The following is a 230,686-nucleotide window of genomic DNA, read 5'->3' on the forward strand; positions in this document are numbered from 1 at the left end:
ATATTCCTGGCGAAGACGAACCTGTTCCTCTTTCTCCATCTCCGTCAATCCGCCCTCTTTGGCTTTTCTTGAAAGTTCATTTATTCTGGTCAATGTTGGGATCATCATCTTGATCTCTCCTTGTGTAATGGATTAAAGATATTTGTTTGTGGTTGTTATTTATATTTAAATTAAATATCTTAAGTTAAAGATAAGTGATTTATGAGCGGTTGTCAACACTTTTATCAAAACTAAAATAAATGGACCTGTTCCCGCTTAACGCCCTGCTAATTTAACTATGAATTCAGACAAAAAGGGATAGACCCGCAGTATTTGGTGCACTGCTAGACTATCCCTACATGTATTTATTTGATTAGCCCAGCTTTTGACCACAATTCGGACAAAAGTTGGCTCCTTCATTTTTGGCTCCACAGTTCGGGCAGAAGTTTGGCTTCTTGTTGCCTTCTGTAGATGAAGATGTATTTGAACCACCGTTGCTATTTCCCGCTGGTTTCTGGTCGTTATTTTGATTCTGAGGCGAATTGGAATTATTGTTCTGATTTTGGCCTTGATTTTGGTTCATGTTTTTCATCATTTCATTGGCCATGTTCATACCCATCATCATGCCCGCCATATCCGAAGCTGCGCCGCCGCCCTGAACTTTACCGGATGAGATGCCGTCTGTCATGCTGACCTGTTGATACTTTTGCAGATTACCAATCATCTCATGCGAAGCAGTCTTTGTAATCATATCCTGAATCTCTTTTGGATAGTTGAAGCTCATCACTTGGAAACCGGTAATCCCAATTCCGATGTCCATCATCTGCATATCCAGATCTTCCTGAATCCCTTTGGCAATATCCGATGCATTGGCCTGCAGGTTGAACATATCCTTCCCTTCGCGGCTAATCCACTTCATCAGAAGCTGATCCAGCACGGAAGTGATTCGGATTTTGACATCCTCGACCAGATAACTCTGCTTGATGCCTGCAATCTTATCAATCAGGGTGACATAGTCACTTACTTTAAAATTAAATGTACCGTTCGCCCGAATCGGCATCCCGCCCGGCAGTTGTGGTGTTGGAATCAACACCGGACTTTGTGTGCCCCACCGCACGGTGAACTCTTTTGTATTTACAAACAAGACTTCGACCCGCATGCCGCTGTTGAATCCAAATTTGAATCCTTTTAATGTAGAAAGAAATGGAATGATCTCGGAATCGATATTAAATGATCCTTCGTCCTCGAAAATGCCTTCCACTTTACCGTTATTCAAGAAAATGGCGTCCTGACCCGAACGGATGATCAGTTTACTCCCCTTCTTGATCTCCCGATTGCTCCACTTCCAAAATATCATGTCATCTCTAAACTCTTCCCATTCCACCACATTCGAAAATTGATTTCTGAAAAATCCCATACTAATTCCCATCCCTTCTATTAGTAAGCATTGTGTACCCAACATGCCTGCATTAAGTTATTGCGAATGTCCGTGATGCTAGAAAGATCGGCTGCTACCGCTATGGGAATGGCCACCTTGGGTGGTGCCTCCGCCTCCGCCGCCTCCGCCGCCACCGTTGTTATTGTTCTTCTCAATCTTGTGTTTGGTGACCGTTGTACGAATGTACCGATCCTGACGATCAATTACACTGGAGTTACTGGAATCCTCATAAGTCGCACGATTGACCGTGACACGTCCTCCAGAACGATGGGTCATTACACCAACTACAATTCCTCCGATTGCCCCGGATACAGCAAGTTGAAACCACGTATTGAAGAGGATATTATCCGGGTTTACCCCGGGCTTAAGATCCATATATTCGTAGGAGAGCTCCAGATATTTTTCAAAAGCCAATCTATAATTTCCATCCGATACATCTGGGGCAATTTTGGCCGTAATTTTATCGGCTCTGCCATTATCGATGTACTCTTCACCTTTGTGAAAACCAGCCAGATACATCTTCCGATTGTACATGTCTATTGTAAGAATAACTGCGTTTCCATGCGTTTTATCGTAACCAAATCCCTGATCGTCATAAAAGTCTTCGGTAAGCAGTTTTTCACTTTTATGCTCCTCGTTATTGGAGGTATAGATTACAAAATCCGTCTGCCGTTCCGCACCATACTGATTCGCAAGTAGATTCAATTCACTTTTCTCCTGCTCACTCAGCAGGTTGGCCTCATCGTAGATGAGATTTTTGCTCTCCGCTGCGGATACCGATGACATGGGAATCAACGGAGCAACAAGGGTGAACATAAGTAAAATGAGCGTAGCCATCACGGCCAGAGGGGTTCTTTTTCTCATAAGAATCCACCTCCCATCATCCAGGAAACCAGCTTCAGTGACAACAACGAGACCGCTGATACCCCTGCGAACCATCCTGCCACTTTAGCTTTGCTGATCGGTGGTTTACCGACCACCTTACCTGTCTGACCATTCATGGCAAAGGTATACTGTGCCCGATTGTAGTCATAGTTGACCATCCACACCGGGAGTAGCACATAGTCCGCATTTTTGAGCGTAGTATCAATCTGTTTGTCCGTGTAGCTCACGCTGGTATATCCGGATACAGTTGAGGCAATATAAGAATCAATGTACGATCTCGTTTTATCCTTGGCCCGTGGGAAAAGTTCCTCGTCCGTATAACTGTATTTTTCCGCAATGTACCCCGCCAGATACGGGGTCTTGAACAATTTCAGCTGATTATATGGGAAAGGCTCCAGCTTATCCATCAGTTCATCCTTCATTTTCTCCGATGCATCGATGGGCAGGTTCACGTAATTCAGCCGAATCCGGCGGTATATATCAAAATGCTGTGTTTCCGTGTAATGGTAGTCGCCCTGGGTGTAGGATCTGACCTTGGTGCCACGACCATGCACTTCGATTTTGTTATGTAACTCATACAACCAGAACGGCACGTACATGCCAGTAATACTCTGAATCCGATCGGCGGACATGAAGCCACTTGGCGTTAAAAGGCCGTTTCTGCACCACTTTTTGAAAGCCTGCTTGGCTTGATCCTTGTTGATCGAAAAGGGAATCACCATCGCAGGGGCCAGATTGCCCGTCAGCCGATCACTGAGTACAACCGCTGCACCGCAGAAACTGCAGGTCGTCGCACTGGTCTCCGGTTCTGTCACAATGTCAGCTCCGCAGCTATTACAGTGGTATTCCTTGACCTCATTTTCGGTGAATACTTGTCTCTTCAAGGGATCGGGGATCTGCTCTATGTTGTCCTGACGGCCGCAGCTGGGACAGGATAATGCACCTGACACACTATCAAAGATCATACCACTGCCGCAGTTTGGACATTTATATTCAATAACCGGCATCTGCTCACCTCAATGTTAACGAAATGGTGTAACGTACTACTTATTCTTCAGCTTTTCCTGAATCGCTGCGAGTTCTTCCTCCGCACTTGGCGACGCATTCTCATTATTACCCGCATCTGCGTTCATGTCCCTCTCCAACTGGGCAATTAATTCGTCCAAATCATCTTCCTGTGTCCCAGCACGAAGTTCTGCCAAAGCCTCTGCTTCGTTCAGCGCCTGATTCACCTTGTCTTCCATGGCCTTCAATGCAGCATCAGCTCTGCCCGTAGATGCATTCCGTTCGTTGACCTGTTGTTGCGCCTTTGCATCTGCCATGCGACCTTTCAGTTCTGCATGCCGCGCTTCCAGTTGACCCAGATCTGCAACCAGTTTATCGTTCATATGCTTCATCATCTTAGCTTTGGCAGAAGCACGTTCATAGGCGGCTTGTAATTCGTTCAATTTGTCAGCCAGCTTCACTTTCTTCTCCAGAAAACCGCGTGCCTTATCTTCGTCTCCCGACTCCGCCGATTTCTCCGCATACCGCTGTAACTTGTTGACCTCGGCGTTGCACTCATCCAATGCTCGCTTCGCCCGGCTCTCATCCGACAGCACCGCTGCCGTTTCAGCCTTCACCTGACCCAGATCACTGCTCAGGCTGCGCATATATTCATTCACACTTTTCTCCGGGTCTTCCGCCCGAGACAACATGTGGTTCACATTGGCCTTCATCACGTCTCTAAACCTCGATAAGATTCCCATGACTTGTTCCTCCTCCGAAAAGTTCATATGTATACTATAATACATGAATACGCCCACATACGTTTCACATTTCACGATGGCAAGTGGAGTTACTACGATCCAAATCCGTACTATAAAAACGTAATATAAGAAAAGACGAGCACTTATAGTGTCGCCTTATAATCAAAAAATCCTCTCCTAATTCTCAGTATCTTTCTTCCTAGTTCACAGTCCTTTAATGAACAGCACACTTTCCTCTGCGATCCGATTTGGATCGGTATTATGAGTTTTAGTCCTTTGCCCGCAATCCACAAATCCCTACCTAACTACGGCTCGACCGGAAGGCTCTCCACCGCTGTGAAAAACACATCCAGTAGCTCAACGTTGTACGTAATGCGGACGTATTCGGTTATTAACGCCACATCCTCTTCCCCCTGATACTCCAAGCATGGGCGGCCCTCACTCCACAGCACCCTGCACGGGAACCTCCCGACAACATCCTTAATGATGTGATCCGGCTCAGCTACTTTATGAATGTCTCCCATATGAAATCTCCTCATTTCTCTATACTTATCGTGTGCAATTATGCATTAATTTTGAAATACATAACGATTCGATTCAGTGTACTTCATCACATTCCACTCGGGAGAGTTATGAAGGCATATCACACAGGCATTTTGCAGACACAACAGGGCTGCTTCCCCCATAGGTGCCATTCCTTCGCAAGTTGGCTATAATAAGGGGATCAAAGTTTTCTATAAAGGCAGGAAAAATATGCGTACACGAGTTCACTTTATTGCTCCCTACGAATCGATGATTCCTATTATACAAGAGTGCATTCCTCGCTTTCCCCAGTTAACCATTCAGACGGACGTGGGCGACTTGGCAAACGGTGTGGAATTAGCAACTCAAGCTGAGAAAAATGGTGCAGAGATTATCATCAGCCGCGGCGGAACCGCCCAACTCATTAAAAAAGCAGTAACCATTCCCGTCATTGATGTGCAGTTATCGGGCTATGATATGATTCGTTCACTTACACTAGCAAGCCAGTTTAATGGCCAGACAGCCATCGTTGGCTTCTCCAACATCACCTCTGGTGCACAATCGATTATTGATCTGATGGATCTGCCCCTCAAGGTCTATACCATACATAGCTCGGAAGATGTGGCACGATTACTCTTGGAGTTGAAAGCTTCCGGGTACCGACAGATTGTCGGAGATGTGATCACCGTCAACACCGCGAAGACCTATGGTCTGGAGGGATTGTTAATCCAATCTGGACAGGAATCCATCCTTAGAGCGATGGAGGATGCACAGCTGGTCTACCGTTATTTGAGCAAAAATCATGCGATATCGATCATCCTGAATGACCTGGTTACACGGGAACATCCCAATTTACTTATTTTAAATGAACGGAATGAAGTTGTATTCGAGAACCTGACCGATTTTGGGAAAAATCCGCTGACCGATAATCACATATATCTGACCAATACCAGTCTGGAGTTCCATCAATCCCAGATCCAGAATGTGTTCATGGTGGACGATTACCAGCTCACGGTTAACGCCTATGAAACGACCCTGGACAACAAGAACTACAAGGTATATATGCTGGAAAAAGGCCAACCCTATGCCTTTGCACAATTCGGCATAACAACGTTTACGGACGCATCGATGGAGCCTATCGTTGCCGAATCCCCTGCCATGCAGGCGGTATTACAGAACATTCGGGCACTCTACGAGAATCATGAACCCATCTATCTGCGGGGTGAAGCAGATTCCGGTAAATCTTTTCTGGTCAAACATATTCATCAGATGTACTCCGGTGGCGGACTGTTATTACAGATGGATCTCACGCAAGTTCCGCCCGGTCATTTGCACAAGATACCACTCGCCAAGGTTAGAAATGTAGAGATCAACCACATGGAAACACGTATGGAAGATCCGGAGTTGCTCGCCTTTATCCAGAGCTGCCTTCAAAACCAGATTGGGGTGTTTATACTCGGGGAACAGATATTGAACCCGCAGTGGTCACTCGATCTGGAGCTTAATACAATCATGATGCCAAATCTTGCGGATAGACCAGAAGATCTGGCTCCACTGATGCAGCATTTCCTGACGGATTACTACCACAAATACGGAACTACTGCGGTGAGAATCAAAGAAGATGCTCTACAGCTGATCCAAGATCAGATCACACATATGAATGTCAACCAGCTGAAACATCTGATCAAGCAGGCTGCACTCAACGAACAAGATTATGTAATCACCACGGCTACCTTGTCCCGCTTGCTGGATCAGCAACCTTCTTCAAGCCCAATGAAGTTGAACGGTACGCTGAAGGAGATTGAGAAAGAAGTTATTCAGTTCGTGCTTCAGGAGGAAAATAACAATCAATCAAAGGCCGCAGAGCGTCTGGGGATTAACCGGGCCACATTATGGCGTAAACTTAAAGATTAACTTTAAGTTTGCGTCTTTTTTATCGCTTTTATGTGTTGCATTTTTAAACAGTTAACAGCGTATTTAAAATTTACAATAATTTATTGTTGCTATATTAAACGATATGGGATAATATAATCCCTGCAAGCGCTTCATAAAAACGATTACTTCATAAGGAGCTACTACTATGAACATTAAAGCAACTTTAGATCGCATCCCTGGCGGTATGATGGTCGTTCCCCTGTTACTTGGTGCAACCATTAATACATTCTTCCCGAATGCCCTGCGCATTGGCGGATTCACGGAAGCACTTTTTGTTAACAGTGCCAGTACTTTGATTGCCCTGTTCCTGTTCATTGCGGGTACACAGATTACGTTTAAAACAGCAGGTTCCTCTGTCGGCAAAGGTTTGACCTTGCTTACGTTCAAATGGGTGATTGGTGCAGCCCTTGGTTTTATCGCTATTTTGTTCGCGGATTCAAACGGGTTATTTCTCGGCCTGGCCCCGCTTGCCATTATTGCTGCAATGACTAACTCCAACGGCGGTTTGTACATTGCTCTCGCTGGCCAATACGGGAAAGAGGATGACAAAGCAGCTTACCCTTTCCTGGCACTCAGTGATGGTCCTTTCCTTACCATGGTAGCGCTCTCCATCTTTGGTGCGATGGGTTTTGCAAACGGTATGTTTTCCCCAATGGCCTTTGTTGCGGTATTGCTTCCGCTCATCGTTGGTGTCATTATTGGTAATCTGGATCGCAATCTGGCGGGATGGCTGCATAAAGGCAGTGACAAACTTGTTCCGTTCTTTGCATTTGCTCTGGGTATGAACATTAGCTTCTCCTCCATCATTCAAGGTGGTCTTAGCGGAATTTTACTGGGTGTGTTAACCGTGTTATTAACGGGCGGAATCGGTTTCCTGCTCTTTAAAGCCATCGGCTGGAACCCGATCGTTGGTGCTTCCGAAGGATCAACAGCTGGGAATGCCGTAGGTACACCTGCTGCCATCGTGGCTGCTAATGCTTCATTTGGCCCAATTGCCGAGATTGCTACGGTGCAAATTGCAGCGAGCGTTGTAACAACAGCCATCCTGTTGCCGATCTTCATCGGGTTCCTCTCCAAACGATTAGAGAAATCAGGTGGAGTCGAGAAATACAATCAACGACCAACCACATAAATGGGTATCACCTGATTTAATGTGCTTAATCTGTGCTTAATGGATGATCTGAACGGACTTTTTATTAAATTGTGCTTACAAGGAGGGATGACTGCATGAAATTAGCCATTATTGCAGATGATTTGACCGGTGCCAATGACAGCGGGGTGCAGCTTGCCCGTCACGGCTTGAAGACCAGTGTTCTTTTTAATATAGATGAAGGCCCTCTTACACGTTACGATGCCGTCGTCTTTGATACAGATAGTCGTTCCATATCCTCGCAGGAAGCGTATGACCGTGTATATCAGGCTGCTGAATTGCTGACGAACAACGGATTTGAGACGATTTTCAAAAAAATGGACTCCACCATGCGCGGTAATATCGGTATCGAGATTGATGCTGTATATGATGTCGTAAAGCCGGACTTTATGATGATTGCCCCGGGTTATCCAAAAAATAACCGGACGATATTGGAAGGAATCCATTACCTGAACGGCGTTCCGCTGGCAGATACTGAAATTGCCCATGATCCGAAGACACCTGTAACGATTTCCTACCTTCCGGACTTGTTGAAACAACAGACCAAGTACGAAGTTGGCGAGATCACCGTCGCCGATCTGGAAGCCGGGCAGAATCATATTCGCACCAAGCTAGAACAGTTGAAAACAAATAACATCCCGTATGTAATGGTGGACTCCACCGAAGAAAAACATCTGGAACTGATTCTGCAGATGACTCGCGAGTTGGAGTATACCTTTACTTGGGCAGGTTCGGCGGGCATTGCCAATTACCTCCCCGCACATTACGAGTTGGAATCCAGGGCTGCATCACTTGATATCCCGGAAAATTCCGGTCCAATCTTAACGGTGGTCGGCAGCGTGAACAAAAACTCCCGCGAGCAGTTGCATCGCTTGATGCGCAAGTCCCGCGTAGCTTCAGTCTCCTTCCATTCCTTCAAAGCGGTATCCGCAACCGCAGACCGCGCGGAAGAAATGGAACGTGTCTATAACGAGGTCCGAGACAAAGCGCTGGAAGGACAAGATGTTGTCCTCTACTCCACCGCTGAACAGGTGGATATCGAACTGGCACGAGCAACGGGCGAAATTCGTGGTCTCAATCACACGGAAGTCAGCAACGAGATTGTACTTGCGATGGGTGAGATCTGTGCCAGACTGCTGGAAGAGGGACTTTTCAAAGGGGTATCCATGACCGGCGGTGATACGGCAAAACAAATCTGTCTGAAATGGAATATTAGCGGCTTCGAGCTGCTGGATGAGCTTGAAATCGGCGTGCCGATCTCCAAGTTTATAGGGATTGATGATCTGCATGTGATTACCAAAGCAGGCGGATTCGGTAAACCGGATGTCTTTATCCATGCGATTCAAAAATTAAAAGGGGGTATTCTCGTATGAAACCTACAATTGGAATTACGATGGGCGACGCAGCAGGTATTGGACCGGAGATTATTATGAAAGCACTGGGTCATCAGGAAATGTACGATCAGTGCAATCCACTCGTTATCGGTGATGCAAAGATTCTGAAGCGTGTGTTGCCAGTCGTCGGCTCAAGTCTGAACGTTAATGCGATTCAAGAGCCTTCTGAAGCCAAGTATGAATTCGGTACTGTGGATGTGATTGATCTGAACCTCGTTCCTGCGGATCTGGAATATGGTAAAGTATCTGCCGTGGCTGGAGATGCAGCATTCCAGTTTCTCGCCAAAGCCATTGATCTTGCCAAAAAACAGCAGATTCACTCCATCTGCACCGCACCTTTGAATAAAGAAGCTCTCCATCAAGGGGGGCACCTGTATCCGGGGCACACCGAGATTCTGGCTGACCTGACGGATACGCAGGACTTCTCGATGATGCTGACCACGCCTAATCTGCGCGTTATTCACCTGACAACACACATGGGTCTGATCGATGCCATTGCAAGTATTAACCCGGAAAGAACCTACACCGTCGTGAAGCTTGCTCATGATACGTTGAAAAAAGCAGGCTTTGAGAATCCGCGCGTTGCCGTATGCGGAATCAATCCTCATGCTGGAGAGAACGGCTTGTTCGGTAATGGAGAAGAAGAAGAGAAGCTTCAGCCCGGTATCGAACGTGCACAGCAGGAAGGCATTAACGTCGTTGGTCCACTCCCGGCGGACACACTCTTCTTCCGCGCTGGTCGAGGTGACTTCGATATCGTCGTAGCCTGCTATCACGACCAAGGCCATGCACCGATCAAAGTAATGGGCATTGAAGAAGGCGTGAACATCACCGTTGGTCTGAAAGGCGGTATCATCCGTACGTCTGTTGACCACGGTACAGCCTTCGATATCGCTGGTAAAAATATCGCCGATGATAAAAGCATGCTGGCTGCCATTCGCTCTGCTATCGAGCTGGCGCCGAAGGATCACGTTTAAGAATAGCCGTCATACGGGCACATGAGTGAGAGAGTGAGTCTGGTCAGGAGGACCATCTCCAGGTAGACGTATCTTTATATAGAAGGAAAAAGAAAAAGGCATTCCCTTTGTAACTTAGAGGGTTTGCCTTTTTTATTAGTCCTCTATGCATTCTTGGCTGTCGCGATTTATGCAACACATCTTCACTGACATCCCCAGATGATCTCTGTCTTCAATCAGCGCTCAGTACTACCCAAAGATATCAGTTCACGCTCACTCTGTGAATGTCTGCTACGGCGATATGCGCTCGGTGACATGCCATTCAGTTTATTGAAAATTCGATTGAATTGAGAGAAGCTGGCGAAGCCACACTGTGCAGCAATTTCGGTGATTTTTTGGTTAGAATTTAGGAGCATTTGTTGGGCATTACGTATTCGGGTCATCTGAATATACTCGGTAAACGTAAAACCTGTGACTTTGTTAAACTGACGGGATAGATGATGAGCACTCACGAAAAACCGTTTGGAGATCTCTTCGAGCGACAGTTCATTCTGATAATGACTGTGAATATACGATGCAATGGCATACATCCGCTGCGACATAGACGAACCTGTCTCTTCACGAACATAGCTATTCTCAGCCGAGTATCGATGGATCGCACACAGAAACTCAACAAACTTGCTATGGATCGCTACTGAATGAAGTGCGGAGGGATCCTGTGATAGAGCATAGATTTCATTTAAAGGGTTCAATACCGCCTTGCGCCGTTCTTCTGTAAATCGGAATATCGGGACCGGTTTATTAAAAATCGAAAACAGCTCTGTGTAACCGCTATCAAGACCAGGTGTATTACGTGGCATGGAAAAGGTGATCATCAATCGTTTCGGCGGGGCACCCTTCGGATATTGCGTTTTATGCAGCAATGAAGGCCGCAGCAGAACGATATCCAGAGGCTGGATCTCATATAAACTGCCTTCAATGATGTGCGCAGCTGTGCGATCGAGAAGGATACAGATTTCATAGAAATCATGGAAATGCTGAAATTCCATATTCAGTTCATGGGAGCGCTCGTCATAATCCAGATGATAAAAAAGTGAATCTCCAGGCTGGTTCACATGGATCGCATATCCTTGCTCGTATGCCAAAACCGATGGTGTCATGGACATGCCCCCTATCCTGATTCTAATGATTTTATTTTAGCATGAAATGCAATAAAAAGACGTTATTTTCAGCATACAATACATAGTTTCGCCCATTTCTCTTTTGTTATGATAGAGTTGATATGTTAGCGCTTGCAGTATTATCACTCCAACAACGACTACAGCCTGTACTTACTACAAACCAAGGTGGGAAACCAACATGAAAATGAATTCCTTATATACTCGAATCCATACCATTGTGAAACACTTGGAACGTGCACGACTAACCTCAAAGACATATATCCCTGAGCTTTATCATAAAGAAAGTGGATACCACTCCTGGGAACTGGTGCATGAGGACCCTTCCTCCTGGAACGTATTCCGTAAGGGTGATGGCTGGGGTGGCAAAGATGTACACAGCTGCTTTAAAACCCGCATTCGAATCCCGGATCATCTGGAAGGAAAAAAGGTCGTGTGTACCATCGTTACTGGTGCTGATGACATCTGGAATTACGATAATCCGCAATTCTTAGCATTCCTCAATGGGGAACTGATCTGCGGTCTAGACGTGAACCATACGGAAATTGACCTGACACCCGCTGCGGCAAAAGGTGATGAATTCGAACTGGCATTATATGCGTATTGCAGTACGTCTGCCGCGGATGTTTTTCTAAATGTATATATCGCCGAGCATCATCAGCAAGTCTCCGATTTGTATTACGATCTCAAGGCTGCGCTGGATGCTGCGGATCTACTGCGTGAGGATGATCTGGAGCGCCTGAAGTTGGTCGAACATCTGAATAAAGCCGTGAATTTGCTGGATTTGCGTCAGGAAAACAGTGCAGAATTCCATGCGTCGGTACTGGAAGCGCGCCGATATCTGCAAGATCATGTCTATGGTGATATCCGCCCTGCCGGTGATCACATCCCTACCGTGCACTGTATCGGACACACGCATATCGATGTGGCATGGCTGTGGACGCTGGATCAGACTCGGGAGAAGGTCATTCGTAGCTTCGCGAGTGTATTGTATCTGATGGACAAGTTCCCGGAGTATACCTTCATGTCCTCTCAGCCCCAGCTGTATGCATACCTGAAAGCAGACTACCCATCCCTATATGAAAAAATCAAGGAAAAGGTGGCCGAAGGCCGCTGGGAAGCGGAAGGTTCAATGTGGCTGGAAGCCGATTGTAACCTGATTTCGGGTGAATCCATGATCCGTCAGATTATCTACGGCAAACGTTTCTTCAAGGAAGAATTCGGCGTAGAGAACCGTGTGCTCTGGTTGCCGGATGTATTTGGTTATAGTGCAGCGATGCCGCAGATTATGCGCAAGAGCGGCATTGATTATTTTATGACAACCAAAATTGCCTGGAATGATACAAACCAGATTCCAAACGATACGATGTACTGGAAAGGAATCGACGGATCAGAGGTCCTGACCCACTTTATCACAGCAACAGACTATGACAAACACCCTGATTTCAGGCAGCGTCGCTTCGAAACGACCTATAATGGACGATTTAATGCTTCGCAAGTGAAAGGTACATGGCAGCGATACCAGAACAAAAACATCAATGCAGATGTCCTGCAATGTTTCGGATTCGGAGACGGCGGCGGCGGACCCACCGAAGAGATGCTGGAGCATGGCAGACGACTTGATGTTGGATTGCCTGGTGTACCTGCGGTGAAACGCACCTTTGTACGCGAGTTTTTCGAGAAGCTGGAGCAAAATCTGGCTGATGTTCCTTCCGTTCCTCGCTGGTCGGGTGAGCTGTATCTGGAGTATCACCGGGGTACCTACACGTCCATGGCGCGCAACAAACGGTATAACCGTCATAGCGAATTTGCGCTGGCCGATGCCGAACTATATGCCATGATTCATCGTCAGGCGAATGCACATGCGGCCTATCCAACCGATGCACTGGAGCATGCGTGGAAGCTCACGATGCTGAACCAGTTCCATGATATTCTCCCGGGCAGCTCCATTGAGCAGGTATATGTGGATTCCAAGGAGCAGTATGAAGAAGTGCTGCGTGTCACGGATGAGCTGAAAGACAGTGCGCTGAACGGCATTGCAAGCCGAATTACATCTGATGGCGAAGCCATTGTGGTATTCAACACGACCGGATTTGTACGGACGGATGTGGTTGAACTGCCTGCTTTTGCGAGAAAAGTGACGGTCTATGATGGAGATCGCCCTGTACCAAGCCAGCGGACTCCCGAAGGCGGACTTGTGTTCCTTGCAGAGAACGTGCCTGCATCCGGGTATAAATCCTTCCGAATCACACCAGATCTGACAGACGAGCTTGTTGCGGGCGTATCGGTTGCACAGTGGGAAGCAGATCGGCGCCACATCCATACACCTTGGTACAATATTCACCTGAATGAAAGTGCCGAGTTCACATCCGTATGGGACAAGCTGGAGGGCCGTGAGCTACTTCAGTCTGGCAAGCGTGGTAACGTGCTGCAAGTGTTCGAGGATCGACCTGCGGAATACGAGGCATGGAACATTGACGATTATTATGAACAGCATATGTGGGAGATTAATGACCTGCAGTCGCTGGAGTGGGTTGAAAGTGGGCCGGTACGTTCCGTGCTTCAAGTGAAGCGACAGTTCCTGGACTCGGTCATTGAGCAGACAATCATCTTCTACGCGCATACGCGCCGGATTGATTTCCGTACGTTTGTGGACTGGAAGCAGGAGCATTTGCTGCTGAAAGCCGCCTTCCCGCTCGATATCTGGAGTGAAAAGGCCGTCTACGAAATCCAGTATGGCAACGTTGAGCGTGCTACCCACCGTAATACGAGCTGGGATCAAGCCCGGTTTGAAGTATGCGGGCAGAAGTGGGCCGATCTGGCGGAGAACGGGTACGGTGCTGCTCTGCTGAACGACTGCAAATACGGATATGATATTCATAACTCGGTGATGCGACTGTCGCTGATCAAGAGCGCAACGTACCCGAATGAAAATGCCGACAAAGAGCAGCACGTATTCACCTACGCGCTCTATCCGCATCAGGGCGACTTCCGTGAAGGACGTGTCATCCAAGCTGCTTATGATCTCAACCATCCGCTGGTTGCCCGTGAAGTAAGTCCGCAAACCGGTACGTTGCCGGGAACATGGTCAATTGCATCGGTCGATCAGGATAATGTCGTGCTGGAGGTTATCAAAAAAGCCGAGAACAACGATGATATGATCATCCGAGTCTACGAAGCACATGGCCGCCGCAGCCGTGCTTCCCTGCAATTGCCTGAGGCAGCAGGTGCTACGGCGTACGCATGTGATTTGCTCGAGAACAACGAAGCGGAATGCGCTGTGGAAAATGGTCGAATTTCTTTTGATATCAAACCGTATGAGATTCTGACCTTCCGTATCCCTGCTGAACAGTAAACAGAAATTACGCAACATGAAAAACTGCAACATTGCTTAATATGCTTCAACAATAAAGCAATAAAGGGCTGCCTCCTGTCATATCTGACATGAGAGCAGCCCTTCATTTGTCGTTCTTTAAAATTCTTCGTACTCGCTTGGGTCCTGATCCCACAAACGTCCATCCGGACGATTAAATGCAGAGATGACCTGCATCTCTTCTGTGCTCAACTCAAAATCGAATATATCGATATTTTCCTGTTGATGCTGCAAGGAGCCGGCTTTCGGAATGGGAATGGAACCCAGCTGAACATGCCAGCGCAGAATGATCTGGGTTGGCGTTTTGCCATGCGTTTCCGCAATCCGAAGAATGTTCTCATCCTTCAGAATATCCTGTACGGCATCATTGCCACGTCCAATCGGACTCCAGGATTCGTTCACGATGCCATGCTTTGTATCCTGTTCCCGCTGATCAGCTTGGTCAAAGAATGGATGCAGCTCAATCTGATTCAGACTCGGCGCTATCCCCGTTTCCTTAATCAGCCGTTCATTGTGCTCAGGCAGGAAGTTGCTGACTCCAATGGATCGGATATATCCACGCTTTTTGGCTTCGATCAGCGCTTGCCATGCCTCGACATACATGTCCTTCTTCGGATTGGGCCAGTGAATCAGATACAGGTCGTAATAATCCAGATCCGCTCTGTACAGGGATTCCTGGATCGCCACAAGTGCTTTATCATGAGCGTGATAACGCCCCGGCAGCTTCGAGGAAATGAGCAGTTCTTCTCTGGCGATGGAGCTTTGTTTGATTGCTCTGCCCACCGATGCCTCATTCTCATAGTTATACGCCGTATCAATTAATCGATAACCCGCATCCATTGCGGACGCGATCGATTTAACGCCTTCTTCACCTTTTAAGCTATAGGTACCAAATCCAATTGCAGGAACTTTCAAGCCATCGTTCAATGTATATTCCGGAATTTGATGATTCATCTGAAGACTCTCCTTTGCAAAAGGTATACGAACAATATGGTAAAAATAATGCCCCTCTCCGTTTATCTACCCCTCCATACGCGCTTGAATCAATTGGAAGTCACCACTCCGTTTTAGTCGGGTGACGGCTTCCTCTTCTAGCTCTCATGAAGAACGCTCTCCTTTTCATTCAAACGAAGAGATGGGCGTCGCCGATAACGGCTGATTGCCTATAAAGTTCTTAATAGCCATAGCAGCCTGCTTATACCCGCCAGCATCGCGTAACGTTTCCCCAATAACCTCAGCATGCTCCTTGTAGGAGGCATTACCGAGCACTTCTAATACTGCGTTTCTAAGCACATCGGGTGTAAGGTTATTTTTGTCCACGATGACCCCTGCTCCCAACTCCTGTACCCGGCCTGCTACACGCGGCTGATCCGATGTTAACGGAAGCATGATTAGTGGTACATTGTAATACAAAGCTTCGCTGGTACTGTTCATGCCTGCATGTGTCAGAAAAGCATCTACACACTGTAACACTTCCAGTTGAGGGACATAGGGTCTGATGATGAAATTGTCAGGAATGAGATCAGCAATAGGCTCTATATCGGTATCCTTCCCAGAAGACAAGATAAACTGCACAGGCAAATCACGAAAGGCCGTAAAGCAAAGCTTATAAAACTCGAGATCTTTATTTAAAATGGTTCCCATCGAAATATAGACGACCTGCTTATAAAGAGCATGCAGAGATTCATTTGCAAAAGCTGGCGCATCCTTGCGTGGGATAATGGATGGGCCGGTGAACACAAAGCTGTCGTCCAGCTTGTCCCCCTTAGGTTGAAAATAACGACTTGTATAGACAATCTTCAGTTGTCCTGAATGCCCTGAAAGTTCCGCCAGGGAAGGTACAGCCACATCGAACTGGGAAGCTATTTGCTGGGACATTTTCACGATGCTATTATATAGCTCCTTGACCTCCTCCGTATCATCATTCAGTTGATTGTCTGACCCAAGAGGCTCCACAAAAACAAAGGTGCTGGTTGAGCATACCGTCGGTATACCTAACTTCTCACCTAGAATTTGTCCTCCCCAGCCTATTATGGAGTCAAAAATGATATAATCGTAGGTTTCATGTTCGATCAGATTCAGAACATCTGGAATAAACCGTTGAATAACTTTTGCCAATATCATATATAAAAATTGGTAAGGATGCTTGAGTTCAAATGGCTTCATACCAGGGTTGTTGAGCAGGGTTGCCTCGTTGAAGGAATAGGCCTTAAATTGTGCGCCTAACGCTTCAATCTTCGTCCGGTATTTTTCGGTACAACAGTAAACCACTTCATCACCGTTCTCTACCAGTTCCTTGATTAATCCAAGCGACGGATTGATATGGCCTTCTGCAGGGATCATCACAACTAATACACGTGCCACGGCACTCACCTCCATTAAATTTTCCAATGCACTCAAGTGGGAGATATGGTAACCCATTCTTCCAGACCATTGGCTTGAATAAATAAAACTCTACTACCTCATTGAGGCGGTAGAGTTCCTATTCATGAGACGGAAGCATTAAAGTCTACGATACCTAACGTTTTTACTCTCACGAGCTGGTCACGGCACCCAGACATCCCTTTTATAAAAGCTTACACTGTAAGCATCGGTATCGCTGTATCGTCCATCTTTGCTTACCACTTTAAAATACACATTATTGTAGTCGACAAGAACTGTATCCGTTCCTGATGTATTCGTAGAAGAAGCAACCAAATTGCCAGCACTGTCATAGGCGTACAAATCGTAATCATAGCCGGAAGGAGAACCCAGTGAAACAGTTTTGCCATGCCCTCTGAATGTAAAGTAGTCTACATCTGTCGGGGATGATAGATAAGACCAAGCACTTCCACCCCAGTAAGCCGGACCATAGGGAGTGGCCACCGTTTGCGTTGGGATTTTATACGCGGTGCTCAACGTGTCATTTGACTCGTAATTATCCGCCAAGGCCGTACCCACAATCGATCCTGATAAAAGCGTCATCATAATAGCAGAATACAATGTTTTCTTCATTTCATTCTCCCTCCATTTCTTTTGAAAAGTTAGCACGCCAAAGAGACTTCATGCTTTTCCCTCGTTCATAGACACGCCTGATCAGAAAAAGCTCCAAATCACCCCTTTCAAAATATGGAATTAATTATAATATAATGAAAAATATATGTATTGTCTACTTGTTTTTACAGTAATTCTGTTTTGCTAACTGTATTTGATCCCGATTCCAGAACTGTGCCGTCAGTCTCATAAATAAAACATTTGGATGTGTTCCTGTGATTTTAAAATTAGCCAACTTGTTAAGACTCCACGTATCCTCACCCGTGGCCGAAATGGAGGGCATCCAAACGTAAAAACGACCACCAATATGGTGGCCGTCACATCTATTTTAATAAATCTTCTTAGTACTCTCGCGCATATTGCTTATCCTCTTTCAGTTGCACAATGTCATGTCCGGTTGGATTCTGGAAGGCCCGTAGTCCAAATGTTGACGCCACCGCGAAGATATGGTCAAAGATATCCGCCTGAACGTTCTCATATACACCCCAGTTAATATCATTGCTGAATGCATAGATTTCCAGAGGCAGCCCGCGATCTTCCGGTGCTAATTGTCGCACAATCATCGTCATATCTTTATTGATTTTTGGATGATTCCTCAAATATTGATGGATATATTCCCGGAATACACCGACATTTGTCAGTTGTCTGCCGTTCACGTTGCTTTCGGTATTCACCTCGTGCTCCATGTTGTATGCTTGAATTTCCTTTAATTTTGCTGTGACATAATCAGTCAGGTAGTGGATTTTCTCAAATTCAGCCACCATCTCTTCTGTACAAAAACGGATACTGCTGATATCAATATAGATACTCCGCTTAATTCTTCTGCCGCCGGATACCTGCATACCTCTCCAGTTACGGAACGAATCCGAAATGAGGGCGTAGCTTGGAATCATCGTAATCGTTTTATCAAAATTCATAACCTTTACCGTGTTTAATGTAATGTCGATGACATCGCCGTCCGCATTATACTTTGGCATCTCGATCCAGTCACCAACGCGCACCATATCGTTCGACGATAGCTGTACACCCGCCACGAGGCCCAGGATCGAGTCTTTGAATACGAGCATTAATACCGCCGATAACGCCCCAAGTCCACTAAGGATAATGAGCGGGTTCTGTCCGATCAGGCTGGAGATGACGATAATACCCCCGATAATGAACAGGACAATCTTGGCTACCTGAATGTAACTCTTGATTGGGCGAATCTTCGACACCTCATAGGTACGATAGATATCATCGAAGACATTCAGCAGAGCATTCAGAACCGTAATCATGATAACAATCATATAGGTCATTGCTGATTTTTCAATTATGGCCTGATAGGGCGAGAAAATATAAGCAGAATAATAGATTATAATGGCTGGCACAAGATGCGACAGCTTCTGAAATAAATTTTTCTGAACCACAATATGGCCCCACTTGAAACGGTTGTTACTTACGATACGATGGACCGTCTTCAGTACCACTCGCTTGGCAATCACATTCGCCAATATCGAGATCACTGCTATAAAAATAATCATAATGATGTTTGAAAGATAACCAATGGAGGGTCCACTCATGCCGAGTTCTTCTAGTTGATTTCTGATAAAGTCCATTGTTTCCTCCTGACATAATCTAGTTTAGCCTATTATTATAAAGTAGTTTGAGAGGGCAAGCAAAGTTTGTGCTTCCACTTCATTCTTCCTATGTATTATATATATAAAAAAAAGACCCTGTCATTCAAAGAATGATGGGTCCACTTAATTATGTCGTCTTTGCATCATGATCACGAGAAATGTCCAGCAACTCACTCACCGTCACCAGACGGTACCCTTCCGCGACCAGTTCCTCCACCAGCACACGAACCGCTTCCACCGTCTGGGAACGCTCCCCGTACCCATCGTGGAATATGAGCACGCTGCCGGGTTTCACCGCAGACCGGGTATGCTCCAGAATGTGCTCAACGCCGGGATTGTCCCAATCCTTCGCATCACCGTTCACCGCACCAATCGTACGATATCCACGCTCCGCCGCCAGAGACAATATATCATCGTTTACGCCAAAATACGGCGGGCGGAAGCAGCGGGCAGGTTGCCCCGTAACTTCTTGAACAAGATTTTCTGCACGTTGCAGCTCCTCCCCGGCTTCCTCCAGCGTCAACTTGGTCAGATCCGGATGTGTGTACGTATGGTTGGCGATCTCATGCCCTTCACGGTGCACCTCCGCCGCAATCTCCGGGTGGTTCTCTATCTCTTGGCCAATCATGAAAAACGTCGCCCGCCCACCTGCACGGCGGAATATCTCAAGCACTTGAGGTGTATACACCGGATGTGGCCCATCATCAAACGTGAACGCCACAACCTTTTCCCTAACTGACTCCTGCTCTACCATCGCGATATTGACCATAAATAATGACCCCTCTCTGCAACTGCCTGGCTACATACCCCCTTATTATTCCATGTCTATACGACGCGGTCTAGTCCAGAGATCACACCTTGCGAAATACCGAATCAAGCCGATATCTACCAGAAAGAGAGTACAGCGAGCAAGCATCGAGCCTTTTACCGACACGCCCTCCAGTCCAGCCTCCAGCTAACCTTTAATTGCACCTGCGATCATACTCTTCTGCACCTGTTTGTTCAGCAGCAGATAGATGACCACCGTTGGCACCGTCGTAATCATCAGTCCCGCACCTATGATACCCCATTGCGTAATGTACGTTCCTACCATCGACATCATGCCCACCGTCAACGTCTGGTAAGCCGTGTTATTGATAAACGTGACCGCAAACATCAGCTCATTCCAGCATGACAGAAATGTGAAGATGGCTACCGTTGATATAGCCGGGGTTACCAGAGGCAGAATAATAGAGAAAAACGTCCGGTATATACCGCAGCCGTCGATAACCGCCGACTCCTCCATCTCTCTTGGGATACCTTTGAAAAAACTGCCCAGAATGAATACCGCCATCGGAATGCCAAATGCCACATAGGGAATGATCAGAGACCAGTAGCTGTTGAGCAGGCTCAGATTCTTCAAAATAATAAACAATGGCAGCAGCGCCGCATGAATCGGCACCATCATGCCCAGCAAAATAATCGTCATCGTCAACCCGCTGAGCTTCCAGTTCATTCTCGTGATTGCGTAACCCGTCATGGAGGACAGGATCAGTACCAAGACAATGGAGGCCGCAGTAACCAGCACACTATTCATAAAATAGGTCAGCACATGGCCGTCGGACATTGCTTTGGTGTAGTTGCTCCACAAAAACGCTTTGGGCAACCCGGCCACATCACCGCTGAAGATCTCACTATTATCCTTCAGGGAAAACAGCGCCAGCCAGATGAGCGGGTAGATCTGCACAATCGCAACGAGGATCAGAAACGCTTGCAGGAACACTTTCCCGATCGGTCCGGAGATGGACCTCGGCTTGGGCTTTTTTTGCAACATGACTTCTACGGTACTCATGCCTTATGCCTCCCTCTACTCCGTTTTGAACAATGAATTAATGAGGATCGTACACACCAAACACTCCACAATGATAAAGACCGAGATCGCACTGCCATATCCGTACCGGAACGTATCAAAAATGGTAGCGTACATCAGCGTGCTTGGCACTTCAGTGGTGTAAAATGGCCCACCACCTGTCAGCACATAGATCAGGTCAAACACCTTGAATGCACCGATGACCGAAAAAACAAGGCTTACCTTCAGAATTGGCTTCATCAGCGGGATCATGATGGACCACGCCGTGCGAATACGGGAAGCACCATCCATTCGAGCAGCTTCGAGCACATCCTGAGACACGGACTTCGCACCTGCATACATCAGCAGCATGTGATACCCCACGTACTGCCACAAGGTTGGAATAAACGATGCCGCCAGCGCGGTGTCCTTCTGCCCCAGCCAGTCCTGCGCCAGGCTGGATAAGCCGATACTTTGCAGCAGCACATTCAGCAGGCCATAATCGGCATTGTAGATTTTTGACCACAACTGGGCAATAACCACCGTTGAGATCAACACCGGGATGAAATACACGGTCCGGTAGAAACCTTCACCCTTGACGTTGGACGCCAGAATCAGTGCGAGCACCAGCGAGATCGGCAGTTGAATGAACACCGAAGCACCCGCGAATAACAGGGAGTTTTTGATCGAATTCAGCACCCGGGTATCCTTAAACATCTCTACATAGTTGTCCAGGCCGATAAATGTACCCCTGCCTACGCCGTTCCAGTCCAGCAGACTGTAATAACTGGAGACAAAGATCGGAATAAGCACAATGCCGCAGAACAGAAGCAGCGTCGGCAGTACAAAGACGGCGATCGTGCCTTTATTGGAAAATACAGAGTTCATTATTGTTCTCCTCTCAAAGGCGTGACCGGGATATACCGGACCACGCCTTGTTTGGGTTCATCTTCATTGTTAGCAGGCTTCAGCTTGGCAAGCTCAACACGAGCTTACACGTGTATGGATTATGCGCATATTAGCCTGCGCGATCTACAAGCTCAGCTCTGTTGGTTTGAGCTGTGCCATCTGTTTGCAGAACTCCTCCGGTGTTACATCGCCGGCAAGCAGCTGGGCAATCAGGTTTTTGTGCGCTTCGGCAGACTCCGCTGGCAGAATGTTATCCCACCACGCGATGAATGAGGTCGCCGTTTTCATAATATCTGCCGCAGACAAATCTAGGGAGGACAGGCTGGACGTGTCGAGTGTATCTGTTTTCCAGCTTGGCAGGCCGGCTCCAGCCAGGAAACCTTGTGTACCAAGCTGCTCGCTCAGATACATGAGGAATTCCACGGCTTCCTTCGAATGCTTGGTATTCTGGTTGATGTAGAAACCATCGACGGCTCCGCCGAAGATTTCGGTATTTGTGCCTTTTCCATCTTCAAATACCGGGAACGGAATCACTTTCACTTTGCCTTTGACTGCGGAGGACGGGTCCTCAATTCCTGCATTCACCCAGTTGGCCTGGAACATCATCGCCCCGTTGCCTGCATTAAATGCCCCCAGCATCTCGTCATAGCTCATGCTGAACATGCTGCTGTTGAATGCTCCTGCTTGTGCAAGTTGCTGCATTTTAGTCGCAGCGGCTACAAAGTCGGGCGAATCCCATTTCGACGGATCTTTAAAGGCTTCCATCACCGCAGCATTGCCTGCCTGACGCATCGCAATAATGTCGTACCAGTACATGCCCGGCCAGCGATCCTTTTCTCCAATCACAGCCGGGGTTATCCCCGCCGCTTTCAGCTTGGAGACCGCATCCAGCAGTTCGTTATAGGTGGTCGGAATCTTGGCACCCGCCTGCTCGAACAGTTCTGTATTCACGTAAAGATTGGCGATATGTGTGTACACGGGCAATGTGTAGATTTTGCCGTCCATATTAATGGCCTCAGCCATTCCCGGGCCCATTCGTTCTTTGATATCATCCGTCAGGTAACTTGAGATTTCCAGCACATTGCCGGATTTGATGTACGGCTGCATGAAGCTGCCGCCACCCATGCCATAGAACAGGTCTGGCGCCTCACCAGCCGCAATCGATGTTTTGACTTTGGTTTTATACTGTTCTCCTGTCGTGCCCGTACGTTCAACCTGGATGTCCGGATGCTCGCTGTTCCATTTCTCAACAATCTCGGGCAGCAGTTTGGCCGAAGGATCGGTATTGCCAACTGATTGATCCCATAGCGTCAGCTTGATCTTGCCATTACTTTCCCCCTGTGTACCACCGGACGAACCCGATGAACATGCCGCCAGACTGCTTACAATTACCAGAGTCAGAATTAGACTTGCTGATTTTTTTAATAGCGCTTTCATCTCTATGGACCTCCCTATGTGTTTTAGTTCGTTCTAGCCCATATTTTAGGCGAACTGTGCGTTGTTCTCCATTTAGAAAACAGGCATCGATTTGTAATATTCGAACATATGTGGAATTGGAGAGGGGGTGCGCTCACACCTTCTCTACACTCCCGGGTTTACATCTCGTTTCTCAGGTTTTTACATTCCGATATTCGTTCATGGACCGACCGATATGTTTTTTGAACAAGACGCTGAAATAATGCGGGTCCGGGATGCCTACCTGCTGCCCGATCTCATACCCCTTTAAATCGGTCTGCTTCAGCAACGTTTCGGCCTTTCTCATACGAAGCTGCGTCATATATTCCACAAATGTCTGCCCGGTTTCTTTTTTCATCAGCCGGCCCAGATGGCCCGAACTTACGTAAAAAGCAGCCGCGGTGCTGGAAAGCCCCACTTCCGCATTGCCCATGTTCTCTTCAAGATAAGCCATCACCCGGTCGATCAGATTACCTTCCTTGGCCTGTCGTTTGGCTTGTATGACATCCGATACCGTGCGGACATGTTGCTCCAACATGCTTTTTAGTTCAGGCAGATGACCTGCTGTAAAAATGGCCGCAACGGCCTCTTTGTTCAATGCGTATTCTCCCTCAAGCTGTTGCTCTATGGCGGCACGCTGGCACTCCGTAACGACATCCATGGCTGCCATCCGAAACTGTGAAACGTCCGAGAACGGCATAGACAGCATACGCTCCAGCAACAATACGGCTTCTTCCCCCGCACCAACACTGACGTAAAATTGCAGTTGTTGGAGCAACTGAGCATCCGAGTGGTAGGGCCTCTTACCGCCTTCGATGACCAGATCCTCGAAGCAAATAACCTGATTTTTCCCCACAAACGCCTGATAATCGAGTGCACGACAAGCTTCCCGGTATCCCACACAGGCCCTTCCCCATCCTGATTGCCATTGCCCAATCCCTACGGTCACATCAACTTCACACCCTTCGAGCTTAAGTGTATGTTGAAGTTCTTCCTGAAGCTGCTGTACCTGATTGGCAAATTCCGTATCCGCACCAAGCGAGAGCACAACTATCCGGTTATGTGGGTCCATGACGATAATGGTTTGCGAATCCTGCGGATAAAATGCCTGCACCTGCTTCATGCCTACCATTCGCAGCAAAATATGTATTTCCTCGGCAGTATGTGGATGGGCTTCTGTCCGATGCTGGCTTAATTGGGGCTGACCGTGTTGATGTTGAGGCCCTCGTTGTGCTTGGTGTGTTTGGTGATATGGTTCGGACAGATGTGGATATACCTCTGGTGCAGCTATCTTAGCTTGCGGTACAGCAACCTCCACCTCCATTACTGCGATGCGTGATCCTGGTTCACCAGATGAGATAGGAATGCCAAAGAAACGCGCCTTCTCTTGTAGTTCGTCCTCAGGCATCACATCACTTAACCATTGATTCACAAACCTCTCCCTGAGATAAGGCAAGCTCTGCTTCATCTCCTCCCGCAGCTTCATCAGCTCGTACTCACGCCCCATCTCCTGCTCGATTGCCATTCGCAGCTTCGTCGTAACCTGTAATAACTCAGAAGCACGGATGGGTTTCAAAATAAAATCGGATATGCCCAGCTTCACACTCTGACGAGCATATTCAAATTCATCATGTCCCGTCACAACCACGATTTTTAAGTTCGGGTAACGTTCCATGAGGATGCCGCTCAGTTCAATGCCGTCCATCTTGGGCATGTATATGTCCGTGAACACGATGTCTGGACGCAACAGCTCAACCTGATTCAAAGCCTCTTCAGCATCGGAGGCCTCGCCAATGATGCTCATGCCTTGCTGCTCCCAATCGATACGCATGCGCAGCAGATTTCGGATGAGGTACTCATCATCCACAATCAATACCTTTAATGGTTCCACAGTTAGTTCCATGATTCATCGGCTCCCTTCAGGATCGTTATGATAATGGTGGTTCCTTTTCCAACTTCGCTCTGCAGCTTGAGTCCATCTTCTCTGTCATAGAAAATGCGAAGCCGCTCCATCGTTCCCCACAAGCCAAAGCTTGGATTGTGTTTAGAGTTATGAGTAGGATTAGAAGAGTTAGAAGTGTTAGATGGGTTAGATGAGTTCGAGCGATTAGACCTGTTCATTTCTGTTCGTTGAATCTGCTTCACTTCTTCCTCGGACATGCCGACTCCGTCGTCAGTGATCGTTAGAAGTACTCCCTCCTTGGATCGACGAGCTTGGATGCGTATCGTGCCCGGGCTGCCTTTGGGACGAATACCGTGATACAGCGAATTTTCCACCAACGGCTGGAGCACAAGCTTGGGAATCATCACTCGTTCACAGCCTGAATCGATATCGTACTGCACCTCAAATACACCGGGGTATCGCACCTGCTGGATCGTCAGATAATTGCGTACAATCTCAACCTCCTCGTGCAGTGTAATCAGTTCACGCCCTTTGCTGACACTCAGCCGATAATAACTTCCGAGCGCTTCTAACAGCTCACATACCTTTTCGTTCATACCCGACATTGCCAGGGAGGTAATGGAATCAAGTGTGTTGTATAGAAAATGCGGCTTGATCTGCGCCTGAAGTGTATTCAGCTCTGCTCGGCGGATCGTCTGCTGCTCCTGAATGATGCGTTTCAACATCTGCTCAATCTGCTCGATCATCTGGTTGTAACCTCCATATAGCTGTGCGAATTCGTAACTGTTCAGCTCAACCGTCACTTTGCGGAAGTTGCCGCTTGGTGCTTTCTGCATGGAGCGAAGCAGCTTGTGAATCGGCTTAATGACGCTGCGCGAGATGATGAATGAACTGACAAAAAAGACAGTCCCGTTTACCGCCAGTAGGATCAGCGCAAGCATCACCATGGATTTATTGCGGGTATCGGTAGCCTGGTATGGGCTCATGCTGATGAATTTCCACTGATCATCACCAGACGAACGATAGGTAACCGCATATTCCTGACCACCCGATTGCAAGGTGATGAAGCCGGAGAATTGCTCTTGAAATGTTTGTTTTAACTTGGCCTGATTGGCCTCTAACATCTCGTACATCCCTTCCTGTCCAGAAGCCGCAGATATGGATTCGCCGGATACAGCAGGCACGGACTTCTTTCCATCGGTAGCGTTGGTTGCAATCACCCGCTGATGCTCATCCAGGATGGCCACCTGAAATGAATCCGGTGCAGACAGGTTGGCATAGGCCTGAGCGATTGATTTGCCTTTGATGTTCATGACCAGAAATCCAAGCGGAGACGTATCATCCAAATCCCGAATGAGGCGAATAAACGACACCACCTCTTGCCCATCATTCTCCCCCGTCGCCGAGACTCCGCTGTCGTTGTTGCCACCATTCAGCCTGAGCAGATATCTTCCGTTATGCTTCAGTGCCTGTTCGTACCACGGCGCTTCCTTCACATTTGCTTCCATAAACGTGGGCCATTCCTGTGTACCAACCGAGAATCGGTGCCCCGAATTATCGTAAATATATACTGAATCGATAATTGGAACCGCTTGCATAAGATTGGTCAAATACGCGCTGACCTTGGACTGTGTCTGTAAATTGGAGTACACATTGCCCTGCCGCAGCAGGTTCTGCAAGTTGGGATCAGAGAAAATCATTTTCGAATAATTGTTCACGTTCTCGATCATCAGATTAACGTTGGTCTCAATGGATGTAATTGTCTGCAGTGATGCTTCATTGATCTTTCGTTGCGCGTCATTTTCCGAGATTCGATTCAAAACCAACGCACTAAACGCCACCGTTAGCAGAATAATGACAAAGTAGGCAAACGGAATTTTAAAAGCGAGTGTCTTGGGCTTGCGTTGAATGAACGCTTTGAAACGGGGAGTCCAATTCGTCTTCATTGCGCTGGTGTTCGCTTTTGCATTTGCGTTTGCTTCTGCATCGCTCTCAATATCTGATTGGGCTGTTGCTTTCACTTCTATTTTTCATCCCCTTCTGTTACTTCTCTTGCTCCTTCATCTGTTGTTGCATCTTTTGCTCTTTGATTCACTGTGACCCTCCTTGGTTCCGATGTGTGATGGGTTTATCGTTTGTGATCGGATGACCTGTTGTGATATCCACCACTCTCTCGGATTTTATACAATTGTATATTATAGGACTGTGCATGGAGGAGGCTCAACTCTTTTTATCGCTTGGATATAGCTTGACTGAGTGAAGTGAAATGAGGCTTTGGGGATCTGATCGTGGTGAATGCTGCGGGTAGGGGCCCCTAATTGAAGCCGCAAGAAGTACTGCTTTATAAAATGTTAGAGGTACAGATAATAAGTTGTGGTTTGTGCCGGGTGGAGAGAGAAGCGGGGGAGAGACGGAGGATCTGAGTACACAAAAGAAGATGGTAAACGTCTACCTTGATAGGGCATACTTTTGAGCAAGATTACAATATCTACGGGCATAATCTTACTACTTACAGAGTGTTGATCGAGTGGTTAAGGCTGGGAAGTCCAATTATGGTCTTCTCGTATGATGAATTTAAGTGGGGAAAATGTTGGGGGCAAACTGCCCTCGGGCAGGACAAGTACAGAGTTCGTTATGGTAAGAAACAGCGAATCGTGATCAAAGCGAGAATTCGGTAACGCCTTTTTTGGAGGCATATTTCAGCGTGTAGCTTCCCTCTGTGCCATATGGCATCGTAGCGATTTGGATGCGGGTATAATCCAACCGACTCTCTCTCAGCACTTTTTTAATCAGCGCTATGCTCCGATCTTCGTCCGTTACCACACAGAAAATGTTCATTACATATTCCTTCGGATCAGCCACACGGCTGCCCAGGTCACATCCATCCACCTCTCCCAACTCCGCCTGGGTCAGAACGGTTTCCAGATATTCCATCACCTTTTCCTTCAACCAATGATCTCGTTTGCTACCATGCGCGCTCTTCAGCGGATATTGCACCACAAGCCAGTATTTTTCATTCATTTAGCTTCACCAACCAATCTTTATATGATAGGACATTACATTATGTGTAGGGCACTTGAACGATAAAAATGCATATGTCAGCCTTACATTTCTCCAGTTCAAAATGGGCTAGATAATTGACCTTACTGCTTTTTGAAATTGTACTGCCCTTCCATTTGCAGGATGAGGAACATGGTGATGTTTAATGAGTTGGGAGCTTAACGTGTCTGCTGACTTTCTGCCAATAGCCACGATCTGAGCATCAGGATTCAGTTGCATAAGCTGTCTGGCAAACGGCAAACCATCCTCCAACTCTGCCAAAGTCGGCGTTCGATTCGTCATCCTGTTTTCGGCAGATTGATAAGGATGAAAGGGATAGATGTTCCAAAATATAAAGTCCGTTGGTTTCCACCTTGAACTGGATAACACTTCACCCCATATGATGGATGCTGTCGGTTCTGCGAATCCATACAGCGCCTGACTCCGGTTAGGTTTGGCGATATTGGGCAGGCTTGTTCGAACACCCGGCTCGCCTGAAAAAATCATCTGGTGATTCACCAGCGAGTGATTCCCAGTAACCATTCGCTCGGACGTCAAAGGTACGCCGGAGAACCTCGCCCCTTGATATCCCACAGCTTCAGCAATAAAAATGTACCGAGCCTTGGACATTCGTGGTTCCAAATACCTGACCAAATGTTCAGAACGAATCTTCACCGCTTCGGGGCTGATATCATAGCCCCTCACATAATCTCTCCAAGGATTAACCACATTTACTGGCGAGACATATGCTTGTACCCCTGCAACAAACTCGCGGATCTGTTGCTGCGTTTGGCTCATGCTTTTTCGCCTCCTTTGGGAGATTACAGAGTAAATCGGGCTTGCATCAGCTTATTTTACAAAGATTATAGCATAAACAGAAAAACCACCAACCAGAACGCTGGTTGATGGTGGATAGAAACTGTAGAAAACTATTGTGGTATAACTTCTTCCCACTGACCATTGGTGGTTTCTTTGTAGGTAAAAATGTTTCCATCATACTTTCCCTGAATAAAGTTAGAACCCGTTTCTTTCCATTCCTTAGTAACAGATAGGACAACTTTAGAATTCTGTGAATTTATTAAAATGTATTTCCCTCTTGATAAATTAATCTCAAAGGCTACTGGATAAAAATCGTACCAGAATAGTTTGTCTGATTTCTCTCCCAGTATACCCGCATCACCAACTTTAGAGAAATGAGGACTGATGACTCGAAACCTGAACTCCAACCACTTTCTGGGATCTAAAGGAAATTCGTAATGACTATTGGGCTCCACTATAATATATGACTTTTCAGGAACCGGATGTTGAACTTGAACTTTCTGCTCGATTATTTCTTTCGATATTACTCGAAAAACTAAATATACCACTATAAATAGTATCGAAGTAATTACGGGTAATTTAGGCTTGTTCTTCAAAAAAACACTCAATCCAAGACCAATAATTAACGGAAACCATATCCATGGATCTCCCAATGTAATGGCTCCCATAATATATGATTTATCGCTAAAGGGATAGAATGCTGGTAAATCATGTCCCATATAGTCTAAAAATAAGTGTCCAAACAAGACAGACAAAATAGAAGATCCCCAGATTAATTTGAAACTTGTCTTTTTATAGAACAGTTTTGTCAAATATGCTATTCCTAAAGCTAAAAGGGGTGTAAACAATATAGAATGGGACCACGGAGCTACACTTCTATCCCCAAAAATATCAGGAATTATTCCACACAGAGCACCCGAACATAGACATATCATAAGATTTTTCCATGTATCCCTTGGATAAAAGCAGTATGCAATTACCGCCCCAAGAAGAGCATGTGATAGAACATGAAAAAACAAATATAAATACGGATCCAAAATAACTACTCCTTTACTCTATTATTATAAATATTGTATTTAATGTTAAACATTATATATTATTTTTTCATATAAAAGACCTGAGAGTCGAACCTCTTCCAAAGGTCTGCGGGGAATAGTCTCCGTTTGGATGTATCCAATCTACTTTCTTAGATCCCACAACAATTGTTGGTTCGTATGTACTTTCTCTTATCATAATTTGGTCTAGCTAAAGCAGGCTATAGATACCTATATACGTTTCAGAACCTAAATGTACCTGATATACTTTCTGGAAGCTACTTTCGACCTATATATACCTTGATTTCCTCCATTTATATAATTTAGGTTATTATATCATAAAATAAAAATCCACCAACCAGAACAATGGTTGGTGGATTTTGCTTACTTTAATGGAGGCAAGGGGAGTCGAACAATTGTCCGAAGATAACGACACATAAGCTTCTACGGGTTTAGTCACAGTTTTGATGTCACCCGAGTATCAGTAACCCACAAGAACAGGATTAGCCCAAGCAGGTATGGACTCAACACAATAGATCAAATTACTCTGTATGACTTCTGCAACAATTAAAGGCTCGTATGTATTATCAATGATGATAACCTGATCTGCGATGGCTAGAGCCGCTTTAAGATTCTTCAATGACTGGCCATATCGATAACGAATGTCTTCTTCTGCAATCCAATGTCCACCTTGTTCAACACGAGAGGCTACACGATCTATATGCATTTGAACATCCTCAAGACCGATATAATAAACGACAATTTCATAATTGTTTTCTTTTGCTATTTCCATATGTTTTAAAACAAATGATCCGGACAATGTCGTTTCAATAGCGAAGTTTACACCACTCTTAATGAGAGATCGGATTCTTTTCACAGCTTCCCTACCAGCAGACAGGTCAGCACTACGCGGATTCTCTGGCTTCAACTCTCTTGCAATTTGATCCGGATCAATCAGTTCAACAAGCCACTCTCTCATTTGCATGCTGAGTGTACTTTTCCCTGCTCCATTGGTTCCAGCAAACACAGTCATAACTGGTCTGGTTTCACTCATGATATTCAAACTCCTGGCGTTTCCCAGTAGCATCAAATATAATTTCGAATTTATTACCCGCAGCATCCTCACGAACACGTTTGTTGTTCTTTATATAATAAATAGAGGCACCTGATTCTTTAGCTTGTTTCCGTGCATGTTGATTTGCTTTTTTTAAAATTTCTTGGAGCTGTTCTCGATTTTCAAACATCTTGAGTCCCCCAATCTAAATTTATGCTTATTATATCATAAACATAAAAACCACCAACCAGATTACTGGTTGATGGTTTCTTGACTCTAATGGAGGCGAGGGGAGTCGAACCCCTGTCCGAAGATAACGGCACATAAGCTTCTACGGGTGTAGTCACAGTTTTGATGTCACCCGAGTATCGCCCCGTAACCGGCTATACGTTGGGTCAGCCTGATTGTCTTCTTCAGCACACCCCAGGCGGAGATGTGACAGCGTATCCCACTACTAGTTAGCCCCTATCCCTGTCACATGGGCGATGCAGGGTAGAAGCACGCACACAGTTTCTTAGGCTGCGAAAGCGTAGTTTGTTTGTTGTTTGCCGTTTAATAGGCTTTAGCGTTGATAAAGCGGACGCGTCCCCACTACCCGCTACCCATGCTCGAACTATCCCCGTCGAATCCATAAACGCCCCCTCAATGAAGAAGGGCTCCAGGATTAATCCGTGAATACGGAGCAAAGGTGCTATACATCTTTTTCCTCCAAGGTAAAAAGATGCTTCTTTCAAACTCGGCATTCCTGTCTGCTACATGAGTAATCATAACACAGGACACATCACCGAAATAGTACAGATTGCTGGAAGACATTCCAGCAGGCTGAGCATGTGTACAAGGTTATACAATACAACAGGCTCAATCGTCTACATATTATACCGCGTCACTAATCGGAAGTAAAGTTTCCCAGATCGGATCACGAACAACTGCACCTAAGTATTTTACCCACTACCCTGACAAACTACGCAACATGTGATAATTTAGATTCATCACCATACTTAGCTCCATGCTCCTAGCAATGTACTTAATCACACACAACAAAAATCAGCCAACTGCATACTTCAGCTATTCACATCAAATCACCTTCCCCACTACAAATAAAAAAGCCTCAATCTTGCCCATTGCAGGACAAACCTTGAGACTCCTTAACTCATACATCAATTTTCCTAACTTCATCACAAAAACTAACTTATACACTTAAAGTAAAGTCTTTACGCCCAGCGCTCCACTTAACGCGCAACCTTCTGCTTCTCGCGCAGTACCCGTTGGATATCACGTTGAGCATCGCGCTTCGCGGCAGTTTCACGTTTGTCGTATTGCTTCTTACCTTTACCCAGTCCAAGCAAAAGCTTTGCATAACCATTGCGGATATAGATTTTCAGCGGCACAATGCTGTACCCATCCTGTTTCGACAGCCCGAGCAGCTTGTGAATCTGCACTTTATGCATCAACAACTTGCGCGTACGTGTCGGATCGAGCGGATTATTTCGGTTCCCTTGTTCAAAAGGACTAATATGCATATTGTGAATATGAATCTCACCGTTTCGAATCGTGGCAAATGCATCACCAATATTCGCACGGCCGTTACGAAGAGATTTGATCTCCGTTCCGGTAAGCACCATGCCCGCTTCATACGTATCTTCAATGAAGTAGTCATGGGAAGCCTTTTTATTCTGTGCGAGCACTTTACTCTGTCCATCATTCTTGCCCATGTCCTCACTCCTTCTCCGTAAAATAAGCCGGTACCATGCTCTATAGCAGCGCACCCAATGTTGCACCAAGGTACCACGTGCCAGACCCTAATTGTAGCAAGTACGGCTGTTAAAATCAAGAAAGAGGCGACCTCTGCCGCCCCTCCTCATTACACCACTTTCAGACAGTGCGAAACAACACACCGGCTGAAGTGACTATTTTCTCCAACGCTTAACCTGGAGGAACGACTTGTAATCCATTTCTCCAAGTTACGTTAGCTTTATTTTTTCTTTTTCCGTACAAAAGCTGCCGTGCCGTTACCAGCTGCACCTTTGCTCTTCTTCCGCTTGCGTCGTGGTGCTCCGCCTTCCTGAGCGCCACCAGGAGTTGCATTCTCTCCAATAAATACGCCGCTTGGCGAAGTGTTTTTGCGTCCACTTCCGCCTTTACCACCTTTATTGCCGCCCTTGCCGGATTTAAAGCTTCCTTCACCGCGACCGCTGCCGCTGTTCAGGCCACTTCCTTGTCCATCGGTTGAACTACTATCCGATCCACCCGATGTAGAGCTATATCCGCCTTTACCTGAGCCAAAACCAAAGCTCACCGCACCTTTGCCCCGGCCAGTTGATCCTCCAGCATCACCAGCACGACGCTCACCTTTTGGTTTGCCGCCGCCTTTACCTGCGTAGCCACCAGATGAGCCTGCGCCTGCACTCGCTGCTCCACCGCGACCGCCACGTCCACCTTTGCTGCTTTCTTCCGTTGATCTGCCACCACGGCTGGCTCCAGCAGCGGATGAGCCTCCTTTGCCGCCACGTGAACCGCTGAAACCACCCGGTCCACCCTTGGCACCGCCGCGACCGCCACCACTTGCTGGGCGTCCACCTTTACCGCCACGTCCGCCACCGAAGCCGCCAGGACGTTCACCGCGAGGTTTCATATCTACCATTTCAAAATCAATCGTATACTCTTCCATGCTTACACGTGCCACACGGATCTTCACTTCATCACCGATGCGGAAGACTTTCGAGGTACGTTCACCAATCAGAGCCATATGCTGATCGTCAAAATGGTAATAGTCGTCCGTGAGTGCGCTGAGGCGAATCAAGCCTTCAACCGTGTTTTCCAACTCAATGAACATACCAAAGCTGGTCACACTGCTGATCATGCCTTCGAACTCTTCGCCTACTTTGTCGAGCATGTACTCGGCTTTTTTCATTTTCTCCGTATCCCGCTCAGCTTCTACCGCCACACGTTCACGTTCAGAAGACTGCTGCGCAATATCGGACATACGTGCTGCCAAATACTCCTGACGGTTCTCCGGCAATGCACCATTATTTTCAATGACTTCGCGAATCACCCGGTGAATGACAAGATCGGGATAACGACGAATTGGAGACGTAAAGTGACTATAGAATTCTGCCGCGAGGCCAAAGTGACCCGACATTTCAGAATCATACTTCGCCTGTTTCATCGAACGGAGCATCATCGTACTAATCACAGTTTGTTCTTTCGTTTCTTTAATATCCTCAAGCAACGATTGAAGCGCCCGTGGATGAATCGCATTGCCACGTCCTTTGACCTGGTGTCCAAAATTCGCCGCAAAGGCGAGGAAATTTTGCAGTTTTTCCTGATCCGGGTCTTCGTGCACACGATAAATGAAAGGAACCTTCAACCAGTGGAAATGCTCTGCCACTGTTTCGTTCGCTGCCAACATGAATTCCTCAATGATTTGCTCTGCGATCGAACGCTCCCGTTTCACGATATCTACCGGTTTGCATTCTGCGTCCACAACGATTTTGGATTCTTCAAAATCAAAGTCAACCGCACCACGGCGCATACGCATAGCACGTAGCTTCAAAGCGATCTCTTTCATCAGATGGAAATCATCTACCAGATCCTTATAACGCTCGAGCAATTCCGGCTCTTCACCTTCAAGGATTTTACGGACGTTGGAATACGTCATCCGCTCTTTGGTTTTAATTACACTTGTGAAAATGTCATGTTTTACAACCTTCATCTGGTCGTTAAACTCCATCTCACAAGACAGTGTCAAGCGGTCTACCTGCGGGTTCAAACTACAGATCCCGTTGGACAGACGCTGTGGCAGCATCGGAATAACCCGGTCCACCAGATACACACTGCATCCACGGTTGTAGGCTTCCTGATCAAGCTTGGAATTCTCCTGCACATAATAGCCAACGTCGGCAATATGAACACCCAGACGGTAGTTCCCGTTAGGCAGTTTCTCTACATTTACAGCATCATCCAGATCCTTGGCATCTTCGCCATCAATCGTGACAATGTTAAGTCCGCGCAGATCACGGCGACCCTGTTGTACAATCTCTTCATCCGTGATGGAGTCGGGTGCTTTTTCCGCCTCTTCTACCACTTCATCAGGGAAAGCTTCAGGCAACTGATGCTTGCGAATGACGGACAAAATATCAATACCCGGCTCATCCTTATGACCGAGAATCTCGATCACTTCACCTTCGGCAGCCGCACGGCCCTCCGGATAGCTGACGATCTTGGCTACGACCTTCTGTCCATCAACCGCCCCAGCAAAGTTGGTACGTGGGATGAAAATATCGCGATTAATCCGTTTATCATCCGGAATGACAAATCCGTACACCTCATGGCTTTGGAACACACCAACGACTTGTGTCACAGCACGAGTAACAATACGGACGATCTCACCCTCCAAACGACCACCTGAAGGTCCTTGAGATGTGACTTTAACCAATACCGTATCACCATTCATCGCACTTTTCATATCATTGGCGTGAATGTACACATCCGGGTGCTCCCGATCCTCAGGGATAAGGAAAGCGAAACCTTTGGCGTGAGCCTGTAAACGTCCACGTACCAAATCCATGCGCTCTGGCATGCCATAGCGATTGTTACGGGTCAGCAAAACTTTACCGGATTCCTCCAGCGTATTAAGCATAATCAAAAAGGCTTTGAAATCAGCTGCATCTTCAATAGCGAAGTGCTGTTCCAACTCCTGATAAGTCATAGGTTTATAAGCGGTTTCCCGCATGAAGTCGAGCAATTGTTGTTCTGTTATCATTAATATATTCACCTCGGGAAACATAAAAGTGTAAGCAAGTCTCATCTCTTTATGTATCGGAATTCTTACCTTTTTCATGCAATACAATATCATTGCTGTGAAGAGTGTAGTAGTACAACCATACTATCTCATACCCTAGTATACACGAATTCAATCCGGCCCATCCGTACCTCGCAAAAAAACCACAGTTGCCGGGCGCTCCTCTAAAATCACGCTTTCACGTATCTCTACAGCATTTTATGCGATACACGTGCTGTGCGCATCTGGAAAAGGACTACATCCGAAAATTTTCTGTACACATGACATTCATTATAGGGAGTGAGTTCGCGTAACGAATAAGCGAGGGACATACCATACATGATAGGGGTGTGTTGCATGTTAAGGAAGGAAAACCAAACAGAAGTGAGAAGAAGACCGAAAATCATGGAGTCTATAGATTAAATTGTTGGAAAAGTTTGGACGCGTAAGAATTTATTAAAAAACCCCCGTTTCTTCACGAAACGAAGGTTCATCAATTAAGCCATTAGCTTAAGCTATTCATTGAACAGCAGTTCCGAATCTTACTTGGAAACCACCGTAACAACAATAGACAAAATCATAAATCCTGCACCCAGTACCACCGTTGCACGTTGCAGGAAGAGATCCAATCCGCGCGCTTTCGTTTTACCGAAAAGATGTTCCGCACCACCGGAGATGGCACCCGCCAAACCAGCGCTTTTCCCGTGCTGCAGCAATACTACAGTGATTAGACCGATCGAGAAAACAACGAGCAGCAATTTCAAAGCAATATCCATTCTTTCCACCTCCTACCCATGTGGGCATACATCTCACCATAAAAACAGTTACTTTAATTGTAACATAGCTATGGTTGTACTACAAGTAGTACAGTTTATACAATGCCCTAAATTTCACCATCTGCGTGATCCTTACGTTATACCATTACTTCGTTGCAATAAAAAAGACAAGCCGGTTACCCGGCTTGCCTGTAAAAGCTGGATATCCAGCTTATTTTTTAAGGTTGTAGAATCCTTTAAGACCATTGTATTGAGCCAGTTCACCCAGTTGATCCTCAATGCGGAGCAATTGGTTGTACTTCGCGATACGGTCTGTACGGGAAGGAGCACCCGTTTTGATTTGACCAGCGTTAGTTGCAACAGCGATATCAGCGATTGTGCTGTCTTCGGACTCACCGGAACGGTGGGAGATTACAGCTGTGTATCCTGCGCGTTTAGCCATTTCGATTGCATCAAATGTTTCAGTCAATGTACCGATTTGGTTAACTTTGATCAGGATGGAGTTACCGATACCTTCGTTGATACCTCTGCCCAGACGCTCAGTGTTTGTTACGAACAGGTCATCACCAACGAGTTGTACTTTGTCTCCCAATTTCTCAGTGAGCAATTTCCAACCATCCCAGTCATCTTCGGACATACCGTCTTCGATTGTGATGATTGGGTATTTCTCAACCCATGAAGCCAGAAGGTCAACATACTCAGCGGAAGTGTAAGATTTACCTTCGCCAGCAAGTGTGTACTTACCATCTTTGTAGAACTCAGTGGAAGCAACGTCCATACCCAAGAATACGTCAACGCCTGGTTTGTAACCAGCTTTTTCAATTGCTTCGATGATTGTAGTGATTGCTTCTTCGTTCGAACCAAGGTTCGGTGCGAAACCACCTTCGTCACCTACAGCTGTGTTCAAGCCTTTGGAGCTCAATACGGATTTCAAGTTGTGGAAGATCTCTGCACCTACGCGAAGAGCTTCTTTGAAGCTTGGTGCTCCAACTGGAAGAACCATGAACTCTTGAACGTCGATGTTGTTGTCAGCATGCTCACCACCGTTGATGATGTTCATCATTGGTACTGGCAATGCTTTAGCGTTGAATCCGCCCAGGTAAACATACAATGGCAGGTCCAGAGCGTCAGCAGCTGCGCGAGCTACTGCCATGGATACAGCCAGGATTGCGTTAGCGCCCAGTTTACCTTTGTTTGGCGTACCATCCAAAGTGATCATCAATTTGTCGATACCCAGTTGATCCAATGCATCCATACCGATAACTTCTGGAGCGATTGTTTCGTTTACGTTTTTAACAGCTTGCAGAACGCCTTTACCGAGGTAACGGGATTTGTCACCATCGCGAAGCTCAACTGCTTCGTGGGCACCAGTGGATGCACCAGATGGAACGATTGCGCGTCCGATTGCGCCGGACTCCAGGTATACTTCAACTTCTACTGTAGGGTTACCGCGGGAGTCGAGGACTTCGCGAGCGTACACGTCAGAAATAATAGTCATTTGTGATAATCTCCTTTATAGTTGGGATTTAATTTTTGGACCAACTTGTGTTTGCCCTTATTTCACTATGTCAGCAGAATCGTCTTCCGATCGCTGTTATCCCCTGATTTCTTTGAACTTACTTTCATAAGTTGAAATCATGTGATAAAGGCGAGCGCTTCGCTTCTTCAGACTATTTCTGCTGCCTTCGTTCAATGTGCAAACGCCAAACCGTCCAATTATATATGTTGTTGCGTAACTTATTTACGGGTAGCGATGACGGATGTACCTGTCATCTCAGCCGGTTTAGGCAATTGCATCAGATCAAGGATCGTTGGCGCGATATCTGCCAGGATTCCGCCTTCACGCAAGGTTACATTTGCATCCGTAACGATGAATGGAACCGGGTTCGTTGTATGAGCTGTGAACGGACGTCCTTTCTCATCGAACACCATATCCGCGTTACCATGATCCGCTGTGATCAGTACAACGCCGCCTTTGGCAAGTACTGCATCCACAACACGGCCCATGCACTCATCTGTTACTTCAACCGCTTTGATGGTAGGCTCCAGCATGCCGGAGTGTCCAACCATGTCAGGGTTAGCAAAGTTCAGAATGATGGCGTCATGTTTGTCTGCTTCGATCTCGCGAACACATGCGTCAGCTACTTCATAAGCGCTCATCTCTGGTTGCAGATCATACGTTGCAACTTTTGGTGAGTTGATCAGTACACGAGTTTCGCCCGGAAGCTCCACATCACGACCACCGCTGAAGAAGAAGGTAACGTGCGGGTATTTCTCAGTTTCTGCAATACGCAGTTGTTTTTTATTGTTCTGTACCAGAACTTCACCCAGCGTGTTGTCGAGGTTTTTCGGCGAATAAGCCACATAACCTTCAACTGTCTCGCTGAACAAAGTCAAGCATACAAAGTGCAAGCCCACAGGGAACTTCGGACCACGATCAAAACCGCGGAAATCCTGGTTTGTGAATACTTGCGACAACTGGATTGCACGGTCAGGACGGAAGTTGAGGAAGATAACGGAATCGCCGCTCTCAACCAAACCTACCGGCTCACCATCCGCTTTAACGATAACCGTTGGTTCAACGAATTCATCAAATACGGATTTCTCATACGATTCTTCAACCGCTTTGAGTGGGTCAGTGTATTTTGGTCCATCTCCATAAACGATGGCACGGTATGATTTCTCAACCCGTTCCCAACGTTTGTCACGGTCCATCGCGTAATAGCGACCTTGAACCGTAGCGATTTTACCTACACCGACTTCTTCAATCTTAGCGATCAGTTTCTGCATGAAGTCTTTACCACTGTCTGGCATAACATCACGGCCATCCATGAAAGCATGAATATATACATCATTCATTCCTTCTTTTTTGGCCAGATCTAGCATAGCAAACAGGTGGTCGATGTGACTATGTACGCCGCCATCAGACAACAAGCCGTAGAGATGAAGTTTTTTGCCGCTTTGTTTCGCTTCACGAACGGCTTTGACAAGTGTTTCATTGTCGTAGAACTCGCCGTCACGAATGGATTTGGAGATACGGGTCAAATCCTGGTATACGATCCGGCCGGCACCAATGTTCAGGTGACCTACCTCGGAATTTCCCATTTGCCCTTCTGGCAAACCTACAGCTTCACCGCATGCAGTGAGCGTTGTATGTGGGAATTGGCTCATGAAACGGTCATAGTTCGGTTTCTTGGCTTGCGCTACCGCATTGCCTTCCACCGTGTTACGCAGACCAAAGCCATCCATGATGATCAGTGCTACAGGTTTTGGAGCTGTCATCTTACTTCGCCCCCTCAACAAGCGCGATGAACGAAGCCGGCTGCAAGCTGGCACCGCCAACAAGTGCGCCGTCGATGTCGCTTTGTCCGAGGTATTCTGTTACGTTCTCTGGTTTAACACTGCCGCCGTATTGAATACGAACTGCATTCGCAACCGTCTCGTTGTACAGATCCTTCACCAGCGTACGAATGTAAGCAATAACTTCATTCGCATCTTGGGAAGTGGAGGATTTGCCTGTACCAATCGCCCAGATTGGCTCATAAGCGATAACAACTTGGGCCGCTTGCTCTGCAGACAGACCTGCAAAAGCAGCTACTGTTTGCACTTTGCATACGTCTTTTGTTTGGTTCGCTTCACGCTCTTCAAGCGTCTCACCAAGGCAGAAGATTGGAGTCAAACCGTGACGGAATGCTGCATGCAACTTTTTATTGACAGTCTCATCGGTTTCCGCAAAATATTGACGGCGCTCCGAGTGACCAATAATGACATAATCCACACCCAGGTCTTTCAGCATCACGCCGCTGATTTCACCTGTGAATGCACCGTTATCTTCAAAGTGAAGATTTTGTGCACCAATTTTGATGTTTGTGCCTTTAACAGCTTCTACCAGGGATGGCAGATTTGTAAACGGTGCGCAGATTACAGTTTCCACGCCTTCAACTTCCGCTTTTCCTTTAACTTCCTGAATGAAGTCATTGGATTCGGAAACCGTTTTGAACATTTTCCAGTTACCTGCGATAATCGGTGTTCTCATGGGTTTCAACTCCTTCATGCTATAGGCTACTAAAACTTACTTGTCGTTCAATGCCACTACGCCTGGAAGTACTTTACCTTCCATGAACTCGAGCGATGCACCGCCACCTGTAGAGATGTGGTTCATCTTGTCAGCCAATTTGAACTTCTCAGCTGCTGCTGCGGAGTCACCGCCACCAATTACAGTGTAAGCTTCTGTCTCAGCGCAAGCTTCCGCTACTGCACGAGTACCGTGGGAGAATGGCTCGATTTCAAATACGCCCATTGGTCCGTTCCACACAACCAATTTGGAGTTTTTGATTACATCAGCATAGATCTCACGTGTTTTAGGACCGATGTCGATACCTTCCCAATCTGCTGGGATACCATCGATGTCAACGATTTGTGTGTTTGCTTTCGCACTGAAATCGTCAGATACTACGATATCTACCGGCAGGTAGAAGTTTTTGCCCAATTTTTTCGCTTTTTCGATAAAACCGAGAGCAACATCAAGTTTGGAATCATCCAGCAAGGATTGTCCAATTTCATGTCCTTGTGCTTTGAAGAACGTGTAAGTCAGACCGCCACCGATGATTACGTTGTCTGCAATGTTCAGCAGGTTGTCGATTACATCGATTTTGTCCTTAACTTTGGATCCACCAATGATAGCTGTGAAAGGACGCTCAGGGTTGGAAATTGCTTTACCCAACACTTCAAGTTCTTTCTCCATCAACAAACCGGACACTGCTGGAAGCAAGTGAGCGATTCCTTCAGTCGAAGCGTGTGCTCTGTGAGCCGCGCCAAACGCATCGTTAACGAAAACGTCAGCCAGTTCAGCAAATTGTTTTGCCAGTTCCGGATCGTTTTTCTCTTCGCCTGCGTGGAAACGAACGTTTTCAAGCAACAATACGTCGCCGTTCTTCAGTTCAGCGATTTGAGCTTTAACAGCGTCACCAACAGAACCGTCAGCTTTAACAACTGTTTTACCAAGCAATTCAGACAAACGCTCAGCTGCTGGAGTCAAACGCAAAGATTCAACCACTTCGCCGTTAGGACGACCCATGTGGCTTGCCAAAATGACTTTAGCGCCTTTTTCAATCAAGAAGTTGATTGTAGGAAGCGTTGCACGAATACGTTTGTCATCTGTAATTTTACCATCTTCGAGCGGCACATTGAAATCTACACGGACAAAAGCCCGTTTTCCTGTCAATTCGATATCGCGTACACTTTTTTTGTTCATCTGTATTTCCTCCGCACCCATGTATTTGGTGGACCAATCAAGAGCTAAAATCCCTCGTCAATCCTGGTGTTTTTGAGAAATTTGCAAAATGTAGATATATAAAGAGCGGAAACAATATAGCATCTGTTTCCGCTCTATGTTATTGCAGATATTACTTAATCATTTTTGCAAAGTGCTCCAAAGTGCGAACCAATTGTGCAGTGTAGGACATTTCATTGTCATACCAAGCTACAGTTTTAACCAATTGTTGGTCGCCAACAGTCAGAACTTTAGTTTGAGTTGCATCAAACAGGGAACCGAAAGTGATTCCTTGGATATCGGAAGATACGATTTCGTCTTCTGTGTATCCAAAAGTTTCTGGATCGGAAGCTTCTTGCATAGCTGCGTTAACTTCTTCAGCAGTTACTTTTTTGTTCAGAACAGTTACGAGCTCAGTCAGGGAACCAGTAGCTACTGGTACACGTTGAGCTGCACCATCAAGGATGCCTTGCAGTTCTGGGATTACCAGACCGATTGCTTTAGCAGCACCAGTTGTGTTAGGGATGATGTTTTCAGCTGCTGCGCGAGCACGACGGAAGTCACCTTTAGGGTGTGGAGCATCCAACGTGTTTTGGTCGCCAGTGTAAGCGTGAATTGTAGTCATCAAACCTTGAACGATTCCGAATTTGTCTTGCAGTGTTTTTGCCATAGGTGCCAGGCAGTTTGTTGTGCAAGATGCGCCGGAGATTACAGTTTCAGTACCGTCGAGGATTTCATGGTTTACGTTGTAAACGATGGTTTTCATGTCGCCAGTAGCTGGTGCGGAGATAACAACTTTCTTAGCTCCACCTTTCAAGTGTTTCTCAGCTGCTTCTTTAGTTGTGAAGAAACCAGTACATTCCAGAACGATATCTACGCCCAGGTCGCCCCAAGGAAGTTCTTCCGGGTTACGGTTAGCCAATACTTTAACTTCTTTGCCGTTCACTTTGAAGAAGCCATCGTGTACTTCAACATCGCCATCGAAGCGACCTTGAGTTGTATCATATTTGAGCAAATGAGCGAGCATTTTAGCGTCAGTCAAGTCGTTGATTGCTACTACCTCGATGCCTGCTACATTTTGAATACGGCGGAATGCCAAGCGTCCAATACGTCCAAAACCGTTAATACCTACTTTAATCATGAGTAAGTTCCTCCCAAGTTTTGATTAATTTTTTATGAAACTTATATATTCAAGACAGACGGTGAAGTCCGTCAAGACAACAATAGTTGTGATGCAAAGTAGAACCTTATTCCATTTCAGCAACGATGACTTCGGCAGCAGCCTCATCAATAATCAGAATATCTTCCTGACCAAATCGTAACACGGAATGTATAGCAGCAGCTTTGCTTTTGCCACCTGCAATTCCAATCACAACATCGGTTCGTTCAATATCCTGAAGTCGCATACCCAGTGTAAGCATGGTATGTACCACCTTACCCTGATCATTAAAGTAATAACCGAAAGATTCAGATACGGCCCCTTGCTCCTGAAGTTCATCTATAATCTCCGTCGCAAGTTTGCGTCTTTTAGCCATCTCTACGGCATCACCAATTCCATGAATAACAATCCGTGATTGCCTGATCAGCTGCAGAATCTCCTGAACACTAGGGTCCTGGATTAATGATTCATAGGCATGATCACTGAGCAAATCCGGTACATGCAGGAGTTTGTATTGCGCCCCTACCCGTTTTGCCATTGTGGATGCGATCGTATTAGCCTGAATTTCAAGGCTTTCTCCAAGTCCACCGCGTGCTGGTACGAACCAGACACCTTTGAGCGATGTTGGCGGATTTAGTTGTTCTGCGACTTCGGCCGTTGTTGAACCGCCAGTAACGGCGACAACGTCGTTGTCACTCATGATATTGCCGAGAGCCTTCGCTCCGGCTCTGCCCAGTTCCCTTTTGGCAAATGGAGAAACGTCCGAATCGCCAGGAACCACAACTACCTTTTGCAGACCGTATGCTTGCTTGATGCGCTCTTCCAGCTCGGATAATCCGAACAGCTCTTTGGCTACGGGCTCTAACTGCTGCAGCAAATCATACCCCGCCTCGCTGATCTTCATTCCTGCACTGTCAATTTCAATAAGTCCCTGAGCCTTTAACAGATCGGTCTCAGCCCTCAGAACCCGCTCGGTCATCTGCATGGAATTAGCTAACGTTCTCCGTCCGATCACATCCGATAACATGATCTGTTGCAGAATCGTATACCTCTTTTTCAAGATATCCATGAGATCAGGCAGAAGCTGCTTTTGTACTTCTAAAATCGTTCGCATGCTTTCCACTCCCGCAAGTTCTCGTTCTAAGCTCTCTTTCGTGGCCCTAAAACGTCCCGGGTTAACTTTTTAAGTCCCACGTCTATTCTACCTAAAACTGACGTGACATGCAAGTGTTTCAACGTGTTATTTCGACACGCATGCAGCGTTTGTACGCGCCTATTTTCACAATCCTAGACTTCCATGATCTAGGACTAGCTCACGCATACCATATATAGAAGGAACAAATGAATTCAATCTACATATCGCTCACAATCACATTTCATACAGCATGTCCAAAACCTCTAATAGCATTTACTTAAATGCACTCTTTATCCACTCTTCTTCATCATGATCATTTTTAGGTTAATCCAAACCAATACCACAACGAACTGCTTGCAATTAAATATTTCATGAGCTATAATCATTATTGCTGTCACATAATGTGCGCCCGTGGTCCAATGGATATGACGTAGGCCTCCGAAGCCTGAGATCCAAGTTCGATTCTTGGCGGGCGCGCCATTTTTATTTAACAGCTCATAACCCATTTAACCAATGAAACCGGAAAGGTTTCTTTTTTTTGCAAGTTAGTTTGACTTTCTTTGACTTTTTGTTTGGAATTGTTTATTATGTGGGTAATACGGTAACAGTTTAAGTATAAACACCAATAACATTTACATTCCAAGGAGGTTTTTCACGTGAGTTTTATTCCAATGGTCGTTGAACAGAGCAACCGGGGTGAGCGCGCCTACGACATCTACTCCAGATTGCTGAAGGATCGTATTATTTTCCTTGGTAGCGATGTTAATGACGTAGTGGCTAATGCCATTATGGCACAGATGTTGTTCCTGGCTGCGGAAGATCCGGAGAAAGACATTCACTTATACATCAACAGCCCAGGCGGATCGATTACAGCCGGTATGGCGATTTACGATACAATGCAATTCATCAAACCGGATGTATCTACCATCTGTGTAGGTATGGCGGCTTCCATGGGTGCATTCTTGTTGAATGCCGGTGCAAAAGGTAAACGTTTTGCATTACCAAACAGTGAAATTATGATTCACCAACCACTTGGTGGTGCACAAGGTCAGGCTTCTGACATCGAAATCCGTGCTCGTCGCATTTTGAAAATGCGTGATACGTTGAACCGCATCATCTCTGAGCGTTCAGGTCAACCGCTGGAGCGGATTGAGAAAGATACAGATCGTGACTACTTCATGAGTGCTGCTGAAGCCGCCGATTACGGTATCATTGATAAAGTCATCGAAAACGTAGGATCACAAGGCATCTAAATGTGACGTAGACCACGGTCTATGCGTTAACATAATCAACACCTAACGTAATCAGCAACATATAATTGTGTTGTCTATACGAGAAGAAGCCCTCATCATAATTATGATGGGGGCTTCTTTTTTCATTTTATAAGGAAGAAAACTTAAGAGTGCATAATAATGATTCTTTATTTGGTTCCATTTACATTACTGAAAGGTTCCGTGCCTTTAGGGAGAAGCTCTTTATACGTAAATGGCATTTCAGGGAATCCCTCTGCGTACGCCGTATACTCATACAACTGGAAGAACACAACTACACCCGTTGGTGTCACATAGAAATCTTGATCTTTATTCAACCCTTTATAACCGTCGAGGTATCCACCGCGGGCTTTCAGTTGTTCACCCACTTTTTTACTCAACGTCTCGCGCATGGTTTTGTTATTTTGCAGCACATCATCTAACGTAAGCTCCTTACCTGTGTCCAGTGCAAAGGTGTGGCCCGTACGGTATGTCATACCATGAGCGCCAGCATAATCTTCGTATCGTTGTGTAATGAGTCCCAGCACGCCTTTTTCGTTGTACGTCACTACATAGGAGCTCTCAAATGCATATGGACGGTTGGCTGTTGCACCGCCGAATTCAGATGTCTGTTTCTTGAAGTCAGCTACATAAGCATCCACTTCGTCTTTCAGCACTTTGTTGATCGCCGCTTCAGCTTCTTTGCTGGCAAGTCCACTCACCTGCGGATATTGAACATCTACTTCAGCATTTTTTACAGTGACATTAACTGTTGCTGCTTTAATTTTAACGTTATTTTGTTTCACCTTGCTGAGTGTCAACGTTTTGGTTTTGGCATCCCAATTCCCCTGTACACCCAGATAATCTCTCATTGCTGAGAATGGAATATACAATCGGCCCTGAATCAATTTTGCTTCCACCTGAGGGTAATAACCGTTAATATAAACGTTTGGCTGTCCATCCATCAGGCTAACGGTCATCGCATTGTTGGCTGCTGTTACCGTATATGACTTGGTTTTCGCATCATATTTCAGCGTTCCACCTGCCACATCTTTAACTGCCGTAAGAGATACCCAAGTTGAACCACCTTGAAGAAGTCCTTTTTGAGTCAGTGTTTTTCCACCCGACTTCAGGGTCACCTCAGCTGTGGTTGTCACTTTCGAGGATACCGATGCCGCCTGAACCGAACTGTCCTGCCACACCGAACCGCTACCTACAATAATTCCTGCTGCAAGCAACGCACTTGTCCATTTTTTCCATGATGTCATATATAAAACTCCTCTCTGAATTCACAATTAGGGATCATTGCGTATGTAATCCTGACCTGATCGCATATCTCATACGCTCACCTCTCTATTATAATTAACCCGATTTCGGAAAGGTTTACAGCTCGAGTTACAATGTTGATGAATATCAGTAGGAAAATATATGGGGATATGACCTTTTTGTCACGAACAACTATACAAAAAGATACCAATATACAGCATTTCATGTTGCTTCAAAAAGGTACCCTTCTATATAACTTCATCAAAGTTTGCTTTTCCAACAAAAAAAGACTCTGTCCACAGGACAAAGTCTTTGTCATTATTTCGTTGTACCCTTCAAATGACACTTAAAAAGGTTCTTGAGTTTACAATCCTTAGTTCGATCTTGTTTATTTCATTTCATACGTGATATTCAGGATTGTACTTACTTTAACCTGGCCTGTTTCAATCTCAGTACCACCTGCTGTATCTTGTGCTTTGGACATCAACGCCTCGCTTGCATAGAATACAGGCACATTGGCATCACCTTGGCTCACGGAAAGAACAGCACCCAGTTGACGTTTAACTGCTTTTGCAATGGCGCCCGCTTTCACATCTGCATTGGCAACAGCTTTTTCAATCACTTGGGATTCATAACTTTCCGGATTTTCTACAGTAAAGCGTACGTTTTCAATATTGTTGGCACCCGCACCCGAAGCAGCATCGAGCAACTCGCCAATCTTGTCCATCTGACGATATGTGACTGTCAGCGTATGATGCGCTGTATATCCTTTAATTTGTTGTCCGTCTTTTTCACTATACGTATAGTTGGGTTGTACAGAGAACTGACTCGTTTGAATGTCGTCTGCACTGATCTTCCACGTATTCTTAAGCAAGTTGGATACTTTTTGAACTTTGGCAGCATTCGCTTTTTGAGCAGATGCAGCTGTCTCTGCAGTACTGTTCACACCAATAGACAGATACGCGATATCAGGCTTCACCTGAATCTCACCTTTACCCACAACATTAATCACATTCTGTTGTACTCCCTGAACCTCTGCAGCGTAAGCATAGTTACCTGGTGCAACCCATGCTGTTCCTCCAACAAGCAATGTACTTGCCACCAGCACCGCACCAAACGGTTTCATCCATTGTTTACCCATCACGATAGCCTCCTTATGTGTTAACATCTCAAACTTTAAACGATTTGATACCTTAACAGACGGGACAAATTCCATAATGTTGCACTTGACGATAGCAAATACGTCAATAACGCAAAAAAGCCCCTTTCGGGACTTCTTCATTGGATTGATCATATCTTATTGGTTTTCGAGCTCTTCCTTGCTTACCAGACTAACTAAAGCGTTTACAGCCTGTTCGGCATCCGCGCCCTCTGCACTAATCTGAATTTCCGTACCTGTGCTAATTGCAAGGCTCATGATCCCCATGATACTTTTTGCATTAACTTTTTTGTCGTCCTTCTCGACGAACACTTCAGACGAGTACTTATTCGCTTCTTGAACGAACAGTGCAGCAGGTCTGGCATGGAGACCCGTTTTCAAACGGACAACTACCGGGTGCTTTGTCATGGAAACTTACCCCCTATTATGAAATCTGGACATTAAATACACAATTATATTTAAACAACATTATACCATTAACCCGTGCAGGACACTAGAAGAAAAAACTCAGGGTGCTTTGGAGGACATTATCTTGCCCTAATTTCATCTTTTGCACAGCGCATCCAATGACCTAAGTGAGTCTCCCAGATCCTTAACGGTTGACTTTCCCGACCTTTCTGTTCAGCAGAAACAGCGGACCTTGTTACTTTACCCTACTCCGTCTTAACCATAACGTTCTGTGCGTACTTTCTCAGCCAGCTCATCAATTTTACGAAGCCGATGGTTCACTCCCGACTTGCTGACTGTACCTTTAAGGAGCTCGCCAACTTCCTTCAAGTTGATATCCGGATGAGCGAGTCGAACCTCCGCCACTTCGCGAAGTTTCTCAGGCAAAGATTCCAGACCAACTTCCTTTTGTAACAACCGGATATTATCGATTTGTCTTACCGCCGCTCCAATCGTTTTGTTCAGGTTGGCGGTCTCACAATTGACAATCCGGTTAACGGAGTTACGCATGTCTCGCATAATTCGTACATCTTCAAACTTGAACAAGGCCTGATGAGCACCAATGATGCTGAGCAGCTCAATGATTTTCTCGCCTTCCTTAATGTATAGGATGAATCCTTTTTTCCGTTCTATACACCGGGCATTCAGATGAAATTCATTGGCCAGGTCAACCAGTGCCTGACAGTGCTCTTCATACATAGACGCAATCTCCAGATGGTACGAGGAACCTTCCGGATTATTAACCGATCCACCGGCCAGAAATGCACCGCGAAGATAGGCCCGTTTACAACAGTTTTGCTGAAACAATTCCGTACTGATCCCTGGGGTAAAGAGAAAGCCCTCAGATACAATATGAAGACTATTGAGAATCTCCTGTACCATGGTTGGAATACGAACAATATATACATTGTTCTTTTTCAGCCGCATTTTTTTGCGGACCAGTAATTCCGTATGCACTTGAAAATGCTTTTTAAGCAGAGAGTATGCCCGTCTTGCAATCGCGGCATTCTCCGTCGAAATATCCAAGATCACTTTTTTATTCGATAACTGCACTGCACCAAGCATACGGATGAGGGCTGAAAGTTCCGCCTTTTCGCAGCACGGTTCGCTCTCGATCATGGTTAATTCTTTTTTGGTCTGTGCTGCAAACGACATGGGACTTCACCTCTTCCGTAACATCCAATTTTGTACCAGTTGGTAGATGTGATGACTTAACTTGTCAGCATCATGACGCAGATAGGTTTTGAACAGAACAAGGGTATCTGCAACCACCTGATAGCCGGCACTTTCGAGTACATTCATATCCAGTACAACCGGTTTTGCTCCTTTTTCCGCATACTTATTTTGCACTTGCAGCGGAATATCACCATTATTTACGATAACATAGTCGAAGAGCTGATGACCTATATGCTCGTGTACCGCCTTAAGGTGGTCACTTACCGTATAGTTATCTGTTTCTCCCGGCTGTGTCATCACATTACAGATAAACATCTTCACCGCATCAGCCTCTACCACAGCTTCTGCAAGCTTAGGTACGAGTAAATTGGGAAGGATGCTTGTATAGAGGCTGCCTGGCCCGATTAGAATAGCATCAGCTTGACGAATGGCCTCTACTGCCTCTGGCAACGGCTCCACGTGATCCGGTTCAAGGAAAACACGTTTGATGCGTCCACCCGCCTCAGGGATTTTGGACTCACCTGTAATAATTGTCCCATCTTCCATCTCGGCATGCAACACAACGGCCTGGCCTGCGGCTGGCAATACCTCACCTCGAACGGCAAACACGCGGCTAAGCTCCCGCACTGCGGTCACAAAGTCGCCCGAAATATCCGTCATTGCAGCCAAAATCAAATTTCCCAAGCTGTGGCCTGCAAGCCCCGCGCCTGTATTGAAACGGTACTTCAACATATCTGAAAGCAATGGTTCTACATCAGCCAGTGCCGTAAGCACGTTGCGAATGTCGCCCGGAGGCGGCATCTGTAGCTCATTGCGCAGGATGCCTGAACTTCCACCGTCATCTGCAACTGTGACGATGGCCGTGATATCCAGCGGCTTCTCTTTCAAACCGCGCAACATCACGGATAATCCGGTTCCGCCGCCCATTACAACTATTCTCGGACGTTCTCTTCGTGGTCCGGCCTCTTTCATCCCTTCACCCTCTTCAATGACGGTCCCGGTCAGCGTCGCGATGGCTCACGGTAACAGCTTCTGTCTCGCTGCTTCCCAACATCTTGCCCAAATATTCCGATATTGCTACCGAACGATGCTTGCCTCCGGTACAGCCGATTCCAATAATAACCTGGCTTTTGCCTTCCTTCCGGTATTGCGGAATCAGGAAATGCAGCATATCCAGCAGCTTGGTCAGAAACGCCTGTGTCTCTGGCCACTTCATAACATATTCGTACACATCACTATTCTGTCCCGTATTCGGTCGCAGATGCTCAATATAATGCGGATTCGGTAAAAAACGTACATCAAACACCAGATCAGCATCAATCGGAATGCCATATTTGAATCCAAACGACGTAATATTCACCGACAGCATTTGGCTTTCCAGATGAGAAAAACGGGATATGATGCGTTCTTTCAGTTGAGCAGGCTTCATTGTACTTGTATTCAGTACCTGAGTCGCAGAGTTTTTGAGTTCCTCCAACATCTTGCGTTCCAGTCGGATGCCGTCCAGCGGCATGCCCTCAGGAGCCAAAGGATGTCTGCGCCTGCTTTCTTTGTAACGCTGAACAAGTACAGAATCTGTAGCATCCAGGAATAAAATCTCGCAATGAATGGTAAAATGATCTTTAATATAGTTCAAAGACTCGGACAGAGCCGTAAAGAATTCACGCCCGCGCAGATCGATAACCAATGCAACCTTACCAATCTTGCCGTTTGACTGTTCAATTAGTTCCGCAAATTTTGGAATCAATACCGGCGGCAGATTATCCACACAGAAGAAACCCAGATCCTCCAGGCTTTGTACTGCAATGGTTTTACCTGCTCCGGACATGCCCGTAATGATAATGAGCGTGGCGCCTGTGCCTGGTGATCCTTCACCTTCAAGCATAAATGTCCCCTCCTTATCATATTGCTGTCTTCATATATTGTTACGAGGATACTAGGAACGCAAGAGAAGACCTGCTGCACCCACAATACCTGCATTATTACCAAGTGTAGCTTCCAGAATCTGAACCCCATCTTGCAACGGTTCTGGCGTCAGCTTAGCAAACACAGTACGGATTTCATCAAATAAGAAATTGCCCGCTTTGGATACGCCACCACCGATGATGAACATCTCCGGGTTAATGACAGCTGCTACAGTAGCCATGGACTTGCCCAGGTAAAAGGCCGCACGATTCACAATGCGCTGTGCCACTTCATCGCCTGCCTTGGCAGCATCAAATACTTCTTTGGCTGCAATCTTGTCGACGAGTGCCAGTGACGTATGATCCCCGCGCTCTACGGCATCCTTTGCCATACGGATAATACCCGTTGCAGACGATACTGTTTCTACACATCCCATTTTACCACAACCGCATTTGATGGCTTCCAGATCAGGTACAACACTGATATGACCCAGTTCTCCCGCCATACCGGAGAAACCCTGATAAATGTTACCATTCAGGATCAAGCCTCCGCCAACACCCGTACCGAGTGTATAACATACGCAGTTGTCTACGCCTTTGCCGGCACCTGCCCAGACTTCACCCAGTGCAGCCACGTTTGCATCGTTATCTATTTTGATTGGCTTGCCCAGACGTTCTTCCAGAATCGAACGAATGGCCACATTCCGAAATCCGATGTTAGGGGCATGAACGATAATTCCCTCGCGTACATTCGTGAAACCGGCCACTCCAGCACCTACACCCTCAAGCTGTTCCCAACTGTAAGGTGATTCGGCTACGATATGTCGGACATACTTCTCGATGTTGGCGATGACTGTGTCTACGCCCTTATCCACTTCAGTCGGTCCTTCATACGTATGCATTAGCTGACCTTGTTCATCGCATATACCGACCTTGATTGCTGTTCCGCCGAGATCGACCCCAACGTAGATTTTCTCAGACATGCTGCAAGCCACCTTTATCTATCTAAAATAGTTTAAGTCCTACGTACCAACTATAATTGAAGGATACGCCTGGGTCAAGACGAGAAGACCTCTAGTACCTCCTGCTCCGCCGGGGTTGTGAACCACATCACGCACCGTTTTTGAATACGTATACATCCTCATTACCTTCATTTATAAACGCACGCTTTATTCCTTCCTCCCCATAACAGAGGAAGCCTCAACTCATGATATTGCATCTTCACTCGTTCCATTCATAAAAGATCAACATCGTCCCCTCATATAGGTGACTCATCTTATGCACCCCGCCACCTGTCATTCTTACGCAGAAAGCTATCTAATGACGGTATTGCGAACAAAAAAAGAGCCTTCCATCCACAGGAAGGCTCCCTTACTTTTATGAAAATCTGAAATTGTAGAAATTGGGCTGACTCAGTTGATTTTTCTACGTTATAACTTCGTTTCCACACGTACCGGCTCTTCCGTCTTCTCCATCTTGTTCACATCCAGAATATCGAGCAGGAAGACAAAGATCGGAATACCAATGATCAGTCCCCAGATCCCCAGAAAGTGTTGCGACAGAATTAGTACGATAAAGGTGTAGAACATTGGCAATTTGGTCTTGTGTGCCATCAGTTTTGGATTCAGGAAGTACGTCTCCAAAGCATGAATAACAATAATCATGATGATCACAATAATGCTTAATTTCAGTCCACCCATCTGATACCCGATCAGACAGAGCGGTACAAGTGAGATGATAACCCCCGCAACGGGAACCAGACTAAGCATGAACACCAGAATGGTCAGAGCGAACAGATACGGGAAACCCAGAATCCATAAGCCCAGTATCGTCAGTACCGTATTAAACACCGCAATAAGAAGCTGTGCCTCAATGACTTTACCAAAAGAAGATACGAACTTGTCTCCCAGATAAGCAACTTCATTGTAGAACCATCCAATTTTACTTGTTTTGAACTTGGACGTGAACTTGGATATCTCCTGCTTCTGCAACAAGAAGAACAGACTCAGAATGATGACGAGCAGAATAAACTCCAGCCATTTGCTCAAAGCGAAAATATATTTCAATGCATCATTGGTGTAATTTTTAATATCGAAGGATTGAAGATAACCCGCAATTTTGGACGCAAAATTATCACCGTCTGCACTATCCAGAAATTTCATAATCTCGTTTGTCAACTGAACGACCTGATCCACGATCCGTGGTGAATATCTGGAAATGCCGAGCACAATGACTGCGATCACAATCATATAGAGTAGGATGACTACAACTTTATAATTGATTGGAAACAACCGATTTAAACCACCTGTAATGAAATGCTGTAACCTGTTCATGACATACGTCACCAGGAACAACAGCAGAATCATGTGCAGCATACTCCCCATACTGAACAAAATTAAACAGAACAAGAGCAGGATCAAAAATCGTCTCACTGTCGCATTCTGTAACCAATCTTTTATCATTTCCCCCAAAATCTTCACCTCACAGCTAATATGCCCTATATGTATACGATCTCATGCCCACTGTAGTTTCAAAAAAAGAGAAGCCTTCCGGCTTCTCTCATTTCATGAGACTTCCCGTTGTCTCTTATTCCCAGCATATGCCTAACCTCACGCATGTAATGCTTATTTATCCAACGTTTCGCTCCAATCATGGACAATGCTTCCTTCAAGGAACTTCTCACAATCCATCGCAGCCATACATCCTGATCCTGCAGCCGTAATAGCTTGACGATACTTCGTATCTTGAACATCACCACAGGCAAATACACCTGGAATATTGGTCTCCGTTGTTCCCGGTTTAACGACAACATAGCCATGTTCGTCCAGTGCAATCGCATTACCCAGGAATCCGGTATTCGGTGTGTGACCAATGGCAACGAATACGCCATCTGCTTCAAGCAACTCTTCCTGCCCCGTCTCGTTGTTGCGCACTTTCAGCCCTTTGACACCCAAAGCTTCTGGTACGACCTCGAGTGGAGTACGGTTCAACGCCCACTTCACCTTTTCATTGCTGCGAGCCCGATCCTGCATAATCTTGGATGCACGTAATTCATCCCGGCGGTGAACCAATGTCACGTCTGTTGCAAAACGAGTCAGGAAACTCGCTTCCTCCATCGCGGAGTCTCCACCGCCCACGACCACGATTTTTTTGCCTCGGAAGAAGAAGCCGTCACATGTCGCGCATGTACTTACACCACGTCCCACATTTTCCTGCTCGCCCGGAATACCGAGATAACGAGCGGAAGCACCTGTGGAGATAATGATCGATTCAGCTTCCAGTTCACCGATTCCTCCAACTTTGACCTTGAAGGGCGGTTTGCTGAAATCAACCTCTTCCACCCAACCGTTTTTGAATTCCGCTCCAAAACGTTCAGCTTGCTTACGCATGTTGTCCATCAGTTCCGGACCCATGATACCTTGCGGGAAACCGGGGAAATTCTCAACTTCCGTTGTCGTCGTCAATTGACCACCCGGCTGAAGACCTTCGATAACCAGTGGTTTCAGATTAGCACGAGCCAGATATATCGCTGCTGTCAGACCCGCAGGTCCCGTTCCGATCACAATCGTTCTGTATTTAGACATATAGATACAGCCTCCTTAATTAAGGTGAGAATGTGTTGTACTAGCGATGAACTTGCCAAGATGATACCCTACAGGCGTTTACAAAGCCCATTCGTTAAGTTTACCCGTTTTCCCGGTTGTTGTATCCTTCACCTGATGATGTCTTTCTGAAAACGAGTTGAAGCGAACTTTCTATACTAGTGGTGGCTTGCTGTTACAAACCGAATGAATCTGTTTAGCATACTTGCTAACCGTTGATGCCGATATCCCATACCGCTCAGCAATGCTTTGATAGGTAACGGGCCGACTGTGATTCTTCGCTGCCAAATATTCAAGTCCTGCAGCCCAACCCTCAATCTGCTTCGTACCCGGAACTTCCGGATGTACCCGGGATACATAATCCGTCCAGAGCCGTTCCATCTCTTGTTGCAACTCAGCCTTTGCTTCAGACATCTGTAACGCACGATCAACAACCGCCTGCCAATGGGAGGTTGAACCAGTGTCCAATTGTTCTGATGTGGATTGAACCTTCCCAATAGACTTCAAGGCTACAGGAGAAAAGGGTCGAACCACCTGAGTATTCCGATCCTCATGTTCAGCCGATTTCAATCCGTTCAGTACAGTTTGTGCTACCTCAAGCAGATCCTGTTCTTCTCCAGGCTCTTCAATAAAGGATTGCAGAGCCTGTTGCACCTCATAGTCACCGATCATCCCAAGCGCATGAATAACCTGTAGCTTGGTTGCCCGATCACCATGACGCAATGCCCAGAAGAAGGATGAGCGAATCAGTGGATCATTCTTCATTTCTTCAGGTATGCCACTACCGTAGTTCTCCCACTGTCTGAATTGCTCATCAAATGGCAGATGATAGTGATAACTTAGCTTCTCTGGCTCTTGCTCGCCTTGTTTTACAGCCTCAAGACCTGACAGATAATACCGGGATACTTCGGAACCCGGATCAAGCTTGGACACATGATGCCATAAACGCTCAGCAGCATCATAACGTTCTGTATTATAAGCCGCCACTGCTGCATAGTGAGCAAGTGCCGGATCAGCAGCTGTCTCTTCGTCCTTGAGCAAACGCCGGAAGTGAACATAAGCCGTATCGTGTTGGCCCAGAATTCCCATCGTTGTCGCCAGTTTGTAGACTTGTTCGTGCTGGAAGGGCACGATGACTCGCAATTTTTTGATCAGAAGCAAAACCTGATCAGCCCGGTTCTCATTTTGATGGAAAATGGCCAAATTACAGAGTGCATGCAGATTACCTGGTTCCTGTTCAAGCACTTCGGCAATGGTCTCTTTTGCTTTGGGAAACAGACCCATATAATAGTAGGCGAGTGCCAGATTGTTACGGGCAGCCAAGTAATCAGGATAATCAGAAGACATGCCTTCGAGCAATTCAGCAGCCTGTGCAAATTTCCCTTCTTCCAGCAGTTCCCGTGCCTGATCGTGCTCCACTACACCTTTGCGTGATTTGATTCGATTCAGTTTGGTCGGACGATCCAGCTCATAGTACAGAAGCTCCATCATCTCTTCGGCTTCCGTCATGAACTGACCTTGGGTGTCCTCCTCCAGATAGGTAACAAGTGCTTGCTCGGCTTCCTCAAACCGATCCATATTTGCATAATTGTTCGCCATATAAAAATAACATTCCGTCATCGACGGATCTACCACTTCCAGCACGTTAGCCAGAATGGCATTGGAGGCTTCGTAATCCCCCTTCTCCGATAATATACCCGCCATATTACAATGATTTACCGGATTTTCCGGTTCGTATTCAACAGCTTTGCGAAAATATTTTAATGCCTTGTCGACATGATTACGGTCCAGCGAGCGGACAGCTCTTTCAAAGAAGAAAGAAGCATCCAAGTGAATCGGTATAATATTGGCAAGGTGTCCCTCAGCCCGCACTAGCTTGCCCTTCATCTTCCAAGGCACCTCCTCTTTGCATTTCATTCATACTCTTCAGTATACCACATCTTAAGGCCCACTTCTCAATATGTAGTTTCATGTCGTTTATGAAAAAAATGCAAAAGAAGATGATATTCCATTTTGCGGAAACCTATCACCTTGGAGCGTTGTTTATTCAAAGGAAAACCATGTTTACCTAGAGACTCCTACACTCACTTACCATAGGCTCTCTTTGCAGTATTGCATTAGTCTATTCTTGTCGGTTACGCGGCATCTAACTGGATTCGGTCCGGTTATAATAATACGAGTGTAGTCTATGGTATTATTATCCTTATCGTCCTTTTTAGTGGTTTATCTCCATTAAAAATTAAACAACGTATATTAGCTCTGACGGTCAGCCTCTTTTTCGCGTATGTAATAAAAAATAAATATTTTAAGGGGATGTTATATTGAGGATCTCAAAGATAAAACCACTTATATTCATCTTAATATGCTTGTTTGCTTTGAATGGATGTTCAAAAGATATAGAAAACATAGAAAATAAGTTCACATTAGAGGATGTACTGAGCGCGCTCAAGTCTCAAGAACTGGATTTAGTGTCCTTTGGTATCACCGGGTATCCTTTGAAATTAAATGATGTTGTACCTGAGGTGTACTCCGTTGAAGTGCCCGTGGAAGAAGAACCATATAGCCCTGAATTTATACATTTTTATATTTTCAATTCAGAAAAGGGTCGCATCAACGGGACAAAAGAATTCAATAAACACATGGAAAGCGCCCAATTTACAACATTCCCTTTTCTATATGAGAAAGGAAATGTTTTTATCGTTTACTGGAGCAAAACCAAAGATGATCCTCTGTTCACTAAACCAATCGAAACTGCGTTAGAGCAACTGAAATGATCATAGTTCATACATTACTGGACTGAGCTGGACAGTGGGAATATCATTTTAGAACGTTAATTGCAGTCATTCGTCGTTCGTAAAAAAAGAAGACCGAGCATTTGGGCTCGGTCTTCTAACTATTATGGCTTAAATATTTAATAAATCTAGATCTTCGACGCTATCGAAGGAGAAAGTGAAATTTGAATGGTTTTATCAAACGGCGTCATGAAATTGACCAGCACAACCTTACACTTGTCCGGCAGTTTTGCCTCACGTACCGTTGCCGCCAGATGCCCCAGCTCGCCTCCGGTGATCTCCAGCCAGTCTTCTCCGCAGGTATAGCGTAATGTACCGCTTTTCCACAAATAGTGACCCTCACTCGTTTCAATCGCGTCCTCACAGGTCAGTTCACCTTCGCTTCCGAATACAAAGGATAACTGCATCATAATGTCCTCCGGTTCCTGTCCAGATAGATGCATGTTCCATCCGTTTTCCGTTGGCTGTAATTCTGCTCCTACACGGAATGTCTGCTCATGAGTAAGCTGACGACTCTGATGAGGTAACAAATACCATGGACTTATATCTGATGCAGCCGATTCTGGCAGCAGGTTCGCAGGGATTGGGCCGTAATAACCTTTTTTCTGCTCACCAGTTAGTCGATAGCCTTCGGACAGCCTCGTCATTTGCTGCATAGGTACATACCCTGGATTAAAGTAAGAGGCCAGTTGCACAGCCAGCAGGCGCACCTTGCCATGACGAAGCGCGAAGAAAGAAGGAACTTCTGTCATCACAGTCACACTTGTAGCACCATCCCGAATTCGGGCTACCGGAGCACCAAAATCCGTATGCATCCGACTGTGCGAAATACGACCGTGATGCCCTACTGCGTCCATCTGCTCCAGATATTCTCCCCGTACAAAATGTTCATTCAGCATGACCTCATACTGTTCCGGTAATGCATCACGTGTGTCATTGGTCTGTTGAAGCTCCGGCTCAAGCATTAATCGAATGAGCGTATTCACCGAACATACTCCCGGATCTGTCAATGTATCTCCAGCCCAGGCTGCCATACCGGCTAAGAGTGGATCACCGTCCAGCCGAGCCAAAATGGCATAAGGCAGATAATAAGGTGACAGATCATGAACACTGCCCAGATCCTGTCGCCCTGAATAATCCGTAACAATTTCACCCGTTGGATGGACCAGATACACCATCATGCGGAGATTAAGCCTCACTGGTTCCAGCAGTTCAGGACGATTGAGCAGGCGCGCAGCATGAATTAACATGATGTCGCTAACTGCGCTGTATATCCCATTGCTCCGTTCTGTCCACTCCCCATCAGGTGTAATATCCATGCCTTCATCCATCCACTGCTCTGCGCGCTGCACAGCTTCCTCCAGATCAAATATTTCATGCAGGAAACCAAGCGCCGCGCATAGCACCCAGCGATGATTGGGCGTATGACAACCTCCCGTAAGCATGGTTGGGATTGTCCGTTCCAGAAACAGCCTCATATTGTTCAATACAGGTTGAAGCGGCTCCCATTCTTGCTGCTGAAGAAGCTGATACAACTGTGAATACCCTACAACGACAAATGCAGTATCTGGAGGGGAATGGTAATTGGTCCAGCCAGGCGATATTGAACCGTCTTCATGCTGGAAGCGGAGTACAAATTCCGTAGCTAACAGCAGTCGACTTAACAACGATTCATCCCGGTAATAGATAGAGTCCGGATTGGAGAGCGCAGCTCCCCAGTAACACATATCCGTGGGCGTTCCAGTCGTATGGTTGACCCAGGCAACACCTGTGAAGGGATCAATTGTCCCTCCATAGTAACGGCTTTCCGGGTCAAGCATCTGCCGGGATATGCCTCTTTCTACCGCTCTGTCATTACTGTCCACCAGTTGTTTGTACATGTGCAGTCCCCTCCATACCAATGCATTCTCCCGATGTGCGGAGTATGTTGCTTCAGTGCCTTCAATTCAGACCGGAAGCCTACTCATACCGCCCGTAGGTGAGTTCATTTTTCTCGTCAGTATATATCATATTTCTACAAAAGTCGCCAGAAAATCTGTGCTTGTTTTACTAAATACTCATGTGTCTCCGTCACTGAGGAAACAGTCGTTGAACACAGGCTGTGAACATGCAAACTGTTCCCCACTTCACCGCGCCTACTCTGTCACTCCAAGCTTCTTCATTAGCAAGTCATGACTCTCATGAATCTCTTCTGCCTTACAGGCAGACTTCAACTCATACACCTTCACCTGTGCGCGACGAATCATCGGCAGATAGGCATCATAGAAGTTCATATCCTTACTGTGTACATACGGGCACCAGTGATCCGAGAGACCAAGTGTCTCATGGATATGGACCCCTACGATATCATCCATCAGGCCTTGCATTTCTCCCACACTGTCATAAAGGCCCATTCGGTCCATCATGATGGCATGACCGGTATCGTACCAGATACCAACCGGAGCCCCTTTGAGGGCCGTGATGATGGTCTTGGCTTCGGCAAGGGTAGGAATCTGTTGTGGTCGGGATCTTGTCTCGATGCCAAAACGAACATCCAGACCTTTAGCTGCCGCCCGATTGCATACCTCATCCAGACTGGCGATAATTTTCTCCACATACCCTGAACTGAGGGCTTCCCGCCGCTCCATCAATTCAGCCCATTTACTGCGATACTTCGGTGAGTCCGGACCTTCCTCGTTATAGATCTTTCCAAGGTCTTTGCTGATATCCTCAGGAAAAGGTACCTCTCCCGGGTGTACAACAACAGCTTCTCCCCCATAACGTTGGGCATATTCAGCCGACTCTACCAGCAATTCGATCGCCCGCTTACGTTTCACTTCATCTTCGAAGCCGAGCAAGATGGAATCCGTACCGTAGTCTGGATCAGGGTCATGTGGAAAGGTGTTGTGGACACTAGAAATTCCGATCTCTCCACGCTCAATCATGGGCTCAATCGTCGTGAGCATCTCCTTCGTCACATTATAATTGAGCTCCACCCGACGAAAGCCGAGATCCGCAATCTCCCGAATCATATCTTCCCCTATGGGATGTTTCCTGATGTTCCAACATGTCGAGAATGAGTATTCGCCCTTGTCTTCTCCCTGCATATTCATTTCCTTCTCCTTCCCCTGATATCAGTTCTTGTGTGTACGGGGATCACCCAACATTATCCTTTAACCGCTCCCAGCATCGCACCGCTGACGAAATACTTTTGCAACCATGGATATACCAGTAGGATAGGTACTGTTGCGAACACGACCGTTGCAGCCTTAAGACTCTCTGGAGTTAATCTGGTCCGGTTGGCACCTTCCATTAATGTAAGCTCACTAACCATGTTGTTCTGTACCATTTGATAGAGCTTTAGTTGAAGTGGATATAGCTTCGGATCCGTGATGTACATCAGGGAATCCTGAAAACCATTCCAGCGTCCAACCGCATAGAACAAACTGAGTGTAGCGATTACTGGCATGGATAATGGCAGAATAATTTTAAAGAGCGTGTGTACATGTGAGCTTCCGTCGATCTCAGCCGATTCTTCTAAGCTCTCCGGTATCCCACGGAAGAAGGAGATCAGGATAATCAAGTTAAACGGACTCACTAATCCTGGTAGAATCAAAGCCCAAACGGAATTCAGCAAATGCAGGTCACGAATCAGCAAATATTCGGGAATAATCCCTCCGCTGAAGAACATGGTGATGATGATGACGTACATAAACATTTTGCGACCTTTTAATTTTTTCTTCGTGAGCGGGTACGCTGCAGCAATGGTAAACAACATGCACAGCGCTGTCGTAGCTATCGTAAGAACCGTGGTGAAGCCTAGTGAATAGATCATGGAATGATCCGAAAATACTTGCCCATATGCATCCCAGTTAAATTCCTTTGGGAAGATGGTTACTTCACCTGATGTAATGGCCCGGTTCGAACTTAGCGATATCGCAATCGTGTGCAGAAACGGAGCAAGACAGAATATAACAAATAAGGTGATAAAGGAGACATTGACAATATCAAAAATCCGGTTCGAGGTGCGGTCACTCATCTGCGCACAACTCCTTTACTGATGGTCTATACGTTCAACAAACCAAATGTAACAAATTTTATTATTTTCCTAAAATTATAGTATTCCTTCACCGGTTGTTTTCTTCGAGATATAGTTTGAGCCGAGTACAAAGATCAATCCGACAACAGCCTGGAATAAGCCGACAACCGTTGCAAGTGTATACTGTCCAGACTGTATACCCATTCTGTATACAAAGGTACTGAGTACATCGGAATATTCACGAACAGCCGTATTACCAATAACATAAGGCCGGTCAAAACCGATGCTGACCATATTTCCGAGATTAAGGATAAGCAAGGTTACAATGGTTGGTTTAATACTTGGCAGTGTAATATGCCAGATTCTCTTCAGCCGCGTTGCACCATCAATCTCAGCTGCTTCGAACAATTCCTTGTTAACGCCGGTTAATGCAGCCAGATATAGAATGGTTCCCCACCCAGCACTTTGCCACACACCTGTGAACAGGTAAGTAACAAGCCAAGGGTTTTTCTCTGTCAAAAACGGAATTGAATTTAGGCCCATACTTTCCAGAATACCGTTTACCATACCGGATTGATTACCAAACAATTGGTATACAATTCCCCCGATGATAACCCAGGAGATAAAGTGAGGAATGTACAAAATGGTCTGTGAAATTTTCTTAAACCATTTAAACCTTACCTCATAGAGCATAATGGCCAGAATGATTGGAGCAGGGAATGAAACGATCAGATCAAGAAAATTCAGCATAAATGTGTTACGTAGCGTAGTGTAGAAGTCCGGCATTGCAAATACCTCGCGAAAAGCATCAAAACCGATCCATTCACTACCGTTAATACCTTGAAACAGGTTAAAGTCTTTAAAAGCGATCTGCACACCGTACATTGGTCCGTATCGGAAAATGATAAAATAAATAAGGGGTAGTGAAATTAGCGCATACAGTTGCCAGTATCTCTTCAAGTATGTGGTCATGTCTCTCTCTCCTCCTCACAAACGAAGAAACGCTATGCCGCCATCCAAGAGACGGCACAGGCTTCATCGAAACACTTCAATTTACACACATTTTGTTCAAACTTATTGTTCAGCAGCTTCCAATTCTTTTTTCAGCTCTGTTCCACCCAAGGACATGTAGTCAGCCATTTCTTTTTCAAATACAGCATCGAATTCTTCAGGTTTTGCCATCGCTGTTTTTACGATAATAACGTCCAATTTATCTGTCAGTGCTGTGCTATACTTCATCTCTGTCTGAATTGGCTTGCTGAAGACAATTGGTCCAACAGTATCTGTGTTTGCAACTTCAAGTGCTTTTTTCAAAATTTCCTGATTCGCTGGAGGGAATCCCATGATCCAAGCTTTTTCATTTTGTGCTTGATCACCAAGGTTTTTACCGTTCGAAATAATTGCGGTATCTCCTGCATTGAACAGACGATCTTTTGCTTCTTGAGTAGCGTCTGCTTTAGCAACCGGAATGCCGTCTACCAGATCATAGTTCTCGCCTTCCACACCATCATAAATGGCAGTGAGGTTTTTATCGGAAGCCATCCAATCCAGATATTTAATTGCTTCTGCCGCACGTTCGCTGCTCTTCGGAATCATGATGTACATACCATTCGAACCATAACGAGACTTGATATGTTTTCCATCAGCATTCGCATTGGTGTATGCATCGAGCGGAGCCAAGTTGCTGTCCGGTTTGTTTGTTTTCAACAGATCATAAGATCCATCTGGCCAGAAAATAGAGTCCACATCTTCAGAGAAGAAACCAGTATTTCCATTTGCAACGTCTTTGTTTAACTGGGTTTTATCCTTATCCAAGCTGAAATCCTTACTGATCAATCCTTCGTTGTATAGCTTGTTCAAGAACTGCATGGATTCTTTGAATCCTTCATGCAGAGGCAGTTCATAGCGTTGAGCATAAGTCTTATCACCAGCGATTGGCTTAATGAAAGAATAGATGAGTGGTTCATAGGAAGCTGGTGCAAGCGCAAAACCCATAGGAATGTTTTGACTTCCCACATTGCCAGGATCTTTTTCTTTAAAAGCTTTCACTGTGTTATACAACTCATCTGTTGTTTGAGGTGCTGGCATTCCCAGCTTATCTAACCAATCTTGACGAATGAAGGAGCTGTACCGCGCTGTAATCGCACGTTTACCCGGTATAGCAAACTGCTGTCCCTCCACTTGACCAAACTTTAATGTATCTTCGCCCAAAAACTTTTTCAGATTCGGTCCATACTGATTAATCAGATCACCTACATCTGTCAACCCGCCTTGTTGTGCATAGCGGTAAAACACGCTGGAGTCATAAACGAAGACAATATCCGGAACATCCGAAGCACTAGCCATCAGGACATTCAGCTTGGTTACTTCCTCAGAACGTTGAACAGGTACGAACTGTACGTCAATGTTGTTCGGATCACCAAAGTTCTTTTGAATCATTTGAGAGATAAAGTTATTTGAGATCGTGTACTGAGAAGGTGTTTTACCACGGTCGAAAAGCTCCACCTTTAATGTGACGCGTTTTCCATCGCCAGATGCCCCACCTTCTGCTGATTTGTTATCAGCAGATGAGCACCCCGCAAGTAGTGAGACGCCCATTACTGCTGTAAGCGCCAAACCCATCAACTTCTTTAGACTCCCTTTTCTTGTCATTCCGTTCATCCCCTTTGGCTTTGCGTGAATGTTTTTGAAGCTTGCTCTGAGTATTCCACATCTCTCGTCTTTCTTACAATAAACTAGTTTCGTAAGCGTTTACATACGGATTATGGTTTATACACTCTGATTATTATCGCAGACTGACTATTTTCCAACCCCTTGCTGCTAAAGGCTTTAGTGCTAGTCTGCCCCCTCTGACACAGAACACTCTGCTCATATTCGGATAAACCATTTTCACATACTGCTTATATTCGTAAATAGAAAAAAGTGGGAATATCCTTGTAATCTCGCACACAAGTAGTTACTTCCCTTTCAGTTTATAACTGAATAATACAAACAGGGTGAATCCCAGACTGTCCGCTCTCTCAGTGAAGAGCGACTGCCTAAAACTCACCCTGTATTTACTTAAGCCATGAACATCTATATTCTTGTCATTCTTCGAGATCAAGGTGTTCACGTTTCAAACGACGATAATCCCCTGGTGTAATACCCATCACCCGTTTAAACACACGGCCTAAAGTAATCCCGTTCGCGTATCCTACTTTCAAAGCAATGTCCTGCAAGGAATGATCCGTTTTTAACAGAAGCTGTTCGGCCTCCTTCATGCGAAGCTCTGTAACAAAATCAACAAACTTCATGTTGAATTCGGTCTTAAACAAATAACTCGCATGTTTGCCCGTAATCTGAAATCGATCACTCAGATGTTTCAATGAAAGATCTGGATTAGCAAACTGTTCTTCAATATAGGCTTTCATTTCGTTAACCATTGCTTTGTAACTCTTGGTTTCAGTGACCGCCACATAGGTTCTGAACAGATCCGTCAGATTATCAAACAGAAGGCCTTTGATATCCTCAAGTGTCTCTGCCTCTTCCATCAACTTGAGCCACTTGTTAATGTTCTCTTCTGACAGCTCTTCTTGCAGCTTCTCTGACATCATTGCGACTTCTCTACTGAGCATCTGTAACATCGCCTGGATGAGAGAGCGAATCTCGTCATCTGGCAGTTTATTTCGCTCAAATGCTGTGAAAATCTCTTCCAGTTGATCACGCCACTGAACACTCGACATGCGGAATCGTTTAACAAAGTCGGCAATCATCTGCAGGTAAGTGTAAGTATCCAGCAAAGGATGCTGATGCTCTCCGCACTCGGCTTGCCCCACGTCACCATTCATCAAAAGCTTGCGTTGCATTACCGTCTCGGCTGCTGCATAGGAATCCCGAATCGATCCTATGCCTTCAGCAATAGGCCCAATACCAAAGCTAAGGGAAATACGCAGATTCTGTTCCACCCAAGATTGACATTCCTCTGCCACAATGCGAATCTGCCCTGACATATCCGAGCTGTTACTGTCACTATCTTCTTTGGACAGAAAGAGTATCGCTACTCGATCTGCGCTGATCCATTCAGCCCAGCACTGCACTCCCATATTACGTGATAGTTCCTGCAGAACGTTCATCAAAGCAAACTTCAGCGTATTTTGTTCACCTCTCGTAAACCGTTCCTGGAACCCCTTTTCATACTTGTTGATTTCTCCAACCACAACGGCAAAACGGGACGAGTCATGCACTTCATCAAAAGGAGACAGATCCTTCAATTGCTCTGAAACTTGATCCATATGTTCCCCAAGCAGTAAGGCATTAAACAGCCTGCTGCGTTGTAAAAGTGCGTTCTCTCTGCTCTTCTTATCATAGTCCATCATATGATTGATCAGATTCTCAAGAACACCATCAATCATCTTCATCTCATCGGTCCGAGTGCCTGAGTTTTCCAACGCACGGATTTGATGAGCTTCAATCCGGTTCATGATAATCTGAATAGGCTTATAGTTACGACGAGTAATATAGACTATATAAACGATGGCACAGATAACAGTCACCATTCCAATTACAATCCACACGTAGGAAACTACGGATACCCAGCCAAACAAGTTGCCCGCCTTAATTCCACTGGACAGGGTCCAGCCCAATCTGTCTAGCGGTAAATGGTTTAGCTCCTTTCCATTTACTGCGCCTTCATAATCGGAATGGGCATTATACACAATCTTGCCCTCACGATCCGTAATCGTCAGAAAGGAAAGTTGCCCATTAACCATACTATCCACACTTTGCTCAATACTGCTCATCTTGATATTAATGACCAGTGTACCCTCGGAGCCAAAAGGTAAAGGCATGCCCTTATTCACTGTCAGTACCCGTACGGGTTGCTGAAAGTCCACCTCGATTTCCCGGACTGGTTGCCAGCCCGACCCGATTGGCCCGTTAACAATCCGATCAATCCACACCTTATCCGAGAAGCTGTCCGATTCTCTGGAGCCACTTACTGTCAAAACTCTGTCGTTTCTCTTGTCGTAGATATAGATGGATTGAATCCATGAAGAAGAACTGGACAGTTCGCGCAAATTCTGTGCAATTGAATAGACCGTGTCCGAGCTCGTCTGGACGGTGTTATTAAAATAAAGCTTGTAAGCTTGTGTATTCTGTACTGTTTCGGTCACAGATAGCTCAATATCCCGGATCGTACGATCCAGTGTAGACTCCAAGTAACTGGAGGAGATCCGATCTGCCTTTCTGGTCTCTTCCCTAGAGACGTCATTTATGAAAACAAATGCGATAAAAATAAGGATTGTCATGGTAAAAAAGAAAATAGGGAAATACGAAAACAACAGTCGATAATACCAAGTACGCGACAATAGACCCCACTCCTCACTCCACGATGCCAATGTTCTCAGCCGTGGTTCTACTGTTCAGCATCCATCTCACCTTAGGGGCTGAATACTATATGATAACGCTATCATAACTGATTTTATGTTATTATAGCACAAGCCTCTGAGCAACAAAGCAAGAATTGAATTCAAAGAGCAAAAACAAAAAAACCGTGCTGAGCAGACAACAACTCAGACACGGAACAGTTCATCTGGCAACACAACGTTATATCCTCGATGCTCTATATGCCAGAATCTTTAAACAATGTGGCCATGGAGCCACCATCCACAATAATGCGTACGGCGCGGGCCAGCATTGGCGCAACAGGTAACACTTTGAAGCATTCAGGGTGGTCATCTGGCAGTGCGATCGAGTCCGTAACGACCACCTCTTCAATTGACGGGTGATTCAATTTACTTACTGCCCCATCCGAGAACAATCCGTGTGTTGCACATACATATACATTTTTGGAGCCACGTTCCTTCAACCCTTCCACAACATTCAGAATGGTTGTTCCAGTGTCGATCAGATCCTCAATAATAATAGGTGTCCGTCCTTCTACATCACCAATGACATGGGTAATCACCGATTCATTATGGCTTGGACGTTTCTTGATCATAATGGCAAATGGAGAATCCAGACGGTTCGCCAGCTTCTCTGCCATCGATGCTCGTCCCGCATCCGGGGAGACGACAACAGGGTTCTCGATTCCTTTGCTTAACAGATAATCACTAATCAGATCCAGTGATGTCATATGGTCAACCGGAATGTTGAAGAATCCCTGAATGGCCGCTGCGTGCAGGTCGATCGTTACCACTCGATTGGCGCCAGCCGTAGTTAATACATCTGCTACCATCTTGGCCGAGATCGGTTCCCGAGGTGCGGATTTGCGCTCTTGACGAGCATAGCCGTAATACGGAACAATGATGTTCACAGTGCGCGCTGAAGCCCTCTTTGCGGCATCAATCATCACCAACAGCTCGACAAACAGCTCATTAATCGGATGAGACAACGACTGTACCAGAAACACATCACAATTACGGATCGTTTCTTCATAATGAACGTATATTTCTCCGCTCTTGAACCTGGACAGCTTGATCTTGCCCAGTTGTACACCCAGCTTGTCACATACCTGTTCTGCCAGCTTAGGGTTCGATGAACCGGAAAAAATACGTAACGAATGCTGCATAATGCCCTCCTGAGGGTTGAAATCCCTATATAATCCCTTATCTAAAAGGTTATTTCCTACCCTCATTATACTCTAATGGCTTATACATTTAAAGGAATGAACGAGCGATGACGGCCTTCAAAAACAGCGACTTCCGTACAGCCCAACTCATGTAAAAGTGCTTCAGCTTCAGGCAAATAATCGCCCAGCTTCATTGGGTCATGTGCATCAGAGCCCATGGTTAATGGAATACTCAAGCGAATGGCTTCCGTCAACATTCTGCGACTAGGGAACATCTCGGCACAAGGCTTCGATAACCCGGAAGCATTCAGTTCCATGGCGCAGCCACTTTTGGCAATAGCCTGCAACGCTGCGTTCTCCAGTGAGATACGTTCTTCTGTTTGCTCTGTTGAAGGAACAAAACCGAAGCGTTTAATGACATCCGTATGGCCCATAATATCGTACATGCCCGTGGCGGCTGCCTTGCTTACGGCATCGTAGTACTGACGATATACTTCAAGGATGTCTTTGCCCTCCCAGTGATGGGTCTGGCGGAAATCCGTAATGTCCCATTCCCCAAGAAAATGCACAGAGCCAATCACATAATCCCATGGATAACGCTCAATGATCGCACGGATCTCTGTTTCCCAGCCTTCGATATAGTCACCTTCCAGACCAACACGTACGTCAATCTGCCCACGGTAACGTTCTTTCAGGGAGAAACACTCCTCTACGTAACGCGGCAGTTCATCCATAGGCATCGCCATTTCCGGATAATATTGAGCCGGATCGACATGCAACAAGGGCATGTGATCGGACAATCCAATCTGGGATAGTCCGATCTCCACACCACGCTGCACGTACTCTTCCAGTTTGCCCACGGCATGTCCACACCGCTCATGGTGTGTATGATAGTCTATACGCACGAAACTCGCCTCCTAATCGCGGCGAGGCCGTTCATGACGGCGGCTCAGCTCTGACATAATGTCGTCCAGTGGTAGCTTGCGCTCTTGTAACAGGACCAGCAGGTGATACATCAGGTCACTGACTTCCAGACGAAGCTCGTCATTATCTTTATTTTTGGCGGCGATGATCGTCTCGGACGCTTCTTCACCGATTTTTTTCAGTATTTTGTCTACACCTTTATCAAACAGATACGTTGTATATGCACCCTCAGGACGCTCACGTTCACGCTCTGCAATAACGGATTCCAGTTCAGCCAATACCTCAAAGCGACTTTCGGAACCGGAACTTGCAGAAGCAGATGCCGCACCCGCTTCATCCGAAGCCTTGTCTGCCGATTTCTCTGGCAAACCAATGATTTCATTATGGAAACAAGTTACCGCCCCTGTATGGCAAGCCGGACCGTTCGGTTTCACCTCAACCAACAAGGTATCGCCGTCACAATCATATTTTAGGGAAGTAATCGTCTGCACGTTGCCAGATGTTGCCCCTTTATGCCACAACTCCTGACGCGAGCGTGACCAGAACCAGGTCTCACCGGATTCCAGCGACAACTTCAGGGATTCGCGATTCATATAAGCCATCATTAAAACTTCACGAGTATCTACATCCTGCACAATGGCAGGAACCAAACCGTCACTCCAACGAATGTGTTCCACAACCTGTTCCAAGGATAACTGTTCCTTGATTTCATCGCTCACTTTAGTCACGGATCTCCACCCCTTGTTCTCTCAAATGTTGTTTTAACGCCGGTACGGCGATTTCTTTGTAATGGAAAATCGTTGCGGCCAGCCCTGCGTCCGCTTTGCCTGTGGTAAATACATCATAGAAATGAGATTCTTTGCCCGCACCGCCCGATGCGATGACTGGAATACGCACAGATTCGGATACTGCTGCCGTCAGCTTCAGATCAAAGCCGTCTTTTGTTCCGTCCGCGTCCATACTTGTGAGCAGAATCTCTCCCGCGCCCAAGCTCTCAGCCTGTTTAACCCATTCCAACGCCTTGATCCCGGAGGGTTTCCGTCCACCATGGGTATAGACTTCCCACTCGCCCCAAGCTTCGTTAAACTTGGCATCAATCGCTACCACGATGCACTGCGAGCCAAAGCGACGTGCACCATCTGCGATCAACTGCGGATTAAGTACCGCGGCTGTATTCACTGCAATTTTATCCGCACCTGCACGGAGAATCCGCTTCATGTCCTCCACCTTGGAGATGCCACCACCTACCGTAAAGGGAATAGCGATCTCGCCCGCCGTCTGCCGTACGACTTCTTCCATCGTTTCGCGACCTTCTACCGAAGCGGAGATATCGAGAAACACCAATTCGTCCGCGCCCTCGCGGTCATATAGTGCCGCCAGCTCTACCGGATCACCCGCATCGCGGAGATTAACGAAGTTGACGCCTTTGACGACCCGGCCGTCCTTCACGTCCAGACAGGGGATGATTCTTTTTGCCAGCATGCTACCTCTTCCTCTCTATCCGAATATCCCTTACTTATTGACCGCACGTACTGCTTCAGACAGATCGATGCTTCCCGTATACAGTGCTTTACCCACAATTGCTCCACCAACACCATCATCCGCGTGGCGACTCAGACGAAGCAAATCATCCATTACACTTACACCGCCAGAAGCAATAACCGTCCGTCCGCTTGCCTTGGCTAGAGACACAATCGCTTCTACGTTAGGACCCTGCATCATGCCATCACGGGATATATCCGTAAAGATAAACGTTTCTGCGCCATATGCCGCCAGTTCCTTCGCGAGCACCTCTGCCTGTACTTCCGATGTTTCAAGCCATCCGCGGGTTGCCACGTAACCATTACGAGCGTCGATGCCAATTGCCACTTTGTCGCCGTAACGTCCCAGTACTTCCTCTGTAAAAGCACGATCCTCAATCGCTGCTGTTCCAATGATCAGCCGGCTAACACCCAGACCCAGCAAACGTTCTACATCCGCTACCGTACGAAGTCCGCCGCCCACCTGAACAGGTACGTTCACAGCCGAGGCAATCCGCCCGATCAGCTCATCGTTAACAGGGTGCCCTGCTTTCGCACCATCCAGATCCACCAGATGAACGTATGTACCGCCTTGCTTCTCCCAGGATAGAGCCACTTGAACCGGGTCATCGTTATACACGGTCTCCTGATTATAATCTCCCTGCACCAGTCTTACACATTTGCCGTCCCGGATATCAATCGCCGGATATAGGATAAAAGATGACATACAAGGCCTCCTGAATATGAATTAGATTTGTACGCTTTCTATAGTTAAGAAGAGATGATGTTTTACCTTTGTACAGGTGCTCCTGTCAGAGCCAAAAAGTTACCGAGCAGCTTTATACCAAGCTCTCCACTTTTCTCCGGGTGGAATTGCATGCCGAAGTTGGATCCTCTGCCTACAATGGCTGTCACCGGATGTCCGTAATCCGTTACCGCCAGCAGATCGTCCCTGTTTTCAGTAAGCGCATGATAGGAATGGACAAAATAGACGTGACCTGCCTCAAGCCCCCTAAATAGAGGATTTTCCGCGTGCAGAAATTCCAAATGGTTCCATCCCATATGAGGAACTTTCAGCTCTCCTGGTGCGAATCGCACCACTTTACCTGGCAAAATATCCAGTCCCTCATGCTCACCATGCTCTTCACTTGAGCTGAATAACAATTGCATGCCCAAACAGATACCGAGCAGTGGTTTAGACCCGGCAGCGGCTTCCTTCACCACCGTATCCAGTCCGCTCTCCCGCAGATGAACCATCGCATCACCAAAAGCACCTACGCCTGGCAGAATGACACCATCTGCGCCAAGAATCTCTTCCCGGTCACCCGTGACCAGCGCTTCGTAGCCAAGACGTTCGACCGCTTTGCCGACGCTGTGCAGGTTACCCATACCGTAATCGACAATTGCAATCGCCATCGTCTACAGCACTCCCTTCGTGGAAGGCACACCCGTTACACGTGGATCAATCATCGTTGCTTCATCCAGTGCACGTCCCAATGCTTTAAAGATCGCTTCAATCATGTGGTGGGTGTTCTGACCATAGTGCACAATGACATGTAACGTAATCCGAGCTTCCAGCGCCAATTTCCATAGGAATTCATGTACCAGCTCCGTGGAGAAACTGCCTACCTGTTGGGAAGGGTATTCTGCACGGTATTCAAAGTGCGGTCGGTTGCTCACATCAATAATGACCTGAGCGAGTGCCTCGTCCATTGGTACAAAAACACTGGCGTAACGCTTAATTCCACGTTTGTCACCCAACGCTTCTCGCAACGTCTGTCCGAGACAGATTCCGATGTCTTCAACCGTGTGATGATCGTCGATATCAATATCTCCGCGGGCCTGCACGTTCAGGTCGAATTGTCCGTGCTTTGTGAACAGATCCAGCATATGATTCAGGAAAGGTACATCCGTTTCAATCGTGGATTGTCCTGTTCCATCTACATTAAAGGCCAATTGGATATTGGTCTCGTTTGTTTTGCGGTCAACCTCTGCTTGGCGCACTGCACCTTTGTTTTCAAGTTCCACACCATTATTTTGCTTATCCATTGTCCGATTCCGCCTTTCCTTCCTGTTCTAACCGTACAGCGATTGCACGGGCATGCCCTTCAAGACCCTCATGGCGGGCCAACTCTATAATAGCCGCTCCGTTCTGCAGCAGCGCTTCTTTACTATAATAGATCAGACTCGATTTCTTGATAAAATCATCCACATCCACCGGTGAACTGAATCGCGCGGTTCCATTGGTTGGAATAATATGATTCGGTCCGGCAAAGTAATCCCCTACCGGCTCCGAGCTGTATGGGCCGAGGAAGATCGCACCGGCATTTTCGATCCGGCCAGCGTAAGCCATCGGCTCCTGCACCATGATCTCCAGATGCTCCGGTGCAAGCCGGTTCACCACGTCGATCCCTTCATCGATGGAATCGACCACAATAATCGCGCCATACTGCTCCACGGAAGCAGCAGCGATATCCCGCCGCGGCAGCACTTCAAGCTGCCGCTGCACTTCGCCCTGCACGGCTTCCGCCAGCGTGGCCGAATTCGTGACGAGAATGGCCGATGCCATCTCGTCATGTTCCGCCTGCGACAACAGGTCGGCGGCGACGTACACTGGATTCGCCGTATCATCGGCGAGCACCACAATCTCACTCGGCCCGGCGATACTATCGATATCGACCGCACCGTACACCTCGCGCTTCGCGAGCGCCACGTAAATATTGCCCGGTCCACAGATCTTGTCGACCGGTGCAATACTCTCCGTGCCGTAAGCCAGGGCGGCGATAGCTTGAGCGCCGCCAACCCGGTACATCTCGCTCACGCCTGCTTCCGCAGCAGCAACGAGGATGTACGGGTTAATACCTTCGCCACCGTTCGTTGACGGCGGCGTCACGAGAACAATCTCCGGCACGCCTGCCACCTGTGCCGGAATCACATTCATCAGCACAGACGATGGATACGCTGCTTTGCCGCCAGGTACATAGACGCCGACCCGCTTCAGCGGTCGGATGACCTGGCCCAGCAGGCTGCCGTCCGGCTGCCAATCCATCCACGAGTTGCGTTTCTGTTTCTCATGAAACGCACGAATGTTGGCGGCGGCTTGCCGAATCGCCGTCACAAAGGATGGCTCCACGGCTGCATAAGCCGCCTGTAGCTCTTCCTGCGGCACGCGCAATTCCGCGGCCGTCAGCTTTGTGCGGTCCAGCTGCTCCGTGTAACGCAGCAGTGCCGCATCACCCTCACGGCGAATGTCGCTGACAATACGCCGTACCGTTTCATTTTGCTCCGGCGTGCCATACTCCACTTCCCGCTTCAGATCAAACTCCCGTGCAGGTACAATTTTCATACGTACAACCTCCTCATCCTCTGTAATACCTGCCTTCTTGTGGCCGATTTGCTTCTTTATTTTGTCTCTAACTCTTAATTTTGCTTCTGCTTCTGCTTTGTATGTTTCTCATCTATGTTTCCAACGCATTAATTTATCCCCGAAAGCTTCCCGCCGATATCTCATTCGATGCCGGTATGACCTGCTGAAGTGCATCACACAAAGCCTGGATTCGTGCATTTTTCATCCGATAACTTACCCGATTGGCGATAAGACGGCTGGTGATGTCCAGAATGCTTGTCATCTCCACCAATCCGTTCTCGCGCAGTGTCTGGCCTGTCTCCACCAGATCGACAATCCGGTCTGCCAGACCAATTAGGGGCGCTAGCTCAATGGAACCATTCAGCTTGATCACCTCGACCTGCTGCCCCTGCTCCCGGAAATACTGTGAGGCAATCCTTGGATACTTCGTTGCAACACGTTGCTGGATGCCTGGCTTCCAGTCTGGAAGCCCGATCACAGACATACGGCACTGAGCGATTCCCAGATTCAACAGTTCGTACACATCCCGATCTTCCTCCAGCAGCACGTCTTTACCAACAATTCCGATATCGGCAACACCGTACTCCACATAAGTTGGAACATCTACTGGCTTCGCCATAATGAATTCCATTCCCGCTTCCGGTACTTCGATGACCAATCTGCGTGTATCGTCCACGTCTTCTGGAATATCCAGCCCCGCTTCACGGAACAATTTGGAGGCTTTTTTATAGATTCGGCCCTTCGGCATGGCCACCTTCAGAATATCCGACATCTCAGCGTCCTCCTTCTTCAGATCCGTAAGTAATAACCTGCTCAGCCTGAGCAGTTCTTGCTTCAACCGATACGGCACTTGCCCCAGCCCCGTCTTCAGGAAGAAGGAGTGTCACTACATTTTGTCCCATACTGCGTAATCTTGCCGCTTCTGTTAGTGCCTCGGCCCGACGTTTCGGGGTATATTGGATAAGTACCGGTTTTTTCTCTTCAATGGTAATGCCATGAACACCATCAATAATACGGTTCGTTTTCAGTGCAAATCCTGTAGCTGGCAATGAACGACCAAACTGTTGTAACAGATTATCATACCGTCCGCCGCTACATACCGGAGATCCCAGTTCGGCTGCATACCCTTCAAAGGTCATGCCCGTATAATAGGAGAAATCACCGATCATCGTCAGATCAATCAGCACATGCTCGGATACACCGTACGCTTCCAACACTTCGAATACAGCACACAGATGTGCAATCGACTGTGCTGCTTCAGCACTTGAACTTAGCTCTACCGCATGTGTGCATACTTCCTTACCACCACGCAGACGCAGGATCGCTTCAAGCTGTTCTTTCAACTTCGGCTCCAGATTCAATGCTTCAATTGACTGGCGATAGCCGACATAATCACGTCCGAGCAACCCTTCCTTCAATTGCTCCTGCTCAGCGGTCTGGCCTGGAATCACTTCCTCCAGTAATCCGTTCAGGAATCCCATATGACCCATCGCTATTTTAAAAGAAGACACTCCCGCTGCCTGCAAAGAGGCGATCGCAAGCGCAACAACTTCTGCATCCGCTTCAGGCGAGTCGTCCCCAACCAGTTCCACGCCCGTCTGAAAGAATTCAGCCTCACGCCCAGCTTCCTCTTCAATAGAACGGAATACGTTCGCATGATAGGACAGACGCAGTGGCAACTGCTCATCTTTGAGCATGGATGAAACGACGCGTGCAATCGGAGCCGTTAGATCCGATCTGAGTACCAGTGTGGTTCCCCTGCTGTTTAGCAATTTAAATAATTTACGATCTGATGTAGAGCTTGCCACACCTACCGTGTCGTAATATTCAATCGTTGGTGTGATGATCTGACGGTAACCCCAGCGTTCCATACATTCCAGTACATTGCGTTCAATCGTCCGCAGCTTGGATACTACATGTGGTGTATAGTCGCGGAATCCGGTCGGTTTTTCAAAACCTTTTGGTTTGGACATTGGTAATATTCACCCCGAGTCAGTAATTTAAGAGTCGCACTCGTTCTATTTCAACAGGATTTATGTAGTGTAAATCCCCATTCTATCTTATAAACCTGAATCACAGTATTATCGCATAAGCCTTCAACTATTGGTTTAGTTCAATCTTTATCATGCTTCATTTCTCCAAGAATACTTTCACATGGTAAAGTGCTAACAAACTAAAGGATATGGGATATGATAACATGAAATCCGCACTACCGTCAACAATACCAAAGCTTGATTGCCCTTGGATCGACATATCGTTTTATATGCACACCATTACGCTCGCCAATCGGTATTTATATACGAAAAAAGCTGCCATAAGCAGCTTTTTACTTCAACCCATCTTCATTCATTACTTTATTGACTCAATGCACACTACCCTGAGAAGAATCATCCGTGTTAAAGACAGTTTCTTCCGTAGAAGCTGCCGCGCGGGATAAATCACGCAGTGGATTACCTCCAACAAAAGCTCCTGGTGCAACATCCTTATGTACGACTGCTCCAGCAGCTACAACAGCTCCGTCTCCTATAGTTACCCCGGGCAGAATCGTTGTATTGGCACCTATCAGTACATTTTCCCCGATAATCACCTCACCGAGTCTGTACTCCTTAATGAGATACTCATGAGCGAGAATCGTTGTGTTGTAACCGATGACCGAGTTTTCGCCGACCGTTATTTTCTCCGGAAAAAACACATCCACCATCACCATCAGGCCAAAGGCCGTGTGTTTTCCCACCTTCATACCGAGCATTCGGCGGTAAATCCAATTCTTCACCGATAGGATCGGACAGTAACGTGACAACTGGATCCAGATAAAATTACGAACGCCCTTCCACGGACTCACTGTCTTGTAGATATGCCAAAGTGCATTCTGGTCCTCTACCGGATAGCGGGTTACTTTTCTCATGAACGTCCCGTTTCAATACGGATGAGTTTCAACAAGTCTCTCATGTCATGCAACATATAGTCGGGTCCATATCCGTTCAGGATTGTTTCTCCTTTAAGAGACCATGCAACCCCCGCCGAGAGTGCGCCCGCATTCTGTGCCGATTGGATATCCACTGGACTGTCACCCACCATTAACGTTTTGGCAGGATCTGCACCCAGTTCCGTCATCGCTTTCAGTACCGGTTCAGCGTGCGGCTTCGGATTCGTTACGTCAGTTACTGTTACAATCGTCTTCATATACTTCAATAGGTCAAAACGTTCTAGCACCTTTAATGTAGATGGACGAATTTTGGTTGTGACCACACCCATCACAATGCCCGCCTGATGCAGCGCCTCTACTACCTCAATAACATGTGGAAAAGGTCTAACCATCGCTTCATGATGGATATCATTATAAGCACGGTAACCTTTCACGTACTCGGAGACTTCCTCCTGGCCAGAGAAAGTGCGCATTTGCTGCTCCAGTGTGCCACCCATATGTGGAATGATCTGTTCCCGAGTCCATGGAGCTGAATGCTTCCATCCCCCCATGACATGCTGGAATGAGCTGATAATCAACTCATTGGTATCAATAATCGTTCCGTCCAGATCAAACAATACCGTGTCAATCATGTTGCATTACTCCTTTTTATCATCAACTTGCTTCGGATCATCTTTGGCTGGAGGTGTTAACTTACTCTCTTTGCCAGCAACTGTTCCCGTATGCTCCATATCATCTGAGGTAACCTCGGACGATACAATCGGATCACTATAACGAACATCTGCTTTACCTGTCACTCTTCTCACCACAATGAATACAACAGCAACAATAATGATGCCAATCGCGAGCAGTTGCGAGATTCTTACGTTACCGTAAGCAGGATCAAGATATCCTTGTTCAAAGCCCATTGCAGTCATTGGAGACCACAACCCGTTCACTAGTGAAGCAACCCACTGCGGAGCCTGGAAGCCAAGACTGTCCGTACGCAAAGCTTCAATAAAGAAGCGACCGATAGAGTACCAGATGAAATAAGACATGAACAGTTCACCTGAACGCAGAAACTTCTGACGACGCAGAACCAGCAACAAGACCAGACCAACGAGACTCCACATCGATTCATACAAAAACGCAGGATGGTGGAATACGCCTTCTACGTTCATTTGATTCACAATAAAGTCCGGCAGATGAAGCTTGTCTCTCAAAAATGATTCTTCCACAGGACCGCCGTAGGCTTCCTGATTCACAAAGTTCCCCCAGCGTCCGATCAACTGTCCAACGAGCAGTCCAGGCGCACAGATATCGGCCATACGCCAGAAGTTATATCCTTTACGACGGAAGAAAATAACTGCGCAGATGATTGCACCAATAAGAGCACCATAGATGGCGATACCGCCATTCCATATTTTAAAGACATCCCAGAAATTATCCTTATAATCTTCCCACTTAAATGCGACGTAGTAGATGCGGGCACCAATGATGGCAGAAGGCACGCCCAGCAAGACCATGTCCATGAACACTTCCTGTGGAATATTGTAACGTTTGCCCTCCCGGATCACGAGCAGGAGTCCTATAAGTGCCGCAGCACCAAGAATAAGCCCGTACCAGTGAACCTTTAACGCTCCAATAGAGAACGCAATCGGGTTCAACAGTAATAATGTATCCATTCATTCACACTCCTATTTATTCAATCAATCGCACGCATGACGAATGGTTGGCATACACTGCGCCTTAAGAGAAGCAGTACATGTCAACCATTTATCTTCATATCCTTGTATAAAATATTTCTTAATCCATGTCTTCCATATCTTCCGAGATGGTTGCTGTCAGCTTGTTCGTGAATTGCAGTGCAGCATTCAGACCCATCTGTTTCAGGCGATAGTTCATACCTGCCACTTCAATAATAACCGCCAAGTTCCGTCCCGGACGAACAGGAATCGTAACGAGAGGTACATCCGTATCAATGATACGTGTAGTCTCTTCATCCAGACCCAGACGATCATATTGTTTATCCTGCTGCCATGCTTCCAGACGTACAACCAAAGTAATCCGTTTGTTATTCCGAACCGCACCAGCCCCGAATAATGTCATGACGTTGATAATACCGACACCTCGAATCTCGAGCAAGTGGCGGATCAATTCAGGTGCAGTACCGTGCAGCTGAAAATCTGACGTTTGGCGGATCTCTACCGCATCATCGGCAATCAGTCGGTGTCCACGTTTCACCAGTTCAAGCGCTGTTTCACTCTTACCAATACCGCTGCTACCTGTGATCAGCATACCTACGCCATAGACATCACAAAGTACACCGTGAATGGTTGCTGTTGGTGCCAATTTCTTTTCCAAGAATCCTGTGATCCGGCTGGATAGAATCGTAGTAGCCATATTGCTGCGAAGTACAGCCAGATTCTGCTCTTCACTGATATCAATCAGCTCTTGCGGAACTTCCAGTCCACGCGTAACAACGATACAAGGCGTCTCTTCCGTACAAAGACGTTGCATACGATCGCGCCGCTCTTGCTCAGGTAACATTGCAAAGAAAGCTAACTCCGTTCTTCCAAGCAGCTGTACCCGTTCTTGTGGATGGTATTCAAAATAACCGGCCATTTCCAGACCAGGACGGTTCAGGTCATCTACCGTAATGACTCTTTTCAATCCGTGAGATCCAGAAACAACCTCCAACTGAAATTGCTGCACCAGTTCAGATACTTTCACTTTTTTCGCCATTTGTCTCTTCCTTTCAGCATTAGCTGTCCCTCTATGTACATCAGATCGTGTATCAGTTATTTCCATTATTAGCGCATTCACAACATGGGGTACAGAATGCATACCCTTCCAACAGTCGATTCTCTCAAATAAATGAAGACAGACCTTCAAATAATCTTAAATGAATTCCGGGATGAATGCAATCGCAGCCTCCGACAACCATTAGTAAGAAAAGTCTTCTGATCGAAGCACCTTCTAGGATACTACATTCGTAGTTTAAGGGGTGTTTTTCTTACGATTATTAATCCTTCAACTCTGCCGAAACTTATAAATTCATTAATCTTAAAAAAGCCCCTTCCAGCAATAACGGAAGGGGCTCTCATTACAATGTATAATTGCGTTAACTGTCAGGTTCCATCGTCACCGAGGAATCCCAGTATTATTTGTCTTGAAGAAGTACGTTCACTTCAGTCTCTTTGTCAAAGATATGAACTTTGTTCATGTCGATGGCCATTTTAACTGTGGAACCATCACGAGTGTTAGAACGTCCGTCTACACGTGCGATCGTTGTATCATTACCAACACCGCTCAAGTAGAGGAGCATTTCGTGACCCAGGTTCTCTGTAACATCGACGTGTGTAGAGAATACAGAGTTCGGGGATGCTTCCAGGAATACTGGCTCTTCGTGAATGTCTTCTGGACGAACACCCAGAATCACTTCTTTACCAATGTATCCTCTAGATTTCAACACTTGTGCTTTACCTTGCGGGATTTCAACATCCACACCAGGAGCTATGAAATGCATGCTAGTACCTTGCTCAGCGAGTTTACCCGAGATAAAGTTCATTGTCGGGGAACCGATGAAACCAGCTACGAACAGGTTAGCCGGCAGGTTATACAACTCTTCCGGAGAAGCTGCTTGTTGGATGATACCATCCTTCATAACAACGATCCGATCACCCATCGTCATAGCTTCGATCTGGTCATGCGTTACGTAGATAACAGTTGTTTCCAAACGTTTCGCAAGTTTAGTGATCTCAGCACGCATTTGACCACGCAGTTTGGCATCCAAGTTGGAGAGAGGCTCATCCATCAAGAACACTTGTGGATCACGGACAATCGCACGTCCCAAAGCGACACGTTGACGTTGACCACCGGACAATGCCTTAGGTTTACGCTCAAGCAAATGTTCGATATCCAGGATTTTAGCTGCTTCACGTACACGTTTGTCGATCTCATCTTTTTTAACCTTACGCAATTTCAAACCAAACGCCATGTTTTGATATACGCTCATATGTGGATACAAGGCATAGGATTGGAATACCATCGCGATATCGCGGTCTTTAGGTGCAACATCATTAACGACACGGTCACCGATATAGAGTTTACCTTCAGAAATTTCCTCAAGGCCTGCGATCATACGAAGTGTTGTTGACTTACCACAACCGGACGGACCTACCAGTACCAGAAATTCTTTATCTTTAATGTCCAGGTTAATGTCAACTACAGTTGCTTTATCAGAACCCGGGTATTTTTTGAAAATATGCTCTAAACGTACTCCAGCCATGATTGTTGCCTCCTCAGAGATCATTTTGTAATCGAATACAATTTGTATTTTTATAATACCCTATCTACGTGAGGTTTGACTATTCGCAAACTGCACAAAAATATCAATGCTTTTTCGTCACTTTGTACATTAGTAGTAAAAACTGCACTAGAACGGCACTTTCGAAGTGCCTCACATCATAGCCAATCTCCTGTTTGATCTTGTCCAGACGGTATACCAACGTATTACGATGAATGAAAAGTCGTTTCGCTGTCTCGCTGACATTACAGTCCAGGCTAAAAAAGGTCTCCAGCGTAGCAAGTGTCTCACTGTCATTGAAGATTACCGTGTCTTTGCCAGTTTCCTTTATAAAACGTATACGTTGATCATCTGGAATGCTCGCTACCAACCTCTCCAGGTGAAGATCCCATGGGAGATGAATATGCTGCGTAACATGGAATGCTCTCCCTAAGTGAACACTCTCTCTAAGAAGAGTTGTGACCGATACAAGTTGTTGCGCAGGAATGCATGGCAGAGATGCAGACAGATGGAACACCCCAGCCCACTCACTGGCAACCAATTCATGTAACCCCAGACAAAAGGCGTTCAGCGAATCCTTTTTGGCTTCCGTTGTATCTTCCTCGGCTTCTTCTGTAACAATTTCCTTATCACCCATGAAAATCCACTCTTGCTCCCCCAAAGGAATCAAGACTATCTCCTCGCCAAAGTAACTCTCAAGCAACTTGTTGAGTTCCTTGGACCGTAAACGATGTGCATCCGGTGTATCGCCTTGCAGCAAGAACAGAATCTTCTCAGCATTTAATCCTGCGGGCACCACAAAGCGATCAGGAACCGCTTCAGATTCCTGCTTGGTTGGTTCTTCGATCTGCTCTTTAAGCCAGAGACCCAATTCAGTCAAATACTGCTCCCTATCATTCTCATATACAACAGGCTGTACCTCATCGGGTAGAGCCGTGTTAGTGCGGATCAAAAGCTCAATCAATTGTCGTGTTTCTACGGTAATTGATTTTGCAGGGCATCCCCAACACACGACAGTCTCTTCTTGCTCATTCATCCGAACCTTAAAAAATATACGCTTTCCCGTATTCAAACTGATTACATCGGATGAAATTGGAGATGCAGATTGATCAGATAACTCCTGATGCTCACCTTCATCACCAAAGGTCTCTAAATTTTCATGATTACCAACTAGATTGGCAACAGATTGCATCCATTCTTCTATTGTAATTTCATATTCGTCCAAATTTGTGCCTATAATGACTTCAATTTGCTGTTTTAAATCAGGTATGAGCTTCATATAATGAACGTCACCACTCTGCATGTTTTCTATTAGTTTATCATATCTTGCCCAGCATTAATAAATATCCATATTGAGCTAAAATTACATAACAAAAAAAGAGCAACTAATCAAATTAATGATTAATCACTCTTTTCTTAAAGATGAGTCATGAAGGGCTCGAACCTTCGACACCCTGATTAAAAGTCAGGTGCTCTACCAACTGAGCTAATGACTCATAAAACTGGTGGAGGATGATGGATTCGAACCACCGAACCCGTACGGGAGCAGATTTACAGTCTGATGCGTTTGGCCACTTCGCTAATCCTCCAAGGATTAAAGGTGGCTCGGGACGGAATCGAACCGCCGACACGAGGATTTTCAGTCCTCTGCTCTACCGACTGAGCTACCGAGCCATATTTAATTTTTAGGATTAATGGCGGAACCGACGGGATTCGAACCCGCGATCTCCTGCGTGACAGGCAGGCATGTTAGGCCAACTACACCACGGTTCCAGGCATTAATGGTGCCGGCGAGAGGACTTGAACCCCCAACCTACTGATTACAAGTCAGTTGCTCTACCAGTTGAGCTACACCGGCGTATATGGTGGAGGCTGAGGGGATCGAACCCCCGACCCTCTGCTTGTAAGGCAGATGCTCTCCCAGCTGAGCTAAGCCTCCTGGGTAATATGGTAGCGGCGGAGGGGATCGAACCCCCGACCTTACGGGTATGAACCGTACGCTCTAGCCAGCTGAGCTACACCGCCATATTAATTGTGTCTTGATTGCTTGTCCATCTTTAGGTAAAGATGGCGGAGAGAGAGGGATTCGAACCCTCGCACCGCTTACGCAGTCTAACCCCTTAGCAGAGGGTCCCCTTATAGCCACTTGGGTATCTCTCCAAATAACAATCATCAACATCATTCAAGGATTGCTCCCTGAAAACTAGATTCGAAACGAAACACGCGATTTAGAACTTGCTATTGGATAAGCCCTCGACCGATTAGTACTGGTCAGCTCCATGCATTGCTGCACTTCCACCCCCAGCCTATCTACCTCGTCGTCTTCAAGGGGTCTTACATACTGGGAAATCTCATCTTGAGGGGGGCTTCACGCTTAGATGCTTTCAGCGTTTATCCCGTCCGTACATAGCTACCCAGCGGTGCTCCTGGCGGAACAACTGGTACACCAGCGGTACGTCCATCCCGGTCCTCTCGTACTAAGGACAGCTCCTCTCAAATTTCCTACGCCCACGACAGATAGGGACCGAACTGTCTCACGACGTTCTGAACCCAGCTCGCGTACCGCTTTAATGGGCGAACAGCCCAACCCTTGGGACCTACTTCAGCCCCAGGATGCGATGAGCCGACATCGAGGTGCCAAACCTCCCCGTCGATGTGGACTCTTGGGGGAGATAAGCCTGTTATCCCCAGGGTAGCTTTTATCCGTTGAGCGATGGCCCTTCCATGCGGTACCACCGGATCACTAAGCCCGACTTTCGTCCCTGCTCGACTTGTAGGTCTCGCAGTCAAGCTCCCTTATGCCTTTGCACTCTTCGAATGATTTCCAACCATTCTGAGGGAACCTTTGGGCGCCTCCGTTACTCTTTAGGAGGCGACCGCCCCAGTCAAACTGCCCACCTGACACTGTCCCCGCACCGGATTACGGTACCAGGTTAGAACCTAGATACGATCAGGGTGGTATCCCAACGTTGCCTCCATGCAAGCTGGCGCTCACACTTCAAAGGCTCCCACCTATCCTGTACAGATCGTACCCAAATTCAATATCAAGCTGCAGTAAAGCTCCATGGGGTCTTTCCGTCTTGTCGCGGGTAACCTGCATCTTCACAGGTATTAAAATTTCACCGGATCTCTCGTTGAGACAGCGCCCAAGTCGTTACGCCATTCGTGCGGGTCAGAATTTACCTGACAAGGAATTTCGCTACCTTAGGACCGTTATAGTTACGGCCGCCGTTTACTGGGGCTTCGGTTCACAGCTTCGGATTGCTCCTAACCACTCCCCTTAACCTTCCAGCACCGGGCAGGCGTCAGCCCGTATACTTCGCCTTACGGCTTCGCACAGACCTGTGTTTTTGCTAAACAGTCGCTTGGGCCTTTTCACTGCGGCCCCCTCGTGCTATTCACACTACCGGGGCACCCCTTCTCCCGAAGTTACGGGGTCATTTTGCCGAGTTCCTTAACGAGAGTTCTTCCGCGCGCCTTAGAATACTCTTCTCGCCTACCTGTGTCGGTTTGCGGTACGGGCACCATCACCTGGCTAGAGGCTTTTCTTGGCAGTGTGAGATCATGACCTTCGCTACTATAATTTTCGCTCCCCATCACAGCTCAGCCTTACAATGTGCGGATTTGCCTACACATCAGCCTTACTGCTTAGACGGACATCCATCAGTCCGCGTCACTACCCTACTGCGTCCCCCCATTGCTCATAACGGCTTACGGTGGTACAGGAATTTCGACCTGTTGTCCTTCGACTACGCCTTTCGGCCTCGCCTTAGGTCCCGACTTACCCTGAGCGGACGAGCCTTCCTCAGGAACCCTTAGGCTTTCGGCGGATCAGATTCTCACTGATCTTTTCGTTACTCATACCGGCATTCTCACTTGTATAATGTCCAGCGCTCCTTACGGTACACCTTCAACCCTTATACAACGCTCCCCTACCCCTGATGCAAAGCATCAAGCCATAGCTTCGGTGGTGTGTTTAGCCCCGTTACATTTTCGGCGCAGAGTCACTCGACCAGTGAGCTATTACGCACTCTTTCAATGATGGCTGCTTCTAAGCCAACATCCTGGTTGTCTGTGCAACTCCACATCCTTTCCCACTTAACACACACTTGGGGACCTTAGCTGATGGTCTGGGCTGTTTCCCTTTTGACAATGGATCTTAGCACTCACTGTCTGACTCCCGGAAGTAAGTCTATGGCATTCGGAGTTTGACTGAGCTTGGTAACCCTTGCGGGCCCCGCACCCAATCAGTGCTCTACCTCCACGACTCTGTTTTCCGAGGCTAGCCCTAAAGCTATTTCGGGGAGAACCAGCTATCTCCGAGTTCGATTGGAATTTCTCCGCTACCCCCACCTCATCCCCGCATTTTTCAACATGCGTGGGTTCGGGCCTCCAGTGCGTGTTACCGCACCTTCACCCTGGACAGGGGTAGATCACCCGGTTTCGGGTCTACGTCCACGTACTATGTCGCCCTATTCAGACTCGCTTTCGCTACGGCTCCGGCTCTTCACCTTAACCTTGCACGGGAACGTAACTCGCCGGTTCATTCTACAAAAGGCACGCCATCACCCCTAAAACGGGCTCTGACTTTTTGTAAGCACACGGTTTCAGGTTCTATTTCACTCCCCTTCCGGGGTGCTTTTCACCTTTCCCTCACGGTACTGCTTCACTATCGGTCGCTAGGAAGTATTTAGCCTTGGCAGATGGTCCTGCCGGATTCATACGGGGTTTCACGTGCCCCGCACTACTCGGGATCCGTCTCGGAGGGAACCAACTTTCAACTACAGGGCTTTTACCTTCTTTGGCGGGCCTTTCCAGACCTCTTCGCTTAACCGGTTCCTTTGTAACTCCATGTGAGACGTCCCACAACCCCAAAGAGCAAGCTCTTTGGTTTGGGCTTCTCCGCGTTCGCTCGCCGCTACTGACGGAATCACTATTGTTTTCTCTTCCTCAGGGTACTTAGATGTTTCAGTTCCCCTGGTATGCCTCTACACAACCTATGTATTCAGTTGTGAGTAACTGGAAATTACCCCAGCTGGGTTTCCCCATTCGGACACCCCCGGATCAAAGCTTGCTTACAGCTCCCCGAGGCAGTTTCGTTGTTCGCCACGTCCTTCATCGGCTCCTAGCGCCTAGGCATCCTCCGTGTGCTCTTAGTAGCTTAACCATTTTGTTCCGGTTTCGGTCGCTCGCTTCCCTTGTTTTGCTTGCGCAAAGCCAAAAGTCGCTCTCACCCGATACCATCACAAAAGCAATTTAACTACCTTTATACACTTGACTTGTTTACACAAGTTCAGCTTAAAGGAATGTTCTAATTCGCGTTTGTTTCGTTTCGATATCTAGTTTTCAAAGAACAAACTTGTAAAACATTTTTGGTGGAGCCAAGCGGGATCGAACCGCTGACCTCCTGCTTGCAAGGCAGGCGCTCTCCCAGCTGAGCTATGGCCCCATATAAAGTTTAAAGATATAGATGGTGGGCCCTGGTGGACTCGAACCACCGGCCTCACCCTTATCAGAGGTGCGCTCTAACCAACTGAGCTAAGGGCCCACATTACATATACTATTTGAACCCAAAATGGGTTACGCTTGGCGGCGTTCTACTCTCCCAGGACCCTGCGGTCCAAGTACCATCGACGCTGAAGGGCTTAACGGTCGTGTTCGGGATGGGAACGTGTGGAACCCCTTCGCTATCGCCACCAAACGTTTGAGAGTTTAAACTCTCAAAACTGAGCAACGAGTGAGTAACTAGCCGACCTGGCTAGATTTTGTATTTGAATGTTTCCGTTGCAGGAAACGATTCTCCATAGAAAGGAGGTGATCCAGCCGCACCTTCCGATACGGCTACCTTGTTACGACTTCACCCCAATCATCTATCCCACCTTCGGCGGCTGGCTCCTTGCGGTTACCCCACCGACTTCGGGTGTTATAAACTCTCGTGGTGTGACGGGCGGTGTGTACAAGACCCGGGAACGTATTCACCGCGGCATGCTGATCCGCGATTACTAGCAATTCCGACTTCATGCAGGCGAGTTGCAGCCTGCAATCCGAACTGAGACCGGCTTTGTTGGGATTGGCTCCATCTCGCGATTTCGCAGCCCGTTGTACCGGCCATTGTAGTACGTGTGTAGCCCAGGTCATAAGGGGCATGATGATTTGACGTCATCCCCACCTTCCTCCGGTTTGTCACCGGCAGTCTATCTAGAGTGCCCATCCGAAATGCTGGCAACTAAATATAAGGGTTGCGCTCGTTGCGGGACTTAACCCAACATCTCACGACACGAGCTGACGACAACCATGCACCACCTGTCTTGAATGTTCCGAAGAAAAGGTACATCTCTGCACCGGTCATTCAGATGTCAAGACCTGGTAAGGTTCTTCGCGTTGCTTCGAATTAAACCACATACTCCACTGCTTGTGCGGGTCCCCGTCAATTCCTTTGAGTTTCAGTCTTGCGACCGTACTCCCCAGGCGGAGTGCTTAATGTGTTAACTTCGGCACCAAGGGTATCGAAACCCCTAACACCTAGCACTCATCGTTTACGGCGTGGACTACCAGGGTATCTAATCCTGTTTGCTCCCCACGCTTTCGCGCCTCAGCGTCAGTTACAGCCCAGAGAGTCGCCTTCGCCACTGGTGTTCCTCCACATATCTACGCATTTCACCGCTACACGTGGAATTCCACTCTCCTCTTCTGCACTCAAGTCACCCAGTTTCCAGTGCGATCCGGGGTTGAGCCCCGGGATTAAACACCAGACTTAAATGACCGCCTGCGCGCGCTTTACGCCCAATAATTCCGGACAACGCTTGCCCCCTACGTATTACCGCGGCTGCTGGCACGTAGTTAGCCGGGGCTTTCTTCTCAGGTACCGTCACCTTGAGAGCAGTTACTCTCCCAAGCGTTCTTCCCTGGCAACAGAGCTTTACGATCCGAAAACCTTCATCACTCACGCGGCATTGCTCCGTCAGGCTTTCGCCCATTGCGGAAGATTCCCTACTGCTGCCTCCCGTAGGAGTCTGGGCCGTGTCTCAGTCCCAGTGTGGCCGATCACCCTCTCAGGTCGGCTACGCATCGTCGCCTTGGTGAGCCGTTACCTCACCAACTAGCTAATGCGCCGCAGGCCCATCCCCAAGTGACAGATTGCTCCGTCTTTCCAGTTCTCTTCAGGCGAAGAAAACAATTATTCGGTATTAGCTACCGTTTCCGGTAGTTGTCCCAAACTTGAGGGCAGGTTGCCTACGTGTTACTCACCCGTCCGCCGCTAAGTATCAAGGAAGCAAGCTTCCTATCAACTCCGCTCGACTTGCATGTATTAGGCATGCCGCCAGCGTTCGTCCTGAGCCAGGATCAAACTCTCCAATAAAGTATTGAAAAGAGCGATAAGCTCATTTTGAATCTGACGAGATTAAAAATCTCATTTGTGCTCCAGTCGATTCAAGCCAAGGCTTGTCTCAAACTTTCGCGTTCATTCTGCAAGCAGAATGTTTACTCACTCGTTGTTCAGTTTTCAAAGATCAAACTCGTTTTTTCGTCACCATTTTCTCTCAGCGGCGACTTTTATAATATATCATACTTCGTTTGTTTTGGTCAAGTGTTTTTTTGAAATTATTTTTCGAAGTTCGCAATGAACTCCTTCATTTCATCTAAAGCATCTAACCAAGCAAGCAAAGCAACGAGATATAATGTACCATATAAATATCCTGCGAGTCAACTATCCGAACAAAGAAATTTTCAACCCTAATAATAGCCCCACACCTGGCAATCCCAAAACAGTTACAGTCCCTATCGTTGCAGGGTTCAGCGGGATGTAGGTCCCTGTAATCCAGCCGGAATAATTCACGATATATATCCCTACTGCAGCCAGCACCAGATGAATTCCAAATGACGTGAAAAACGATAACCCTATCCGCTTTCTGAATAAAATAACGATAAGCCCCAGTAACGATATAACCAATACACTTCCCAGTATGATACTCTTCACATGTTTCACCTCCGTGTTTAATGTAAACGTGACTCTACATACTAACCCCTCGCTGTGATGTAACATCATCATTAGCTCTGGCTCGCTTTGCTCTTCTCAAGTGGATCTGGTACTTCCGCTCAGCTGCCTCCAATACATAAATGGCATAATCAATCTCATCCTGTCCCTGTGCATCTTCAAACTGTCTCATAGCCCGTTCCCATTCCTGCTTAGCCATTTGAATATCTGCATAGATCTGATCCGCCTCAAGTTCCTTCAACATTCTGTTGTGTTTCTCTACCGAGTTCCGTGTGTTTCGCCACAAAAACATAATCTCTCCCCCTCCTGGTCAGCACAGCATATTCTCATACTTATCAGGGAAAGGACAAACTTAGAACTCGGACATTCATTTTTTCCATAAAAAAAGAGAGCCCTAAGGCTCTCTTTGCATATCGAAACTTATTTAGCATCCAAAGTTTCCAAGGAAGTCCGCTGCGCAAAACAAATTGATCACACTAACGCATCTCCCTGCGCCCTTCCAACGCTTTGGAAAGGGTCACTTCATCCGCATACTCTAGATCGCCACCTACAGGCAATCCATGCGCAATACGAGTCACACTGATCTCAAACGGACGCACCAAGCGGGAGATATACATCGCTGTAGCCTCACCCTCAATGTTGGGGTTCGTTGCCAAGATAATCTCTTTTATACGTTCATCACTTAATCGAACCAAGAGTTCCTTCAAACGAATATCGTCTGGGCCAATTCCCTCCATAGGTGAAATCGCGCCCTGTAACACATGATAGTACCCATCGAATTCCTTGGTGCGCTCCATGGCCACCAGATCTTTCGAATCCTGAACTACACAGATTACAGAGACATCCCTGGACTTATCCTGACAGATGCGACATGGGTCCGTATCAGTGATATTACAACATACAGAACAGTAATGAAGATTACGCTTTACACTTACGAGCGCCTTGGCGAAATCGATAACGTCATCTTCCTTCATGTTAAGCACATGAAAAGCTAAACGCGCTGCCGTCTTGGGACCCACACCCGGCAACCGGGTGAAGGCATCAATCAGCTTGGCTATTGGTTCGGGATAATACAATCGATTGTGTCTCCTTTGACAGGATCAATTTTTTAATTAAAATAATCCCGGAATATTCATGCCGCCTGTGAACTTGCCCATATCCTTGTTGGCAATCTCATCGGCTTTGGCCATTGCATCATTAACAGCTGTCATAACGAGATCCTGCAACATTTCAACATCTTCCGGATCTACCGCTTCAGGTTTGATCGTGATAGCAAGCAATTTCTTGTGTCCGTTAACTTCAGCCGTCACTACACCGCCACCAGAAGTACCTTGGACTGTTTTGTCCGCCAGTTCCTCTTGTGCTTTCAGCATTTGCTCCTGCATTTTCTTCACTTGTTTCATCATTTGGTTCATGTTGTTCATAATTGTTCATCTCCTTTGTTATGGTTATCGCGCTATGCGCATTATTCTTTGATCACTACAAGATCCTCACCAAAGAGCTGGATCGCTTCATCAATCCAAGGCTGTTTGTTGCCTGAACCGCCGTCTTCATGCTCAGGTTCAAGCTTAAAGTCCTCCTTTGGCGCTTCAGAAGCTCCCTCCATTGCCCCGGTCCAATCTTTGAGCATCATCGTCACCAATCGTGCCGGACGCCCAAGTTGTTCGGACAACACCCGCTCAATGACTTCACGGTTAGCCTGCTTCTCCGTTGTTTCACGGTGAATGTTGTTTTTAAAAGCAACCAACACATTGTCTTCAAGCAATGATACCGGCTCACCATCCACAAACCAGGCGTGAACGGTAACCCTCTCTTCCTTCACTCGTTGCAGGATCTGACTCCATTTTTTGCTGATCTCTGCGAATTCAGGGGCTCCCTTGCGCGCAACATACTGATCCAACTGTGCAGGAAGCTTCGCGGGCGAGTTACCTCTCGATACCGGCGCTCTTGTTGCCGGGCGAGATGGAGCACTCGATGAACCTTCTCCACCAGACAAACCACTTTTCAGTGCACGATCCAACTTCTTCTCCAACTCAGCAAGCTGCTGCTTCAAGCGGTTGATCTCTCCCCCATCAGCAGGTGCTGCATGAGCTGAAGATCCCACCTGAACAGAAGCCTCACCTTGAGCTGGAATACTACACAGTTTAAGCAATGCAACTTCAAATAATGTCTGTGGTTGTACTGCATATTTCATTTCACTCTGGTACCGATTAAGGGTGTCAATCATGTGGAATAGTTGTTCCCTGGTGAATGACTCCGCCATATCACGGAAAGACTCCGGATTAAGTACCCGGTCCGTCAGTTTATCTGCATCAGGTACCATCTTAATCATAAGCAAATCACGGAAATAATACAGTAAATTCTCCATGCACTTGTCTGCACTCTTTCCTTCATGCATGAAACCTTCAATCATCTGCAAAATATGACCAACATCACCCTTGAGCAGCGAAGCAGCCAATTTGGCAAATTGCTCTGAAGCAATTCCACCCGTCATGTCCATGACCTGCTGGTACGTTACTCGTCCATCCGTAAATGAAGAGATCTGATCCAGCACACTAAGTGCATCCCTCATTCCACCGTCCGATAAACGGGCAATGTACTGGAGCGCATCCTGGTCAGCTTCCATGCCTTCCTGTTCACAGATCAGTGTAAGTCTTGCTGTCTGCTCTTCCAGGGATACCCGGCGAAAATCAAATCGCTGACAGCGCGATATAATGGTAGCCGGAAGGCGGTGCGGTTCCGTTGTTGCCAAAATAAACATCACATGTGGTGGTGGCTCTTCCAATGTTTTGAGCAAAGCATTGAATGCCTCCGTTGTCAGCATGTGCACTTCATCAATAATATAGACTTTCTGCCGGACCTCGGTTGGCGCATATTTAACCTTTTCCCGAAGATCACGGATTTCTTCAACGCCCCGATTGGATGCAGCGTCAATCTCCTGCACATCCATCACAGCGCCAGTCGTAATTCTGCGGCAAGCTTCACACTCGTTACAAGGTTCAGGCGCAGGCCCACGTTCGCAGTTCACAGCTTTGGCCAAAATCTTGGCGGCACTTGTCTTTCCCGTTCCTCTGGGCCCGCTAAATAAGTAGGCATGGGAAGTCCGCTGTTCACGAATCGCGTTCTGCAAGGTCTGAATAATATGCTGTTGCCCCACCATATCTTGAAACGACTGGGGACGCCAAGCCCGGTATAACGCGATATGCTCCATGATGCGTTACCTTCCTTCCACTTCGCATTCGAGTCCTTTGTCGTTCCCCTATTATACTATATTCTAGGGTGAATCCAAACTTTATCTGACTCATTCATGCGTGGTTTATTAAGACATATCAAAAAGACCTCTGCATACATACAACTGCAAAGGTCTCTACATTTAAAAGGTAAGCCGTGCACCTGCTATCGATATTTGCGATCCAAGTGGCACCCCTGAACAATAGCTCGGGCTAGGCAACCCTCCGGCACAAGAGTGATCTCACTTATGGCTGCTTCCTTCCGGACCTGACCAGGTTCATGAGTACTCATTGCGGAGGACCCAACCGTCAACACCACGTTTAGGGACCAAACCTCACATCGGCAAAACCTCTAGCAGGAATTCAACCTCGCTATAGCGGATTGCGAGTTACAGGGCACCGCTACCTCCCCATCTAGCACGGTAAGAAATAGTATAACGTAAGGTTATCCAAATTGCAACCAGAGGAACGTGAATGCGACTTTGCTTACATATAACATATAAAAAACCCCTGCCAGATCAGCAGGGGTGTGTTGGATGCAATTAGCAGACAACTCCAAGAATTGTCCAATTAGATTCCGTATTTCTTTTTGAAACGATCAACACGGCCGCCAGCATCGATAAACTTCTGTTTACCTGTGAAGAACGGGTGGCACGCGGAGCAAATCTCTACACGAAGTCCGTCTTTAACCGAACCTGTCTCAAAAGTATTCCCGCAAGCGCAAGATACTTGACCAATCGTGTAATTAGGATGAATTGCTTCTTTCATTACCTTTCACCTCTTTCCGCCCTGAGCCTCAAGCGGACCCAGAGTAAATGGCACAACCCTGAGATTATAACACGACCTTGCGCCTGTTGCAATCCATTATTGTTAAGAGGTAATCAACCGTTTTGGACGTGCCATTCCAGCGGGTGGAACATGAGTATACGATCCAATCACAACACCAGGCAACTCGTCTTCAAAGATCTCAATCATCTGCTTCATGCCCAAGATATCACCTTGAGCAGGAGGAATTAATTCCAGATAGCTCTCTGGATCAATATTGAGATTACGCATCTGAATCAAGCGTAGATCGGTTCTTCTTGCAAACTCAATCATCGCCTCAATCTCTTCTTCACGATCTGTTACGCCTGGGAAGATCAGATAGTTAATGGACGTGTATACACCCTGCTGCGCTGCGTATTTCATCGACTTCTCAACATTGGCTAAGGTATAACCACGTGGTTTATAGTAAGCGTTATAATGGTCATCCAGTGCACTAATTGTACTTACGCGCATCAGATCCAATCCAGCATCTACAATACCTCTAATGTGATCATTCAGACCGGCATTGGTATTAATGTTGATATACCCCATGTCCGTTACGGAACGCACTTCGCGAATCGCTTCAATAATCAGCTTGGCCTGCGTGGAAGGCTCCCCTTCACAACCTTGTCCAAAGCTAATGATGGACTCCGGCGTCTTCAGGTGTTCCAGCATAACCTCCACAATCTCATCCACACGTGGTCGGAAGTTCATACGTGTCTGCGGGGAAACAAAGCCGCTATCATCCGGTTGCTCGGAGATACACCCGAAACAGCCCGCATTGCAAGAATAGGATACCGGCACTCCACCTTCCCAACGATTCAGGAACGTGTTTGATGAAGTTAGACATTCATATCCAAGCGCACAGTTGGATAGATGGGTGTAAAGACGGTTCTCGGGGTATTGCTCCGTCAATCGTTTGACCCCGGAACGCACATCGTCACGATCACAGTTGAGTGGATTCCATTTTTCAGGACTATCCGACTTCGAAGCGGTGACATAGAAACCGCCATCTTTCCAAACTACTGCGGAATAGCCGAATAACGGCAATTTATACTCTTTATCCGTCTTCACATAACCAGGGAGACACAAACGAGTGAATCCCTGTGGAAGCAACGCACCTACAGCCTGTGTGTCTGATGGCATTGGCAGCATCTCACCGGTGTCCGGGTCCATACCAATGGGCCGGGTACTCGGGAGTCCAACCAACGTTGCACCTTCTGGCAGAGGAATCAACTCATCCTCCATAATCTCAACGATCATATCTCCACTGCGGGCAAGCCCGTACAGGGAAGGATGATCAAATACATTACCTTTTTCATCTGCGTATACTAAATACATGATGTTCTCCTCACATCTAATGGGTTAAACCTAACGACGAGTGTATTGTAAAATTCACAGCAACGCTGTAAAAGTATGTTATTGGTCGAACGACACTTAAGTCGATGTACCTGACGTTGCTGTCTGTCTAGGTGAGCGACGGGTTGTTGTTGTACCCGAATTGCTTGTCGGGCTATTACCAGCCGAATCAAATGCGGCCAAAAACTCTGCATTTGTCTTACTGTTACGAAGTTTTTTCAGGAATCCTTCAACAAAGTCATGGGAATCATTCATGTTTTTACGAATTGCCCAGATTGTATCCAACTCTTCCTTGCTCAGCAACACTTCTTCACGACGTGTACCCGAACGACGAATGTCGATCGCCGGGAATATGCGGCGCTCTGCCAGACGACGGTCCAGATGGAGCTCCATGTTACCTGTACCCTTAAACTCTTCATAAATGACGTCATCCATACGTGATCCCGTATCAATTAATGCCGTTGCCAGGATCGTCAAGCTTCCGCCTTCCTCCACATTCCGGGCAGAACCGAAGAAACGCTTCGGACGATGGAACGCAGCTGGATCAATACCACCACTAAGTGTACGACCGGATGGTGGAATAACCAGGTTATATGCACGGGCGAGACGCGTAATGCTATCCAGCAGGATAACAACATCTTTTTTGGCCTCAACCAGACGAAGCGCACGCTCAAGCACCAATTCCGCCACCTTGATATGATTCTCAGGCAGTTCATCAAATGTCGAAGCCACAACTTCCCCTTTTACCGAACGCGACATATCCGTTACTTCCTCTGGACGTTCATCAATCAACAGGACAAACAGTTCAATTTCAGGATTGTTAGTTGAGATGCTGTTGGCAATTTCTTTGAGGAGAAGCGTTTTACCCGCTTTGGGAGGTGCTACGATCAATCCGCGCTGTCCCAATCCTACCGGGGCGAGCACATCCATAATTCGTGTGGACAAATGGTTGGGGGATGTTTCGAGAACCAGTTTTTTCTGCGGATACAGTGGGGTTAGTGCCGGGAAGTGAAGTCGCTCTGCAGCCGCCGATGGATTCTCACCATTTACAGCGTTGACTTGCAACAAACCGAAGTATCTCTCGTTTTCCTTAGGCGTTCTACACTTACCTGATACGAGGTCACCTGTTCTTAGATCAAACTTGCGAATCTGAGAAGCTGAGATGTAGATGTCTTCCGTACTTGGCAAGTAGTTGATCGGCCGAAGAAATCCGTAACCTTCAGGTAGAATCTCGAGTACGCCTTGCATGAACATCAGGCCACTCTGTTCAGCTTGTGCACGCAGTATAGCAAAGATTAATTCTTTCTTTTTTAACGTACCATAGTACGGTATCTGATATTTTTTGGCCAGTTTGTAGAGGTCCGTTAGTTTCATTTCTTCCAAATCGGAAATTTGTAGATCCATATAATAACCACCTATTCAATTAATAAGTCCGTGTGAAATGGATAGTTTCGCTAGATGTTCCGGCTATAGAGAGCGGCGTCTGCCACAATCCCTTCTGTCCATTGTACGGAATGTAACCGTTATAATGCAAATACTTGTCTTTGAGTGTAAGTTTCCGGGTGGGATGGCCAACATTCGGCAATATCCGCTATTGAGTGAACGCTGCATTGAGGCGATCAATCCGGGTAGACCGGCTATGGAGCGCAGTTCAAACAAAACCGGGGGTTGGGGATGAGAAATGATGTTCTTAAAGCCATATGAAGTTTATTTCAAAAAAAGACCCTCCGGTAAAGGAAACAGAAACATTTCGTCTTATGCCGGAGAGACTGAGAACTCTATTAAAACAGGTTTACCTAATCATCAAAAAGATATGCAGTTCAGTTAAAATAAACATGTGTAGGACTGAATCATGCATAATGCTTCCTATTAATCAGTTTCCCGCCATACATCTGCACCGAGCAGGCGCAGATTAGTCACCAGATGATCATAACCGCGGTCGATATATTCGACCCCCGTTACTTCAGTCACACCTTCACTGACGGTGAGACCTGCAATCACCAGCGCTGCTCCAGCGCGAAGATCGGATGCTTTTACTTTAGCCGCGTTTAATGCACTGCCTTCAATAATCGCTGACCGTCCTTCTACTCGAATCTTTGCACCCATCCGCACTAACTCAGGCACATGCTTGAATCGATTACTGTATACAAAGTCGCTCAGGACGCTCACACCAGTTGCCTGTGTCAAAACACTGGTCATTGGTGACTGTAGATCCGTTGGGAAACCAGGATATACAAGTGCCTTCACGTCCACATGGTTATAGCTTGGTTTACCAATGACACGTATACTTTCATCCAATTCCTCAATGCCAACACCCATTTCTAGCAGCTTTGCCGTTAAAGCTTCCAGATGTTTGGGAATCACATTGTCAATCAGAACATCTCCGCGCGTCGCCGCTGCAGCGATCATATACGTACCTGCTTGGATACGGTCCGGAATAATGGAATGACGGCAGCCTTTAAGCTCCGAGACCCCTTCAATACGGATCGTTTCGGTACCTGCACCCTTGATGCTGGCACCCATGGAATTCAGAAGTGTTGCTACATCTATAATCTCAGGCTCTTTAGCCGCGTTTTCGATAATTGTAGAGCCTTTGGCACGAGTAGCCGCCAGCATGATATTAATGGTTGCGCCGACACTGCTTACATCAAGATAGATTTTTGCTCCGCGCAGCTCTTTGGCATGCAAATGAATGGAGCCATGTTCGTTTGTTACGGTTGCGCCAAGCGCTTCAAACCCTTTGATATGTTGATCAATTGGACGAGGCTCAAAATTACAGCCCCCTGGTAAACCTATGGTCGCTTCTTTGAAACGCCCTAGCAATGCACCCATCATATAATACGAAGCACGAAGCTTCTTCACGGGACCATTCGGCATAGGAATGGATTTGATGTCAGAAGGGTCAATCTTCATCTGACTGCCTTCCCAAGTCACATGTGCTCCGAGTTCCTCCAAAATTTCTGCATAAACCGCCACGTCACTCAAAAGCGGCAGGTTGTCCAACACGACTTCTGACTCGGCAAGCAATGCTGCAGGAATAAGCGCAATGGCGCTGTTCTTGGCGCCGCTTATAGTTACAGTTCCCTGTAACGGACGTCCGCCACTAATCATCAATTTTTCCATAAAGCTTAATGTCCCCCTACGTGTTTTGCAGCCGATGAACGGCAATACGTGCTGTTGGCTTCCGATGTAGAAATAAGGTGTGAAAATGGAAAGACACCGGCTAGGCGGTGTTTTTCCATTTCACAGTATGGAACTGGTAAAGATAAATTACGCTTTGTTGTTAGAACCAAACTCGCGGATTTTACCTTTAACGGTTTCTTTAATTGCTTCACGGCCTGGTACGATGAATGTACGTGGATCGTAAGCGTCTGGTTTAGCTGCAAGCACTTCACGAACCACTCTTGCAAAAGCAATTTGGTTCTCTGTGTTTACGTTGATTTTGGACGTACCCAGGGAAATGGCTTTGTCGATGTCGTGTTTAGGAATACCTGTACCACCGTGCAATACGAGTGGAACTTGTACCGCGTCACGAACTTCTTCCATTTCTTTGAAGCCCAGGTTAGGCTCGCCATGGTAAGGACCGTGTACGGAACCAAGAGCTGGTGCCAATGTATCGATACCTGTTTCTTTAACGATACGGATACACTCGTTCAAGTCAGCGTACATGATACCGCCGATAACGTCGTCTTCTTGTCCGCCTACAGTACCTACTTCAGCTTCTACAGAAACGCCTTTAGCGTGTGCATATTCAACAACTTTTTTAGTCATTTCGATGTTCTCATCGATAGAGTGGTGGGAACCGTCGATCATTACGGATGTGAATCCAGCGTCGATCGCTTCTTTACACTTGTCGAAGCTTGAACCGTGGTCCAGGTGAATTGCAACTGGAACAGTGATTTTCATGTCGTGAATGAGTCCTTCTACCATTTTAACTACAGTGTAGAAGCCACCAATGTGACGTGCTGCGCCTTCGGATACACCCAAGATTACTGGGGATTTCTCTTCTTCAGCAGCACCAAGAATCGCTTGAGTCCACTCAAGGTTATTGATGTTGTATTGACCAACTGCATATTTTCCTTCAAGTGCTTTGTTCAACATGTCTGTCATAGATACTAATGGCATGGTTTCAATCCTCCTAGGGGTTTGGGTTGTGTCTATGGTTTTTAGCCGAAATCACATACGGGCTTATTATACCACATCCCATGTCAAATACTAAACAAGCATTTGCAAAAATGCTGTGCTTTGCAGCACAGTTTTCATAGACACCGCTTTATAACTTCCCCATTTCCAATATTCCCCGGATAAAGGAGTGAAATACCTCATTTTCCCACCAAGTACCTTGTATGTTCTCCACACGCAAAAAAATCCTGTATCAACAGGATTCAGCTGCATTTATTGGCGGTACCGTTGCGAAGTTGCATATTCACAGCCACTCGCATCTCGTCGATATCAAACGGTTTCGTAAAGTGCATGAGCGCTCCGAGATCCGTGGCTTCCTTAATCATGTCCAGTTCACCATAAGCGGTCATCATGATCACCTTGATACCCGGATCAATTTCTTTAATATGCTTCAGGATTTCCAGACCGTCCATCCCAGGAATCTTCATATCGAGCAATACCAGGTCAGGCTTGTCATTATTCACAATCTCCAGAGCAACCTTGCCGTTGGGTGCTTGAAACGTGTTATACCCCTCACTGCTGAACACTTCCATTAACAGGATTCGAATACCATTCTGGTCATCAACAATCAAAACTTTTTTATCTTCCACTCTGTAACCTCCTAGAATTAGGAAAGCATGCACACCTTCGAATCTGGATAACTATCCCATAGTCGTCATGATAAGTATTCTACCTCTTCCATTAAAATCCTGCTACCTTCACAAAATGACAAAAAGCATTTCCACCCACTTTTTACGCAAAAAAAAAGGATGTTCCGGCATCCGCTATGGTTGCCAGGAACATCCCCAATATCTATTACGTTAAAGAATAAAACCATGTATCACTTCTGCGCATTCTCCAGAGAAGCTTTTACAAAATCACGGAACAATGGTTGCGGACGGTTCGGACGGGAAGTGAATTCCGGATGGAATTGTACCGCCAGGAACCATGGGTGTCCTGGAAGTTCCACGATCTCAACCAGACGTCCATCCGGGGATGTACCCGAGATAACCAGTCCTGCTTTTTCGATCGTTTCACGGTATTCATTGTTGAACTCATACCGGTGACGGTGTCTCTCATACACCAGCTCGTCATCATAACAAGCCATCGCCAAAGAACCTTCCTGAAGCTTACAAGGATACAGACCCAGACGCATCGTGCCACCCAGATTCTCGATATCTTTTTGCTCAGGCAACAGGTCAATCACAGGGAATTCCGTAGCCGGATTAATTTCGGAACTGTTCGCACCATTCAAGCCAACGATGGAACGTGCATACTCAATAACGGAAACCTGCATACCCAGGCAAATACCGAAGAACGGAATTTGTTTCTCACGAGCATAACGGATTGCCGATACTTTACCTTCAATACCACGATCTCCGAATCCACCAGGAACAAGGATACCCCCAATACCATGTAACAAGTCGCCTACATTCTCATCCGTAATATCTTCAGAAGGAACCCAGCGAATTTTCACATCAGCATTGGATGCAAATCCTGCATGAGACAACGACTCAACAACACTCAGGTATGCATCATGCAACGCTACATATTTACCAACAATAGCGATCTCAACTGTATGCTCCAACTTGTTGATCCGGTCAACCAGCCCTTCCCACTCGCTCATATCCGGTGCAGGAGTAGTCAGTTTCAGGTGATTTACCACGATCTCATCCAGGCCTTCTTCACGCAGGTTCAAAGGTACTTGATACAACGTGTCTGCGTCACGACATTCAACCACGGCATTCTCATCAATGTCGCAGAAGAGAGCGATCTTGGCTTTCATGTCTTTAGACAATTCATACTCCGTACGGCATACAATCACATTCGGTTGAATACCGATGCTGCGTAATTCCTTAACACTATGTTGCGTTGGTTTTGTTTTCACTTCACCAGCTGCTTTGATATAAGGAATAAGTGTTACGTGGATGTACATCACATTGTCGCGACCTACATCACTCTTGATCTGACGGATAGCTTCCAGGAAAGGCAAACTCTCAATGTCGCCCACTGTTCCACCAATTTCCGTAATAACCACATCCGAACCCGCTTCACGTCCAGCGCGGAATACACGCTCTTTGATCTCGTTCGTAATGTGTGGAATAACTTGTACCGTTCCGCCCAGATATTCCCCGCGCCGCTCTTTGCTGATGACGGAAGAGTATACTTTACCAGTCGTGACGTTGCTGTTTTTGGAGAGATTGATATCAATAAAACGTTCATAGTGGCCAAGGTCCAGATCCGTTTCCGCGCCATCATCCGTTACAAAAACCTCGCCGTGCTGATAAGGACTCATTGTTCCCGGGTCGATGTTAATATATGGATCAAATTTCTGGATCGTTACCTTAAGCCCTCTGTTTTTCAGCAATCTGCCCAGAGAAGCAGCCGTAATCCCTTTGCCCAGGGAGGACACAACTCCGCCCGTCACGAAAATATACTTTGTCACTGTTATTACCCTCCTAATATAAGTACAGAAATTCAGGCGATATATGGTGTTATCGTAACCTGTTTCCCAGGTAATCATCGTTAAAAAGAGCAATGGCAGAAATTCCCTGCATCTGCGAACTGCTCTTTCTGCGAAGACGGTTTAAATACACGTTGTTCTACAGCAAAAAATGGTGCAAATATTCCGATGGCCTTCATTCCATTTGGTGTTTTTGATATACAAAAACGGGCCACGAAATGTTGGCCGGGAGCATACGGAAAAAAATCATTTTGCAAAATTATGCCTCTAAAAATACAAAAAAAAGTACTCCCGCAGGACGGGGCACCTTCTATAAAAAACATAAATATATTGTCGCTCATTCATAAGCCCATGCAATAGTTTACCCGTTACCCCGTCTGCTGTCAAGGCTGACTATTCCGGGGAAACGGGTAAATTATAGACGTCAAAAATGACTACCGATTATCAGAATCGTCGTCAAATTCATCCTCGTTTTCGGACTCTTCTTCGTCTTCTTCGAGGTCTTCATCTTCCAGATCGTCATCTTCAACCAGCACTTCTTCTTCGCTGTCTTCTTCGTCAAAGATGTCGTCTTCTTCTTCCTCTTCTTCGTCTTCTTCTTCGTCTTTATCCGTGCTGTCGAAGCCTTCATCGCTGCTATAGCTGTCTTCTTCTTCACCGAAGTCTTCATCTTCCAGATCATCGTCTTCATCGTTGATGATACGCGGACGCTTCGCACCCGTCATGGAATCTTCTGTTCCAGCTACCGGATACCAGCGCTTTAAGCCCCACAGACTTGTACCGACGCAAGCAAAACGGCCATCGATATTAATCTCGGTATATAGCTGGGCGATAAACTCGTTGATTTCTTCATCAGTCATTCCGCGCTGCTTCGCTACCTCATTCATTAAGTCACGATAGTAATACGGCGTATTAGCCGCTTTCAGCACCATAAAGGCAAGGTCCACCAAAGGGATCTCTTTTACCTTTTCTTTATCAATTTTCAAATTGAGCGAGGTACTCACTGCAGACACTTCCTCTCACACAAAATTCACTTTTTAACCCCTACGAACTGGACTGTTACGTATAACATATCCATTAACAAACCTAAGTAAAACCTATTTAGCGTTAAAAAGCAAGTTTTTATGTACGGATGTGACGCAAATGCGGAGAGCAGCAACAATATGTCCACATATTAAACGTGAAGTGACATCAAACCCACAGGAATATCCTCTTTGCCAAAGAGACAACTCCATAATAAAAAAGACGGAGTCCCCTCCGCCTTCTGACTGTATACCCTTGGAGGATTACTCCTCACCAGGTTCCCCGCAAGAGCCCTCTAGCTCTCCATCCATCATATGTCCCTGCGCCCGTTTTGACACGAAGAGAATGTGTTTTTGTAAAAAAAGGGCAAGTTCCCCATGCGGCGGGATGAGCGCATTCATAGAATACCTCAGCATGTTCATCCCGAAGGGGGCTGCCCATTATGGACTATACTGGTTTATTGCATCAATTGATTGACGGAATGCGACGCCCTGAACCAGAACAGGGAGGGCGATATTTGATCCGATTTGCCAAACCGCAGCAGTACGAGGCCTGTCTCGTAGAATTGTCCCGAATGCGGAATGAATTCACCGACCTTGGGGCTGTCCGTTCCTCGCGACTAGCTCGTTCCATTATCGCTCCAGTCCAACGCCCGGAGGACCTATACCGCTATGGGGATGAAATTACGATTGAAGAAGACGTTCCCATCTCCCTTCATGCCAACGCACTCCACAGCAAACCAAGCAATGCTCAAGGCATACCCTGGGGAGTGAAGCAGATTCGGGCGCCCAAAGTATGGTCTGTGTCTACCGGACACCGGATTAAAATCGGTGTGATTGATACAGGTGCTGATTATCACCATCCTGATCTTCGTTATTCCCTGGCACGCGGAATCAATCTGTTAAACCGCAGCCTGCTTCCTCATGATGATAACGGACACGGCACCCACATAGCAGGGACTATCGCTGCTGCCAACAGTACCGCAGGCATGATTGGTGTAGCTCCACGCTCCCTGATCTATCCGGTGAAAGCATTTGACCACAACGGATCGGCTTATGTATCCGATATTGTACTTGGCATCGACTGGTGTGTGCGCAACAAGGTCGATATCATCAATATGAGCTTCGGCATGAAAACACGCAGCAAGGCGCTTCTTGACGTTGTCAATCGTGCATACCATGCTGGAATCGTTATTGTTGCTTCGTCAGGAAATGACGGCAAACGCCGCAGTATTGATTACCCTGCACGGTATCCCCAGACCATATCTGTTGGGGCAACCGACAAAAACAGACGTATTGCGTCCTTCAGCAATCGTGGCGCATATGTGGATGTCTATGCACCCGGTGATAAAATTGTCTCCTCCTGGGTACAAGGAAAGCATCACGAGATGAGCGGCACATCCATGGCGACGTCCCATGTGAGTGGCGCTATCGCCTTGCTACTCTCCAAACATCCGGGGTTATCCCCTAGTGAAATCAAGACACTCGTCAAACGTGCTACGATCCCTTTGCGTGCTCGCAAGACTACCACAGCAAAGAGCAAGGTGCGTGGTGGTGAGATTGATGCCCTGAAGCTAATGCAGGAGGGCGGGGAGTGAGCCAGCTCTGTCAGCCGTCAGCCGAACTTGATTGAGGCTTCGTGGCGAAACGCAGTAGCCCGGACCAGGCAGTACGCACGAGGGAGTATTACGTAGCGGCTGAAACTCTAGGTTACGCCCACTGTGATGTCAGAGCAGGCTAGTGTGCCTTGGATGGGTCAGGCATTTCGTTTTCTTCAACTCCGGGTACACAATAAAAAAAGTCTCCATGTACCACGTTGCAGTTGCAACGTGGACTTGGAGACTTTTTTGTTAGGCAGAGCGGCGGATGTGCCGCTAGCCTGGAATTTACATTTTGTCAGGAGCGGTTACGCCTACCAGACGAAGCGCTGTTGCGATAACGGTACGTACAGCACCGATCAGTGCCAGACGTGCTTGAGTTTGCTGCGTGTCTTCCGTAATGACACGTTCTGCACGATAGTAGCTGTGGAACAGGGATGCCAACTCGTATACATAACGGATGATACGATGAGGCGCATATCCTGTTGCTGCTGCCGAGATTTCCTCAGGCAACTCTCCCATTTTGCGGAGAAGGTCATACTCGTGCTCTGTTGTCAGCTTGGACAGGTCAATCTGTGCCAGTGGCAACAGTTCAATACCTTGTTCTTCAGCCTGACGGTATACGCTACATACACGGGCATGCGCGTATTGTACGTAGAATACCGGATTCTCATTGGATGTCGAAATCGCAAGGTCCATGTCAAAGTCCAGATGGGAGTCCATGCTGCGCATTGTGAAGAAGTAACGGATGGCATCAATGCCGACTTCATCCATCAGATCTTCCATCGTTACAGCTTTACCTGTACGCTTGGACATCTTCACTTTTTCACCGTTCTGGAACAAGCTCACCATCTGTGCAATCAAGACCACCAGTTTCTCAGGGTCATTACCCAGTGCTTGCATCGCGGCTTTCATCCGTGGAATATATCCATGGTGATCGGCACCCCAGATGTTGATCATCGTGTCGTATCCACGAGCATATTTGTCGCGGTGATAAGCAATATCTGGCGTCAGGTAAGTATACGTGCCATCGTTCTTGATCAATACACGTTCTTTGTCGTCACCGTACTGCATCGTTTTCAACCAAGTTGCTCCATCTTGCTCATAGATCTCATTACGGTCACGCAATTCATCAAGCACTCGCAGCACTTCTCCGTTATCGTACAGGGAAGTTTCGCTGAACCAGATGTCAAAGTTAACACGGAAGCGATTCAAGTCACGTTTGATCTTGTCCAGTTCCTTCTCCAGACCAAAGTCACGGAAATAAGCCGCACGGTCACCCGGATGCATGGACAGCAATTCGTCACCCTTTTCAGCAACAAGCTGCTTGGCGAATCCTTTAATATCTTCACCGTGATAACCGTCTTCAGGCATCTCAGCATCCTGACCCAGCTCTTGAAGATAACGAGCTTCAATGGAACGAGCCAGATTAAACACCTGATTACCTGCGTCATTAATGTAGTATTCACGGGTTACATCATATCCTGCGTAGTCAAGGATGTTACATAGCGCATCACCTACAGCTGCTCCACGGGCATGGCCCAGATGCAGACTGCCTGTCGGGTTGGCACTGACAAACTCCATCTCGACTTTGCGTCCTTCTCCGATGTTAATTCTTCCGTAATCTTCACCCTGCTCCTGCACAAGCGCAAGTACTGGATAAAGGTAACTCTTGTCCAATTTGAAGTTAATGAATCCTGGGCCCGCAATCTCAGCCTTCTCGATTCCTGCTTCAGCCAGATTCAGATTGGCAATGATCTCTTCAGCAATCTGACGAGGATTGCGCTTGGCAATCTTGGTCAGCTGCATGGCAGCATTGGTCGCCAAGTCTCCGTGTGTCTTCTCACGCGGCACTTCCAATGTGATGGCTGGCAATTCGTCCTGCGTAACAATTCCGGCCGTCACAATGGCGTTGCCGATGGCCGTACTTACCCGTTCGTTAATCGTATCTAGTGGATTACGTGTCATGAAATTGGTTCCTCCTGTATATGCAAACTAATCGCGAAATGTCCAGATTCTTCATCAAAGCGGTAAAAGTCGTAGCTCCACGCTGCGCGTGCGCTCAATCCCTGAATGGAAAGTTCCAGCTTCTGTGTATGCGTGGACAGGGCAAACGACATGTATGGTGATCGGTAGAAACCAGGAAGCTTCCGATTCAACTCAAAAGTCTGCTCCGATTCCACCTCACCATGACGTATAATCTTGATGGATTGTCCGCCCAGCTTCAATGTTGTACGGGTTGTACCTCCCTCAGGTCCAACCTGCGGTTCTTCATAACGAACATAAAGAACAGACCCTTTTAACACGGCTTCACCCTGCATTTCCTGCAGCACATCTTCACCTTCATAACGGCTGTGCAGCCGGATGTGTACCGGTCGCATGTTCGACATGAATGTTAACCTCCATTATATTCGAGGCGACGCAAAATCAGGCACGGCTGGTGAGAACAGCCCTTCCCGTATTGTTGTGTCGCTATACGCGCTCATATTCCCGGATAGCTCGCTATCCTACACTCTACTGTATAACTATATCCAGTTCCCTCGCTCAATTCAAATCCAAATTCAGAGTTTTTTCCTCATCAAGCCAAAAAAGAAGAGCCGCACCGGTAAAGTGCAACTCCCTTTTGCTTCATTATAATAAGATTCGTTCCTCCGATCAGGCCCATTGGGATTCATAAGGAAAAGGACATGTCGACTCACTCAGCTTCGCTCGCACCTGTACGAGACAACCACAATGCCGACAAGTTGTGCCATATTGCAATCCCGGACAAGCAGAGCAGATGGATAGCCGACGTTCATATTCCTCATCCTGTACCGTCGGACGCGAACGTGAGGCAATCTCCACAAGTCTGGCCATTTTGGCATCGCTAATCTTCACATCGTACTGATCATTACAGCCTTTGCAAGGTTCCTGCCTTTTCATGCATTAACCCTCGACAGCGAGCACCCCAACCGATGCTGGTGGAAGGACAAAACGCAGTGTGTTATTCTCCAGTGTGATTCCATCCCACGCCACAGGCTGAACATGATTCGGCTGTTCAAAGGTATTAAATGCACCAAAATCAGTATGGTGCAGAATCTGCCCGTTTACTTTAGCCGCTTGAGCTGCGTCCAGCTGACACACAACTTCCAACTCATCCGTGTGACTCAGATTACAAGCTGTCACATGAATGACCCCATCCTTGTTGCGGGAAGCTGATAAGCTGAGCTGCGGAATGGTCTCTTCTCCGAATGTGTATCCTGGGCTTTCATAATTCAAATCCAGTCGCTGTGCATCCATATGGACCTGATACATATCAAATACATGGTACGTAGGGGTCAGGAGCATTTTGTCCCCTTCCGTGAGCACAAGCGATTGAAGCACATTGACGATCTGCGCAAGATTTGCCATGTGTACCCGTTTATTATGTTGGTTGAAAATATTCAGGTTAACACCTGCAAGCACAGCGTCCCGCATCGTATTCTGTTGATACAGGAACCCTGGATTGGTTCCCGGCTCAACGTTATACCACGTGCCCCATTCATCCACAATAATGCCGACTCTGCCCTCTGGATCATATTTGTCCATAATCTCGGAGTGCTTCACCAGTAATTCATCCATATGGAGCGTCTTTTTCAAGGTGGTGAACCATTCAGCCTCACCAAATCCTGTAGCTGCGCCTTTATCGTTCCACTCTCCTGTAGGGATGGTGTAATAATGAAGACTGATTCCATCCATAAAGCGAGCAGCCTCCCGCATCAGGACTTCCATCCATTCATAGTTGCCTTCGTTGGGCCCACAAGCGATTTTATAAATCTCGTTCCCGGAATAGTTACGTACATATGTAGCATACCGACGATATTCATCCGCATAATATTCAGGACGCATATTGCCGCCGCATCCCCAGTTCTCATTTCCCACGCCAAAATACTTCATTTTCCACGGTTCTTCCCTACCATTACTCTTACGCCAGTTCGCCATCGGGGATTCGCCGTCAAATGTGATGTACTCCACCCATTCCTGCATCTCCTGCACTGTACCGCTACCCAGGTTGCCACTGATGTATGGCTCCGTGCCGAGCAACTCACATAATCTCAAGAATTCATGTGTACCAAAGTGATTGTTCTCTTCCACACCGCCCCAGTGTGTATTGATCATACGAGCACGCTCACTCTTCGGACCTACACCATCTTTCCAGTGATATTCATCGGCAAAACAACCGCCTGGCCAGCGAAGTACTGGAATATTAAGCTTCTGCAAGGCCGTCAATACATCATTTCGAATCCCATCCGTATTCGGAATAGGTGAATCTTCTCCTACCCACAACCCCTCATAAATACAACGTCCCAAGTGTTCGGAAAAGTGACCATATATATTGCGATTTATTAATCCTTGATCCGAATCTGCCTTTAAAATAACATTAACCATGATTTCAACCTCCATATAATGTATTGTTATCGCTTACAATAACTCGTTTTAGAGTAGGTTTCAACCGTTTTTATTTCTACACAAACAAGCCTCTTCCTGTGTAATTGATTAGGAAGAGGCTTGTTTATTATAGAAATTCATACAGAGACTTACCAAATTGATTTTTATACATTTCTAATTTGGATTTGCCCGTTTATTATTTCAGAATAACAGGCTACTTAATCCTGCTCTGAAGGCAACAACATTTTTTGTGTCCACGTCGTTCCACCATCTATAGTCTGATAGATGGCAGGAGAGTTATCACTTGTGACTACGAGCCAACCCGTCTTGGCCGATGGGAACGAGATACGGGAACTGTATCCCGGATCTCTCAGGTCAATATTTTTCCACGTGGAACCTGTATCATAAGAACGTCCAATACCCACTTTGCCAGCTGCGGGTGAACCTGCAGACAGATACGCCGTCTGATTACCAATCAACGCCATGTTGCCGGGATGACCACCCGGGTTGGCTGGTCCGTTTCCTTTGCCCGTACTGTTTGTACCCGGTGCAGGACCTCCCCCTGCTGTGGATTGTGCAAATACTTGGGTCCAGTTCTTGCCTTGATTACCGCTCGCATAGAGGGAGTACGATTGTTGGGACATGCCTGCATCACCATACAAAAGGGCCCATACTTGCTGGCCATGTGCATACAGATCCCCTCCGCTCCATGTGTCTGAGACAACTCGAAGAGAGGTTGTCCAGTTCTTGCCGCCATCACTCGTTTGCTTCAGATGATATCCCGAACCAGGTACAACCACGACGGCATACCCTTGTTTCTCTGTTGCAAAGGTAGCTGCACGCGTGTTGGCAGGTGTATTCATTTTACTCCAGGTTACCCCGCCATCCTTCGTCTGATATGCACCATTATAGGTGTAACCATAACCTACATCTTTATTGCGAAAATCAATTCGTTTGAATTGAATGCCCGGCGTATCGAGCCGCGTCCAGTGCGATCCCCCATCATGGGTACGGATCAGATAGGTTGCAGGCGAATCCTTCACTCGCGCCAGCGCATATCCGTTCACATTATTCGGAAAATCAAGCTGTGTGAATTGCCATTGCCCGGTATATATGGACTGCCACGTACATCCTGCATTCGAGGTACCGATCAGGAAGCCCTCACCCCCAGCTCGTCCAGTCGTATCATTAAGAAAATCAATGTCCGTAAATTGCAGGTGTTGCTCTTCCACACCGCTGCCCTTTTTTAATGTAGCAGATAGTCCATGATCTCCCTTTCCACATGCATGTGAAGATGCAGCGTTAGCACCTGATAGCGTATGTACCGGACCCATCCCCCAAGCCAGCGTTAACGATAATGCGAGTGCACCAATCCGTTTCCATGTCATTGTACTCTTGGTTGTCATCGTAACACCTCCTTCTATGGTTTTACCCAAATTTGATGGTTCTAACGTAACAATCTGATTAACCCTGATGACAATTTCGCAAGAAAAAAACCACCTTTACCCATGATTGGATCATGTAGGCAAGGGTGGTTCATCACCAAACATTGTGTACTCTAAATTAAATGGGATACGTCACCACAGCAAGGATAACAAAACTGATACTTAATAAAAGACATAAACTAAAATATATTTTGTTGTATTTATATTCCCGAATACTATATGCAGCAAAAAGCATAGCCAGATCAGCCACCATCAACGTAAAGTTGAGAAATATCGTCACTGCTAATACAAAATTGATGACAAACACTATAAAAACTGCAGTCAGCCACTTGGGATACATACTCAATTGAGTCCGAATCACACGCATTCACATCCACCTTGCCCTTCCTCTATTTCCATATTATACACAAATATTAAGATAGAGTCATACCAAGGCACGATATCTGCGTAAGAGGAGAGTCCATACTAACACATGAAATAAATGGTAGAGGCAAGGGAACATACGTGCTATAATTAATGTTATGGACTTTTGAATATCGGTGGATGTTTTCCAGACCATGGCGCAGCTTCCCGAAAGGGGGTGACGTCGATGGTCAAACTTGTGGCGTTGCTTGATGTAATCCGATGGATTGCTGCGATCCTCAGTATTGTACTGAGTGGGCGAAAGCTTTACCGTTGGTTGCGCAAAAAGTTTCGTAGCAAGCGAAAACCCACCTCATAAGGTCGGAAGCCTGACGGTGGGTTTTGCTTGAATAGCATTATTTAGTTCATGCGCGCCGTGGCAATCCACAGCCTTTCGGGTCCTAAGAGTCTTTACCGTTGGCAGCGGTAAAGGCTCTTTTTAGTATATGACCGAACCCGATCACCATATACTTCACGAATGTAATATATCAATTAATATACTACTGAATACTTATGTAGTCAGTATAGCACAGCTCTGTACAAAAGTTAACAATACAAAACGCCCTCCCCTGCGCAAAGTTGAACCCGCGCAGACAGAGAGCGTTATACTTATCGATTATTCTGTGATTATTTCACGAATCCAAGCAGCATTTCACGGATCAGCTTCGCAGCTACAATCTGTGTCTGTTGTGTTGGATCATAGATTGGTGCAACTTCAACCAAGTCACAACCAACTACATTTACATCAGATCCTGCGATCATATGAATGGCTTCCAGCAGTTCCTTGGACGTAATGCCGCCCGCTTCTGCTGTACCTGTTCCTGGCGCTGCTGACGGATCAAGCACATCGATGTCGATGGTCACATACACCGGACGGTTGCCCATCTTCGGAAGAGCTTCCTTCATCGGAGCTGCCACTTCAAATGGATAGAAGTTGATGTTCTCGCGACCATACTGGAACTCCTCACGGGAACCGGAACGGATACCGAACTGATAGATGTTTTTGCCACCCATCAACTCAGCTGCTTTACGCACTGGCGTGGAGTGGGACAATGGCTCGCCTTCATAGTTTTCACGAAGGTCTGCGTGTGCATCAATATGAATCAGAATAAGATCCGGGTATTTCTTATACATCTGTTGGATGACTGGCCAAGTAACCAGATGCTCGCCACCGAGACCAACTGGGAATTTGTCGTCAGCGAGCAGACTGCCGATGTATTCATGAATTACTTCAAGGCTGCGTCCCGCGTTACCGAAAGGCAAGAGCAGGTCTCCAGCGTCAAAGTATGTCATGTCTACAATGCTTTTGTCGAGATATGGGCTGTACTCTTCAAGTCCAACCGATGCCTGACGGATATGAGATGGGCCGAAACGGGAACCCGGACGGAAGCTGACGGTGTAATCCATCGGCATGCCATAGATAACTGCTTTGGAGTTCTCATAATCCTCAGAGCTGCAAATAAATACGTTTCCTGAATAAGCTTGATCCAGTTTCATTAATGATTTCCCCTTTTATTTCGTTAAATCTTCCACGAATTTAGGAAGTACAAATGCTGCTTTGTGCAGACGCGGAGAGTAATACTTGGTATCTATCTCCGGGATTTGAGTCTCATCCACTTCAAGCGGGTCATGTTTCTTGCTACCCATGGTGAATGTCCACAAACCACTTGGATAGGTTGGAATATTACAGCCGTACACATGTACGATCGGGAAGATTTCTTTGACGTCTTTGTTCACCTTCTGGATCAGATCCGCCTTGAACCAAGGGTTGTCCGTTTGGGCAACGAAGATTCCGTCTTCTTTCAATGCTTCGTAGATGCCTTGGTAGAACCCACGCTCAAACAATGGCGCAGCCGGGCCTACAGGCTCCGTAGAGTCTACGATGATCACATCGTATTCATTTTTATGTTCAATAATATGCATGTAGCCGTCGTTTACGAGCACTTCAACATTAGGCTCGTCCAACTTGCCGGCGATTTCAGGCAAATATTTTTTGGAGTATTCAATAACTTTACCGTCAATTTCGACGAGAACTGCTTTTTCTACAGCATCATGTTTAATGACTTCACGAATGACTCCGCCATCGCCGCCACCGACAACCAGAACTTTTTTCGGATTCGGGTGAGTGTTCAGCGCAGGGTGTGCCGCCATTTCGTGATATACGAATTCGTCTTTTACAGTCGTCATCACCATGCCATCAAGAAGCAACATGTTACCGAATTCTTCGGTCTCTACCATGGCCAAATCTTGAAAATCCGTTTTCTCTGTAACATAGGTCTGCTTAATCTTCGCGGTGATCCCGAATACCGGGGTCTGTTTCTCCGTAAACCACAATTCCATAATCTCTACCTTCTTTCCGTAAAGTTAATGATCAGCCATACCCGACCAAGTGCTGTGCACTATAATCGGTTCGCCCAAGCACGTCCAGCGTTCGGCGCCATATCGCGTTATCATTGCTGGCCTGCGGGAAAGGTCCGCGGTTCACTTCATTATATAGATTAAATTGACCAGAGCGTGCAGAGCGTCTGACTAATCAATGAATCAATGACCATTCGTCTGTTCGTCCTTACGCGCTTTAGTATCTTGTGCCGAATCTTACCTTTTCATTACCCTTTTGCATTATACGCGATTGACGTTTATACTGCAAAACGGTTTTTAAGGCGAAAATGCTACATTTTGTTTGCTTATGCACCCGATTGAATATCCCTGCCAATCAAGTCCCATACTGGAAGAAAAGAGAGGAGCCCGTTCCATGACCAAGCCAAATCAAAAGACCCGCAAACGCGGGTTCCGTGTACGTAAATTGTTTAAAAACCTGTCTCTGCTCGCCGTGCTCGCCATACTTGCTACCGTTGCAGGATTGGTCTATCTATACGCAACCAGCCTTCCCCTAGCAGACTCTGATCGGAATTCCAGATTACTGGACAGTCAGGGTGAAGTCATCGCTACCTTCTCCGCAGGTGGCAAAGACTCTGTACCCGTTCAACTGGAGGATATCGCTCCAGATTTGGTCCATGCCACTCTGGCTGTAGAGGACCGCAAATTCTATAATCACTACGGGTTCGACGTGCAAGGGATGGGACGGGCTGTGCTCGTTAACCTCGAACATATGCAGATGTCGCAAGGTGCAAGTACATTGACTCAACAGCTTGCGCGTAACCTGTATCTATCTCATGAGAAAACATGGACTCGCAAAGCCAAGGAAGCCATGTACACGGCGCAATTGGAGATGAAATACAGCAAGGATGAAATTTTGCAGATGTATCTGAACGAAATCTATTATGGGCATGGTGCGTACGGAATCGAAGCGGCTTCACGAATGTATTTTGGCAAATCAGCGAAACAGCTGGATCTTGCAGAGAGTGCCATGCTGGCAGGAATCCCGAAAGGACCTACCTACTATTCACCCTATAACCATATGAAGAATGCCAAAGACCGACAGAAGATTGTGCTGAATGCCATGGCTGATATCGGCAAGATCACCCAGGCCGAAGCGGATAAGGCCTATGAGAAAATGCTTTCGTTCAAACCGGAGAGCGAGCGTAAAACGGTGGAAAGCGCCCCGTATTTCCGTGACTATATCCGGAATCTGGCCATCAAAGAGTTGGGAATCAGCGAAGCGATGCTGGATCATGGGGGATTGAATATCTACACCACCCTGGATCTGCGTGTACAAAAAGCAGCGGAAGACGCCATAGCGAAGGGTATGGATGCCAAAAGTGAGCTGGAGACGGCCCTCGTGTCCATCGACCCTCGTACGGGCTACATCAAAGCCATGGTAGGCGGCAAGAATTACCGTACCAATCAGATTAACCATGTTCTAGCGACAACGCGCCAGCCAGGTTCGGCGTTTAAACCGATTATGTATCTGGCAGCCCTGGAATCCAAGCAACTCACCAGTGCATCCATATTTAACAGTGAACCTACCCTTTTTCACTATGACAATGACCGCAAAACCTATAAACCCGGCAACTTTGGAGACAAGTATCTGGGTGAGATTGATCTAAGACAGGCGATCGCCGCTTCAGACAATATTTATGCGGTGAACACCATTATGCAGATCGGTCCTGAGGAGGTTGTGAGTATGGCAAAAAACCTTGGCATTACAAGCAACCTGAGCGCCGTACCTTCTCTTGCACTGGGAACGTCACCTGTCAGCCCGCTGGAGATGGCATCGGCCTTTTCCGTCATTGCTGCTGGTGGACAACGGACGCCACCTGTAGCCATTCTACAAGTGACAGATGCCGCAGGACGTGTGCTCTATGAATCGCCTCAGACGAAGGCTGAGACCGTTGTGGAACCTGCGGCAGCTTATGTACTGACTCGTTTAATGGAAAGTGTCTTCGAAAATGGAGGAACGGGCAACCGGGTGTCTAAGGCGATCAAACGCCCGGTTGCGGGAAAAACGGGAACAACCAACACGGATGCCTGGCTCGTTGGATTCACACCGGAGCTCTCCACTGCGGTATGGGTTGGGTACGACCAAGGCAAAGCCATCTCCACTTCGGATGGCCGCCGGGCAGCGCCGATCTTTGCCCAGTTCACAGAACAGGCCCTTGCGAGCGTACCACCCAAAATCTTCACCGTGCCTGATCATGTCGTAAGTGTCTATATTGATCCGGAATCCGGCAAGCTGGCAGGCAACGGTTGTGAAGAGAAACGATTGGAAGTTTTTATTGATGGTACTGAACCGACAGAGGTATGCCATGGCACAACGGATGATTCGGATTCTGGAGAAGATGAGAAGACTCGTCAGGTACAGAATCAACAAGGCATACAGGAAGAGAAACATTCTTGGTGGGGAGATTTCAAACGTTGGTGGGTAGAATGACGTAAATGCGCAATGACTTAGTTGCGTCACCTATATCCCCTGGTTATATTGAACAATTGGAAATTCACTTCGGATGAAAACTCATAATTATTCAGATCGATGTATACGATTAAAGCACAAGCAAAAGACCCCCAACCGAAATTTCCGGTTAAGGGGCCTTTTGCTTTTTTTCTTTTAGACTGTGTTGAAAGATCTGCCTTAGGCGAGTGCTTCCTTCAATACATCTGGAGAAGCATTCCACCAGTCTTCATTGTGTGAGATCAGCAGTGTCTTAAGTGCAGCTCGAGCTTCAGGTCCAAGCTCATCCAACATGAAGCGACGCTTCAAGGCATAATCCATGCGATTCACATGTTCCGCCAGCAGTTTCCATCCACGTCTTGCTTCTGTATCAATCCACATCTCACATGCCGTTGCTCCACCATACAGTTGGCCTTCCTCCGTGCGATCGACAGCTACCCATACCAGCCATACCTGGCGTCCGTTGGGTACATCTTCACGATTGGTTGAGAACTTGATATTGCGTTCCACTTTGCTCTTCGCATGCATCGCACCGATATCGATTTTGGCTTCGCCATTATCAATAATGACCGGGGAAAGGTTATTCAGCTCAATGGAGCCTGCACCGAAGCCTTTATGCTTGCTTTTTGCACTAACGATATTCAAGGCAATCTGTTTTTTGCCGTTTTGCTCGTTTTGGTCCATGTTTATAACCTCCAAGGGTTGATACAAATATTTTAACTAATAATTGTCCCATTGCAAACATATACATGCTGTAGATGCTTGTCAACGGGAGGTATTTAACGATGATTCCACGACGCGCCAAGAGCTGGCTCACTGCATCCCTGGCCCTGTGTGTACTTGCCGGAGGGATATGGATCACTCTGGGTTATAATCGCTCAACTCATTCCGAATTGCCAGTACTCGCCCCCGAATCGGGCAAGCCTAAGGCAATAGCCCCAACGCCAGCACCTCCAGAAAGTGTACAGACCCCTACTGCCGAAGTGTACAGCAACCGTGTTGTGGAATATCACATGGATGTAAAACTGGTCGAAGGGAATGTACTGGAAGGGACTCAGACGATTACCTGGACACATCCAGGTAAAAAAACCGTCAGCGAGCTTTACTTTCATATGTATCCCAACGCCTTCTCTTCTGCTGACACCACCTTTATGAAGGAATCCGGTGGAAAGCTTCGGGGTGATGTCATGCCTACCAATGGTTATGGCTCCATGAACATTACCGAAATGAAAACGGAGGACGGGCTCTCTCTGCTGCACCGGATGCAGTATGTGCAACCAGATGACGGAAATATCAAGGACACCACCCTCATTAAAGTACGCTTGCCCAAACCCGTCAAAGGCGGGGAAAGCATCACGCTCCACACCCGATTTGAAGTGAATCTGCCGAAGATTTTTGCCCGGATGGGAACTGCTGATCATTTTGTCATGGCAGGTCAATGGTTTCCCAAATTAAGTGCCTATGAACCTGTGGGCAGACGTGGACGAACAACGGAAGGCTGGAATCTGCACCAGTACCATGGCAATTCAGAGTTTTACGCTGACTTCGGTATATATAGTGTGCGTATTCGGGTGCCTGAAACATACAAAGTAGCTGCTACTGGATTTCCGACGCAGCAAGCCGTGGTGAAGAATGGAGAAAAGGTCTATCAATTTTACGCCGATGATGTGCATGATTTCGCCTGGGCGGCCTCACCCGATTTTGTGTACGCCGAGGAACCCTTCTCTGCACCCAATGTGCCTGGTGTACGAATCAAGTTATATCTGGACCCAGCTCATCAGGATCTGAAAGAACGTTATTTCTACGCCGCGAAGGCCGCTCTAGCCAATTATAGCAAATGGTTTGGCCCATATCCTTATGCTACCTTATCCATCGTAGTTCCACCCAAAGCGGGGAACGGCGCTGGAGGTATGGAATACCCTACGCTAGTTACGGCCTTTGGAGCCGATGATACTACTCCGGGTTATGACCTGGAACGTACCGTAGTCCATGAGATCGGACACCAGTACTTCTACGGCATGGTTGCCAGCAACGAATTCGAGGAAGCCTGGCTGGATGAGGGATTCACCTCTTATGCAGAAGACAAACTGATGGAGCAGGAATACGGATTGATTCCGAATCTGCCAGTACAATCGGGACTGATTACGTCTCCTTCATCCTTAACACAAGAATCCTGGAAGTTTGATTCACAGAATGAGTATGCAGCCAATGTCTATACACGTGGCAAACTTGTATTGCTTGGTATCGAACATCAAGTCGGTGCCAAAAAGATGGAACGCATCCTCTCTACCTATGTGAAGAAGTACCGCTTCAAACATCCCACTTCGGCTGATTTTCAGAAAATTGTGGAACAAGTGACCCGCACTTCCTGGTCTGATTATTTTGATCAATACGTCTATAGTAACGGGATGGCTGACTTTGCTGTAGAGAAGATTCGTGTTACGCCCGTACAGAAAGACGGTCAAACATTGTACGAGTCATCCGTGACGATCGCAAAAAAAGGGAGTGATTACAATGCCGTTCCTGTTCGCATTGCTTTTGAAGACGGGCATATCCTCACCAAGCAATGGAATGGCAAAGAAGATCGCATCACGTATAAATTAACTCACACATCCCCCGTATCCTGGGCCATGACCGATCCCCTGTACTCGATCGTGCTGGAGAACCGCCATATGAACAATTTCCTGAAATCCGGACTGGATGAGCAGACGAAGTCCCGCTGGAGCATGAGTGTAACCAAACTAATAGAAGCCATATTCGGAGGTCTGTCATGGTGAGGTGGAAACGGTGAAAGCGAAAATACGTGAAGGCTGGTTTCTCGTCCGTCAGCATATGTTCATTGCCGCACTCTTATTTCTCTATCAACTCATTTGGGGATATTTCTTCTATCGAATGGTACAATCGGCCGTCATCCCACTGCTCCTTCGCTATCCAGATGCTGATGCCGGTGAGCTGAGTACACTTTTGTTCAAAATGGAAAGTCAACTTAACCTGTCTACCCATCCGGAGGTTCATCGTTATCTATGGATTCTCGGGGGCATGTTGCTGGTTCGCATGTTGATCAGCCCCCTCATTCAGGCAGGACTGCTCTACTCACTTCAGCACTTTAATTCTACAGAAGAGCGTATCCCCTTTGTCCGCGGAATCAAAAATCTGTGGAAACCGATGCTACTGCTCCACACCATACGTACATTATTGATACTTCTGCCCGCCTACTGGCTCATTCCGAAGCTTTACTCAATTCTGATGGACGGATTTCATTCCCTCCAATTACTTTTGCCTGGTATACCTTATGTTGCTGCCTGGATTGTATATGGTTGGATCATCCACCATGTCATACTCTACATGCAGTTCGGTGTTTCGGCACCAGAAGGAGAAGGCGGGGCTCACGGTACCCTCAAAGCCCTCTGGATTGCACTGCGTCATCTCATCGCCGTAATCGGCATTGCACTCCTGCTGGGCGGAGTACACCTGCTCGTCTTTGGGGCATTCACTACAGCCTCATGGTTATTAACGGGACTTACCGGACTTATACTACAACAGACGTATCCACTTGCCAGGTGTCTATTGAGTCTGTGGAAAATATGCAGCCATTTCCGATTATGGCAGTCCAAAATATCCAAAGGTGAGAGCAGATAGTTTAAAAATTGTTACCATCACATGTTAAACTCATGGCCTAATATGTACTTATAAATAGGCAAACCTCAACCTTTCCCCGTCAAAGGTCGAGGTTTTTTTTGCTAAATTTGTTGCTAAACGTTGCCAAAGCCGTACTCCTCTGTTACAATAATCGCAGTGAGTTTTTAGTAACAACTTTGTAATATTTACATTCATATTTGTAACTACTTAAAATTAAATCGTCATTTCTTGATTTCGCAGGTGCATAACTAGCATAGCCAAATTCCTGGCACCTGGGAAGCGGGGGAACCAGTTATGGGTGAATTGATCTTGCTACAGAGGGATCATAGGGGACCTTCAACCGAATCCTTAAGCTAACCTCGCAGGCGTTGGAAGGGGAATATCTCTTGTTCAAGAAGAAATTAACCGCAGCTGTACTTAGCATCACATTCGCTTTATCGCTTGGTGCAGGTAGCGCATTCGCAGATTCAAAGATGGACAAAGTAATTGATTCAGCAATGGGAACTACATATCAAAGTGGAGGAACAACGCTCAACGGCTTTGACTGCTCCGGATTTACACGGTATGTATTCGACAAGTTGGGTATTGATTTGGCACGCCAATCCAGTTCCCAATTCGACATGGGCGATTCCGTATCCCGCATGGAAATGAGAGCTGGCGATCTGGTGTTCTTTAATACAACAGGTAAAGGCGTATCTCATGTAGGAATCTTTGTAGGGGATGGAAAGTTCGCACACTCCTCTTCATCCAAAGGTGTTACGATCAGTGCATTGAGTGAAAACTATTGGGCCAATCGTTATGTTGGCGCGAAACGGATTATGAGCACGGACGCATATGAATCACTGGCCCTTGACTAGGGACAAGCTGAGCAACATGATGCTGTAACCATTAACCATACTGGAACGAAGCAAGAAGCATAACAGAACCGCCCGGTACATTCTCCGCAGGAATGTATCCGGCGGTTTTTTTGTGCTTCAATCCTTATTCATGTTGCAAGTTACTCGGGGTATATCCTGCGACATCAACAGGTTCATTTTGCGTTCGTTCGTCCGTGCCCTTATGATGTTTTTACCCATCCCGTTATAATATAAACGAAATTACCGGAACTTTTGTTTCATTTTTTTTCTTGGGAAGGAAGACTTGCTAAATGAACATCTCTTTTGTAGAGTGGACAAAGAGTTCTGTTTCAAGGAAAGGAGCATGCAGGTGTATGAAGGAAACCCCTGTGACGTTTCACGTTGTACCCATGCGAGAAGAACATGCGGAGCTTATCTGCAGTTGGCAGTATGATCCGCCTTACAATATCTACAGCTGGCTCCCCTGGGAGCAGATGAAGGCTCTGGAAGTGGAATTCGGAGATGCACAGCTGCGGCAGGAGCAATATGCGATCGTCCTGGATCAGAACGATCGTATATGTGGGTTTGCTCAATACTTCCCACTTCAAGGGGTAACCCGGATTGGCCTTGGCATGCATCCAGAGCTGTGTGGTCAGGGTCAAGGGACAGCTTTTGTCACTGCCATTGTACAGGAAGCTATTCGCCGAAATCCCACGAATGAGATTGATCTGGAAGTACTCACTTGGAATGCTCGTGCCATTCAAGTCTATCTGAAGAGTGGATTTGTCACCCAGGATACATACGAACGACAGACCCCAAGCGGCTTGAAGCCCTTTCACTGTATGGTTTATGAAGGGCCTCGCGGTTAGAATCCATTGCAAAACAACCAAATTTGCCCCTTGTTATGTGATTAGTTCAAAAAATTCCCACAAAATGCTATGATGTCAGTACAGGTTCCGTTATAATGATATGGATAGTTTCAGGTTAGATGATCTTTCATTCTGGAGGGGACATAAGGGATGCACAAATGGATCATGAGCGGAGTATTTTTTGCAGCATGCGCTTTAGCTATTGTTTTAATGTTTACGCTTCCAGGGAAAGAAGAAGTGGCTGAAGAAGCCAAGCCAACCATGCCGGAAGTAACATTGGATGCCGGACAAGCTGAAGCACTGGTCAAAGCCAATTGTATCTCCTGTCACGGGGATCAGCTTCAAGGTGGCGTAGGACCTGCTCTGGCAAACATCGGCAGCCAGGATGATCTGGAGAAGATCTATTCTACGATTGTCAAAGGTAAAGGTGGCATGCCTTCCTTCAAGGGCAAACTGCAGGACGAAGAGATTGCAAATATCGCCATGTGGCTGTCAGAGAAGAAATAATCTCTGCACACGCATAACAAAGAGGCGCTTAGTCCCCTTTTGGGAGAATAAGAGCCTCTTTGTTATATCAATTATTAAGCCTCTGCGGCATGCTCAGCCAGAAAGGCCTCAACTTCACGTGCGGACGGCATCCCGGACTGGGCGCCGAGCTTTGTCACGGATAACGCCGCCGCACCCATGGCGAAGCCTACGGCCGCGTCCAAAGTCTCACCGCGCGCGAGGGCTACCGCCAGCGCGCCGTTGAAGCAATCGCCAGCGCCGGTCGTATCGACGGCGCTTACGGCGTAGCCGGGCGAACGGCACGCCCCGGCACGCCCTGCTTGTACGCGGCCACCAGGCGCCGCCGCGTACACAGCCCCCTCGGGGCCGAGCGTCGTGACGACAGCGGCCCCGAGGGATGCGGCGAGCTCTGCGACCGCCGCATCCAGGTCTTCCGGCCGGAGATGATCCCGGCCGGTAAGCACGGCAAGCTCACTGCGGTTTGGCGTGACAACGTCGACGCACCGCAGGAGCTCCTGCGGCAGACCCGGCACCGCGGGAGCCGGGTTGAGCACCACCAGTGCGCTGCCTTCAGCCGCCAGTTGGGCGGCGCGGGTAACCGCTGGCAGCGGGATCTCCAGCTGCAGCAGCACCGCTGCGGCTGCAGTCAGGCTTTTTACCGTATCCGCCTCTTCCAGCATCTCAGGCACCACTTGCCCATTCGCACCAGGAATAACGATAATCCGGTTGTCTCCCCGAGAGAGCCAGATGGAAGCCGTCCCTGTAACCGTGTCTTCCAATATGCGAACCTGCGAGGCATCTGCACCACTTTCCGTCAGACTGTGCAGCAGACGTTCGCCAAAACCGTCCGATCCCACCGCACCAATCATCGTAGTCTGTCCACCCAGACGCGCAGCGGCAACAGCCTGGTTGGCCCCTTTGCCACCAGCGAGATAATGTAGCTCCTCACCGCTCACCGTCTCTCCCTCTTCCGGAATCGTGTCTGTCTTCACCACAAGATCCATATTGAGACTGCCTACGACAGCAATAAGAGGTTGTTTCTGATTATAGTCTGACATGTATGGTTCACTCACTTCTGGCCGCGCGATAATAACCGACCTCGTTATTGCGACCTCATTTTGTCATAAGCTTCGTTATATTGCCCTGCTTCCTTGATATCTACAGATGTAATACCACCCGCATCCCATGACGTGAGACGCAGCGTAACCGTTGTATAATCAATTGTAATAAAAGGATGATGATTGAATGCTTCCGAGATCGCAGCGACCTCATCCACAAATGCAATCCCTTTCATGTAGTTGGAGAACACGAATTTACGTACAATCCACCGTCCCTCTTCCAGTTCCCAGCCTTCCAGCCTTCCCAGATGAGCTTCGACTTCCTCTTGCGAAAAAACCATGCGTTATCTTCCTCCCCATAGGATGGTACATTACAGACATGCGTCCGTATAACCACCGACACCTTCGGCGCTATCAACAGCAACCTCAAAGGCCAGGCTCACCGCCATGCGGTTGGCCCATTTCACGACTAACATCTTACCACGGACAAGCTTCAAAATCCAATCAACTACATGGCATAGAACCAATAACCATAAGGCTTTGAGGGGAATTCCAATTCCATTTACACCCCTAAAGATGCAAGTAAACACACTAAATTAAAGGTACAAATGTCAACTCTTCTTCCCCGATCAAAATATGAATGCGGTGCTGTTCCTTATCGTGGATGACCACGCCACTTCCAACCGGAATAACGGACTCCTCGCCCAGCGCATAGAACAGATCCTCCGCCAACGCCTCATCCACTTCAAGTTGGTCAGATGCAGCCAGTCTCTCCCACTCTTCCGCGTCCATTTCAAAGAAAACATACCGATCCGGTATGCGTCCGATTGCCGTTGTCAGATCTGTCAAAATTCCTTCATAATCCCGTCCATGCTTTACGCCCATTGGCTTTTCACTCCTATTCGGCCCCTAAGGAGCGGATTTGATCTTATTATACCTGAAAATAGCCCTTAAAAAAAAAGGCCTTCTGGTCGATAAATACATATATGACCGTTTTAACTGTTTTAGCAACCGTAAGGAATGCCTAACATTGAACGGATTGCGGCCAAAAATTCGTCCGGAAGCCCGAACACAGCCGCTTGAAAGGATTCAATTTTATCTCATGGATGAGGTGTATGATGAACATTTCAACGATTATTGGACTAATTTTGGGGCTGGTCTCCCTTGTATTTGGTATGTTCTTGAAGGGTGCGCCCTTAATCAACCTGGTTAACAATCCCGCAGCCTACATTATTATCTTTGTTGGTACAGCAGGAACCATCTTTATCGCATTTCCGATGTCTGAAGTTAAAAAAATCCCTAAGCTTTTCGGGATTGTTTTCAAAAATCAAGTACTTATTGATCGCGTATCCCTGATCGGCACATTTATGGATTGGGCTTCCACTACCCGTCGTGAAGGTTTGCTTGCACTGGAATCAAAAGTAGAAGAGATTGACGATCAGTTCCTTCGTGGCGGTATGCGTATGATTATAGACGGCAACGATCAGGAATTTGTAAGTGATGTGCTCATGGAAGATATTCATGCTACAGAGGAGCGCCACCGTGGCAGTGCCTTGATCTTCGCTCAGGCGGGGATGTACGCACCAACGCTCGGGGTTCTCGGGGCCGTTGTAGGTCTCATCGCAGCACTTGCCGATCTCAGTGACATGGAGAAACTCTCCCATGCGATTGCGGCAGCATTTATCGCAACACTCCTTGGTATATTTAGTGGTTACGTGTTATGGCACCCGATGTCTAACAAGCTGAAACGGATGTCCAAGCAAGAAATGGAGATCAAGCTGATGATGGTTGAAGGACTGTTATCTATACAATCCGGTGTCTCCACCATCGCCATCAACCAAAAGTTATCCGTATTCCTGACACCTTCCGAACGTAAACAACTGGAAGAGAAGGAGGGATCACCAGGTGAAAAAGGCTAAGAAGCACGAACCACATGAAGAGCATATAGACGAGAGCTGGTTGCTTCCCTATTCCGACTTGATGACCTTGTTGCTCGCTCTGTTTATTGTATTGTTCGGTATGAGTTCAATCGATGCAGCTAAGTTCGAGCAGATGGCTTCCGCACTAAACAGTGCATTAAATGGAGGTTCCGGGATTCTGGACCATTCGTCCATGAATCCGGATACGCCAGGTGCTGACTTGGGTAAGAACAAACAGGAACCTACAGAAATCACCAAGAAAACACCAGCTCAGATTACAGATGCACAGATGGCTAAGAAAGAACAAGAAGACCTGGAGAAACTCAAAGAGCGGCTCGACAAATATATCTCGAAGAACGGGCTCTCGGACCAGCTGAACACCAAACTGAATCAGTCTGAATTGAAGATCACCATCAGTGATAACGCCCTGTTCTCCTCAGGCCGAGCAGATGTGAAGCCTGAATCACGATCCTTGGCCAAAGCAATCTCAAGCATGCTGCAGGAGTTCCCTGAATATGAAGTGGTTGTATCCGGTCATACCGATAATATTCCCATTTCGAACAACCAATATAAGGATAACTGGGATCTAAGCGCAGATCGTGCGCTCAACTTCCTGAAAATCCTGTTGCTGAACTCGCAATTGGACCCTTCCAAATTCACACCAAGTGGTTATGGAGAGTATCACCCAATTGCCAGCAATGACACCAATACGGGACGGGCACAGAATCGCCGTGTAGAGGTATCTATCATTCGGAAGTATCAAAGTAACAATACAAATGTAAAAGCCGTTGGCGGAGGAAACTAGAGGCCTGCAGCGATTCATTAACCAAAGACCGTTCTCCAGGTACAAGGAGAACGGTCTTTTTGGTTTTATAAGGCTTATGCCTGGTTCATCTACATATTTCCTTACTATTCGGTATTATTGACTAGTCTTCATTAACTCTGCTTTCCGAAAAAAAGCCCTGCGCTCCTTTTCGGAAAGCAGAGCTTTAATCGGTTAAATTAGTCGAACTCGAATCAACTATTCCAGTGAATAGTCTAACAGACCGCCCAGCTCCGCTTTTTCAGCAGGGGTAAGCTCCCTCCATGAACCTGTCGCCATTTCTCCAAGATGGATGTTCATGATCCGAATACGCTTCAACTTACGAACCTCGTAACCAAAGGCACTACACATCCGCCGAATCTGACGGTTCTTTCCTTCAGTCAGGATGATACGGAATACTCGATCCGTCATCCGGGTCACTGTACAAGGCAGGGTCATTTCACCCAGGATCTTCACCCCAGTGCTCATACCTCTAAGGAAACTCGGGGTTACAGATCGATCAACAGTAACGATATACTCTTTCTCATGGCGCCCTTCTGATCTAAGAATCCGGTTAACGATATCACCATCATTGGTCATCAGGATCAAACCTTCCGAGTCCTTATCCAGACGTCCAATAGGAAAGATACGTTCATCGTGCCCGACAAAATCAACGATATTGCCCTGAATATGCTGCTCGGTTGTACTTGTGATCCCGATCGGTTTATTCAGCGCGATATATACGTGTTTTCTCTTTTCCTTGATTGGCTTGCCATTGATTCGTACATCGTCGCCTTCTTCTGCCTGACTGCCCAGTTCAGCCTTAACTCCATTAATGGTTACCTGACCACTATCCACCAACTTGTCGGCTTCACGCCGGGAGCAATAACCTGTTTCACTAATAAATTTATTAATACGCAAAAGGTAATCTCACCTCATCTATTTCTCTTCATCTGTAAATGTGTCATCTGTTACCTGATCTACCTCAATAACTTCCGGTTGTTGCTCGGATGCAGGCAGTTCAATAATAACCGTTGTTCCCTTGTTCATGACGCTTTTAATATCCATCATGCCCTTATGTGATTGAATAATGCGCTGACTGACCATCAGGCCAAGCCCTGTTCCAGACTCTTTATTCGTAAAGAAAGGCTCCCCAAGCTTGGGCATCATCTCTTCCGGGATACCGATCCCTTCATCCCTGATCTCAATTCTGACGCGTTTCGATTGCTCGTCATGCTTGAGCTTGATATGGATGTTTCCTCCATTTGGCATGGCCTCCATACCATTTTTCAGCAAATTGATGAATACCTGCTTCAATTGGTTCTCTTCACAGTGTACCATAGCCGAATCGGATGAGGCACGCAGTACAAATTCTACACCATGCAGATGCGCCTGACTATCCAGTAACGAGATGACATCGCCAAGAATAAAACGAATATCCCGATTCTGAAAATGAACCGCCTGCGGTTTCGCCAGAATCAAAAATTCACCAACAATAAGGTTGATTCGATCCAGCTCCGATAACATCAGATCCAGATGACGATGATTCAGCTTGTTGCTCTCTTGCTGTAACTGCAGGAATCCGCGCAGCGTGGTCAGTGGATTACGAATCTCATGTGCCACACCTGCTGCAAGCTGGCCCACGGTTGTTAGCTTCTCAGAACGTCTCAGCAGCTCTTCCATCCGATTACGGCTTGTAATGTCCCTGGAGACACTAATGAGCGCGGTAATCTCTCCAGCCTCGTCTCGTACCGGAGCCGTACTGACACTGACCTCTACTCGGGTTCCGTCTTTCTTCATCCAGGTGGTTTCGTTGGACGTAATGGACATCCCCTCAACGAGTTGGGCATGCTGACGTTTCATTTCTTCTTCTGCCTCTGGCGGGATGATCTTCAGATTACGACCTTCCACCTCACGACTTCGAAAGCCATATAATTGTTCAAATGCGCGGTTAACCCGCAGCACTTTTCCTTCAAGATCCGTAATGTGAATGGCGTCCGCTGTCTGATTGATAATGGACTCCAGATGTTCTTTCACCGCCCGATTCTCTTCATACATCTGTTTCAGACGACTCGTATAATGGCCCAGATTACGTATCATGGCATTAATACGATTGGCCAGTTGGCCAAGTTCATCCTTCCTCCGTACTTTCAGACGGAAATCAAAGTGCCCATCCGCTACATCATTCACTTTGCCCAGTATGGATTGGATCGGACGTGTAATATACCCTGCGAGCAAATAGCTGCCAAAGATCACAATCTCCAGCAAAACCAACGATATGGAGGCATGGCTCACCAACTGCTCAGATACCATGGAGGATATTTGCTTATAGTCCATGACAATACTGATCACATAGGAAGACTGATTGGGTGTGAAAATGGGAATAAAACTCTTCAGTACCTTCTGTTCGTGCGTTTCACTGACAAAAGATACATTTTGCCCTGTTCGAATGGCGCGCACCACAGCACGATGATCCTCATCCGTAGAACCATACTGGTATGTACCAAAACGAATCGGTCTGTTATTCAACTTGCTAAAGTTCGAATCTCTTCCGTCATCACCCATGTTCGGGCTGCCAAAAGTCAACGGATTGATGCCTGTAATCTCCAGAATGGAGGGATTGACCTCACGAATTTTATTTAAAATCTCATCCGGACTAGAGATTTTCACATAGTCATCAACTTCCGTATTATTATAGAAGGGATTGATTATGTAGTTTCTCTTTCCATCATGGTAGTAACCCCAGATATCAATATCCGAAGGACTGGATGTCGAATATTCGAATCCATCTGACCAGAAATGCTCCAACTTCTGTCCTTGGGGAATCGTCACCTGTTGTTTTTCAAATAATTGCTTAAAGGCCTGATACCAATAAGTCATGGATTTGGTGGACAGCCCGATTTCTCTCGGATCTGAGGAGCGGTTAACAACGATGTCATCATCCGTCTGTTCCATTAACGAAATATGTGAGACGCCGACCTTTTGGCTCAAGCGTACAAGTTCTTCATTTGTGATATTATTAATATCCGGGTCCAATTCTTCCGCTGCCATGACAGCAGCAAGCCACAGATTGTTTCCAATCTGCCGTTTTACATAATCCGAACTGTATTGATTCTGTTCGACAGCAATTGCAATCTGCTTTGCAGTGAGCACCATCTTGGTTTCACTGTCCTGCCTCAGATTCTCTTCTGTAGTATAATAACTCAGTGCGATATTCAACACTAAAATAACGAGCACTGAGCACGACATAATCATGGATAATTTCGTTTTAATAGACAAGTTTTTTTGTTCACCTCTCGGCTTGTACCCTCTGGCGATATATGGCAAAACCTATCTCCATCATAACGCTTGTATGTCTTTTTGAAAAGGATAATTGACCTGTGTCCAAAAGTTACCGAATGACTGAAAAGCTCGAAATTCGTTGTTTTTTGCATTTTCGAACTCTACAATGAAATTAATCACTATATTTATCCACATACCCACAGGCTTGTGGATAGTTTGTTTATAACTATGTGAGCAACTACACGGTTATCCACAATTCTATACACAACATGTTAACAACCCGAATATTTGTTCGCTGAATAAACGATTTTGGAAGGAGTTATATAGTTATGAATGACCATTCTCCCCAGCCCGATCTTGGGAATTTATCTGAAGAGGCTCAACATGAGCACTGGATGCGAGAGGCCATTGCCGAGGCCTACAAGGCTGAAGCTCTTGGGGAAGTGCCGATTGGAGCTGTAATCGTACAAAATAACCAAATTATTGGTCGGGGATACAATCTGCGTGAAACTACACTGGATTCCACCGCCCATGCAGAGATGGTGGCTATTCGTCAGGCCAGCGAGACCATCGGAGCTTGGCGTTTGTTGGATTGTTCTCTGTACGTCACATTGGAACCTTGTCCAATGTGTGCAGGTGCAATTGTACAATCCAGGGTCCCCCGCGTAATCTATGGTACGGCTGATCCCAAGGCAGGCTGTGCAGGTACACTGATGAACCTGTTACAGGAGCCGCGTTTTAACCATCGCACCGAGGTTATTGCGGATATTCTCCAACCTGAATGCTCCACGATGCTAACTCAATTTTTCAGAAGTCTGCGCCAAAAGTTAAAGTAGTCACCGACTACAAACATCCCAATTAGAAAGGAAGTGTGCTGTAATGGCACTAACACTCTATGATACAGCCAATGGCATAAGCCTTCGGTTGCTCACACCCCAAGATACACAGTCCTATTTGGACCTGATTCAGGTCACACGCGTCCCCTACCAGTCTGTAGAACCCGTGCGAGACGATGAATTCTATACACTGGATGCTCAGACTCGGCGGATTGAGGATCGGGTCAAGGCAGCAGAAGATGGTACAGGATATCAATTTGGAATCTATACTATTAAAGACAGCCTGTTGATTGGACAAGTAAGTATCAACAATGTCGTATTGGGCGTTGCCAATTATGCGGATATGGGTTACTTTATCCATCCAGATTATCAGGGTGGCGGACGAATGACAGCAGCGGTTAAACTGGCCGTAGCTTATGGCTTCCGTGCGCTAAAGTTAAATCGGATTCAGGCTGCAGTATTGCCCTCCAACAAAGGTTCACAGCGCGTACTGGAGAAGAACGGATTCCAGTTTGAAGGTACTGCTCGCAAATACCTCAAGATCAACGGCAAATATCAGGATCATCAGATCTATGCTGTACTTGCTGAAGACTTGGACGAACTTGCAAACTAATTAAGAAGAAACGTATCCTCTCAACCGTCTGCATTCCAATTCTAAAATATACAAATTTAATGTATAAAACCGCACTACCCTAGCTATGTAGGAGAGAGTGCGGTTTTATTTTTATAGATCACCAGCCACGATTCAAAATCAATTATTTTGCGGATATCCCCCTTACGCTGTCTAACTAAAAAAACCGCCTGTACCCAAGCGGAAGGATATTATCCTTCACTTGAATCACAGACGGTTTGAACTCAGCGAGATTAGTATCCGTATGAAGCGTTCATCAGTTCTTCGAACTCTTGCATAGTAATTACGTCATCGCCAGTAGGGATGTTGATTTTGAATGCTGCTTTTTCGTTAATCTTAGTGTACGTATTGGAACCGGTAAATGCCAATTTCACTTCGTCTTTTGTACCTTCTGGCTTGATCAGCACATCAGCGACCATCTTTTGATATACAGGGAAGTCGTTTTTGTCCAATGCGAAATCGATGTTGAATTGGTTGATTGTCAGAACATCTTTCAATTTATCCAAGTCTTTAGCCATTTCAGCCTGATCTGCTTCAGTGATCTTCAGATCTTCTTTAGCTTTGTCGATATCAGCCTGATCCATTTGCAGCATTTCACGATATTCCTCTTTGGAAATAATATCCAATACTTTAGGCATAGCTTTTGTTACCAGTACAGTAACTGCTTCTTTAACATTGTCATTATTCACCGAGAATTGTACAACTTGCTTCGCATCTACACCTTCAGGAAGTTTTGCATCTTTGGTGTCTAGATTTTTGAAGAATTTAGCTTGATCGTACTCGCTCAGCACTGCGTCCATGACTTCGTTGCTCAGCTTTTGCGTTTTGGCTGCGTCCATAGCATCAGGGTTCCATTCTGTACCCTCTTGCTCAGCCAGTTCTTTCAGGTCCAGCTCCAGGAACTTGTTAACAACATTCTCCGGAATCGGGAAGAACGGAATATTCGGCACTTTCACATAGAGTTTCTCTGCTGTCATCACCATTGGGATGTTAAAGGTCATACCCATGTCGCCTTTAAGCTCGATGCCAAGAGTCATCTCTGTCTGCATTGGCTCACTTTGGTATACACCTGTTACATTCAACTGAGCATCCTTCAGCATGCTCATAAACTGAGTCATGGTAGGATCAGTTTGTGAAGCATCCCCAGGTTTATAGCTCAATTCATTAATAGTGAAATTAGAACTCATTTCATACGAAGTCAATTTGGAAGCATTGGCCGCAGCCGTCTTCAATGCCTCTTTTGGTTCCTGCTTGCTGCTACATGCTGTTAATGCCATAGATACGGTCAACAGCAACGTGAGAAGAAGCGCCCCCATACGTTTAGTCATTTGTTTCTCTCCTCTCGTGATAACCCCAAAAAAAAGTAATTCAATATCAATGATATACCATATCACCAGATACCGAAACCTAATTTGGGAAAAATGTGATCTTTCCTCTTTAAAATGGCTACAAAGACCTATGTCAGCTTTGGGAATAACCATGTGCCTGTCTTTATATATGTATGAATACGCAAAAGCCCCCTGTTAGGTAACAAGGGACTTTTGCGTGAATCTGTTTCTTCTATTAACCTTGAGGATTCAAATGATCCACATGATTTTGATTTTTTACTTTTTTGGAACCGGATAATGGTTCCTGCATGGAAGAGCGTTTGGATGAATGACGATGCTGTTCGGATGCTTGCGCTTCCGGTACGGGAATTGTTTTTGGTTTGCTCATATTATTGCCCCCTCATCATTGTTAGGAATGGGATGGGTCCCTATCTTCCGTTTTGTCATGATTCAGTGCATCCTGATGACGGCGATCATTAATATCTTGCTGATTTTGCTGGGCATAATGACTGTTTACGGCAGGCTGCTCCAGATCATCGACTACATTTTGCAGGTTTTTGTCTACTCCCGCTTTGGCTTTAGTCAATTGAGTTCACTCCTTCAGATTTCAGGCTATTATCTCGTCTGGGATTGTAACGACTGGGCGCATTCATGAATGTGCCGTGTATAATCGTGAGCCAGTTCCTGAATCGGTTCTGTACGCTCATCCGTCGTTCGTCCATCCCGTTCCACATCAATCAGCTGTACGCTGACTTCACGGGAATCGACATATGCACATTTGAAATCAAAAGAGTACATCTCGTGCCCTGCTGTAGCAATGTGTATCCGAATCGCCTGCTGATCGGCTTCATCGGCCATTACCTGAGCCTGGTCTCCAACATTCAGGACTTGAGGCAAACGTTCTTGCCAAGCCCCTACAAGCTCTGTCTGATCGATGTTTAACTCGCGGTTCATCTTACCACCTCCACTCCTATAAAGTGCGGCGATGAAGATGTTTTTATACATATTAGCCTTATTCAAAATATAACGTTGTACTGAGCAACGTATACATCGGTCACCAACCTGTATGCTCACTACGCTGGACAAACTCACAACGCAAAAAAGGACCCGAGCGTTATCGCTCGAATCCTTGTTATAAGTGTAGTATGGCGGAGAGGGTGGGATTCGAACCCACGTGGAGTTGCCCCCTAACGGTTTTCAAGACCGCCCCGTTATGACCGCTTCGGTACCTCTCCAGGGAATTAACTTTTATAAACTTGCCACGAAAAGTATCATACCACATCTCGACATTATAATGCAACCTTTTTATATTAAAATTGATAATTCCGTATCAGACAACTGCCTCAGTTATACAAAACACTCCAATCCGCCATTCCAAAATGACGGATTGAATTTGTATTCCCCTGATGAGGATGGTTAGCTAACTCTTACTTAAGAGCGACGTGCAATCACACTTGCACCGCCCATATAAGGACGTAATGCTTCAGGAATGACAACCGTACCATCTTCCTGTTGATAGTTCTCCAGGATAGCGGCTACCGTCCGTCCAACCGCCAATCCTGACCCGTTCAATGTATGAACAAATTCCGGTTTGGCTTTTGGCTCTCTGCGGAAACGGATATTGGCACGACGTGCCTGGAAGTCCTCACAGTTGGAGCACGAAGAAATCTCACGATAAGTGTCGCTCTCAGGCAACCACACTTCAATATCATACGTTTTAGCTGAAGTGAAGCCCATATCTGCCGTGCACAATGTCAGGACGCGATACGGCAAGCCCAACAATTGAAGCACACGCTCCGCATTTTGAGTCATTTGCTCCAGCTCTTCATACGAAGTCTCCGGAGTAGAGAGCTTGAGCAGCTCTACTTTGTTGAATTGATGCTGACGAATCAAGCCGCGTGTATCCCGTCCAGCCGAACCGGCTTCAGAGCGGAAACAAGAGCTGTATGCCACAAAGTGCTTAGGCAATTGATCTACATTCAGAATCTCTTCGCGATGATAGTTCGTTACCGGAACTTCAGCAGTAGGGATCAGATAATATTCGGTATCTTTCAACTTGAACAGGTCTTCTTCGAACTTAGGCAGTTGACCTGTTCCAAACAAGCTGTCCCGATTAACGATGTATGGAGGCAGAATCTCTTCATATCCATGTTGATCGCTGTGCAGATCCATCATGAAGTTAATCAATGCACGTTCCAGACGTGCGCCTAGACCTTTATAAAAGGTAAAACGGGAACCTGTTACTTTGGCAGCCGCTTCAAAATCAAGAATATCGAGATCCTGTGCAATTTCCCAGTGTGCTTTTGGTGCAAAAGTAAATGACTTCGGCTCTTCCCAACGACGAATCTCAACATTGTCGTCTTCAGAAGCTCCAATAGGTACGCTTTCGTTAGGAATGTTCGGAATCGCCATTGTGAGATCATTGATCTTCACTTCCAGTTCCCGAACTTCCTCGTCCATGGCTTTGATTCGATCAGACACTTCGCGCATCTCCACAATCAGATCATCAGCATTCTCACGATTTTTCTTCAGTCTAGCAACTTCCGCAGAGACCGTATTCCGACGGCTCTTCAGTGTTTCACTCTCTTGAAGCAACTCCCGACGCTTGGCATCCATCTCGGTAAATCCAGCGATAAGATCCAGCGATTTGCCACGTTTAGTCAATGCTTCTTCTACACGTGCATACTCATTCCGCAATATTTTCACATCAAGCACGATATACCCCTCCTAAATAACCTCACAACGTGAAGCCTTATGTTAAATCCATTCTCAAAACTCTACTGTATACACCTTACTATATACTTATCGGAACCTGTAACCCAAAAAACAACCTATATCCCCCTTGTCACCCTCCGCTGCGATTCCCGCTATGAAGCAGATACAGGCAACATCAGGCATCCGTTCAGATGCAACTGCCAACCAGTGGCCTTACACGGCTTCTGGTGAAGTGATCCGATGACCGGGAGATCATAGGTTGTACATCATGCATTATTTAGAGTCTACCGTGTGTTTGTAGGATCTGGCCATGTCTACAAAATAAGTATGCAGACGATAGTCATCCGTCAATTCCGGATGGTAGGAGCAAGCCAACAAATGTCCCTGACGAGCCGTAACAATCTCATCCTTGTATGTGGAGAGAACCTCCACCTGGTCTCCGACACTCTCGATCAAGGGTGCTCGTATAAACACAGCCCTTACCGTTTCCTCAATACCTTTGACTGGCAAATCCGTCTCAAAACTCTCTCTCTGCCGTCCAAATGCATTTCGGGATACAGTCATATCCATTAGCTCCAAATGAGCTTCTTCTTGCCCTGCAATGTGTTTAGCCATAACGATCAAGCCAGCACAGGTACCAAATACCGGTTTACCCTCAGCAGCAAACGCCCGAATGGCATCCATAAACCCATACTTGCGCATCAGTTTACCAATCGTCGTGCTTTCCCCGCCAGGAAGGATAAGACCATCCAAGTCCTCCAATTGCTGAACCTGTTTGATAGCTATACCTTCTGCTCCAGCACGTTCAATACTTCGAATATGCTCTGTGACAGCTCCTTGAAGTGCTAAAACGCCGATCTTCATACGCTCATTCCCCTTCTCTTACCAGCCACGATCTTGCATACGGTAAACGAACATTGTACTTTTTCACTTCATCATACGTGAATTCTAACTTGATATTTTACCGGAAAAATTGTAAATATACAATCCATCCGGTCGGAATAACTTGTATTTTGTCAATGATATGACCAGATAGACATTAAAATCATGATCATACTCATTCCATAAAGTTTGCTAAGGGTTAGAACAGGTTTTTGATTCCGTCAAAAAGATCCACAAAGAAATCCTTCACAGCACGGAAGAACAAGCGGAACCATCCGCCTTTTTCAGCCTCTTCAGCAGTGATCAAGTTCACTGTTTTTTCCTGTGGCTCAATTCCCTCTGCTTTATACGTGTACGTTACCGTACCAACCTTCGTACCTGCCTTGAGTGGTGCTACCAACTTGTCAGCCTCAGTTACGTTGGCTTTGAACGTCACATTCAGGTTCTGAGTACCTTTGGGTACAACAAAACTTACCGCATTATCTGTTACAACAGGAACGGTTGTTTCTTTCCCTTTTTTCAAAGGTACCGCTTCCCAGCCCGTCACTTTGGTCTTGCCTGCAACAGCCTGTTTCACTTCAAAGTTGTTAAATCCATAGTCCAATACCTTTTTAGTTTCTCTGAAACGTGCGGATTCCGAATCTGTGCCCATAACAACACTAATTAGACGCATACCGTTACGTTCTGCTGTACCTGTAAAGTTATTACCTGCGTTCGTGGTATGGCCTGTTTTCATTCCATCCAGACCTTCATACGCATAGCTTTTGAAATTGGTTATATTTTTATTCGCTTCCAGCATCCAGTTGTAATTGATAATTGGAGCTTTATCATTGGGACGGAACTTGTAGGATTGAATCGTTGTGAATTCTTTGTAGTCTGGGTGATCCATAATGATGTATCGGCATAGAATTGCAGCATCCAGAGCGGACATCACCGTTTCCTTGTCTTCAGCTGGGCGGAAATCAGCAGGCATATCTGCTCGATCGAGACCGGAAGAGTTGATAAAGAAGGTATCCTTCATGCCCATACGCTTCGCTTCATCATTCATCATTTTCACGAAAGCTTCTTCGGAACCGGCAACATACTCAGCTAAAGCAACCGTAGCATCATTGGCAGAGCCAACAGCCATAGCAATATAGAGATCCTTAACTGTGTGCTCGTCACCTTCTGCCAGGAAAATACGTGATCCGACACTTTGTGCAGCATTCTTTTTAACAGGTACAATATCGTCCCAGCCAAATTTACCTTGTTTGACCTGTTCTGCGACAATGTACTCTGTCATCATCTTGGTCATACTTGCAGGTGGCATCGCTTTATCCGCATCAACATTTAGTAGAATCTGTCCAGTTGAGGCTTCCATAAGCACTGCAGATCTAACTTCAAGCCCAAGTGAGTCTACCCCAGGCACCTTTACGGCTTTTTCCGTCTTTGTTGTTGTTGCCGTAGCAGTCAGAACCTGACTGGAGTTGTCCGCAGCAGCCATGACCGGCATGACTGCAGACATGCAAAGCATGTTAATTAGCATTACCGAGGCTACGCTCTTTTTGAGCATTTGGCGTTTCTTTTTATTCATGTGTTTGGCTTTCAATGATGAATACTCCCTTCGATCCAAAGCATTGTTAATTGCTTCAGTGCAGCTTATGCTGCGATTTTCTTGTTCCCTAACCTGCGTGTTTGATGTATGAGATGTGTGCTATATGCGCTGTATCGAACGAGCAATATTATTGCTCCTAAAGTTCGTTATCGATTGTCACTTAGTCCGCATTTTGCAAATGCTTATGTAAAAGGACGTCCGCGCTTCTGTTTACCTGGCAGCCTTTTCTGGCACTGCATTTGCTTTTCAAAACCATATTCATAGATTCACGTCAAAAAGCCGTCGCAACGCCTTAATCCACCCATGGATCGTCACCGCTTGTTCTATTCTATCACAGGGATATCTGCAAAAAAAGACAGACCCGGTGAAAATCACCGAGCCTGTCCTGGAAATGATTAACTCTCTTCAGATTACAACGAGTAGTTAGGTGCTTCTTTTGTAATCTGTACATCATGCGGATGACTTTCGCGCAGTCCCGCACCTGTAATTCGGATAAAGCCTGTATCGTTACGAAGTTGCTCCAAGTTACTTGTACCACAGTATCCCATACCCGAACGCAGACCACCAATCAGTTGGTGGATCGTATCAGACAATGGTCCTTTGTAAGCGACACGACCTTCGATTCCTTCCGGAACCAGTTTCTTGTCATCATCTTGGAAGTAACGATCTTTACTACCTTGTTTCATTGCAGCCATTGAACCCATACCGCGGTATACTTTGTAGCTACGTCCTTGGAAGATTTCAGTTTCTCCCGGGCTTTCTGCTGTGCCGGCAAACAAACTTCCCAGCATCACCGCGTGTGCGCCTGCAGCCAGTGCCTTTGTAATTTCACCAGAATATTTAATTCCGCCATCCGCGATAATGGGAACTCCATATTCGCGTGCCACTGTAGCACAATCGTACACTGCAGTTACTTGAGGTACACCAATACCAGCGATAACACGTGTTGTACAAATCGAGCCTGGACCAATACCGACTTTGACTACCGAAGCCCCTGCTTCGATCAGGTCACGAGTGGCAGCGCCAGTAGCGACGTTACCTGCAACGATGGTCAGACTAGGGAAACGTTCACGAAGCTGACGTACAGCTTCAATGATATTGATGTGGTGTCCGTGAGCCGAGTCTACCGTAATCAGGTCGACACCAGCTTGTACCAAAGCATCAGCACGTTCAAATGTATCTTTGGAAATACCAATCGCTGCACCAACCAACAAACGTCCTTGAGCATCTTTGGCTGCATGAGGGAATTGAATGGCTTTCTCAATATCTTTAATCGTGATAAGACCTTTCAACGTGTTTGTCTCATCAACTAATGGAAGTTTCTCAATCTTGTGCTTCTGAAGGATACCTTCAGCTTCTTGCAGTGTAGTGCCAACAGGAGCGGTAACCAGATTCTCATGAGTCATGACTTCGCTAATTTTAATGCCGTAATCATGAATAAAACGCAAATCGCGGTTGGTCAAAATACCAACCAGCTTCTGATCTCCTTCAATAATAGGTACACCGGAGATCCGATATTTCGCCATTACTGCTTCCGCATCAGATACCAGATGATCTGCCGTCAGTGAGAACGGGTTTGTAATAACACCACTCTCCGAACGCTTAACACGATCTACTTCTTCTGCCTGTTGTTCAACCGACATATTTTTATGAATAATACCGATACCGCCTTCACGTGCAATGGCAATAGCCAATGTCGCTTCAGTTACTGTATCCATACCCGCACTGATCAAAGGAATATTTAGCTTTACAGTATCACTCAAACGAATAGATACATCTACTTCTTTAGGCAGTGTCTCGGATTTCCGTGGCACTAGCAATACATCATCAAAGGTGAGGCCTTCCTTACCAAATTTATCTTCCCACACGCAAGTGTTCCTCCTTATGTTTGCTCAGCTTTACGGTCCAAAACCCGAAGATTCCAGGCTGTATTTTACGCCGAAAATACGTTTTCTGAAAAATTTATTATTGCCATCTTAGCAAAGCGATATTTAGACTGTCAAGGAAAAGTACTTGGTTATATCAGGTGTATTGCCTGATGAACACAACTGTTTTTCCAGAGAGGACAAGTCTAGTTATTACGCAAAAAAACGTCAATTCGTATCGAATAACGTTACATGTATACATCCTATTGTGCTGATAAATTAACAAATTCAATCTGTATTTTAATCCCATACTGCATAATAAAACTATATAATAAAAACCACCACCGAATAACATCGGCAGTGGTTCTTTGCTTGGCGGCGTCCTACTCTCCCAGGACCCTGCGGTCCAAGTACCATCGGCGCTAGAGGGCTTAACGGTCGTGTTCGGGATGGGTACGTGTGGAACCCCTCCGCCATCGCCACCAAACGCGTAGCTTACATTTCAGAGTTGTTGTTCTCTGAAAACTAGATTCGAAACGAAACATGCGAATTACAACTTGCTATTGGATAAGCCCTCGACCGATTAGTACTGGTCAGCTCCATGCATTGCTGCACTTCCACCCCCAGCCTATCTACCTCGTCGTCTTCAAGGGGTCTTACATACTGGGAAATCTCATCTTGAGGGGGGCTTCACGCTTAGATGCTTTCAGCGTTTATCCCGTCCGTACATAGCTACCCAGCGGTGCTCCTGGCGGAACAACTGGTACACCAGCGGTACGTCCATCCCGGTCCTCTCGTACTAAGGACAGCTCCTCTCAAATTTCCTACGCCCACGACAGATAGGGACCGAACTGTCTCACGACGTTCTGAACCCAGCTCGCGTACCGCTTTAATGGGCGAACAGCCCAACCCTTGGGACCTACTTCAGCCCCAGGATGCGATGAGCCGACATCGAGGTGCCAAACCTCCCCGTCGATGTGGACTCTTGGGGGAGATAAGCCTGTTATCCCCAGGGTAGCTTTTATCCGTTGAGCGATGGCCCTTCCATGCGGTACCACCGGATCACTAAGCCCGACTTTCGTCCCTGCTCGACTTGTAGGTCTCGCAGTCAAGCTCCCTTATGCCTTTGCACTCTTCGAATGATTTCCAACCATTCTGAGGGAACCTTTGGGCGCCTCCGTTACTCTTTAGGAGGCGACCGCCCCAGTCAAACTGCCCACCTGACACTGTCCCCGCACCGGATTACGGTACCAGGTTAGAACCTAGATACGATCAGGGTGGTATCCCAACGTTGCCTCCACACAAGCTGGCGCTCACACTTCAAAGGCTCCCACCTATCCTGTACAGATCGTACCCAAATTCAATATCAAGCTGCAGTAAAGCTCCATGGGGTCTTTCCGTCTTGTCGCGGGTAACCTGCATCTTCACAGGTATTAAAATTTCACCGGATCTCTCGTTGAGACAGCGCCCAAGTCGTTACGCCATTCGTGCGGGTCAGAATTTACCTGACAAGGAATTTCGCTACCTTAGGACCGTTATAGTTACGGCCGCCGTTTACTGGGGCTTCGGTTCACAGCTTCGGATTGCTCCTAACCACTCCCCTTAACCTTCCAGCACCGGGCAGGCGTCAGCCCGTATACTTCGCCTTACGGCTTCGCACAGACCTGTGTTTTTGCTAAACAGTCGCTTGGGCCTTTTCACTGCGGCCCCCTCGTGCTATTCACACTACCGGGGCACCCCTTCTCCCGAAGTTACGGGGTCATTTTGCCGAGTTCCTTAACGAGAGTTCTTCCGCGCGCCTTAGAATACTCTTCTCGCCTACCTGTGTCGGTTTGCGGTACGGGCACCATCACCTGGCTAGAGGCTTTTCTTGGCAGTGTGAGATCATGACCTTCGCTACTATAATTTTCGCTCCCCATCACAGCTCAGCCTTACAATGTGCGGATTTGCCTACACATCAGCCTTACTGCTTAGACGGACATCCATCAGTCCGCGTCACTACCCTACTGCGTCCCCCCATTGCTCATAACGGCTTACGGTGGTACAGGAATTTCGACCTGTTGTCCTTCGACTACGCCTTTCGGCCTCGCCTTAGGTCCCGACTTACCCTGAGCGGACGAGCCTTCCTCAGGAACCCTTAGGCTTTCGGCGGATCAGATTCTCACTGATCTTTTCGTTACTCATACCGGCATTCTCACTTGTATAATGTCCAGCGCTCCTTACGGTACACCTTCAACCCTTATACAACGCTCCCCTACCCCTGATGCAAAGCATCAAGCCATAGCTTCGGTGGTGTGTTTAGCCCCGTTACATTTTCGGCGCAGAGTCACTCGACCAGTGAGCTATTACGCACTCTTTCAATGATGGCTGCTTCTAAGCCAACATCCTGGTTGTCTGTGCAACTCCACATCCTTTCCCACTTAACACACACTTGGGGACCTTAGCTGATGGTCTGGGCTGTTTCCCTTTTGACAATGGATCTTAGCACTCACTGTCTGACTCCCGGAAGTAAGTCTATGGCATTCGGAGTTTGACTGAGCTTGGTAACCCTTGCGGGCCCCGCACCCAATCAGTGCTCTACCTCCACGACTCTGTTTTCCGAGGCTAGCCCTAAAGCTATTTCGGGGAGAACCAGCTATCTCCGAGTTCGATTGGAATTTCTCCGCTACCCCCACCTCATCCCCGCATTTTTCAACATGCGTGGGTTCGGGCCTCCAGTGCGTGTTACCGCACCTTCACCCTGGACAGGGGTAGATCACCCGGTTTCGGGTCTACGTCCACGTACTCATTCGCCCTATTCAGACTCGCTTTCGCTGCGGCTCCGGCTCTTCACCTTAACCTTGCACGGGAACGTAACTCGCCGGTTCATTCTACAAAAGGCACGCCATCACCCCTAAAACGGGCTCTGACTTTTTGTAAGCACACGGTTTCAGGTTCTATTTCACTCCCCTTCCGGGGTGCTTTTCACCTTTCCCTCACGGTACTGCTTCACTATCGGTCGCTAGGAAGTATTTAGCCTTGGCAGATGGTCCTGCCGGATTCATACGGGGTTTCACGTGCCCCGCACTACTCGGGATCCGTCTCGGAGGGAACAGACTTTCAACTACAGGGCTTTTACCTTCTTTGGCGGGCCTTTCCAGACCTCTTCGCTTAACCGGTTCCTTTGTAACTCCATGTGAGACGTCCCACAACCCCAAAGAGCAAGCTCTTTGGTTTGGGCTTCTCCGCGTTCGCTCGCCGCTACTGACGGAATCACTATTGTTTTCTCTTCCTCAGGGTACTTAGATGTTTCAGTTCCCCTGGTATGCCTCTACACAACCTATGTATTCAGTTGTGAGTAACTGGAAATTACCCCAGCTGGGTTTCCCCATTCGGACACCCCCGGATCAAAGCTTGCTTACAGCTCCCCGAGGCAGTTTCGTTGTTCGCCACGTCCTTCATCGGCTCCTAGCGCCTAGGCATCCTCCGTGTGCTCTTAGTAGCTTAACCATTTTGTTCCGGTTTCGGTCGCTCGCTTCCCTTGTTTTGCTTGCGCAAAGCCAAAAGTCGCTCTCACCCGATACCCTCACAAAAGCAATTTAACTACCTTTATACACTTGACTTGTTTGCACAAGTTCAGCTTAAAGGAATGTTCTAATTCGCGTTTGTTTCGTTTCGATATCTAGTTTTCAAAGAACAAGCTCCATGCAAAAGCAAGCTGTTTTGAGAGTTTGAGCTCTCAAAACCGAACAACGAGTGAGTGTTTTGCAGCTAAGCTGCATATTTGAATGTTTCCGTTGCAGGAAACGATTCTCCATAGAAAGGAGGTGATCCAGCCGCACCTTCCGATACGGCTACCTTGTTACGACTTCACCCCAATCATCTATCCCACCTTCGGCGGCTGGCTCCTTGCGGTTACCCCACCGACTTCGGGTGTTATAAACTCTCGTGGTGTGACGGGCGGTGTGTACAAGACCCGGGAACGTATTCACCGCGGCATGCTGATCCGCGATTACTAGCAATTCCGACTTCATGCAGGCGAGTTGCAGCCTGCAATCCGAACTGAGACCGGCTTTGTTGGGATTGGCTCCATCTCGCGATTTCGCAGCCCGTTGTACCGGCCATTGTAGTACGTGTGTAGCCCAGGTCATAAGGGGCATGATGATTTGACGTCATCCCCACCTTCCTCCGGTTTGTCACCGGCAGTCTATCTAGAGTGCCCACCCGAAGTGCTGGCAACTAAATATAAGGGTTGCGCTCGTTGCGGGACTTAACCCAACATCTCACGACACGAGCTGACGACAACCATGCACCACCTGTCTTGAATGTTCCGAAGAAAAGGTACATCTCTGCACCGGTCATTCAGATGTCAAGACCTGGTAAGGTTCTTCGCGTTGCTTCGAATTAAACCACATACTCCACTGCTTGTGCGGGTCCCCGTCAATTCCTTTGAGTTTCAGTCTTGCGACCGTACTCCCCAGGCGGAGTGCTTAATGTGTTAACTTCGGCACCAAGGGTATCGAAACCCCTAACACCTAGCACTCATCGTTTACGGCGTGGACTACCAGGGTATCTAATCCTGTTTGCTCCCCACGCTTTCGCGCCTCAGCGTCAGTTACAGCCCAGAGAGTCGCCTTCGCCACTGGTGTTCCTCCACATATCTACGCATTTCACCGCTACACGTGGAATTCCACTCTCCTCTTCTGCACTCAAGTCACCCAGTTTCCAGTGCGATCCGGGGTTGAGCCCCGGGATTAAACACCAGACTTAAATGACCGCCTGCGCGCGCTTTACGCCCAATAATTCCGGACAACGCTTGCCCCCTACGTATTACCGCGGCTGCTGGCACGTAGTTAGCCGGGGCTTTCTTCTCAGGTACCGTCACCTTGAGAGCAGTTACTCTCCCAAGCGTTCTTCCCTGGCAACAGAGCTTTACGATCCGAAAACCTTCATCACTCACGCGGCATTGCTCCGTCAGGCTTTCGCCCATTGCGGAAGATTCCCTACTGCTGCCTCCCGTAGGAGTCTGGGCCGTGTCTCAGTCCCAGTGTGGCCGATCACCCTCTCAGGTCGGCTACGCATCGTCGCCTTGGTGAGCCGTTACCTCACCAACTAGCTAATGCGCCGCAGGCCCATCCCCAAGTGACAGATTGCTCCGTCTTTCCAGTTTCCTTCAGGCGAAGAAAACAATTATTCGGTATTAGCTACCGTTTCCGGTAGTTGTCCCAAACTTGAGGGCAGGTTGCCTACGTGTTACTCACCCGTCCGCCGCTAACCATCAGAGAAGCAAGCTTCTCTTCAAGTCCGCTCGACTTGCATGTATTAGGCATGCCGCCAGCGTTCGTCCTGAGCCAGGATCAAACTCTCCAATAAAGTATTGAAAAGAGCGATAAGCTCATTTTGAATCTGACGAGATTAAAAATCTCATTTGTGCTCCAGCCGATTCAAACCAAGGCTTGTCTCAAACTTTCGCGTTCATTCTGCAAGCAGAATGTTTACTCACTCGTTGTTCAGTTTTCAAAGATCAAACTTATTTTCGTTACCGAATGTCGTTCTCTTCAGCAACTCTTATATCATAACACTTCCGAACCAACTTTGCAAGCTCTTTTTTTAAGTTTCTTTCGAAGCTTATTTCATTTGCTTGCCGCACCGTCTAAACCGTGTTTTCTTGGCCGGAATTAGAATATACCATGTACAGATATTGAATGCAAGTCTTTTTTTAAAACTATATTAACAATCGGTTTGACCTAATACGGACGTACATATGGGTATTCTCCCAACTTAGCAAGTTCATACACACGTCCATTTTTACTTTACCGTTTAACATTCCTAGCAGGAACCTTTCTTGGCCACAAACTGTAACTAAAGCTTATCAGAAAATCAATACCGAGTATCAATCCCCACACTCTGATCAGATTATTGAAGACAGCTGTACGTTCAGCATCTCCAATCCACCATATCATGGCCAATAAAAAAGCACTTCCTATAGCCCAAGCCAATAGATGTCTAAACCATCCACTACGCTCACGACTCGCATGTTCTCTACCATATAACTTGTTACTACGAGGGTTTTCTCCACCTTTGAACCAATATAGGAAATATCGATCCGCCCAAGCGATCATCTGGTGACCATAGGCAATGCTTACTCCTATATACACCGCAGCTATACCATGAATCATACTTGCTGTAGCTCCTCGCTGTAGATCCATAACTGTAGCTACCAGCAATAACAGATCGATAACCGGCGTCGCCATTAACAAACCGATGCCTATTCGCTTCATGCCAAGGAGATACCTGACACTCAGACCTGCGAACACAAACACCCAAAAGGCAATCTCACAACCTATAATGAAATAACCAATCATTTCAGCCTCTCCTTTTTTGATACAAATGTATTAAATATAATTTAGCACGTGTGTACTATAATAATCAACAGTGATATAATATGCCTATGCCTAAAATTGTTGATCACGATAAACAGCGCGTGCTCGTGGCCGAGGCAGCTTGGCGTATTATACGAAGAGATGGCATGGAACAGGCCTCTGTTCGGAATATTGCTGAAGAAGCTGGAGTTTCGGTCGGTTCGATGCGTCACTACTTTTCTACTCAATCGGAACTACTACGATATGCCATGAATTTGGTATCTGAACGGGTGTCTCATCGAGTCCAAAAAATGTCCTTCACCGGCTCTCCCATGGACAATATGAAATGCCTATTGCTCGAATTCTTACCAAACACAGAAGAAAAACTGGCCGAAATGGAGGTGTGGTACGCTTTTACAGCCAGATCGAAAACCGATCCTAGACTCAAAGAACTTGCTAATACCGTATATGATGAACTCAGACAAGCTGTAGGCTCTGTTATCACCTACCTGATAAAGCTCGACCTCTCCAGACCCGATCTGGACAAAGAACTGGAGATCGAGAGATTGTATGCACTGGTAGATGGCTTAGGCATACATACCGTGCTTAGACCGGATCAGATGAATGCCAAGCTCATGGACGATGTTCTCACTTTGCATCTTGCTTCCTTGTGCCGTTAAACCAAAAAAACCGCAGCACATTCGTTGTGACTAAGGCCCGTTACGATAACAGGAGTTAGTTCTGAATGTCTGACGGTTTTTCTTTTTATCCGATAATGATCCGGCCCTCCGGATGACGATACAGTTTCTTCTCTTTGCGCGGACGAAGGGCATACGCGATGGTTAATGGCCCGATCCGACCTACAAACATGGTAAAGGTAATGATGATTTTTCCCCAATTGGTCAACTCATCAGTCACTCCCACAGAAAGACCCACGGTACCGATTGCGGATGCAGCTTCAAACATCAGTGAAAGGAATGGCGCATCCTCTGTCGTAAGCAGAAGCATCACCACGATCATGAATATGATCAGAGAAACCATAATAATGGTCAACGCCCTCATCAGCAGTTCTTTCGGAACACGCTGGCGGAAAAACACAATATCCTTATTTCCCCGAATCATGGCATACACCGCACCAATCATGATCAGGAATGTAGTCGTCTTGATTCCGCCCCCGGTCGATCCTGGGGAAGCCCCGATAAACATCAGCAGAATGAAGAAGAATTGGGTAGCCTGCCTCATCTCCGTGATATCGATTGTGCTCGTTCCCGACGAACGTGTAGAGACAGACTGGAAGAAGGACGCATAGATCTTCTCGCTCCATGTGAGTGAAGCCAGTGTATGTCCATTGGTGAATTCGAAAACAAACAACACAATCGCTCCTATACCGATCAGCGCTCCGGATACAGACAGCACCAGTTTGGACTGAAGAGACAAACGGCGGCGTTTGCGATACTCGAACAGATCATTTAATACAACAAAACCCAGTCCACCAGAGACAACGAGCACAGAAGCAGTCACATTGAATATCCAGTCTCCGGTGTAGTATTGAAAGCTGTTGCCGAACAAATCAAAGCCGCCATTATTAAACAATGAAACGGAATGAAATATTCCATAGTATACGGCCTGACCCAATGGCATCTCCGTTGCCCAGCGCAGCGCAAGTATGACAGCAGCCACCCCTTCAATGGTAAAGGAGAAAATCAACACCTTGCGGATAATGCGTACTATCCCTTCCATACTGTCTGCATTAATGGCTTCTTTGAGTAATAACCTGTCCTTGAGTGAGATTCGCTTGCCCAATACAAGCGCAAAGAGGGTAGCCATGGTCATGAATCCGAGTCCACCAAGCTGCATCAGTACCATAATGACGATCTGACCAAACAAATTAAAGGTCGTCCCTACATCCACAACGACAAGTCCAGTTACACATGCGGCAGAGGTTGATGTAAAGAGCGCGTCAATAAACGCCAAATGCATACCGCTTTGGTTGGAGATTGGCAACATGAGAAGCACCGTTCCAATCGCAATGATAAGCAGAAAACCACCGACCAGAATTAACGGAGGAGATAAGAATTTGGCAAAGTGAAGCCTGAACTTCATGAAGGGCACCTCTTTTAACAAAAATACGAACAGGTTAATCTAACAATTTCAAGACGCGGTGTTACCCTAATGTTGTGCTGTGAGCAAGGGCCTTCTGACAAACTTTATTTTTAGCGTCTATGTAAACCTAAAGAGGAACTTGCCCCAGCATGATACTGAACGGCAGGTTCCTCTTCTATTATGAACGTATCCTACGTTCCTTATTTAATCTTGCGTACGAGGACGCATGTGCGGGAAGAGCAGTACGTCACGAATCGACGGGGAGTTGGTAAGCAGCATGATCAGACGATCAACCCCGATTCCCAATCCGCCTGTTGGTGGCATACCATATTCGAGCGCACGGATGAAGTCGTCATCCATCTCATGAGCTTCGTCGTTCCCATGTTCTTTCTCCAGCATCTGTGCTTCAAAGCGCTGACGCTGATCGATTGGATCATTCAGCTCTGTGAAGGCATTGGCATGCTCGCGTCCAACGATGAACAATTCGAAGCGATCCGTGAAACGCGGATCTACATCATTTTTCTTCGCCAGTGGTGAGATTTCAAGAGGATGTCCCATAATGAATGTCGGTTGAATCAACGTCTCTTCTACAAATTCTTCAAAGAACGCGTTCAGAATATGACCAAATGTCATATGTTTTTCAACCGGAACCTTATGTTCCTTCGCCAAGTTGTGTGCTTCCTCATCCGTCATGTGTACGGAGAAGTCTACGCCTACAACTTCCTTAACTGCATCCACCATCGTAACACGGCGCCACTGTGGCGTAAGATCTACTTCATAATCTCCATACTGGATCACTTGCGTACCCAGTACTTCCTGTGCAATATGAGCAACCAGGTTCTCCGTCAATTGCATAATATCCTTGTAGTCGGCATATGCCTCATACAATTCAATCATGGTGAACTCCGGATTGTGACGTGTGGACATACCTTCATTCCGATATACACGGCCAATCTCATATACCTTCTCCAGTCCGCCAACAATCAGACGTTTCAGGTGAAGTTCAATCGCAATCCGCATGTACAGTTCCATATCCAGCGCATTGTGATGAGTGATGAATGGACGTGCTGCCGCTCCTCCTGCGATCGTATGCAACGTAGGTGTTTCCACTTCCAGATATCCAAGGGAATCCAGGTAACGACGCATCGATTGAATGATTTTGGAACGTGCGATAAAGGTCTGTTGTACGTCCGGGCTCATAATCAGGTCAACATAACGCTGGCGGTAACGCAGCTCTACGTCAGTGAGACCATGGAATTTATCCGGAAGCGGATAGAGCGATTTGGACAGCACTTCAATATCTTTCACTTTGACTGAAGTTTCACCTGTTTTGGTCTTAAAGATCACACCCGTTACCCCAACGATATCGCCAAGGTCCAGCAGGCTAAATGCCGCATACTTGTCTTCAGGCACGCTATCCTGACGAACATAGATCTGGATTCTGCCGCTCAGGTCCTGAATATGTGCGAAGCTTGCTTTACCCATTCCCCGCTTCGCCATAATCCGTCCGGCAATACTGACTTCGATGTGCTTCTCTTCCAGCTCTTCCTTGGTCAGTTCTTCATACTTCTTCAGAATGGAGCCGGCTTCTTCGGTACGTACGTATTTTTGGCCAAAAGGGTCGATTCCCAATTTGCGGAGCTCGTCCAATTTGTCACGGCGAATTTGTAAAAGCTCGCTAAGTTCGGTTTCCTGATTCAAGACTTCATCCGTCATGATCTGTATTCATCTCCTTATTTACATTGCAGGCATCGCGAGAGGTCGTTTTTCCTCTAATGTTGAAAAAGCTTCCCTAAGGAAGCTTTTGTTTACCGTGCCCAACTGCTTCGTTGCTATAGCTTTTTAATGTCCATAATTTTATATTGAATTACGCCAGCAGGCACACTTACATCAACAACTGTACCTTTTTTCTTGCCGAGAATCGCTTTACCTACAGGGCTCTCGTTCGATATCTTGTTCTGAAGCGGGTCTGCCTCAGCAGTACCTACAATTGTATATTCCGTGATGTCGCCAAACTCCAGATCTTCTACAGTGACGGTTGCACCCACGCTTACGGCATCGGTATCGATCTCGTCGCTGTTAATAATCCGCGCGTTACGAAGCAATTTCTCCAACGTGATTACACGTCCTTCGATGAAAGCTTGCTCATTCTTCGCGTCTTCGTATTCAGAGTTTTCACTGATATCTCCATACCCGATGGCTACCTTAATCCGTTCAGCCACTTCGCGGCGCTTCACTGATTTCAATGTTTCCAATTCTTCTTCCAGCTTCTTGAGTCCTTCTGGTGTAAGGATAACTTCCTTGTCGCTCATCTCAACCGATTCTCCTGTCATGGGAATAAATTTGATTGTACGGCAACGGAATCAGTGCTTGTTACAGAGCTCCGCTCGCATACATCTTCAAAACTATATGAAGTTCTCCAGAGGAATAGAATATTCCTCCTGATGCTATATCCTTATTAACGCACATGGCGAATTTATACTGAGAAATTATAGGGGAACGATCTCGAAAAGTCAATGTTACGTCCCCTATAGGTGTAAACGTTTTAAAGATGCGTTTATAATTAAGATGCATTTCCGGCGATTACCGGTTCTGACTCCAAATTACCTTCGCTTTTCAGCTGACTCACAAAGTTCTCCAGAATCTGTACCATCTCGTCCCGCTTGGTTCCTTCCATAATAACATCCTTGATGCGGGCAGATCCTTTCAGGCCTTTCAAATACCAAGCCAGATGTTTACGCATCTCGCGTACGGCAACTGTCTCATTCTTCAATGCGATCAGGCGATCCATATGCAGGATGGCAACACGGATCTTCTCTTCGCCATTCGGGTCAGGAAGCAATTCCCCCGTGCTTAAGTATTGAATGGTACGATACAGCATCCATGGGTTACCCAGGGCGGCACGACCGATCATAACTCCGTCACAACCCGTTTCATCCAGCATACGGCGTGCATCCTCTGGTGTATGGACATCACCATTGCCGATCACTGGGATAGAGACAGCTTCTTTTACATCTTTGATGTGTGACCAGTCAGCTGTGCCTGTATAGAGTTGCTCACGCGTACGGCCGTGTACACTTACCGCCTGTCCACCAGCACGTTCAACCGCGAGCGCATTCTCCACCGCGAAGATATGCTCGTTATCCCAGCCGATACGCATCTTGACCGTCACCGGCTTCTCCACCGCGTCCACAACAGCGGATACCATCTCATAGATTTTGTTCGGATCAAGCAACCAACGTGCACCGGCATCACATTTCGTTACCTTTGGCACAGGGCATCCCATGTTAATATCGATGATGTCTGCATTGGTTTCTTTGTCCACGATTTTGGCTGCTTCTACAAGGGAATCACGATCTCCCCCAAAAATCTGAAGGCTCAGCGGTTTCTCACGTTCATCTACAAACAACATCTCACGTGTACGCTGGTTGCCATGGACAATGGCTTTGCCACTCACCATCTCCGCGCATACGAGACCTGTTCCGAATTCTTTTGCGATCAAACGAAAAGCCGGATTACATACGCCAGCCATCGGCGCAAGTACGACCTGGTTTTTCATTTCAATGCCACCAATGTTAAGCACGGTAGTCGTTCCACTCCTTTTTTAATTCTGTATATATATCACGATATAAAGTTTGATCGGTGTCTTGGTTGTTGTAACATGGCGAAACCGAAACGGTCCTAGTTGCCCCGCAACTCCTCGATACTGATTGCCAGCACACCAGCAATTCGATCGAGTTCTTGCTGTGATACCTTACGGTTTCCCCGTTCAATGGTTCCCAGAATGGCCAGCGAGATGCCGGTCTCGGCCGCAAGTTCATGTTGTGTTAAACCTTTTAGCTTCCGGAATGCCCGGATTCGGTTGGCCAATTGCATGTTTTCCAAAGCTGTATTCCATCCTTTCCATCCAGTACAGACAACGATGAGTGTACAAAGGTATACAAACCTGAAATCTCGCCCTCCGGTACGATATCCGACAGTGGGACCAGCACAAAAGCCCGTTCTCCCATACGAGGATGAGGCAATTGAAGCAATTCGGTATCTCGCGTCTCACCTTGCATCCAGAGCAGATCCAGATCAACGGTGCGCGGTCCCCAGCGAATATCACGAACACGGCCAAGCCGATTCTCGATATCCAGTAATTCCGTGAGCAATTGCTCTGGTGTCAGCATCACCTGTACGGCGACTGCCATATTCAGAAATGCAGGCTGATCTACATATCCTACAGGCTCCGTCTCATATAGTGCAGAACAACGCAGAACGGATATATGAGGGTGTTCATCCAGCAAAGACAATGCTTCAAACAGCGTCTGTTCCCGGTCACCCAAATTGGCCCCTAAAGCAATATAAGCCTCTGAAGATTCAGAGGTCGAATGTGCAATCATGATCGGTTCTCACTTTCTTGTGCGGCGAAGCTCTACCGTTACGCCCTCAAAATGAATATCGAATGGCGGATGTGGCTTCGTCACCTTGACTGTCAATGCATTGATAATAGTATAAGTGTCTAGTAAAGAAGATGCAATATGTTCGCCCAAAGCTTCAATTAACTGGAATGACTTATTCTCTACAATCTGTTTTACCAGCTCATGGATCTCCGCATAATTAATCGTTTTGGTCAGATCATCGTTACGTCCGGCCTCACCCAGGTCCATATCAATCTCCAGATCAATATAGTACCGCTGCCCAAGCTTCCGTTCTTCTGCAAAAACACCATGATATCCGTAATACTCCATACGATGCAATACCATTCTATCCATACGATCCGCCTGCCCTCTATATATATTGAAATTTTAATCTATTTGAAGTCATGCCTTAGCTTCGCCTTTGAAAAACGCTGCGCTTCCACTGGACGGGTCACCAGGGACCCGCCAACATTATTTCCTCCGTATACCCGGAGAAGCATATAACATGGCATCACACATGTCTGCCGTCCGCCGAATCGGCTTCACATCATGAACCCGAACCATCTGGCACCCTTGGGCAATGCCAAATGCAACGGTCGCAGCGGTTCCTTCCAATGCATCATCCGCCCCGACATCCAGGGTGTTCTGGATGAATCTTTTGCGTGAGGTGGCTAGCAGAACGGGATACCCCATTTCATTGAGCAAACCGAGCGATGACATGAGCTTCAGATTTTCTCCGAGATCCTTCACAAAACCAATGCCCGGGTCCAGGATAATTTGCTCTGCTTTCACGCCAGCTGTTAACGCAATCTGTATGCTCTCCTGCAAATCGCTCACGACATCACTCAGATAATCGGTGTAATTCCGATCCTGCCGATTATGCATCAAAATGATGGGACACCCCAGCTCTGCTGCCGTGCGGGCCATATCTGGATCTGTCTTGGCACCCCACACATCATTAATAATATGAGCACCGGCCAGAATAGCCTGACGTGCAACATCGGCCTTATACGTGTCTACCGATATCGGAATGTGCGGGGCTTGCTGATGCAATGCTTCAATAACCGGAATAATCCGGCTAAGCTCTTCATCGGCGCCCACAATATCTGAACCTGGCCGGGTGGACTCCCCGCCGATATCAATCAGGTCCGCCCCATCCTCCATCATCTGCTTGGCATGGGCAACCGCCCGCTCCACGTTGGTATAACGTCCACCATCCGAGAACGAGTCAGGCGTGACGTTAAGAATGCCCATAATCTGTGTTCTTGTACCCAGCTTCAATTCAGCTGGCCCCCATGCATAGTTCCGTTCATAGATGACAGGTGTAAGTGTCATGAAGTATACCCCGCTTTCTGCCGGTACATACCCAGAAGGACTGCTGTAACCGGGCCAATATGTCCGTTGCTAATTATCGTTTCGGCTCCGTCCTGATCCCGCAGAGTTGTCACCGGAACCAGTTCGGCCACCGAGCCGGTTAGAAATATTTCATCTGCTTGCAGGAGATCCTCCCAGGAAGCTAACGTTTCTATGCAGGGGATTCCTTGCTGCGAGGCAATCTCCATTACCACAGCTCTCGTGATACCCGGCAGAATGCCGGTTGAGAGTGCTGGCGTGTAGAGAACATTTTCCCGTACCCAAAACACATTGCTGACGATCCCTTCCGCTATATGACCATCCCGGGTTAATTGTAGCCCTTCTGCACCCTGCACATGCTGCCCGTATCCATTAAGCTCCCGTTTCGCCAGAATACTGTTCATGTAATGCAGCGACTTGAACCGAACTTCTCCTTCGGGCGTGTTGCGAGGTGTAGACAACCGTTGAATCATTTTTCCACTCTCATATAAAGAGGGAGAAGGATCAGGTAATGCTTTTGCCAGTAAAATATGATTCGGCTTCGAATAATCACCAGAAGGTAAGCCTAGCGGTGCTTCACCGGCTGATACCGTGTATCGCACATACGCATCCCGAAGTCCGTTCGCATCCATCAAACGTTGAAGCCCACCTGTCACCTCTGCGGCGGTCGTTGTAAAAGGAATGCCAAGTTCCTTACACCCCGAAGCCATGCGCTCCAGATGCCGTTCCAAAAGATATGGGACACCTTGATACGTCCGGAACGTCTCAAACAGTCCAAGTCCGTACAAAAAGCCGTGATCCGTTACAGGAACCACGGCCGCCGCCATATTGACCAACTCTCCGTTTATCGCGGCATATTGCATGTTAAACCTTCACTTGTTGGGACAAAAAGTTACGAAGCATCTGATGACCATGGTCTGTAATAATGGATTCCGGGTGGAATTGAACCCCTTCAATCGCATATTCTTTGTGGCGCAGACCCATAATCTCACCTTCAGCTGTCTCCGCTGTAATCTCCAGGCAGTCAGGCAAGCTGCTGCGCTCGACAATCAGGGAGTGGTAACGGGTAGCTGTGAATGGAGATGGCAATCCGGCAAAGACCGATGTCCCGTTATGGTGCATCTCGGATGTTTTGCCGTGCATCATACGCTCCGCACGAATGACATTGCCACCAAACGCTTGTCCAATGGACTGATGCCCCAGGCACACACCAAAGATCGGAATGCTTCCCTTGAAATGATCAATGACTGCCAAGCTAATGCCTGCTTCATTCGGTGTACACGGGCCCGGAGAGATCAGAATATGATCAGGTGCCAGTGCCTCTATGCCTGCCAGATCAATCTCGTCGTTGCGGCGAACTTCCACCGTCTCACCCAGTTCACCCAGATATTGAACCAGGTTATACGTGAAAGAATCGTAATTATCGATAACCAGTATCATATGCCTGCTCCTCCTCATCTTCCGTCAATGCAAGTGACGGTTGCTTCGTTTTATTTTAGTTTAGTTAACAGCTTCTGTTCTTTTCGCTTGTTCTTGTTCAATAGCTCTGCTTGCTTCCGCCTCTTCGCTGTAATTCACAGCTCTCATCATGGCTCTTGCCTTGTTGCGGCATTCCTTGTATTCCCGATATGGATCGGAATCAATAACAATCCCTGCCCCGGCCTGTACATAACCAATACCTTCCTTAATGGCAAGTGTACGAATGACGATGTTCAATTCCATATTCCCACTGTAATCCATCCACCCGATGGAACCCGTATAAGGCCCACGCCGCACAGGCTCAAGTTCCTCGATAATCTCCATGGTGCGGACTTTTGGGGCTCCTGTAATCGTTCCACCCGGGAATGTCGCAGCGATCACATCAAATACGGATAACCCTTCTGCCAGCCTGCCTTCCACCTGGGAAACGAGATGCATGACATGGGAATACTTCTCGATGGTCATCAATTCAGGCACATGAACCGAACCGTAGGCTGCAATCCGTCCGATATCATTCCGTTCCAGATCAACGAGCATAATATGCTCCGCCCGTTCCTTCTCACTGCTGAGCAGTTCATCCGCCATAGCTTTGTCCTCTGCTTCATCCCGGCCCCTTCTTCGGGTCCCTGCGATGGGACGTGCACTGACTTTGCCATTCTCCACTTTGACCAGAAGTTCGGGAGAACCACTTACCAGTTGAAAGTCTGGACTACGCAGCATACCCATATATGGTGATGGATTCACAAGGCGCAGCCATTCATAAATATGCTCAGCGCTCGAATGAAGACGCTTTTCCTGTCTTAAGGACAGATTCACCTGGAACACATCGCCCTGCCTGATATATTCCTGTACCGTACGCACAGCTTGTTCAAAGTCCTCCTGGGGAAAGGGGGTTTCCCATCCTTCCGATTCCCTTTCCGCATCTTCAGGCTGCGGGGTACGATTGACCTGCTTGTTGCGGCGTTCCAGTGCCTGTTGTTGTTCCTCAGCCTGTGCAGCCCCCATAATATGAAGCCAACGTTTCTGCATCGCTGTCGCTCGTGCTTCTGCCGCTGAATATAGACTACGGATATCAGTTTCGTTCCGGTTAGGCTCTATAGCCAGATGAACCATGCAGAAAAGTGCCTGCTGCTCATGGTCATACGCCCATATTTCTTCAAAGCGCATCCACCAATAATCCGGCAGAGCCGGGTTATCCTCAGCCAAATCTGGGAGCTTCTCCAATGATCTTGCTACATCGTAGCTGAGATAACCTGCGTATCCACCCCCAAAGTCTGGAGCCCCATTAACCTTGGGTGCACTATACGGGGCAGTCCATCTCTTCAATACATCAAGCGGCTTGCCGCTGTCCGTCGAGGTGGCTCCTTGCGTCACATCATGAATAACCGCTTCTTGACCCTTGCCGGAAATAACGGATACGGGGTCTAACCCCAGAAATGTATATCTCCCGCCTTTGCCATTCTCCAGCACAATTGCGTATGGTGACGCCTGCTTCCAAGCTGCCTCCCACGATAACGGTAAACCGCCATGATACGGTCCCTCATCCGACTTCGTGATATAGGGCATCATGGTCCAGCCTTGTTCAGCCCACTCCATCCAGTCGGCGTATGTTGTCATCAGGTGTGTCATTGCGGTGTGCCGCCCTCCATCTGTCGCTAGTTCTATTGTCTGATAGTATACTAAAGCGCCGCCCCTTTTAAAAGCATTACGCCAAAAATCCTCCATACCCGTCATACGGGCAAGGAGGATTGGTTTTGTCATTTGTAGACTTAGCCTTCGAAGTTGTAAAGAGGTGTGCTGAGGTAACGTTCGCCGTTACTTGGCACGATTACGACCACGCGCTTGCCTTCACCCAACTGTTTCGCAACCTGAAGACCTGCACGGATCGCCGCACCGGAAGAAATACCAGACAGAATGCCCTCTTCCTTCGCTACCTGACGAGCCGTCTCGAATGCATCATCATTCTCAATGTGAATGATCTCATCATAGATTTCCTGATCCAGAATCTCAGGGATAAAGTTGGCACCAATCCCCTGGATCTTATGTGGTCCTGGTTTGCCGCCCGCCAGAATTGGCGAAGCTGCTGGCTCAACCGCAACAATTTTAATACCAGCAAAAGCTTCTTTCAGCACTTCGCCTGTACCTGTAATTGTTCCACCTGTACCGATTCCTGCAACGAAAGCATCCAACGTACCGCCTACAGATTGAATTGCTTCAACAATCTCAGGGCCAGTCGTTTCACGGTGGATCTTCACGTTGGCTTTATTTTTAAATTGCTCAGCCATGAAATAGGAAGGGTTTTCTTTCAGCAGTTCTTCGGCTTTTTTAACAGCACCATTCATACCTTCAGCTCCAGGTGTAAGCACAAGCTCAGCACCATACGCACGAAGCAAGTTACGACGCTCCAAGCTCATCGTCTCAGGCATTACAATAACGGACTTGTAGCCTTTGGCTGCAGCCACCATCGCGAGTCCAATTCCCGTGTTACCACTTGTTGCTTCAATAATGGTATCACCTGGTTTTAGCTTGCCTTCTTTTTCCGCTTCTTCCACAATGCTAATTGCGATACGGTCTTTCACGCTTGAACCTGGATTCTGGTACTCCAGCTTCACGAATACTTCAGCACTGCCTTCAGGTACGATACGGTTCAGACGAACAAGAGGAGTACCTCCGATGAGTTCTGTTACGTTATTAACTACTTTAGCCATATGAATGCCCTCCTTAGTGGATGAATAAAACTTGAGTCCTTTTGTGCGGCCGGTAGCCTCTAGCTGTTATAGAAGAACTGCGGAAATCCTGTTAATCCTATCCCTTACTGCCAAGATTTCTAGCAGGGCGGAGGTTTCCGAAAGTTTCTTTGTTCATAAATAAATCTTTTATATCCGAGTAAACGAGTAGGTATTTATTATTTTCATCTTATCAACGTTAACCCTTATTGTCAATATGAGTACTCAAAAAAAATACTCTGCCTTTGGCCCTAAGACCGCAGACAGAGTATTTTTATCAAGATGCAGCAGTACTATACAATCTTCTCCATTGAATTCAGGAGGCAGGAATCTCGGACAGGATTACGGCTTCATACTTGTTACGCAGCATTTGCTCTACCTGCGGCAACGGATCAGCCTGACTCAGAGCCAGTTCCATTCGAATCTCCTCACGGACTTCTTCGGCAGATTGCACCTGGCGTTCTTCTTTATCATTAAGTCTGATAATAACATAACCTTCTTCCACTCGAACCGGTCCGGCAATATCGCCTACATCCAGCCCGGCAGCAAGTTGAAGGATTTCTTCTGACTGGAATGGATCATTCCGCTCAATCCACCCCAGCCTCCCACCAGCATCACGAGAGAAGCTGTCTGTCGATTGCTTGCGAGCAGCTTCTTCAAAGTCCTCCCCCTTCTCCAACGCATCCAGTAAGGAATCGGCTTCATCTTCTTCCTTCACTACGATGATGGACAAGTCATATTTCTCGGGGGAAACGTAATCCTCACGGTGTTCAGTCCAGTAATGCTCAATATCTGCATCCTTGATCTGTATGCCGATCGTTGCGATTTTCTCAAGCAGCAGCCTGTAGCCGGCTTCCAACTCAAGTTCCTGTTTCGACAGGCCCAATTGAGACTTCATTTCGTCAAAATATGATTTCTCTGAATCATACCCATCCATCGCGGCGGCAAGTTCTCTTGCAATCTCTTGGGGAGTGACGATCAGCTTGCGTTCGATTGCTTCGGCATATACTGCTTTACGGTTTAACATCTGGAGTAATAACTCACTGCCGTAACGTCGTTTTAGCGCATCGGTCCACTCTTTGTCCGTGATAACTTCTCCGTTGATCGTCGCTACGGTGCTTCCTTCTTCCGTATTAGCATCATGGGATGCATCTGCCTCGTCTTTGCCCTGTCTGAGACCATGCATAGCCATCACACTACCCATGACCAGCATACCTAGCGTCAAGACAATTACAGCCGTCCACAACCCTTTTTCCTGTCTTGTCATTCCGCATCCCGTCCCCGCATAGATCAGTTCTTGGCTTGCTCTAGGATGGTCTCAAGTTGTTCTTTGTTAAAGTCATAGGCTTCATTACAGAATTGGCAGACCACTTCAGCCTGGCCCTCTTCTTCAATTAATTGCTCCATCTCCGTTTGGCCCAGGCTGATTAGTGTCTTCTCTACCCGCTCACGTGAACACTCACAGCTAAAATGAATATCCAATCCTTCCATCACTTGTACATCTGGCAACAATCGGCGAAGCAACTCTTCCAATTCAAGTCCCTGCTCCAGCAACGTCGTCACTGGCGGCAACGTACTAATGGCGTTTTCGATCGCCGTGATCTCTGGATCTGTCAATCCCGGCAACAGCTGCATAATGAATCCACCTGAGACAATAACGGAATTATCCGTATCAACGAGCACACCAACGCCTACAGCAGAAGGGGTTTGCTCCGATTGAGCAAAGTAGTACGTGAAGTCTTCGCCCAGTTCTCCTGAAATAATAGGCACACTGCCACGATATGGCTCTTTCAGTCCCAAATCCTTCGTTATGTTGATGAAACCTTCCGTTCCAACTGCGCCTGCAACGTCCAGTTTTCCCACACTATTGCTTGGCAAATGTACATGCGGATTAGAAACATATCCTCGTACTTCGCCTTTCGCATTGGCATCAGCTACAATCTGTCCAATGGGCCCATCACCATTGACTTGTACCGTTAACTTCTCTTCACCTTTGAGCATTGCACCCATAATGGCTGCTGTTGTAACCGTACGCCCCATGGCAGCTGTAGCCGTGGGAAACGTATCGTGTCTTCTGCGTAGTTCCTCAACCAGTTCCGTAGTCTGGATAGCAAAGGCTCTTACCTTTCCATTCATTGCTGTACCACGAATTAACCGGTCATGCTTGTTGTTGTTTTCCAAGTCATTCAGCCTCCTTTGGCGTATCGCCATAATAGTCGTAACACAGAAAAAACGGCACAACACTTAAGCTGTAATCTCAGCCCGCTGTATGCCGTCACTATGCTCACCTTTCCCGGTTCCGCTCATATATAATACGCAGCCCTTCAAGCGTAAGCAGCGGATCAACTTCCTCTATACTACGGGTTTCTTCTGCGATAAGTGTAGCGAGACCACCCGTCGCGATAACTCGGGGCTTCGCTCCCATCTCCTCGCGAATACGTTCTACAATACCATCCACCTGCCCTGCATAGCCATATATAATACCCGCTTGCATGGCATGAATAGTATTACGGCCAATGACCTTTTTAGGTTTCTCCAGCTCTATACGAGGCAACTTGGATGCCCGCTCATAGAGCGCTTCAGTGGCGATCTGAATGCCAGGTACAATAGCTCCCCCCAGGTAGTGACCTTTCTCGTCAATACAGTCAAAGGTCGTTGCAGTACCGAAATCGACCACGACGAGAGGGCCGCCATACTTCTCAACGGCTGCCACTGCATTAACAATACGATCTGCACCCACTTCACGAGGGTTCTCGTATCGCAGGTTCAAGCCAGTTTTGATACCAGGCCCAACGAGCAAAGCTTTTTTGCCTACATACTTCTCACACATCGCTTCGATTACATTCACCAGTGGCGGAACCACAGATGAGATGATGACACCTTCGATGTCACTTGCCCTGATGCCGGACATATGAAATAAATTATAAATCAATACGCCGTATTCATCCACTGTAGACTGACGTGATGTACTCAGACGAAAGTGGTGCAGCAATTCCCGGCCTTGATATACGCCGAGCACCATATTGCTGTTCCCCACGTCTACAACTAAAATCAAAGAGGTTCACCCCTCTTTCTTTTCATTTAAATCCAGACTAATATCCAGGCTCTCAAAGGAATAGGTTAACCTGCCAACCGAAATTACATCCACACCACTCTCTGCAATACCACGAATGGTCTGAAGAGACACGTTACCGGATGCTTCAACCTTCACATGAGGAGCCTGTTCACGAATAAGTTCAACCGCTTCACGCATCCGCTCTGGATGCATGTTATCCAGCATAATGATATCTGCCCCGGCTTGCAAGGCTTCTCTCACCTGCTCCAGATTCTCAGTCTCCACTTCAATCGTCATCGTATGTGGGATAACGGTTCGCGCACGCTGTACCGCCTCGGTGATTCCGCCTGCACCCTTGATGTGGTTATCCTTAATCATAACGGCATCGTACAGTCCAAATCGATGATTCGCTCCGCCACCCACGCGCACCGCGTATTTCTCAAGTAGTCGGTGGCCCGGCGTTGTCTTACGTGTATCCACGAGCCTGGTCTCAAGACCATCCAGCACATCCACGTAGGCACGCGTACGCGTAGCTATTCCGGACATACGTTGCAGCAAGTTAAGTGCCAGTCGTTCCCCCGTAAGCAGTGAATGTGTACTTCCCTCTACCTCGGCCAAAATCGTGCCATGGGTAACCTTGTCTCCGTCTGTTACCTTCGGTGTAAATACAAGATCAGGATCAACGACTTGAAATACAAGTTTAGCTACGGTCATGCCTGCAATAACACCATTGTCTTTGGCGTGTATAATGGCCTTGGATTGGTTGCCTGCTGGAATCGTCACACTTGTTGTAACGTCACCTGCACCAACATCTTCACGAAGCCAGTTTTTGATTGATTCGATAAGCCCTTCATTATATCCATTCAGTATCATGACATCAATTCCTCCACAATCGCTTGTTCTCGCTGCTGCAGACTATGCTTCTGCCACACGATATCATCACGTGCCGGGAAATCCTCACGATAGTGAGCCCCCCGACTCTCCTCGCGATGTAATGCACCGCTAGTAACTAACCAGGCACAGGTCAGAAGGTTGGCATACTCCAGCTCTTCCTTATGCGTGAGTGTCTGATCAAAAAATTGCAATTCCTGTTGCAACTTGTCCATGGCCTTCTGCAGGTCCTCACCATTCCGGCGCAAACCTACCTGACGAACCATCATTTTCTGTAGTCGTAAACGTCTTTCAGATATAGGTTTTTGCTCTTTCATGATCTTGCTATTCATGTTATTCATGTCCACAGATGAAGGCGTAGCCCCTCTTGCTTGTAATAAACCAAGCGGAGGGAGAGATTGAATACGATCAACAATTCTCCGCCCAAATACAATCGCTTCTGATAAAGAATTGCTTGCCAGGCGGTTGGCTCCATGCACTCCTGTAGAAGACACCTCGCCACAAGCAAATAATCGGGAGATGTTGCTCTCTCCACTTAAATCCGTTTTCACTCCACCCATCATGTAATGGGCAGCAGGTGCAACGGGAATCCAGTCCGTTGTCATGTCTAATCCATAACGCATACAAGTCTCATATATGGTAGGGAACCGATGCTTGATCATCTCTGGCTGTTCATGTGTAATGTCCAAGTACACAAAGGTACTGTTGGTGGACTCCATCTCACTAACAATCGCTCGTGCCACGATATCGCGTGGGGCAAGTTCAAGCTGGGCATGATAACGATCCATGAAGCGCTCACCCTTCACATTGCGCAAATATGCTCCTTCGCCGCGTACGGCTTCTGACACAAGGAAACGCGGGGCCCCAGGGTAACATAGAGAGGTGGGGTGGAATTGGATAAATTCCATGTCACGAACAATAGCCCCAGCCCGATAAGCCATGGCTACACCATCGGCAGTAGCTACATCCGGATTCGTCGTGTATCGGTACAGTTGTCCTGCCCCACCAGAACAAAGAACGGTTGCCTGTGCCTTCACGAACACTTGCGATCCGTCATCCTTCTGAACCAGAGCGCCAATGCATTCCCCTCGATCTCGATCCGTAATCAGGTCAACAACAAAATGCTCATCCCATACTTCAATCCCAGGATGTTCATTCACTTCAACAGCAAGCGCACGTACAATCTCATATCCCGTTGCATCTCCGTTGGCATGCAAAATACGGCGGTGGCTATGCGCACCTTCCTGCGTCAACGCCAACTCGCCGTTCTCCAGATCAAATAAAGTACCCAAACGAATCAGTTCCTTCACTCCGTCGGGACCCTCATTCACCAATACCTCTACCGCTTCGGAGCGGCATAAGCCCGCTCCTGCTACAAGTGTGTCCTGCAAGTGGTAAGCAGGCGAATCATCCTCAGCAATAACCGCAGCGATGCCTCCCTGCGCATATCTGGTGTTACTTTCAAGTAATGACTTCTTTGTGATCATTAATACACGTTGTTGTTCGCTTGCCTTAATGGCAGTAAACAAACCAGCAATCCCTGAGCCTATAACCAGTACATCCGTCTCTACCATGGGTAGCGCAGACAGATCAAAATCAACTAAATATTGCGGTATCATGTTATTCACCTGTCTTGGAGCAAGAGTAGCGCATCCTACTTTACCAACAACATGCGCTCTAGCGATTCTCTGGCTTTGTCGGCAACGGCCGGTGGCACGTAGATTTGCGGCTTCATCGTTTCCAGGCATTTCACCAGTTTCTTCAAGTTGTTCACCTTCATGTTGGGACATACGAGGAACTTGGTAGCAAAGTGGAACTGTTTATCCGGACTATCCAGACGAAGCTGATATCCTGTACCATCTTCGGTACCTACGATAAATTCCTTCGCTGATGAATTTTTGCAATACTCCAGAATAGCTGTTGTGCTGCCTACAAAATCACCCATTTCTACAACCTCAGGGCGACACTCTGGATGGACAACAAACTCCGCATTGGGATGCTTGGCTCTCATCTCCACCACATCTTTGACTGTAAGCATATCGTGAGTGTTGCAGTAACCTTCCCATATAATCATTTTCTTGTCTGTATGCTGCTGCACATAATGTCCCAGGTTTTTATCCGGTACCCAGATAATTTCGTCGGAATCCACCGATTGAATAACCCGGACTGCGTTCGCTGATGTACAACAGATGTCAGTCTCTGCTTTGATCTCAGCCGAGGAATTGATATACGTAACCACCTTGGCATTAGGATGTTGTGCTTTCAATTTGCGTAGTCCATCCACATTCACCATATCTGCCATTGGGCAGCCCGCACGTTCGTCCGGGATAATAACTGTTTTATTTGGCGCAAGAATTTTAGCGCTTTCACCCATAAAATGAACACCACAGAAAACGATCACATCCGCATCTGTCTGTGCTGCCTTCTGGGCTAACAGAAATGAATCTCCACGGAAGTCGGCAACCTCCTGTACTTCGTCACGTTGATAATAATGGGCAAGAATAATGGCATTACGTTCCTTTTTCAACACCATAAGCCGCTCACGCAGCTCGCGGTTCATCTCAGCCTTGCGCTCTAAAGCCAGAGCTTCCACCTGTGATCCTCTCCTTTATCGGGACAGCGTCATGCGCTGTTTCGTGGGCTAACCTAAGTCGTTATCTTCGCTTGAGAAACGAATCACAAGCGGTTTAACAACTAATTTACACAACGTTCACGACTCTGTCAATAAATGAAAAAGGCCCGGGACAGCGCTGTAACCACCTGTTTGCTAACTGGTTCGCCATCTAACTCCCGTTTATCTTTATCTATCCTCTTTTAAAATAATGGATAAAAAAAGAGAGCCTCGAGGGCTCTCTTGATTTCACCTGCTATCATAGCCAGATGTATTATGCATTAAGACGTTGGCTTCGTTCCGCCATCATCCGGGTTATTGTTATTACCCTTTTCCAGATTCGGAGCTTCGTTTGGAATATCTCCGGCTGGTGGCTCAGGCGTTTCATCTTTACCTTGAATACGAACACGCACATCACCGATGGTGTCGATGATTGGCTCTCCGCCTTCAGTTGGTGTGCCTTCACCATCATTGTCATTCTCTGCTTTTGGAGTCAAAGAACCTGTTTCGATCAATTGCTTGATCTGATCCATTTCCAAAGTCTCAACCTCAAGCAAAGTTTGAGCGATCAGGTGCATCTCTTTTGAATGTTTAACAAGCAAGTCCTTACACTTCTCATAACAGTCATTAATAAAGCGTTGCATTTCCTGATCAATCTCGTAAGCAATGGAATCCGAGTAATTCTGTTCATGACCGATATCCCGACCAAGGAATACCTGTCCTTGTGAACTTCCGAATTGCATAGGTCCCAATTTCTCACTCATACCGTATTCCATAACCATGCTGCGAACAATACCTGTCGCTTGCTGGAAGTCACTGTATGCACCAGTACCAATTTCTCCGATGAACAATTCTTCAGCTACACGACCCCCGAGAAGTCCGGTTACTTTATCCAGCAATTCCTGCTTGGTAACCAGCATACGGTCTTCTTTTGGCAACATGATTACATATCCACCCGCACGTCCGCGCGGAATAATGGTCACTTTATGTACCATATCAGCATGTTCGAGGAAGTATCCAACAATGGTATGACCTGCTTCGTGATAAGCAACGATTCGTTTCTCGCGATCACTGATGACACGGCTTTTCTTCTCCGTACCAACGATGACACGGTCAATCGCTTCGTCAACTTCCTTCATGGAAATATCTTTACGGTTACGACGCGCTGCAAGCAATGCCGCTTCGTTCAAGAGATTCTCCAAATCCGCACCAGAGAAACCTGTTGTACGCTTCGCGATAATATCCATCTTCACATCTTTGGTCAGTGGTTTATTACGGGAATGTACTTTCAGGACAGCTTCACGACCTCTTACATCAGGGCGGTCAACCGTAATTTGACGGTCAAAACGTCCTGGACGCAGCAAGGCAGGGTCCAAAATATCTGCACGGTTCGTTGCGGCAATGATGATGATACCTTCATTAACTCCGAATCCGTCCATCTCAACGAGCAACTGGTTGAGTGTCTGTTCACGTTCATCGTGACCACCACCAAGACCAGCACCACGCTGACGTCCTACAGCATCAATCTCATCGATAAAGATGATACATGGGGCATTTTTCTTCGCATTTTCAAACAAATCACGAACACGTGATGCACCGACACCGACAAACATTTCCACGAAGTCGGAACCTGAAATAGTGAAGAATGGTACACCCGCTTCACCGGCTACGGCACGAGCGAGCAATGTTTTACCGGTACCTGGAGGCCCTACGAGCAATACGCCCTTAGGAATCCGCGCACCTACTGCTGCGAATTTACGAGGGTCCTTGAGGAAGTCTACAACCTCAACAAGTTCCTGTTTCTCTTCGTCAGCACCCGCAACATCTTCAAATGTAACCCGCTTCTTCTCTTCGTTGTAGAGACGAGCACGGCTTTTACCAAAGTTCATTACTTTACCGCCGCCGCCTTGAGCCTGATTAAACAGGAAGAAGAACAGCAGGAACATAATGATCAAAGGAATAAAGGAAGTCAGCAACGTCAACCAGATGCTGTCACCTTTCATTGGCTCCTGATGATATTGGAAATTGTTAGTTTCACTTGCAGCTACAAGCTCACTAATTGCCTCATCCGTAGGAGGAATATACGTTGAGAAATTTTCTGATTTGGCGCCATCAGGTGCCTTCTTGTATTGACCGGTCACGAGATACGTTTGACCGTTGAATTGAACCGTCAATTCAGAGACATTGTTGGCTTTGATCGCTGCACGCAACTGATCATATCTAGGATTATCGGTGGCTTCGCCGCCATTGCTGACGAACTGGACTATCCCCACCACAACTAAAAAAAGAATCAAATAAAAACCAGAATTCCGGATGAACCGATTCATCCCCTACCTCCTCTCGAGACACTTTAATTATTTTAACATAGCCCGACATGGCTTCTCAACAGAAGCCAAGAACAGCTCAAGGCTTGGGTCGGGCAGGATATTAGCTACTATAGACTTCCGGCTTCAAAATCCCGATATAGGGCAGGTTCCGGTACTTCTCCGCAAAATCCAAACCGTAACCAACGATGAACGCGTCAGGAATGTCAAAGCCTGTGTAATGAGCTTCCAACTCAACTTTACGGCCTGAAGGCTTGTCGAACAGCGTAACCACTCGCACCGACTCGGCACCGCGGTTTTCTAGCAGTTCAATCAGATAGCTGAGTGTAAGTCCGCTGTCGATAATATCTTCGACAATCAGAACTTCCCGTCCTTCTACGGATACATCCAGATCCTTAATGATTTTGACAACACCTGATGACTTGGTGGAAGCGCCGTAACTGGATACTGCCATAAAATCCATTTCAACAGGTACCGTTATGTTTTTAACCAAATCAGCCATAAATATAAACGCACCCTTGAGCACACAAATGACCAAAGGATTGCGATTTGCATATTCGGCACTTAGTGTTGCGCCTAATTCCTTGACTTTACTCTGAATTTCTTCTTCACTGATCAATACTTCCTGAATGTCGTTCTGCAACTGTGCGAACCTCCTAAGTTATACTATGAAAGCCTTACCTGAACCATAACCACTACCCCTGAATCGCTGAATCGCCTACAGTCATGTACAGGATTGCGGAAGTGCCCTCCCTGACAGGAGCCACACTGGACCGTCGAACACCCGGTAACCAGATGATATGACCTGCTCCATCACATACCACAGGAATACGTGGACGGACAGATGGGGGGATTTTCTCATCGATGAAAATATTTTTCACCTTTTTGCTTCCGTTTAATCCCATCACTTTCATGGTATCTCCAGGTAACCGTGAACGCACAACCAGCGGCATAAGCAGTTGATCCGCATCAAACGCGGCTTGATCCGCCGATTCCGGTACATGATAGTCCTCGGGACTCACCGTCATCAACCGAATATACCGGTTAATTGGGGTGAGTGAAAGCTCATAAGTTCCACTCCATTGCGCAAGACGATACTCGTAAGATTGATCCTGTACGTCCGTCCGTATGCCAAAAGAAATCAGATTATACTCCCGAGTGCAGGCGAGTGTCTGTCCTATATCCAGGCTCCAGGTCGTCACATGGGTCTCCATGACCTTGTGCCGAATGGTTTCTATACGGGTAAAGTCGACAAAATCACTGTCCAAAGGCAGATAATTCAATATTAGTTTAATCAACCTTCGTTGTAAAGCGACATGTAACTTCAAGAAGGAAGGCACCTCAAAGGTTTGCCTTCCGCCGTTCACCTGCACTAGACACCTGTATGTGTCATATGCACTCTGCTCCATGAAATCGTCTTCATCACCCACAATTTCGGCAAGCCGATTCAATGACGGCGTGAGTTGTCCATTATACTGCCCCAAAAAAGGAAGCACATCCAAGCGAATGGCATTACGCCGATATTTACGCAGGGCGTTGCTCTCATCATTGAAATACATAAAACCCTGGGTATTACAAGCTTCTACAAGGTCTGTCTTGTTTATACGAAGGCATGGACGAATAAGTTCCACATTTTTTTCTCGTCTTTTAAACTTCATTCCTGAGAGTCCCGACAAGCCGGTTCCACGAAGCAAATGAAGCATGACCGTCTCTGCCTGATCATCCGCATGATGTGCCAAAGCGATGCTTGCTGCATTATATTTGGAAGCCACTTCATGAAGAAAGGCATATCGCTTGTTGCGGGCTGCTTCCTGTGGTCCCTGACCCGTAAGCTCCATATATGAAGGTACATCAGCCTTGGTCCATTCAAATGTAATACCAAGCTGTTGTGCCAGTTCCATCATTTTCTCCGCTTCATCATCAGATTCACTCCGGAAGCCATGATGCACGTGGGCACAGATCAATTCAAGTGGCACATGCCGCTTGCTAATCTCGTGCATGATATGCAAAAAAGCTACCGAGTCCGGCCCGCCCGATACTGCGACGACAATCCGATCCCCGGGAACCCATAACTGATGCTCTTCCGCTGCATCCAGCACGTTCTTCACCAGCATGTTCCAGCGTAAAGCCTCCATACCTGTTCCTCATTCCTTGCGTTATGTATATGCACTCTCACAGATCAGAAAAGTAGTGCATAGATGAGCACTCCAATAAGTAATATCACAGATACAGCGAATGCGTTCATAAGCCAGCGCGGTGTTGTACTTTTGGAACGACGGCGGAGAGGCGTGGGGCGTGCCATCATTTCCTTCCACCCTTGTGCCGCATGGCCTGCATCACGAAACTGACCTCGTAATGCCTGAGTCGTCCAATTGCGAAAAGGACCCAGTCGTTCACTGCGCTCCACCAGCGCTACGAGCTGATTCACACTTCGCAGTTGCGGTAATCCTTCGGCCGCCAGTGCCTTGAGCGCGTCTGCTTCAAGTACATGAATCAATAATAATGCAAATGCAAATACATCATAGGTACCATCTGCCGTACGGCTACCTGCATTCCAGAAGCCCCGATCATACCATTCGGTGAACTGTTTGACGCTTCGACCAATCGACGTAACTCCGCCGTAGTCGATCAATTCCACCTGCCCATAGTCGGATACCAACACATTCTGAGGTTTGAGATCACCAAACACCCATCCCGCCTGATGCAATTGTGCCAGCTTCTGCAAGAGTCTAAGTCCCACCAGAAGTGTCCAGTCTGTCCCCTGACGCCGAATAAAGTGATGAAGTGCCTCACCTCTAACGTAACGCATCACATAAAAGGGAATATCCCGGCCACGAACGGCATAATCATCCACATCTTTAAGATAGGAAGGAATGCCGCTCTGCCGAAGGGCCTCATGATTACGCTGTAGTTGAAAAGATTTGAGCACATTAACTTCCGATTGCAGATCAACCGGATCAAATCCCATTTTTAGCGCATAGTGTTTGCCATTTTCACCCCGTTGGACAAGAAAAACGATGCCATTAGCTCCTTTGCCCAGTAGCTTCCGAATCGTGTATCGACTGCGATTCCATTTCCCTGTAACCACTGTTCCTGGCGGGAAAGAGGCGTCAGACAACGTTGTCACCGAGCATCCCTTCTCTTTCAATGCGATAGTTCCCTTCTATTTCCTGCTGTTTCTCCAGTGTACCATAACGGTAAAAATCAATCACCTTCTGAATTGCAGGACCTGTCGGCGTTGCACCCTTCATCTGCAACCTTCCAAACAAGGACCGAACACGGCCTGGATCCGTTGTCCAGTCAATATCCATTACCGCATCTTCTCCACTGTGTCGTCCCGGAAAATGAAATACGGAAAGCTTGCTCTGACCTATACGCGCCTGCAAACTTAACATTAAATCGCGAATGCCTTCTTCTACCGCAGCCAGTTTGGGCTTCATGCTGGCACTGACGTCGATTAACAATATAACCTGTAAGGCTGTAGTTTCAGCCATATCATCCATCACTTCCACGACCCGGGCGCGTTGTGCAGGCTCCAGATCGGTTACCGTTTTGGGCTCCTTCTCTCCCAAAATTTGTGTTAACTCTCTATTAACCGCCTGCTGAATGGTCTGAACCACCGTTTTCCTTGTCATCATCTGCATCGTATGGGCAAGCTGCCGTGTACCTACAATTTGGCTGATTCCACCTCCGGCTCTGGCAATATCCTCAATCTCCCGGCTACCCAGCTCACCAATGGTTCCATAATCAATCACGCCAACCACATTAACCGTAATCCCCTCTTCCAGCGCTTCGGCCGCTGCCAGCACCGGACTTGGTCCTACATTGGAACAACCGTCGGTAATCAATAAGATTTGCTTCATCCGATATCCCTCCGTTATTCGTTACTCTCCAACTCTATGACTAGCATTGCCAGAATGAAGAGACTTCAAACAGAAGAAATATGCAATTAACTGACGGTCCGTGGACGCTCCATCCGGTTGATGCCAGGCACACGCAGTGTGGCCCATTCAGGGCGGAAATGCTCTACTTTTCCAACAACGACGGTCATGTCATCCAAAATCTCATGCTGCTGATATCTTATGACACTTTCAAGCAGGCAATCGGCCAAATCTTGTGGATCATCTGTATCAATCTCTTGAATGAGCCGTTTCATCCATAACTCTTTGTTCACCGCATACCCCGGTGCATCATAGATGCCATCCGTCATCATAATGAGGATATCCCCCGGCTGAAGCTGTACCGTCACCAGATCCACTTCAATATCTTTAATAATACCGATTGGCAAATTGCTGGCTGAAACCTGAATAACCTCCTGTCCTCGTTTGATAAAACTTGGCGTCGATCCGATTTTCATAAACGTGGTCTCTGCCGTATATTCATCGATCAGCGCCATATCCACTGTTGCATACATCTCTTCAGGGGAGCGCAGCATCAGAACGGAGTTCACGGATTTGATCGCCAGTTTCTCGTCCATGCCGGACTGTAGCAACTGTTCCAGTATGTTCAGCGCCGCGCTGCTCTCCATGCGTGCCCGTTCTCCATTGCCCATTCCATCACTGAGCGCCACCGCGAATGTACCGTTGCCTAACTCAACCGTACTGAAGCTGTCGCCTGACATCACATCTCCCCCTTTTGCGGCGGCAGCAACACCCGTGGTAACCTCGAAGGTTTTGGCCGAACCAAACGTGACGGTTGCCAGTCCCTGACGAGGATCGGTCATGGTCTCATGCAAGACGGCAATATGCTCGTCCAGTACATCCGAGATCAGCGGAGCAATCATTTTCCGGCACTCATCGAATCCACGTGTATATGCATGTACAATCTCAATCTCTACATTGCCCGCTTCCAGATTGATGATCTCAATGGAGTGAATGGATAAGCCCAGTGACTCCAGTGCGTCCCGAATCTGCTCCTCCTGCTGTACCATCTCATCACTTTCCCGCTGAATTTCTTTGGCCAGGTCCTCCATGACCTGAGATACACCGGACAATTGCTCTGCAACCAGCTGCCGGCTATCGATAATTTGACGCTTCCATTGCATGTTATGTTGATGCAGTCCATACTGGGCGCGCATGACTTCAAGGACCTCTTCCGGTTTCGCACACACCCTGTTCCAGTCCACTGGAATCTGCTTGCCTGAGATCTCCGGGTTTCCTTCAATCGTACTCATCACGTCCGTCATATATTTGTAGGTTTGAATAAACTTCGCATCCCAGCATTGTGTACGCTTGAAGCAGCTTGCACATGTGCCCTCGGCAACCGCATTCATGAAATGGTCCATTCCACCTTCTTTCTGTACCTGCTCCCCTGCACCGGACATCTGATCAAAGCTGCGTGACAATTGACGGAATACCTGTGAGAACCGGGTTACCCGTTCTGCCGTGATATCCCGTATCCGTTTGGCATACTCATGCTGGGATTTCGTATGATCCTGCGTACCCGGTACATATTTGGATATCGCCGTCATCAGGCTTTTAGGTGTTAACATGAATAGTACGATAGCTACACACGTCTCCCATAATGAATTCATCACATCGCCCGGTCCTCCCAGATATATGGATAGAATGGACGAACCCAGCAGCATGCCCAGTGCAACCGCTGCACGTTTACCCTCTCGAAGCATACCCGCCAGCATCCCGGCAAAAGCAAGCAGGCTCATCTGATACACCGCTGACATGTCAGCAAGACTCAGAATCAAGCCGGTAATGACCCCAACTGAGGCTCCAAGGGGGGCTCCGCCCACCAGCGCAAAGATTAATATGAGATAACGGGAGAGCATATGCTCGACGGATAAAGACTGAATGGTCCACCCTACGGCTCCCGTCATAACGGAAGCGAGCAATATGATCAGGCAGAGGATCTCCTCGTTCTTTAGGCTGAACTTTTTTTTGCGGTAGGTGAAGATCGGTATGGCTTGTATAAAAACAAGGGTGAGCACGAAACTTAGTACGGAATCCATCGTGAGCATCAGCATCGCGTACCAGCTGAAGGATGGTCCAATCACAACCGCGAATAACTTGACCATAAATGTAGTCGTAAACACCATCGTTGGTGCATAAGATAATTCAGCACGATCATATGACTCCAGACCGCGGAAGAGCAGATAAAAGATTGCGATCTCCGATGCAACAATGAGTGGTACCGGAAACGGTGCAAAGAGACTACCTGCGAGAAGTGCAGCGCCTACCGGAATGATGTAATCCCTGCGCATGAAAGCAATTACGGCGAAGTAAGCAATGGCAAAGGGAGATAACTCATTCAGGATCATTGCCTTTCCGAGCAGGAACCCCATAAACGTAAGCAGCAGTACCCATTTGCGGGAAGCAACCATCTGGACAGCCTTGCGGGAGCCAAGCCATTGTTTCAGACGTACCGACAGCTCCTCCCGAGCTTCCGTACCTCCTTTACCTGCTTTCATTCCCGGAAATTGAATGACATTCCACTTTTCCATCATCCTCAAGGCACCCCATTCGATTAATTTGAATTTTCGTGTTTCGTTCTCGATGGTTCTGATTATAGATAGATTAGAAGACGTAGTTTGTCAGAATAGGTGGGCAGGGTCCAAAAAGTTTACGACAAAAGAAACAAGCCTGGCGCGGTGGAGCGAAACCCCGGCCTTATTGTGGTTTCATTCATTCTCCTACTTGATTCCGACAATCGGAATGTCTGATTTTGAACCGGAGATGGTTTGGTCTCGCCACCATTTGAGCAGGATAACTGTGGAATGCCACGGAAACCTGTCGGTAAAAAATGGTAGACGACAAATGTTCTTATGGTTTCATTTTGCCGTGCAGAAAAACTGGGGATATGGAGCTTCACCTTACAAAAAAAGCTATTCAACTACTTATCTGTGAAAGAAACGCAAAAAAACCGTTAGCCCATGGGCTAACGGTTTTACTTATATGTTTAGATCAGGTTGTGACAGATTACACACGCTTGGCTCCACGGCCTCCGCGTTTGCCTTCTGTGTTCTTCTTAAGCGAAGAGATCCGCTCTTCACTATCTTTCAGGAAGCGTGACATTTTATCCTCAAATGAAGGTTTGCCTGCTGCGGGCTTGAAAGAACGGCCTCCGCGGTCACCACGGTTAAATCCACCGCCGCCACCACCACGACCTTGGCCACCACTTGGGCCTCCGCCGCTGAATCGTTCGCGATCTCCTCCACTGCGTTCCGGTCTAGGAGCTCTCGGGGGTCTAGATTGGGTTTGTTGCTCAACCGGTTTGTCAACAGCTTGCTTAATGGAAAGTCCGATCTTGCCATCCTTGTCAACGTTGATAACCTTCACTGTAACGAGGTCATTCAGCTTCAGGTGGTCGTTGACATCTTTGACGTAATTGTCGGCGATTTCCGAGATGTGAACGAGACCCGTGACACCTCCTGACAGATCCACAAATGCTCCAAAATGCGTGATTCCTGTCACCTTGCCCTCTAACTTGGTGCCCACTTCAATTGCCATAGAATAAAATGATCCTCCCTTAAAAATATACAACCCGATTTTTTGAATGCCAAAATCAATGCTGCGCTAATGTAATTATACCTTATGCCATAAACCAAGGTCAACTGAACACTACCCCATCAGAGAGCCTATTTTTTCCGGTTTAACGGCTTCAGACACACGGATAACAAACCTAGCTCGGTAATAGACCGAATTCCATCAGTTCCCTGACTCTTCAACCTGGATCGGCGTTTCCTCAGGAAGATAATATCCTTTTTTCCGTGCCAGCTGTCCTATGTATTCAGGGTCATTCAACCGGCTGACTTCGTACTTCAACTGTTCCAGCTTCTTCAACGTATCTTCCTTTGAAGCTTGCTGAGTGGCCAGATGAGAACTCTTGTCCGAAATTTGTGCAGTCTGCACAAGGAATGTATATCCTGCCCATATTACAAATACAATCATAAACGTCATCCAAAGCATGAGGCGCCTTTTTGCACCGGCAGATTTTCCTTGGTTAGTTGGAGCCTTTGATCTGCCCACAGGTGTTTTACCCATTACGGACCTCCTTAAAACCAGCGTTTCCACATCGCTGCAATTCTTGTACCCACACGGATCATGAAGCGTGGCGTTACCCAATGTTTCAGGAGCGGCCTAAACATCCAGCGGAACAACTTGCCGAAAGGTACCAAACACTGTAGCACCAGCCTGCCCAGGAATAATAGTATCGCAATTACAAAACCGAATAATACGCGAATAAACTTATAAATTCCTTTAACCGGCATAACGATCAGGATGTTAAGGATATGTCCACACCAATGAATCAGCGTTCTTGCGAGTTTAATTAACATTACCACAAAACGCTGGGTTGTAACACTTAAAAGCCAAAAATAGAAGCAAACCCCTATAATCAGCCCCAAAAAGACATAAAACCGCAACTGTCCGTGGTTTCCGGCGTATAGCATCCGAAAAACGAACAGCGCGGAAGCAACCCAGTACAACAGATCGAGCGTGTGAATACTCCATCTCGGAAATCGCAGCTGTCCGGACAGTACCCGGTAACTGTCGTAGGCCATTCCCATCACGACCCCCGAAGTAAGCATCCACATCAATGTGATCCATTGAGTATCCGGACTCATCGGAACATCTTGCCAAACAGGCCTTTACCATTTTTGGACTGGGAACCGGGGTCCAGATATTGGAGCGAACTGACAGTGCCTTCAATGGATAACAGACCTTCCTCCAGGCTCAGGTTTTTGATATGTAAATTGTGCCCCCGGATGGTCAGATGCCCAAGTTCAGTCTGCAGCAAAAATTCCTCACTGTCGAAGCTCTCCACGTTGGAGACACCCGTCAGATCCAGCAGTTTCCGATTCTGCATGCTCAGATGATGCTGTTTGGCCTTACCGTGCTCAACCATGGCATGTACCCCTCCTTCTTACACCTAGCTTATGGGTGTGGAAGTTGGAATAGAACCAGTGTTGTTGAACAAATAACCCGCCATCCAGTAAAAAACAAAAACGCCCTTCCCTGTTACAGGAGGACGTTTCGATTCAACTTGCATTGAATGAATATTTATACCAGATGTACTGTTACCAGTTCATTCCGTTATCCTTGGCGATCGGCTCTTCCTTCACCAAGGTGTAGAGGCTGCTCGCCTCATCCTTCTTGGTACTCTCGGCAATTCGTTCCACCTTCACAGTGACCAGTTTCTGACCGAACTGAACCGTCAGCTCATCGCCCACTTTGACAGCGGCGCTGGGCTTAGCTTCACGTCCGTTCACCAGAACACGTCCCTGTTCAGAGACGTCCTTGGCCACAGTGCGGCGTTTGATTAGCCGGGAGACCTTCAGGAATTTATCAAGACGCATTATTTTACGGCTTCTTTAAGTTTGTTGCCTGCTTTGAATGCAGGAACAGTGGACTCAGGAATCACGATTTCATTCCCTGTTTGTGGGTTACGTCCGGTACGACCGGAACGTTTGCGGGTCTCAAAAGTGCCAAAGCCGATCAATTGTACTTTGTCTCCGCTGGCAAGTGCATCTGTAATTTCTCCCAAAAAGCCGTTCAATACGGACTCAACGTCTTTTTTAGTCAAACCACTTTTGGTTGAAATGTTGTTAATCAGATCTGTTTTGTTCATTTTTAAAAGCCTCCCAAATTGAAAAAAAAGTATCTGCGATTCCTGACAATACATCGATTGCCGCTGATTCGCGTTAGGTCACTACACATGTATTCTGGCTTGGCATCTGAAATCCTGCCTTAGTCCGCGACTTTTTTTAGCTTTTTGTCGATGGTACTCAGGCAACAGTCTAAGACCAGTACCCGAAACCATCCGTCGCTAAACACCTATCCCAGTCAACACAGATGAACACATGTTCGTATATCATAACACACTGCATAACATGATGGAATAAGGTTATCTGGCTTTTCCCAGAAAATTGAACCTGTTATAATCCTGCCTTCTTCGCATCCTGCCAGAATTGCTCCATCTCTTCTACATTGCTTTCTGCTGGTGTTCTTCCCTGTTCGCGAAGACGCTCTTCGATGTACTGGAATCGCCCGATGAACTTGCGGTTGGTCGCAGCAAGTGCCTCTTCCGGGTCCGTATCGATGAATCTTGCAACGTTCGCGGCTGCGAATAATAAATCACCCAGTTCGAGCTTCCGTTCTTCCGCAGACTGGCCTTGTTGCACCGCTTCTTTCAACTCCGCCAGTTCTTCCTCGATCTTGGCAAACACGCCTTCAACATCATCCCAGTCAAAGCCTACTTTGGCTGCTTTCTTCTGTAACTTGTATCCCTTCATCAATGCAGGCAAGTCACGCGGTATACCATCCAGCACGGAAACCTTCTGTTGATCCTGGCCTTTGCGCTTCTTCTCCTCTGCCTTCATCTGTTCCCAGTTCTGAAGAGCTTCATTCGCATCTTCTGCCTGATTATCGCCAAAAACATGTGGATGGCGGAAGATCAGCTTATCATTCAAACCTTCGATGACATCATACACATTAAATGTACCAACCTCTTCTTCCATCTGGGAGTGCAATAAAATCTGCAGCAGCAGATCACCCAGTTCTTCTTTCATATGGTCGGGGTCATCCTCATCGATCGTCTCAATGACCTCATAGGTCTCTTCAATCAGGTTTTTGCGAATGGATTGATGCGTCTGCTCCTGATCCCATGGACAGCCACCCGGACTGCGAAGAATATTGACGATCTCATGCAAACGCGCAAAGGATCTGCGACGCAAGGCATCATCGGTGTTCTTCGGTACATAGATCAGTGACAGATTGCCGTACCCTTCGATCCGGTCCAGTTCGTGCAATGGAATCTTGTGAATGACCTCCTGACCCTGCACACCCAACGCATGACCCACAAATACCGGATAATCATCCGGGTAAACCTCCATCAGGCATAGCTTCACATCCGAAGCAGTGAACACATCGTAGACTTGTCCGATCAACGTATGTAGCTGTGGTTGTACCAGTTCCGTGTTCAGGCTGCTGGCATCCAGAAGTTGAAAACCTTCGATTGGATCGAATCCAAGTCGTATAAAAGCTTCATCTAGGAAGCTCTCCCCGCCCATCACACGCAGTGAAATACCCATCTGCGGACAACGCTCTTTGAGTAGGCGCACACTTGCTTCTGCCACCATGGGATGACCCGGAACGGCATACACAACTTCGGTTCCGGCCTCACCCTTACGAGCAGCCTCTATCAGTTGGTTCGCGATCTCATCATACACCTCGGGGAAGGAGGACTTCGCCTCATAGATGGCATCAAATGAGGTCATTACCAGTCCCTCTTGCTTCAGATCATTCAAAACGGGATGATCCAGGGTACGTACATACAGCGTAGCTGCATGTTTCATTTTTTTGATAATACCTACGGTCAGTTGGTCTACATCTCCAGATCCAAGACCCACTACGGTTAAAGCTGCACTCATTACGTAAACCTCCATCCGGACTATCCTGTCCAGGCTCAATGATTCATCATGCCTGAACAGGACTAATTACACGTATTATACCAGAATCATTCGATATCCTATAATTACATATTCGCTGTGCTGGGTGTAGAAGCACCGTGAGCATGAAGCTAGCGCAGCACACGCAGTCTGCGCAGCAGCTTGGCAAGGCGAGGCCCCAACTTGGGCACAGCCGCCAGCTCCGCGGCGGTCAGTAGCCCTGTCCGGGCCGCCGCCAGCAAGAACACGGCCGAGCCTGCGGCAATGCCCAGCAGGCTCACGCCCATCGCGGCCAGCCTGCGGTCGGCCGCGACACCCATGCCGCCGAGCACGGCTTCGGCGGCCCAGGCCGTGCCTAACGCCGCCAGACTCATGGCGGCGATCACCAGCGCCGGCTTCGCCAGGACGGCGCCAGGGGCAGGGCGCAGGGCGACAAGTCGCGCCAACAGCGCCACATTCAGGCCAGCCGCCAGCATGTAGGCGACTGCGCCTGCCAGAGCCGCGCCGCTGATGCCCAGCGCCGGCACAAGCATGACGTTCAGCAGCGCCTTGACGCCTGCGGCGGCCAGCATGCTGAACGCGGGTGCGCGCACGGCGCCGAGGCCTTGCAGCAGCGCCGCCGCAATAATGCTGACGGTGCTGCCCGCAGCCGTCAGCGCCATGTACCGCAGTGCTTCGGTGCCTGCGGCATCTCCGTACAGCATGCGGTTAATCGGCTCCGCCAGCACCGCGAGACCCGCGGATGCCGCCAGGCCGATCAACCAGAACCAGCGCAGCGCGAGGCCTGCTTGCTGCCGGACGGCTTCTGGCCCGCCCTTTAACCGGGCTTCCGCCATCGCCGGAATAAAGAGCACAGATAGTGACGTGGCAAGCATCGTCACCAATTGAACCAGCGGCAATCCACGGTTGTAGATGCCGAAGGAAACCATCGACTGAAGCTCGTCCAGTCCTTCTCCCCGCAGCAATCGGGGTACAGTGAAGGTATCCACCAGATTCATCAGTGGCACAGCCAGCGACCCGAGACAGACGGGAATGGCGTACATGAGTAGCGTCTTGATCCACTCCCCATTGGATCGTGATCTTTCTGCCAGAGCCGGGTTAATAGCACTCACCGTTTTCTTCAGCGGCGTAACCGGTGTATTCTCCTGACGCTCATGACGATCTGATCCAACCTCCCCGCCTTTACTGCTCCATTCCGAATCCAATTGTTCGGTGACGACTTCCCTGCCTTTCCGCCGATGACGGACCATGTAACCTAACATGGTTAACAGTCCAACCATTCCACCAGCAACGGAGCCCATCATGGCGCCAGCGGCAATAGTCTCAAGCGAAGCATCCCGTCTCATCAACCACAGAAGCAAAACAATCATGACGGTGACACGTATCGTCTGCTCCACCACTTGTGATACCGCTGTTGGAACCATCTGCTGTAATCCCTGAAAATATCCCCGCAGCCCTGTCATCACCGGTACGAACAATAACGCCCATGAAGCAGCACGAATCGATGGAACCACATGGCGGTTGCCAATCATGTCAGCAATCAGTGGCGCACCTGCATACATCAAGAGCGCCATTATAATTCCAATTCCCCCGAGCAGTAGGGAAGATAGTCGAATAATTCTTCTGCTCTCGTCTGGTCTTCCAAGTGCGTTCTGTTCTGCTACAAATTTGGATACGGCCAGAGGCAACCCTGCAGCAGCAAGCGTGATAATGAGCATATATAACGGATATACCGTATTGTAGATGCCAAATACACCGTCTCCCCCCAGATTCTGCAGCGGAATCTTCTGAAAAGCACCAATAATTTTAGAGATAATGGCGGCAAGCCCAAGTATAAATGCACCCTGTAGCAGCCTTGAGCCTGTAGACGGCTGTTTCATAATTCCCTCCCTGCGTAATCCTTTTAAGCATACCTTGCTATTATAACTGCCTGAAGGCACACAGACTAACCCTCCCCCATCACAATCATCCGGACTAACTTCGTTGTCCCTTAAAATGCAAAAACTCCCGTATGCCCAAGACAGGGCACCAGGAGTTGATCTGCGGTCTATTGTTCCATTTGCTTGCCAAGGAAACCAGCAGCCGTCTCAGACATCTTCACTTCCATCTGAGACATCTTCACCGATTCGTCCTTATTGAACAGGATAACCGTTCCGATGGGGTCACCACCTGAAATAATCGGCGCAATAACAAAAGAGGATAACGTCTCGTCATGATCTTTGCTAAGTTCATAAGAACCATTGTTTGTTTCCAGAATGGTCTTCCTGTTTTCCATACATCCCTCTAACAGTTGACCTACCTGCTTGTCCAAATATTCTTTCTTGGAGCCGCCTGCCACCGTGATAATGGTATCCCGGTCAGAAATCATCGTTACATGTCCTGTACTCTCATACAGGGATTCTGCATATTCTTTGGCAAAATCACCAAGTTCGCCAATTGGCGAATATTTTTTAAGGATAACTTCTCCATCACGATCCACGAAAATTTCCAGTGGATCACCTTCACGAATACGTAACGTACGGCGGATTTCTTTTGGAATGACCACACGACCAAGGTCATCTATACGGCGGACAATACCAGTAGCTTTCATTTCACATGTTGCCCCACTTTCTCGAGAAGATTTTTCAACTACTGTTCCTTAATGGGTAGAGGAAAGTCCCAGAACGTTTAGTGTGATATCTTGACCATAGTATTCATCTGTTCCCATTTCCTTATACATGCTTCGGAGAATATAGTTGTGTAACTTTCGAAGAAGGCGACCATGTACCCATACGGCTTGAATGTATACAAGAAGAAGCAAGAAGGAGGTCCTAAGTCCTCCCCTTGCTTCTCTGCATGGTTGTCCATATTTACGAAGTACAAGGCATTCATTCGGGCGAATTCAACCCCTGAACGTATGCTAACACAGCAATTTTACCAGCTTACTTGCTGCTTGTACCTTCATCTGTAGTTGCATCTTTGTCTGTTCCAGTCGTACCTTGGTCAGTCTTGGTATCCGTACCTGTGGAGTCATCCGTTTTTGGTTCGGTTGTTTTTTCTCCTTCAGTTCCTGTACCCGTAGTGCCTTCAGTTGTGCCTTCAGTCTTACCTTCTTCAGCTTTTTCTGTTTTTGGCAGTTTAACTTCTTTTACGATTTTGTCCAATTCATTTTGCATGAACGTATCGATTTCAGCTGCAGCCAATTGGCTCTTCAGACTTTCTTTTTGTTCAGCCGTCAATTTGGCAAAGTCAGCTTCTGTACGAGCTTCCACTTTCATGACGTGGTAACCGTACTCTGTCTCTACTGGATCACTGATTTTGTTCAGTGGCAATGTTTTTGCAGCTTCCTTAAATGCCTCTACCCAGCTGCCTACAGGTGTATTTTCATACAGTCCACCCTTTTCAGCAGAACCTGGATCTTCGGAATATTTTTTTGCAATTTCAGCAAAATCAGCTCCGCCATCCAACTTGGTTTTTACTTCTTTTGCAATTTTAAGTGCATCTTCTTTTTTACGCTCTTTTTGCGTTTTTGGATCTGTGAAGTTAATCAGCACGTGACGAACGGAAGCCGTTGTGAACTGATCTTTATTTTTCTCAAACTCAGCCTTGATTGCATCGTCCGTAACGCCTGTTTCTTTATCTTTGATTACTGTCATGATCCGAGTCATGTAGTCTTTAATGTTGTCGTCAGTCAGTTTCTGAGCTTTGAGCATTTCTGTCCATTGATCTGCCTGAACAGAAGCTTTCATTTTATCGAATTGCTCAGTTGCCGCTTTTGTACCTGCTGTTTTGGCTTCTTCACTTGCTTTGCCACTCAGATATTCATAAGCAACTTCCTGTTTTACCAGATACTCTTTGAAATCGTCCATATCCATCATTTGTGCATACTCCGGATAGAGGAATTTCATGACACGTTGCTCCATATCGAATTCATTGGCTGTAATAGTACCACCATCATACGTAGCGACTACAGCACTTGTATCCGTGGATTCAGGTGTTTTTGCTTCTTCCTTCTTGCCACATGCAGCAAGCAGTGATAAGGATAGTACTGCAACCATGCTCACAGACAGTACTTTTCCTACTTTTTTATACTTTGGTAACATCCTTTAGTTCCCCCTTTGATTTAAAAGCAGTTTTCATGGACTCCAGAATTTTCTCTACCAGCTCCATCAGTTGCTTATCCCCAAGCCCCTTGCCTTTAGCGTGAATCAGCATATGGGGTCCTTGTTCAAATTGTACACGTCTTTCGAACTGATTTCCAATGTGCGCGATTTTCGAGAGTTCAAAGGCATGTTCACGCCCTTCATAGAACTTCACGGTAATGTCCTCACCACGTTGGGAAATGGACTCAATACCGTAGATTTTGCCGTATACTTTCATCCGCGCAACAGCCAGCAAGTTAATGACGGCTTCCGGAAGATCACCGAATCGGTCAACCAATTCGTCTTCCAACTCCATCGCATCGTCGAAGGATGCAATGACCGCCACTTTTTTGTAGATCTCAATCTTCTGAATACTGTCATAGATATAATCGGACGGCAAGTAGGCATCGATACTGAGATCCAGGGTTGTGTTCCACTGATCTGAAGGTACCGGCTCCTCGCCAAGCATCGTAACTTTGCGTTTGTTGATCTCCTCCGCAAGCATCTGGGAATACAGGTCAAACCCGACGGAAGCGATGAAACCATGCTGCTCCGCTCCTAGCAGATTTCCCGCACCACGAATCGACAAGTCACGCATGGCGATTTTGAATCCCGAACCCAGTTCGGTGAATTCTTTGATTGATTGCAGACGTTTCTCAGCAACTTCAGTAAGCACTTTATCCCGTTGGTACGTGAAATAGGCATACGCAATACGGTTGGAACGACCCACACGTCCGCGCAGCTGATACAGCTGGGAGAGTCCCATTTTATCCGCATCATGTACGATCAGTGTATTTACGTTCGGAATATCTACCCCGGTCTCGATGATACTTGTGCTCACAAGCACGTCATATTCACCGTCTAGGAAGTCCAGAATCGTTTTCTCCAGCTCTGTTTCCGACATCTGACCATGTCCTACACCAACTTTGGCTTCAGGCACAAGCTCAGAAATTTCGGCAGCCATCTCCTGAATTCCCTGAACACGGTTGTAGAGGTAATACACTTGCCCACCACGGGCAAGCTCACGCTCAATGGCTTCACGAACAAGCGCCTGGCTGTGTTCAACCACATAGGTCTGCACCGGGAAACGGTTCTCTGGTGGAGTCTCAATAACGGACAGATCACGCACACCCAGCATGGACATATGAAGCGTACGCGGAATCGGCGTTGCCGTCAGTGTCAGCACGTCTACATTGGTTTTCAGCTTCTTCAGTTTTTCCTTATGGGTTACACCGAAGCGCTGTTCTTCATCAACAATGAGCAGTCCCAGGTCCTTGAACACCAGATCCTGCGACAGCAATCGATGTGTCCCGATGACAATATCCACTGTACCTGCCTTGATGCCTTTCGCTGTTTCATTCTGCTCTTTACGGGAGCGGAACCGGCTAAGCACATGAATGTTGAACGGATAACCGGAGAAGCGCTCACGGAACGTCTCAAAATGCTGCTGTGCCAATATGGTTGTTGGCACGAGGACAGCCACCTGTTTGCCTTCAATAGCTGCTTTAAATGCAGCCCGAATAGCCACCTCGGTTTTGCCGTAACCAACATCCCCACACAATAAACGATCCATTGGACGGTTTTGTTCCATGTCCTTTTTGATTTCTTCGATCGCACGCACCTGATCACGTGTCTCATCGTAAGGGAACATGTCCTCAAACTCCTGCTGCTCCGCAGAATCCTTGTCGAATCCAAACCCTTTGGAGGTCTGACGCTCTGCATACAGCTTAATTAGATCATCAGCAATATCCTGTACAGATGTGCGTACTTTATTTTTAACCCGTGTCCACTCATTGCCGCCCAGCTTGTATATTTTCGGTTCTTTCTCTTCGGAACCAACATATTTCTGAATCAGATCGATCTGCTCAATAGGTACAGACAGTTTGTCTCCACCCGCATAGAGAATATGCATGTAGTCCTTATGAATACCGCCAACTTCGAGGGTGCCGATCCCCAGGTACTTACCAATCCCGTGGTTCTGGTGAACGACATAATCGCCCACTTTTAGCTCGCTATAGGATTTGATCCGTTCAGCATTATCTACATTCCGAATCGGTTTGCGTACTTTACGCTGTTTTTGCGAGAACATCTCGCCCTCGGTCACAACAGCCAAATGAATGGACGGCATTTCAAATCCCGTTTGCAAATTACCGATCATCATCTCTGGCTCTGGAATATCATAGTCCATCAGTACCCGGCGCATCCGCTCGAGTCGCTCCTCACCATTCGCCAGCATGAGCACTTTGACTCCGGCCTTCTGCCAACGCTCCATCTCTGCCTTCAGTACGTTCATCTGTCCATGGAAATCCTGCATACCACGACTGATGAAGTTCAGAATGTTCTGTGGTTGGGTGTGTGGAACTTGGCGCAAAAAGATCGACATAAACAGCGTCTGGAATGGACGCTCATACAAGAGTTCATCACCGTCTGCGGATAATGGAAGATCCGGAAGTGTTTTCCCGTTTTGCATCAAATGCAGGTTCCACTCCGATTCATCACGGTCCAGCTGTTTTGATGTCTCCGATAGTCTGGCAGGCTCATCAAGAACCAGCAGGGTATCTTCTGGCATATAGTCGTAGATCGTTTTGTTCTCCGGATAGAGCGGAGAAATATATTTATACATTTCGGAGAAATACACGTGTTCCCGCAAAAGCTCAATCTCCCGGTGAATTTCCTCACGAAGACGCAGCTTCGCCTGCCGGTCTGTCATTTTCTCCAGTTGTTGCTCCAGCAAAAGAGCAGCCGCATCGGCAGCCTTTTCCATACGTTCACGATCTGCAATTAACTCCTTGCATGGTAAAACCGTAATTTCTTCAATCCGTTCAATCGAACGCTGATCCGCTGGATCAAATGTCCGAATGGAGTCGATCTCATCATCAAATAACTCCACCCGATATGCGATCGATGAAGTAACCGGATAGAAGTCGATGATACCTCCGCGTACACTCATCTCACCACGAGATTCCACGCGTTCCACACGCTCGTACCCGAGCTTTACCATCTCCAGCAGGAAGGAGTCCAGTTGAAGTGTGTTACCCTGTTTAATCAAAATTCGAGCATTGGCCATCACTTCCGGAAGCGGAACATAACGTCTTACCCCGGAAAAAGGAATAACAACAACGCCCCTGAATCCCTGGGCGCAACGGACCAACACATCAATACGCTGACCCAATGTTTCCGGGCTGGAAACAGCAGCTTCCGCAGCGACAAGTTCGTTGGCAGGATAGATCAACACCTGATCAGGTGAAAGCGCTTCCTGTAAATCTTCTGCAATTTTTTGAGCTGAAAACATATTATGTGTTACTACGAGCAATGGTCGGTTCATTTCCTGATGCAAGGCAGCCAGCATAATCTGACGCGCCGAGCCGGATAAACCCGAAACCAATTGTTCCTTCATGCCGGACTTGATTCCGGCTGTAATGGATCCGAAGTCCGGATCTTTGGAAAAAGCCTGTATAAGTGCTTGTAACAAAAGGGGCACCTCTCTTATAACTTACTTGATTATCTCACGCATACGCGTAGCATCACTATTAAAATGGATACAAATTCCTTTTTGTCCTGTTTCATCATATCGGATTACTCGCAACATTGCCACATCTGTTGATGCGGCTGAGCCTGATTTCGAGATAGCCATGACTTTCATGCCAACTGAAAAGAAGCCTCAGCAGGCTGCCAAGGCTATAAAAGGTGGAGCGTTATTACGCAACCGCCCTCAACTGTCATTCGATCCTGTACAGGCGATGTCTACTGAAGCGGACTCGCGAGCAGGCTAAGCTCCGGATTGTGCTCCAGGGCTTCCTTACAGTAATCACATGTAATCCGAACGGTAATGTCACCACCGGAATTATACGCTATTATATCCCTCCGCTCGTCGGGGGTCAAGAAATGAAAGCCGAGCTCTACTTCCGTTATCCGGGCAGAATCGATTCGTCCAATAAAGGTACGGCAATGCCTACATACGTAATTCACTGACATGTTTATGCCTCCTGAACATGGTTTATACATCCAGTATGTCCAGTATGGCTGAATCGAACCCGTCTTTATGATCATTTTACCAGTATGTCTTACAAAATTAACCGTTAAACTTCGCCATTGTTTGTTCAAACGTATGAGTCAAGCTATGCTCCAGGGCATCACATGTTTGCTCAATGGTCTGATCAAGGGCTTCCTTTTCTTTCTTCATAAATGTCGACAGTACATAATCAACAATGGCATGTCCTGGTTCAGGCCGGGATATTCCCATGCGCACCCGGTTAAACTGCTGTGTACCGGTATGCTGAATAATGGACTTGATTCCATTATGTCCGCCTGCACTACCTTGGTAACGCAATCTGACTTTGCCAATCTCTGTATCCATGTCGTCGTACACAACAATCAGATCTTCAAGACTAACTTTATAAAAATCCATATATGCTCGAACCGATTCACCAGACAAGTTCATATAGGTCATTGGTTTGATCAGTACGGTTTTCACACCGCCAATATTGCCTTCTCCAATCAGCGCTTTACATTTATTCTGTGTAATGGAGATATTATGACGATCAGCCAACCGATCCAGTGCCATAAAACCGATATTATGACGGGTTTTGGCATAGTTCGAGCCTGGATTTCCAAGTCCGACAATCCACTTCATCTTGTTCCCTCCTTCGGATTAGCCTGAGGTGAGGCATAGACTTCGAATCTTATATTTCATATAATATCAAGAAAGTAAAGATCGATTTACTGTAGTGTTCACAGTTAATATTTTATCGACCCAGGAAGGTGAGCGGGTTTTGCGCGAAGACAATGGACAACTGACTCAACATAGCGATTTTATCTATCATCTCGAATATCACGTACCTGTACAGGTATACGACCGCGACACCCATATTGAGATTGGTCTAATCACACGTTTCGATAATCAATTCGTCGAAATTGCCGACACGCTTTTTCATCGGCGTCGTTTCCGATTTATCTCCCGCCCCGGGTATTAGCTGACCAGCGTCTGTTTCACTTTTAATAAAACGGCACGCCGACAGGGGTTACATTTTCCATTGAACCGGAAAACGTAACCCCTCTACTACTTTATGCAGACATCCTTATTCAATTTCAAACAGCTTGCTGATTGACAATTCCTCATGAACCCGGATAATCGCTTCTCCGAGCAAAGGCGCTACAGACAACACTTTGAGTTTGCTTGTCGGATTAGCATGCGTAATTGGAATGGTGTCCGTTACGATGACTTCCTTCAATGGTGCATTCTCCAAACGTTCCATCGCAGGTCCGGACAATACCGGGTGAGTACAGCACGCGTATACTTCTTTTACGCCGCCTTCCATCAGAGCATTCGCTCCCAGTACAATCGTTCCCGCCGTGTCAATAATGTCATCGATCAGGATAGCTGTTTTACCCTCGATGTTACCGATAATGTTCATCACTTCGCTCACATTTGGCTCAGGACGACGTTTATCGATAATCGCCAGGGGTGCATTCAGGAAATCAGCCAGTTTACGTGCGCGCACTACGCCACCGTGGTCAGGCGACACAACAACCGGATTTTCGATCTGTTTCGACCGGAAATATTGAGCCAGAATTGGCACGCCAAGCAAATGGTCGACTGGAATGTCGAAGAATCCCTGGATCTGCATTGCATGCAAGTCCATCGCGATGACACGGGTTGCACCCGCTTTTTCAATCAGGTTAGCAACCAGTTTCGCTGTAATCGGGTCACGCGAACGTGCCTTGCGATCCTGTCTTGCATAGCCATAGTAAGGAATAACGACGTTAATCGTCTTGGCAGATGCCCGTTTGAGTGCATCAATCATAACGAGCATTTCCATCAGGTTATCATTAACCGGCAAGCAAGTGGACTGCACGATATAAACGTGACAACCCCGAACACTCTCGGAGAGTTTCACTTGAATCTCGCCATCACTAAAGCTGGTTGTGTGAGATTCACCCATAGGGATCCCGATATAATCAGCAATTTGATGGGCGAGCTTGGGGTTAGAATTGCAAGTAAATATTTTTAATTTCGAATCAAAATAAGTCATAAAATAAAAACCCTCCGTGCTGGTTCATTGGAATCAATAAGCGTCTGCGACATGTCGGCACCTCCCCGATCTTCGGGAGGCAATCTTGTTATCAAAACCCCTTATTGGGGTTTGGCATTTTGTTTCTTGGCTTTGGCACGTCCGCGAATCTTCTCCGCATAACCAGGTTTATTCTCCTGACGTGGACGAGCAATGGCCAGATCATTCTCGGGAACGGAATGGGTAACGGTGGAGCCAGCAACCACATAAGCGCCTTTTCCTACCGTAATCGGTGCAATCAGATTGACGTTGCTGCCTACAAAAGCATCATCTTCAATCGTTGTCACAGCTTTATTATAACCATCATAATTGACAGTTATTGCCCCGCATCCAACATTTACGTTTTTCCCTACTTTGGCATCTCCAATATAGCTGAGATGAGATACTTTGGAACCTTCATCAATTGTAGCATTTTTCACTTCAACAAAGTCACCAATTTTTACGTTGCGACCCAGCTTAGTCCCTGGACGCAAATTAGCAAATGGACCTACCGTTGCATCAGAACCAACCTCGGCATTGGATACTACCGAATGTTTAATTGTAACTCCGTCCTGAATAACACTGTCTTCCACATCTGCCTGAGGACCAATATGACATGCTTCACCAATGGAAGTTGTGCCTTTGAGGATTGTCCCCGGATACAAAACTGTATCTGATCCAATCGTAACATCCGCTCCGATATATGTCGATGACGGATCAATGATTGTCACACCGTTCAACATATGGCGTACGGCAAGACGTTCACGCATGAAGGCTTCGGCTTGCGAAAGTGCAAGTCGGTCGTTAACCCCGATGGATTCTGCGATGTCATCCGACATGTAAGCTTCAACCACTTCTCCATCATTGCGGAAAATGCCAACTACGTCTGTGAGATAATACTCTCCCTGAGCGTTCTGGTTCGTCACTTTTTCCAAGGCAGCGAACAATTTTGCATTATCGAAACAGTATGTGCCTGTGTTAATCTCATTCACAGCATCTTCCTGCTCTGTGCAATCCTTTTGTTCCACAATCCGTTGTACAGATCCATCTTCTCCGCGAATGACGCGGCCATAACCTTTGGGATTGTCCAACTGAGCCGTAAGAACTGTGGCTGCTGCTCCGCTGCTCTCATGCAGCTTCATCAGACCTTCCAACGTCTCACTGGTCACAAGTGGTGTATCTCCGCAGACCACAATCGTAGAGCCTGTTTCGCCGCCAAGCAAGGATTTAACCTGCTTCACTGCATGACCTGTACCCAGTTGTTCCGCCTGAAGTGCATACTCCGCTCTGGAACCCAAAAATGACTGCACCGCTTCGGCACCATGACCGACTACAACCACACTGCGTTCAACGCCTGCGCTGAGTGCTGCATCCAGCACATGTCCAACCATAGGTTTACCGCATACGGGATGCAGTACTTTGTACAATTTTGATTTCATTCGTTTTCCTTGCCCTGCGGCAAGAACGATTGCCATTCGTCTCAAAATTAACGACCTCCTGTTCTGAAAATCCCATTGAAATGCATTGCTGATCTATATCCAATGAGTATCGTTCAGCCGGCTTCAAGCCGGTCCTGTTCATCGCCTGCTGTCTCTGTAATCACACGTAACAACGCGGACACCAACGAATCGTGACCTATATGTATACGCCGTGTACCTGCGAGCTTAACCGAATCCCAATGATTCCTAAGATGCCGCCCTGCCACCAAGCGCACGATGCGCTTTTTGTTCTCTGCTAATAAACTCAATACTGAATATATCTTATTCCGGTCAAAAAGAAAAGAGAGCCATAAGACATGGCTCTCTTTTCCTTCGAACCCCAATAATGTTCTCAGGCACCTTCTTCAATGACTTCTTCCTCAGTTGCCGCACGATCGTATTCAGTCAAAACTGCTGCCTGAATCTTCTCACGCGTACCGGAAGAGATCGGGTGGGCGATATCACGGAACTCTCCATCAGGAGTACGTTTGCTCGGCATAGCAACAAACATTCCGTTGTTACCATCAATGACACGAATGTCATGAACGACGAATTCGTTATCGATGGTAATGGATGCGATAGCCTTCATTCTCCCCTCCGAGTTAACACGGCGGAGTCTGACATCCGTAATTTGCATGTGTGTGTTCACCACCTTTTTCCATCAGAACTTGGTGTATAATTCCACACAGCATATACGAACTCCTTCTTTTTATAACCACAAAAATTTCCTAATTTCAGGAATTTTTTTATTTAATACACAATTCGACAACGTTAGTGCCAGGTCGATGGAAAAGACCTTTTAACGACATAACATTCGTCATCTTTCTACAGGTCAAAATAGTTGCCAGGCTTGACGGAAATCTGTCTGCTCTTGGCATCAACCGCTGTCAGTTTCGCCAGAGATACGTAATCTGTTAACAGGCGTTCTTCTGAATCTACAGAACCAGATTCCACCAGTACCCCTACCCCGGCTACTGTAGCATTAAACTCGGCCAAAAGATCGATCATTCCTTGCACCGTACCCCCGGCCTTCATGAAGTCATCCACAATAAGTACCCTGGAATGCTCACGCATCGCCCTGCGGGACAGGGACATGGTATGCAGACTTTTATGGGACCCGGATACATAATTGATACTTACGGCCGATCCTTCTGTAGCCTGATGGTCCCTGCGTACGAGCACGACAGGCAGGTTGAGCTGGGCACCGGTTGCATAAGCCAATGGAATTCCTTTGGTTTCTACCGTCATAACCACATCAATATTCATATTGCCAAAGGCCGTTGCAAAAATCTTGCCGGCTTCATTCATCAATGCGGGCTGACCAAGCAAGTCGGACATGTACAAGTATTCTCCAGGCAAGATCCGATCAGGTTGCGCGAGCTGGGTCGAGAGCCGCTCCGCAAATGCCAGTGCCAGTTCTCGGGATACCTTCGGAATCCATCTTACTCCCCCGGCTGCTCCAGCCAGTGTATGCAGTTCTCCTGACCCACCTTCTTCGAACACTTCTTTGATAATCGCTAAATCTTCACTAATTGAAGACTTTGCGGCACCATAACGTTCGGCAAATGTGGTCAACGGAATAACCGTATGCGGTCTGGACAATAAGTATTGCGTCATTTCAACCAGCCTTGCGCTTCGTTTTAACTTCTTCACAGAGATCCATCCTCACGATCACGGAAACATCCAAATCCGAATAATTATTTAAGAATATAACACCTTTATACGTGTTTGTACATTATAAAAGCGAATTTTACGTTAACATACGTACAGCATACACTTCTTTACAGAACCCACGCAGACCATTGTATATCCGGGCAACCTTGGATTCTTTGGAAACCAGACCAAATACCGTTGGACCGCTACCAGACATTAACACGCCGTCTGCACCCAATCGAATCATGGCATCCTTCAGATGCTGAACTTCCGGATACAGCTTCAACGTCACATCTTCAAGCACATTGCCCATCTGGTCACAGACTTCCGTAAATGATTGATTGCGTATAGCCTGCTCCATTTTAGTTGCACTCGGATGACGAACAATCTTGTCACTGCGGAACCTTCCGTACACATCGGCTGTAGACACATTAATCGGAGGCTTGGCCAGAATTACCCAGCACTGCGGCGGATTAGGAATGGGAGTTAACTTCTCACCACGGCCTGTAGCGAGTGCAGTCCCTCCTGTGATACAGAATGGAACATCCGACCCAAGTTCAGCCCCAAGCTCCTGAAGTTCGTGATCCGGTATATTCAACCGCCACAGACGGTTCAATCCACGCAGCGCTGCTGCTGCATCACTGCTACCGCCGGCGAGTCCGGCTGCAACTGGAATCTTTTTATCCAGATGAATATGGACGCCCGTACGCACGTTATAGCGCTCCTTAATGAGTCTGGCTGCCTGGAAAGCCAGATTCTTCTCGTCGAGCGGGATGTAACCCGCCTGACTGGAGATGAAAATAGTATCTCGCGGCAGCTCCGACATTTCCAGCCGATCAGCCAGATCGACCATGGTCATGATCATTTCAACTTCATGGAAACCATCGCTTCTTTTATGTAAAACGTCCAGCATCAAATTAATTTTAGCAGGCGCTTTTTCGTAAATTTTCAAGGCGTTCACCCGTCCTCACCTTTTCCCTAAGACAACTTAACATATTATATCAAAATGGGGCTGTCAAGTCATTTGTATTCCGCATCTAAGGGGAAAAAGCGGGGTTATTCCTGACGGATTTCCCCGCTTTTCAGTCTGCTTGAACCGGATTAAGATTTGCGGGTAGCCTGCTCAGCAAGTTGAATGGCTCTTTTCACCATGTTTCCTGCATCCTTGGCTTTAATTCCGCCCCAGCCTTCCTGTTGCACAGTATCATAGAAGCCCAGATCTTTCGCGAGCTCATTCTTCAGATCCTCTGACATGACACTTCTTCTTCTGCGACTCATGAACCATCCTCCTCCAAAGTATCCTTCATAATGTGATGAGTTCGTTGTTCGTTCACGTTTTGGACATTTTGTCACCAGGCCATATTCAGTTTCCTGCATTGCTTAAGAAACTGTCCCTTCACCTGTCCATATAGTATGCCGCGACCGTTCCTCGCTCATTCCTGAGTATGTATGGGTTACGTTAGAGGGAGAATTGGTGTTTAAAGAAAACAAAAAAGCGATCCGCCTTGTGGGGCGAATCGCCTGTAAATCGATACTTACGTCTCCATATAGGAGCTATGCGTCTGGCTGCCCGGGTCATAAACCATGACTTCCACCGATTCCGTAAGTATATCCGCATAACTATAAGATACTCGCTTGAAGGTTTCTTGCTCCTCATCAAGCTTAACAATAAAAACAGAAGGGTACGTTTCTTCCAATACACCCGTACGCTCAATGGTCTTACGGCGGCCACCATTAGCCCGCAACATAATTTTCTGACCAATATGTGCATCGAGATTGCGTTTGATATCCAACAGCGTGTTTTTAGCCATTGTCGACGACCACCTCTTTTCTTGTCCATTATACCGGATTTTACAGTCATTGTCAAATCAAAACTAATTATTATATCAGCATCAAAAAGTTGTTGTCAATGAATTTTTTTGCAAACAAAAAAAGCCCCAAATTGGGACTTTAAATGGCCTACATCAGACTGCCGACGGGTTTACTTTTAGCGTAGATAAATCATTCAGCCCAGGCAGACCTACCCGGTAACTCCCCCGTGTCTCGACACCACCCACACCCTGGCTACCACTGATGGTATTGTGCAGAACATCACTCATGTTGACCGTATCGCGCACAGAAGTAAAGGAGGCCTTGGCTGCCACATAGACCGGATCAAGTGCATGAATGAGAATTCTGCCTGGGGAACTGGCAAAGTTCGCTCCAGCGCGCAACAGTGCCTCAAAATGGGACTGACAGGCCCCTGCAACAATAGTGAGGGCGTCCAGATGGCGTTCATATTGTCTGGCCACCTGAATGGCCGATACAAAATTTTGCGAGTTCTTGTAGCTACCAAGACTATATAAGTCATAGGGCTGACGTGTCTTTAACACCCCATCATGACCCGTAATAACTACGATATCCGGACGTACTTTGGGTAATAAGCGGTATAAGGTATCTGCCATTGCCGATTCATGGACATACTGTCCCTCTGCGGGTACACGAAGTTGCTCATAGAGATCCATACTTTTTTTCAAATAGTTCGGATCTCCATCCAGATGAAGCACCTTTCCAGGCATTTCAAAATAAGCCGGTTCCTGCTGGGCAGACCAATCCTGTACCAGACCTTCACGATTCCGCTCAGCCTGTTCCATACGATTCTGCTGCAGACGGGACAGGGTCTGATGTGCTTTAATATGCGCCTGTCTGGTCTTGGCGCTTTGTGGTTCGTAGGGAACCTGTATCAAATCGTCCACCGGGGAATCGGCAATCAGCCGGAACTCAGTCCCTTTAATGACCGCAGCATCCAACTGGAGGCCTTCCACCCGAAAAGTCACATCGCCGCCGTATGACTTCCGAACGACCAAGTCTCCGATATTCATCAACGTAATCACCTCTACCCCATCGTATGGGCAGAGACCCGGTTTGGTTCATTCAAATTTTACAGCGTTGCACGTACCCCTGCTTCCCACATTACGGTGCTGAGTGTGGCATACTCTTGCAGACTCAATGTCTCTCCACGCCGGGACGGTTGAATACCTGCCTGCTCCAGCAGAATGTCTGCCTGTTCCCGGTTCTCCTTTGTGAAGAAACGTGCCTTCAAGTTGTTTGAGATTGTTTTTCTCCGCTGGGCAAAAGAAGCCTGTACCACTTCGAAGTAGTGTGCTTCATCCGGAATCTCCACTGGCGGCTGCTCACGCACTTTCAGCTTAATGACAGCTGATTCCACATTAGGTTGCGGAATGAAGACCGTAGGAGGCACAATACACACAAGTTCCGGCATACTGTAGTACTGAACTGCGATGCTTAGACTACCGTAGTCTTTTGATCCTGGTGCAGCAGCCATGCGTTCAGCCACTTCTTTTTGGATCATGACAACAATGCTGTCTACCGGCAGCTTCTCTTCCAGCAGTTTCATCATGATTGGAGTTGTTACATAATAAGGCAGGTTAGCTACGACACTAACTTTGTCCACGGATGCAAAATCCGTATTAAACAACTCAGCCAGATCAAGCTTCAACACATCCCCATGATGAACACGTACATTCGAATAAGGCTGCATCACTTCTCCCAGGATTGGGATCAAGCGCTGGTCAATCTCTACGGCTGTGACAGGACCGGCTACCCGAGCCAGTCGCTCCGTGAGGGCTCCAATACCCGGCCCGATCTCCAGTGCGCCCTTAGACTCGTCCAGATCGGCTGCATTAACGATTTTGTTCAGTATATTTTGATCGATCAGAAAGTTCTGACCCAGACTTTTCTTAAATGAGAATCCGTGTCTTTGAATAATCTCTTTCGTACGCTTGGGCGTTGCAATTTCAATCGTCTCTTCCATGTTCTTCATATGCTCACAATCCTTCACGTTCAATTTGCGCTAATGCTGTAGAGAATTCTTCCCGTGTAATCTGAAATACACTGAGACGTTTGTGGAACTGCTTCCCGTTACAATAACCGATGCCTAGCAGATTGCCCATCTCCATGCGACGTGCAGCAGCCTGCGGATGCACGATAAGTCCTGCCGCGATCAGGTCCTCCCAATCGATCAGGCTCGGAGCACCTTCGTATGAAGTATGTACGCGCGCCAGAGCATGACGGATCGCCTCTGGTGAGGCATTCTCCACCCCAATGTCCCCTTTGCGCGTTGCATCGGCTTCCGGAATGAAGGCATGTTTGCAGCCTGGCACCTTGTTCGCAATAATTTTTCGAATGCGTTCGCCAGCATGATCCGGATCTGTCAGTACAATGACTCCCCGTCTCTCCTGAGCAAGCGCAATCCGCTTCAGAATGCGTTGGTTGATTGCTGATCCACCTGTTTCTATGGTATCGGCTTCCACGGCCCGACGGATAGCTACCGTATCGTCACGGCCTTCCACCACAATGACTTCTTTTATCATGTTCCATTTCTTCCTTTCTAACGCAAAAAGAAGAGGAATATCCTCTTCTCTGCCAAACGGCGGGGGAGACTGAATTCAGACTCCTCCGCCGCATATTCCGCATGAATCATTCATGCAACTATTTTATAGCATTCCCATTTCAAAGTAAAACGATTTTAGTTCGCTTCCGGCTTCACCGGACCGATCACGTAGACCGTCTTGCCTTTCTTACGTCCAAAATTCAGGGCATGCTTCACACTGTCATAATACACATCAATTTTGTTGCCTTTAATGGCACCGCCTGTATCTTCCGCACGACGGAATCCCAGACCTTCGATATATACCCACCAGCCAATTGGAATGACTTTGGGATCAACCGCAATGGTGCGTCCTTCCGTTACACGAGTACCGGAAGCTGTTTTAGTTCCAATGCCAGGCTCTTCGGAAGAGTAGGCAGTCATGGATACATTTTTAAGTACTTTGGAGTATTTAAAAGAAGTTCCGGATACGGTAATTACTTTGCTGCCCGAGGCAGATGTTTTCTTCGAGTTCGTTGTTGTAGCCTTTTTGGTTGTTGATGTTTGAGCCGATACGGTCTGAATCTCAGGTTCCTTCACGACCGGTTTTGCTTTGGTGCCGACAGCGATCACTTTATCTACACGATTATTAGCGACAGATTTGCCGACCATTTTTTTGGAGACCAATTCTCCATCCTGAAATACCTTTTCGATATGCTGTACAATTGTGCCTTCTTTGCCGTTCACAACGACACGGTTATCACCTTTGTACAAGCTAGGGTCAGCCGTTTTAATGACTTTGTAAGCGATCGGTTGCTCTACATCCACTGTACGCTTTGTTACGCGCACTACACGAATCTTCATCTCCGCTTTGATAGCAGTTCCAAGCGCCGGATACACTTTATCATTACTTTCAACTTGAATACCTGATTTTTGAATTGCATCTTCTACCGATGAATCGGTTGTATACAGAGTCTTGGTGTCTCCGTCTGCCGTAATGTTAACTGGAACGGCCCGCTCAATAACGATTCGGTCTCCATCTGTTAACGCCCCATTCATGGACATGGATACCTTATCGTGAGGGCTGACTGTGATCGACTGCTCCTCCAGCATTTCCTGAAGCATTCCTGTACGAGTCTCTACCACCTGAGCTTTGCCATCAATAACCAGTGAAATTTGTTTCCCGGCCTGACCGTAAACGACTAACAAGATCATGATTGTAAGCGCAATTGAGAAAATCGCGATCAATGCCATTTGACGCATGTTCTCATGCTTCCACCGCAACGCGAAAGACTTACTGGATGATCGTGACTCATGGGTCTCTTCTGGTTGGAATGTGCCCACTTCTCCGTCCTCCTTCATAGCCTCGCCGTCTAAAGTAATGCATGATGTCTTTGACGTGACTATACCAAATTTTCTACAGAACACAGATTGGACCAACATAATCCGGTTCTGCACCATGAATCAATCTTCGCAACATGATGTCATCCTCCTGAATACCTACCGTATGATGACAATATTTCTTTTATTCAAAAACAAAAAAGCCAAAGAAAGAGTGTAAGAGGAACTCTTTCGTGGCTTCCGAATGATTTTGAATATCGGAAATTCATGCACGAGGTTGCCTCTCTTTTTCCGCTTGCGAGGTTAGCTGTCGGGTTCGGGCGAAAGAGAGCCGCCCTATCTTGGGTCACCCGCTCATGGCGGACGCCCTTGAATTCACCCCGAGACCCAAAGAAGAAATCAAATACGGCTTCGCAGTTCCCTTCGCTGCTTTTGGGTCAGCGAACGTTGCGCATCGGCCAAATACACCGATGTTTAAGCCCTATTGGTTCCCCCGCTCTCCGTTAACGGAGACTCAGCGAGACTGATTCATGAAAGTAATGTTGTTTCATCGGAAAGTGTCCCTTTGTTCATCCCCCGAACATCTGTCCAATTTTCCGCACAACAATTCACTGAAAAGATGATATCCTGTTTTGATGCATGTTGTAAAGCGTTGATCAAGTACGTTTTTCTGAATATTTGGTTAAAATATTGTAATATTCTTGATTTATTTGGATCAAAGGGCAAATTACCTCCGCTTACCTGCCTTTTTCACCTCATTTGCTCGTTTTTTTAACGAATCCCAAATCGTTCCATGGCATTTTTGGTTGTTATTGCAGCAATTTCCTCCACCGAAATGCCTTTAATTTCCGCAGCTGCCTCTGCAACCAGACGTACATGCGCTGTCTCATTTCGCTTCCCACGATAAGGGTGCGGTGTCAAATATGGAGCATCTGTTTCAATGAAAAACCGGTCCATAGGAACCTTCTCCAGCACCTCTTTGGGTTGCTTTGCATTTTTGAATGTGATCGGTCCTCCGAAGGAGAGATGGAAGCCCATATCGAGGCAACTTTTTGCTGTTTCCCAGCTGCCCGAGAACGAGTGCATCACACCACCAACTTCACTCGCCTTCTCTTCACGCAAAATTCTTATGATATCCTCATGCGCATCCCGATTATGGATGACAATTGGCATGTTCACTTCACGCGCCAAAGCAATTTGTTGTCGTAATACGCGATGCTGTATTTCTTTTGGTGAAGTATCCCAGTGATAATCCAATCCAATCTCACCGATCGCAACCACTTTTTCATGCTTGCATAAAGATGCAATCCACTCCAAATCGCCCTCCTGCATTGTGATCGCATCTACGGGATGCCACCCTACAGCTGCATATATAAAGTCATATGTTTCAGCGAGTTTCATTGTGGTTGGAATTGTCTCCCGGTTAAAGCCAATGTTGATCATGCGACCAACTCCTGCATCCACAGCACGCTGAATCATTTCCTCGCGGTCCTCGTCGAATTGTGGTGCATCCAGATGTGTATGTGTGTCGAACAGCATCATGTCTGTATCTCCCTTCATGTCGAAATAACGACTATCTTCTTTTTCAAAATCCACTTTGTAAAATTCAATAATTTAATGACTCATACATAAAACATTTTGGGTAATCTGTGTATTACATCATTACGTTTGTTTCTTCACAACTACAATATATAGAAGATATACGGATATTCTGATCTATATATTGCTAATTGTGCTCATTCTGCCTGCTTGCATTTACAAAATTATGTCGATCTACATATACTCCCCATTAAAGCAGATTACTGTATCATGGAAAATAGCTCTTTTAGAAAGTGTTTTGATATCGAAATTCTTCATCGGATTATACCCACACGATTACAAGAAATAGGGGCGTATATGTGACGGTAATTCGTGAATAATCGCATCCACCTTGTTTTGCGGGTAATACAAATGATGTTTCCCTCGGTGAAGCCCACTGATGGAACGGACAATGTCAGATACTTCTGACAACTCACGTAAATTGTCCTGTCGATCCAGAAGAAGAATCTGCTTATCTGTGGATTCATCCGGACGAAACACATCATACGGATTATCCGAAGGAAAATCAATTTCAAGATCATATTCGGGATCGAGGCCAGCCTGTACAAAAGCTTCCCGAATCTCTTCCATCATTGTCAAGTCGACCTGTTCAAGCTCTACATACTTATATAACTTGCGATCCATAAAACGTTCGCATAACTCACTCAGAACAGTATCGTCCTCCTTGCGCCACTGCGTAAATGCCGTCTGAATTAATGCTTCATCCAACTGCAAATATTCATCCACGGATAATTCTCCTTCAAATAATTGAGGGAGTGGATCAATCATGAAGCGGAATTGAAAACCATGTTGTAGGAGTGTTTTCGCTCGCTTGAATATTTGCCGCAATATAATTTCAGAACTACGAGTTACCGGATGGAAGTAAATCTGCCAATACATCTGATACCGAGACATTAGGTAATCCTCCACAGCATGCATGCCTGACTCCTTGACTACAATCCGCCCATGATAAGGACGCAGCATCCGAAGGATACGATCAAGGTCAATCGTGCCGTAATTTACACCTGTAAAATAGGCATCCCTGAGCAAATAATCCATTCGGTCTGCATCAAGCGGACTGGTCACCAAGTTCACCACAATCGGCTTTTCATACGTTTTTTGAATGACAGACGCTACTTTCTCAGGAAAATCAGGAGCATACCGTCTTAAGATCGCCCCTACTTCGGTATCACCTGTAATAATGCGACAAGTCCAATCTTCGTGATTCATGTCAAAAGCTTCCTCGATGGAGTGAGAGAATGGCCCATGCCCGAGATCATGAAGTAGAGCTGCACACAGAGCTACAATCTTTTCTTCCTTCGGCCAATCCGAATAATGACTTCTTTCAAATTGAGAGATGATCTTGCGTGTGATCTCATAAACACCTAGTGAATGTGAGAACCGACTATGCTCTGCTCCGTGAAAGGTAAGGTAAGAAGTACCCAGTTGACGAATCCGGCGTAAACGCTGAAATTCTGGGGTGTTAATTAACTGCCATATAACCGGATCTTGCACGTGGATATAATTATGTACCGGATCTTTGAATACTTTCTCTTCCGTTAAACGTTGTTCCATGTCGACTCACTCCTTTAATTTCTTTTATATTAACGCTTTGAGCTCTGCGATTCATCTAAGATTCGACACCATATGACGAACTTTGTCGAATGAAGTAGTTTTGTCGTTTTCCAAATCGACAAAGCTGACATTGAGGTTTAAATGCGAAAAACGGCTTCCAATCCCTTACCACCAGTAACCTTGTGAAAAACAGCCTTAATTTTAAGCTAATTTTAAGGTTGACTGATTTGGGAATCGTTGGTATGATGAGTATCATAAAACATAAAATAATGTCGAATAATGACAAAGATAGTTAGCTGAGAGGAGCACTGATTATAATGATGAAATCAACAGGTATTGTAAGAAAAGTGGACGAACTGGGACGGGTAGTTATTCCAATTGAATTGCGCCGTACGCTCGGTATTGGTGAAAAAGATGCTCTGGAAATCTACGTTGACGGCGAGCGCATCATGTTGAAAAAATACGAGCCTGCTTGTATCTTCTGTGGTAATGCAGAGAACGTTACTTACTTCAAAGGTAAAATTGTTTGTAACGAATGTATTTCCGAAATCCCTGCACCTGTGACAAAATAAGAAAAACCAGGTATACTGGACTTATCTAAATTGTTATTTCTAACCTTTTTAATATTCCTTAATGACCTTCCCGGTGTGAACCCCACCGCGGAAGGTATTTTTTTGCCTTGTTATGGGTTCCATTACCCAAAATGATTCTGTCACACGCGAACTGGGAGAGAACGATGAAATTTGTTCGGAATTTTTTTTAGCCACTCTGCTCTTTTTAATATTCCACTAAGGTTGGATATAAGCTTCTTTTCAGGTTATGTTCCCCACAACAGAAAATATTTGGTTAGATTACTACTCGATTAATGCATTATATACATCACGCTTCGCCAGACCGCGATCGGTAGCCGTTTTTTTCATTGCATCTTTGCGGTTATGTCCTTCACCCTCATAATGGCTGACATGATCCGCGAGTGACATGAGCTGCCACCATGCTTCGCGCTCAGCCTTACGCTCCTCTTCCTTAATGCCCTCTACCAGCAAGCAGTACTCGCCAAGAGGTGGATGTTCTTCAAGCCAGTCTATGCATTCCCTCACAGTACCCCTTGCGAATTCCTCATGACGCTTGGTTAGTTCACGAGCCAGGACAATCGAGCGATCACCCAGAATTTCTTCAAGGTGGACTAATGTTTTCCGAATACGATGAGGCGATTCATAAAATAACAAAGTCCCGTTGGATTCGTCAAACGCCTCCAGCACTTTTCGCATGTCCTTTTTCTCCCGCGGCAAAAAACCGCCGAATGTAAAACGCTCCGTCGGTAATCCGGACACGATCAGAGCAGACAACGCAGCATTGGGCCCCGGGATGGGAATGACCGTTATTCCAGCTTCCAGTGCAAGCTGTACAAGGTCAGAACCAGGGTCCGAAATAGCTGGCAAACCGGCATCGCTGACGAGTGCCAAATTTTTTCCTTCTATTATATAGCGTATCAGTTCAGGTCCACTCGCCCCCTTATTATGCTCATGATAACTAAACAGCATCGAAGGTGTAATTTCAAAATGGGTAAGCAGCTTTCGGGTCTGGCGTGTATCTTCTGCTGCAATGATGTCACAACTCTGCAATGTCTTGATGGCACGGAAGGTCATATCCTCCAGATTACCAATGGGTGTTCCAACCAGATAGAGCTTGCCTGATCCTTCAGGCTGCTCCGCATAGCTTTTTTGAATATGCAAAGTCATCTAAAGCCCTCCTTTCGTAGTACGCTCAGCATGTTGCTGACCATAGTAAATATCCATAATCTCTTCGCAGTATTTCCCCTCTTCATTGTAGACAATGAGTGGAGGAAGCATCCTAACTTCCGGTTTACCATCTTTCATTCCTTCAATTAACACCATGTTGGCTTCCAAATGAGCACGGGGATGTACCATCCGAATCCGTTTTGGTTCCAGCTTATATTCGCGCATGAGTGAGATAATCTCTGCAAGGCGCTGTGGACGATGAACCATCGATACTTTGCCGCCATTACGTACAAGTCGACTGCAAGCTTGTATCACTTCTTCCAGGGTACATCCGATCTCATGACGTGCCATTGCCTGATGTGTGTTCATCTTGAGATCACTGCCATTCAGAGGCATATATGGAGGATTAACGGTTATTGCATCGTATACAGCATGTCCTGTTTCTTTCACGAGTTCTCGCAAATCACCTTCACGAATCATAATCGACTCATCCAATGCATTTAATTGCACACTGCGACGCGCCATATCAGCCAAACGTGGCTGAATCTCGATCCCTTCCAGACTAGCCTGCGTACGCGTTGTAAGCAAAATGGGAACCACCCCGTTACCCGTACACAAATCAAGTATACGACCCCGTTTAGGTACGGAAGCAAACCGGGCTAATAATACGGCATCCATCGAAAAACTAAACACTTCATCACTTTGAATGATTCTCAGATCATGAGAGAGCAGATCATCAATCCGCTCTGACTCATGTAACACAACTTCATTTTCTTCCATATGTTACGCTCATCCTCCGGTACTCTATATCTCATGTTCGTTTAGTTTAGGTTTATAACCTTGAAAAAAAACCGTAGGGGATCCCTACGGTCACTTCATTTATTCAAAAAAGACAGGCAGAACAGACAATCGCCTTCCGTCCGCAAATGTCCATAATAGACGTTGCAGATATGGAAGCCTTCGTGATACAACCGAGCCAGATTATCATACCCTTCACCCACAACATCCTCGCCTGTAGCCGGACCTGCTGGTCTTGCTACAGGAGCGAGTGCTGATGAGATCGGCAGATCTGCCGGAGCCTCACGTTTGAGCAGTTTGCGTAACTGCTCATTCTCGATGGTAAGCCGCTGATTATCCTCAAGCAGCTCCTTCACAATCATTTTTAACTCTCCTAAATCACCGTGCAACTGACCCAGTTGGGTTTCCATTTCATGAATGTGCGTAAACAGATTTTTCTTTTCCAAGTTTCCACCCCGAAGCAACCTTTATGGTTTACTTGATAACGACGTCATCCAGCGGAAGTTCTTTGACTTTACTGATGTCGAACAGTTGAACATGGACTGTGCGGCTACCGGCATTAATTCCGACAACTTTTCCTTCACCCAATGAGGTGACGACCAATTTGCCTACAGCTGGCAGTTCTTCTCTCACACTTTCATAGTTATCATGCTCAAATTTCAGACAGCACATGAGTCTTCCGCACAACCCTGAAATTTTCGTCGGATTCAGTGACAGGCTCTGATCTTTAGCCATCTTGATTGATACCGGCTCAAAGTCTCCCAGCCAGGAAGAACAACACAACACACGGCCGCAAGGTCCGATTCCGCCAAGCATCTTCGCTTCATCACGTACACCAATCTGTCTCAGCTCGATTCGTGTCCGGAATATGCTTGCCAGATCCTTGACCAGCTCCCGGAAATCAACTCTTCCTTCAGCTGTAAAATAAAATATAATTTTATTGCGATCAAACGTAAATTCCACATCGACCAGCTTCATTTTGAGGCCATGGTCTTTGATTTTATTTAAACAAGTACCGAATGCTTCTTTGGCTGCACGTTTGTTCTCATCAACCACACGGGCATCTGTATCGCCCGCAACGCGGATGACTTTCTTCAGCGGCAACACCACATCGGACTCGCCCACTTCCTTCTTACCTACGACAACCTTACCGTACTCAACCCCCCGCGCTGTCTCCACGATAACGCAGTTTTCTTTCTCAATGGGAAGGTCCAGGGGATCGAAGTAATAAATTTTGCCCGCTTTTTTGAAACGGACACCCACTACACTGTACAAAAAATTAACCCCCTTGTAAGCCAACCCCACTTCGTCTGAAGCCCCGTCTTCTTAGGGAACCGGCCGAAGTTATAACCGTTTGCATATGATTGGAGCTAACTTTGCCCTCTCCCAGTCTTATGCCAAACCGATCAAAAATTGCTCCAGACAAAGCTGGCCATTGACGTTGAAACGCAATTTTTTTCTGCATGCTGCGGCCATATCCATATAGGAGACCCACTGCTCTGTGCTGCGGGTATGTGCCAACTGAGATAACATGTCTAACTGATCTATAAAAACGATATGTTCATGCCTATCGTACTGAACATACAGCATGTCCCTAAACCATAGATGGAACAAACTAAGCAGCATGTCCAGGTGTTCAGAGAGTCCGGTTTTAAAAAGCTTCTGCTGTGCAGAGATCAATGATGTACTTCCTCTACCCAGGGACTCCTTCCCTAATTGTAACATTACGTTTCTAATTTCTGCAAACCAATTCTGCTGGAGAATTTCTCTACATGCTTCCAATCCTGACGCTAAATGGACGGCAGAGCGAGCCAGATTGGCAGGATGCCCTTCCTCAATTAGTGATTGCAGCATCTCTTCCGGATTCAGTGCGCTGAACGGTACCAATTGGGAGCGTGAGCGGATCGTTGGCAACATGGCCTGTCCATTATCTGTAATCAGGATGCCGACTGCTGGTACCTGCGGTTCCTCCAGAAATTTGAGCAAACTGTTTGCTGCCTGCACCGTCATTTTCTCGGCTTGTTCTATAATATATACTTTGGGATGGCCTGCCTCTGATCGGTATGAAAAGATACGCTGCAGATCCCGGATTTGATCTATTTTAATGTTGTTTCCATCTGGTGCAAGCATGGTTAGATCCGGATGGTTACCATGATCTACCTTACGACATTCAAGACACTGCCCACAAGCGTCATCTTCAAGCTCTGTACAGAATATTGCCTTGGCAAAGGTAATTGCCGTCTTCCGTTGCCCGCTACCAGCTGGACCGCTAAACAAATACGCATGGCTTATTGCCTTACGTCTCAAACTGCTTTGTAACATTTTCTTGGCCGCTTGTTGACCCATAATCTGTTGAAAGGACATACTTCCTCCTCAGAAGCTTAAATTAATAAGCATCCCCCGAATTTCGCCTACTTGTTGTAATAGAGAGATTTTTCCTTCTTCTGTATCCAGCAATTCATCAGCCATGGATAACAGAGCGGAGTCAATTTCATCAATCAGCTTATACCGCTTACCTCTGCCACGACGATCCCAACCCCTTGTCTCTTTCATGGATACACCGCGACGAACGGTCTCTTCCAGGAACCTTTTAACAAGTTGCTTATACGCCTTCAGTTCACGAATCGTCATGGAACGTGCCAAGCGATCTCCCTGAAGCTGGATTTCACTAAACCGGCGATTCAGTTCAGCTTGTGAGGCCCGTTCCCCCTGGTGATTCATCATATCAGAGAAATTTTTGGATTGAACCGGTTTGGAACCTGAATCAGTAGAACTGATCCCGCTCTGAATCGGTCTGAATCCAGGATTGATTTTCATGGATACGCCCGCTTTCTATCATAGTTAGCCAATCGCCCATCAGCACAGTGCGCGTTGCGCCTGTGCGTGAGAATGAGGCTTTTATATATGCTGATCACACTCTATATATAATGGTAGATACACATCACCATCAAGGACTAGTTCTTTGTAGTCAACCTCTTTCCGAAATGAACCATTCCCCCAGCTGGGAAATGCTCATCCGGAAAGAGTATGCTGATTTTTCTCGTCAAAAAAGGCGCTCCGTAAGTGGCACGCACGAACTCTGTTAACTCTTCTTGCATCCATCGTTTCCAACATGCTATCGATCATGAAGGACCCTCATGGGATCCATGCAATAGGTTTAATTAGAAATGTTCGAAGCGATCTACCGGGAGAACAAATACAGTAGCTCCGCCTACTTGAACTTCAACAGGTAGCGGCAGGTAAGAGTCGGTTGTTCCACTCATCGGTGTGACCGGAGTCACGAGCTGTTCACGAACCTTACAGCTGCTGCGAATGACGTTCATTACGGATTCGACTTGACCATCATCGACACCGATCATAAACGTCGTGTTGCCTGCCTTCAAAAATCCGCCCGTACTGGCAAGCTTCGTCGCCCGAAAGTTTGCTTTGACCAATGCGCTGGATAATCGGTTGCTGTCTTTATCCTGTATAATCGCAACAATCAGTTTCATCCTGCATAACCTCCTTTAGAATAAGCACCTTTATCAAATGCCCTGTCTATATATTAGACAATTACTCGTCAAAATCCTTCAAAATCCCTGTCTCCAGCGACAAAATCATTGCTGCCAAGACATCCTCCTGCTTCATGGAAGCATCGATAACTCTGATCCGTTCTGGGAACTGCTCTTTTAATAGGAAGTAACCCTCTCGCACTTTACGGTGAAACTCCAGATTTTCCAGATCCAGACGGTTCACTTCGCGGCCATCATGAGCATCGATCCGGGCAAGCCCCACTTCAGGCTCAATGTCCAGATATAAGGTCACATCCGGCATGAGATCACCAATCGCAAAACGGTTAATGGCCCATACATTCTCTATCCCGAGTTCACGGGCGTAGCCTTGATAGACCAGACTGCTATCGACAAATCGGTCACAGATGACTGCTTTTCCAGCTCTCAGTGCAGGCTCTACTTTCTCCGCCAGATGCTGGCTGCGTGCAGCTGCATACAATAGTGCTTCGGTTCGAGCATCCATTGCCGTATGAAGAGGGTCCAGAATAATTGAACGTATTTTCTCCGCAATCTCAATTCCACCAGGCTCTCGCGTAACTACGTAAGGTATACCCCGTTCTTCAAAATAAGAACCTATTCTACCGATCATCGTTGTTTTACCGGAACCCTCTCCCCCTTCCAGCGTAATGAATTTACCTCTGCCCTGCATATGCTTCCCTGCTTTCTATGTCGATAATTGCATCTATTGCTGCTGTAATTGAATATGCTTAGACCCTCTTGCTACAAGATATGATATCCCCCGCCCAGAGGTGTATAGCTACAGCTATATCGGTACGTATTAATAACACCAAGATCATACAAGCTTGTTTCTTTCTATCATACTATAGGTCAGCGGTTACTCCAACATGAACAACAAAGTAAAGCGTTCAACCGTAGATAATCCATACCCATAATGGAAGCATAATTGATCCGGCAATAGCACTGACAATCATGGAAACTGAACTGAGGGCTACCGCATTCTCTCCATATTCAAAAGACCTTGCCATGCCGAGGGCATGAGATGCTGAACCCAGTCCAATTCCATAGGCATGTTTACTGCGGACCTTGGCCCATTTCAAGAGCATCGGCCCCAATAATATCCCTGAGAATCCTGCAATCATCACAAACAGCGATGTGAATGAGGCATTCCCCCCAACCTGATTAGCGAGTTGAATAGCCACAGGAGTTGTCACTGATTTTGGCAATAAAGCGATGACCATCTCTTGCGGATAGCCGAGCAGAATGGCGATTAAAGCGCCTGTAGCGATACCTGTAATACTGCCTCCGATTGTTCCACCCACAATTGGAATGATATTTTGCTTCAGAACATGCAGATGTCTGGACAAGGGAAAAGCGAGCGATACGACTGCTGGTCCCAAAAGCTCCTGTATCCATTTTCCACCCAGCATGTAGGTATCCAGCTTTATACCGGAAATCACCAAGATCAGAATCAGGATGGCAGTCGTTGTGAGTACAGGCATAAGGATCGGCCATTTCAGCCTTTTATATAGACGAGTGGCTGGAATATATACAGCGATGGTTAGCGCGATCATTCCAATTCCGAGGATGAATGCTGACAAGTGATCGCCTCCTTTTTGCCTGAATGAGACGATCTCCATGTCATAAGCCACTCACTTAATTTGGCAGATATCAGACATGTGATTAATGTGCTAACAATCAAACCAAGAACCAATAACAATGTGTTGGCTCTAAAAAAATCAAAATGATTAATAATGCCCACAGTTGGCGGGATGAACAACAATTGCAGATGAGATTGAAGCCACGTCGACCCTTCTTCTCCCCAGCTCATTCTGATCCATCCCAGTTGAATGATGACAAACAATACCAGCATGCCCACAATACTGCCTGTTAACGGCAGATGTAATACAGCTTGAATCAAGTTTCCAATCCAATAAAAACCGTACATCAACAAAACTTGCAGGACTATTCCTGTATATTTTTTTAGCGGAATACCCAAAGTGTTCCCTTCTTTCTTATGTCTATCTATATAAGTTGAACTAAAGCGTGTCTTCAAACTGAATGTGTCTGGAGCAGGGCACGGAGCGGGAGGGCTAACGACCCTGTGACGTCTTATTTAGCGATTTGAAACGCCCGCAGCAATCTAAGGAATCTGAAAGACGCTATATTGGAATAACCAGCCGTTTACAGCGTGTTTATTAGGTGATTTTGGTTAATAACGTGTCTCAGGTTTCTTACAAAATAAAAGGAGGACTCGAAGGCTAAATAAGACGTCCTCGATTCCTTAGAAAATCGTCTGGACAATTCGCCAGGATCAGCAATCCTTGATTTCAAGATGTTGGACCCTGACATCCTTCAACGTCTTGCATGCCTGAGTTTGAAGACACACCCTAGCAACTAAATTAATGACCAAGAGACCCTCACATGTGTAGGGTCTGATATCGCTATCCGTATTGGTCATATAAACTACCTATTGGTGAATGCAATTCAGATCTTCATGTGTTCCCTTCATTCCTTCATGACCTTCAATGACTGTAGAGATGCATCGGATACCCCATGAAACTTTGCACCCTCATCCCGCAGGAGTTGTATACGAGCCACCATCGATGGACTAATACGTTCACCCGGATATACAAGCGGAATCCCTGGAGGATAAGGAATAACCATCTCGGCTGATCGACAACCCGCGCTTTTTTCTATCAGGACATTGATCGTATCCGTCTCCACAATCGGTTGCAGTGTAAAGGAGATCGGTTCCGAGTAGCGAGTTTTTTCTTGTAAATTGTTCCACGTGGAAATATAATGTGCCGAACCTTTCGCAATCTGTTGCGATGGCACTGCATTAGATTGGACCTGCTCATGCCCGTTGGCAGAGCTGATATGGTGTAAAGCCTGCAACAGGTGCTGAGCATCTTGCACCGTTGAGCCCAGGCTGAAGAGCAAGACGACGTACCGTTCGTCGCTCATCTCAGGCACACAGCCGCACGCTTCCAGCTGCTGCTGTAGCCCATAACCGCTCAGCACCCCTGCGCCGTCATAGATGACAGCCTTGAATGGGTCCTGAGCGGTATACCCCGCGGCAGATGGCATCGCCGCCGCGGTCAGACCCTCCCGTGTCTGCTGCGCAGCGGACACGGACAAGCCAGCCGGCTTCGCAGTCCCGGCTGGCGGTTCTGGCTGCAGCGGCTGTGCAGGCTGCAGCAACTGGAAGCGCGGCAGCTCCGCGAGGCCGCGCTTAAAGGCATTCACGGCGGTGAGCCCCGCCGTGAATGTGTTCGCGCCCTGCACGTGCAGCAGCCGGCGCGCCAGATCAAGCGAAGCCATCACCGGGTATGATGGGCTTGAGCTTTGCACCATGGCCAGGCGTTGCCTTAACAGGGACCGGTTTAACAGTGGTCCCTGAATGTGCAACATGGCACCCATGGTGAAAGCCGTCAGCATCTTATGTGTCGACTGCACTACACCGTCTGCTCCGCACGACAGTGCAGAGACAGGCAGCTCCGGATGCTGCCCATAATGCGCGCCATGCGCTTCATCCACGAGCAATGGTATGCCAGCGGCGTGGCATACCTCGGCTATGGGCGTCAGATCAGCGCCCATGCCGTAATAATTGGGCAAAGTGACTAACACGCCCTTTGCCTCAGGATAGGACTGGACAGCAGCCTGAACCGTCTCCACAGACGGCATGACCGCAAGTCCAGACGCAGGATCGACCCACGGCTCCAGAAATACAGCTCTTGCGCCTGCCAGCATTAACCCGTGAATAACCGATTTGTGCACATTTCGTTGCACCAGTACAATACTGTTTGGCTCGTCACACACGGTGAGCAATAAGGACAGATTACCAGCAGTACTGCCTCCCACAAGGAAGAAACTCTCCTCCGCTCCAAAACAATCTGCCGCAAGCTCCTGTGCTTCCTGGATTACACCTTCCGGATGATGCAAATCGTCGGTGCCCGTAATCTCCGTAACATCCATCTCCATCATCTCCAGAAATGAACGCACCGGTACCAGTTCTAATTCCGAGTGAGCCCCTTCAACGCTGAGTCGTTCCACACTCTCCAGATCAGCCCCATGTTCACCCACCGAACTGAAACGCTCTACCTTCTGGTTAACATTCTTTCCTCCATCATTCTGAATCTCACCGTTGTTCTGGTGTTCCTCATTAACGATATCCTTAGCTCGAGGTTGCCCTGCTTCTGCTTGTTCTACCAAATGTCGATAAGCTTGTCCATTCTTATGCCCAGGCACATGAAAAGAACGCTGCTTCGAATCACGATACGCAAGCAACGCTTCATATAAAGGGGCACTACTTAATTTATTTTTATGTTCCATGAAATAACCATCCTGTACATATATTATGTGCGTCCTATGCGCTTTAAAATGCTTCCTAATCCAAGGAACGCACTTCTTCCCCATCTCCACACGCGTTACTGCAAATGATCTATACCATTATATCAGCATACGCCTTCCCAAGATGGCAAACAAGACAATCTCTACTCTTAAAAACAGAAAAAGGCCCATTGGGCCTCTATACACATCAGCATCGTTACAATGTGATGTTTCGCTTCTACTTCTATTAGCAACATTCATTATGCGTTTTTTTGTACCCAAATTTGCTTCATTTGATGAATAAAATAATTGTACTTGGCATCCTGCGCGTCGGTATGAACCATTTCTGCTTCACAAGTGTCACATATGAATTCAGATACAATAAAAATGCCTTCTCTTTTTCTTTGCTCGCAGATAATACATGTGTGTTCGGCATGTTCTTCCATGAACCATCCCACCTTGTTTTACGTTTACTATCAGTATTGCACAGTTTCTATTATTTTAAACATTTTCATAGTGCTTTCTTTCTATAAAATATATATATTCGCCCACCCCCTCTTGGGTGTCTGTACCGAAAAATACATTCATTCTCCCTACAAGAACATCACCTGCTTATGTATATACAGTAATCCTACATTCCATCGCATTTACCTCTACATCACGTATCCCTTGGCCTGACTCAAACTTATATTTAATTTCCTTAAAAAAACTTGGAATCCCAGCCGATATATAATACATGATAACGATATCAAATCCTGACAGTCCATGTATTCGGGAGTATACTGAGATAAGCTCCGTCGAATCTCAATATCTTGTACAATCGTCATGGCGTGAGATACAAGGTTCATATATACATACATGTATGATTCATTCCCTTTTACTCGTGTAAGAAAAACGAATACCCACCCCACATAAACGTGAATCCGAAGGAGGATATATAATCGTATGATCGCCGAACCGGAGAATAAAGCAACATTTTATCAATACCGGCTTCTGAAAAAAAAGGCTATCGCCCGCAGTGTCATTTACAGCTATCTGTGTCTGCCGGTCATCATGCTCTTATTCAATCTACTCGCATTCTCCTGGACTGGCCTCTTCTTTTTTGTACTGGCAGGTCCAATCACCATCTGGATTCATTATGTCATCGCCAGAACGATATTACTTCTGGTCCGTACCTCTTACGCCAAACGCTGGCGCTGGAATATGCGTATGCCCTGGTTAGGTTATATCCCTGATCAGCATTTTAGCTTCCGTATGTTTGTCCGGGTACACCTTAACATGAGCTGGATTGGATTATGTATCATTACAGTATGTTTGATATGGTCGCCATTGTCCTTCACCCTCTCGCTGATCTTCTGGCATTTGTGGTTGCTGGGTCCTCGCTTGTATGTTGTAATGGTTCTCTCCCGTGAGCGTAAAGACGGACTCATCAAATTGAATGAACAAGATGTTTCATATTATCTGCAATAACACTCCCTCATTTATGCAATACTCAATGTACCTTACTTACTTGTAATACATAACCGCTGAGCCCTTCGAATAATCTGATGCAAAAACATAATCGTGTATCGTTCAGTTGACTCAGCCTCACATGCTCAAATAAAGGTTATCCACAGTGGATAACCTTTATTTATTGTTCCCTTCTCATCCATTATCCACAGCATGGGCATAGTTAAATGAGTTATCCCCACTCGAGGCTCCGTTCTTCTCCTCTTTTCCTCCCGCTGCTCCATATCCTCATAACCCCAGATATCTCGTAGATCTTACACCTTTGAGCGATCTCTCACTCAGTCTCAGCTCTATATGCCTCAAGCTGCTTTCCATCAGCCATTCATTACCTCAATACCACTATGCAACTATATATCTCCCCCTCTACTTTTAGCGCTCTACAATCCCCTATGCTTCAAGCACACATACCACCTATACATGTACGGAAGGAAACTACTCATTCCTTCCTTCTGTACCTTTATGACCTCTGATCCACCATACGTGATAGCTTCTCCCATCATTACTAAGGCCTACTTCGCTAAATAACAAAAAGCCCCCGATCATGTACACGGGAGCTTTACTATATTATAAGGAACATCACAGCGTTAATTAATCATACTAAACCATACTTTAACCAGCTTAATCATCTTCAGCCAATGATTTAACTGTCGTTTGAGTAGCATCATTTCTAGGAACCATTAGTGTAAAGGAACCATCATGTACTGCTAAATGCACAGTATGTCCTTCCTTTGCAAATACACGCAAGGTACTGGATTCATTGGATGTACCCTTGGCTTGCCTCTCTGTCCAACCCCAGCTTTTAATCTCGTCTAGATATACCTCAGGCAAGCTAGTACTCTCACTAATACCAGACAGCGTATATCGAACATAATCCATATCCGAATTATTTTCAGACTGGTCAGATTTATTCGCTACTTTTGGCACCGGAAAACTCTTCTCGTTCACCGCACCTTCATATGAAGTCCATACAGATCCTGAAGCTTCACCGCATCCTGCTAGAACAACGGTCAAACAAAGCAACAGAAATGATTGTAGTCCAAGTCTCCGCCAACTTAACACACACACCCTCCTTTTCACAGCTGCACATTCCAGCTCTGTGGTCAGGTACTTTTAGCATATTTAACATAGTCCTATTATACTGGTTTTGCCGCTGTTATCCGTAACAAAAATGTTACCTTCCAGTATCGATCGTGTCAGAGCTTCCGCTTATCATATTTAATCCTTATAAACAAATAAAAACCACCACCGAATAACATCGGCAGTGGTTCTTTGCTTGGCGGCGTCCTACTCTCCCAGGACCCTGCGGTCCAAGTACCATCGGCGCTAGAGGGCTTAACGGTCGTGTTCGGGATGGGTACGTGTGGAACCCCTCCGCCATCGCCACCAAACGCAACGCTTAGCTTACATTCAGAGATCGTTCTCTGAAAACTAGATTCGAAACGAAACATGCGAATTATCACTTGCTATTGGATAAGCCCTCGACCGATTAGTACTGGTCAGCTCCATGCATTGCTGCACTTCCACCCCCAGCCTATCTACCTCGTCGTCTTCAAGGGGTCTTACATACTGGGAAATCTCATCTTGAGGGGGGCTTCACGCTTAGATGCTTTCAGCGTTTATCCCGTCCGTACATAGCTACCCAGCGGTGCTCCTGGCGGAACAACTGGTACACCAGCGGTACGTCCATCCCGGTCCTCTCGTACTAAGGACAGCTCCTCTCAAATTTCCTACGCCCACGACAGATAGGGACCGAACTGTCTCACGACGTTCTGAACCCAGCTCGCGTACCGCTTTAATGGGCGAACAGCCCAACCCTTGGGACCTACTTCAGCCCCAGGATGCGATGAGCCGACATCGAGGTGCCAAACCTCCCCGTCGATGTGGACTCTTGGGGGAGATAAGCCTGTTATCCCCAGGGTAGCTTTTATCCGTTGAGCGATGGCCCTTCCATGCGGTACCACCGGATCACTAAGCCCGACTTTCGTCCCTGCTCGACTTGTAGGTCTCGCAGTCAAGCTCCCTTATGCCTTTGCACTCTTCGAATGATTTCCAACCATTCTGAGGGAACCTTTGGGCGCCTCCGTTACTCTTTAGGAGGCGACCGCCCCAGTCAAACTGCCCACCTGACACTGTCCCCGCACCGGATTACGGTACCAGGTTAGAACCTAGATACGATCAGGGTGGTATCCCAACGTTGCCTCCACGCAAGCTGGCGCTCACGTTTCAAAGGCTCCCACCTATCCTGTACAGATCGTACCCAAATTCAATATCAAGCTGCAGTAAAGCTCCATGGGGTCTTTCCGTCTTGTCGCGGGTAACCTGCATCTTCACAGGTATTAAAATTTCACCGGATCTCTCGTTGAGACAGCGCCCAAGTCGTTACGCCATTCGTGCGGGTCAGAATTTACCTGACAAGGAATTTCGCTACCTTAGGACCGTTATAGTTACGGCCGCCGTTTACTGGGGCTTCGGTTCACAGCTTCGGATTGCTCCTAACCACTCCCCTTAACCTTCCAGCACCGGGCAGGCGTCAGCCCGTATACTTCGCCTTACGGCTTCGCACAGACCTGTGTTTTTGCTAAACAGTCGCTTGGGCCTTTTCACTGCGGCCCCCTCGTGCTATTCACACTACCGGGGCACCCCTTCTCCCGAAGTTACGGGGTCATTTTGCCGAGTTCCTTAACGAGAGTTCTTCCGCGCGCCTTAGAATACTCTTCTCGCCTACCTGTGTCGGTTTGCGGTACGGGCACCATCACCTGGCTAGAGGCTTTTCTTGGCAGTGTGAGATCATGACCTTCGCTACTATAATTTTCGCTCCCCATCACAGCTCAGCCTTACAATGTGCGGATTTGCCTACACATCAGCCTTACTGCTTAGACGGACATCCATCAGTCCGCGTCACTACCCTACTGCGTCCCCCCATTGCTCATAACGGCTTACGGTGGTACAGGAATTTCGACCTGTTGTCCTTCGACTACGCCTTTCGGCCTCGCCTTAGGTCCCGACTTACCCTGAGCGGACGAGCCTTCCTCAGGAACCCTTAGGCTTTCGGCGGATCAGATTCTCACTGATCTTTTCGTTACTCATACCGGCATTCTCACTTGTATAATGTCCAGCGCTCCTTACGGTACACCTTCAACCCTTATACAACGCTCCCCTACCCCTGATGCAAAGCATCAAGCCATAGCTTCGGTGGTGTGTTTAGCCCCGTTACATTTTCGGCGCAGAGTCACTCGACCAGTGAGCTATTACGCACTCTTTCAATGATGGCTGCTTCTAAGCCAACATCCTGGTTGTCTGTGCAACTCCACATCCTTTCCCACTTAACACACACTTGGGGACCTTAGCTGATGGTCTGGGCTGTTTCCCTTTTGACAATGGATCTTAGCACTCACTGTCTGACTCCCGGAAGTAAGTCTATGGCATTCGGAGTTTGACTGAGCTTGGTAACCCTTGCGGGCCCCGCACCCAATCAGTGCTCTACCTCCACGACTCTGTTTTCCGAGGCTAGCCCTAAAGCTATTTCGGGGAGAACCAGCTATCTCCGAGTTCGATTGGAATTTCTCCGCTACCCCCACCTCATCCCCGCATTTTTCAACATGCGTGGGTTCGGGCCTCCAGTGCGTGTTACCGCACCTTCACCCTGGACAGGGGTAGATCACCCGGTTTCGGGTCTACGTCCACGTACTAACTCGCCCTATTCAGACTCGCTTTCGCTGCGGCTCCGGCTCTTCACCTTAACCTTGCACGGGAACGTAACTCGCCGGTTCATTCTACAAAAGGCACGCCATCACCCCTAAAACGGGCTCTGACTTTTTGTAAGCACACGGTTTCAGGTTCTATTTCACTCCCCTTCCGGGGTGCTTTTCACCTTTCCCTCACGGTACTGCTTCACTATCGGTCGCTAGGAAGTATTTAGCCTTGGCAGATGGTCCTGCCGGATTCATACGGGGTTTCACGTGCCCCGCACTACTCGGGATCCGTCTCGGAGGGAACAGACTTTCAACTACAGGGCTTTTACCTTCTTTGGCGGGCCTTTCCAGACCTCTTCGCTTAACCGGTTCCTTTGTAACTCCATGTGAGACGTCCCACAACCCCAAAGAGCAAGCTCTTTGGTTTGGGCTTCTCCGCGTTCGCTCGCCGCTACTGACGGAATCACTATTGTTTTCTCTTCCTCAGGGTACTTAGATGTTTCAGTTCCCCTGGTATGCCTCTGCATAACCTATGTATTCAGTTATGAGTAACTGGAAATTACCCCAGCTGGGTTTCCCCATTCGGACACCCCCGGATCAAAGCTTGCTTACAGCTCCCCGAGGCAGTTTCGTTGTTCGCCACGTCCTTCATCGGCTCCTAGCGCCTAGGCATCCTCCGTGTGCTCTTAGTAGCTTAACCATTTTGTTCCGGTTTCGGTCGCTCGCTTCCCTTGTTTTGCTTGCGCAAAGCCAAAAGTCGCTCTCACCCGATACCATCACAAAAGCAATTTAACTACCTTTATACACTTGACTTGTTTGCACAAGTTCAGCTTAAAGGAATGTTCTAATTCGCGTTTGTTTCGTTTCGATATCTAGTTTTCAAAGAACAAGCTCCATGCAAAAGCAAGCTGTTTGAGAGTTTGAGCTCTCAAAACTGAGCAACGAGTGAGTGTTTTGCAGCTAAGCTGCGTATTTGAATGTTTCCGTTGCAGGAAACGATTCTCCATAGAAAGGAGGTGATCCAGCCGCACCTTCCGATACGGCTACCTTGTTACGACTTCACCCCAATCATCTATCCCACCTTCGGCGGCTGGCTCCTTGCGGTTACCCCACCGACTTCGGGTGTTATAAACTCTCGTGGTGTGACGGGCGGTGTGTACAAGACCCGGGAACGTATTCACCGCGGCATGCTGATCCGCGATTACTAGCAATTCCGACTTCATGCAGGCGAGTTGCAGCCTGCAATCCGAACTGAGACCGGCTTTGTTGGGATTGGCTCCATCTCGCGATTTCGCAGCCCGTTGTACCGGCCATTGTAGTACGTGTGTAGCCCAGGTCATAAGGGGCATGATGATTTGACGTCATCCCCACCTTCCTCCGGTTTGTCACCGGCAGTCTATCTAGAGTGCCCACCCGAAGTGCTGGCAACTAAATATAAGGGTTGCGCTCGTTGCGGGACTTAACCCAACATCTCACGACACGAGCTGACGACAACCATGCACCACCTGTCTTGAATGTTCCGAAGAAAAGGTACATCTCTGCACCGGTCATTCAGATGTCAAGACCTGGTAAGGTTCTTCGCGTTGCTTCGAATTAAACCACATACTCCACTGCTTGTGCGGGTCCCCGTCAATTCCTTTGAGTTTCAGTCTTGCGACCGTACTCCCCAGGCGGAGTGCTTAATGTGTTAACTTCGGCACCAAGGGTATCGAAACCCCTAACACCTAGCACTCATCGTTTACGGCGTGGACTACCAGGGTATCTAATCCTGTTTGCTCCCCACGCTTTCGCGCCTCAGCGTCAGTTACAGCCCAGAGAGTCGCCTTCGCCACTGGTGTTCCTCCACATATCTACGCATTTCACCGCTACACGTGGAATTCCACTCTCCTCTTCTGCACTCAAGTCACCCAGTTTCCAGTGCGATCCGGGGTTGAGCCCCGGGATTAAACACCAGACTTAAATGACCGCCTGCGCGCGCTTTACGCCCAATAATTCCGGACAACGCTTGCCCCCTACGTATTACCGCGGCTGCTGGCACGTAGTTAGCCGGGGCTTTCTTCTCAGGTACCGTCACCTTGAGAGCAGTTACTCTCCCAAGCGTTCTTCCCTGGCAACAGAGCTTTACGATCCGAAAACCTTCATCACTCACGCGGCATTGCTCCGTCAGGCTTTCGCCCATTGCGGAAGATTCCCTACTGCTGCCTCCCGTAGGAGTCTGGGCCGTGTCTCAGTCCCAGTGTGGCCGATCACCCTCTCAGGTCGGCTACGCATCGTCGCCTTGGTGAGCCGTTACCTCACCAACTAGCTAATGCGCCGCAGGCCCATCCCCAAGTGACAGATTGCTCCGTCTTTCCAGTTCTCTTCAGGCGAAGAAAACAATTATTCGGTATTAGCTACCGTTTCCGGTAGTTGTCCCAAACTTGAGGGCAGGTTGCCTACGTGTTACTCACCCGTCCGCCGCTAACTATCCGAGAAGCAAGCTTCTCTTCAAGTCCGCTCGACTTGCATGTATTAGGCATGCCGCCAGCGTTCGTCCTGAGCCAGGATCAAACTCTCCAATAAAGTATTGAAAAGAGCGATAAGCTCATTTTGAATCTGACGAGATTAAAAATCTCATTTGTGCTCCAGCCGATTCAAGCCAAGGCTTGTCTCAAACTTTTGCGTTCATTCTGCAAGCAGAATGTTTACTCACTCGTTGTTCAGTTTTCAAAGATCAAACTTATTTTGTTACCGAATGTTGTTCTCTTCAGCAACTTTTATATCTTATCACATCCGAACCAACTTTGCAAGCTCTTTTTTTAAGTTTCTTTCGAAGCTTATTTCATTCGCTTGCCGCACCGTGTATACCGTGTTTTCTTGGCCGGAATTAGAATATATCATGTACAGATATTGAATGCAAGTCTTTTTTTGATTAATTATATATCTTTCTATAATCTTTTTGTTTTTTTCTACATTTCCACATTTATCTCACGTAAAAGGCCTCTCTATAAAAGAAAGACCCTCTCATAAATTTACTTTAATATCTATTGTTATCCGATAACCTCTTGGATGTGAAGCTGCCGTTGCTGCATCAGATTAATGATGGTTCCTTCTACTGACACCATAGGCCGTGTAGGATGATCTCGATCAGAGAATACGATCTCTCCAATTTGGTTATTGCTGAGTTTTACTCGGATGCCATTATGGATCTGGGTCGACCGTTGAACAAATACACTTACAATTGCAGGGTCCAATTTCCCAAATGCCTCACTTTGGATCTGTTCTAGGACTAGGTATGGTGATTGTGCCTTGCGGTAGATCTTCTCCAGCGTCATGGCGTGGAAAATATCAGCGATAGCTACAATCTTGGCATAAATATGAATCTGCGTCCCACTAAGCTGCAACGGGTAGCCTGAACCATCCACTTTTTCATGATGCTGTAAAGCTGCAAGTCTAGCTCCCTCATTAATGGCCTTTGCCTGTTTAAGGATCTGATAACCATATTTCGTATGCTGACGAATCTCTTCCTGCTCTGTGGCCGTCAACGTGGATGGTTTATGGAGTATCTGCGGATCTACCTTGTTGTTACCAATATCATGGAACAAGCCTGCAAAAGCCACTTGCATCCAATCCTTGGAGGGGAGATCGATCCATTGAGCCAGTTGATAGGATGTGATCGCACTCAGTACGGCATGGTGATATACATAATCATGCTCTTGCATTACTCGTGGACTGAAAGTAAGCACATTATATTGTTTGAGATGTGCAAACACTGCCTCCAACTGTGTACGTAACTCATAGACCGGTAATTCAGCCGCCAGAGAGGACAGGAAAGCATTTTTGGTTAGTCCGACCATCTTCTCATACTCATCCTGCAAAGACGTTACTACAGGAGCTGTGGTGACGTTCCCTGTCTTCCCTGTCCGTTCACCATTGTTGTCATTGGCAGAACTTCCTGCGGACACAGATGCACCTTTGGTTCCTGTACTACTCGACACCGTTCTTTCTTGTTCAATATCTACCTGTTGAATCATAAAGGCTTTGAGCACTTCCATATCCTTGGGTAAAATGACTTTTCCCTTCTGAAGCAGAACGTTGCCGCGAAGTGTTTGCACATCACTCCCAAGTTTGAGTCCTGGTTTGACTTCTGACAGGGTGATTAATCCCATGTGTATTCCCCTCACTCATCGTTCTTCTATGTTAATACAAACAAGACCATAGTCCCGGTTTTTCATGATATTTCCCATTATATTACTCAGGAATCAGGCTGTACATCCCAGATTCGGAAGAATAAAAGAAGAGATTCCTTTATACAAACAAGAGGGCTCCCCGTGGGAGCCCTCGCAATCTTCTGCCAATCTCAAAGAGATCAGTCTTTATAAAATTCTATTTTATGCTTCCGAACCGGAATCGTCGTCGCCCTCAACTTCATTAACCTCAGCGTCAGAAACGGTGCCTTCTTCCAAGCTTACTACCGGAGCTTGGGACTCCTCGCCTTCCAAGCCTTCAAGCGACTCATCGTCTGGTTCCTCTTCATTTTTGTCAATTCGGCTGACTGTAGCTACTGAATCCTCGTCACGAATATGAATCAGCTTAACACCCTGCGTGTATCGACCCATAGTGGATATGCCTTCCATGCTCATCCGGATCAACGTACCGCTGGACGTGATAATCATCAGATCCTCTTCGGTTTTAACCATTTTGAGACTGACTACTGAGCCGTTCTTCTCTGTGACATTAATAGTCTTGATCCCTTTACCGCCACGAGTCTGCATCCGATAATCATTGACAGGTGTACGTTTACCATAACCTTTGGCTGTAACGATCAGAACATCAAGCTCTTTATCAACTACATCCATGCCGATAACAGCATCCTGTTCATCCAATGTAATCCCTTTGACCCCGGTTGCGCTACGTCCCATGGAACGTACATTACCTTCCGAGAATCGAATAGACATTCCGTGAGCTGTACCCATGATGATCTCTTGCAATCCATCGGTCAGCTTAACATCGATCAGAACGTCATCATCACGTAAGGAAATACCGATCAAGCCGCCTTTGCGGATATTGGTGTAATCCTCAAGTGGCGTCTTCTTCACAACCCCTTGGCGGGTAGCAAAGAACAAATATCTGTCACTTTCGAATTCCTGGACCGGAATTACGGCATTGACCGATTCGCCCTGCTCGATCTGGATCAGGTTGATAATCGGCGTTCCCCGAGCGGTACGTCCAAGCTCTGGAATCTCGTAAGCTTTGAGACGGTACACTTTACCTTTGTCAGTGAAGAACATGAGGTAATTGTGGGAGTTGGTCACAAACAGATGCTCGACAAAGTCGGTATCTTTTGTATCCATACCCACGACCCCACGTCCACCACGTTTCTGGCTGCGGTATGTGGATACCGGCAGACGTTTCACGTAGCCTGTATGAGTAATCGTAATGATAACCTCTTCACGTGGAATCAGGTCCTCATCCAGAATGCTCTCTTCGCCTACAGTGATCTCTGTACGACGATCATCGCTGAAGCGGTCGCGGATCTCTTGCAGCTCCGTACTGATAATCTCAAGCACCAGATGCTCATTGGCCAGAATTTCGCGATACTCTCTGATTTTGACCATCAGTTCGTTATATTCATTTTCAATACGTTCGCGTTCCAGACCTGTGAGGCGTTGCAAACGCATATCGAGAATAGCTTGAGCCTGATCATGACTGAGTGAGAAGCGCTCAATCAAACCTTCTCTTGCTGCATCCGCATTACTGGATGAACGAATCAACGTAATAATCTCGTCGATATGATCCAACGCAATACGTAAACCTTCTAGAATGTGTGCACGAGCTTCAGCCTTTTTCAGTTCAAACTGCGTACGTCTGCGAATAACCTCAATCTGATGCTGCAGATAGTGATACAACACTTCACGCAAGTTCAGAATTTTAGGTTCTTTATTAACAATCGCAAGCATGTTAATCCCGAAAGTGGATTGCATCGATGTATGTTTGTACAGGTTGTTCAGGACAACCCCCGGATTCACGTCTCTGCGAAGTTCAATTACAACCCGCATACCATTACGGTCAGACTCATCACGAAGGTCAGTAATACCATCAATCTTTTTATCACGTACCAACTCGGCGATTTTCTCAACAAGTCTCGCCTTGTTTACCTGATAAGGCAACTCTGTAACGATAATTCGCGCCTTGTTGTTGTTCTCTTCGATGTTGGTTTTAGCCCGCATCGTTACTGAACCACGTCCGGTCTGATACGCCTGGCGAATGCCTGAACGGCCCAAAATGTAGCCGGACGTAGGGAAGTCTGGTCCTTGAATGTAATCCATGAGTTCCATGGATGTAATGTCCGGATTTTGAATCATGGCCTGTACACCATCAATGACCTCACCCAGGTTATGAGGAGGAATATTGGTAGCCATACCTACCGCGATCCCGCCGACCCCATTGACAAGCAAGTTAGGAAAACGAGCAGGCAGAACGATTGGCTCATGTTCTTCACCGTCATAGTTTGGTTGGAAATCAATCGTATCCTTGTTGATATCTCTGAGCATTTCCATAGCAATCTTGGACAAACGTGCTTCGGTATAACGCATGGCTGCTGCCATATCACCATCGACCGATCCAAAGTTACCATGTCCATCTACATGCATATAACGCAGGGAGAAATCCTGTGCCATCCGTACCATCGTCTCGTAAACAGCAGAGTCACCGTGTGGGTGATACTTACCGATAACTTCGCCGACGATTCTGGCTGATTTTTTATGTGGTTTATCGGGTGTCATGCCGAGCTCTGACATCGCGTACAGAATACGCCGGTGAACCGGCTTCAATCCATCACGCACGTCAGGTAAGGCACGGCTAACGATGATGCTCATCGCATAATCCATAAACGATTCACGCATCTCGACGCCTATATCCCGATCTGTAATCTGAGAGTTCATTTCTTCCGCCATGCTGGACCTCCTTCTTGTCCTTCAACAAACGTTCCATTCCGTCATGCAAAAAAGTTGATTATATGTGAAAAGCCTAACAAGGCTAAAACCGCGCAAGAACGCTACTCTTTATTATATTACTTTCACAAAAGTTACACAATTAAACGTCCGCTGGGCAATAGCCTTTCTTCCGGGAACTTCTGCGTGTCTGGGGATACGCCCTGCCTTCCTCCCCAATTGCACATACAATGCTAGAAAAACGGCATATGTACTGTGCCTACCGAGGCTAAAGCCATTCCCGTCCTACGATCAAACTGCAAATTGTGCAGCTCATCGCACAAAACGCCATATTTCTCTATTATACCACTGAAATCGTCTCTTGTCCTTTGATTTCTCCGTGTCTGGTCCCTCTTTAGAACTGAACAAAACATGAAAGGACTGATGAATCTTGGGTATCCAACGCGTCTCCAGCAAATGGGCCAAAACAGCCGTGTTACAACGCAGTCGCATTGTGAACGAATATATCCCAGTGACCCGAAAATATAGCCGTCAAACTCTGGAACGAATGACTGAATTATTTGAGTCCAACTATATCAAACCGGACCGTGGCACTTACGGTAATGGCGTTATGCGGGTGAGAACAACCCGTTTATACGAACCTGTTGTTAATTCCGAAGATTCCACCACAGATGCAGAGGTTTCGGAAGAAACCAATGATCGAAACCTGCCTGATGAACCCGAAGCAAGTGCTGTTATCTCCAGAGCTACCTATCTCACAACAACATATCATCTCCAATACGGTACAGAGGAGAGATCATTTCATTCCCTGGACGAACTCGAACGAGCACTGAATGATCGTATTCAGGAACGTGAATATATCATTCAACAGGGAATCTCGCTGATGAAGCATGAAAATTTGCCTTTTGACTTGCGTGTGTTAACTCAGAAAAATCTGCAACACAACTGGGAAACAACAGGTGTTCTGGGACGTATTGCTGCCCCAGGCAAAATCATCACTAACATTCATGGTGGTGGGCGATTGGCCACGTTTGAAGAACTTGTACTCCCCCATCTTCACCAGGATGGCTTCAAAAAACTTCGCACCGAGCTGTACCGCTTAGGAATTCATACCGCTGTGCAATTGCAAACATCATTTCCAAGACTCAAAGAGATTGGTATTGATATTGCGCTAGACGAAGCAGGGCGTCCCTGGATTCTTGAAGTCAACACACTGCCAGGCATTTACGCTTTTGGCTTATTACCGGACAAGGGGGCTTACCGGAAGATCAAACGTTATGCGATTGCGTACGGTCGTTTGCCCTCCAAAAAGGGTAAGAGCTCCCGTCCATCCCCTAAAGCACAGGCTTCATCTGCCAAAAAACGTGTACGCAGATAACAAAGGGATATGGAGATCTAAGTATACGTCTTCCCTCTGCTTTACCTTCCCTAATATAAAAAAGGCGCCCTCTCAGGCGCCTCTTCGAATATGTTAAATGTCGAGGTTTTTCACGTATTTTGCATTTTCCTGGATAAAGTCACGACGCGGTTCAACGTTATCCCCCATCAGGGTGTCAAACATGGTATCAGCAAGTATGGCATCATTAATCGATACTTGCATCATGGTCCGGCTCTCCGGATCCATCGTTGTTTCCCACAATTGTCCGGCATTCATCTCACCAAGACCTTTGTAACGCTGAACGTTGAATTTCGCATTTTCGCCGAGCGTTGCAATAATTTCATCGCGCTCTCTCTCTGAACCGGCATAACGAATCACTTTGTTACGCTCAATCTTGAACAATGGCGGTTGTGCAATATATACATAACCTGCCTCAATGATTTTACGCATGTACCGATACAGGAATGTCAGCAATAGTGTTCGGATATGAGCACCATCAACGTCGGCATCGGTCATCAAAATGATTTTGTGATAGCGTGCTTTGGCAATATCGAAGTCATCACCAATACCCGTACCCATTGCCGTAATAATTGCTCTAATCTCCGCATTACCCAAGATCCGGTCGAGACGAGCTTTTTCCACGTTCAAAATCTTACCACGCAGTGGCAAAATGGCTTGGAAATGACGATCCCGACCTTGCTTTGCTGATCCGCCTGCAGAGTCACCTTCGACGATGTACAATTCGCTGATTGAAGCATCCTTGGATGAACAGTCTGCCAGTTTACCTGGAAGTGAGCTTACTTCGAGAGCACCTTTACGACGTGTCAGTTCACGGGCTTTACGGGCAGCTTCACGCGCACGTGCTGCTTGCAGACCTTTTTCCAAAATGCGACGGGATACGGAAGGATTCTCTTCCAGGAACTCCTGCAGCTTCTCGGCAAACAAGGATTCGACAATCCCACGAACTTCGCTGTTGCCCAGCTTGGTCTTTGTCTGTCCTTCAAATTGCGGTTCCGGAATCTTGACCGAAATAATAGCTGTCAAGCCTTCACGCACGTCATCCCCGGAAAGGTTCCCCGTGCTGTCCTTGATTACCCCCGCCTTACGGGCGTAGTCATTGATAATCCGCGTAAGGGCACTCTTGAAACCTGATTCATGCGTTCCGCCCTCATGCGTGTTGATATTGTTCGCGAAGGAATAGATATTCTCGGTGTAGTTGTCATTGTATTGCAGGGCAACTTCCACCTGGATGTTATCTCTGGAACCTTCAACGTAAATTGGATTTTCATGCAGTACTTCGCGCTTCTGGTTGAGGAAGGAGACGTATTCGATAATGCCGCCTTCATACAGGAATGAGTTGGTTGCACCTGTACGCTCATCCGTCAGTGTAAGACCAATACCCTTGTTCAGGAACGCCAGCTCACGAATACGGGCCAGCAAGATGTCATATTCATAAACTCTTGTTTCCGTGAAAATTTCAGGGTCCGGATGGAATCTAACCGTTGTTCCTGTTTCGTCGGTTGTACCGATCACTTTCAGGTCGTACTGTGGAGCTCCACGGCGATATTCCTGTTGATAGATATGTCCCTCACGTTTAACCGTTACAACCACTTTTTCAGAGAGTGCATTCACAACGGACACACCAACACCATGCAAACCACCGGATACTTTATATCCGCCGCCGCCAAATTTTCCCCCTGCATGGAGGACAGTCATAACTACCTCAAGTGCAGGACGTTTCATTTTGGTATGTTCGCCGACAGGAATACCCCGTCCGTTATCGACTACAGTTACGCTATTGTCTTCATGGATACTGACCTCAATGTGGTCGCAGTAACCTGCAAGCGCTTCGTCAATACTGTTGTCCACTACTTCCCAGACCAGATGATGCAGGCCCTTGGAACTGGTGGAACCGATATACATGCCCGGACGCTTCCGTACGGCTTCCAATCCTTCAAGGACCTGAATTTCATTCGCATCATATGACGGTTGATTCATAGACATGCCTTTCACCTACTTCTATAGATTCAATATCGTAAATATGCGTTAACTAATTTTATGCCACACAACGCTAGAGATCCGGAAAAATGTGAGCCCGCTTTTTCAGCGTGGCTGAGGAAATAGGCGAGTAGTACACAATGTTTTTGGTCACAACAATGGACTTGGCTTCCTCTTCGCCGATGTGTTCCACTGTTTTTTCCTGCTCGGCATGCGTGACATACTGCTTGGAGATCTTTGAGGATTTTTCAATCGATATATCAAAAATAGCGACCAATTCAGAAGAACGGATGATCTTCTCACCGCCCAGATGAATGTACATAAGCCCCTCACTCCTTAGCGTTCAACCTGTCCGGCATGAACGTGATAAATACTGGCATCTTTGAGCTTGTCAACGTTCAGGCTCTCGATCCCCGTAGCTGTAATAAAGGTTTGCACCTTGCTCTGGAACGTTTCGATCAGCTGCGTCTGGCGAAAAGGGTCCAGCTCGGACAGAACATCATCCAGCAACAGAACTGGATATTCTCCGATTTCTTCATGAATCAGTTCAATTTCCGCAAGTTTAAGGGACAACGCCGTTGTGCGCTGCTGCCCCTGCGAGCCATATGTTTGTACTTCCCGATCGTTAATGAAAAAGGACAGGTCATCCCGATGCGGCCCACTAAGGGTTGTGCCTCGGCGAATCTCCTGCTCTTTCATTTGTGATAATTTTATCATAAATTGGTCCATTAAGACAGCTTCATCTTCCTCAGCGGCTTCGCTGAAGGAAGGAAGGTAGGCCAGCCGCAAGACTTCTCCGCCTCCGGTGATCCCCTGATGAATCGTTTCTGCCCACTTTTGCAGTTTCTTTATGAATTGTTTCCTTTTTTTGACGATTTTAACACCATGCTCGACCAGTTGTTCGTTCCACACCTCAAGCATGGTCTGGGTCGATGCCCCTTTTCCCCATAACTGCTTAAGCAAATTGTTTCGTTGGACGAGCACTTTTTGGTATTGCTGCAGGTGATACAAGTAACCTGGTGCAACCTGTCCAATCTCCATGTCAAGAAACCGGCGGCGGACCCCCGGTGTGCCTTTTACAATCTCCAGATCCTCCGGCGCAAACATCACAACATTGAGCGCTCCGACAAAATCACTTAACTTGCGCTGCTCCAGGCCGTTAATCTTTGCTTTTTTGCCTTGTTGCGACAAAGATAGTTCAAGCTTGACCGATCCGTACTTTTTGTCGACCTCTGCTGCAAGTCTGGCACGTTCCTCACCGAAACGGATTAACTCCTTGTCACGGGATGTACGGTGGCTCTTGGTGAGTGCAAGTACAAAAATCGCCTCTGCAAGATTGGTCTTGCCTTGGGCATTTTGCCCGATCAACAAGTTTACGGGACCAAAAGAATCCAGTCTCAGATGTTCATAATTGCGGAAATTCTGCAGATCAATGCTGTTCACAAACACGCGGTAACCTCCCTTTTATCCCGTCCGTCAGGAGGCAGCAGGATCGAACTGGTCTTCTTATTCTGCAGCAACTTCGAATGTGCCTTCTCCGTCCACTTCAACGATATCCCCAGGGTATAACTTACGTCCCCGGCGTTCCTCAGGCTCTTTATTCACACGTACAAGTCCTTCCTGAAGCAGAGCTTTGGCCATACCTCCAGTTGGGATGCAATCAGCCAGTTTCAAAAATTGATCAAGCTTAATATATTCCGTACGAATCGTAACTTGGTTCACTATGATCTTCCTTTCGTTAGTTGGTCGTCCGATATGGCAATATCACGTAAAGGCTGTGACTGTCATCCAGCGGTTTCAAGATGATTGGACTCATGACTCCTGTAAAAGCAATCATCAGTTGCTCACTTTCAACAACTTTCAGCACATCCAGCATGTATTTGGAGTTGAACGAGATTTTTAACGGATCTCCTGTAAACTCGGCAGGTTCGATTTCTTCTCTTACTTTACCTAGCTCGGAAGAGCTTGAAGAAATTTCAACGGATCCTGAATCCATCGTTTGCATACGCACGATGTTTGTTTTCTCTTCACGCGACAGCAAATAAGCCCGGTCAATGGATTCACTTAATTTTTTTGTATCTAAAACAAGTTCTGTTTTGTATGACGTTGGAATAATTCTAGAAGTATCCGGATATGTTCCGTCCAAAATACGGGAGTAGAACAATACACGGTCGATTTTGAACAGAACTTGGTTATCTGCAACAACGATATCCACAAGGGTATTTTGATCCGGAACAATTTTGCTGAGCTCGTTCAGCGTTTTACCGGAAATGACCACGTTGTTAAAGCGGATACCTTCTGCATTATCCAGCATTGCTGATCGAGTAGCAAGACGGTGACGGTCTGTTGCCACAAATTTCAATTCGTTGTCACCCAAACTCCAGAGTACACCTGTCAGGATTGGAGTAGTCTCATGTGTGGAAATGGAGAAGACCGTTTGTTTGATCATATTTTTCAGCAAATCTCCTGGAATGGAGACGGTTTGGTTTTCTTCGATGCTTGGCAGTACCGGGAATTCTTCCGGATCCAGACCTACCAGTTGAATTTCGGTAGCACCTGCGGAGATAAAGGTGTTGAAGTTCTCTTTGACTTCCATGTGCACTTCCTGTGATGGCAGCTTTTTGATGATCTCCACAAAAAACTTGGCTGGCAAAACTACACTGCCGGGTTGATCTACCTGAACTACGCTTTTATCTCCATCTTCAAGCGGGATGAAGGATTGAATGGATATATCGGTGTCACTTGCTGTCAACGTTACACCTTGATGATTCACGTCGAATTTAATACCGCTCAGAATCGGAATCGTCGTACGGCTCGAGATCGCTTTGGATACTTGCTGTATGGAATCGTTTAAGTAGTTTTTCATTATGCTGATTTTCATGGTTTCACTCCTAGCTGTTTTTTTGGGTGTTGGGGTGTTAAAAGGTGTTTTTCAAAGGCCGAAGGCTAAGCTCCGAAATGGCTATTTTGGAGATGATATCTTTAAGATCTTTTTAGTAATAATAGTAATAGGGGCACTGAATATGTGGATAAGTGGGTATAAACCCGTACACCCAAGCCTATCCACATGTGTATACGTTGTGCATAGGCTTGGGACTTGTTCAGGTTGGATTCTTTATTTTTTCGGTTAAGTTGTTGATAACTTTATAGAGATCCTGATCGTTTTTAATCGCTTGGGAGATTTTTTCGTGAGCATGTATGACAGTGGTGTGATCTCGTCCTCCGAATGCTTCCCCAATTTTGGGCAGAGAAAAGTCTGTCAGTTCACGAGAGAGATACATGGCAATCTGTCTTGGAAAAGCAACTGCCTTGGTCCGTTTCCGTGCTTTGAAATCTTCAAGCTTAAGGCTATAATACTCGCCGACCTTTTGTTGGATGTCATGAATAGTGATCATTTTGGGACGACTGGAAGGAATAATATCCTTCAGTGCTTCAGCTGCCAGATGAGTGGTTACATCTTGATTAGTCAGTGAAGAATAAGCAACGACCCGAATCAGGGCGCCCTCCAGTTCACGGATGTTGGTGTCAATCTGGTTGGCAATGTACATCATCGCTTCATTCGGAATATCCAGGTTTTCCGCACGTGCCTTTTTCCGCAAAATTGCGATCCTTGTCTCCAAATCTGGAGGCTGGATATCCGTGATTAACCCCCATTCAAAGCGAGAACGAAGCCGTTCTTCCAATGTCGGAATTTCCTTCGGTGGTCTGTCGCTGGAGATGATAATCTGCTTCCGTTCCTCATGCAGCGCATTAAACGTATGGAAAAATTCCTCTTGTGTTGATTCTTTTCCCGCCAAGAACTGAATATCATCAATGAGCAAAATGTCGACGCTCCGGTATTTGTTACGGAAGCTCTCCCCGCGGTTGTCACGGATCGAGTTAATGAATTCGTTCGTGAATTTCTCAGACGACAAATAAACGACTTTGCTGCCCGGATCATGCTCCAGAACATAATGTCCGATCGCATGCATCAAGTGAGTTTTACCGAGACCTACTCCTCCATACAGAAAGAGAGGATTGTAAGCTTTGGCGGGCGCTTCAGCGACCGCCAGCGATGCGGCATGGGCAAAACGGTTGCCCGGCCCGATGACAAATGTATCGAACGTATATTTCGGATTCAGCATGCTGAGTACGGCTTCTTCCTGTACAACTGTAGGCGTTGGCGCCGGCAGTTGCGGGTCCGGTTCAGCAGGCTTGTTCTCTTCGATGACAAATTTCACATCGACTTGCTTGCCAAGCAACTCGTATACCGTCGAGCCAACCAATTTGGTGTAACGGCTCTCCAGCCATTCGACGGCAAACGTGGTTGGTGCGGAAATGACGATTGAACGGTCATTCAGCTTGGTGGCTTTGGTTGCTTTGAACCAGGTGTCAAAGCTGGGTTTGCTGAGTTTGTTTTGTATGATTGATAAAATTTGCTGCCATAAATCAGAAGTATGGCTGTCCACAGACTGTCACTCCTTTTACATGTTCCAAGTGTGGCTTAAGCCATGATGCAGTGTCGAAATACGAGATATATTGTTGAATTTATCCCCAAACCCCCGCAGGTCGAAAACAAAAAAAGTATGAACAACGGAAAATTGTTCACAACTTTATCCACAGGCTGTTGATAATATTATGGGTCAGATCACATATTCACATCCAAAAGTAATACAATCATAGCAAAAGAAACCCCGCATTTCAACGTATCGCGTGATTTTATCCACAAATTCAATAACTTGTGTATAATTTTTAGTCACAACACAATATATTGTTTATAAACTGTTTAACTTTCGACAGAATGACCCAAAAACCCAAAATGTTTTATACACAGGTTATCCGTCAAATGATGCCAAATTGTGTGTAAAAGTATTCTTCGTTTGTGAATAACCTGTCTGTGGATAACCGTGAAGTGAAAACAAAGCATGATTGAGATCGGAAAAAGAGTGACCTCTCACCCTCGTGTTTTTCTTGCCAATGGGGCGATGGTGAAAGCGACGAATTCAGTATCTGGATGGGAGACGGAGAGGGGGAGTAAACTCATGCTTTTAATTGAACAAGATCAGTGGTGTATTTTCTGAGTAGATGGTAATTCTGTGATGACAATGTATAAGAATAATGGACATAGATGACTTCATTTTGAGACATATGGAATGAGAATTATCAGGATAAGAGGTAAGCTGATGCTCGAATATGGAGGTTGAAGTGTATGAATGTATAATATGAAATCAAAGGATAGATTATGCGTGTATAGCAAAAGAGGGTGTCCTCTAAAACCGATTTTTGGTTTTAGAGGACACCCTCTTTTTTAATGCAGAGACGAAGTATGGATTGATGATTTAGAGACGGGGAAGGGACATCTTACGCTGGAATTCAGCGATATCTGCGTATTCCTCTTCCAGTTTGCGAGAGATCCGAATAAAGATGGGCAGCAGCTCTTGGTAGAGTACAGCATTCTCTTTGATAGGGGTATGCCGATGCGTTGTACCGACCATGGAAGAAACGGCATGAAGCGATTGGATCCGCCCTGTAGCGTACAAACCAAGCACGACGGCACCCAAACAGGAACTTTCGAAGCTCTCGGGTACAACCACTTCCTGATTGAAGATATCAGACATCATCTGGCGCCAGAGAGGAGAGCGTGCAAATCCACCTGTGGCTTGAATGGAGGTAGGTTGCCCAATCTGTTCTTCCATGGCGAGCAGTACCGTATATAGGTTGAAAATAACCCCTTCCAGGACAGCACGAATCATATGCTCTTTCTGGTGATGGAGTGTTAAGCCAAAAAAGGAGCCACGGGCATCCGGATTCCATAAAGGGGCACGTTCGCCCGAAAGGTACGGATGAAACAGAAGTCCTTCCGATCCCGGCCGGACACGTTCGGCAATTTTGGTCAGTACATCATAGGAATTGAT

General features: G+C 46.9%; 196 protein-coding genes, 12 tRNA genes, 9 rRNA genes, 2 other RNA genes and 2 riboswitches (2 of these 221 cut by a window edge). Of the genes, 25 read left to right on the forward strand and 194 right to left on the reverse strand.

Annotated elements, in window-relative coordinates; genetic code table 11:
• The 5 genes from MHI01_RS17615 to MHI01_RS17635 form a co-directional block, all read right to left on the reverse strand.
• A protein-coding gene (locus MHI01_RS17615) for a DUF896 domain-containing protein (protein ID WP_145326414.1) crosses the window boundary here: on the reverse strand, positions 1-105 show its 5' end (the start). It extends 123 nt beyond the left edge of the window; only the first 105 of its 228 coding nucleotides appear in the window; the start codon lies at positions 103-105; its stop codon lies off the left edge, out of view.
• 247 nt (positions 106-352) lie between these two features.
• Positions 353-1,396: an SPFH domain-containing protein gene (locus MHI01_RS17620; protein ID WP_340984875.1), complete on the reverse strand. Its 1,044-nt coding sequence runs from the start codon at positions 1,394-1,396 to the stop codon at positions 353-355.
• A 78-nt stretch (positions 1,397-1,474) separates the two neighbouring features.
• A complete protein-coding gene (locus MHI01_RS17625) occupies positions 1,475-2,281 on the reverse strand; it encodes a TPM domain-containing protein (protein ID WP_340983755.1) in 807 nt (268 codons plus the stop codon).
• Positions 2,278-3,309: a TFIIB-type zinc ribbon-containing protein gene (locus tag MHI01_RS17630; RefSeq protein ID WP_211083803.1), complete on the reverse strand. Its 1,032-nt coding sequence runs from the start codon at positions 3,307-3,309 to the stop codon at positions 2,278-2,280. The genes MHI01_RS17625 and MHI01_RS17630 overlap by 4 nt, the downstream gene beginning before the upstream one ends.
• A gap of 36 nt (positions 3,310-3,345) precedes the next feature.
• Positions 3,346-4,050, reverse strand: a complete 705-nt coding sequence (locus tag MHI01_RS17635) for a PspA/IM30 family protein (RefSeq protein ID WP_340983756.1) — start codon at positions 4,048-4,050, stop codon at positions 3,346-3,348.
• 753 nt (positions 4,051-4,803) lie between these two features.
• On the opposite strand from MHI01_RS17635, the gene MHI01_RS17640 reads away from it, so the two are divergent.
• The 4 genes from MHI01_RS17640 (at position 4,804) to pdxA (ending at position 10,028) form a co-directional block, all read left to right on the forward strand.
• Positions 4,804-6,486 carry a PrpR N-terminal domain-containing protein gene (locus MHI01_RS17640; protein ID WP_340983757.1) on the forward strand — a complete coding sequence of 561 codons (1,683 nt, stop codon included), beginning with the start codon at positions 4,804-4,806 and terminating at the stop codon, positions 6,484-6,486.
• Positions 6,487-6,652: 166 nt separating this feature from the next.
• Complete coding sequence (locus MHI01_RS17645) at positions 6,653-7,639, forward strand: 2-keto-3-deoxygluconate permease (protein ID WP_338589963.1); 987 nt, start codon at positions 6,653-6,655, stop codon at positions 7,637-7,639.
• A 95-nt stretch (positions 7,640-7,734) separates the two neighbouring features.
• Entirely contained in the window at positions 7,735-9,030 is a 1,296-nt protein-coding gene (locus MHI01_RS17650; RefSeq protein ID WP_340983758.1) for a four-carbon acid sugar kinase family protein, read from the forward strand.
• Positions 9,027-10,028: a 4-hydroxythreonine-4-phosphate dehydrogenase PdxA gene (gene pdxA / locus MHI01_RS17655; RefSeq protein WP_340983759.1), complete on the forward strand. Its 1,002-nt coding sequence runs from the start codon at positions 9,027-9,029 to the stop codon at positions 10,026-10,028. The genes MHI01_RS17650 and pdxA overlap by 4 nt, the downstream gene beginning before the upstream one ends.
• A gap of 215 nt (positions 10,029-10,243) precedes the next feature.
• On the opposite strand, the gene MHI01_RS17660 is transcribed toward pdxA, so the two are convergent.
• Positions 10,244-11,167: an AraC family transcriptional regulator gene (locus tag MHI01_RS17660; RefSeq protein ID WP_340983760.1), complete on the reverse strand. Its 924-nt coding sequence runs from the start codon at positions 11,165-11,167 to the stop codon at positions 10,244-10,246.
• A gap of 199 nt (positions 11,168-11,366) precedes the next feature.
• Between MHI01_RS17660 and MHI01_RS17665 the strand changes: the two genes are divergently transcribed.
• On the forward strand, positions 11,367-14,540 hold the full coding sequence (locus tag MHI01_RS17665; RefSeq protein WP_340983761.1) for an alpha-mannosidase: 3,174 nt from the start codon (positions 11,367-11,369) through the stop codon (positions 14,538-14,540).
• Positions 14,541-14,657: 117 nt separating this feature from the next.
• Here MHI01_RS17665 and MHI01_RS17670 read toward each other — a convergent pair whose 3' ends face one another.
• The 25 genes from MHI01_RS17670 to MHI01_RS17790 all read right to left on the reverse strand — a co-directional run bounded on the left by MHI01_RS17670 (position 14,658) and on the right by MHI01_RS17790 (position 44,349).
• The gene (locus MHI01_RS17670) at positions 14,658-15,512 is read right to left on the reverse strand and encodes an aldo/keto reductase (protein WP_340983762.1); all 855 of its coding nucleotides are present in this window, start codon (positions 15,510-15,512) and stop codon (positions 14,658-14,660) included.
• Positions 15,513-15,677: 165 nt separating this feature from the next.
• The gene (locus MHI01_RS17675) at positions 15,678-16,922 is read right to left on the reverse strand and encodes a macrolide family glycosyltransferase (protein ID WP_340983763.1); all 1,245 of its coding nucleotides are present in this window, start codon (positions 16,920-16,922) and stop codon (positions 15,678-15,680) included.
• Between the two features lie 180 nt (positions 16,923-17,102).
• Positions 17,103-17,525, reverse strand: a complete 423-nt coding sequence (locus MHI01_RS17680; protein ID WP_340983764.1) for a hypothetical protein — start codon at positions 17,523-17,525, stop codon at positions 17,103-17,105.
• Positions 17,526-17,932: 407 nt separating this feature from the next.
• Positions 17,933-19,186 (reverse strand): mechanosensitive ion channel family protein, encoded by a 1,254-nt coding sequence (locus tag MHI01_RS17685; protein WP_076254274.1) that lies wholly within the window; start codon positions 19,184-19,186, stop codon positions 17,933-17,935.
• Between the two features lie 148 nt (positions 19,187-19,334).
• Positions 19,335-19,976, reverse strand: a complete 642-nt coding sequence (locus MHI01_RS17690) for a polysaccharide deacetylase family protein (protein WP_127546373.1) — start codon at positions 19,974-19,976, stop codon at positions 19,335-19,337.
• A gap of 186 nt (positions 19,977-20,162) precedes the next feature.
• On the reverse strand, positions 20,163-21,038 hold the full coding sequence (locus MHI01_RS17695; protein WP_017691224.1) for a carbohydrate ABC transporter permease: 876 nt from the start codon (positions 21,036-21,038) through the stop codon (positions 20,163-20,165).
• A gap of 15 nt (positions 21,039-21,053) precedes the next feature.
• The gene (locus tag MHI01_RS17700) at positions 21,054-21,923 is read right to left on the reverse strand and encodes a carbohydrate ABC transporter permease (RefSeq protein WP_017691225.1); all 870 of its coding nucleotides are present in this window, start codon (positions 21,921-21,923) and stop codon (positions 21,054-21,056) included.
• 144 nt (positions 21,924-22,067) lie between these two features.
• A complete protein-coding gene (locus MHI01_RS17705; protein WP_127546370.1) occupies positions 22,068-23,381 on the reverse strand; it encodes an extracellular solute-binding protein in 1,314 nt (437 codons plus the stop codon).
• A gap of 172 nt (positions 23,382-23,553) precedes the next feature.
• Positions 23,554-25,302, reverse strand: coding sequence for a response regulator (locus MHI01_RS17710; protein WP_340983765.1), 1,749 nt, complete (start codon positions 25,300-25,302; stop codon positions 23,554-23,556).
• Complete coding sequence (locus MHI01_RS17715) at positions 25,293-27,323, reverse strand: cache domain-containing sensor histidine kinase (protein WP_340983766.1); 2,031 nt, start codon at positions 27,321-27,323, stop codon at positions 25,293-25,295. The genes MHI01_RS17710 and MHI01_RS17715 overlap by 10 nt, the downstream gene beginning before the upstream one ends.
• 637 nt (positions 27,324-27,960) lie before the next feature.
• Entirely contained in the window at positions 27,961-28,323 is a 363-nt protein-coding gene (locus tag MHI01_RS17720) for a hypothetical protein (protein ID WP_253504842.1), read from the reverse strand.
• A 108-nt stretch (positions 28,324-28,431) separates the two neighbouring features.
• Positions 28,432-29,139, reverse strand: a complete 708-nt coding sequence (locus MHI01_RS17725; protein WP_340983768.1) for a uracil-DNA glycosylase — start codon at positions 29,137-29,139, stop codon at positions 28,432-28,434.
• Between the two features lie 131 nt (positions 29,140-29,270).
• A complete protein-coding gene (locus MHI01_RS17730) occupies positions 29,271-30,197 on the reverse strand; it encodes a metal-dependent hydrolase (protein ID WP_340983769.1) in 927 nt (308 codons plus the stop codon).
• A gap of 478 nt (positions 30,198-30,675) precedes the next feature.
• Positions 30,676-31,248 (reverse strand): zeta toxin family protein, encoded by a 573-nt coding sequence (locus MHI01_RS17735; protein ID WP_340983770.1) that lies wholly within the window; start codon positions 31,246-31,248, stop codon positions 30,676-30,678.
• A complete protein-coding gene (locus MHI01_RS17740; protein WP_017691232.1) occupies positions 31,241-31,438 on the reverse strand; it encodes a hypothetical protein in 198 nt (65 codons plus the stop codon). The genes MHI01_RS17735 and MHI01_RS17740 overlap by 8 nt, the downstream gene beginning before the upstream one ends.
• Positions 31,439-31,525: 87 nt before the next feature.
• Positions 31,526-31,890: a transfer-messenger RNA gene (gene ssrA, locus MHI01_RS17745) on the reverse strand.
• Between the two features lie 587 nt (positions 31,891-32,477).
• Complete coding sequence (smpB, locus tag MHI01_RS17750) at positions 32,478-32,960, reverse strand: SsrA-binding protein SmpB (protein ID WP_036674736.1); 483 nt, start codon at positions 32,958-32,960, stop codon at positions 32,478-32,480.
• Positions 32,961-33,220: 260 nt separating this feature from the next.
• Positions 33,221-36,010, reverse strand: a complete 2,790-nt coding sequence (rnr, locus tag MHI01_RS17755) for a ribonuclease R (RefSeq protein WP_340983771.1) — start codon at positions 36,008-36,010, stop codon at positions 33,221-33,223.
• A 560-nt stretch (positions 36,011-36,570) separates the two neighbouring features.
• Positions 36,571-36,804 carry a preprotein translocase subunit SecG gene (gene secG / locus MHI01_RS17760; RefSeq protein ID WP_036616231.1) on the reverse strand — a complete coding sequence of 78 codons (234 nt, stop codon included), beginning with the start codon at positions 36,802-36,804 and terminating at the stop codon, positions 36,571-36,573.
• A 211-nt stretch (positions 36,805-37,015) separates the two neighbouring features.
• Positions 37,016-38,302, reverse strand: coding sequence for a phosphopyruvate hydratase (gene eno, locus MHI01_RS17765; RefSeq protein ID WP_036616228.1), 1,287 nt, complete (start codon positions 38,300-38,302; stop codon positions 37,016-37,018).
• Positions 38,303-38,541: 239 nt separating this feature from the next.
• The gene (gpmI, locus tag MHI01_RS17770; RefSeq protein WP_036616224.1) at positions 38,542-40,086 is read right to left on the reverse strand and encodes a 2,3-bisphosphoglycerate-independent phosphoglycerate mutase; all 1,545 of its coding nucleotides are present in this window, start codon (positions 40,084-40,086) and stop codon (positions 38,542-38,544) included.
• A 1-nt stretch (position 40,087) separates the two neighbouring features.
• Positions 40,088-40,840 carry a triose-phosphate isomerase gene (tpiA, locus tag MHI01_RS17775; RefSeq protein ID WP_036616221.1) on the reverse strand — a complete coding sequence of 251 codons (753 nt, stop codon included), beginning with the start codon at positions 40,838-40,840 and terminating at the stop codon, positions 40,088-40,090.
• Positions 40,841-40,876: 36 nt separating this feature from the next.
• Positions 40,877-42,058 (reverse strand): phosphoglycerate kinase, encoded by a 1,182-nt coding sequence (locus tag MHI01_RS17780; RefSeq protein WP_340983772.1) that lies wholly within the window; start codon positions 42,056-42,058, stop codon positions 40,877-40,879.
• A gap of 151 nt (positions 42,059-42,209) precedes the next feature.
• Complete coding sequence (gap, locus tag MHI01_RS17785; protein WP_017691243.1) at positions 42,210-43,217, reverse strand: type I glyceraldehyde-3-phosphate dehydrogenase; 1,008 nt, start codon at positions 43,215-43,217, stop codon at positions 42,210-42,212.
• Between the two features lie 106 nt (positions 43,218-43,323).
• Complete coding sequence (locus MHI01_RS17790; protein ID WP_036616216.1) at positions 43,324-44,349, reverse strand: sugar-binding transcriptional regulator; 1,026 nt, start codon at positions 44,347-44,349, stop codon at positions 43,324-43,326.
• Positions 44,350-44,775: 426 nt separating this feature from the next.
• On the opposite strand from MHI01_RS17790, the gene MHI01_RS17795 reads away from it, so the two are divergent.
• Together MHI01_RS17795 and clpP are read left to right on the forward strand one after the other, a co-directional pair.
• Positions 44,776-44,850: transfer RNA gene (locus MHI01_RS17795), tRNA-Arg, on the forward strand.
• 176 nt (positions 44,851-45,026) lie between these two features.
• On the forward strand, positions 45,027-45,623 hold the full coding sequence (clpP, locus tag MHI01_RS17800; protein WP_017691245.1) for an ATP-dependent Clp endopeptidase proteolytic subunit ClpP: 597 nt from the start codon (positions 45,027-45,029) through the stop codon (positions 45,621-45,623).
• Positions 45,624-45,790: 167 nt separating this feature from the next.
• On the opposite strand, the gene MHI01_RS17805 is transcribed toward clpP, so the two are convergent.
• From MHI01_RS17805 to MHI01_RS17850, 10 genes are all read right to left on the reverse strand, one after another.
• Positions 45,791-46,888: a stalk domain-containing protein gene (locus MHI01_RS17805; RefSeq protein WP_340983773.1), complete on the reverse strand. Its 1,098-nt coding sequence runs from the start codon at positions 46,886-46,888 to the stop codon at positions 45,791-45,793.
• Positions 46,889-47,274: 386 nt separating this feature from the next.
• The gene (locus MHI01_RS17810) at positions 47,275-48,027 is read right to left on the reverse strand and encodes an SIMPL domain-containing protein (RefSeq protein ID WP_047841458.1); all 753 of its coding nucleotides are present in this window, start codon (positions 48,025-48,027) and stop codon (positions 47,275-47,277) included.
• 156 nt (positions 48,028-48,183) lie between these two features.
• The gene (locus tag MHI01_RS17815) at positions 48,184-48,453 is read right to left on the reverse strand and encodes an HPr family phosphocarrier protein (RefSeq protein WP_017691248.1); all 270 of its coding nucleotides are present in this window, start codon (positions 48,451-48,453) and stop codon (positions 48,184-48,186) included.
• 255 nt (positions 48,454-48,708) lie between these two features.
• Positions 48,709-49,647, reverse strand: coding sequence for a DNA-binding protein WhiA (gene whiA / locus MHI01_RS17820; protein ID WP_036616210.1), 939 nt, complete (start codon positions 49,645-49,647; stop codon positions 48,709-48,711).
• Between the two features lie 6 nt (positions 49,648-49,653).
• On the reverse strand, positions 49,654-50,640 hold the full coding sequence (locus MHI01_RS17825) for a gluconeogenesis factor YvcK family protein (protein ID WP_017691250.1): 987 nt from the start codon (positions 50,638-50,640) through the stop codon (positions 49,654-49,656).
• Between the two features lie 13 nt (positions 50,641-50,653).
• Positions 50,654-51,553 (reverse strand): RNase adapter RapZ, encoded by a 900-nt coding sequence (gene rapZ, locus MHI01_RS17830; protein WP_047841457.1) that lies wholly within the window; start codon positions 51,551-51,553, stop codon positions 50,654-50,656.
• 51 nt (positions 51,554-51,604) lie between these two features.
• On the reverse strand, positions 51,605-52,555 hold the full coding sequence (locus MHI01_RS17835) for an ROK family glucokinase (RefSeq protein ID WP_017691252.1): 951 nt from the start codon (positions 52,553-52,555) through the stop codon (positions 51,605-51,607).
• Between the two features lie 447 nt (positions 52,556-53,002).
• Positions 53,003-54,034 (reverse strand): AI-2E family transporter, encoded by a 1,032-nt coding sequence (locus tag MHI01_RS17840; RefSeq protein WP_036616412.1) that lies wholly within the window; start codon positions 54,032-54,034, stop codon positions 53,003-53,005.
• Positions 54,035-54,196: 162 nt separating this feature from the next.
• Positions 54,197-55,156, reverse strand: coding sequence for a thioredoxin-disulfide reductase (trxB, locus tag MHI01_RS17845; RefSeq protein ID WP_036674745.1), 960 nt, complete (start codon positions 55,154-55,156; stop codon positions 54,197-54,199).
• A 171-nt stretch (positions 55,157-55,327) separates the two neighbouring features.
• Positions 55,328-57,061, reverse strand: a complete 1,734-nt coding sequence (locus tag MHI01_RS17850) for a tetratricopeptide repeat protein (protein ID WP_340983774.1) — start codon at positions 57,059-57,061, stop codon at positions 55,328-55,330.
• A 434-nt stretch (positions 57,062-57,495) separates the two neighbouring features.
• Here MHI01_RS17850 and MHI01_RS17855 point away from each other — a divergent pair, with 434 nt between their 5' ends.
• Positions 57,496-57,948, forward strand: coding sequence for a hypothetical protein (locus MHI01_RS17855; protein ID WP_282319733.1), 453 nt, complete (start codon positions 57,496-57,498; stop codon positions 57,946-57,948).
• A gap of 146 nt (positions 57,949-58,094) precedes the next feature.
• Here the strand turns inward: MHI01_RS17855 and MHI01_RS17860 are convergent, their stop codons facing one another.
• The 50 genes from MHI01_RS17860 to rpoE all read right to left on the reverse strand — a co-directional run bounded on the left by MHI01_RS17860 (position 58,095) and on the right by rpoE (position 102,574).
• Entirely contained in the window at positions 58,095-59,846 is a 1,752-nt protein-coding gene (locus MHI01_RS17860) for a hypothetical protein (protein ID WP_340983775.1), read from the reverse strand.
• Between the two features lie 255 nt (positions 59,847-60,101).
• Positions 60,102-61,052: a sugar phosphate isomerase/epimerase family protein gene (locus tag MHI01_RS17865; protein ID WP_127546534.1), complete on the reverse strand. Its 951-nt coding sequence runs from the start codon at positions 61,050-61,052 to the stop codon at positions 60,102-60,104.
• A 59-nt stretch (positions 61,053-61,111) separates the two neighbouring features.
• Positions 61,112-61,984, reverse strand: coding sequence for a carbohydrate ABC transporter permease (locus MHI01_RS17870; RefSeq protein ID WP_074092962.1), 873 nt, complete (start codon positions 61,982-61,984; stop codon positions 61,112-61,114).
• A gap of 75 nt (positions 61,985-62,059) precedes the next feature.
• Positions 62,060-62,956, reverse strand: a complete 897-nt coding sequence (locus tag MHI01_RS17875; protein ID WP_074092961.1) for an ABC transporter permease — start codon at positions 62,954-62,956, stop codon at positions 62,060-62,062.
• 102 nt (positions 62,957-63,058) lie between these two features.
• A complete protein-coding gene (locus MHI01_RS17880) occupies positions 63,059-64,645 on the reverse strand; it encodes an extracellular solute-binding protein (RefSeq protein WP_074092960.1) in 1,587 nt (528 codons plus the stop codon).
• Between the two features lie 425 nt (positions 64,646-65,070).
• Positions 65,071-67,179 carry an AraC family transcriptional regulator gene (locus MHI01_RS17885; protein ID WP_340983776.1) on the reverse strand — a complete coding sequence of 703 codons (2,109 nt, stop codon included), beginning with the start codon at positions 67,177-67,179 and terminating at the stop codon, positions 65,071-65,073.
• A 404-nt stretch (positions 67,180-67,583) separates the two neighbouring features.
• Positions 67,584-68,531 (reverse strand): ribose-phosphate diphosphokinase, encoded by a 948-nt coding sequence (locus tag MHI01_RS17890; RefSeq protein WP_036616184.1) that lies wholly within the window; start codon positions 68,529-68,531, stop codon positions 67,584-67,586.
• An 80-nt stretch (positions 68,532-68,611) separates the two neighbouring features.
• Positions 68,612-69,436 carry a histidinol-phosphatase HisJ gene (gene hisJ / locus MHI01_RS17895; protein WP_127546310.1) on the reverse strand — a complete coding sequence of 275 codons (825 nt, stop codon included), beginning with the start codon at positions 69,434-69,436 and terminating at the stop codon, positions 68,612-68,614.
• A 12-nt stretch (positions 69,437-69,448) separates the two neighbouring features.
• Entirely contained in the window at positions 69,449-70,183 is a 735-nt protein-coding gene (gene hisIE, locus MHI01_RS17900; protein WP_127546306.1) for a bifunctional phosphoribosyl-AMP cyclohydrolase/phosphoribosyl-ATP diphosphatase HisIE, read from the reverse strand.
• Positions 70,176-70,937 carry an imidazole glycerol phosphate synthase subunit HisF gene (hisF, locus tag MHI01_RS17905; protein ID WP_338589869.1) on the reverse strand — a complete coding sequence of 254 codons (762 nt, stop codon included), beginning with the start codon at positions 70,935-70,937 and terminating at the stop codon, positions 70,176-70,178. Before hisF ends, hisIE begins: the two co-directional genes overlap by 8 nt.
• Before the next feature lie 30 nt (positions 70,938-70,967).
• Positions 70,968-71,702 (reverse strand): 1-(5-phosphoribosyl)-5-[(5-phosphoribosylamino)methylideneamino]imidazole-4-carboxamide isomerase, encoded by a 735-nt coding sequence (hisA, locus tag MHI01_RS17910; protein ID WP_047841450.1) that lies wholly within the window; start codon positions 71,700-71,702, stop codon positions 70,968-70,970.
• 62 nt (positions 71,703-71,764) lie between these two features.
• Positions 71,765-72,391 (reverse strand): imidazole glycerol phosphate synthase subunit HisH, encoded by a 627-nt coding sequence (gene hisH / locus MHI01_RS17915; RefSeq protein ID WP_340983778.1) that lies wholly within the window; start codon positions 72,389-72,391, stop codon positions 71,765-71,767.
• Between the two features lie 3 nt (positions 72,392-72,394).
• Positions 72,395-73,024 carry an imidazoleglycerol-phosphate dehydratase HisB gene (gene hisB, locus MHI01_RS17920; RefSeq protein WP_036674766.1) on the reverse strand — a complete coding sequence of 210 codons (630 nt, stop codon included), beginning with the start codon at positions 73,022-73,024 and terminating at the stop codon, positions 72,395-72,397.
• Positions 73,017-74,321, reverse strand: a complete 1,305-nt coding sequence (hisD, locus tag MHI01_RS17925) for a histidinol dehydrogenase (RefSeq protein WP_074092955.1) — start codon at positions 74,319-74,321, stop codon at positions 73,017-73,019. The genes hisB and hisD overlap by 8 nt, the downstream gene beginning before the upstream one ends.
• 133 nt (positions 74,322-74,454) lie before the next feature.
• Positions 74,455-75,114, reverse strand: a complete 660-nt coding sequence (gene hisG, locus MHI01_RS17930) for an ATP phosphoribosyltransferase (RefSeq protein ID WP_036616167.1) — start codon at positions 75,112-75,114, stop codon at positions 74,455-74,457.
• A gap of 1 nt (position 75,115) precedes the next feature.
• Positions 75,116-76,315 (reverse strand): ATP phosphoribosyltransferase regulatory subunit, encoded by a 1,200-nt coding sequence (locus tag MHI01_RS17935; protein WP_076254314.1) that lies wholly within the window; start codon positions 76,313-76,315, stop codon positions 75,116-75,118.
• A gap of 389 nt (positions 76,316-76,704) precedes the next feature.
• A complete protein-coding gene (locus MHI01_RS17940; protein ID WP_036616162.1) occupies positions 76,705-77,247 on the reverse strand; it encodes an acyltransferase in 543 nt (180 codons plus the stop codon).
• Positions 77,244-77,900, reverse strand: a complete 657-nt coding sequence (gene ppaX, locus MHI01_RS17945) for a pyrophosphatase PpaX (protein WP_340983779.1) — start codon at positions 77,898-77,900, stop codon at positions 77,244-77,246. Before ppaX ends, MHI01_RS17940 begins: the two co-directional genes overlap by 4 nt.
• 6 nt (positions 77,901-77,906) lie before the next feature.
• On the reverse strand, positions 77,907-78,932 hold the full coding sequence (gene lgt, locus MHI01_RS17950) for a prolipoprotein diacylglyceryl transferase (RefSeq protein WP_340983780.1): 1,026 nt from the start codon (positions 78,930-78,932) through the stop codon (positions 77,907-77,909).
• Between the two features lie 121 nt (positions 78,933-79,053).
• Complete coding sequence (gene hprK / locus MHI01_RS17955; RefSeq protein WP_017691278.1) at positions 79,054-79,992, reverse strand: HPr(Ser) kinase/phosphatase; 939 nt, start codon at positions 79,990-79,992, stop codon at positions 79,054-79,056.
• A 418-nt stretch (positions 79,993-80,410) separates the two neighbouring features.
• Positions 80,411-81,538 carry an ABC transporter ATP-binding protein gene (locus MHI01_RS17960; RefSeq protein WP_017691279.1) on the reverse strand — a complete coding sequence of 376 codons (1,128 nt, stop codon included), beginning with the start codon at positions 81,536-81,538 and terminating at the stop codon, positions 80,411-80,413.
• Positions 81,539-81,641: 103 nt separating this feature from the next.
• Complete coding sequence (locus MHI01_RS17965) at positions 81,642-82,835, reverse strand: PucR family transcriptional regulator (RefSeq protein ID WP_340983781.1); 1,194 nt, start codon at positions 82,833-82,835, stop codon at positions 81,642-81,644.
• Positions 82,836-82,979: 144 nt separating this feature from the next.
• Positions 82,980-83,052 (reverse strand) — tRNA-Lys (locus tag MHI01_RS17970).
• Positions 83,053-83,059: 7 nt separating this feature from the next.
• A tRNA-Tyr gene (locus MHI01_RS17975) sits at positions 83,060-83,145 on the reverse strand.
• A 12-nt stretch (positions 83,146-83,157) separates the two neighbouring features.
• Positions 83,158-83,230, reverse strand: a tRNA-Phe gene (locus MHI01_RS17980).
• 21 nt (positions 83,231-83,251) lie between these two features.
• A tRNA-Asp gene (locus tag MHI01_RS17985) sits at positions 83,252-83,329 on the reverse strand.
• Between the two features lie 9 nt (positions 83,330-83,338).
• Positions 83,339-83,414, reverse strand: a tRNA-Thr gene (locus tag MHI01_RS17990).
• A gap of 5 nt (positions 83,415-83,419) precedes the next feature.
• Positions 83,420-83,495, reverse strand: a tRNA-Val gene (locus MHI01_RS17995).
• A gap of 9 nt (positions 83,496-83,504) precedes the next feature.
• Positions 83,505-83,581: transfer RNA gene (locus tag MHI01_RS18000), tRNA-Met, on the reverse strand.
• Positions 83,582-83,624: 43 nt separating this feature from the next.
• Positions 83,625-83,716 (reverse strand) — tRNA-Ser (locus MHI01_RS18005).
• An 81-nt stretch (positions 83,717-83,797) separates the two neighbouring features.
• Positions 83,798-86,723: ribosomal RNA gene (locus tag MHI01_RS18010) — 23S ribosomal RNA — on the reverse strand.
• 206 nt (positions 86,724-86,929) lie between these two features.
• Positions 86,930-87,005: transfer RNA gene (locus MHI01_RS18015), tRNA-Ala, on the reverse strand.
• 22 nt (positions 87,006-87,027) lie between these two features.
• A tRNA-Ile gene (locus MHI01_RS18020) sits at positions 87,028-87,104 on the reverse strand.
• 36 nt (positions 87,105-87,140) lie between these two features.
• Positions 87,141-87,257 (reverse strand): 5S ribosomal RNA (gene rrf / locus MHI01_RS18025).
• Between the two features lie 106 nt (positions 87,258-87,363).
• A 16S ribosomal RNA gene (locus MHI01_RS18030) occupies positions 87,364-88,916 on the reverse strand.
• Together the 16S, 23S and 5S rRNA genes with 10 tRNA genes alongside form the textbook arrangement of a ribosomal RNA operon.
• A gap of 348 nt (positions 88,917-89,264) precedes the next feature.
• The gene (locus MHI01_RS18035; RefSeq protein ID WP_036607241.1) at positions 89,265-89,534 is read right to left on the reverse strand and encodes a pro-sigmaK processing inhibitor BofA family protein; all 270 of its coding nucleotides are present in this window, start codon (positions 89,532-89,534) and stop codon (positions 89,265-89,267) included.
• A 34-nt stretch (positions 89,535-89,568) separates the two neighbouring features.
• Complete coding sequence (locus MHI01_RS18040; protein ID WP_051447031.1) at positions 89,569-89,796, reverse strand: DUF2508 family protein; 228 nt, start codon at positions 89,794-89,796, stop codon at positions 89,569-89,571.
• A 232-nt stretch (positions 89,797-90,028) separates the two neighbouring features.
• Positions 90,029-90,628: a recombination mediator RecR gene (recR, locus tag MHI01_RS18045; RefSeq protein ID WP_036607246.1), complete on the reverse strand. Its 600-nt coding sequence runs from the start codon at positions 90,626-90,628 to the stop codon at positions 90,029-90,031.
• Positions 90,629-90,664: 36 nt separating this feature from the next.
• Positions 90,665-90,976 carry a YbaB/EbfC family nucleoid-associated protein gene (locus tag MHI01_RS18050; RefSeq protein ID WP_036607248.1) on the reverse strand — a complete coding sequence of 104 codons (312 nt, stop codon included), beginning with the start codon at positions 90,974-90,976 and terminating at the stop codon, positions 90,665-90,667.
• 41 nt (positions 90,977-91,017) lie between these two features.
• Positions 91,018-92,763, reverse strand: a complete 1,746-nt coding sequence (gene dnaX, locus MHI01_RS18055; protein WP_127551353.1) for a DNA polymerase III subunit gamma/tau — start codon at positions 92,761-92,763, stop codon at positions 91,018-91,020.
• 174 nt (positions 92,764-92,937) lie between these two features.
• Positions 92,938-93,205, reverse strand: an RNA gene (gene ffs, locus MHI01_RS18060) — signal recognition particle sRNA large type.
• Positions 93,206-93,352: 147 nt separating this feature from the next.
• Positions 93,353-93,550 carry a 50S ribosomal protein L31 gene (gene rpmE / locus MHI01_RS18065; RefSeq protein ID WP_036607255.1) on the reverse strand — a complete coding sequence of 66 codons (198 nt, stop codon included), beginning with the start codon at positions 93,548-93,550 and terminating at the stop codon, positions 93,353-93,355.
• Between the two features lie 102 nt (positions 93,551-93,652).
• On the reverse strand, positions 93,653-94,927 hold the full coding sequence (locus MHI01_RS18070; protein WP_036607256.1) for a radical SAM protein: 1,275 nt from the start codon (positions 94,925-94,927) through the stop codon (positions 93,653-93,655).
• 96 nt (positions 94,928-95,023) lie between these two features.
• Positions 95,024-96,349 carry a transcription termination factor Rho gene (gene rho, locus MHI01_RS18075; RefSeq protein WP_036607258.1) on the reverse strand — a complete coding sequence of 442 codons (1,326 nt, stop codon included), beginning with the start codon at positions 96,347-96,349 and terminating at the stop codon, positions 95,024-95,026.
• Positions 96,350-96,814: 465 nt separating this feature from the next.
• Positions 96,815-98,068 carry a UDP-N-acetylglucosamine 1-carboxyvinyltransferase gene (locus MHI01_RS18080; protein ID WP_036607261.1) on the reverse strand — a complete coding sequence of 418 codons (1,254 nt, stop codon included), beginning with the start codon at positions 98,066-98,068 and terminating at the stop codon, positions 96,815-96,817.
• Between the two features lie 147 nt (positions 98,069-98,215).
• Positions 98,216-99,070: a class II fructose-1,6-bisphosphate aldolase gene (gene fba / locus MHI01_RS18085; protein WP_036607263.1), complete on the reverse strand. Its 855-nt coding sequence runs from the start codon at positions 99,068-99,070 to the stop codon at positions 98,216-98,218.
• A gap of 260 nt (positions 99,071-99,330) precedes the next feature.
• Positions 99,331-99,717 (reverse strand): response regulator, encoded by a 387-nt coding sequence (locus tag MHI01_RS18090; RefSeq protein WP_017691292.1) that lies wholly within the window; start codon positions 99,715-99,717, stop codon positions 99,331-99,333.
• Between the two features lie 230 nt (positions 99,718-99,947).
• Positions 99,948-101,552: a CTP synthase gene (locus MHI01_RS18095; RefSeq protein ID WP_100528576.1), complete on the reverse strand. Its 1,605-nt coding sequence runs from the start codon at positions 101,550-101,552 to the stop codon at positions 99,948-99,950.
• A gap of 80 nt (positions 101,553-101,632) precedes the next feature.
• Entirely contained in the window at positions 101,633-101,911 is a 279-nt protein-coding gene (locus MHI01_RS18100; RefSeq protein WP_165789966.1) for a hypothetical protein, read from the reverse strand.
• 93 nt (positions 101,912-102,004) lie between these two features.
• Positions 102,005-102,574 (reverse strand): DNA-directed RNA polymerase subunit delta, encoded by a 570-nt coding sequence (rpoE, locus tag MHI01_RS18105; RefSeq protein WP_047841137.1) that lies wholly within the window; start codon positions 102,572-102,574, stop codon positions 102,005-102,007.
• A 461-nt stretch (positions 102,575-103,035) separates the two neighbouring features.
• Here rpoE and MHI01_RS18110 point away from each other — a divergent pair, with 461 nt between their 5' ends.
• Positions 103,036-104,190, forward strand: coding sequence for a S8 family peptidase (locus MHI01_RS18110; RefSeq protein ID WP_036667694.1), 1,155 nt, complete (start codon positions 103,036-103,038; stop codon positions 104,188-104,190).
• 288 nt (positions 104,191-104,478) lie between these two features.
• On the opposite strand, the gene argS is transcribed toward MHI01_RS18110, so the two are convergent.
• From argS to MHI01_RS18135, 5 genes are all read right to left on the reverse strand, one after another.
• Positions 104,479-106,158: an arginine--tRNA ligase gene (argS, locus tag MHI01_RS18115; RefSeq protein WP_047841138.1), complete on the reverse strand. Its 1,680-nt coding sequence runs from the start codon at positions 106,156-106,158 to the stop codon at positions 104,479-104,481.
• On the reverse strand, positions 106,155-106,580 hold the full coding sequence (locus MHI01_RS18120; RefSeq protein ID WP_017691299.1) for a DUF1934 domain-containing protein: 426 nt from the start codon (positions 106,578-106,580) through the stop codon (positions 106,155-106,157). Before MHI01_RS18120 ends, argS begins: the two co-directional genes overlap by 4 nt.
• 265 nt (positions 106,581-106,845) lie before the next feature.
• Positions 106,846-107,112: a DUF6171 family protein gene (locus MHI01_RS18125; protein ID WP_036667692.1), complete on the reverse strand. Its 267-nt coding sequence runs from the start codon at positions 107,110-107,112 to the stop codon at positions 106,846-106,848.
• Positions 107,113-107,115: 3 nt separating this feature from the next.
• Positions 107,116-108,597 (reverse strand): alpha-N-arabinofuranosidase, encoded by a 1,482-nt coding sequence (locus tag MHI01_RS18130; RefSeq protein ID WP_340983782.1) that lies wholly within the window; start codon positions 108,595-108,597, stop codon positions 107,116-107,118.
• A gap of 218 nt (positions 108,598-108,815) precedes the next feature.
• Positions 108,816-110,003 (reverse strand): WD40/YVTN/BNR-like repeat-containing protein, encoded by a 1,188-nt coding sequence (locus MHI01_RS18135; protein ID WP_340983783.1) that lies wholly within the window; start codon positions 110,001-110,003, stop codon positions 108,816-108,818.
• A 628-nt stretch (positions 110,004-110,631) separates the two neighbouring features.
• On the opposite strand from MHI01_RS18135, the gene MHI01_RS18140 reads away from it, so the two are divergent.
• A complete protein-coding gene (locus MHI01_RS18140; RefSeq protein WP_017691304.1) occupies positions 110,632-110,763 on the forward strand; it encodes a hypothetical protein in 132 nt (43 codons plus the stop codon).
• Between the two features lie 308 nt (positions 110,764-111,071).
• Here the strand turns inward: MHI01_RS18140 and speB are convergent, their stop codons facing one another.
• Complete coding sequence (speB, locus tag MHI01_RS18145) at positions 111,072-111,941, reverse strand: agmatinase (RefSeq protein ID WP_036607280.1); 870 nt, start codon at positions 111,939-111,941, stop codon at positions 111,072-111,074.
• Between the two features lie 15 nt (positions 111,942-111,956).
• Positions 111,957-112,784: a polyamine aminopropyltransferase gene (speE, locus tag MHI01_RS18150; RefSeq protein WP_340983784.1), complete on the reverse strand. Its 828-nt coding sequence runs from the start codon at positions 112,782-112,784 to the stop codon at positions 111,957-111,959.
• A gap of 412 nt (positions 112,785-113,196) precedes the next feature.
• Here speE and MHI01_RS18155 point away from each other — a divergent pair, with 412 nt between their 5' ends.
• Positions 113,197-115,275: a transglycosylase domain-containing protein gene (locus tag MHI01_RS18155; RefSeq protein ID WP_340983785.1), complete on the forward strand. Its 2,079-nt coding sequence runs from the start codon at positions 113,197-113,199 to the stop codon at positions 115,273-115,275.
• Positions 115,276-115,473: 198 nt separating this feature from the next.
• Here MHI01_RS18155 and MHI01_RS18160 read toward each other — a convergent pair whose 3' ends face one another.
• Entirely contained in the window at positions 115,474-115,977 is a 504-nt protein-coding gene (locus tag MHI01_RS18160) for a YwhD family protein (RefSeq protein ID WP_017691308.1), read from the reverse strand.
• 101 nt (positions 115,978-116,078) lie between these two features.
• Here MHI01_RS18160 and MHI01_RS18165 point away from each other — a divergent pair, with 101 nt between their 5' ends.
• The 5 genes from MHI01_RS18165 (at position 116,079) to MHI01_RS18185 (ending at position 121,144) form a co-directional block, all read left to right on the forward strand.
• Positions 116,079-118,070: a M1 family metallopeptidase gene (locus MHI01_RS18165; protein ID WP_340983786.1), complete on the forward strand. Its 1,992-nt coding sequence runs from the start codon at positions 116,079-116,081 to the stop codon at positions 118,068-118,070.
• 10 nt (positions 118,071-118,080) lie between these two features.
• Positions 118,081-118,932 carry a hypothetical protein gene (locus tag MHI01_RS18170; RefSeq protein ID WP_036607309.1) on the forward strand — a complete coding sequence of 284 codons (852 nt, stop codon included), beginning with the start codon at positions 118,081-118,083 and terminating at the stop codon, positions 118,930-118,932.
• Positions 118,933-119,177: 245 nt separating this feature from the next.
• A riboswitch (cyclic di-AMP (ydaO/yuaA leader) is annotated at positions 119,178-119,315 on the forward strand.
• 3 nt (positions 119,316-119,318) lie between these two features.
• Positions 119,319-119,789: a C40 family peptidase gene (locus tag MHI01_RS18175; RefSeq protein WP_017691311.1), complete on the forward strand. Its 471-nt coding sequence runs from the start codon at positions 119,319-119,321 to the stop codon at positions 119,787-119,789.
• Positions 119,790-120,142: 353 nt separating this feature from the next.
• Positions 120,143-120,637 carry a GNAT family N-acetyltransferase gene (locus MHI01_RS18180; protein ID WP_036607287.1) on the forward strand — a complete coding sequence of 165 codons (495 nt, stop codon included), beginning with the start codon at positions 120,143-120,145 and terminating at the stop codon, positions 120,635-120,637.
• A 150-nt stretch (positions 120,638-120,787) separates the two neighbouring features.
• On the forward strand, positions 120,788-121,144 hold the full coding sequence (locus MHI01_RS18185) for a c-type cytochrome (protein WP_036607288.1): 357 nt from the start codon (positions 120,788-120,790) through the stop codon (positions 121,142-121,144).
• A 74-nt stretch (positions 121,145-121,218) separates the two neighbouring features.
• On the opposite strand, the gene rbsK is transcribed toward MHI01_RS18185, so the two are convergent.
• The 4 genes from rbsK to MHI01_RS18205 all read right to left on the reverse strand — a co-directional run bounded on the left by rbsK (position 121,219) and on the right by MHI01_RS18205 (position 123,087).
• Entirely contained in the window at positions 121,219-122,202 is a 984-nt protein-coding gene (gene rbsK / locus MHI01_RS18190) for a ribokinase (RefSeq protein WP_340983787.1), read from the reverse strand.
• Between the two features lie 44 nt (positions 122,203-122,246).
• Positions 122,247-122,543: a 4a-hydroxytetrahydrobiopterin dehydratase gene (locus MHI01_RS18195; protein WP_017691315.1), complete on the reverse strand. Its 297-nt coding sequence runs from the start codon at positions 122,541-122,543 to the stop codon at positions 122,247-122,249.
• 30 nt (positions 122,544-122,573) lie between these two features.
• Positions 122,574-122,729 (reverse strand): hypothetical protein, encoded by a 156-nt coding sequence (locus tag MHI01_RS18200; protein WP_155985029.1) that lies wholly within the window; start codon positions 122,727-122,729, stop codon positions 122,574-122,576.
• A 64-nt stretch (positions 122,730-122,793) separates the two neighbouring features.
• Positions 122,794-123,087, reverse strand: a complete 294-nt coding sequence (locus tag MHI01_RS18205; RefSeq protein WP_074092938.1) for a hypothetical protein — start codon at positions 123,085-123,087, stop codon at positions 122,794-122,796.
• Between the two features lie 233 nt (positions 123,088-123,320).
• On the opposite strand from MHI01_RS18205, the gene motA reads away from it, so the two are divergent.
• Positions 123,321-124,121, forward strand: coding sequence for a flagellar motor stator protein MotA (gene motA, locus MHI01_RS18210; RefSeq protein WP_036607291.1), 801 nt, complete (start codon positions 123,321-123,323; stop codon positions 124,119-124,121).
• On the forward strand, positions 124,108-124,926 hold the full coding sequence (gene motB, locus MHI01_RS18215) for a flagellar motor protein MotB (protein WP_036607292.1): 819 nt from the start codon (positions 124,108-124,110) through the stop codon (positions 124,924-124,926). The genes motA and motB overlap by 14 nt, the downstream gene beginning before the upstream one ends.
• Before the next feature lie 216 nt (positions 124,927-125,142).
• Here motB and rluF read toward each other — a convergent pair whose 3' ends face one another.
• Together rluF and MHI01_RS18225 are read right to left on the reverse strand one after the other, a co-directional pair.
• Positions 125,143-125,844, reverse strand: a complete 702-nt coding sequence (gene rluF, locus MHI01_RS18220) for a 23S rRNA pseudouridine(2604) synthase RluF (RefSeq protein ID WP_036607293.1) — start codon at positions 125,842-125,844, stop codon at positions 125,143-125,145.
• Between the two features lie 18 nt (positions 125,845-125,862).
• A complete protein-coding gene (locus tag MHI01_RS18225; protein WP_340983789.1) occupies positions 125,863-128,202 on the reverse strand; it encodes an ATP-binding protein in 2,340 nt (779 codons plus the stop codon).
• Positions 128,203-128,534: 332 nt separating this feature from the next.
• On the opposite strand from MHI01_RS18225, the gene tadA reads away from it, so the two are divergent.
• Together tadA and MHI01_RS18235 are read left to right on the forward strand one after the other, a co-directional pair.
• Positions 128,535-129,041, forward strand: a complete 507-nt coding sequence (tadA, locus tag MHI01_RS18230; RefSeq protein ID WP_076254823.1) for a tRNA adenosine(34) deaminase TadA — start codon at positions 128,535-128,537, stop codon at positions 129,039-129,041.
• A gap of 43 nt (positions 129,042-129,084) precedes the next feature.
• Complete coding sequence (locus tag MHI01_RS18235) at positions 129,085-129,654, forward strand: GNAT family N-acetyltransferase (protein ID WP_047841147.1); 570 nt, start codon at positions 129,085-129,087, stop codon at positions 129,652-129,654.
• Between the two features lie 251 nt (positions 129,655-129,905).
• On the opposite strand, the gene MHI01_RS18240 is transcribed toward MHI01_RS18235, so the two are convergent.
• From MHI01_RS18240 to MHI01_RS18300, 13 genes are all read right to left on the reverse strand, one after another.
• Positions 129,906-131,000, reverse strand: a complete 1,095-nt coding sequence (locus tag MHI01_RS18240) for a hypothetical protein (RefSeq protein ID WP_340983791.1) — start codon at positions 130,998-131,000, stop codon at positions 129,906-129,908.
• Positions 131,001-131,235: 235 nt separating this feature from the next.
• Positions 131,236-131,388, reverse strand: a complete 153-nt coding sequence (locus tag MHI01_RS18245) for a small acid-soluble spore protein P (RefSeq protein WP_036607296.1) — start codon at positions 131,386-131,388, stop codon at positions 131,236-131,238.
• A 21-nt stretch (positions 131,389-131,409) separates the two neighbouring features.
• Positions 131,410-131,586, reverse strand: coding sequence for a hypothetical protein (locus MHI01_RS18250; RefSeq protein ID WP_340983792.1), 177 nt, complete (start codon positions 131,584-131,586; stop codon positions 131,410-131,412).
• 29 nt (positions 131,587-131,615) lie between these two features.
• Positions 131,616-131,954: a hypothetical protein gene (locus MHI01_RS18255; RefSeq protein ID WP_036607297.1), complete on the reverse strand. Its 339-nt coding sequence runs from the start codon at positions 131,952-131,954 to the stop codon at positions 131,616-131,618.
• Positions 131,955-132,146: 192 nt separating this feature from the next.
• Positions 132,147-132,235: transfer RNA gene (locus MHI01_RS18260), tRNA-Ser, on the reverse strand.
• Between the two features lie 196 nt (positions 132,236-132,431).
• Positions 132,432-133,715 (reverse strand): serine--tRNA ligase, encoded by a 1,284-nt coding sequence (gene serS / locus MHI01_RS18265; protein WP_076254817.1) that lies wholly within the window; start codon positions 133,713-133,715, stop codon positions 132,432-132,434.
• A gap of 273 nt (positions 133,716-133,988) precedes the next feature.
• Positions 133,989-134,579, reverse strand: a complete 591-nt coding sequence (pdxT, locus tag MHI01_RS18270; protein WP_036671585.1) for a pyridoxal 5'-phosphate synthase glutaminase subunit PdxT — start codon at positions 134,577-134,579, stop codon at positions 133,989-133,991.
• A 217-nt stretch (positions 134,580-134,796) separates the two neighbouring features.
• Positions 134,797-136,185 (reverse strand): D-alanyl-D-alanine carboxypeptidase family protein, encoded by a 1,389-nt coding sequence (locus MHI01_RS18275; protein WP_340388285.1) that lies wholly within the window; start codon positions 136,183-136,185, stop codon positions 134,797-134,799.
• Between the two features lie 416 nt (positions 136,186-136,601).
• Entirely contained in the window at positions 136,602-138,059 is a 1,458-nt protein-coding gene (gene guaB, locus MHI01_RS18280) for an IMP dehydrogenase (RefSeq protein WP_036607306.1), read from the reverse strand.
• Between the two features lie 367 nt (positions 138,060-138,426).
• A 5S ribosomal RNA gene (gene rrf / locus MHI01_RS18285) occupies positions 138,427-138,543 on the reverse strand.
• A 76-nt stretch (positions 138,544-138,619) separates the two neighbouring features.
• Positions 138,620-141,545 (reverse strand): 23S ribosomal RNA (locus MHI01_RS18290).
• Between the two features lie 310 nt (positions 141,546-141,855).
• Positions 141,856-143,408: ribosomal RNA gene (locus MHI01_RS18295) — 16S ribosomal RNA — on the reverse strand.
• Between the two features lie 440 nt (positions 143,409-143,848).
• Complete coding sequence (locus MHI01_RS18300; RefSeq protein ID WP_127551168.1) at positions 143,849-144,400, reverse strand: hypothetical protein; 552 nt, start codon at positions 144,398-144,400, stop codon at positions 143,849-143,851.
• A gap of 86 nt (positions 144,401-144,486) precedes the next feature.
• On the opposite strand from MHI01_RS18300, the gene MHI01_RS18305 reads away from it, so the two are divergent.
• Positions 144,487-145,077, forward strand: a complete 591-nt coding sequence (locus tag MHI01_RS18305) for a TetR/AcrR family transcriptional regulator (protein ID WP_340983793.1) — start codon at positions 144,487-144,489, stop codon at positions 145,075-145,077.
• Between the two features lie 85 nt (positions 145,078-145,162).
• Here the strand turns inward: MHI01_RS18305 and MHI01_RS18310 are convergent, their stop codons facing one another.
• The 37 genes from MHI01_RS18310 to pth form a co-directional block, all read right to left on the reverse strand.
• Positions 145,163-146,500 carry a TrkH family potassium uptake protein gene (locus tag MHI01_RS18310; RefSeq protein WP_036606097.1) on the reverse strand — a complete coding sequence of 446 codons (1,338 nt, stop codon included), beginning with the start codon at positions 146,498-146,500 and terminating at the stop codon, positions 145,163-145,165.
• A gap of 204 nt (positions 146,501-146,704) precedes the next feature.
• On the reverse strand, positions 146,705-148,216 hold the full coding sequence (gene lysS / locus MHI01_RS18315) for a lysine--tRNA ligase (RefSeq protein ID WP_036606098.1): 1,512 nt from the start codon (positions 148,214-148,216) through the stop codon (positions 146,705-146,707).
• 116 nt (positions 148,217-148,332) lie between these two features.
• The gene (gene greA / locus MHI01_RS18320; protein ID WP_036606099.1) at positions 148,333-148,812 is read right to left on the reverse strand and encodes a transcription elongation factor GreA; all 480 of its coding nucleotides are present in this window, start codon (positions 148,810-148,812) and stop codon (positions 148,333-148,335) included.
• Positions 148,813-149,063: 251 nt separating this feature from the next.
• Positions 149,064-150,083, reverse strand: a complete 1,020-nt coding sequence (gene dusB / locus MHI01_RS18325) for a tRNA dihydrouridine synthase DusB (protein ID WP_036606100.1) — start codon at positions 150,081-150,083, stop codon at positions 149,064-149,066.
• A gap of 98 nt (positions 150,084-150,181) precedes the next feature.
• Positions 150,182-150,376, reverse strand: a complete 195-nt coding sequence (locus MHI01_RS18330; protein ID WP_036668438.1) for a helix-turn-helix domain-containing protein — start codon at positions 150,374-150,376, stop codon at positions 150,182-150,184.
• On the reverse strand, positions 150,337-150,885 hold the full coding sequence (gene folK / locus MHI01_RS18335) for a 2-amino-4-hydroxy-6-hydroxymethyldihydropteridine diphosphokinase (protein WP_315372210.1): 549 nt from the start codon (positions 150,883-150,885) through the stop codon (positions 150,337-150,339). The genes MHI01_RS18330 and folK overlap by 40 nt, the downstream gene beginning before the upstream one ends.
• A gap of 9 nt (positions 150,886-150,894) precedes the next feature.
• Positions 150,895-151,257 carry a dihydroneopterin aldolase gene (folB, locus tag MHI01_RS18340; protein ID WP_036606103.1) on the reverse strand — a complete coding sequence of 121 codons (363 nt, stop codon included), beginning with the start codon at positions 151,255-151,257 and terminating at the stop codon, positions 150,895-150,897.
• A gap of 117 nt (positions 151,258-151,374) precedes the next feature.
• Positions 151,375-152,238, reverse strand: a complete 864-nt coding sequence (gene folP / locus MHI01_RS18345; protein WP_340983794.1) for a dihydropteroate synthase — start codon at positions 152,236-152,238, stop codon at positions 151,375-151,377.
• The gene (locus MHI01_RS18350; protein ID WP_100528136.1) at positions 152,235-153,119 is read right to left on the reverse strand and encodes an aminotransferase class IV; all 885 of its coding nucleotides are present in this window, start codon (positions 153,117-153,119) and stop codon (positions 152,235-152,237) included. Before MHI01_RS18350 ends, folP begins: the two co-directional genes overlap by 4 nt.
• 1 nt (position 153,120) lies before the next feature.
• The gene (pabA, locus tag MHI01_RS18355; protein WP_036606106.1) at positions 153,121-153,696 is read right to left on the reverse strand and encodes an aminodeoxychorismate/anthranilate synthase component II; all 576 of its coding nucleotides are present in this window, start codon (positions 153,694-153,696) and stop codon (positions 153,121-153,123) included.
• 60 nt (positions 153,697-153,756) lie between these two features.
• Positions 153,757-155,364: an anthranilate synthase component I family protein gene (locus MHI01_RS18360; RefSeq protein ID WP_340983795.1), complete on the reverse strand. Its 1,608-nt coding sequence runs from the start codon at positions 155,362-155,364 to the stop codon at positions 153,757-153,759.
• Positions 155,365-155,504: 140 nt separating this feature from the next.
• Positions 155,505-156,443: a cysteine synthase A gene (cysK, locus tag MHI01_RS18365; protein WP_036668448.1), complete on the reverse strand. Its 939-nt coding sequence runs from the start codon at positions 156,441-156,443 to the stop codon at positions 155,505-155,507.
• Positions 156,444-156,777: 334 nt separating this feature from the next.
• Complete coding sequence (locus MHI01_RS18370) at positions 156,778-157,728, reverse strand: peptidyl-prolyl cis-trans isomerase (protein WP_101315030.1); 951 nt, start codon at positions 157,726-157,728, stop codon at positions 156,778-156,780.
• A gap of 23 nt (positions 157,729-157,751) precedes the next feature.
• A complete protein-coding gene (gene hslO / locus MHI01_RS18375; RefSeq protein WP_036606110.1) occupies positions 157,752-158,642 on the reverse strand; it encodes an Hsp33 family molecular chaperone HslO in 891 nt (296 codons plus the stop codon).
• Positions 158,643-158,745: 103 nt separating this feature from the next.
• Entirely contained in the window at positions 158,746-159,516 is a 771-nt protein-coding gene (locus MHI01_RS18380) for a type III pantothenate kinase (RefSeq protein ID WP_036606111.1), read from the reverse strand.
• Positions 159,517-159,522: 6 nt separating this feature from the next.
• On the reverse strand, positions 159,523-160,389 hold the full coding sequence (nadC, locus tag MHI01_RS18385) for a carboxylating nicotinate-nucleotide diphosphorylase (protein WP_076254636.1): 867 nt from the start codon (positions 160,387-160,389) through the stop codon (positions 159,523-159,525).
• Positions 160,386-162,026, reverse strand: a complete 1,641-nt coding sequence (gene nadB / locus MHI01_RS18390; protein WP_076329919.1) for an L-aspartate oxidase — start codon at positions 162,024-162,026, stop codon at positions 160,386-160,388. Before nadB ends, nadC begins: the two co-directional genes overlap by 4 nt.
• Before the next feature lie 35 nt (positions 162,027-162,061).
• The gene (gene nadA, locus MHI01_RS18395; RefSeq protein WP_036606114.1) at positions 162,062-163,000 is read right to left on the reverse strand and encodes a quinolinate synthase NadA; all 939 of its coding nucleotides are present in this window, start codon (positions 162,998-163,000) and stop codon (positions 162,062-162,064) included.
• Between the two features lie 299 nt (positions 163,001-163,299).
• Entirely contained in the window at positions 163,300-165,345 is a 2,046-nt protein-coding gene (ftsH, locus tag MHI01_RS18400) for an ATP-dependent zinc metalloprotease FtsH (protein ID WP_036606115.1), read from the reverse strand.
• A 100-nt stretch (positions 165,346-165,445) separates the two neighbouring features.
• Entirely contained in the window at positions 165,446-165,985 is a 540-nt protein-coding gene (hpt, locus tag MHI01_RS18405; RefSeq protein ID WP_017691352.1) for a hypoxanthine phosphoribosyltransferase, read from the reverse strand.
• Positions 165,986-166,037: 52 nt separating this feature from the next.
• Positions 166,038-167,477, reverse strand: coding sequence for a tRNA lysidine(34) synthetase TilS (gene tilS, locus MHI01_RS18410; protein ID WP_253504665.1), 1,440 nt, complete (start codon positions 167,475-167,477; stop codon positions 166,038-166,040).
• Between the two features lie 44 nt (positions 167,478-167,521).
• Positions 167,522-168,469: a serine/threonine protein kinase gene (locus MHI01_RS18415; RefSeq protein WP_036606117.1), complete on the reverse strand. Its 948-nt coding sequence runs from the start codon at positions 168,467-168,469 to the stop codon at positions 167,522-167,524.
• On the reverse strand, positions 168,453-169,205 hold the full coding sequence (locus tag MHI01_RS18420; protein WP_036668461.1) for a VWA domain-containing protein: 753 nt from the start codon (positions 169,203-169,205) through the stop codon (positions 168,453-168,455). The genes MHI01_RS18415 and MHI01_RS18420 overlap by 17 nt, the downstream gene beginning before the upstream one ends.
• 86 nt (positions 169,206-169,291) lie before the next feature.
• Positions 169,292-171,799: a stage II sporulation protein E gene (gene spoIIE / locus MHI01_RS18425; RefSeq protein ID WP_179086611.1), complete on the reverse strand. Its 2,508-nt coding sequence runs from the start codon at positions 171,797-171,799 to the stop codon at positions 169,292-169,294.
• A 472-nt stretch (positions 171,800-172,271) separates the two neighbouring features.
• The gene (locus MHI01_RS18430) at positions 172,272-172,802 is read right to left on the reverse strand and encodes a S1 domain-containing RNA-binding protein (RefSeq protein WP_017691357.1); all 531 of its coding nucleotides are present in this window, start codon (positions 172,800-172,802) and stop codon (positions 172,272-172,274) included.
• Positions 172,803-173,000: 198 nt separating this feature from the next.
• A complete protein-coding gene (locus tag MHI01_RS18435; RefSeq protein ID WP_017691358.1) occupies positions 173,001-173,336 on the reverse strand; it encodes an FtsB family cell division protein in 336 nt (111 codons plus the stop codon).
• An 11-nt stretch (positions 173,337-173,347) separates the two neighbouring features.
• Positions 173,348-173,917 carry a spore cortex biosynthesis protein YabQ gene (yabQ, locus tag MHI01_RS18440; RefSeq protein WP_076329917.1) on the reverse strand — a complete coding sequence of 190 codons (570 nt, stop codon included), beginning with the start codon at positions 173,915-173,917 and terminating at the stop codon, positions 173,348-173,350.
• Positions 173,914-174,198, reverse strand: coding sequence for a sporulation protein YabP (gene yabP / locus MHI01_RS18445; RefSeq protein WP_036606119.1), 285 nt, complete (start codon positions 174,196-174,198; stop codon positions 173,914-173,916). Before yabP ends, yabQ begins: the two co-directional genes overlap by 4 nt.
• Before the next feature lie 172 nt (positions 174,199-174,370).
• On the reverse strand, positions 174,371-174,649 hold the full coding sequence (locus tag MHI01_RS18450; RefSeq protein WP_036606120.1) for an RNA-binding S4 domain-containing protein: 279 nt from the start codon (positions 174,647-174,649) through the stop codon (positions 174,371-174,373).
• Positions 174,649-174,921 (reverse strand): HU family DNA-binding protein, encoded by a 273-nt coding sequence (locus MHI01_RS18455; RefSeq protein ID WP_017691362.1) that lies wholly within the window; start codon positions 174,919-174,921, stop codon positions 174,649-174,651. The genes MHI01_RS18450 and MHI01_RS18455 overlap by 1 nt, the downstream gene beginning before the upstream one ends.
• A 307-nt stretch (positions 174,922-175,228) precedes the next feature.
• Complete coding sequence (gene mazG / locus MHI01_RS18460) at positions 175,229-176,722, reverse strand: nucleoside triphosphate pyrophosphohydrolase (protein ID WP_340983798.1); 1,494 nt, start codon at positions 176,720-176,722, stop codon at positions 175,229-175,231.
• A gap of 149 nt (positions 176,723-176,871) precedes the next feature.
• Positions 176,872-178,620, reverse strand: a complete 1,749-nt coding sequence (locus MHI01_RS18465) for a putative polysaccharide biosynthesis protein (protein WP_340984876.1) — start codon at positions 178,618-178,620, stop codon at positions 176,872-176,874.
• 167 nt (positions 178,621-178,787) lie between these two features.
• The gene (gene spoVT / locus MHI01_RS18470) at positions 178,788-179,330 is read right to left on the reverse strand and encodes a stage V sporulation protein T (protein WP_036606123.1); all 543 of its coding nucleotides are present in this window, start codon (positions 179,328-179,330) and stop codon (positions 178,788-178,790) included.
• Between the two features lie 331 nt (positions 179,331-179,661).
• Complete coding sequence (locus tag MHI01_RS18475; protein ID WP_036668467.1) at positions 179,662-180,822, reverse strand: peptidylprolyl isomerase; 1,161 nt, start codon at positions 180,820-180,822, stop codon at positions 179,662-179,664.
• The gene (gene mfd, locus MHI01_RS18480) at positions 180,806-184,333 is read right to left on the reverse strand and encodes a transcription-repair coupling factor (protein WP_036606125.1); all 3,528 of its coding nucleotides are present in this window, start codon (positions 184,331-184,333) and stop codon (positions 180,806-180,808) included. Before mfd ends, MHI01_RS18475 begins: the two co-directional genes overlap by 17 nt.
• 272 nt (positions 184,334-184,605) lie before the next feature.
• Positions 184,606-184,836, reverse strand: a complete 231-nt coding sequence (locus MHI01_RS18485; protein WP_017691368.1) for an anti-sigma-F factor Fin family protein — start codon at positions 184,834-184,836, stop codon at positions 184,606-184,608.
• A gap of 97 nt (positions 184,837-184,933) precedes the next feature.
• A complete protein-coding gene (pth, locus tag MHI01_RS18490) occupies positions 184,934-185,494 on the reverse strand; it encodes an aminoacyl-tRNA hydrolase (RefSeq protein WP_036606126.1) in 561 nt (186 codons plus the stop codon).
• A 139-nt stretch (positions 185,495-185,633) separates the two neighbouring features.
• Here pth and MHI01_RS18495 point away from each other — a divergent pair, with 139 nt between their 5' ends.
• Positions 185,634-185,834, forward strand: a complete 201-nt coding sequence (locus MHI01_RS18495) for a hypothetical protein (RefSeq protein ID WP_024633712.1) — start codon at positions 185,634-185,636, stop codon at positions 185,832-185,834.
• 105 nt (positions 185,835-185,939) lie between these two features.
• Here MHI01_RS18495 and MHI01_RS18500 read toward each other — a convergent pair whose 3' ends face one another.
• The 14 genes from MHI01_RS18500 to MHI01_RS18565 all read right to left on the reverse strand — a co-directional run bounded on the left by MHI01_RS18500 (position 185,940) and on the right by MHI01_RS18565 (position 198,905).
• Positions 185,940-186,893 (reverse strand): ribose-phosphate diphosphokinase, encoded by a 954-nt coding sequence (locus MHI01_RS18500; protein WP_017691370.1) that lies wholly within the window; start codon positions 186,891-186,893, stop codon positions 185,940-185,942.
• Positions 186,894-186,994: 101 nt separating this feature from the next.
• Complete coding sequence (gene glmU, locus MHI01_RS18505) at positions 186,995-188,386, reverse strand: bifunctional UDP-N-acetylglucosamine diphosphorylase/glucosamine-1-phosphate N-acetyltransferase GlmU (protein WP_260633062.1); 1,392 nt, start codon at positions 188,384-188,386, stop codon at positions 186,995-186,997.
• A gap of 77 nt (positions 188,387-188,463) precedes the next feature.
• Complete coding sequence (locus MHI01_RS18510; protein ID WP_124118801.1) at positions 188,464-188,658, reverse strand: hypothetical protein; 195 nt, start codon at positions 188,656-188,658, stop codon at positions 188,464-188,466.
• A gap of 83 nt (positions 188,659-188,741) precedes the next feature.
• Complete coding sequence (gene spoVG / locus MHI01_RS18515) at positions 188,742-189,026, reverse strand: septation regulator SpoVG (RefSeq protein WP_017691372.1); 285 nt, start codon at positions 189,024-189,026, stop codon at positions 188,742-188,744.
• A gap of 188 nt (positions 189,027-189,214) precedes the next feature.
• Positions 189,215-190,042, reverse strand: coding sequence for a pur operon repressor (gene purR / locus MHI01_RS18520; RefSeq protein WP_017691373.1), 828 nt, complete (start codon positions 190,040-190,042; stop codon positions 189,215-189,217).
• Positions 190,043-190,139: 97 nt separating this feature from the next.
• Positions 190,140-190,994: a 4-(cytidine 5'-diphospho)-2-C-methyl-D-erythritol kinase gene (gene ispE, locus MHI01_RS18525; RefSeq protein WP_076254660.1), complete on the reverse strand. Its 855-nt coding sequence runs from the start codon at positions 190,992-190,994 to the stop codon at positions 190,140-190,142.
• 149 nt (positions 190,995-191,143) lie between these two features.
• Positions 191,144-191,320 carry a small, acid-soluble spore protein, alpha/beta type gene (locus tag MHI01_RS18530; RefSeq protein WP_340983800.1) on the reverse strand — a complete coding sequence of 59 codons (177 nt, stop codon included), beginning with the start codon at positions 191,318-191,320 and terminating at the stop codon, positions 191,144-191,146.
• 257 nt (positions 191,321-191,577) lie between these two features.
• Positions 191,578-191,853, reverse strand: a complete 276-nt coding sequence (gene veg / locus MHI01_RS18535) for a biofilm formation stimulator Veg (RefSeq protein WP_017691376.1) — start codon at positions 191,851-191,853, stop codon at positions 191,578-191,580.
• Positions 191,854-192,006: 153 nt separating this feature from the next.
• The gene (gene yabG / locus MHI01_RS18540; protein WP_017691377.1) at positions 192,007-192,903 is read right to left on the reverse strand and encodes a sporulation peptidase YabG; all 897 of its coding nucleotides are present in this window, start codon (positions 192,901-192,903) and stop codon (positions 192,007-192,009) included.
• A 59-nt stretch (positions 192,904-192,962) separates the two neighbouring features.
• Complete coding sequence (gene rsmA, locus MHI01_RS18545; RefSeq protein WP_340983801.1) at positions 192,963-193,865, reverse strand: 16S rRNA (adenine(1518)-N(6)/adenine(1519)-N(6))-dimethyltransferase RsmA; 903 nt, start codon at positions 193,863-193,865, stop codon at positions 192,963-192,965.
• A gap of 4 nt (positions 193,866-193,869) precedes the next feature.
• Complete coding sequence (gene rnmV / locus MHI01_RS18550; protein WP_017691379.1) at positions 193,870-194,415, reverse strand: ribonuclease M5; 546 nt, start codon at positions 194,413-194,415, stop codon at positions 193,870-193,872.
• A 155-nt stretch (positions 194,416-194,570) separates the two neighbouring features.
• The gene (locus MHI01_RS18555; RefSeq protein ID WP_074092915.1) at positions 194,571-195,755 is read right to left on the reverse strand and encodes a 3D domain-containing protein; all 1,185 of its coding nucleotides are present in this window, start codon (positions 195,753-195,755) and stop codon (positions 194,571-194,573) included.
• Between the two features lie 273 nt (positions 195,756-196,028).
• Positions 196,029-196,282, reverse strand: a riboswitch (cyclic di-AMP (ydaO/yuaA leader).
• Between the two features lie 241 nt (positions 196,283-196,523).
• Entirely contained in the window at positions 196,524-197,294 is a 771-nt protein-coding gene (locus MHI01_RS18560; protein WP_340984877.1) for a TatD family hydrolase, read from the reverse strand.
• Between the two features lie 333 nt (positions 197,295-197,627).
• A complete protein-coding gene (locus MHI01_RS18565) occupies positions 197,628-198,905 on the reverse strand; it encodes an HD domain-containing protein (RefSeq protein WP_036606129.1) in 1,278 nt (425 codons plus the stop codon).
• 317 nt (positions 198,906-199,222) lie between these two features.
• Between MHI01_RS18565 and MHI01_RS18570 the strand changes: the two genes are divergently transcribed.
• Positions 199,223-199,477, forward strand: coding sequence for an AbrB/MazE/SpoVT family DNA-binding domain-containing protein (locus tag MHI01_RS18570; protein WP_024633700.1), 255 nt, complete (start codon positions 199,223-199,225; stop codon positions 199,475-199,477).
• A gap of 282 nt (positions 199,478-199,759) precedes the next feature.
• Here MHI01_RS18570 and rsmI read toward each other — a convergent pair whose 3' ends face one another.
• From rsmI to MHI01_RS18630, 12 genes are all read right to left on the reverse strand, one after another.
• Positions 199,760-200,644: a 16S rRNA (cytidine(1402)-2'-O)-methyltransferase gene (gene rsmI, locus MHI01_RS18575; RefSeq protein ID WP_036606130.1), complete on the reverse strand. Its 885-nt coding sequence runs from the start codon at positions 200,642-200,644 to the stop codon at positions 199,760-199,762.
• On the reverse strand, positions 200,645-201,424 hold the full coding sequence (locus tag MHI01_RS18580; protein WP_036606131.1) for a tRNA1(Val) (adenine(37)-N6)-methyltransferase: 780 nt from the start codon (positions 201,422-201,424) through the stop codon (positions 200,645-200,647).
• A 95-nt stretch (positions 201,425-201,519) separates the two neighbouring features.
• Positions 201,520-201,888, reverse strand: a complete 369-nt coding sequence (gene yabA / locus MHI01_RS18585; RefSeq protein ID WP_017691386.1) for a DNA replication initiation control protein YabA — start codon at positions 201,886-201,888, stop codon at positions 201,520-201,522.
• Between the two features lie 28 nt (positions 201,889-201,916).
• Complete coding sequence (locus tag MHI01_RS18590; protein ID WP_017691387.1) at positions 201,917-202,717, reverse strand: PSP1 domain-containing protein; 801 nt, start codon at positions 202,715-202,717, stop codon at positions 201,917-201,919.
• A 117-nt stretch (positions 202,718-202,834) separates the two neighbouring features.
• Positions 202,835-203,806 carry a DNA polymerase III subunit delta' gene (gene holB, locus MHI01_RS18595; RefSeq protein WP_036606132.1) on the reverse strand — a complete coding sequence of 324 codons (972 nt, stop codon included), beginning with the start codon at positions 203,804-203,806 and terminating at the stop codon, positions 202,835-202,837.
• Positions 203,807-203,815: 9 nt separating this feature from the next.
• The gene (locus tag MHI01_RS18600) at positions 203,816-204,259 is read right to left on the reverse strand and encodes a YaaR family protein (RefSeq protein WP_017691389.1); all 444 of its coding nucleotides are present in this window, start codon (positions 204,257-204,259) and stop codon (positions 203,816-203,818) included.
• Positions 204,260-204,603: 344 nt separating this feature from the next.
• Positions 204,604-204,933, reverse strand: coding sequence for a cyclic-di-AMP receptor (locus tag MHI01_RS18605; RefSeq protein WP_017691391.1), 330 nt, complete (start codon positions 204,931-204,933; stop codon positions 204,604-204,606).
• A 61-nt stretch (positions 204,934-204,994) separates the two neighbouring features.
• Entirely contained in the window at positions 204,995-205,642 is a 648-nt protein-coding gene (gene tmk, locus MHI01_RS18610; protein WP_101315024.1) for a dTMP kinase, read from the reverse strand.
• A gap of 217 nt (positions 205,643-205,859) precedes the next feature.
• Positions 205,860-206,552, reverse strand: a complete 693-nt coding sequence (locus MHI01_RS18615; RefSeq protein WP_083685168.1) for an LrgB family protein — start codon at positions 206,550-206,552, stop codon at positions 205,860-205,862.
• Positions 206,522-206,899: a CidA/LrgA family protein gene (locus tag MHI01_RS18620; RefSeq protein ID WP_340983802.1), complete on the reverse strand. Its 378-nt coding sequence runs from the start codon at positions 206,897-206,899 to the stop codon at positions 206,522-206,524. Before MHI01_RS18620 ends, MHI01_RS18615 begins: the two co-directional genes overlap by 31 nt.
• A 560-nt stretch (positions 206,900-207,459) precedes the next feature.
• A complete protein-coding gene (locus tag MHI01_RS18625; RefSeq protein WP_340983803.1) occupies positions 207,460-209,286 on the reverse strand; it encodes an aminotransferase class I/II-fold pyridoxal phosphate-dependent enzyme in 1,827 nt (608 codons plus the stop codon).
• Positions 209,287-209,543: 257 nt separating this feature from the next.
• Positions 209,544-209,729: a sigma factor G inhibitor Gin gene (locus tag MHI01_RS18630; RefSeq protein ID WP_017691396.1), complete on the reverse strand. Its 186-nt coding sequence runs from the start codon at positions 209,727-209,729 to the stop codon at positions 209,544-209,546.
• Between the two features lie 499 nt (positions 209,730-210,228).
• On the opposite strand from MHI01_RS18630, the gene MHI01_RS18635 reads away from it, so the two are divergent.
• Positions 210,229-210,753 (forward strand): hypothetical protein, encoded by a 525-nt coding sequence (locus tag MHI01_RS18635; RefSeq protein ID WP_036606136.1) that lies wholly within the window; start codon positions 210,229-210,231, stop codon positions 210,751-210,753.
• Positions 210,754-211,410: 657 nt separating this feature from the next.
• Here MHI01_RS18635 and MHI01_RS18640 read toward each other — a convergent pair.
• From MHI01_RS18640 to gyrA, 6 genes are all read right to left on the reverse strand, one after another.
• Positions 211,411-211,851: a hypothetical protein gene (locus MHI01_RS18640; protein ID WP_017691399.1), complete on the reverse strand. Its 441-nt coding sequence runs from the start codon at positions 211,849-211,851 to the stop codon at positions 211,411-211,413.
• A 212-nt stretch (positions 211,852-212,063) separates the two neighbouring features.
• Positions 212,064-212,180, reverse strand: a 5S ribosomal RNA gene (gene rrf, locus MHI01_RS18645).
• Positions 212,181-212,258: 78 nt separating this feature from the next.
• Positions 212,259-215,184: ribosomal RNA gene (locus MHI01_RS18650) — 23S ribosomal RNA — on the reverse strand.
• Positions 215,185-215,493: 309 nt separating this feature from the next.
• Positions 215,494-217,046, reverse strand: a 16S ribosomal RNA gene (locus MHI01_RS18655).
• 467 nt (positions 217,047-217,513) lie between these two features.
• Complete coding sequence (locus tag MHI01_RS18660) at positions 217,514-218,632, reverse strand: HD-GYP domain-containing protein (RefSeq protein ID WP_282319768.1); 1,119 nt, start codon at positions 218,630-218,632, stop codon at positions 217,514-217,516.
• A gap of 222 nt (positions 218,633-218,854) precedes the next feature.
• Positions 218,855-221,419: a DNA gyrase subunit A gene (gene gyrA, locus MHI01_RS18665; protein ID WP_074092904.1), complete on the reverse strand. Its 2,565-nt coding sequence runs from the start codon at positions 221,417-221,419 to the stop codon at positions 218,855-218,857.
• A gap of 427 nt (positions 221,420-221,846) precedes the next feature.
• On the opposite strand from gyrA, the gene MHI01_RS18670 reads away from it, so the two are divergent.
• Positions 221,847-222,794, forward strand: coding sequence for a YheC/YheD family protein (locus MHI01_RS18670; RefSeq protein WP_315371195.1), 948 nt, complete (start codon positions 221,847-221,849; stop codon positions 222,792-222,794).
• A 93-nt stretch (positions 222,795-222,887) separates the two neighbouring features.
• Here MHI01_RS18670 and gyrB read toward each other — a convergent pair whose 3' ends face one another.
• From gyrB to gntK, 7 genes are all read right to left on the reverse strand, one after another.
• Positions 222,888-224,798, reverse strand: a complete 1,911-nt coding sequence (gene gyrB / locus MHI01_RS18675) for a DNA topoisomerase (ATP-hydrolyzing) subunit B (RefSeq protein ID WP_047841032.1) — start codon at positions 224,796-224,798, stop codon at positions 222,888-222,890.
• A 67-nt stretch (positions 224,799-224,865) separates the two neighbouring features.
• Positions 224,866-225,114 carry an extracellular matrix regulator RemB gene (gene remB, locus MHI01_RS18680; RefSeq protein ID WP_017691405.1) on the reverse strand — a complete coding sequence of 83 codons (249 nt, stop codon included), beginning with the start codon at positions 225,112-225,114 and terminating at the stop codon, positions 224,866-224,868.
• Between the two features lie 14 nt (positions 225,115-225,128).
• Positions 225,129-226,241: a DNA replication/repair protein RecF gene (gene recF, locus MHI01_RS18685; RefSeq protein ID WP_339284935.1), complete on the reverse strand. Its 1,113-nt coding sequence runs from the start codon at positions 226,239-226,241 to the stop codon at positions 225,129-225,131.
• Between the two features lie 57 nt (positions 226,242-226,298).
• Positions 226,299-226,514, reverse strand: coding sequence for a S4 domain-containing protein YaaA (gene yaaA, locus MHI01_RS18690; RefSeq protein ID WP_036611994.1), 216 nt, complete (start codon positions 226,512-226,514; stop codon positions 226,299-226,301).
• A 16-nt stretch (positions 226,515-226,530) separates the two neighbouring features.
• Positions 226,531-227,673 carry a DNA polymerase III subunit beta gene (gene dnaN / locus MHI01_RS18695; protein ID WP_017691408.1) on the reverse strand — a complete coding sequence of 381 codons (1,143 nt, stop codon included), beginning with the start codon at positions 227,671-227,673 and terminating at the stop codon, positions 226,531-226,533.
• Between the two features lie 220 nt (positions 227,674-227,893).
• A complete protein-coding gene (gene dnaA / locus MHI01_RS18700) occupies positions 227,894-229,240 on the reverse strand; it encodes a chromosomal replication initiator protein DnaA (protein WP_036611990.1) in 1,347 nt (448 codons plus the stop codon).
• A gap of 870 nt (positions 229,241-230,110) precedes the next feature.
• Positions 230,111-230,686, reverse strand: the 3' portion of a protein-coding gene (gntK, locus tag MHI01_RS18705; protein ID WP_338707442.1) for a gluconokinase. The gene runs 972 nt beyond the window's last position; the window shows 576 of its 1,548 coding nt (coding positions 973-1,548); the start codon falls outside the window, past its right edge — the gene reads right to left on this strand; the stop codon is at positions 230,111-230,113.

The sequence above is a fragment of the Paenibacillus sp. FSL M7-0656 genome, assembly GCF_038003225.1.
Classification (GTDB): domain Bacteria; phylum Bacillota; class Bacilli; order Paenibacillales; family Paenibacillaceae; genus Paenibacillus; species Paenibacillus amylolyticus.

Bases quoted from the DNA above. Each gene is read 5' to 3' on its own strand.
- MHI01_RS17650 (WP_340983758.1), top strand. From the start codon at position 7,735: ATGAAATTAGCCATTATTGCAGATGATTTGACCGGTGCCAATGACAGC.
- secG (WP_036616231.1), bottom strand. From the start codon at position 36,804: ATGGATATTGCTTTGAAATTGCTGCTCGTTGTTTTCTCGATCGGTCTA.
- spoVT (WP_036606123.1), bottom strand. From the start codon at position 179,330: ATGAAAGCTACTGGTATTGTCCGCCGTATAGATGACCTTGGTCGTGTG.
- rnmV (WP_017691379.1), bottom strand. From the start codon at position 194,415: ATGATAAAAGAAGTCATTGTGGTGGAAGGCCGTGACGATACGGTAGCT.
- MHI01_RS17665 (WP_340983761.1), top strand. From the start codon at position 11,367: ATGAAAATGAATTCCTTATATACTCGAATCCATACCATTGTGAAACAC.
- pdxA (WP_340983759.1), top strand. From the start codon at position 9,027: ATGAAACCTACAATTGGAATTACGATGGGCGACGCAGCAGGTATTGGA.
- hprK (WP_017691278.1), bottom strand. From the start codon at position 79,992: ATGGCGAAAAAAGTGAAAGTATCTGAACTGGTGCAGCAATTTCAGTTG.
- MHI01_RS18360 (WP_340983795.1), bottom strand. From the start codon at position 155,364: ATGACACACCTGATGACAACATACGCCGACTGGATGGAGTGGGCTGAA.
- MHI01_RS18040 (WP_051447031.1), bottom strand. From the start codon at position 89,796: ATGTTGAAGGAACTTGAGGCGGATCAGATCTATGCAGATATTCAAATG.
- MHI01_RS17670 (WP_340983762.1), bottom strand. From the start codon at position 15,512: ATGAATCATCAAATTCCGGAATATACATTGAACGATGGCTTGAAAGTT.
- MHI01_RS17725 (WP_340983768.1), bottom strand. From the start codon at position 29,139: ATGAGCCAAACGCAGCAACAGATCCGCGAGTTTGTTGCAGGGGTACAA.
- ppaX (WP_340983779.1), bottom strand. From the start codon at position 77,900: ATGATTGACACGGTATTGTTTGATCTGGACGGAACGATTATTGATACC.
- MHI01_RS18070 (WP_036607256.1), bottom strand. From the start codon at position 94,927: ATGTATTTAGTATACGCAGATGAAAAAGGTAATGTATTTGATCATCCT.
- MHI01_RS18465 (WP_340984876.1), bottom strand. From the start codon at position 178,620: ATGAAACAGCCGTCTACAGGCTCAAGGCTGCTACAGGGTGCATTTATA.
- MHI01_RS17700 (WP_017691225.1), bottom strand. From the start codon at position 21,923: ATGAACTCTGTATTTTCCAATAAAGGCACGATCGCCGTCTTTGTACTG.
- MHI01_RS17680 (WP_340983764.1), bottom strand. From the start codon at position 17,525: ATGATGACGCTTTTATCAGGATCGATTGTGGGTACGGCCTTGGCGGAT.
- MHI01_RS18195 (WP_017691315.1), bottom strand. From the start codon at position 122,543: ATGGTTTTTTCGCAAGAGGAAGTCGAAGCTCATCTGGGAAGGCTGGAA.
- gap (WP_017691243.1), bottom strand. From the start codon at position 43,217: ATGATTAAAGTAGGTATTAACGGTTTTGGACGTATTGGACGCTTGGCA.
- MHI01_RS18235 (WP_047841147.1), top strand. From the start codon at position 129,085: ATGGCACTAACACTCTATGATACAGCCAATGGCATAAGCCTTCGGTTG.
- MHI01_RS18300 (WP_127551168.1), bottom strand. From the start codon at position 144,400: ATGATTGGTTATTTCATTATAGGTTGTGAGATTGCCTTTTGGGTGTTT.
- MHI01_RS18580 (WP_036606131.1), bottom strand. From the start codon at position 201,424: ATGGAAGAAAATGAAGTTGTGTTACATGAGTCAGAGCGGATTGATGAT.
- MHI01_RS18625 (WP_340983803.1), bottom strand. From the start codon at position 209,286: ATGGAACATAAAAATAAATTAAGTAGTGCCCCTTTATATGAAGCGTTG.
- MHI01_RS18600 (WP_017691389.1), bottom strand. From the start codon at position 204,259: ATGAAAATCAATCCTGGATTCAGACCGATTCAGAGCGGGATCAGTTCT.
- pdxT (WP_036671585.1), bottom strand. From the start codon at position 134,579: ATGAAGATCGGCGTTTTAGCACTTCAAGGAGCTGTCACAGAGCATATT.
- rsmA (WP_340983801.1), bottom strand. From the start codon at position 193,865: ATGAAGAACATGGAAGAGACGATTGAAATTGCAACGCCCAAGCGTACG.
- MHI01_RS18475 (WP_036668467.1), bottom strand. From the start codon at position 180,822: ATGTTACCAAAGTATAAAAAAGTAGGAAAAGTACTGTCTGTGAGCATG.
- argS (WP_047841138.1), bottom strand. From the start codon at position 106,158: ATGACACGTAATCCACTAGATACGATTAACGAACGGGTAAGTACGGCC.
- MHI01_RS18530 (WP_340983800.1), bottom strand. From the start codon at position 191,320: ATGAGTCGCAGAAGAAGAAGTGTCATGTCAGAGGATCTGAAGAATGAG.
- folB (WP_036606103.1), bottom strand. From the start codon at position 151,257: ATGGATAGAATGGTATTGCATCGTATGGAGTATTACGGATATCATGGT.
- MHI01_RS17825 (WP_017691250.1), bottom strand. From the start codon at position 50,640: ATGAAAGAGGCCGGACCACGAAGAGAACGTCCGAGAATAGTTGTAATG.
- MHI01_RS18255 (WP_036607297.1), bottom strand. From the start codon at position 131,954: ATGAACCGCGAGTTAAACATCGATCAGACAGAGCTTGTAGGGGCTTGG.
- MHI01_RS18330 (WP_036668438.1), bottom strand. From the start codon at position 150,376: ATGCAATTGGCCAACCGAATCCGGGCATTCCGGAAGCTAAAAGGTTTA.
- MHI01_RS17875 (WP_074092961.1), bottom strand. From the start codon at position 62,956: ATGACCACATACTTGAAGAGATACTGGCAACTGTATGCGCTAATTTCA.
- cysK (WP_036668448.1), bottom strand. From the start codon at position 156,443: ATGGCTAAAGTAGTTAATAACGTAACAGAACTCATCGGAGGTACTCCT.
- spoIIE (WP_179086611.1), bottom strand. From the start codon at position 171,799: ATGATGGAAAAGTGGAATGTCATTCAATTTCCGGGAATGAAAGCAGGT.
- MHI01_RS18435 (WP_017691358.1), bottom strand. From the start codon at position 173,336: ATGGGTAAAACACCTGTGGGCAGATCAAAGGCTCCAACTAACCAAGGA.
- tmk (WP_101315024.1), bottom strand. From the start codon at position 205,642: ATGCAGGGCAGAGGTAAATTCATTACGCTGGAAGGGGGAGAGGGTTCC.
- MHI01_RS17690 (WP_127546373.1), bottom strand. From the start codon at position 19,976: ATGGTCAATATCGCGATGGTAGAGCAGGAGTCAGTTAGGGAAAAGGTT.
- smpB (WP_036674736.1), bottom strand. From the start codon at position 32,960: ATGGGCAAGAATGATGGACAGAGTAAAGTGCTCGCACAGAATAAAAAG.
- MHI01_RS18135 (WP_340983783.1), bottom strand. From the start codon at position 110,003: ATGACAACCAAGAGTACAATGACATGGAAACGGATTGGTGCACTCGCA.
- MHI01_RS17635 (WP_340983756.1), bottom strand. From the start codon at position 4,050: ATGGGAATCTTATCGAGGTTTAGAGACGTGATGAAGGCCAATGTGAAC.
- rnr (WP_340983771.1), bottom strand. From the start codon at position 36,010: ATGATAACAGAACAACAATTGCTCGACTTCATGCGGGAAACCGCTTAT.
- MHI01_RS17965 (WP_340983781.1), bottom strand. From the start codon at position 82,835: ATGAAGCTCATACCTGATTTAAAACAGCAAATTGAAGTCATTATAGGC.
- ftsH (WP_036606115.1), bottom strand. From the start codon at position 165,345: ATGAATCGGTTCATCCGGAATTCTGGTTTTTATTTGATTCTTTTTTTA.
- eno (WP_036616228.1), bottom strand. From the start codon at position 38,302: ATGACTATTATTTCTGACGTGTACGCTCGCGAAGTCCTCGACTCCCGC.
- speB (WP_036607280.1), bottom strand. From the start codon at position 111,941: ATGAAACTGGATCAAGCTTATTCAGGAAACGTATTTATTTGCAGCTCT.
- MHI01_RS18245 (WP_036607296.1), bottom strand. From the start codon at position 131,388: ATGAGCAAACCAAAAACAATTCCCGTACCGGAAGCGCAAGCATCCGAA.
- hisG (WP_036616167.1), bottom strand. From the start codon at position 75,114: ATGTCGGATATTCTGAAGGTGGCCATGCCGAAGGGCCGAATCTATAAA.
- hisH (WP_340983778.1), bottom strand. From the start codon at position 72,391: ATGGCGATTGCAATTGTCGATTACGGTATGGGTAACCTGCACAGCGTC.
- MHI01_RS17790 (WP_036616216.1), bottom strand. From the start codon at position 44,349: ATGCGAACGATTTTAGAAGTACAAAAGCAGCTTCTGCCTGATCTCATG.
- yabQ (WP_076329917.1), bottom strand. From the start codon at position 173,917: ATGAGTCCGGATACTCAATGGATCACATTGATGTGGATGCTTACTTCG.
- MHI01_RS17710 (WP_340983765.1), bottom strand. From the start codon at position 25,302: ATGGAACTAACTGTGGAACCATTAAAGGTATTGATTGTGGATGATGAG.
- MHI01_RS17860 (WP_340983775.1), bottom strand. From the start codon at position 59,846: ATGTACAAACAACTGGTGGACAGTAATGACAGAGCGGTAGAAAGAGGC.
- lysS (WP_036606098.1), bottom strand. From the start codon at position 148,216: ATGACGGATGAAGTCTTGAATCAGGAAACCGAACTTAGCGAGCTTTTA.
- MHI01_RS18160 (WP_017691308.1), bottom strand. From the start codon at position 115,977: ATGGACCAAAACGAGCAAAACGGCAAAAAACAGATTGCCTTGAATATC.
- MHI01_RS17870 (WP_074092962.1), bottom strand. From the start codon at position 61,984: ATGAGTGACCGCACCTCGAACCGGATTTTTGATATTGTCAATGTCTCC.
- tadA (WP_076254823.1), top strand. From the start codon at position 128,535: ATGAATGACCATTCTCCCCAGCCCGATCTTGGGAATTTATCTGAAGAG.
- MHI01_RS17705 (WP_127546370.1), bottom strand. From the start codon at position 23,381: ATGAAAGCGCTATTAAAAAAATCAGCAAGTCTAATTCTGACTCTGGTA.
- veg (WP_017691376.1), bottom strand. From the start codon at position 191,853: ATGGCTAAAAACACGCTGTTGGATATCAAACGCAATCTCGATGCACAT.
- MHI01_RS18570 (WP_024633700.1), top strand. From the start codon at position 199,223: ATGATGAAATCAACAGGTATTGTAAGAAAAGTGGACGAACTGGGACGG.
- MHI01_RS18560 (WP_340984877.1), bottom strand. From the start codon at position 197,294: ATGATGCTGTTCGACACACATACACATCTGGATGCACCACAATTCGAC.
- MHI01_RS18165 (WP_340983786.1), top strand. From the start codon at position 116,079: ATGATTCCACGACGCGCCAAGAGCTGGCTCACTGCATCCCTGGCCCTG.
- MHI01_RS17815 (WP_017691248.1), bottom strand. From the start codon at position 48,453: ATGACAAAGCACCCGGTAGTTGTCCGTTTGAAAACGGGTCTCCATGCC.
- holB (WP_036606132.1), bottom strand. From the start codon at position 203,806: ATGTCCTTTCAACAGATTATGGGTCAACAAGCGGCCAAGAAAATGTTA.
- motA (WP_036607291.1), top strand. From the start codon at position 123,321: ATGAACATTTCAACGATTATTGGACTAATTTTGGGGCTGGTCTCCCTT.
- MHI01_RS17810 (WP_047841458.1), bottom strand. From the start codon at position 48,027: ATGGGTAAACAATGGATGAAACCGTTTGGTGCGGTGCTGGTGGCAAGT.
- MHI01_RS18120 (WP_017691299.1), bottom strand. From the start codon at position 106,580: ATGTCGAACATGCGACCGGTACACATCCGGCTGCACAGCCGTTATGAA.
- rpmE (WP_036607255.1), bottom strand. From the start codon at position 93,550: ATGAAAGAAGCAATTCATCCTAATTACACGATTGGTCAAGTATCTTGC.
- MHI01_RS18620 (WP_340983802.1), bottom strand. From the start codon at position 206,899: ATGTACGGTTTTTATTGGATTGGAAACTTGATTCAAGCTGTATTACAT.
- MHI01_RS18500 (WP_017691370.1), bottom strand. From the start codon at position 186,893: ATGACTTATTTTGATTCGAAATTAAAAATATTTACTTGCAATTCTAAC.
- MHI01_RS18630 (WP_017691396.1), bottom strand. From the start codon at position 209,729: ATGGAAGAACATGCCGAACACACATGTATTATCTGCGAGCAAAGAAAA.
- MHI01_RS17835 (WP_017691252.1), bottom strand. From the start codon at position 52,555: ATGTCTGAGAAAATCTACGTTGGGGTCGATCTCGGCGGAACAGCAATC.
- MHI01_RS17660 (WP_340983760.1), bottom strand. From the start codon at position 11,167: ATGACACCATCGGTTTTGGCATACGAGCAAGGATATGCGATCCATGTG.
- yabP (WP_036606119.1), bottom strand. From the start codon at position 174,198: ATGGTTGAGCACGGTAAGGCCAAACAGCATCATCTGAGCATGCAGAAT.
- rsmI (WP_036606130.1), bottom strand. From the start codon at position 200,644: ATGACTTTGCATATTCAAAAAAGCTATGCGGAGCAGCCTGAAGGATCA.
- MHI01_RS17840 (WP_036616412.1), bottom strand. From the start codon at position 54,034: ATGATAAAAGATTGGTTACAGAATGCGACAGTGAGACGATTTTTGATC.
- spoVG (WP_017691372.1), bottom strand. From the start codon at position 189,026: ATGCAAATTACGGATGTCAGACTCCGCCGTGTTAACTCGGAGGGGAGA.
- gyrA (WP_074092904.1), bottom strand. From the start codon at position 221,419: ATGGCGGAAGAAATGAACTCTCAGATTACAGATCGGGATATAGGCGTC.
- MHI01_RS18180 (WP_036607287.1), top strand. From the start codon at position 120,143: ATGAAGGAAACCCCTGTGACGTTTCACGTTGTACCCATGCGAGAAGAA.
- yabG (WP_017691377.1), bottom strand. From the start codon at position 192,903: ATGAATATCGGAGACTTGGTCGTTCGGAAGTCATACGGCGGCGATGTG.
- MHI01_RS18370 (WP_101315030.1), bottom strand. From the start codon at position 157,728: ATGACAAGACAGGAAAAAGGGTTGTGGACGGCTGTAATTGTCTTGACG.
- fba (WP_036607263.1), bottom strand. From the start codon at position 99,070: ATGCCATTAGTATCTATGACAGACATGTTGAACAAAGCACTTGAAGGA.
- pabA (WP_036606106.1), bottom strand. From the start codon at position 153,696: ATGATACTGGTTATCGATAATTACGATTCTTTCACGTATAACCTGGTT.
- MHI01_RS18155 (WP_340983785.1), top strand. From the start codon at position 113,197: ATGACCAAGCCAAATCAAAAGACCCGCAAACGCGGGTTCCGTGTACGT.
- MHI01_RS18485 (WP_017691368.1), bottom strand. From the start codon at position 184,836: ATGTCAGTGAATTACGTATGTAGGCATTGCCGTACCTTTATTGGACGA.
- MHI01_RS18660 (WP_282319768.1), bottom strand. From the start codon at position 218,632: ATGGGATTAATCACCCTGTCAGAAGTCAAACCAGGACTCAAACTTGGG.
- MHI01_RS17645 (WP_338589963.1), top strand. From the start codon at position 6,653: ATGAACATTAAAGCAACTTTAGATCGCATCCCTGGCGGTATGATGGTC.
- gpmI (WP_036616224.1), bottom strand. From the start codon at position 40,086: ATGACAGCTCCAAAACCTGTAGCACTGATCATCATGGATGGCTTTGGT.
- trxB (WP_036674745.1), bottom strand. From the start codon at position 55,156: ATGTCTAAATACAGAACGATTGTGATCGGAACGGGACCTGCGGGTCTG.
- dnaN (WP_017691408.1), bottom strand. From the start codon at position 227,673: ATGAAAATCAGCATAATGAAAAACTACTTAAACGATTCCATACAGCAA.
- gyrB (WP_047841032.1), bottom strand. From the start codon at position 224,798: ATGTCTATGAATCAACCGTCATATGATGCGAATGAAATTCAGGTCCTT.
- MHI01_RS18565 (WP_036606129.1), bottom strand. From the start codon at position 198,905: ATGGAACAACGTTTAACGGAAGAGAAAGTATTCAAAGATCCGGTACAT.
- MHI01_RS17695 (WP_017691224.1), bottom strand. From the start codon at position 21,038: ATGAGTACCGTAGAAGTCATGTTGCAAAAAAAGCCCAAGCCGAGGTCC.
- MHI01_RS17625 (WP_340983755.1), bottom strand. From the start codon at position 2,281: ATGAGAAAAAGAACCCCTCTGGCCGTGATGGCTACGCTCATTTTACTT.
- MHI01_RS18605 (WP_017691391.1), bottom strand. From the start codon at position 204,933: ATGAAACTGATTGTTGCGATTATACAGGATAAAGACAGCAACCGATTA.
- MHI01_RS17720 (WP_253504842.1), bottom strand. From the start codon at position 28,323: ATGAATGAAAAATACTGGCTTGTGGTGCAATATCCGCTGAAGAGCGCG.
- MHI01_RS18050 (WP_036607248.1), bottom strand. From the start codon at position 90,976: ATGAACAACATGAACCAAATGATGAAACAAGTGAAGAAAATGCAGGAG.
- remB (WP_017691405.1), bottom strand. From the start codon at position 225,114: ATGTACATTCATCTGGGCGGTGAGAAGATCATCCGTTCTTCTGAATTG.
- folK (WP_315372210.1), bottom strand. From the start codon at position 150,885: ATGATTGCACATTCGACCTCTGAATCTTCAGAGGCTTATATTGCTTTA.
- MHI01_RS18125 (WP_036667692.1), bottom strand. From the start codon at position 107,112: ATGAAAAGGCAGGAACCTTGCAAAGGCTGTAATGATCAGTACGATGTG.
- MHI01_RS17805 (WP_340983773.1), bottom strand. From the start codon at position 46,888: ATGACATCATGGAAAAAATGGACAAGTGCGTTGCTTGCAGCAGGAATT.
- MHI01_RS18350 (WP_100528136.1), bottom strand. From the start codon at position 153,119: ATGCAATATGCCGCGATAAACGGAGAGTTGGTCAATATGGCGGCGGCC.
- MHI01_RS17740 (WP_017691232.1), bottom strand. From the start codon at position 31,438: ATGTTTGAAAATCGAGAACAGCTCCAAGAAATTTTAAAAAAAGCAAAT.
- MHI01_RS18140 (WP_017691304.1), top strand. From the start codon at position 110,632: ATGGTCAAACTTGTGGCGTTGCTTGATGTAATCCGATGGATTGCTGCG.
- MHI01_RS17850 (WP_340983774.1), bottom strand. From the start codon at position 57,061: ATGAAGGGCAAGCTAGTGCGGGCTGAGGGACACCTTGCCAATATTATA.
- MHI01_RS18240 (WP_340983791.1), bottom strand. From the start codon at position 131,000: ATGACTAAACGTATGGGGGCGCTTCTTCTCACGTTGCTGTTGACCGTA.
- MHI01_RS17890 (WP_036616184.1), bottom strand. From the start codon at position 68,531: ATGCAGCATTCGTTACGTATTTTTTCCGGTTCATCGAACCCTAAGCTG.
- MHI01_RS18080 (WP_036607261.1), bottom strand. From the start codon at position 98,068: ATGGAAAAATTGATGATTAGTGGCGGACGTCCGTTACAGGGAACTGTA.
- whiA (WP_036616210.1), bottom strand. From the start codon at position 49,647: ATGTCGTTTGCAGCACAGACCAAAAAAGAATTAACCATGATCGAGAGC.
- tilS (WP_253504665.1), bottom strand. From the start codon at position 167,477: ATGGAGGCTTTACGCTGGAACATGCTGGTGAAGAACGTGCTGGATGCA.
- speE (WP_340983784.1), bottom strand. From the start codon at position 112,784: ATGGAATTGTGGTTTACGGAGAAACAGACCCCGGTATTCGGGATCACC.
- rapZ (WP_047841457.1), bottom strand. From the start codon at position 51,553: ATGCTTGAAGGTGAAGGATCACCAGGCACAGGCGCCACGCTCATTATC.
- MHI01_RS17620 (WP_340984875.1), bottom strand. From the start codon at position 1,396: ATGGGATTTTTCAGAAATCAATTTTCGAATGTGGTGGAATGGGAAGAG.
- hisD (WP_074092955.1), bottom strand. From the start codon at position 74,321: ATGAAAATTGTACCTGCACGGGAGTTTGATCTGAAGCGGGAAGTGGAG.
- MHI01_RS18310 (WP_036606097.1), bottom strand. From the start codon at position 146,500: ATGAAGTTCAGGCTTCACTTTGCCAAATTCTTATCTCCTCCGTTAATT.
- MHI01_RS18130 (WP_340983782.1), bottom strand. From the start codon at position 108,597: ATGGTTAATGTTATTTTAAAGGCAGATTCGGATCAAGGATTAATAAAT.
- hisF (WP_338589869.1), bottom strand. From the start codon at position 70,937: ATGCTGGCAAAAAGAATCATCCCCTGTCTGGACGTGAAGGACGGCCGG.
- lgt (WP_340983780.1), bottom strand. From the start codon at position 78,932: ATGGATACATTATTACTGTTGAACCCGATTGCGTTCTCTATTGGAGCG.
- nadB (WP_076329919.1), bottom strand. From the start codon at position 162,026: ATGATACCGCAATATTTAGTTGATTTTGATCTGTCTGCGCTACCCATG.
- MHI01_RS18205 (WP_074092938.1), bottom strand. From the start codon at position 123,087: ATGGGCGTAAAGCATGGACGGGATTATGAAGGAATTTTGACAGATCTG.
- MHI01_RS18110 (WP_036667694.1), top strand. From the start codon at position 103,036: ATGGACTATACTGGTTTATTGCATCAATTGATTGACGGAATGCGACGC.
- MHI01_RS17640 (WP_340983757.1), top strand. From the start codon at position 4,804: ATGCGTACACGAGTTCACTTTATTGCTCCCTACGAATCGATGATTCCT.
- MHI01_RS17780 (WP_340983772.1), bottom strand. From the start codon at position 42,058: ATGAACAAAAAAAGTGTACGCGATATCGAATTGACAGGAAAACGGGCT.
- hisA (WP_047841450.1), bottom strand. From the start codon at position 71,702: ATGTCATCTTTTATCCTATATCCGGCGATTGATATCCGGGACGGCAAA.
- MHI01_RS18430 (WP_017691357.1), bottom strand. From the start codon at position 172,802: ATGGCAATTGAAGTGGGCACCAAGTTAGAGGGCAAGGTGACAGGAATC.
- glmU (WP_260633062.1), bottom strand. From the start codon at position 188,386: ATGGCAATCGTTCTTGCCGCAGGGCAAGGAAAACGAATGAAATCAAAA.
- MHI01_RS17735 (WP_340983770.1), bottom strand. From the start codon at position 31,248: ATGAGTGAAACCAGACCAGTTATGACTGTGTTTGCTGGAACCAATGGA.
- MHI01_RS18455 (WP_017691362.1), bottom strand. From the start codon at position 174,921: ATGAACAAAACAGATCTGATTAACAACATTTCAACCAAAAGTGGTTTG.
- MHI01_RS17960 (WP_017691279.1), bottom strand. From the start codon at position 81,538: ATGGCTGGAGTACGTTTAGAGCATATTTTCAAAAAATACCCGGGTTCT.
- MHI01_RS17865 (WP_127546534.1), bottom strand. From the start codon at position 61,052: ATGCAGGGAGAAGACAAGGGCGAATACTCATTCTCGACATGTTGGAAC.
- MHI01_RS18305 (WP_340983793.1), top strand. From the start codon at position 144,487: ATGCCTAAAATTGTTGATCACGATAAACAGCGCGTGCTCGTGGCCGAG.
- MHI01_RS17880 (WP_074092960.1), bottom strand. From the start codon at position 64,645: ATGAACGGAATGACAAGAAAAGGGAGTCTAAAGAAGTTGATGGGTTTG.
- rbsK (WP_340983787.1), bottom strand. From the start codon at position 122,202: ATGTCAGACTATAATCAGAAACAACCTCTTATTGCTGTCGTAGGCAGT.
- rho (WP_036607258.1), bottom strand. From the start codon at position 96,349: ATGGATCTACAAATTTCCGATTTGGAAGAAATGAAACTAACGGACCTC.
- MHI01_RS17685 (WP_076254274.1), bottom strand. From the start codon at position 19,186: ATGGACTTTATCAGAAATCAACTAGAAGAACTCGGCATGAGTGGACCC.
- MHI01_RS18100 (WP_165789966.1), bottom strand. From the start codon at position 101,911: ATGAGCGACAATATATTTATGTTTTTTATAGAAGGTGCCCCGTCCTGC.
- MHI01_RS17935 (WP_076254314.1), bottom strand. From the start codon at position 76,315: ATGTCCAAACCAAAAGGTTTTGAAAAACCGACCGGATTCCGCGACTAT.
- tpiA (WP_036616221.1), bottom strand. From the start codon at position 40,840: ATGAGAACACCGATTATCGCAGGTAACTGGAAAATGTTCAAAACGGTT.
- folP (WP_340983794.1), bottom strand. From the start codon at position 152,238: ATGACACTTACACCTGTCATCTATGAACGGAACTATGCATGGGGGCCA.
- MHI01_RS17630 (WP_211083803.1), bottom strand. From the start codon at position 3,309: ATGCCGGTTATTGAATATAAATGTCCAAACTGCGGCAGTGGTATGATC.
- nadC (WP_076254636.1), bottom strand. From the start codon at position 160,389: ATGATACTGAATGGATATAATGAAGGGCTTATCGAATCAATCAAAAAC.
- MHI01_RS18450 (WP_036606120.1), bottom strand. From the start codon at position 174,649: ATGCGTCTTGATAAATTCCTGAAGGTCTCCCGGCTAATCAAACGCCGC.
- greA (WP_036606099.1), bottom strand. From the start codon at position 148,812: ATGAGCGACAAGGAAGTTATCCTTACACCAGAAGGACTCAAGAAGCTG.
- pth (WP_036606126.1), bottom strand. From the start codon at position 185,494: ATGAAGTGGATTGTCGGACTTGGAAATCCAGGCTCGAACTATGCCAAA.
- MHI01_RS17940 (WP_036616162.1), bottom strand. From the start codon at position 77,247: ATGAGAAAAGTAACCCGCTATCCGGTAGAGGACCAGAATGCACTTTGG.
- dnaX (WP_127551353.1), bottom strand. From the start codon at position 92,763: ATGGAGCATATCGCGTTATACCGGGCTTGGCGTCCCCAGTCGTTTCAA.
- MHI01_RS18185 (WP_036607288.1), top strand. From the start codon at position 120,788: ATGCACAAATGGATCATGAGCGGAGTATTTTTTGCAGCATGCGCTTTA.
- MHI01_RS18635 (WP_036606136.1), top strand. From the start codon at position 210,229: ATGATCGCCGAACCGGAGAATAAAGCAACATTTTATCAATACCGGCTT.
- MHI01_RS18420 (WP_036668461.1), bottom strand. From the start codon at position 169,205: ATGAAGCAAATCTTATTGATTACCGACGGTTGTTCCAATGTAGGACCA.
- mazG (WP_340983798.1), bottom strand. From the start codon at position 176,722: ATGAGTGCAGCTTTAACCGTAGTGGGTCTTGGATCTGGAGATGTAGAC.
- hisB (WP_036674766.1), bottom strand. From the start codon at position 73,024: ATGGATAAGCAAAATAATGGTGTGGAACTTGAAAACAAAGGTGCAGTG.